Raw genomic sequence first — 228,671 nt, 5'->3', positions numbered from 1 at the left:
GAGCCCGACGACGACCACGACGCCGCGGGAGTCCACGGAGCCCACGGAGCCGAATACGCCGGAGTCGACGACGGACCCGGAAGGGTCCACTTCACCGGCTTCGGGCACCCCCGAAAGCACGACCGAGCCGTCGTCCGGGGAGTCGTCGGAACACGAGCCGAGCCCGGTGAAGCCGACTTCCCACTATCCGGAACCGGGCGTCGACTACCCGACCTGCCCGTAACGCTCGAGAGGGCCGTATCGCCTTCGAACTCTCGCGAATCATGCCGTGGTCACGGTACGGTGGGGGTCGCTCACGACGAGCGAGCGGCCGCGCGGGAGGCGACTGAATGAACCGGCTGGTGCACGGCGAGGACGGCCGTGACTGGGTGGTCCGAGCCCAGATGGAATGGCGTGCTCCCGCGACTGCGGACGATTTCGAGCACGATGTGGCGGGCAGCTACGGCCCGGGGATCGCGATGATCGTCGTGACGGCGGTGCTCGCGATCGTGCTCATCATGTGGACCCCGGCGGACGTGATGATCCCGTCCTGGGTCCCGCTGGCGCTCTTGCTGATCGCGTTGTTCTTCCCGCTGCGGTGGATCCTGCGCCGCCCGTGGACCGTGGTCGCCGAGACCGAAGGCGATCTGGCGGGTGACAGGCCGTCCGAGCGCTGGGTGGGCACCATCCGCGGCATGTTCACCGTGCGCGGCGAGGTCTCGAAGATCACCAAGACCATCCAAAAGCACTCGCTGCCGGATTTCGACGGTCCTCTGCACCCGGTGGAGTAGTCGCCGCGGCCTGAACACGCGAGACTGGGGCCATGCCCGAGTTACCCGAGGTCGAAGCGCTCGCTCACCACCTGCGTGAACACGCGGTGGGCAAGACGGTCTTCCGTATCGACGTGTCGTCCCTCAGTGTGCTGAAGACGGCGACGCCGCCGTGGACGGAGCTGCACGGCCGCGAGGTCACCGGGGCCGGCCGGTTCGGCAAGCATCTCGACCTCGTCGCCGGCGACCTCCATCTGGTCGTCCATCTGGCGAGGGCGGGCTGGCTGCGCTGGTCCGACGCGTTGTCGCCGACGCCGCTCAAACCCGGCAAGGGACCGATCTCGCTGCGCGTCCACCTCGACGCGGCCGCGGGGCCGGGCTTCGACCTCACCGAGGCGGGCACGAAGAAGGGCCTGGCCGTCTGGATCGTGCGTGATCCGGAGAAGGAAGTCGCCAGTATCGCGCGGCTCGGGCCGGACGCGCTGTCGCTGGACCGGTCGGGACTCGAGAAGTTGTTCGCCGGACGCACCGAACGGCTGAAGACGGCCTTGACCGACCAGTCGCTGATCGCCGGGATCGGCAACGCCTACTCCGACGAGATCATGCACATGGCCAAGCTTTCTCCCTACGCCACAACGGGAAAGCTGTCCGAAGGAGCGCTGGACGGGCTTTCGGAGGCGATCCGCGAGGTGCTGACCAGCGCCGTGACGCGCTCGGTCGGTCAATCCGCGGCCCGGCTCAAGGGGGAGAAGCGGTCCGGGCTGCGGGTGCACGCGCGGACCGGGCTGCCGTGCCCGGTCTGCGGCGACACGATCCGCGAAATCTCGTTCGCGGACAAGTCGTTCCAGTACTGCCCGACCTGTCAGACCGGGGGGAAGCCCCTCGCCGACCGGCGGATGTCGCGCCTGCTCAAGTGACCCTCGCCCCCATGCATTTCGTCCTCTGAATGCGGTCAGGCGGGGGGCGAAAGGCGGTCGGCAGAGGGCGGGCATCGGCGGCTTCGGCACCCGGCACCCGGCGACCGCCGTCCCTGCCGACGTCTTGCCCGGTCGACGGGGAGCGACCATGGGGACACCACCGCGGTCTTGGGTAGGGTCGGCTCCACCCTCAGTTGTCACAACTCAACGGAAAGTGGGGAGCAGGCCTTGCACCCGGTTGGTCGAGCGCAGAGCATGGACGCCGTGTCCGGGCTCGTGATCGCGCAGATCATCCCTTGGGGGGTGGCGCTGCTCCTCGCGATCCTCGTGGTCGTCCTGCTGATCAAGCTGCGGCGCCCCGCGAGCATCGTGGAGAACGCGGTGCTGCAGGCCGTCCACCGGATGTCGAAGGCGACTCCGGACCTCCGCGAGGGACTCGACGAACAGGTCGCCGACAAGATCACCAGCCAGCTGCTGGAGATGCTCGACTGCGTCGCGGTCGGCATCACCGACAGCGAGGGCACGCTGCTGTCCTGGGACGGCGAGGCCAACGACCACTACGTCGACCTCGTCGACGCCATCGGCAACGCGATCCGCAAGCACCGCCGCGAGGTCGTCGCGCACGACAAGATGCCGTGCAACCACCGCGGTACCTGCCGGATGCGGACGGCGGTGATCGTGCCGCTGATCGTCGAGGGCGAGACCGAGGCCGCGCTGATCGTGGTCGGGCGCACGCGCGGGCGGCTGGTGCAGATGGCCGACGCGGTCGCGCAGTTCGTCTGCACCCAGTTCGAGCTGGCCCGCCTCGACGAATCGAAGAACCAGCTCCAGCAGGCCGAGATCAAGGCGCTGCGCGCGCAGATCTCGCCGCACTTCGTCTACAACGCGCTCAACACCATCTCGTCGCTGATCCGGACGGACCCGGAGGAGGCGCGAGAGCTGCTTCAGGACTTCGCCGACTTCACGCGCTGCTCGTTCCGGACGTCGGGCATGTTCACCTCGCTCGCCGAGGAGCTGCGGAACATCGACCGGTACCTGACCATCGAGAACGCCCGTTTCGGCGGACGGCTCGAGGTGCGGATGAAGATCGCGCCCGAGGTGCTTTCGGTGGTCGTCCCGTTCCTGATCATCCAGCCGCTGGTCGAGAACGCCGTCAAGCACGGCCTGGCGTCCAAGCCGTCGGGCGGCTGCGTGACGGTGATCGCCGAGGACTACGGCGCCGAGGCGCTGATCAGCGTCGAGGACGACGGCATCGGCATGGAGCCCGCCAAACTCGCGGACCTCCGCAGCCAGCACCGCACGGGCGCGCACGTCGGACTCGGCAACATCAACCAGCGGATGCAGCAGGTGTTCGGCCGCGACTACGCGCTCATGGTCGAGACCGCTCCCGGTGCCGGCATGAAGGTGACCCTGCGGGTGCCGAAGTTCATGCCCGGCGTGCGGCCGAACCTGCCGGACTTCTCCGCCGACAGCGCCGCTGTCCCACCGCAGGGCGGTCCGAGTGAGGCCAGCGGGGTGAGCGGTTCGCGCAGCGGCGTGCTGCCGTCCTGAACGTCGGTAACCTGGCGGTATGAGCGTTGCGGACAAGTTGACCTCCCGTCTCCCGATGATCGGCGACCGGGGTGAGCGCAAGGACGTCGTCGCGGTGGTGAAGCTGCACGGGGTGATCACGCCGACCCCGTCGCCGCTGGCCAGGGGAGCGATCAACCTCGCCGCCGTCGAGTCCGCGCTCACCCGCGCGTTCGCGCACGATCGGCTGAAGGCCGTCGCGTTGCAGATCAACTCGCCGGGTGGCGCGCCGACGCAGTCGGGCCTGGTCGCGGAGCGGATCCGCCAGCTCGCCGACGAGAAGAACGTGCCCGTGCTGGCCTTCGCCGAGGACGTCGCCGCGTCCGGCGGGTACTGGCTGGCCTGCGCCGCCGACGAGATCTACGCGCACCGGACGTCCATGGTCGGCTCGATCGGCGTGATCAGCGGCGGGTTCGGGTTCACCGGCCTGCTGGAGCGGTTCGGCATCGAGCGGCGGCTGTACACCGCGGGCGCGAACAAGTCCCGGCTCGACCCGTTCAGCCCGGAGAAGCCCGAAGACGTGGAATGGCTGAAGAAGATGCACGGACAGCTCCACGAACTGTTCGTCGACTGGGTCACCGAGCGCCGGGGGGACCGGCTCTCCGGCTCGGAGGACCTGTTCACCGGGGACGTCTGGCTGGGCGCCCGCGCGGTCGAACTCGGTCTCATCGACGGCGTCGGCAGCCTCCGTCAGGTGATCACCGAGCGGTACCCGGACGCCGAGATCTCGGTCGCCGAACCGAAGAAGGCGCTCCTGGCGCGGCTCGGCATCGGCGCTCCCGCCGCGGCGAGCGCGCTGCTGGACGCCGTCCAGCACAAGGCCGCTTGGAGCCGCTTCGGCCTCTGACCACGCGCTATGAAAGGTCCTTTCCTTGCGAAATTTGCGAGGAAAGGACCTTTCCTTGCGTTCGGGATGGGAACGGATTCACCCGAACGGTGGTAGGCGTAAGTGGTTCAGACCAGGTGTCATATCGGACATACCGCTTTGTTGTGACCGGCAACAAAACCTCGACGATGATGACGAGGAGGGTCCGAATGTCCGTTCTTTCCCCCGCCCGGAGCCGCTGGAAGATCGCGCTCGGTTCGGCGCTCGGCGCGGCACTGATCACGGTTCCCCTGACGTTCCCCGCCTCGGCCGCCGTCCCGCCGCCGCCCGCCGGCTGGACCACGGTCTTCACCGACGACTTCACCGGCGCCGCGGGTTCCCTCCCGTCGAACGCGAACTGGATCATCGACACCGGCCACGCCTACCCCGGCGGCCCCGGCAACTGGGGCACCGGCGAGATCCAGAACTACACCGCGAACCCCGCCAACCTCTCCCAGGACGGTTCCGGCAACCTGCGGATCACGCCCCTGCGCGACGGCGCGGGCAACTGGACCTCGGCGCGGATCGAAACGCAGCGCACGAACTTCAAACCGCCGTCGGGCGGCGCGCTGCGCATCGAAGGCCGCATCCAGATGCCGAACGTCACCGGCGCCGCGGCGCTCGGTTACTGGCCCGCGTTCTGGGCGCTCGGTTCGCCGTATCGCGGCAACTACTGGAACTGGCCCGCCGTCGGCGAGTTCGACATCATGGAGAACGTCAACGGGATCAACACGGTCTGGGGTGTGCTGCACTGCGGCGTCAACCCCGGCGGCCCGTGCAACGAGACCACCGGCCTCGTCGGCAGCCGGACCTGCCCCGGCGCGAGCTGCCAGAGCGCGTTCCACACCTACACCTTCGAATGGGACACCTCCGTCAGCCCCAACGTGTTCCGCTGGTTCGTGGACGGACAGCAGTTCCATTCGGTCAGCCAGAACCAGGTCGACGCCACGACGTGGGCGAACATGACCGGCCACGCGGGCTACTTCGTGCTGCTGAACGTCGCCATCGGCGGCGCGTTCCCGAACAACAACTCCGGCACCACGACGCCCGGGCCGGGGATCGTGCCAGGGCGCCCGATGCTCGTCGACTACGTCACCGTCCTGACCCGCGGTGGCGGGGGCACGACACCCACCCCGACGACAACGACAACGACGAGCAATCCCGGTGGTGGCAGCGCGTACGGCACGATCCAGGCGGAGTCCTACAGCCAGGCGGCCGGGATCGCCAAACAGGCCACGTCCGATTCCGGCGGCGGCCAGAACATCGGCCCGGCCGGCAACGGTGACTGGGCGTTGTACCCGGGCATCGACTTCGGGACGCAGACCGCCAGGCAGTTCCAGGCGCGGGTGGCGTCCGGCGCGACGGGCGGGGTGAGCGGCCTGGTCGAGGTCCGGCTCGACAGCCTTTCCAACGCGCCCGTCGGCAGCTTCGCCATCGCCGGCACCGGTGGCTGGCAGAGCTGGCGGACCGTTCCGGCGAACATCAGCGGGGTCACCGGGAAACACGACGTCTATCTGACCTTCACGAGCGGGCAGCCCGCGGATTTCGTGAGCGTCAACTGGTTCACCTTCACCTCGTGAAGGGCCGGACGTGGCACGGCTAGGCGGTTCGTGCCACCGGAAAGATGACGGCACCGCCCACCCCAGGCGCGGGGGTGGGCGGTGCCGTCCTTTTCGTTCGACTTTCCCGGAGCGGGCTGGACAGGGAACCCGGCAATGGGCATTATGCGACTCACTGTGAGTGCTCACGATGACACCCGGAAGCTCATTGTCCTTGCGGTGGACGATGAGCCCAAAGGGCTGGACGAACTGGTTCACTGTCTCCGGAACAGCCCGCACGTCGCCCTGGTCTTCCCGGCGATCGATGCTTCGGAGGCGCTCCGCCTGCTGTCCACCGACGATCCGAGGCTCGGTGACCGCAAGGCACGCGGCCTGCCGATCGTGGACGCGGTGTTCGCCGACATCGACATGCCCGGCCTGTCCGGGATGGAGATGTCCCGCGTGTTCGCCGCGCTGCGCCCCTCACCGGCGCTGGTGTTCGTGACCGGGCACGCCGAAGAGGCGGTCAACGCCTTCGACCTCGGCGCGCTCGACTACGTCCTCAAGCCGTACCAACAGGATCGGCTCGACCGCGCGATCTCCCGCGTGATCGACAAACTCGCCGCCAACGCCGCGCCGCCGCCCGGCGCGACCGGCGTCGGGCAGGTCAAGAACGACGACGAGGTCATCCCCGTCGAACTCGCCGGCACGACCAAGCTCATCCCGCGGTCCTCGGTCCGCTGGGTCGAAGCGCAGGGTGACTACGCCCGGTTGTTCACCACCGACGGCAGCCACCTGGTCCGCATCCCGCTCGCCCAGCTCGAAGAGCGCTGGGAGAAGGCGGGTTTCGTCCGGATCCACCGGTCGTTCCTGGTCTCGCTGCCGTTGATCACCGAGTTGCGCATGGGGCAGGGCGGCTACCAGGTCGTCATCGGCAACGAGGAGAAGGTGCTGCCGGTGAGCCGCCGTCACACCCGCGCGCTCAAGGACCGGCTCGTCGGCGCCAACCGGTCGACGTAGCCCCGGGACATGACCGACGACTTCTACCGCCGCGTCAACGGCGTCCGCGAGCCGGATCCGACCCTGGGCAAGGGCAGGCACAAGAAGCCCGCCCCGTCCGAGGGTGCCGCCGTGGAGCCGGTGCCGGGTGCGCCGTCCGGTCCGAAACACGAGCAGCCGAAGCCCGAACACCACGCCAAACCCAAGCGGCAGCGGGTGATCCTCGCCGATCCGCGGCAGGCCACCAGCACGTTGCGGGCCAGGGTCGAACTCGAAGAGCAGACCAGCTGGGGAAAGCTCCTGGTCAAGGACCTGGTGAAGATCCAGCTGCGGACGGCCGCGCTGCTGGCGCTGCTGGTGATGGTCACGCTGTGCTCGTTGCCGGTGCTGTTCTACCTGATCCCGTCCTTCGGGCGGGCGACCGTTCTCGGTATCCCACTGTCCTGGCTGATCCTCGGCGTGGCCCCGTTTCCGTTCCTGTTCGGCATCGGGCTCTGGTACAACCGGCTCGCCGAACGCCACGAACGCGACTTCGTCGACATGATCGAGAACTGATTGCGGAGCTGCACATGCGAGGATCCCTGCTGTGCAGCAGCTGAATCCGTGGGCCGTCGCCGGCATCGTGCTGGTCGCGGTGCTGACCTTCTACCTGGGGCACCGCTCATCGAGGTCGGCCGTCAGCACGCACGACTTCCTCGTCGCCCGCCGCACCGTGCGTTCCCGGCGCAACGCCGCCGCGATCTCCGGTGAGTACCTGTCCGCCGCGTCGTTCATGGGCGTCGCAGGCATCGTGCTCAAGGACGGCGCCGACGCGCTGTGGTTCCCGATCGGTTTCACCGCGGGGTATCTCGCGCTGATGCTGTTCGTCGCCGCGCCGCTGCGGCGATCCGGGGCGTACACGTTGCCGGACTTCGTCGAGATGCGGCTGGGTTCGACCCTGCTGCGCCGGGTTTCGACGGCGTTCGTGGTGTTCATCGGGATCCTCTACATGGTCCCGCAGCTGCAGGGTGCCGGGCTGACCCTGGCGACCATCCTGCCCGTGCCGGCGTGGGCGGGCGCGATCCTGGTGACCTGTGTGGTCGGGTTCAACGTGATCGCGGGCGGGATGCGCGCCATCACCGTCGTCCAGGCCTTCCAGTACTGGCTGAAGCTGTTCGCCATCGCGGTGCCGGCGTTCATCCTGTGCATCGTCTTCCTCGGCTCCGGCGGACCGGGCAGCGCGCGCCCGCTCGGGCAGCCCGCCCCGCCGGCGTTCACCGAGAACACCACGGTCACGGTGCAGACCGACGTCACGCTGAAGGTCACCTCGGTGACCTTGCTCGAGGCGTACGGGCAGGTGGAAGGCGCGCGCGCCAACGGTTTCGCGGTGTGGACCCCGGAAGCCGGGCACAAGGTCGGCAAGGGCACCACCCTGAAGTTCACCGCGGGCACCCCGGTCCCGGTGGTCAGTGACGCTCCCGCGTCCAACGGCGACTGGCTCCGGCCGAACTCGGGCAGTCTCACCGATCTGCTGCAGGTCTATTCGCTGATCCTCGCGACCTTCCTCGGCACCATGGGCCTGCCGCATGTCCTGGTCCGCTTCTACACCAACCCCGACGGCAAGGCCGCGCGCCGCACGACGGTGCACGTCCTGCTGCTGCTCGGGCTGTTCTACCTGTTCCCGACGCTGCTGGGCGCGTTGTCCCGGATGTACGTTCCGGAACTGCTGGTGACCGGGAAGACCGACGCCGCCGTCCTCCTGCTCCCGTCCGCGGTCCTGCCCGGACTGTGGGGGCAGCTCCTCGGCGCGGTGACGGCGGCGGGCGCGTTCGCCGCGTTCCTGTCCAGTTCGTCCGGGCTGCTGGTGAGTGTCGCCGGGGTGGTGTCCACCGACCTCCTGCCCGGCCGGGTCCGCGATTTCCGGGTGGCGACGTTGATCGTGGCGCTGATCCCGTTCGCGCTGGCGGTGCTGCTGCCGTCGGAGGACCTCTCGCTCTCGGTCGGGATGTCGTTCGCGCTGGCCGCGTCCACGTTCAGTCCCCTGCTGCTGCTCGGGGTCTGGTGGCGGAAGCTCAGCTGGCCCGGCGCGCTGGCCGGGATGCTCGTCGGCGGCGGGCTGGTGCTGACCGCGCTGGTGGTCAACATCGTCAGCAAGTACACCGGCGGCTGGGCGCCGTGGTTCTCGAACCAGCCCGCGCTGATCACCGTCCCGGCTGCGTTCCTCGCCACCTACGTGGTGAGCCGGGCGACCGGCTACGGGCGGCCGGACGACGTCCACGGCGTGATGCTGCGGTTGCACGCGCCCGACCCGCTCGGCTTCATGCGGGATCGCGCGGTCGCCCGGTTCGGGCAGGCCGAGGAGAAGGCGCGGACCACCGGCAAGGGTCGTCACCGGAAGTAAATTCACCCGGTCGTACTGCAACGCTCTACTCAGAGTCGTACCGTTCACTCAAATGGATTGCCCCTTTCGCGCCCTATGAGGGGCATGATCTTTCGTGACAACGAAAGCACCGAATGGTTGCGGCAGGTGGGAGGTCCGACGTGAGCGACACCGATCAAGACCTCGGGTCCGATCCGGAATCCGACTGGGAAAAGGTGCAGGCGAGCCCGGAATTCACCGAGCTGCGACGACGGCTGCGGGTATTCGTTTTCCCGGTCTCGGCCCTGTTCCTTCTCTGGTACCTGCTTTACGTGCTCCTCGCCGACTACGCGACCGGGTTCATGAGCACCAAGCTCTTCGGCAACATCACCGTCGGCCTGGTCTTCGGCCTGTTGCAGTTCGTGTCCACCTTCGTGATCACCGGCTTCTACGTCCGGTACGCGAACCGGAAACTCGATCCGCTCGCGGACAAGATCCGCCATGAGGTCGAGGGGACGGAACGGTGAGCACGCTGGCCGCGGGCGTCCAGGGCAGTGATCCGGCGCTCAACATCACCATTTTCGCGGTATTCGTCGCGATCACCCTGGTGATCGTTTTCCGGGCGAGCCGGAATACGAAGACCGCGTCGGACTACTACGCCGCGGGACGCGCGTTCACCGGTCCGCAGAACGGCATCGCGATCTCGGGTGACTACCTTTCGGCGGCGTCGTTCCTGGGGATCGCCGGCGCGATCGCGATCAACGGTTACGACGGTTTCCTCTATTCGATCGGGTTCCTCGTCGCGTGGCTGGTGGCGTTGCTGCTGGTCGCGGAACTGCTGCGCAACACCGGCAAGTTCACCATGGGCGATGTCCTCGCGTTCCGGATGAAGCAGCGTCCCGTCCGCGCGGCCGCCGCGATCTCGACGCTCGCCGTCTCGTTCTTCTACCTGCTCGCGCAGATGGCGGGGGCGGGCGGCCTGGTGAACCTGCTGCTCGGCATCGAGGGGAATCTCGGCCAGGATCTGGTGATCGCCGTCGTCGGCGTGATCATGATCCTGTACGTGCTGATCGGCGGGATGAAGGGCACCACCTGGGTCCAGATCATCAAGGCCGTCCTGCTGATCGCGGGCACCTTCGCGATGACGCTGTGGGTGCTCGGGAAGTACGGCTTCAACCTCTCCAGCCTGTTCCAGGCCGCCGTGGACAAGGGCGGCCAGACCGGGCAGGCGCTGCTCGGCCCCGGCAAGCAGTACGGGAAGACCGGCACGACCAAACTCGACTTCCTGTCGCTCGGCATCGCCCTGGTGCTGGGCACCGCGGGTCTCCCGCACGTGCTGATGCGCTTCTACACGGTGCCGACGGCGAAGGACGCGCGCCGTTCGGTGGTCTGGGCGATCGCGCTGATCGGCATCTTCTACCTGTTCACCCTGGTGCTCGGCTACGGCGCGGGCGCGCTCGTCGGCCCGGAGGTGATCGCGAAGGCGCCGGGGACGACCAACTCGGCGGCGCCGCTGCTGGCGCTCGAACTGGGCGGTCCGGTGCTGCTGGGGTTCATCGCGGCGGTGGCGTTCGCGACGATCCTCGCGGTGGTCGCGGGCCTGACGATCACGGCGTCGGCGTCGTTCGCACACGACGTCTACGCGAACGTGCTTAAGAAGGGCAAGACCGACGCCGACAGCGAGGTCCGCGTCGCGCGGATCACCGCGCTGGTGATCGGGGCGGTCGCGATCGTCGGTGGCATCCTCGCGAAGAACCAGAACGTGGCGTTCCTGGTGGCGCTCGCGTTCGCGGTGGCGGCGTCGGCGAACCTGCCGACCATCCTGTACTCGCTGTTCTGGAAGCGGTTCAACACCCAGGGCGCGCTGTGGAGCATCTACGGCGGCCTCGGCGTCTGCGTCCTGCTGATCGTCTTCTCGCCGGCGGTCTCCGGGAAGCCTGTCGATCCGAAGACCGGCAAGAGCGCCTCCATGATCCAGGGCGTCGACTTCCACTGGTTCCCGCTCGACAACCCCGGCCTGGTCTCGATCCCGGTCGCGTTCTTCCTCGGCTGGCTCGGGACAGTGCTGTCGAAGGAGTACAACGGGAAGAAGTACGCCGAGATGGAGGTCCGCTCGCTCACCGGCGTCGGGGCGGAAAAAGCCGTACGGCACTGATGGCCTTCTTCACGCGCGCGCAACGGGACGGGATGCGAGGATGACAGTGTGGTGAGCCCTGCTGACATCCCGACCGTCGCCGTCCGTGATCTGCCGAAGGACGGTGTCGCGCTGCTCGACGTCCGCGAGGACGACGAATGGGCCGCCGGGCACGCCCCTGGCGCCAAGCACATCCCGATGGGTGAGCTGCCCGCGCGCGTCGGCGAACTCGACGATCTGCCCGACGACCAGCCGGTCTACGTGATCTGCCGCAGTGGTGGCCGGTCCGCCCGCGCCGCCGCGTGGCTCAACGCGAGCGGCTGGGACGCGGTCAACGTCGCGGGTGGGATGGGCTCCTGGCAGCAGGAGGGGCGCCCGATGGTCGGCGACCATCCCGGCGTCGAACCCGAAGTGCTGTAACCGTGCAGCCAGGCCACTACCCGCCGAGAACGCCGGTGCCGCCGGTCCGTCCGGCGCCGATGCAGCAGCCGCGGCACCAGCCACCGCGTCATCGCCTCCGCTGGGTCGCTTCGCCGCCTCCCGGCGCCTGGCCGCAGCGGCGCAAACCGGTGGCCGAGCGCTACTCCGGGCCACCGTCCTATCCGGTCCCGCCGCGGTGGGGCTTCCCGAACCTGGTCTGGCGCCGTCCGACCGCGGTCCCCGGCACGGCGTCCGGCGAGGTCACCGCGGGCGAACGGCTACGGGTGATCACCCGCAGTCTCCTGCCGGTGCTGTGGACCTTCGCCGCACTCGCGCTCGTCGCCTCGGCGGCGGAGATCTGGCGCTACGTCCTGCTCGTGCGGAGCCGCGACTCGGCGCTGTCGACGTCCGTCGTCTCGGTTTCCGACGGCTTCGTGATCACCGCCGGCCTGCTCACGACGATCCTTTCGCTGCTGCCGTCCGGGCTCACCGTGTGGTGGCTGCTCGTGGCCCGGCACGCCGCCGCGGACGCCGCCGACGAGGTGCCGCCGAGACGGCAGTGGCAGGTTCTGGTGTTCGTGCTGGTGCCCGTGGTGAACCTGATCCTGGTGCTGCCGATCATCGCCGAACTCGAGCACGCCGTCCTGCGCCGCACGCGGGAAACGCGGCCGAAGCCGTCGCGGCTCGTGCTGGCCTGGTGGGGTGCCTGGGTGCTCAACTGGCTGCTGCTCGTACTCGTCATCGTCTGGCGATTCCGCGACGGCGTCCAAGCGCTGGCCGACGGGGTCATCCTGGTGGCGCTGACCGACCTGGCCGCGGCCGGGCTCGCGGTGATGACCGCGCTGCTCGTGAAGCGCATGTCCGGCCTGCTGTCGCCTGTGTCGGAGAAGCGGCTTCGCCTGCTTCGCGTGCTGAAGATAGACGGCGCCCCGGACCCGGAACGCCGCGAACGCCCCGCCTCATCAGTGCGCTGAACTGCGGAAAGACCCTCGTGAGTGGTAATGACGGTTAGAACCGTCATTACCACTCACGAGGCTTCTAGCCCGTGGTGACGCGTAGCGAGCGCAGCCCGCGGATCACGAACTCCGGCCGTCGCTCCGGGGTTTCGGCGAGTTCCAGGCCCGGCAGTTTCGTGGTCAGCGCGCTCAGCGCGGCCGCGATCTCCACGCGGGCGAGCGGCGCCCCGACGCAGTAGTGGATGCCCATGCCGAAGCCGAGGTGCGCGTTCGGCGTGCGGCCGATGTCGAGGGTGTCGGGCCGGTCGAACACCTTCGGGTCGCGTGCGGCGGCGCCGAGCAGCGCGCCGATCTTCTCGCCCTCGGCCACCCGGAACCCGGCGATCTCGACGTCGGTGGTCGCCGTCCGCTCGAACAACTGGAGCGGCGCGTCGAAGCGGATCAGCTCCTCGACGCACGGATCCAGCAGATCCGGCGACGCCACCAGCCGCTCCCACTGGTCGCGGTGGGTCAGCAGCGCGTTGACGCCGTTCCCGATGACGTTCACCGTCGCCTCGTGCCCGGCCATCAGGAGCAGGACGGCGGTCGCGACCAGCTCGTCCTCCGTGAGCTCGCTGCGGAGAAGGTCACTGACGATGTCTTCGCCAGGGGCGCTCGCGCGCTGCTTCGCGACGTCGCGCAGGTACTCGACGAACTCCGCCGCGGCGGCTTCGGCGGCGTCGCGCTTCTCCTCGGCGAGACCGTACTCGTACATCTTCACGATGTGGTTCGACAGCGTGACCATGCGCGGGCCGTCCGTCACCGGGACGCCCAGGAGTTCCGCGATGACCGCGACCGGCAGCGGCTGGGCGAGGTGTTCCAGCAGATCGGCCGAGCCGGTCTCGGCGATCTCGGCGGCGAGCGCGCCGACCATGCCGTCCGCGAGTTCGGCGACCCGCGGCCGCAGCCGCTGGACGTGCCCACGTCCGAACGCGCCCGCGATCACCCGGCGCAACCGGGTGTGGGCGGGCGGCTCGTTCTCCAGCAGCGAGTTGCGGTGCAGCAGGTTGAACGACGCGAACCGCTCCACCGGCAGCGCGTCCGCCCAGATCCGGCCGAGCCCGCGATGCCGGAGGACGGCGGCCGACGCGGCGTGCGACACCGCCACGGCGATGCCGAGTTCCTCGTGACGGTGCACGTCGGCGGCTTCGCGCAACGCGGCGAAGGCGGGGTAGGGATCGGCGAGGAACACGGGATCGCTGGGGTCGAACACGCCCCGACTGTAGCCGCGCCGCGCCGGGGGTCCGTCCCGGCGCGGCGCGGGGGATCACAGATGCAGCCAGAGACCCAGGTGCAGGTGCAGGCCGTGGTGATGATGCCCGTGGTGGTGATGGCCGACGCACAACAGCAGGCAATGCCGGGCCTGGTCGGCGCTGTCGGTCCGCGGCGCGGCCGAGGCCGTGCCCACGGCGGGCCCGGCCAGCATCAGCCCGAGTGCCACCGGCAACGCGGCCAGCGCGGCCCGGCGCTTGGAGGTGCTCATCTGTGATCCCTTCTCCGCACGACGACGCCGGTCGGCGTCTTCACGAGTATTCGTCGCGGGGAGGGTGGAACGGCAGGCTGATCACCCGCGATTAGATCGTCCGAATGATGACAACCGTTTTCAGTCACGTTTGCGTGGTACACGAACGGCCGCTGAAACCGGCCGATCCGGTCAATCCGCCGGGCGGCGGGGTGTCATCCGCGATGTTTTCGTTACCAACCCCGCTGAACCTCGGGCGCGACGCGGCGTCTCTAAGGGTGTTGGAACGCGGAAGCGCGGTCCGGCAAGGGGATTCAGCTTTATCTGGGGTCATCCAATTATCGCGGGAATGATTCTCGCGCATTCGAACTGGGGTATTTCCATGCGTATTCGTCATGCCGTTTTTGCCGGGCTCACCGCCGCCGCGCTCGCGCTGCTGCCCGCCACCGCGTTCGCCACCGAAGCACCGGTCGAGGCGCCGGAGAAGCCGAAGGGCACCAAGTTCTGGGTCTCGCCGAAGGCCGTCGAGGCCGGGGACACGGTGACCGCGCAGGGCCGCTGCGTCACGCCGTATGGCTTCTCGCTCGTCGCGCCGGAGGCGTTCAAGCAGGTGGCGGACAAGTCGGTCAAGCGGGCCGGTGGCACCGACGTGAAGGTGACCTACCGGGCGCAGCCGGGTACCAAGCCCGGCAACTACCTGTTCGTCCTGCTGTGCGACACCGTCGAGCCCTCGGCGACGGTGAAGGTCGTTCCGGCGGCGAAGAAGGCTCCCGCCGAGAAGCAGCCCGCCGGGAAGCAGGTCTCGAAGGTGCCCGCCGGGGCGCCGCAGACCGGCGGCGGCCCCGTCGACGAGCCTGCTTCGGCCGGTTGGCTGATCGCGGGACTGGCCGGAGCGGGTGCCGCGGGCGCCGGTGGCGTGGTCCTGATGCGCCGCCGCCCGGCCGCCCGGTCCTGATCGCCCGCGGGAAGGGCGGGGGTCTTACTCGACCCCTGTCCTTCCCGCGATAGCGTTCCGAACCGAGCTTGAGGAGGCTGACGTGGGCAAGGGTTCGCGCAAGAAGGGTCCCAAGACGACCTCGGACCGCAAGCCGAAGGTGCGCGACGTCTTCGTCGGGCAGCCCTTCGAGGGGCTCGCGGCGGAGACCGAGCTGATCGCGCTGCGCGAGTTCGTCCCCTCGGCGACGGCGGCGCTCACGCTGGCGGGCTCCGACGAGAAGATCACCCTCGGCACGGTGCTGCCGATGGCGGCGGCCGCGTTCGTCCGGTCCGACGGCGAGCGCTACCTCGGGATGCAGGTGCAGACCCGGTCCTCGGACATCAGCCGCGACCTCGGCCGGGCGCTCCTGTGGGTGCTGGACGCCAAGGAGGGCGACGTCCTGTCCGTGCCGGACACCACCACGCCGCCCACCGCCGACGAGAAGGCCCGCCTGCAGGACCTGCTCGACACGGGCGCCGAACTCGACGCCACGCTCTACAACGACTTCGCCTGGTGGCTGCCCGAGGACGCCGACGCGAGCGGCGACGTCGCGTTGTCCCTCGAGCGCGCGAACGCCGCGATCATGCCGACCGAACGCCTCGGGACGGGGGCGTACTGGGTGCTCGCCGGCGAGAAGGCGCACCTGCGCTGGGTCCGCCCCGAACCGGAGAACCTGCTGCTGCAAGCGCTTGCGCGGCTGTCCGCGGCCGGGGAACTCGGCCTCGGTGAGGGCTCCCGCTACGCCGGTTCGTTCCGCGCGCACGGCCTGCTCGTCCCGGTGTGGGACCTCGACCCCGAGGCCCACGCGCGCGAGTGGGCGGACGCGAAGGACCAGCTCGGCGTCCGGCTCGACGCGGCGCTGAAGTCCCTCGACACCGAGCCGCTCAACGCCGCCGAACGCCGCTCGCGCGACGGCCTGATCGGCCGCCAGCTCACCATCCGCTGACGTTCCTCGCGTTTCGTCCTCTGGATGCGGTAGTTGCCCGCGCAACCACCGCATCCAGAGGACGAAATGCGCGAGGATGGGCGGGTGATCCTCCATATCTGCGGGAAGGGCGAGTGGGCCGAGGTGCCCGAAGGCGGCGTCTACACCGCCGCGTCGCTCGACTCCGACGGCTTCATCCACTGTTCGGACCCGGGAACCGCGCACATCCCCGCCAACGCCGTCTTCGCCGGTCGCACCGATCTCGTGCTGCTGGAGATCGACCCGGCGCTCGTCGGCACCCCCGTCGTCTGGGAGGACGGCGACCCGCCGCACCCCGACGGCATCCAGTTCCCGCACGTTTACGGTCCGATACCCCGTAACGCCGTGGTCGCAGTTCACGAATTCCCTGTTCGGGGGGACGGTTCGTTCAGAATTCCCGACTCCTTGTCGAGACGTTGAGGCGGCAACTCCTCATCCGTATGGGCGTCTCTCGAACTAGTTCGCGGTACGAGACAACCTGCGGGGGCTGCCATGCGTTTCGGGAGAGGTGAGCCAGATATTCCTGGCCGAGTGACCCCGGGAGGAGGCGATACGGTGACCGCTGCCGCGACGGTCATCTCGGGGACGGATGTCTGGGTGTCCGGCGAGACCCGAGGGAGGGACGTGCCGGGTGAGCTCACCGACTTCGGCGACTTCGTGCGGGCCAGCCTGCCGGGGCTGCTGAGGTACGGGCACGCCCTCACCGGGAATCCGCACGACGCCGCCGACCTGGTCCAGACCGTGCTGGAGAAGATCGGTTCCCGCTGGTCCTACGTCCAGCACAAGACCGGCGACCCGATGGCCTACATCCGCCGTTCGATGGCCAACGCGCATGTCAGCCGGTGGCGCCGGACCAAACGGGAGAGCCTCGTCGCCGACCTGCCGGACACGCGGCCCTACAGCCAGGCCGACCCGTTCGAGCACGAACCGTTGTGGCAGGCGTTACGCGCGCTGCCGCCGAGACAACGCGCGGTGATGGTCCTGCGTTACTACGAGGGACTGTCCGAAGCGGAGATCGCGGACTCGCTCGGCATCAGCCAGGGCACCGTGAAGAGCCAGGCGAGCAAGGCGATCAACTCGCTGCGTACGAAACTCGCACTGATCGAACCCCAGGGTGAAGGGAGGGAAGCGGGATGAACATGTCCGAGGAGGATGTGCAGCAGAAGCTGCGCGACCTGTTCTCAGATGAGCGGCTCGGCGCGGAGTCCACGCTGAATCCCGAGGCGATCGTCGCGGGCGCCCGTCGCCGCCGTCGCCGTCGCCAGCTGATGCAGACCACGAGCGGGATGGCCGCCGCGGTGATCATGGTGGGCGGAGGGCTCACGGTCTTCTCGATCCACGACAAGGACAACGGCGCGATCATCTCCGCCGATCAGCTCAGCCTCGGGCAGTCCGCGACCAGCCAGGTCCAGCCGGGACCCGCGAGCCCGGCACCGACGGCGTCCTCGTCGGCGCCGCAGACGAGCCAAGCGCCCCCGCCGCCGCCGTCGACGGCCCCCGACGGGCCTGCCAAGCCGCCGAAGAGCACCGTGGCCACGAAACCGCCCGCGCAGGGCAAGGTGACCACGGGCGCGCTGCTGACGGCCACCGGTTTCGGCAAGCTCCGGCTCGGGATGAGCGAGTCCGAGGCGGAGGCGATCGCCGGGCCGCTCCGGGCGAAGGAGGTCCGGGGTGCCTGCACGTACGGCTACGCGGAAGGATCCGCGGTCCCGGGGCCGACGTCGGTGTCGCTGACCGAGGGCAACGGGATCACCGTCATCAACCCGGCGGGCACGGTGCACACCCCGGAGGGGATCGGTGTCGGCTCGACCGAGGCGGACATCCTCGCGGCCTACCCCGGCAGCACCAAGGACGGCGGCGCGTACATCGCGCCCGCCGGCGCGGTGAGCGCGTACCGGATCTTCGTCTCCGGCGACGGATCCGCCGTCAGCATCCTGCTGACCAGCCTCGACCAGGGCTGCCAGTTCAGCTGAGCCGTCCGCGGACAGAGAAAACCCGGGCCGCTCCAAGGGGGAGGGCCCGGGTTTTTCCTGTGGTGGGAGCGGTCAGCGCGTCAGAGCGCCCCGCCCGCGACCGGGGGCATCCCCGAGTCGGCGCCGCTGTCCCCGACGGACTCGCGGTGCAGGTGGTTCTCCACCTCGAACAGGTTGCCGTTCGCGCGCTTGACGATGTTGAGCAGTGTGGACATCTGGGAGATCTCTTCGACCTGCTCCTTGAGGAACCACTGCGTGAACTGCTCGCCGATGTAGTCCTCTTCGGCGCGGGCGGCCTTGGCCAGCTGCTGGATGTCGGTCGCCACGTCCTTCTCCTGCTCCAGCGCGAGCTCGATCAGCTCGGTGACGTCGGAGAAGGTGTTGCGCACGTCGCCGGTGCCGGGGATCTCCACGTGGTGGTCGGTGTCCAGCATGTACTGGACCAGGGCCATCGCGTGGTTGCGCTCCTCGACCGACTGCTTGTAGAAGTGCTTCGCGAGCTGGGGCAGGTCCTCGGCGTCGAACCAGACCGCCAGCGCGATGTACTGCTGGGAGGCGTTGAACTCGTTGTGGATCTGCGCCTGCAGCAGTTCGTAGAACTTCGAGCGCGGTTGCTTCTTGGTGAGGGCCATGTATCCGAGAATACGTGATGCCCTTATTCATTTCCACTTTTCGCTGGTGACCTACCCCCTATTAGGTTACCATTACCGATACTAGGTTCACCTCAATTAAGTAAGCCTTCCCTAATCAATTGAGATCGATTAGGGAAGGCTTACTTAATTGTTGTTTCAGATGCTTTCGCGCCGGATCGGGCACGACATGCAGCGCGGCCCGCCGCGGCCGGAGCCCAGCTCGGAGCCGGTGATGGCCAGCACCTCGATACCCGCCTCCTCCAGCCTGGCGTTGGTTTCCACATTACGTTCGTAGCCGACGACGACGCCCGGCGCGAGGGCGAGGGTGTTGTTCCCGTCGTCCCATTGCTCGCGTTCGGCGGTGACCGGGTCCAGTCCGGTGTCGATGACGCGAAGCCGGTCGATTCCCATCGCTTCGGCGGCCGCGGTCAGGAATGGGGCCGGTCCTTCCACCTTCATGGAACCGTCATCGGTGGGCCGCATCGTGAACGCGGTGAGCGAATCGCGGGAAAGCGGATACATGACGACGGCGTCGGCCGCGACCATCGTGCAGACAGTGTCCAGATGCATGGTCGCGCGGGTCTGCTGGATCGGGACGGCGAGCACGGTGTGCGCGATCCCGTCGGCGAACACCGACCTCGCCAGCGATTCCGCGCCCGCCGCGGTGGTCCGCTCGCCGACGCCGATCGCCAGGACACCCGGCGAGAGCAGCATGACGTCGCCACCCTCGATCGGCGCCGAATGCGCGCCGTACGCGCGGGACGCGTGGCGGAACCACGGGTGGTAGGCGTAGATCAGGTCCAGCACCGCGGTCTCGCGGACACGGGCGGGCATGGTGAGCGAGGAGACCGCGACCCGGTTGCCGATCCACGCCGACGAGTCACGGGTGAACAGCAGGTTCGGCAGCGGGTCGACGGCGAAGTCGTTCGGGTGGTTCATCAGCCGGACCAGTGAGACACCCTCGGCGGCGGGCAGTTCCTCGAAGGTCATCCCGGCCATCAGTGCCTCGGCCAGCACCTCGGGGGAGACACTCGACAGGTGGGAACGCAGCGAATCGGCCAGGTCGATCCCGAGCCGTCGCTCGTCGACGGCCGCGTGCACGCCTGCGGCGTGGGCGCGGGGGTCGGCCAGCGCCGTGCGCAGTGCGTCGGCCAGCAGCAGCACCTCGACGCCGCGGCCGCGGAGCACCTCGGCGAACGCGTCGTGCTCCTCCTGCGCGCGGTCCACCCAGGGGATGGAATCGAACAGGAGCTGGTCGTTGTTGCGAGGCGTGAGCCTTTTGAGCTCGTTGCCGGGCCTGTGCAGCAGCACCGCGCGCAGGGGGCCGACTTCGCTGTCAACTCGGGGTGGAGTCGTCTCGTCAATCACGAGTTCACAGTAGCTAGGGAAGCCAGGAAACTCGCCCCTTGAGCAGCGCGTATCCGACGAAGGAGACGAAATCGAGCGCGGTGTGGGCGGCGATCAGCGGCCACAGCCGGTTCGTCTTCTGCCACAGCCTGCCGAACACCAGGCCCATCACGACGTTGCCGACGAAACCGCCGAACCCCTGGTACAGGTGATACGACCCGCGAAGCACCGACGAGGCGACCAGCGAGGTGTTCTCACGCCAGCCGAGCTGCCGCAGCCGCGTCAGCAGATACGCGACGACGAGCACCTCTTCGGCGAACGCGTTCCCGAACGCCGACAACGTCAGCGTGATCGGCCGCCACCAGGTCGCGCCCAAAGTGGACGGTTGCACCGAGAGACTGAACCCGAGGCTGTAGGAGACGAAGTACAGCCCCAGCCCAGGGATGCCGATCGCAGCGGCGAGCAGGAGGCCCAGTGCGAGGTCGCGGCCGGGGCGCCGCCGGTCCAGCCCGATCTGCGCGAGTTTCATCCCGCCACGCCACAGCAGATACAGCCCGAGCGCGCCCCAGCCGACCAGCTGGCCCGCGCTCAGCACCTGCTTGAGCAGGTCGACCAGGCTGAGCGTCGCCTGGGGAACGTTGAGCTGGGCCTGTTGCTGCGCCAGCGGAACCGGCTGCAGCAGCGAGTCCACAAGGGACAGCAGGCTGCGCAGCCCGGACAGGCCGAGGGTGATTCCGAAGACGACGACCAGTTCGATGACGATCGCGCGGCGGCGCGCCGGATCTTCCACGAATTCCGGCAGCGCCGGGCGTTCGGGACGCAGCCAGCTCATCCGCGCACGCTACCTTGCCGCTTTTCGGGAGCTGAAGGACGCTTTCACCGCATGTCACGCGGTGAAGGGAGCTTTCACCGCGTGAGATGCGGGCATGGTTCCCTTCAGCTCCGTCCGGTCGCTCCGCGCTACCGTCGGGTCATGCCCAGGAGCATCGCGACCAACGAAACCGTCGACCGGGCCGCGCTCGTCGACTTCCTGTCCACCCGCCACCGCGCCATCCTGATGACCACCAAGGCCGACGGCGGCCCCCAGCTCTCGCCGGTGACCTGCGGCGTCGACAGCGAAGGCCGCCTCGTCATCTCCACGTACCCGAAGCGCGCGAAGGTCGTCAACATCCGGCGCGAGCCGAAGGTGTCTGCCTGTGTCCTCTCCGACGAGTGGAACGACCAGTGGGTGCAGCTGAACGGCACCGCGGAAGTCCTCGACCTCCCCGACTCGGTCGAGCCGCTGGTCGACTACTTCCGCGCGATCTCGGGCGAGCATCCCGACTGGGCCGAGTACCGCGAAGCGATGGTGAAGCAGGGCAAGAGCATCATCCGCGTCACCATCGACTCGTGGGGCCCGATCGCCAAGGGCGGCTTCCCGGCGGAACTCGCCTAACCCTCCGAGAAGAACGGACAGCCGATCAGCCGCCGGATCTCGGCCGCGAGCTGCGGCGGCCCCTCGACCGGACGCGAGAACGCGAGCCGCACGTCGTGGTCGCCGGACTCGGCCTCGACCCGCAGCCGCAGCCCGTAGCGGTCCAGCCCGAGCGGCCGGATCCGCCCGCCGCGCAACTCGGTCGGCACATGCTTGGCGAGCTGCTGGACGACGTCCGCGTGGTCGGTCTCCAGATGCCGCAGCCAGGTGGCCTCGTAGTCGTGGAACGGGTCCGGCGGCGCGGCGCTGAACATATGCGGCCGGAGCGAGTGCGTGCCCTCGGCGTCCGCGAGTACCAGGGACGCCGGGGTCAGCCTCAGCAGCGTCAGGCCGTGTCCGACGTCGAGCAGGCGCTCGTCCGGCCGGGTTTCGGCGATGGACACCGCGCGGGCGCGCGCGGAGACCTCGGAAAGCGGACGGAGCCAGCCCGTGATCCACAGCAGCCCGCGGATCGGTTCACGCAGGGCGACCGGGGCCTGATCGGTCAGCTCGACCATCACCGCGAGTTCACCACGCTGCGCCTCGTGCGCCCGTTTCACCAGGTGGTGCTCGTCCGGCAGCAGGATGCTGACGCTGCCGCTCGTGTGCACGTGGTGCAGTTCGGGGATGACGCGGCCGTACTGTCCTGGCTGGTCACGCTGCTCGGCGGTCGGTGTCAGCGTCGCCGGCCCGTTGCGGGTCGCGATCGTCTTCGCCCGCTCGGCGGGGTTCGGCGCCGGAGGGCGGCGAAGGGACGTCGGTGTGGTCACGGCTCACCTCCTAGGTTAGGTGAGCCTAACCTGATTTACGCGTCGAGTGGAAGTAGGTTCGATCACGTCACCTCCGCGGCGACTAGGTTGACCAGGTGGAAGACCGCAGAAACCGGGTGCTCGAACCACCCGAAGGGATTCCGGCGAAGAACATGCCGGTCCTCGTCCCCTTCCTGGACCGCACGAGCGTCACCGGCGGGACGGTGGCCTTCACCGCCGGCCTGATCGCCGCGCTGGGCGCGATGTTGCTCTTCACGGGCAAGTACGGAACCGCGGTGCCAGTCGTCCTCCTCGTCTTCGCGACACCGACTTCGCTGTACTGCGGCCTCATCACCATCGCCGGATCCTTGCCGATGCGGAAGCTGACCGGCGAACCGTTCCGCCTGGTGAGCGGACTGGACGGCGCGGTCGCCGCCGGTGCACGGGTGAGCGTCCCGCTCGATGGCCGGTGGTTCGTGACGCGGCTGCCCGCCCCGCTTCGCGCACAACTCGCGGCCCAACGACGGCTGTGGACGCTCGGCCCGTTCTGCATGCTGCCGGGCAGCATCGTGCCCCGGCGTGGCAAGTTCCGCGCCGCCCCGGCGAAGGGCTCGACGCCTTTCCTCGTCGAGCCGGCCTCACCGGGCAAGCTGGTGCGGCTGCAACGCCGGCTGCTGGCGTTCCACTACTTCCTCGGCGCCGGAATCACGCTGGTGGTCGCGTTCTTGGCGCTCTGGATCACCTTCGACCTCCCCGACCGGGGCAACGTCCTCGTGCCGTCTTCGCTCGCCCTCGCGGTCGCGTGCGGGCTGGCGGCGATCGGCCTCACGGTCACCGGTCTCCTGCTGCTGCGGCCGATACCCGAACCGCGCTGGACCGAGCTGTTCGTGGTGTCCGGACCGGCGTCAGTCAACCTCTTCGGCATGGTCACCGTGACGGGACGGACGGTCTTGCCGGACGGCCGCGAGGTTTCGGTACGGGCGGGTGGCTCCGATCCCTCGCTCGCCGCCAACATCGCCGCGACGGGACGGTTGTGGGTACTCGGCGTGCCGGTGGCCGGAAAGGTCGCGAAGGCCGGAGTGCCTGGTCACGCGGTTTTCGGGCCGGTCAAGTTCGGGCGGTAACGAATCCTCACCACCTCCCGATCTAGAGGCAAACTGGGGTTTGGGGGAGTTGTGCGCGATTCGGGCATTTCGCCTGTACGTGTGTTGGAGCCGCTTCGCGATCAGCCTGCGGTCGCGATGCCGGTCTTCGGTTCGGTACTGGGGTCCATGCGCGGGGCTCGCGCGCTTTGGATTCTCGCGCCACTCGCCGCGCCGGGCGCTCCGGCCGGCCTGCTCAGCGGGAGGCTGGGTATCGTCCCGGCGGTTGTTCTGCTGGCTGCCATGACATTGGTGGCGGCCTGGGGATTCTGGCGTTCGATCCCGTGGAAGGCCCTGACCGAGCTGGCACGCGAGGCGCCTTTCGTCGAAATGTCCTTACCTCCGGAAGGCCTGTTCTTCGCCGGGGCGAATGTCTACTTCAAACTGCCCGACGCCGATGCCGGCTGGGCGAAGGCACGGCTGCGGGAAGCCGGTCGGCTACAACTCCGGGCGCAGCGACGGGTCTGGCTGCTCGGGCCCGACGAAAAGGGACGCCGGTTCCTGCAACTGCCCGGAGTGCTCTGGCCGCATCGGCTGAAAGCGGTACCGGACCTTCCCGACGGCGCGGTGCGGCAGGACCCGGTCGAGCAGCGGATCCTTCCCCCTGAGGCCGACGAGGTCCTGCTCGCGCACCGGCGGTGGATCGTCCGTGGGATCCGGTCCTTGTTCGGGGCCGTTGTCGTCGTCCTGCTCCTGCTCGGGACGGGGCAGGTGGTCGTGTTCCTCGAAGATCCGGCCAGGGACAGCTTCGGGATCCTTCTCTGGCTGGTCTACTCGATCGTCCTCGTCGTCTTGGGGGCCGGGGCGGCCAAAGGGATGCTGAAACCGCTGCCGCGGGGGAAATGGACCGAGATGGTGGCCGTTCCCCACGCGCCACCCCTCATCGGTGTCTCGGGCCTGTCGACCATCACCTGCCGGGTGCAATGGGGCAACGGCTGGTGGAGCGATGTCGTTCTGTCCAAAGTGGACCCGGCGCTCGCCGCGAACATCTGGGGCACCCACCGGCTTTGGGTACTCGGTGAACCTTTCCGGGGCGCGACCACGTTCGCCGGTGTTCCCGGGCACGCCGTCCTCGGCCGCGTCAGGTTCAACTGAGCGAGCGCCGCGTCGCCTCTTCGGTTTCGACCACGCCCCGCCGGATCCCTTCCAGCTGTTCGCCCAGCTCACCGATCGCGGTGGTGTCGAGCAGCGCGTCGCCGGTGGCGGCCGACAGCTCGGCCGCCCTGGCGACCAGGCCGTCCAGCCCGAGGGCGCCGGAGCGCAGCTGGGCCAGCAGCTTCCGCTGCGCGCTCGAAAGCCGGGCGTGCACGTCTTCCTGAGCCTGTACTGCTTCGAGCGACTGCATGAGGTCGCCGCGGATGTCGTCGTCGGCGGTCTTCAGTTCCTGCCGCAGCCTCTTCTTCTCGGCCGCGACCGCGGCCACGTCCACCCGCGCCAAGGCCTTCCCGGTGGCCGAGGTGCGCCCGGCCAGCCGCCGGAGGGTGTCGACGGTTCCGCGCACCGCCGGTTCCATGTCGGCCACCCGGTCGGCGAGCGGGCCGGTGTCGAGCGAGGCGGAGATCGACCGGAATCCGTCGGCCGCGGCTTCCGCGCGCCGCAGCCAGTCCGCCTCGGGCGAACCCGGTTCGACGTCGGGGGGAACCCGCTCGCCGGGTTCGCTCTCCGGTTCCGCCCTGGCGGTGGCGGCGGCGATCCCGGCACGGGCGGCGAGCACGGTCACGCCGATGCCGAGGGCGGCGACCACCGGCAGCTGCACCGCCCAGGCCGCCCCCGCCGAGGTGGCCGCCAGCAGCAGTCCCCACGGTTCGGTCAGCTCACGGACGAAGCGCATATCCGAGGATCTCAGAAATTCGAGATCACGGCGGTGAAGACCTGATCGATCGAGTCCGGTTTGGACGAGTCGTATCCCACGCCCTGCGTCGTCTCGGCGATCTCCTTGAGCACGCCCAAATCCGCGTCGGAGCCGTAGGCGATGGTGAACAACCGCACCGCCTCACCGCCACCCTCGGTCCGCAACTGCCCGACGAGGTTCGGCAGATCGATCCCGCCCGGATCCTCGTTCCGGCCGTCGGTGAGCACGACGACGGCGTTGATCGCGTTGGGATCCAGCCGCTGCTTCATGAACTCGTAGGCCGCGAGCGACGAGTCGTAGAGCCCGGTCCCGTTCTGCGGCGTCAGCCCGTTGAGCCGCGATGCCAGTTCCTGCCTCCCCGGCTCACCGCCGATCGGTGACACCGGCCGGAGTTCGAAGTAGTCCTTGTCGCCGTTCAGTTTCGTCGAGAACATCCACAGCCCGACCTTGTCCGCGTCGCTGAACTGCGGCAACGACGCCACGGCCGCCTGCTTCGCGAGGTCCATCTTGTTCTTGCCGGTCCCGCTGACGGCCTCGCCCATCGAACCGGAGACGTCGACGACCAGCAGCACGTTCGCCTTCTTCCGCAGGTCCTTCCAGGAGTCGAGGACCTCGGCGAGCACCGGCGGGCTCGGCGGCCGGATCAGGTTGAGCTTCGCGTCGGGCTGGGCCCCGTTGTCCGAAGTGGTCTGCGAGCCGGGCTTCCCGTCGAACGTCCGGAAGCCGATGTCGCTGAACTTCCGCTGGGCGTCGGCGCCGCGAAGATGCGCGAGGAAATCCGCGGCGACCTGCTTGTGGATGTCGTCGGCCCAGTTCAGCACGGTGAACGGATGGTCGGAGTTGAGCGTGCCGTCGCTCGGGTAGATCCCGATGAGCGGAACCTTCGGCGGCGCGTGCTGCCCGCGTTTCGCCGGATCGTTGGTGGGATTGCCCTGGTTGTAGCCGACGAGCGAGTTCTCCTCGACCGTCACCGCCGAGATGTAGGACAACGCGGCGCCGCGGTCGTCGGCCTTCTGCAGATTCGTCAGGAACGTCAGGGTGTTGTCGCCGTAGTGGACGATGGCCTGCTCGACGTTCTGCACGAACGTCCGCGCCTCCGGCTTCGCGAGGGCGTTCGCGGTGAGGTCCGAAGAGGTGCCCGTCGCCGCGTAGTAGGCGCCGATCGTGGCGTTCAGCCCGGACGTCGAGATGTTCGGATTCGTCTTGCCCAGCCGGAACCTGCCCCATTCCGGATGCCCGTACTTCGCCCAGCCCTGCGGATCGGTGGCGAGCGCGGCGAGATCCTTCCAGCCGATGCCCTTGCCCGGCCAGCCGAGCGCTTCGGCCATCGGCTTCGGCATGGCGACGACCAGCGGCGCGTTCGCGACCGATTGCGGGTCGCCTTCGGGCACCAGCGCGGGATGGTCGGTGCCGGTGAGGTTCTGGCGCAACAGGTTGACCCAGCCGGACGCGGCGGGCGTCCAGACGTCCGGACGCGGACCGTCCACCGCCTCGTTCCAGCCGCGGGACAGCGCCTGCATCGCCGTGCCGGAGGACTTCGACTGCACGAGCACGTCGACGCAGCGTCCGGCCACCGTACGGCCGCTGTAGCCCTTCGCGATCTCGGTGACCACGCCCGCCTTCTCCGGCGAGGAGGACACCTGCAGCTTCACCGCGTCGCCGGTCGTGCACTTCGCTTCCACGGCGTCCTCGCCGGAGTCGCTGGTGAGCGCCCGCAGTCCGATGATCAGCCCGATCGCGACCACCGCCGCGGCGGCGAACGCCAGGACCTTGCGGCCGCCGCGGGACTGACCGGGGTTCACGACCATGGAGGACCTCCAGCGGTGGGAACACCGATTATCCGGAGGTTTCGCCTTGGGGGGCTTGGCGTTGCCGAACCGTTGCGGCCGTGGCGGTACTTATCCCGCCACGTTCGTCCCGCCACGATCGCGTTTAGTCCTCTGAATGCGATTTACGCATTCAGAGGACTAAACGCATGGGGGTGCTAGGCGCCGGGACCCCGGCCGGACCAGGTCCAGGCGTAACCGTGGTCTTCCGACGCGTCGGCCGCTTCGCCGAGGTCCAGCGGCGCGAAGGTGTCCACCATGACCGCGGTCTCGTCGAAGAACTGGGCACCGATCGACGCCTCCGCCGCCCCCGGCTGCGGACCGTGGGTGAAGCCGGACGGGTGCAGCGAAAGCGAGCCGACCTCGATCCCGGAACCCTTGCGTGCCTCGTAGTTCCCGCGGACGTAGAACATCAACTCGTCGGAATCGACGTTCGCGTGGTTGTACGGCACCGGGATCGACTCGGGGTGGTAGTCGACCTTGCGCGGGCAGAACGAGCAGACCACGAAGTTGGGGCCTTCGAACGTCTGGTGCACGGGCGGCGGCTGGTGCACGCGGCCGGTGATCGGCTCGAAATCGTCGATGTTGAACACCCACGGGTACAGGCAGCCGTCCCAGCCGACGACGTCGAACGGGTGGGTCGCGTAGGTGTAGCGCGTCAGGCCGGCGCGGTGCCGCACGAGGACCTCGACGTCGGTGCCGTCGACGACCAGCGGCTCGGACGGGCCGCGGATGTCGCGTTCGCAGTACGGCGAGTGCTCCAGGAACTGGCCCTTCGCCGACAGGTACCGCTTCGGCGGCCCGATGTGCCCGCGCGCCTCGATGGTCAGCAGCTTGACCCCGTCGTCGTGCGGGAGCACGCGATAGGTGCACGAGGTCGGGATGACCAGGTAATCCCCGTCGCCGATCTCGAGCGTGCCGTAGATCGTCTCGACGGTCGCGCCGCCGCCCTGGCAGTAGAAGAGTTCGTCACCGGCCGCGTTGCGGTACAGCGGCGACGGCCGGGTCGCGTGGACGAAGCCGATGGTGACGTCGGCGTTGCCGAACAGCCGCCGCCGGTCGGTGACCGCGTCGGCCTCGCCGAACTTGAGGTCGTGGGTCTTGAAGGCACGGGGTTTGAGCGGATGGTTCGGGGTGATCGGCCCGCGGTCGTCCTCGATCGCGACGGCGTCGACGATCGCGGTGGGCAGGCCGCGGTGGTACAGCAGGGCGGAGTCCGCCGAGAAGCCCTCGACGCCCATCAGTTCCTCGGCGTACAGGCCCCCGTCGGGCTTGCGGAACGCCGTGTGGCGCTTGTGCGGGATCTCGCCTACCTGCCGGTAGTAAGGCATCGGAATCTCCCCGGAACGTGTCCGTTGTGCGAACGATTTTGTCCTGATGTCGTACGCTACTAGCGTGTCAGTCGTGTCAAGCGCTGTGGAACTCACGCCACCCGGCCCCCGAGGAATTCCTCCCCTGTTCGCGCGGCTCGTCGACGACTCGGCGTTGTTCCCGCCCGGCGAGGCGTCCATGCCCGAAGCGCTGCGTGCGCACTTCGCGTCGAGGTCCGGTGAGCACTCCGGCGTCCTCGGTGTGTTCCTGTGCCAGGCGTCGCGGCTGCCCGAGCTCATCACCGAACTCATCAAGATCAAACCGAAGGAACCGCTGCCGCTGTCGCTGATCATCGACACCGGTCTCGGCGGGGTCCCGAAGGCCATCTCCATCGTCGAATCGCGCAGCGAGATCCTCGCGCTGCGGATGGTGGAGATGCCGGCGCCGTCGGACGTCGACGAGGTCTGGCTGGAGCGCGTCTCCGAATTCGTGCCCGAGGACGTCATCCGGGTGGTCGAGCCGCGGCGCGGCGTCGGCTGGCTGGACGGCGTGCGGAAGGTGATCGAGCACGGCAGCTGGCCGAAGATCCGGTGCGGCGGCCAGGCCGGCGAGAACTTCCCGAGCGTCGACGAGGTCGCCGACTTCCTGTCGGTGGTCAGCGCCGAGACGGGGGCGTCGTTCAAGGCGACGAACAGCCTCCACCGGGCCGTCCGGCACACCGACGAGACCAGCGGCTTCATCCACCACGGGTTCCTGAACCTGATCGTGGCGTCCGCGCGCTGCCTTTCGGGCGGGGACGTGCGCGCCGCGCTCGAATCGACCGACGGCGCCGCGCTGGCGGCCGAGGCCAAGGGGATGTCGGAGCCGGCCGCGAAGGCCGTTCGTGGACTCTTCGCCTCCTACGCGGCGGCCTCGTTCGACGAGCCCGTCGCCGACCTCGGGGAACTCGGCCTCTTGTGACGCGCGAAGGGTCGCTGACCCTGGACAGGGGACTGGCGCTGCTGCAGGCCGTGGCGGACGCCGGTGGTGAGGCGGCGACGATCTCCGAGCTCGCCGTCGTCATCGGCGCCAGCCGGGCCGCGGTCTACCGGCTGCTGGTCCCGCTGTCCGAACGCGGCCTGGTGTGGCGCGACGGCAACAAGGTGCGGCTGGGTGTCGGCCTGCTCCGGCTCGCCGGGCAGGTCCTCCCGCAGCTGCGGGAGGCCGCCAGGCCGGTCCTGCGCGAACTGGCGGAGAAGGTCGGCGCGACGGCGCATCTGTCGGTCGCGCAGGGCGATCAGGCGCAGGCCGTCGCCGTCGTCGAGCCCTCCTGGACGAGCTTCCACGTGGCCTACCGCGTCGGCACGCGGCATCCGCTGTCCGCCGGTGCGGCGGGCAAGGCGATGACGCTGCGCCCGGGCGGTGACGGCTGGGTGACCTCGACCGGCGAACTGGAGGCCGGCGCTTCCGGGGTGGCCGCGCCCGTGCGCGGGGTACCGGGACTGCGCGCCAGCCTCGGCGTCGTGTCCCTGGAGCCGCTGGACGCCGCTGTGGTGGGTCCGGCGGTCGTCGCGGCCGCCGTCCGGCTGGCCGAGGTGCTGAAGCAGCCCGAGTGACCGCTCAGCGGTGACTGAGCAGCGGGCGCACCATGGTCCCCAGCAAGGTGAGGTCGACCGCGAACAGGAGCCGCTCGAACAGGCCGAGCGTGACCTCCTGGTGCGAGGGTCCGGTGAGCATCGTCCAGACGAATCCGCCGAGCACGATCACCACGGCCGCGAAACTGGCCACCGAAAGCCGCCGGATCGTCGTGCGCCGCGGCTCCCACGGGCAGCGTGCCCGGCCGGGGCGGGTCAGCACCCAGGCCGCGGCGGGGAGCGCGAGGAACGCCGTCAGCGCCGCGTAGTTGTGGATCTGCCCGGCCAGTGAGCGGGCCTGGCCCTCCGGGTCGACGGGGACGAGCGCGAGGACGAACAGCCCGGCGCACCACACACCGAGCAGGACGAGAACGGACTGGTAGCCGGTGCGGTGCGCCTTCGCGATGCCGCCGAGCAGGGCGAGTGAACCGAAGCCCAGCGCCAGGCACATCGCGCCGAACAGCGGAGCCGCGGTCGAACCGGGCGAAAGGTAGCCGTAGACGTATTCGGACAGCGTCTGCCAGATCGGGCTGACCTGGCTGGACAGCCGCAGGTGCAGATCGATCGAGATGGCGACGGCGACGGCCATGCCGAAGATCGCGAGCCTGCCGTGCACGGGGGAGACGGCACGGGCCGCGAGGATCTTGGGCGAGGTCACGACCGGTTTCTCCAGGCACGTCGGGGCGGGTGTTCACCTTTTCGTTCCCGAAAGGTTACCCGGCGAACCTGTGAAAACCCCGTGCGCCTCAGAAGACGAGCTGGCTCAGCGCGAACAGCGAGAAACCGGCGAAGACGAAGCCCGCCACGCGCTGGATGAGCTTCGGGCGGATGCGGCTCCGGACCTTCGCGCCGATGAAGACGGCGAGCCCGGCGACGGCGACCAGTGCGACGAAGGAGCCGAGCGCGACCGCGAACGGGTTGCCGAAGCGGGCCGTGAGGCTGGCTGTCGCGAGCTGGGAGGCGTCGCCCCACTCGGCGGCGAACAGCACGCCGAACGACGTCAGCGCGGAGCGGAAGAAGGTCGCCGGGCTCGGCCCGGACCGTGACGCGTCCTCGCCGCCGTCCTTGCCGGGACTGAACCCTTCGCGAAGCAGCATGTACGCGCCGATACCGAACATCGCGGCGACGATCGCGGTCACCAGTGTCTCCGGCAGCAAAGTGAGCACACTGCCGAAGACGGCGGCGATCGCGGATTGCACGGCGAATGCGGCGGTGACGCCCGCGAATACCGGCCACGCGCGGAAACGGGTGGTGAGAACCAAGGTGGCGACGAGGGTCTTGTCCGGGAGCTCCACGGCCAGTACCAGGCCGAACGCGCTGATGAGCGCCAGCATCGAGCTTGACATGATGATTCTCCACCCCTTTCACTGCAACGATAAAGGGGTGATTCAGGAAAGGGCAAGCTGATGGCTTTTCCGAATCGTGCGGCCGGTCCGGGCGAATTGTATTTCTTGGCGGGACTGAAAGGAGTTTTCGGCAAACCGAATTCTTTTTTCAGGCTCCACTGGTAGCGTCCGCGATCATGGACGAGAGAGCGCGGATCGACGACGTGTGCAGGCGCCTGCGGGACCACTACGTGTTCCCCGACATCGCCGAGAAGCTGACCGTGTTCCTGCGGTCGAGGCTGAGTGAGGGCGCGTACGCGGGGCTCGACGACCAAGCGTTCGCCGCCGTGGTCACCGAGGACCTGCAGTCGGTCAACGGGGACAAGCATCTGCGGCTGCGGCACCATGTCGACCCGTTGCCCGAGGTGGACGGGGAGTCGTTCGACCCCGAGGAGTTCCGGCGCGAGGCGGAGCTGAACGGCCACGGCATCGCGTCGGCGCGGCGGCTGGCCGGGAACGTCGGCTATCTGGAGACCAAGCTGCTCTACGGGCCCGGCATCGCGGGTGAGGCGCTGGCCGCCGCGATGACGCTGCTCGCGACCACCGACGCGCTGCTCCTCGACGTCCGGGAGAACCGGGGTGGCGACCCGTCGGCGGTCGCGCTGCTGATCAGCTACCTGGTCGACGAGCCGGTGCACTACAACAGCATCTATCTGCGCGACGGCGACGTGACGAACCAGTTCTGGACGCTGCCGTACGTGCCGGGCCGGAAGTTCGGCCCGGACAAGCCGGTGTGGGTGCTGACCGGCCCGACGACGTTCTCCGGTGCCGAGGACCTGAGTTACTCGCTGCAGCAACTGGGGCGGGCGAAGACGGTGGGCGCGGTCACCGGCGGCGGCGCGAACCCGCGCCGTCAGTACAAAGTGGACACCCATTTGGATGTGACCGTCCCGGGTGGACGGGCGGTGAACCCGGTCACGGGGACCAACTGGGAAGGCGTCGGTGTCCGGCCCGACATCGCCGTCGACGTCGAGGCCGCTTTCGACACGGCGTACGCGTTGGCGCTGGAACACGTGCTGACGCTGGGGGATTCGGGGGTGCGACGGCAGATCGCCGACGAGGCGCGCCTTACTCTCGCGGGTCTCGGCTGACCAGGGTCGCAGGACCTACGTCCCGGGGAGATCAGGACCACTTGAACTGGCGGGTTCATCAGGCGTTGAGCAGGCTTGAGGCGTGGAGGTTCTCGATCTCGCTCGGTGGCAGTTCGGCATAACCACCGTCTATCACTTCCTGATGGTCCCGCTGACCATCGGGCTTTCGGTCCTGGTCGCCGGGATGCAGACGGCGTGGGTGCGCACGGGTGATCCGCGCTATCTGAAGATGACCAAGTTCTGGGGGAAACTCCTGCTGGTCAACTTCGCGATGGGCGTGGTCACCGGCATCGTGCAGGAGTTCCAGTTCGGGATGAACTGGAGCGCGTATTCACGGTTCGTCGGCGACGTGTTCGGTGCGCCGCTGGCGATGGAAGGGCTCGTCGCGTTCTTCGTCGAGTCGACCTTCCTGGGGCTGTGGATCTTCGGCTGGGACAAGCTGCCGAAGAAGGTCCACCTGGCGTGTGCCTGGGCCTACTCATTGGCGACCGTGGCGTCGGCGTACTTCATCCTGGCCGCGAACTCGTGGATGCAGCATCCGGTCGGGGTCGAGTTCGTCGACGGGAAGCCGACGATGAACTCGATCTGGGCGGTGCTGACGAACAACACCGCGCTGGCCGCGATCCCGCACACGATCGCGGGTGCCTTCTCGGTGGCGGCGGCGTTCCTGGTCGGGGTGGCCGGCTGGCAGTTGTGGCGCAAGCGTTCGGAGGACGACGAGCACCGCGCGGTGTGGCGTTCGTCGGTGCGCCTCGGCGGCTGGGTCGGCGTGGTGGCGTTCGCGGTGCTGGGGATCACCGGCGACGTGCAGGGCAAGCTGATGTTCGAGCAGCAGCCGATGAAGATGGCGTCGGCGGAAGCGTTGTGCCACACGGAGAAACCGGCGAGCTTCTCGATCATCGCGATCGGCGACGTCCGGAACGCCAACTGCGAGGACGTCAAGACGTTCACCGTGCCCGCGTTGCTCTCGTTCCTGGCGCACAACGACTTCTCGACCGAGGTCAAGGGCGTGGAGAACCTGGTGACCGAGTACCAGGCGAAGTACGGGACGAACTACCCGGACGATCCGCAGCTCGGCTCGCTCGCGGGAAAGCCGATCGACTACGTGCCCAACCTTCCGGTGACCTACTGGGGTTTCCGCGCGATGATCGGGTTCGGCGCGATCTCGGCGGGGATCGGGCTGCTCGCGCTGTGGCTGACCCGGCGGGGGCGGATCCCCGGGCAGCGGTGGTTCCCGTGGCTCGTGCTCGGCGGCATCGCGACGCCGTTCATCGGTAACAGCGCCGGCTGGATCTTCACCGAGATGGGGCGTCAGCCGTTCGTGGTGGTGCCGAATCCGACCGGTGTCGACGGGGTGTGGATGTTCACCGCCAACGCGGTGTCGAAGTTGTCCACAGGCGAGGTGTGGACGTCGCTGATCGCTTTGACGACTGTCTACGCGGTGCTCGGCGTCGTCGAGGTCTTCCTGATGCGCAAGTACGTACGCGGCGGCGTCGACGCCGTCATGCCGCCCAAGAAACCGGCCTCGACCAGCAAGAACGGCGACTCGGAAGGCGGTGACAGCGATGATGAGGCACTCGCCTTCGCCTACTGATCCGCTCTTGACGTCACCTACCCAGCCCCCCGCCCTTCCCGGGGGACGGCCCCGCACCCAGCGTATCGGGGGGATCGCTCAGGCGGGTTACCCACAGTCAATCTGTGGACAACTTGAGCGGTTGTGGATAACTCAGGGCTATGGGGGCTTGAGGGGTCTGTTCGGTGGGGGGCTCGTGGTACGGGCCGGGCATGGAGGGGGGCGGCGGGCTGAAGGGGCCCTTCGCCGCATCTCATGCAGCGAAGGCTCCCTTCACCGCGTCGCATGCGGGGAAAGCGTCCTTCAGCTCCCCCAAGCGACCCAAGCGACCCAAGTCACCGAAGCGACCGGAGTCACCGAAGCGACCGAAGCGACTGAAGCGGCCAGGACGACCGAAGCGGCCGGAGTGACCGAAGCAAGCAGGAGTGTCCGATGACCCTCGAAACGATCTGGTTCTGCGTCATCGCGCTCTTCTGGCTCGGCTACCTCTTCCTCGAAGGCTTCGACTTCGGCGTCGGCATGCTCATGCCGGTCCTCGCGAAGGACAACACCGAGCGCCGCGTCATGGTCAACACGATCGGCCCGGTCTGGGACGGCAACGAGGTCTGGCTGATCGTCGCGGGCGGCGCGATGTTCGCGGCGTTCCCCGGCTGGTACGCGTCGCTGTTCTCGGCCGCGTACCTGCCGCTCCTGGTGGTCCTGCTCGCCCTCATCGGCCGCGGCGTCGCGTTCGAATACCGCGGCAAGGTCGACTCCGACCGCTGGCGGCGCAACTGGGACCGGGTGATCGGTCTCGGCTCGTGGATCCCGCCGTTCGGCGTCGGCCTGCTCCTCGCGACCACCGTCCTCGGCCTCCCGCTCGACGCCGACGGCGACCGGGCGGGCGGCGCGTTCGCCGCCATCCGCTTCGAAACGCTGCTCGGCGCGGTCGCGGTCGTCGGCTTCTCGCTGGTCCACGGCGCCGCGTTCCTCGCGCTCAAAACCGAGGGCGACCTCCGCCACCGGGCCCGGAACCTGGCCACACGGCTGCTCCCGGTCGCGCTGCTGCCGCTGCTCGCGTTCCTCATCGTCGTGCAACTGCGTTCGGGCGACCTGTGGACGCTGCTCCTCATCGGGGGCGCCGTGATCGCCGCGGCCCTCGCCTGGTTCCGGCTCCGCGAGGGCAGGGAAGGCCAGGCGTTCGCCGCGCTGGGCGGGGTCATCGCCGCCTCGGCGGTCGCGCTCTTCGCCGCGCTGTACCCGGACGTCCTTCCGTCCACTTTGGACCCGGCGAACACGCTGACCATCGCCGGCGAGGCATCGAGTCCGTACACCCTGACCGTGATGACCTGGGTCGCGCTGTTCGGCGCCCCCGCGGTACTGATCTACCAGGGCTGGACGTACTGGGTGTTCCGCAAGCGCATCGGCACCCGGCACATCCCACCGGTGCACGCACCATGACCGAACTTCCCGGCCGCGAAACCCTTTCCGCCACGGAGTCCACAATGGACCCAGCGCGACCGGGAAAGGGTCCGCTCGGCGCGCTCGCCCCGCTTTCGGCGGCGGCGCGCCGGGCGTTGATCCTCAGCGGGCTGCTGTCCTTCGTCAACGCCGTTCTGCTGGTGGGGCAAGCGTTCCTGCTGGCCGACGTCCTTTCCGCGGTGGTCCGCGGAGCGCCGGGGGACCGCACCGCCCAGCTCGCCGTGCTGCTCGCGCTCGTCGCGGGGCGCGCGGTGACCGGCTGGGCGGTGCGGGTCGTCTCCGCCCGCGCTGCCGCCCGCGCGAAGGAGGAACTGCGCGCCAAGGCCCTTGACCACGCCTTGAAACTCGGTCCGGAATGGATCGCCCGCCGCGGTCACGGCGAGCTGACGTCGTTGACCACCAAGGGACTCGACGCGCTCGACGCCTACTTCACCCAGTACCTCCCGGCGCTGGTCACCGCCGCGATCGTGCCGCTCGCCGCCGGCGCCGCGATCCTGTACGCCGATTGGCCGTCGGCCGCGCTCATCGCGATCACCGTCCCGTTGGTGCCGCTGTTCGCCATCCTCATCGGCAAGCACACCGCCGAGCGCGTCGCCGACGCGGCCGACGCCGAACAGCGGTTGTCGGGACATCTCCTGGAACTCGTCCGCGCGCTGCCGGTACTCAGCGCGTTCCGCCGCGCCGAGGCGCAGGCCGAGACGGTCCGCAAGATCTCCGAACGTCATCGCCGGACGACACTCAAAACACTGAAGGTCGCGTTCGCGTCGGCGTTCGCGCTGGAACTGATCGCGACGCTTTCGGTCGCGCTGGTCGCGGTCGTCATCGGTGTCCGGCTGGTCGCCGGTGAACTGCCGCTGGCCATCGGACTCGGCGTCCTGATCCTCGCGCCGGAGTGCTATCAGCCGCTGCGCGCCGTCGGCGCCGCGTTCCACGCCAGCGAGGACGGCGTCGAGGCCGTGCGCCGCGTCGCGGACGTGCTCGCGGAACCGTTGCCGCCACAGGGTTCCGTGACACCGGCGAAGGGCGCGGTCCACGTCGAAGGACTGCGTGTCGCGCGCCGGGAAGGGTTCGCACCCGACGGTGAGACGTTCACCGTCCGGCCCGGCGAGCTGACCTGGCTGCGCGCGCCCAGCGGTGGCGGCAAGTCGACGACGCTGGCCGTACTGCTCGGATTCGTGCAAGCCCACGACGGCACGATCACCGTCGCCGGAACCGACCTCGCCGACGCCGATCTCGACCGCTGGCGCGAGAACGTCGCCTGGGTGCCGCAGTCGCCGGTGTTCGGCGGGGGCACGGTCCGCGAGGAGGTCGGCGCCGACGACATCCTCGGCGAACTCGGGCTGACCGGCCTGGCCGAGCGCCCGGTTTCGAAGCTGTCGCAAGGACAACGCCAGCGGGTCGCGGTGGCGCGGGCGTTGGTGCGGGTCCGGGCGGGCGCGTGGCTGCTCCTGCTCGACGAGCCCACCGCCCACCTCGACGAGGTCAACGCCGGACTCGTCATGGCCGCCGTCGCTCACGCCGTCGACAACGGCGCCGCCGCGCTCATCGCCGCGCACGAACGCCCGTCCGGTGTCGACATGTCGACCATGACTGTGGTGGATGTCGGCACCGCGGCCGAGGAACCGGCCGCCAGGCCGGTGCCGTGGCGCGAGCTGGTCCACCCCAGGTTCTTCGGCGGCGCTCTGCTCGGCGCGGCCGCCTTGCTCGCCGGTGTCGCGTTGGCCGCGCTCTCGGGCTGGCTGATCGCGAAGGCGTCGCAGCAGCCGCCGATCCTGACCCTGACCGTGATGATCGTCGGTGTGCGGACCTTCGGCCTCGGTCGCGCGGGGCTGCGCTACCTCGAACGGCTGGTCACGCACGACGCCGCGTTCCGGATCGCCGGACGGCTGCGGGTCCGGCTGTGGGAGTCGCTGGTCCGCCTCGGGCCCGCGCGTGCGCTTCGCGCCGGTGAGGAACAGCGGAGGCTGGTCGGGGACATCGACACCGTGCGCGATCTCCTTCCCCGCGTGATCACGCCGTTGGTCGTCGTCACCTTGGTGGCCGTGGGCGCCGTCGCGGTGCAGACCGTCGTGCTGCCCGAAGCCGGGCTCACCCTGGCCGTTGCCGTACTGGTGAGCGCGTTCGCGCCACTGCTCGCGCTGCGGGCGGAACGCCGCGCGACCGCCGCGCTGGCCGCCGGACGACGTTCGGTGTCGGCGCAGGTACTGAGCCTGTTCGAAGCCGCCGCCGAGCTGATCGCGTTCGGAGTCGACAAAGAGCGTCGTCGCCGTATCGCCACGACCGACGCCGCGTTGACCGCCGAAGCGCGGCGTCAGGCCTTCGGCGCCGGTGCGGCCGACGCGCTGATCATCCTGGCGACGGGTGGGGCCACCGTCGTGAGCGCAGGGTTCGCCTTGACCGCCGTCGCCGCCGGCGCGCTGGACCCGGTTCTCGCGCCGGTCGTCGCCCTGGTCCCGCTCGCGCTGGCGGAGGTGCTCTCCCTGCTTCCGCCCGCCGCGCAGCACTGGGACACCCTGCGGCAGGCCCGGTTGCGCCTCGCCGCGTGCAATGAAAGGTCCTTTCCTTGCAAATTTCGCCAGGAAAGGACCTTTCCTGGCGCCGGCGGGGTGCGGATCCGCGACGCCGACCTCGCCTGGCCCGGCACGGAGCGCCCCGTCCTCACCGGGGTCGACCTCGACATCGCCCTCGGCACCCACGTCGCCGTCATCGGCCCCAGCGGCGCGGGCAAGTCGACCCTCGTCGCCGCCCTGCTCGGGTTCCTCAAACCGACCAAGGGCGACGTCGCCGCGCCCGCGAACGTCGTCTGGGCGCCGCAAGAACCGATGCTCGTCTCGACCACGGTCGCCGAGAACCTGCGCCTCGCCAAGCCGACGGCGTCCGAGGCCGACCTGCGGAAAGCCCTGTACCAGGCGGTTCTCGAGGACGTCGGGCTCACCACCATGCTGGACAGCGCGGGCGCCGGGCTCTCGGGCGGGCAGGCGCAGCGGCTCGCGTTGGCGCGCGCCATGCTCGGCGCCGCCCAAGCGGACCTGGTCCTGCTCGACGAACCGACCGCGCACCTCGACGAACCCACCGCGCGCACGGTCCGCGAACGCCTGGCCGAGGCGCTGTCGGGGAAGACCGTCGTCCACGTCACGCACAACGCCGCCGAGGCCGAAGGCGCCAATGTGGTGCTGGAGGTACGAGAGGGTCGCGTCACAGCGCGCACACCGGCCGGAGCGGGCTAATGTCGATAGCGCTCATGGATCCCACACTTGCCGCGCGCGCCCTGTCCGCCGCCACCGAGATCACCGGCACCGCCCTGTCCGGCGAAGACCCGGGCGACGTGCTGGAGACGGTGGTCGCCCGCGCCGTCGAACTGGCCGAGGCCGATCTCGGTCTCGTCATGGTGCGCGCGGACGACGGCCAGGTGGTCGCCGAAGCCGCGCACGGAGCGACCACGCAAGGGTTGCGCGGCCTGGCCTTTTCAGCCGATTCCGCGGCGGGCCAGGTCGCCCGCGGCGGTGAACCGGTGGTCAGCGAGGATTTCACCGTCGATCCCCGCACGGCGCCCTTCGTGCCGCCCGAGTTGCAGGGCTTCGGTCCCTTCGCGGCGTCGGCGTTCGGTGCCGGCGGGCGCGTCCTCGGCGCGCTGACCGTGTACCGCCGCCACGGCGGGGCGCCGTTCTCGGCCAGCACGGTCGAGGTTCTCACCGCCTTCGCGGCACAAGCGGGTGTGGTCCTCGCGCTCGCCGAAGGCGCCAACGCCCGGCACCGCGTGACGCTCTACCAGGAGCGCGAACGCATCGCGCGCGAACTGCACGACGTCATCGTGCAACGGCTCTACGGCGCGGGCATGCAGCTCGACCGCGTGCGCAAGAACATGCGGAAGCGCTTCGCGCAGGCCGACGGCGCGCGGCTGTCCGAGGCGATCGACCAGCTCGACCAGACCATCGAGGAGATCCGCGGCACCGTGCGCGCGCTGCGCAGCCCGGAACCCGCGAACGAGCAGGTCGTCGCCACCGACCTCGCCGAGTCCGCGCGGGGCGAGGTGCGCATCGCGGGTGAACTGCTCGGCTACCCGCCGACCCTCGAACTCTCGGGAGAACTGGCCGACATCCCCGCCGAGCAGGCGGACCACATCCGCGCCGCCCTGCGCGAAGCACTGTCCAATGTGGTCAGGCACTCCGGGGCCAGCGAGACCCGCGTGACGCTCAGCCGCGACGCCGAGGGCGTCAAACTCCGCGTGCGGGACAACGGCTCCGGCGTGCCGCAGGGCGTCGCCAAACGCGGCCTCCGGCATCTCGACGAACGCGCGACGACCTCCGGCGGACGGTTTTCGATCAATTCGTCGCCGAGTTTGGGAACCCTGGTCGCTTTCGACGTTCCGCTCGACCAAACTGTGTGAAATTAACGGTATCTGTCGCTCGATCGAGTGACGATTCGCGTTTTCCGATTAATCCGTAACGGCGGGGCCCGGTGCGCGATTACCAGTGCATCGAACGCGCTCCGAGCGCGAATTCCCATCGAAAGGACTCCCCATGTCCTCGGTTCGTCGCGCCCTCGGCACGGCCGTGATCCTCGCCGGATTCTCCTTGTTCGGCCCCGCTTCCGTCGCGTTCGCGCTGGCCGAAGCACCCGCGATCGCCGATCTGGACTGCGCCGACTTCCCGTTCCAGGAAGACGCTCAGGCCGTGCTGGACAAAGATCGATCCGATCCGAACGGTCTCGATCGGGACAAGGACGGAATCGCGTGCGAAACGCTGCCGAAGCGTGGAACATCGCCGACGAAAACGATCACCCCGACTTTGCCGACCCTTCCGCCCATCACCACGGAAACGAAACCGGTGCCCAGCAGTGCGAAATCCGCCGACAAGGACTGCGACGATTTCCCCAGCCAGGCCTCCGCGCAGGCCGAGCTCAAGAGGGACCCGAGTGACCCGAACAAACTCGACGGTGACCACGACGGGTATGCCTGCGAGTCCCGCTTCGGCGAGCCGTCGCGGTCCGGCCAGGTGAAGGTCAAGCCGTCCGGTGGCGTCGCGACCGGCGGCGGCGAGGCGACTGAAGTCAACGGTGGTCTCCTGGAGATCGGCGCGGTCGCGCTGGCGGGCACGGTTCTGCTGACCGCGACGGCCGCCGGCGCCACCCTCGTCCTCCGGCGGCGTGCCGAGCGATGATCCCCGCTTCCTGGCGCCGGTGGCCGTTTCCGCTGGTCATCGGCACTTTCATCGGGGTGGTGCTCGCGGCCGCGCTGACCGCGTGCGCCACTCCCTCGGCGGGCAGGATCGCGTCACCGGCCCAGCCCACCACCGTGGTTTCGGTGGCCTCGTCGGCCGCCGAAGCCGCTCCGCTCGGGCACGCGAAACCGACGACCCTCGAAATCCCCGCGATCGGGGTCCGCACCGGCGAGATCGTCGACCTCGGCCTGTCCGGTGACGGCAGCCTGCAGGTACCGCGCGACGCGGTCACCACCGGCTGGTTCACCGGCGGTCCGGCCCCCGGCGAGGTCGGTCCCGCCGTACTCGCCGGGCACGTCGACTACAAGAAGGTCCCCGGTGTTTTCGTCCGGCTCAAGGATCTGAAGGCCGGTGACGAGGCCGTCGTCCATCGCCAGGACGGGGTCACGGCGGTGTTCACCGTGTACGCCGTCGAGCGGCATCCGAAGGCGTCCTTCCCGACGGAGAGGGTCTACGGCGACACGACCGGGCCGGAACTGCGCCTGATCACCTGCGGCGGGGACTTCGACTCCTCGACCGGCAACTACCTCGACAACGTCGTCGTCTTCGCGAAACTGACCCGCGCTTAGCCCGTACCCGTGCACCCCTGAGCGTGTTCACGATGTGTGACGCTCGTACCTCCCGCTGCTACCGTGGCGTTCTTGGCTGAACGAGGGGGAGGCCGTGGTCGATCTTTTGCAGGTCGTCGTGGACGAAGCCGCGAAGGCGGCCGCGACCTCGGCGGTGGGGGCGGTGTCGACGGCGAGCCGGAACGTGGTGTCGCTGCTCAAGGAAAGGCTGGGCACGACCAAGTCCGGCAAGGACGCGCTGAGCCGCCGGGCACTCGCCGCCGCCCGTGCCGACAAGGAGTGGGCTGATCGCCTGATCGAGGCGGTTTCCGTACTCCATGAGGAAAACGCCTCGACGGCGACGGCGGGAATCGAGAATTTCCGCAACCACCTGGCCATCCTCGCCGATCCGCCGAGGACGGGGCTGAAGCTGATCGTCGGCGCGGCAGGTTCGGGAAAGACCGAACTCGCCCGCCAGCTCGCCGACCGGGTACAGGAAGACTTCCCCTCGGGCCGGGTCGAGGTGCCACTCGGCCGGTATCGCGACGGCGACGAATTCGACGCGGCCGCGGTGAAACGGTACGTGCTCAGGGAGTTCGGGATCCCCCACGGCGAGATCCCGGCCGACGACGAGCAGCTGGACCGGCAGTTCCTGGCGGTGCTGGTCACCAGGTCGTTCGTGGTCATCCTGGACGACGTCGAACTCGCCGCCGAGCCGGCCTTGTTCACCAGGTTCCGCACCAGCCTGGTGCTGGCGACGGCGTCGGTGTACAGCCGCGAACTCAAGACCTGCGACCCCGCGGCCATCGAGCTGCGGGGACTCGACGTCGAGGGCGCGCGTGAACTGCTCGCGGACTTCTGCGGCAAGGTGCGGCTGACGGACGAACCGGTCGAGACCGACCGGTTGGTCGACCTCTGCGATCGGATGCCGCTCGCGCTCCGCGAGGTCGGCGTCACCCTCGCCGGTCGCGCCGGGGAAGCGCGGCCGGTGGCGACATTGCTCGACGAGTACCGCGATACGGGTGTCGTAGACGTCGAAGGAGTCATTCAGGATTCCTTGCGGCGCACGTTCGCCCGGCTTTCGGACGCGGCCGTCGAGGCCTGTGCCGTACTGGCCGAGCATCCCGGTGGCTTCTTCACCCGGGCCACCGCGACGGCGATGACCGGCGACGCGAAGGTCATCGACGAACTCATCGCCGCGCAGCTGACCTACCAGGCCGGCGATTGGTACTCGCTCACCATCCTCGCGGGACAGTACGCACGCACACTGCCCGCCGAGCGGGAGGCGGGCTTCGACCGGTTGCTCGCCTACGTCCGCGACACGGCGGTCGCGGCGGATTTCCGGGAGAATCCCCAGCGCCTGCGCACCTACGTCGTTCCGTCGAAGCGGGACTGGGACCTGCGGGTCGATCACATCGACTGGCTGGAGGCGCACCGGTCGCTGATCGGTGAGCTGGTGAAGCTCGCCTGCCTCCGCCGCCGCTACAAGGAGTCCTTGCAACTGGCCGGGGCCTTCGAGGCGCTGGTGAACAAGCGTGGCTACTGGCGCGAATTCGTCGACATCAGCGACTGGGCCGTGAAGGCCGTCGAAGCGGACGAGGACGCGAAACCCGCCCAACTCGCGCGGGCCTTGATGATGCGGGGCAAGGCCCGCTACATCGCGCGTTGGTTCCCCGCGGCGCTGGAGGATCTCGACAGGGCGGCGAAGATCCTGTCCGGTCCGGCGGCGGGGTTCGCGGAGAGCCGATGGCGCAAGCTGCGGGCGTCGCTGGCGGAGTTCCGGGGCCGTTTCCACGAAGAACGCGCGGATCTGCTCGCCCACCGGAACGCCGGGGAAGCGGAAATCCAGCGGGAACTCGCGGAAGCCGAACGGCACCTTCGGGCGGCGTGTGCCCTCAGCACGGAACTCGCCGATGGCCCGGCGCTCGCCATTCACCCCCGGATGCTCGCGAACGTGCTGATCAAGTCCGGCCGTCCGCAAGAGGCGATCGCCGTTCTCGGCACGATGGCAGCCGCCGGGCGCAACCAGGCCCGCGTCGAAATGGTGTACGCCAACGCGTATCTGGCTCTCGGTGACCTAGCCGGGGCGCGAGCGCGCTTCGGCTCCGCGTGGAATCAGCTGGCCGCCCAGCGAGCCACCCAGTACGTCTGGGAGCTCAGGGAACTCCAGGCGCGGCTCATGACCGCCGAAGGTGACCCCGGCGCGATCGACGTCTGGGGGCGGCTCGCCTACGACGCCACGCGGATCGGCCACCCGCGAGCCGACCGGTACTTCAGCGCACTCGAATCGTCGTCGAGCGACCGCCGACCTTGACGACTTCGGCCGGGGACAACCGGCCGAGGTAAGCCAGCGAAGCGGCGATCAGCGGATCGATCGAGCGGTCGGTCAGTGTCAGCTCCCGCTGGACACCGTCACGGGTACGGACCAGGCAAGTACTCGTGCCCACCGTCGCCGCGGCCACCGACGCGTCCGGCCACTGACGGAGAATCTCCTCCGACCAAAGGGGAAAGCGTTCGCGCTCCGGCTCTTCGAGTCCGATGTAGACGATCGACGCATTGGACAGTTGCCGCAGTGTCGCCCGGGTTTCGTGCGCCACGAGGTGTTTGCCCGCCAGGTCGTGCCTTCGGCCGGTACTCGGGAATCGCACGATCTTCACGGCCGGTCCCGACTCCTCCGCGCCGACGACGAAGGTGGCGACCTCGTGCGGCTCGACGTCGGGCACCTCGTGGGGCGGGAACGAGGCTTCGGTGGCGGGCTCGGGAAGGTCCATCAGCCGATACAGCCGCGGCCGCAGCAGTCCGGCCGACATGTCCGGGGCGCCGACGGCCTGTTTGACGACGGCCGCGTACTCGCCGGGGCTGTGCCGGTGGATCGCGAGATCGATCTGCGGTCCCAGCGCGGCGTCCGGATCGAGCCGCGCGGTCTGCGCGGCGAGCGCTTCGATGGGCGAACCGGGAACCACGGTCTCCCCGCCGTCGCCGATCAGGAGCAACGGCCGGTCCACCGCGGCGGCGTACAGCGCCAGCGAGCCGAAATCCGAGATGACACACGAAGCGGCGATGAGCGCGGCCTGCCAGCCGGCTTCGGGGGGAAGCACTCGAAGCCCCGCCTGCCGTGCCTCGGAAAGCCACGCGTCGACCTGCCAAGGGCTGTGGGCCGCGGTGATGCCCGGATGGAGCACGGCACAGCAGCGATACCCGTCGTATTCCAGTTCGGAGACCAGTCGCAGCGGGAGATCGGGCACGGTGCCCAGCAGCGAACCGGGTCCCCAGGTGGAGGCGATGACCACCAAGGTGTGGCCGGGATCCCCGAAGGCCGCCCGGTAGGCGGGAGCGCGATGCGTTCCCGCCCGCAGCCGATCGTGGCACGGGTCGCCGACCATCACCGCCCGTGCCGCCGCGTCAGGACCCGCTTCTCGCAGGTGGGCGCGCTGCTCGGGATGGGAAAGCGCGACCATGGCCGGGACGACCCGGCCGTCGCGGACGAGCCGGTCCGGGTTCATCCCGGCGACCGTCCGGCTCCGCGGGTAGTACTTCTGGTAGCCGATTCCGTGGGGCACGAGCACGATCGGCGCGTCGAAGAGGTGGAGATCGTCGTTCTCGCTCGCCGCGATCACCAGATCGAAGCGGCTTTCCAGCGCCTGCCGCCAAGGAACGACGGCGGCGCGCAGCGCACCGAGGTATTCGGGCACCCCGGCGCTGAAGATCGCGCTGCTGTCCGCGTCGTAGGTGAAGACCAGCTGGACGCGGCGATCGTGGTCGATCAACGACAGGATGTCCAGCAACCTCGTCAGCGTCGTGACCGTGCGGACGACGACGAGGACCTTGCGCTCGAAGCCGACGGTGAGCCACTGGTCGAACGCGGGATCAACCGGGACTTTCGCCCAAAACGACGGGGGGGGGGTACTTTTTTCGCGCACTACCTGTCCCGGCGCGCGATCCACGCCGCGGCCTGCGTGCGGCGCTGCATGCCGAGCTTCGCGAGGACCGACGTCACGTAGTTCTTCACCGTCTTCTCCGCGAGGAACAGGCGCTCCGCGATCTCGCGGTTGGACATGCCCTGCCCGATCAGCTCGAGCACCTCACGCTCGCGTTCGGTGAGCGAGCCGAGTTCGTCCTCGGGCGGATGCCGCAGCTTGTCCAGCACGCGCGCCGTCGACAGCGGGTCGAGCAGCGAGCGGCCCGCCGCGACCTCGCGGACCGCGTTGACGACGTCCTGCCCGCGGACCTGCTTCAGCAGGTACCCGGCGGCGCCCGCCATGATCGCGCCGACCATGGCCTCCTCGTCGTCGAACGCGGTCAGCATCAGGCACTGCGGCGGGTTCGGCTTCGAGCGCAGCTCGCGGCAGAGCGCGATGCCGTCACCGTCGCCGAGCCGCACGTCGACCACCGCGACGTCCGGCTCGACGTGCATCGCCACGGCGAGGGCTTCGTCGACCCCGCTCGCTTCGGCGACGACCTCGATGTCGGGCTCGTCGGTGAGGAGGTCGCGCAGACCGCGCCTCACCACCTCGTGGTCGTCGATGAGCAGCACGTGGATCGGCATACCCCCACGTTACTTCGTCGCCTTGGCGGCCACCCGCTCCATCAGGGGAGACGGCAGATCGGCCCGCTCGCCCAACCAGCGCGCCCACTTCCGCAGCAGCACCAGCGCCGCCGGGTCGCGCCAATCCCCGATCACGTCCAGGTAGTAGTCGATCCGTCCGGGGGAAACGTCGAACCGGGTGTCCGGCACGAGGCCGTCCATCCATTCGCCCGCGAGATCTTCCACGTCCTCGGGATCGGGCTCGGTGCCGTAGCGCTCGATATGCCATTCGGTGAACGGACGGGTCATTTCGGCCGGATCGGCGTCACCGAAGAACAGCCGGTGCGGCGGAAGCGGCATGTTCCGCTTCTTCAGCGCCGCTTCGAGGTCTTCGAACCGGCGTTGCGCGCGATGCCAATTGTTCAGTGCGTCCCGTGATTCATCGCCGATGACCTGGAAATCGCAGCTGACCAGGCCGGTCAGCCGTTCGGTGTCGGTCACCGCCCTCGGCTCCGCGTCGCCGGCTTCGTCGCCGAGTTTCCTCCGCCACGCTTCGACGGCTTGCTCGAGGTCGTCGTAGACGTGGCCGTCGGCCAAGACGCACAACCCGGACATGTCGACGTCAAAGAGGTATACGCCCGGATAGGTGTAGGCCGCGATCACCGCGAGGCGGGTGCCGTAGCCGTCACGCATCTCCCAGACGTCACCGGTCGCCTCGATGTTCGCGAGGGATCGCGGCCATTCCGACAGGCTCGCGGACTCGATGCCCGCGATCGTGGACCGCAGCGTGGCCACCACGCCGGGCGCCGCGATCGCGAGCAGGCCGTGCAGTAGTCGCCACAGCGCCTCCGTCGGCTCGGTCTCCGCCTGAGCGGCCACCTCGACGACCAGAGCGGCGAAGAACAGATCGAAGTCGAGACCGTCGTTTCTGTCGTCGATAGCGCGCTTCAGTGCGGCCCCGAGCAGTTCACAGGTCGCCTGCTCGAGGTCGCGGGCCGTCTCGCAAGACAGGAGACCACCGACGCCGCCCAAGACGTTCTCGGTGCCCTCGTCGAACCAGTCGGGGATGGACACCGATTCGGCGGCGAGCGGAGACTTCGACTTCGTCGCCTGCTTCTTGTTCTTCTTGGCCTTTTTGGGCTTCCGGCCACGGGAAACGGGGGACATGACCGCAGAGCGTAGACCGTCTCGATCAGGCGGCGGCCCAGTAAATCGCCTTGGCCACCTGCGAGTACAAGCCCTTCGGGTGATCGCGGAAGAGCGGTTCGGTGCCGAACAGCACCACCCGCCCGCCGAGTTCCGAGGTACCGGACACGACGGCCGCCTGACCCGCCGCCTGCAGCGGGCCGCCGGTCCCGTCGTCCCGGGTCCGCCAATGCCCCGCGACCAGGGGATTCCCGCTCGCGTAGCGCTGCTCGACGCTCACCGAGGAGCCGAGATCGGTGAACCAGAACGGCCCGTAGACGAACGAGTGCGGCAGCGCGCCGCCGCCCACCGGTCCGGTCCCGTTGACGACCGAGACGACGCCGTTGCCGTCCTCCCAGCCCGCCACCGGACGGGCCTCGAGCAGTCCCGCGTCCGTGTTGAACCGTGCGCCTGTGGAACCGCGCGTGACCACTCCGCCGCGAGCTAGGAAGGCGCGTAGAGCGTCCTGCGCGGCGGGGTTGAGATCGGTGTACCGGAGCCCCGAGGACACGAACAGCAGGTCGATCCGCGACCAGTCGAATCCGGCGTTGAGCACCGCCGCCGACACCGGCCGGACGTCGAAGCCCATGTCCCGCAACGCCTTCAGCTCGTCCGCGCCGACGGCTCCCGCGATCGTCTTGCGGCCCAACGGGGTCGCCGCACCGGTGGCCTCGGTGAGCCGGACGCCGTAGCGGTCCGCCACCTCGGCGGCCGCCGGACGCGCCGACGCGGGGACGACGATCGTGCCGTCGGCCGTGCGGCCCAGTGCGAGGCCCCGGTTCAGCAGGTCGTTGACGGCGCTGACGTCCTTGCCGTCGGTGAGCTTCAGCGCGAGGTCACGGCCGGGGGCGGCGTCGATACCGCCGGTGGGCGCCGCCGCGGCGACGTCGTGCGCCCGGACGTCGAGCCTGCCCTGACGGACGATGTCGACCGACGCGCCCCACAGCAGCCGGTGGCTCCAGCCGGAGATGTCGTACATGACCGGCACCTTCGCCGAGATGTCGCTGCCCTGCTCCAGCATCACGTTCGCCAGGCCGCGCTTCGGCTGGTGCATGTCCACGAGGTACGAACCGGCCGGATAGCGCCGTCCGGCCAGCGAGAACGGCCGATCGGCCTGTCGCACCCGGACGTCGTTGGCCACCAGGTGGTCGACGAGCCGGGAAGCGGCGACGGCCGAGCGCTGGTCGGCGCCGGCGGGGATGACGTACGCGCGCGGGAACTCCGTGCGGTAGCGGTCTTCCGGCCCGAAGCCCGGCACGAAGCCGTCGGGGATCTCGCGCTGCGCCTCACCCGCCTCGCCGCGGCGGAACATCTCGATCTGGTTCGCGATCAGCTCACCGCGGTTGCGGTCGACGTAGTCCAGCGTGCTGCCGATGGTGGCCTCGACGACCTCGGTGTTGATCACCGAGCGCCGCTGGAGTTCCGGCATGGGCTGTGTGTCGTAGTCCTGGTTGTTGACCCGCATCGGGATCTCGATCGTGAACGACACCGCGCCGTGGTACATCGCGTACTGGGCGGTGTAGATCGGCGCCCAGCCGTCCCAGCTGCCGGGTTCGTAGTCGCGGAACGGGATCTCCGGCTTCGCCGTCTCCGGCCGCCCGAGTGCCTTGACGGCCTGCTCCATGCCGAGCCCGTTGGCGTACCCGTGCTTGATGTAGAGGTCGAAGTCGTAGTTCTGGCCGTGCGGCGGCGTGGTCGGCTCGATGAGCGTGTTCTCGACGTAGCCGTGTTCGTCCAGCATCATCAGCGGCTGCTTGCCGATGGCGATCCCGCGCATGGCCCGCACCTCGGGCTGCGACGCGGTCACGAAGTCGCGGTTGGGGTCGAAGCCCTGCGACGTCTGCCGCGTACCGGCGACCCGGCCGTCCGGATTGGCGGTGACGTTGAAGTAGAAGCGATTCCGCTTCAGCAGCTCGGTCGTCTTGGGATCGTTCGACGTCGCCAGCTTCTCGATGACGCGCAGCGCCCCGTCGGTGCCTTCCCATTCGTTGCCGTGGATGTTGTTGTTGATCCACACCGGAGCCTTGTAGCCGTGACGCAGGAACGGGTCGCGCGCGGCACGGGCCGGGTCGTTCTCGATCAGCGACCGCCACGCGTCCTGCCGCCGCGTCTCGGCCTGGCTCTCCGGCGCCGTGAGCGTCACCAGGTAGAGGTCGCGGCCGAGACCGGACTGCCCGGCGATCTCGACGGAGATCCGGTTACTGCGCCCCTGCAAGGCGTTCAGCTTCGGCGCGAGCGCGTGATACGGCGCGAGCCCGAGTTTGATCGACTTGTCCGCCGGGTTCTCCGGGTAGACCCGCAGGTTGGTCTTGCGCGGATAGCCGGACCGGTCGCCCGCGACGTTCTCTCCCGCCGCGGCGCGCGCGGCGCTCATCGGCGGGTCGGTCGCGGCGACGTCGTTGCGGTCCGGCCCGTTGCCGGGGTCGCGATGCGGGGTCGCCGGCGGCGGCGCGGCGTAGGCGGGCGCGACGACCGCGCTCAGTGACAGCATCAGGGCCAGGACCACGGTGCGAGCCGAACGCGACAAGGGCCACCTCCAGAGACGTCGGCACAGTCTTTCGGCTCGCTAAAGACGTCACAAGACCCGAAAGGCGGCTAACCGGGCGCCGGGAAGCGGTGCTCGTTCCGGTCGATCTTGGCGTTGGCCGCCTCGATCAGGTCGACGCCGAGGCTGTTCGCCAGCTGGAGCAGATACAGCGTGACGTCGGCGATTTCGTCGACGACGTTGTGCGCCAGCTCGGGGTCGGAACGCCACTTCTCGGACTCCTCTGGCGTGAGCCACTGGAACAGCGAGGTCAGCTCGCCGACCTCGCCGGACAGCGCCATGACCAGGTTCTTCGGGGTGTGGAACGGTTCCCAGGACCGGGCCGCGGCGAAGTCGCGGAGGCGCTGGTTGAGATCGTCGAGAGTCACGTGCCGTGCCTACCAGATCGTCACGGTGCGCTAACCGCCGTATGGCGGACGGGCGTTGACGTGCAATTTGCAACTTGCATAGCGTCGCTGGGCGTCGGGGAATCGATCCGGAAGGAAAGCCTTGACGTACCAGCGAAGCCTTCGCTCTCGCATGCTCTCCATCGCGTTCGTGCCGAGCGCGGCCTTGGTGCTCGTCGCGTTGTTCATCGGCGGATTCCTGGTCCACCAGGCCATTCAGGCCCGTGACGACGCGGAGTCCGGAGCCGTCGCCCTCGCCGGGGCGAGCCGGGACATCGCGGCGCTGCAGCGGGACCGGGCGGTCGCGTTGAAGGCTCCGGGCAGCCGTTCCGCCACCTACACCGCGTACGCCGACCGCATCGACACCTCGCTTTCCTCCCTGCGCGAGATCGCGCGGACCGCCCCCGACGCCGAGGTCGGCTACCAGCAGACGATCGCCGTCGAACTGCTCACCGTCGTCGAAGGGATGGACCGCAGCGACTCCCTCGCGGTCGCCGGGATCGACGACGAGGGGAGGCGCGAGTACGCCGCGGCCGTCGGCGCCTACCGGTCCAGGCTCGCGGCCGTCGCCGGAACGCTGACGGAAAGTAGTCGCCGGGTCTACCGGGATCTCGTCGGAAGCGAGGACTGGGGCCGGTTCGGCGCGGTCGAAACGGCGTTGAGCGCGGCCACGCCGCCGCCCGTCGGCCAGGACGCCTGGCGTGCCGCGGCCGGCGTCGTCGGCCGGTCCCTCGGCGACCTCGCCACCCGCCAGATCGAGTACTCGGCGCAGCTCGCGATCGACGGCGGACGCCGGGTGCTGAGCGGCGCCCTCGCCGCCACCGCGGCGATCTCGCTGCTCGCGGGGGTGGTGATGGCGGTCGTGATGCTGCTCGCGCGGCGGCTCCCGATCCCGATCATCCGCTGCCCGGCGCGTCTCGAAGGAGTGCTCCCGGCGCCGGTGAGCTGGTCACACCGTGTACACGATTACGCCGAAAAGAGCACGCTGTTGGCCCACACGCGTCGGCGAACCGGTCGGGCAGACTTGTCCGGGTGAGTTCGACGACGGATCTGCGCCCCTACCTGCGCACCTTGGACGCGGAAACGCTGGCGGACCTGCTTCATGCCCACGCCGAGCGTGACCCTGTGTTACGGCAGACCCTGGAGAACCGTTTCGTCACCCAGGGGAGTGATCTCGCCGAGGCGCACCGCCTCCTGGACACCGCCGTGACGGCGGGGAACGTCGAGTACGCCGCGAAAGTCGGCTCGGTCCTCGACACGCTTCAGCGCCTCCTCGACGCCGGCAGCCGCGCCGATCTCGCCCCGCTCGCCCGCCGGACCGTGGACGACATCAGCGAGATGCTGGAACAGATCGACGACGCCTCCGGCGAGGTCGCGGACCGGCTGGACCGGGCCGTCGAGCTGTACGCGCGGGCCTGCGTCGCGCGTCCGCCGGATCCGGAGAGCCTGGCCGACTGGATCCTCGAAGTGGAGTTCGACGGGCCGGGCTGGCCGGTCATCGACCTGGCCGACTTCGCCACCGCGTTGGGGGACAAGGGCATAGCCCGAATCAAATCTACTGTGGACAGTGTGCTCGCGGAGCAGCCGTCAGGGGCGAAACGGGAGACGGCCGAGCGGTTGCGCGAGGAGCTGGCGGAGGCGTCCGGCGACGTCGACGCGCTCGTCGCGATTCTCGCCGCCAAGCCGCCACGGGTCGACGTCAGCCTCAAGATCGTGCGCGTGCTGCGCGCGGCGGGACGGCACAGCGAGGCCATCGCGCACGCGGCGCGGGCGCTCACGCACGACAAGAAGGAAGAGGCGCCTCCGGCCGAGGTGGAGCCAGTTCCCTTGTCCCGCAAGGAATTCGACGAGAATCCCGGCAGTGCGACGTATCTCGCGCTGCGCGAGGAGTCGCTGGAAACGGGGCGGTGGGTCGCGCAGCGGAAGTCCGCGCTCGCCCGGTTGCGGGAACTCGCCGCCGAAAGCACGGAGGCCGCCGACGAACTCGTCCGCGCACTGCTCGGGGAGGATCGCGCCGACGAGGCATGGCGGGCGGCGGTGCGTTTCGAAGCCTCTTTGGCGGTGCGCGTCGAACTCGCGGATTCGCGTTCCGTCGCGCATCCGGCCGAGACCATTCCCATATACCGGGACCATGTCGAAGAATTGATCACGCATAAAGATCCGAACTCCTACCGGGAGGCCGCCCGGCAGTTGCGCAAACTGCGCACGGTGCACAAAAAGGCCGGTACGGCTGAAGAATTCAGCTCGTACCTCGGCACATTGGTGGAAATACACAAACGGAAGACCCGGCTGATCGCCGAGGTCAAGGCGGCGAGAATCGCGATTCCGAAAACGGCGAAGGCGTAACCGGTCCCGTCGTCGGTCGTTATTCGAAGTGAACCGAGGAAACCCGGCGAAGAAGGTCGAGCCATACTGGCGGGGCCGTCGAAGTCGCGGTGGTCCTGAACCGGTGTCCACCCGCGTCCTCCCCGCGACCGGACCCCGCGTTTCGCGCCCGGGACCACCGCGACGAGCGGGTTCGGTGCCCCGTGAAAACATGTCGCCATGAGTCCGGTCAGCCGTGCCCGCAAGAAGGCAGCCCAGCCCTCCACCCCGAGTGTGACGGGCCTCTTCAAGGACGTCCTCCGGGACTTCTCGACCCTCGGTGCCGAGCCCGACGTGCTCGACGTCGAGCTGCTGACGTCCGAGGTGCTCGGCCAGTGGTGGGACCTCGAGATCGAGGAGGGCGAGCAGCCGCTGGGCCTGGAACTCATCGCGTTCGCCGAGCGGAAGATCACCCCCGCCGCGGCCGCGCTGCTCGCCGGGCTGCGCGTGTTCGCCGAGACCGAGGAGGAGCGCGAGGCGGCCGCCGCCGCGCTCGGCACCGTGCTGGGCCGCGGGATCCCGGAGCCGGAATGGGCGGCCGACCTGGCCGCGGTGACCGTCGGGGACTGCTGGCGGACCGGCGACGTCTTCGGTGACGAGTCCTCCCTTCTCTGCGTCTTCTCGCGCGGCGACGTCGAGCACGGCCTGCTCGCGCTGGTCGACTTCACCGAGGGTGGCCGGATCCGCGACGTCGTCGTGGTCGACAAGCCGCACGACGTGCTGGCCGAGATGCGGCAGCAGGCCGCCGACGACCCGGAGCTGGTCACGCTGGAGCGAGTGCTGCCCGAGCGCGCCCACCAACTGCTCGCGGACGGGCTGGCGGCGACGGACGTCGTCGAGGAGCCCGACGTCAGCGAGGACTACGCGCGGTTCCACGCGCTCGCGCTGGCCTGGATCCGGGCCCTTCCCGCTCCCGAGCCCTCGCCCGAGATCATCGAGTGGCCCGAGCGGGTTCGCGAAGAGGTCGTCGCCGACTTCATCGGCTCCGGGCTTGTGGAGGACACCGAGGCGACGCGGTTCTACGCGCGCCTGCTCGTCGACTACGGCTGCGAGACCGAGCCGGGCAACCCGTTGCGGGTCGGGCCCGAGAAGCTCGCCAGGTTCCTGGAGTCCTTGCTGGACGGGGAGTTCGAGGTCGACGAGGCGTACGAGGACGCGCTGGAGCCCGCGCTGCTCGGCTGGGTCACCTGGGCCGCCGACCGCGCCGGACTTCCCGAGGGTGCCCGCGTGGCGCTGCTCGAGAGCGCGACCGAGTTCCTGGAGGAGTTCTCGCAGGAAGAGGACTCCGCACTCGACGTCTACTTCGACGGTTCGGAGGGGATCGAGGACCCGGCGGAACTCGCGGAAGCCCTCCAGCGGCGGATGTTCGCCGTCCCGACGGTCTACACGGAGATCGGCGACGAGGAGCTGGAACTCGAGCCCGCCGACCCCGAACAGCGCCGTCTGCTGGTGATCGGCGAGCACCCCGAGTACCACGAGGCGCTGGCCGAGGAGACCTTCGACGGCGAGCCGAGGATGCGGCTCGCGCTCAAGACCACGATCGTCGACCAGCTCTGGGCGGACGAGCCCGCCGAGGTCTGGCAGGCCGTGCGGCGGCTGAGCGAGACGGGGCAGGAGCGCGACGAGATCTTCGACCGCCTCATCGACGTGCTGTCGGCCCAGCTGAGCGAAGCCGGCGAGCACGAGATGGATTACGACCTCGACGACTATAGGAAGGCGCTGGGCGAACTCGCCTGACGTCGCGTTTTCACCGGTCACGACCTCTCCCTACCCTTGCCAGTCCCCCCAAATCCGTCTAGTCTGTCTAGATGGAAGCAGCAACCTGGCAGGTACAGGACGCCAAGCAGCGGCTGAGTGAGCTGCTGCGCCGGGCCGCGGCCGAAGGGCCGCAGTTCGTCACCAAACATGGGGAGGAGGTGGCCGTGGTACTGGACATCGCGGACTACCGCAGGCTGGCAGGAGGCGGGGAGGCCGTCGATTTCAAACTCGTGCTCTCCGGTGAACAGCACCACCCTGAATACGGGGAGGCGCTGGCCGACGTGCTGGAGGAGATCGCCGCCGAACGCGCGGAGGATCTGCCGAGGGATGTCGTGGAGGTGAGCGGGTGAGCTTTCTGCTGGACACGAACATCGTGTCCGAGGCTCGGCGCCGCACCCAGAACCCGGGTTTCGCCCGGTGGTGGGGCGGGGTGTCGTCGAGCAGGCTCTATTTGAGCGCGCTGACCGTCGGAGAGATCGAGAGGGGGATAAGCAAACTCAGGCATCGAGGAGAGCGGGATCGCGAACGGGCGGACGCCCTGGCCGAATGGCTGGGCGGGCTCACCGCACAGTTCTCGGAACGGATCCTGCCGGTGACCGCCGAGATCGCGGCCGAATGGGGCAGGCAGTACGCGCCCCGGAAAGTGCCGTCGATCGACGGGCTGATCGCCGCGACAGCCCGGGTCCACGAGCTGACCCTGGTCACCCGGAACCTCGCCGACATGGCCGGGCTCGGGGCGCAGGTGCACAACCCGTTCGACTGAGTTCCCGTGAGTTCCCGTCGGTGAAGTGATGATCGATATCGGCCGAAGTGCCATCCGGTGGAGAAAGGATCAAGACGTCCGGACGTCTTGATCGACGTGCGGCCCAGTGCTGTCCGGTCCAGGGTTGTTCGGCTCAATGTTCGGCTCGGCGTTGTTCAGCCCCGTGGTGTACAGCCCTGCTTGTTCAGCCCAGTGGTGCTGCCGGGGTGCCCTTGCTCTCCGTGACTTCCGCCTTCTTCCAGCGGCGGTCCCCGCGGGCGTCGTCGAAGTCGACGACGAAGGCGCCGGCGGCCATGGCCACCAGGAGTGCGAGTCCGAGAATCGAGCCGACCCAGGTCAGGATGATCGAGAACATCGTGAGCCTCCTCCCTGCTCAAGGTCCGTTTCGAGACCTCTTGTTCCCCTGACACAAGGGTCGCCTCGGGGGGCTGTAGCCGGTATCGGCCAACCGGTTACACGTACTGAGCGTGGATCGGCCGATCGGCCGAGAAAACCCGGTCACCGGTCGCGGTGCGCGACCGGGCGGTGGCACCGGCTCGACGGTGGTGCGAAGGCTGGTACTTGTGAGGGAACGGCCGGATTTCGCTCGGGTGATCGGCTTCCGGTGAAATGATCTTGGAAGTCGCCGTGAACGCTCGCCGTGAGTAGAGATTCCGTGAGTGTCCGGTCACTCAGAGCTTACGCAGCCGGACGCGGTTGATCGTGTGGTCGGCGTCCTTGCGCAGGACGAGGGTCGCGCGAGGCCGCGTCGGCTTGATGTTCTCCATCAGGTTCGGCTCGTTGATCGTGCGCCACAGGTGGCGCGCCTCGGCGCGGGCCTCGTCGTCCGGGAGGCCGGCGAAGTGGTGGAAGTGTGACGCAGGGTCCGCGAAGGCGGTGTGCCGAAGTTTGAGGAAACGCTCGATGTACCAGCGCTCGATGTCGGTCGTCGGCGCGTCCACGTAGATCGAGAAGTCGAACAGATCGGAGACGGTGAGCCGGGGGCCGGGCTGGAGGACGTTGAGCCCTTCGATGATCAGGATGTCGGGTTGCTGAACGACCTGCTCCTGGTCGGGGAGGATGTCGTAGGCGAGGTGCGAGTACACCGGCGCGCTGACCCGTTCCGCCCCGGACTTCACCTCGGTGACGAACCGCAGCAGGGCCCGGCGGTCGTAGCTCTCCGGGAAGCCCTTGCGGTGCATGATCCCGCGCCGGACCAGTTCCGCCCGCGGGTAGAGGAACCCGTCGGTGGTGACCAGGTCGACCCTGGGGTGATCCGGCCAGCGGGCGAGCAGGGTGCGCAGGATGCGCGCGGTCGTCGACTTGCCGACGGCGACGCTTCCGGCGATCCCGATGACGTACGGCACCTTGGTGCCCCGACTGTCTTCACCGAGAAAGGTGGTGGTGGCTTCGTACAGCCGTTGCCGGGCGGCGACCTGGAGATTGATCAGCCGCGAGAGCGGCAGGTAGACCTCGGCGACCTCGGCCAGGTCGACCTGCTCACCGAGACCACGCAGCCGCAGCAGCTCCGCGGCCGTCAGTGGCAGCGGGGTAGACCTGCGCAACTCGCGCCACTGCTCACGGTGCAGCTCCACGTAGGGACTGAGCTCACGGACTCGCGGCATCGCACACTCCTCGCCCGTCGCCTGCGCTGGCGCCGTACAAAAACCGTGTTGACGAGTTCTCGGCGGAAAGGTGCCGCGAACCGGATGAAGCCGCTTTAACGGTAGGGCTTACGGCACGTGAACGCGCTGCGATGTGATGTAGCCCGCTTCGGGGCGTTACCGTCCGTTACGGGTACGGCTGGGCGTGAAGACCTCGTCCCAGGCCGCGGCGACCTGCCGTGCGCAGGTGGCGGGCGTGACCCCGCCGACGCCGGTGCCGAGGCCGGGCATCGCGATCGTGTGCACCAGATCACGGACGCGTCCCTGGTCGAGCCTGCCGTCGCGCCACTGCCGGAACACGGCGCGGGCGGCCAGGTACGGGTGCACGGTGTCCCTGGGGAGGCGTTCGCCGGGTTCCCGCATCGTCGGGGCGCTGATCAGCCAGGCCGGCTCCGCCTCGCCGGTCGGCACGATCACCGTTTCGCCGATCGGGAGTTCCCCGCCGTGGTAGGCGAGGACGGCGCTGCGCACGTTCTGTTCTACGTCGGGATAGGCGCGGGCGTAGACGGCGTCGATGCCACCGCGCATCCAGCCGTACGAGTTCGCGGGGCTGACGACGGCCTGCGCGACGACGTCGAGCACCGACCCGCGGTGCACGAAGACCCGTCCGTCCACAGTGTCCGCGACGGTGGTCCAGGCTTGGGCGAGCAGGTCATCGACGGCGCACAGCACCAGCTCCGGGGTGGGACGGTCCGGCAGGGGAGCAGAGGAGGAGCCGACATCCGTGTGGCCGGTGTGCGTGCCCGATTCGGCGGTCACGCCCTAAGCATGGCAAAAAAAGCCACCCGGCGTAACCGGTTCGCGTACCGGCTGTCCGAGTGAAAGTCGCCACTCGCGGCGTGCGTAATCTGGCGGGGTGTCACGGATCGCCTACTTCGGCCCCCAGGGAACCTTCACCGAACAGGCCGCGCGCCGGCTCGCCCCCGGCGAGGAGCTGATCCCCGCCGAGACCATCCCGGCGGCCTTGGCCGCGGTGCGCTCGGGCGACGCCGACGCGGCCTGCGTCCCGATCGAGAACTCGGTGGAGGGAGCGGTCACCGCCACCCTCGACAGCCTCAGTGACGCCGAGCCGCTCGTCGCGGTGGCGGAGGTGCTGCTGCCGGTCCACTTCAGCGTGCTGACCCGGCCGGGGGTGACCGAGATCCGCACCGTCGCGAGCCATCCGCACGCGCTCGCGCAGGTCCGCCACTGGGTCGAGGCGAACCTCCCCGGCGCGCATCCGGTCGCGACGTCGTCCACCGCGGCCGCCGCGGTCGCGGTCGACGCGGGTGAGTTCGACGCCGCCGTCACCGCGCCGGTCGCCGTCGAGCACTACCCGCTGGACGTGCTGGCCACCGAGGTCGCCGACGTCCGCGACGCCAAGACCCGGTTCCTGCTGGTCCGCCCGCCCGGCGTACTGCCGGAGCCGACCGGGGCCGACCGGACGTCGATCGTCGCCGCCGCGACGAACCGCACCGGCGCGCTGGCGGAACTGCTCACCGAACTGGCCGTCCGCGGGATCAACCTGACCAAACTGGACGCCCGGCCCACCAGGAACAACTTCGGCGAGTACCGCTTCTTCATCGACTTCGAGGGGCATGTGTCCGAGCCGAGGATCGGCGACGCACTGGCCGCCTTGCGCCGCCGGTGCCGCAATGTGCGCTTCCTCGGCTCGCACCCGCGGGCGGACGGCGGCGTGACCGAACTCGAACCGGGTGCCGCCAACGAGGACTTCACCGACGCGATCGACTGGGTCGAGTCGGTCCGGAAGGGAGCACAGGCGTGAAACTCCTCCTCGTCCGCCATGGGCAGACCGACGGCAACGTCCGGGGCGCGCTCGACACCGCCCTGCCCGGCCCGCCGCTCACCGGGCTGGGCCGCGAACAGGCCCGCGACCTCGTGACGAGACTCGACGGCGAGCCGATCGTCGCGGTCTACGCGTCCCAGGCCGTCCGCGCCCAGCAGACCGCGGCGCCGCTGGCCGCCAAGTTCGGCTTCGACGTCCAGGTCGTCGACGGGGTCCACGAGGTCGCCGCGGGGCACCTCGAAGGCAAGACCGACAAGGACTCGGTCGCCACCTATATGAGCGTCGTGCGCAGGTGGACGCTCGGCGAACTCGACCCGCCGATCCCGGGCGGCGAGACCGGTGCGCAGGTCCGCACCCGGTTCCTCGACGCCGTGGCCCGGCTGCGCGCCAAACACGAGCAGGCCGATCCGGAGGGGACGGTGGTCCTGGTGAGCCACGGCGGCGCGATCCGGCTCGGCGGCGAGTGGCTGGCCGGGAACGTCACCGCGGAGGTCGCCAACCAGGGCCTCCTCCCGAACACCGGCATCGTCGAACTCGCCGCGACCGACACCGGCTGGACCTGCCTCACCTGGGCGGAAATCTCCCTCTCGAGCTGACCCACAGGCCGTTTGCCTCCGCTCCCGCCGGGGAATACACCCCACGAGATCAATTAACACCTTGTGGGGAATTAACCGGGGGAGCGCAACCCCCGCGCCGGACAACACGTCTACTGATCGGTGGGTCACCCGGCTACAGGGAGGCGAATGACCATGGTTCGTTCGAAGACGATCTCCATCGGCGGTCTCATCGCGGGTACCGCCGGGCTCCTGCTCCTCAGCGCGTGCGGTTCGGAAAGCGCGCCTGTCGCGCAGAGCTCCTCCGCGACGCCGTCCAGTTCGGCGGCGGACACCTCCGCCGCGCCCAGTGTCAGCTCGTCCAGCCCGGCACCGGCTCAGCAGCCCGCGCAGGGGTCCGGCCCCGCGCCGAAGGACGACGGGCTCTGCAAGGCGGGGGACGTGAAGCTCTCCGTCGCGAACGGTGACGCGGCGGCCGGGACGGTGTACCGGAAGCTCGTCATCACCAACTCCAGCGGGCACGCGTGCACCATCCAGGGCTTCCCCGGTATCTCCTACGTGACCGGCGCGGACGGCCACCAGGTCGGTGAACCCGCGTACCGCGACGGCACCAAGGGCGAGGCGGTCAAGCTGAACAACGGTGAAAGCGCGTCCGCCGACGTCGGTTTCGTGAACGTCCGCAACTACGACGAGGCGGTCTGCAAGCCCACCGAGACCCGGGGCCTGCGGGTGTACCTGCCGCAGGAGACGGCGTCGAACTTCGTGCCGCTGCAGGGGCTCGGCTGCGCCGGGAAGATCCCCGGCAACCAGCTGACCGTCAAGACGGTCCACAAGGGAGCATGACGCCTCAGAGCTGGGTGCAGAGCTGTTCGGCCTGCGCCAGATGCCGCTGGCCGGAGATCTGGTTGAAGTGCAGGCTGAACACCATCCGGCTGACGCCGTCGATGTGCTCGGCCAGCGGCCGGTAGGTGTCGTTGGCGGCGGCCGCCGCGGCGGAGAGTTCGCGCGCGGCCGTCATCCGGTGCAGGATCTCGGGCGCCAGTACCGCCACGGGCCGCTCGCCGGGCGCCGAGCCGGTGGTGTCGGGGATCGTGCCGACCCTGGCCAGGGCCTGGCAAGCGTCCTGCGCGTCTTCGAGCGCCCCGGCGTTGACTCCCGAGAGCGCCCACAGCATGCCGATCACACTGGCGCCGATCACGAATCCGGCGACCGCGGTGAGCACTTGCGGGCGTCTGGAAGGTTCTGTCGTCCCCACGCCGGCCTCCGGCACCAGTGTCTGCTGCATCGCGGACCTCCCTCACCAGCTGGCGGTGATGGGCTATTTCAGCACCAAAGGCCCCGGTTTTCACCGGTCTTGGTGCAGTACCCGCAAGGCCGTGGCCGATTCGTCATCGAAGGCGCCGGGGCGTAACGAGACGAACGCGAAACCGGCCACCCCGAACAGCAGGAGCCCGGACGTCAGGAACGTCCGGGCCGGGGAGCCGAGCGCGTGGGTGAGGACCCCGCCGAGCAGGGCGCCGACCGGGATGGCGCCCCAGACGACGGTGCGCCACACGCCGAGGACCCGGCCGAGCAGTTCGCCGGGTACGAGCGTGTGCCGCGCGGTGCCCAGCACGATGTTCACCGCGACGACGGCCGCCGCGAACAGGCCGAACAGCGCCGCCCCCGCCACCGCCGAACCCGTCAGGCCATCCCGGTGAACGCCACGCCGCACAAGGCGGTGCCGCCGAGGAGAACGGCACTACGGCTGGACGTCTTCACCAGCCGCGGGGCGATACCCGCGCCCACCAAGCCACCGATGCCGCCGACGAACGCGAAGAGCCCGAAGGCCGCTTCGCTGAGCCTCAGGTATTCGATCGCGTACAGCACCAACTGCGCCTGCGCGAGTTCGCTGACCAGGCTGATCAGCCCCGCGATGACGACCAGGCGCAGGACCAGCCGGTGGTCCTTCAGCCAGCGGAACCCGTCCGCCAGTTCGGCCCGGAGATCGGCGGGCGCGCTCTCGGCGGCTTTCGGCCGGTAGCTTCCCGCGAGTCCGATGAGCACCGCCGCGGCGATCGCGAAGCCCACTGAGTTGAGCAGGAACGGGAACGTCGCGAAGAGCGCGAAGGTGGCACTGCCGACCGGCCCGCCCAGGAAGGTTTGGCCGACGATCTCACAGGCCTGGAGTTTGCTGTTCGCGCTGTCGAGCGAACCCTTGCCGACCACCGCCGGGATGAGCACGTTCGCGGCGCTGTCGGCGACCACCTCCGCGAAGCCGATGAGCAGGGCGGCCGCGTAGACCACCCAGATCGTCACACCGCCGGCCGCGACGAGGACGGCCATCCCGCCCACGACCACCGCCCGGGCGCTGTTCGCGAAGATCATCGCGCGACGGCGGTCGATCCGGTCCAGCAGCGCGCCCGCCGGGAGCGCGAACAGCAGCCACGGCAGGAACTGGGTCGCCGAGAGACCGGCGATGAGCAGCGGATCGCGGGTGAGGGTGACCGCGAGCAGCGGGAAGGCGACCTTGCCGATGCCGTCGCCGAGATTCGACGCCGCGCTGGACGCGAGCAGCCAGCGCAACCGCCGGTCTCCCCCGCCGCGCGCCCTCGACTCGGCCATGCACGCCTCCCCAGGCATTCGCCGACGCCGGCCGACGACAACGTGTCGAAAAGTTTAGCGGGGGTGTCGCCCAAAGTGGCCGGGTTGTTACACCCAGTTAAGAATCCGAAGAACCTTTGGTGCCCGACGCACAAAAATCACCGACCACGCCGCTTCCGGCGCGGAATCCGCCGGGAGGGAGCAAGGGACCTTTGCTATCGCCTTCTCGGGCGGCTCAGCCCCAGCCGAGTTCGTGCAAGCGCGCGTCGTCGATGCCGAAGTGGTGCCCGACCTCGTGGACCACCGTGATCAGCACCTCCTCGACAACGTCCTCTTCGGTATCGCACATCTGGAGCAACGGCCGCCGGTAGATCGAGATCCGGTCCGGCAGGACCCCGCCGTACTCGTGGGTCCGTTCGGTCAGCGCGACCCCGTGGTAGAGCCCGAGGATCGTGGGCGACTCCTCGTTGAACTCCTCCACGAGTACCACGACGTTGTCCATCGCGTCCGCGAATTCGGGCGGAAGCTCGTCCAGCGCCTCCGACACCAGCTCCTCGAAGCGCTGCCGGGTCATCTCGACGGGCACGTGCTCACCCGCCGGTCTTCGGAGCCGAGGAGGAGGGCGGCGGGCTCGCCGGACCGCCGTCGGACGGCGGGGCCTCGCCGCTGCCGACCTTGAGGCTCCCGGTGATCGGCGCGAGTCCCTTGTTGTCCGGCAGCACCGCCGCCGCCTTGCAGTTCACCAGCGTCGACCCGGCGTCCCAGCTCTCCTGCTCGCGGACGTCCCAGCCGAGGGTGACCTTCTTGGCGGCGAGGTCGGCGTTGCCGGTGTAGTCCTGCGCGACCGTCGAGCATTCGGTGTCCAGCCAGGTGTTCTGCTGTTCCTGGGAGGGGTAGCCCTCCTTGAACTTCGACTTGAGGTCGAGCGTCGCGATGATCTCGTACGAATGCGGCTGGGCGCAGTCGATCGGGTCGCCGAAGCTGTTGTTGAGCAGCGCGAGGCAGGTGCCCGGCTCCCACACCGCCGACTGGTTCTGCTCCTTCGCCGGTCCGGTGGTCGGCTGCAGCTTGCCGCCGGGGCCCGCCCACTGCAGGCCGCACCGCAGCTGCCGGTCGCCGTCCTCCCACTGCGCGGGGGTCGGCCGGAGCAGGTTCATGCTCAACCGGCCGTACGGGTCCAGCGTCCGGCCGAGGTACGGCTTGACGTCGACGGTGCACCGAGACCGGGAGATCTCCTGCCACTGGTCAAGGCTCGGACTCGGCACGCCTGCCGGGTACTGCGCGCCGATGTCGACGATGCTGGTGACCTCGAACAGATGAGGCTCCGTGCACGGCACGCGCCGCGCGTCGGCGGCGTCCGGGTTGCTCCAGGTCAGGCAGGTGCCCGGTGGGGACTGGAACGCTTCGACGGCGGCGGCGGACAGTTTGGGGGGCCCGCCGCCCGCGCCACCCTCCGGGCCCACGTTCCAGGAGAACGCGACACTCAGTGACAGCGCGATGATCGCCCCGACGAACACACCGGCCATGACGAGCCGGGTGCGCAGGGTGCTCAGCGCGTTTCGCGGATCACGGAACCGCTCGGCCTGTTGAGACATCCACTCCATGATGCCCGCGCCGCACGTAAGGTGCGCGTACCGGGTGGTTAGTGTTGGACACGGGTTCGTGCTGGCGGGCGATTACGGAGCTTCGATGACGCAGGATGACAACCGAGGGGGACAGCCTCCCCAGGAGCCGCCGAAGCGCGGCTCGATGCGGTTCCAGGACGAGACGACGCAGGCGCGTCAGCCGTCGCTGGCCGAGCAGCGGGCACGGCAACAGGCACTGGCGGACCAGGAGCGCCAGGAGGCGCTCGCCGCCGAGGCCGCGCGTGCCGCGGAGAAGAAGTCTTCGACCAAGAAGAAGCTCCTGATCGGTACCGGGGTGACCGTCGGGCTGGTCGGCCTGGTCGCGACGTTCTACACCGTCGCGAAGCCGGAGAACGTCACGGCCGTCTGCACCACCAAGGACGAGATCGTCGACAACGACCAGAACTGCGACGAGAACTACGTGCGATCGCACGGCGGTTACTCCAGCGGCGGTTTCTTCTTCATCCCCATCGGCGGTATCGGCGGGCCGATGCAGAGCTACCGCTACAACTACGGCGGCAGCGGCGCGATCGGGCAGCGGGTGTCCGGCGGCTCGTACGACCCGCCGTCGTCGCGCGCGAACGTCAGCACCAAATCGGGCAAGACCGTCCAGCGCGGCGGATTCGGCATCAGCGGCAAGAGCGGCTCCGGCGGCAGCGGCAAGAGCGGGGGCTCGTAGGTGTACCGGGATTCCAAGCCGCCTCGGCGGGATTGGCAGAACATCGTCGAGGAGCAGGGCCTGGTCTTCGGCACCCCCGCCCGCGACGGCGCCGGCAAGTCCAGGCCGTACTGGGACGAGTCGGTCCACTACGTCTTCGAGATGGACGAGATCCTCTCCGTCGAGGCGGACGTGGAACTGCTGCACTCGATGTGCCTCGAAGCCGTCGACAACGTGGTGACCACGGAGCAGTACCACCGCTTCGGCATCCCCGAGTGGGTCTGGCCGCATATCGCCGAGTCGTGGAAGCGGCAGGATCCGCACGTCTACGGCCGGTTCGACCTGCGCTACGACGGCAAGAGCCCGGCGAAGCTGCTCGAATACAACGCCGACACGCCGACCTCGCTGCTCGAGGCCGCGGTGCTGCAGTGGCACTGGAAGACCGCGGTCTTCCCCGAGGCCGACCAGTGGAACTCGATCCACGAGAAGCTGGTCGAACGCTGGGGCGAACTCGCCGAGAAGCTGCCCTCCAACGAACTGCACTTCACCTGGTCGTCCGCGGACCCCTCCGGTGAGGACCACGTGACCACGGCGTACCTGCAGGAGACCGCGGCCGAGGCCGGGCTCGACACCGTCGGCCTGGCGATCGAGGAGATCGGCTGGGATCCGGTGCTCAAGCGGTTCGTCGACCTCGAAGAGGCGCAGATGGCGACCGTGGTGAAGCTCTACCCGTGGGAATGGGTGGTCGACGAGGAGTTCGGCCGCTTCGCCGTCGAGACCATGCCGCGCACGCTGTGGGTCGAGCCGCTGTGGAAGATGATCCTCTCCAACAAGACGCTGCTCGCGATCCTGTGGGAGAACTACCCGGGGCACCCGAACCTGCTGCCCGCCTTCGCCGACGACCCCGGCCTGCTGACCGAATACGTCCGCAAGCCGAAGCTCGGCCGCGAGGGCGCGAACGTGCAGATCGTCGCCACCGGATACGAGACGCAGACCGACGGGGTCTACGGCGCCGAAGGCTACGTCTACCAGGCTTTCGACCCGCTTCCGGAGTTCCAGGGCTACCGGCCCGCGCTCGGCGCGTGGATCGTCGGCGACCACGCCGCCGGCCTCGGCATCCGCGAGACGGCCGGCCTCGTGACCGACGACGGCGCGGCGTTCGTCCCGCACCGCATCGTCGAGTCGTGATAGAAGCAACCGCACAATCCTGACATTCCTGACCAGCACCGCCCGCGAGTACTTCTGGGAGAACCCTGTGACCACCACCCTTGCGCTGTCCGACACGTTCGGCTCCGACCTCGTGCGAGGGATCGGCGCGATCCTGCTGTACGGCGTCGTCGGCCTGCTGCTGATGTTCGCCGGGTTCTGGGCGATCGACTGGACCACGCCCGGCAAGCTCTCCCAGCTGGTCACGCGTGGCCTGCCGAACGCGGTCATCGTCACCGCGTCGGGTCTGCTGTCGATGGCGTTCATCGTCGTCGTGGCCATCGCGAACTCCGCCAGCGACCTGACCGAGGGCCTCATCACCTCGCTGGTCTACGGCCTGCTCGGCATCGTCGTGCAGGTGCTGGCCGTCCGGCTGCTGGAGTGGGCGACCCGCATCGACGTCCGCTCGACCATCGAGAGCGAGAAGTTCGCCCCGGTCAGCGTCGTGGTCGCGGCCGCGCACCTCGCCCTCGGCCTCGTCGTGGCCGTCGGTATTTCGTAAATCCTTGTCCTGCTGAAAACGGCATAGGCGCACGATTCCCACTACCGTGGGAGTCGTGCGCCTTTTGAGGACACCGGACGACCGGTTCTCGGACCTGCCCGATTTCGACTTCGAGCCGCGCTACGCGGAACTCGTCGACCTTCACGGCGGCGTGATCAGAGTGGGTTACGTGGAGGCCGGGCCCGCGGACGGGCCGCCCGTTCTCCTGCTGCACGGCGAGCCCACCTGGTCCTACCTCTACCGGAAGGTCATCCCGGTGCTCGCCGACGCCGGGCTGCGCGCGATCGCGCCCGACCTGGTCGGCTTCGGCCGGTCCGACAAACCCGGCGACATGGTCGACCACACCTACCAGCGGCACGTCGAGTGGATGCGCGCGTTCGCCTTCGACGTCCTCGACCTCACCGAGGTCACCCTGGTCGGCCAGGACTGGGGCGGCCTGATCGGCCTGCGGCTGGTCGCCGAGAACCCCGACCGCTTCTCCCGCGTCGTGGCGGCCAACACCGGCCTCCCCACCGGCGACACCGACATGCCGGAGATCTGGCACAAGTTCCGGGAGACCGTCGAGAACGCCCAGGTCCTCGACGTCGGCCGGTTCGTGCAGGCGGGCTGCCAGACCAAGCTGCCCGACGAGGTCCGCGCCGCCTACGACGCGCCCTTCCCGAACGAGATGTACAAGGCCGCGCCGCGCGCGATGCCGTCGCTGGTGCCGGTCACCCCCGACGATCCGGCCTCGGCCGCCAACCGGGCCGCGCTGAAGGTGCTCGCCGAACTGGACAAGCCGTTCCTGGTGTCGTTCTCCGACGGCGACCCGATCACCGCGCCGTGGGGCCTCGAACTGCGGGGCTCGATGCGCGGGGCCCGCGAGCTGGAGCATCCGACGATCACCGGTGCCGGTCACTTCCTGCAGGAGGACGCCGGTGGTCGGCTGGGTGAGGTCATCGCGCGCTTCGTGAAGTCCTGAGTCCCGTAAGTGTCATAAGGGGTCCCCATGGGACGAATTTCGTCCCATGGGGACCCCTTATGACACTCCTCAGGAGACAGCGGCCAGCGCGTCCACGATGATCCCCAGCCCCTCCGCGGCTTCCTCCGCGGTGAGCGTCATCGGCGGCGCGATCCGCAGGACGTTGCCGTGCAGCCCGCCCTTGCCGATCAGCAGCCCCCGCGCCTTGGTCTCCTCCATCATCCGCGCCGCGGCCCCCGGATTCGGCTCCATACCGCCCGGCTCGACCAGTTCCACGCCGATCATGAGGCCCTTGCCGCGCACGTCCCCGATCAGCGGATTCCCCGCCGCGCGCAGCCCGGCGAGCAGTTCGTTGCCCCGTGCGAGCGCGTTGGCCTGCAGGTCGTGGTCGGCGATGTGGTCGAGCACCGCGGCCGCGCCCGCCATCGCGACCGGGTTGCCGCCGAAGGTCGAGATCGAGTTCGCGGTCAGGCAGTCGACGAGGTCGCCGCGCGCCACGAGCCCGCCGATCGCCAGCCCGTTGCCGAGGCCCTTCGCGAAGGTCATCGCGTCGGGGACGACGTCGTGCGCCTGGATCCCCCAGTAGTGTTCGCCGGTCCGTCCCCAGCCGGTCTGGACCTCGTCGGAGATGAACAGGATCCCGTACTGGTCGAGGACCTCCTTCATCGCCTTGAACAGGCCGTCCGGCGGTGAGCTGAAGCCGCCGACACCCTGGATCGGCTCGGCGATCATGCAGGCGACGTCACCCGACGTGCCGGTCTCCAGCACGTCGACGAGGTCCGCGACGCACGCGTCGATGTACTCCGTGTCCGAAAGCGCCCGGAACGGGCTGCGGTACCGGTAGCCGCCGTGGACGTAACTCACCTTCACCGGGCTGAGCGACGATGCCGACCAGCCGCGGTTCCCCGTGATGCCGACCGTCGCGAACGACCGCCCGTGGTACGAGTTCCGCATCGCCAGTACCTGGTTGCTGCGCCGGAACTGGGTGGCGAGCATCAGCGCGGTGTCGTTCGCTTCGGTCCCGGAGTTGGTGAAGAACACCTTCGCGTCGGGGATGCCGGAGAGCTTCGCGATGCGCTCGGCCAGTTCGACCTGCGAGCGGATCAGGTACAGCGTCGAGGTGTGCAGGATCCCGGTGTCGAGTTGCTTGCGCACGGCGTCGCTGATCGCCGAGACGTCGTAGCCCATCGAGTTCGTCAGGATGCCCGCGAAGAAGTCGAGATAGGTGCGCCCGGTCGAGTCGATGACCCGGCGGTCCTGCGCGTGCACGATCTCGATCGGCTCGTCGTAGTAGAGCGCCAGCCACGACGGGAGTACCGCCTTGTGCCGCGCCAGCAGGTCCGCATCGGTCATCGGGTTTCTCCGTCCGCAGCAGGGAGATCTCAGTATGGGGAGGGCCCGAAACGGGCGACAACAATCAGACTGTCGGGTTATCCGCGGCGGCCCGCACAGTGTGTACGGGCAAACTGCCTCGAAGTGCTCGAAGTCCTAGGACTAATCTCTGGACTCGTGATTGACCCCAGGACTCTGCGCGATGACCCGGACGTCGTGCGCGCTTCACAGCGCGCCCGTGGCGAGGACGAAGGAGTGGTCGACAAGCTGCTCTCCCTCGACTCCCGCCGCCGGTCCTCGATCGCCGCCGCCGACAAGCTGCGTGCCGAACAGAAGTCGCTGGGCAAGCTCATCCCGAAGGCACAGGGTGACGAGCGGGCCGCGCTGCTCGCCAAGGCGAAGGACCTCGCCGCCCAGGTCAAGACCGCCGAGGTCGAGCAGACCGAGGCGTCGGAGGAGTTCGAGCAGCTGCACCGCCTGGTGCCGAACCTGGTCCACCCCGACGCGCCCGAAGGCGGCGAGGACGACTACGTCGTGCTCAAGCACGTCGGCGAGCCGAAGAAATTCGACTTCACGCCGAAGGACCACCTCGAACTCTGCGAGGGCCTCGGCGCCGTCGACATGGAGCGCGGCGCGAAGGTCTCGGGTTCGCGGTTCTACTTCCTCACCGGCATCGGCGCCCAGCTGCAGCTCGGACTGCTGAACATGGCCATCGCGCAGGCGACGGCGAACGGCTTCACGCCGATGATCACGCCGACCCTGGTGCGGCCGGAGATCATGGCGGGCACCGGCTTCCTCGGCGCCCACTCGTCGGAGATCTACCGCCTGCGCGACGACGACCTGTACCTTGTCGGCACCTCCGAGGTCCCGCTCGCCGGCTACCACGCCGACGAGATCCTCGACCTGGGCAACGGCCCGAAGCGCTACGCGGGCTGGTCGTCCTGCTACCGCCGCGAGGCCGGTTCGTACGGCAAGGACACCCGCGGCATCATCCGCGTCCACCAGTTCGACAAGGTCGAGATGTTCGTCTACACGCGTCCCGAGGACGCCGAAGCCGAACACGCGCGCCTGCTGGACTGGGAAGAGCAGATGCTCGCCAAGATCGAGGTCCCCTACCGGGTGATCGACACCGCCACCGGCGACCTCGGCACCTCCGCGTACCGGAAGTTCGACTGCGAGGCGTGGGTGCCTTCGCAGGAGACCTACCGCGAGCTGACCTCGACGTCGAACTGCACGACTTTCCAGGCCCGCCGCCTCGGCATCCGCTACCGCGACGACGACGGCCGCCCGCAGACCGTCGCCACGCTGAACGGCACGCTCGCCACCACGCGGTGGATCGTCGCGATCCTCGAGAACCACCAGCTCGAAGACGGTTCGGTCCGGGTGCCGGAAGCTCTTCGTCCCTTCCTCGGCGGAACCGAGGTGCTCACGCCGACATCGAAGTAGGGTCCGCTCCGAAGGAAACAGGGAACGCATGCGGTTTCGGAATTCGCTCGCGATCGTGCTGGCGGCGCTGTCGCTCGGTGGCTGTACGTCGACGATCGGCGGCTCGGCCTCGCCCGTGCCAGGACAAGGGCCGGTGATCACGAAAGCCGACCCGTGCGCCCTGCTTTCGCAGCAGCAGGCGGACGCGCTGGGCGTCATGTTCCCGGGCAAGGAACGCCCGGCGAGGCCCGAGCAGAAGGTTCCCGCGGTCTGCCGGTTCTCCGAACTGGAGAACTCGCCCGACGGGGTCGCGCTCGAAGTTTCGCGGAGCCTGAACCTGTCGGCTGTCGACTACTACGCGGGTGCGCTGCCCGGGGAGAAGTTCGGCATCGGCGGCTTCACCTGGACGCGGTACGCGACCATCCTCGGCCCGAAGTACTGCTCGATCGCCACCGAACTGGACGCGAAGACGTTCGTCGAGATTTCGAGCGACGCCCCTGGCGACGACAGCACCAAGGCGTGCGACCTGGCGAAGGCCGCCGCGCCCGCGATCGCGTCGCATCTGCCCGGTGGGCAGCAGGACCCGCAGATCACCGCGCCGCCGGGGCAGAAGCCGATCGAAGCGTCCGGCCCGCTGGTGAACGTCGACCCGTGCACCCTGCTCAAACCCGAGCAGGTGACCCCGCTCAACCTGGCGCCCGCGCGGCCGATGAACGGCTCGTCGAACGATCCCAAGAACGGCTGCCAGTGGGACGACACGGACGGCGACCAGGGCAAGAAGGCCCTCGACCTCTGGGTCTACACCGCGACCAGGACCGAGGACGTGCCCGGGCTGGAGGGCACTCCGGCCGAGCAGATGGTGAACGGCAAGAAGTGGATCGTCTACTCCGCCCCGGACAGCCCGATCTGCGTCGCGCTCCTGCCGGTCACCGAGACCTCGTCGATCAAGCTCGACACCGGCGACCTCAGTGACAACGCCAAGGCCTGCGAAATCCCCCAGGCCGTGATGCCGCTCGTGACCGCGAACGTCCCCGCCGGCTAGGCTGAAACGGAGCTGAAGGGCGCTTTCCCCGCATGCGATGCGAGGAAAGCGCCCTTCGCCGCGTGAGATGCGGGGAAGGGGCCCTTCAGCCGCTTTAGGCCGAAACCTCGTCGGCGATGTACTTGGCGATCTCCAGCGCGCTGGTCGCCGCCGGTGAGGGCGCGTTGAGGACGTGCACCTGGTCACGCGCGGTCTCGATCAGGAAGTCGTCGACGAGCGCGCCGTCGGGGCGCAGCGCCTGCGCGCGGACACCGGAGCCGTGCCGCACGATGTCGTCCTCGGTGACGGCGGGTACGAGCCGCGCGAGGCTTTCGGCGAAGCGGCGGCGGGAGAACGAGCGGCGGACCTCGTCGAGCCCGGTCGGGTAGGCGTACTTGCGCGCGAGCCGCCAGACGCCGGGGAATCGGGCGACCTCGGCGAGGTCCTTCGCGGAGATGTCGCGCCAGGTGTAGCCCTCGCGGCGCAGCGCGAGCACCGCGTTGGGGCCGGCGTGCACGCTGCCGTCGAGCATGCGGGTGAGGTGCACGCCGAGGAACGGCAGCGACGCGTCCGGCACCGGGTAGATCAGGCCGCGGACGAGGTGGCGGCGTTCGGGTTTGAGTTCGTAGTACTCGCCGCGGAACGGCACGATCCGCGCGCTCGGGGTCAGCCCGGCGAGCCGCGCGACCCGGTCGGCGTGCAGGCCCGCGCAGTTGACGAGCGCGTCCGCGTGGATCACCTCGTCGCCGGTCGCCACCTCGACGCCGCCGGTGCGGCCCGCGCGGATGCCCCGCGCGGGCGTGCCGAGGCGCAGGTCGGCGTCGGACTCGTCGAGCAGGCGCACCAGCGCGGTGCAGACGGCCGGGAAGTCGATGATGCCGGTGGACTCGACGCGCAGCGCGGCGACGCACGAGACCTCGGGTTCGTACTCGCGGGCCTCGCTCGGGGTGATCAGCTTGGCCGGGACGCCGTTGGCCTCGGCCCGTTCGGCGAGCACCTTCAGCGCCGGAAGCTCCGCTTCGGAGGTGGCGACGACGAGTTTGCCGCAGACCTCCACCGGCACTCCGTACTGCCGCGCGAAGTCCACAATGGACCGGTTGCCCGCGGTGGACATCCTGGCCTTGAAGGAACCCGGCTTGTAGTAGAGGCCCGCGTGCACGACGTTGGAGTTGTGCCCGGTCTGGTGGGCCGCCCAGCGGTCCTCCTTCTCGAGCACCGTGACGTCCAGGCCTCGTTTGGTCAGCTCCCAGGCCACGGCGAGGCCGACGATCCCGCCCCCGATGACTACGACTGTACGCACGATCGCCCAGGTTACCCGGAGCGCAACCTGACAGTTGTCAGGTTCGGTGGTAGCGTACCTGACCGATGTCAGGTAAGCGGTTGAGCAGGGAAGAACGCCGGGAGCGGATCCTGGCCGCGGCGGCGCGGGTGTTCGCCGAATCCGGGTATGACGCGGCGGGGATGCGCGAGGTGGCGACGGCGGCCGGGATCAGCACGCCCGTGCTCTATGACCATTTCCAGTCCAAGGCCGAGCTGTACGCCGGGCTGTTGGAGTCCGAAGTGGACAGTCTGCTGGCCGGCTGGGCCGGGCTGCCGCCGTCGGACACCGCCGAGGGGCTGCTGCGGAGCCGGGTGGCGGCGATCTTCGCCTGGATGGAGGCGAACGAACGCGGCTGGCGGATGATCTTCGCCGAGACGCCGTCCGATCCGGGCGTCGCCGAGGTGCACCGGCGCGGGCAGGCCAGGGCCACCGGGCAGCTGGCCGGGGTGTTCGCGCGGGTCCCCGGCCTGGAGCTGACCGCCGACCTGCCGCGTGATCGCGCCAACGAAGCGCTCGCCGAAGCGGCGAAGAGCGCGCTGAACGCCATCGCCACCTGGTGGTGGAGCAACCGCGACATCCCGCGGGAGCAAGTCGTCGCGCTCACGACGGATCTGTTGTGGCGCGGTCTGGGGAACCTGATCCAGGAGGACGTATGAGCACCGACACCACCGAGCGGTACCGCCGGGCCATCGAGACCCGGGACGTCGCGCTCGCGCTGAGCGCGTTCGCGCCGGACGCCGTCGTGCACTCGCCGCTGACCAGCCGGGTCCGGTTCACCGGGCACGCGGAACTCGAACCGCTGCTGGAAGTCGCCTATGCGCATCTGCGCGACGTCCGGTTCCACACCGACACCGGGGACGCGTCGACGCGCGTCGTCGTCTACACCGCGCGTGTCGGCGGTGAGGAGATGGAGGAGGCGGCGGTGCTGAAGCTCGACGAGGACGGGCTCATCACCGAAGCGACGCTGTTCGTGCGGCCGCTGCCCGGCCTCGTCGCCCTGATGGACGCCTTCGGCCCGGACATCGCGCGCCGCAACGGCCGCACGTTCGCGGCCCGGCTGCTGAACGTGGCCACGAAACCCTTGCTGGCCATGGTGCGCTCAGGTGACCGCCACGCCGTCCCGCTGGCCGGTCCCAAGCGCCCCTGAGCGCGTTTAGCGGGCTAAACGCGCTCAGCGACGCGAGGGCCACCCGCATCCAGAGGACTAAATGCGGGTGGGGGTGTGGGGGGTGCTCGCGTTTAGCGGGCTAAACGCGGCTGGGGGCGGGGTGTCGTCGGGGTCTTCGAGGAGCTTTGGCACACCGCGCAGGGTGAACAGTGCGCTGATCGCCAGCAGGGCCATGAGTCCCGCCGAACACAGCATCGTCAGCTGCAAGCCGTCGACGAACGCCAGTTTCGCGTTGCTGAGGATCACCGCCCCTTGCTCACCGGGCAGCTGTGCCGCGGCCTGCACGGCACCGCCGAGAGTGTCCGAGATCGCCCCCGCAGCCTCCGGCGGCACACCCGCCGGGATGACGAGTTCGCTCCGGTACAGCGCGCCGAGCACGCTGCCCAGCACCGCGATCCCCAGCGCCCCGCCGAGTTCGGTCGCCGTCTCGGAGATCGCCGACGCCGCCCCGGCCCTGGCCTTCGGCACGACGCCGAGCACCGTGTCCGTCGCGACCGAGAGGATCAGCGACAGCCCCACCCCGAAGACGATCATGGCCGCGAGCAGGTCCGGATAGTCGATCGTCACGCCGATCCCCGAGTACAACGCGAAACCGGCCGCCGAGAGAGCGCATCCCAGCGCGACCGTCACCGCCCGGCCGAGGACCTTGATCCCCAGCGGCGCGAGCACCCCGCCGAGGATCGCGCCGCCCATCCCCGGCAGCCCGGCCAGCCCGGACTTCAGCGGCGACCAGCCCACCACCAGCTGCAGGTACTGCGCGAACATCAGGGAGACCGCCAGCTGCGCGAACATCGCCAGGATGGTGGTGCCGACGGTCGCCGAGAACGCTCGCCGCGCGAACAGCTTCAGATCCATCAGCGGTTCGGCCAATCGCGGCTGCCGCAGCAGGAACACCAGCAGACAGCCGAGCCCGACTACCGCGGCGACGGCGATGTCCCAGTGGCCCCAGCCCTTGTACGCGACTTCCTTGATCGTGTAGACGATCCCGACCATGCCGGCGACCGAAAGCAGCACACTGGGCACGTCGATCCGGCCCGGCGCCGGATTCTTCGACTCCGGCAGGATCAGCGCGCCCGCGATCACCATGAGCACCACCACCGGCACGTTGACCAGGAACACCGAACCCCACCAGAAATGTTCGAGCAGCACGCCGCCGATGAGCGGCCCCAGCCCGAAACCGAGGATCGTCAGCCCACTCGAAACCCCGATCACGGCCGCGCGTTCCTTGCCGGTGAACACGTTCCGCACGATCGAGAGCGTCGACGGCATCAGCGTCGCGGCGGCGATCCCGAGCAGCGCGCGGGCGGCGATGAGGAGTTCCGCCGTCGGCGCGTACGCCGTGATCACCGAAGCGACGCCGAACAGCGACGCCCCGATCAGCAGTAGCTTCTTCCGCCCGATGCGGTCGCCGATGTTGCCCATCGTGATCAGCAGTCCGGCGAGCGCGAAACCGTACGCGTCGGCGATCCACAGCAATTCCGTGGTCGACGGACGTAGCTGCTCCGAAAGCGACGGCAGCACCAGATGCAGCACGGTCAGATCGACCGCGATCAGGAGCTGCGCCAGCACGCAGACCGCGATCGTGCCGATCTTCCGGCCCCGGCTCACGTTCACCTCGACACTGTTCACCTCGACACCCCGAAGGTGAGTTCCGGCGAGTGGCGCGCGGTGCCGTTTTCCGCGTCGCCGAGGTAGAACCGGGTGCTCATGGTGCGGGCGGCGGGGTCGAGGACGCTGCGCCACAACGTCCGCCACGGCGCGCCCGGCTCGATCGCGACGGAGACCGCGTCGAGCGCCTCGCGCGGTCCGGCGCCTGCCTCCTCGGTGAGGGTGCGCAGCCGCTGGTAGGTGAGGAAGGTGTCCGGGGTGTCCTCGGGCAACGCGGCGAGGTCCGGGTGCCGGTGCAGAAGGTGGTTCGTGACGCACAGCGGCCCGTCGGAGACCTCCACGAAGTACTCGACGTCGTGCGCGCCGCGCTCGTAGACGAAACCGCGGCCGGAGGCGTCCGCGACGATGTAATGGCAGGGCGCGCCGTGCGCGTACTGCTTGGCGAGCATCAGCGCTTCCTTTGCCTCGTCGACGTTCTCGCACGTGTCCAGCAGGTACCGGCAGACCTGCGGCACCGAGAGACCGGCCTGCGGTCCGGGGTCGTCCTCCAGCGGTGCGGCCGCCTCGAGGTCGGCCATCAGCAACGCGACGACCAGCCCGGCCTCGTTGACGCCCTCCATCGCACCGTCCACTGTGGACATGGACAGCGACGTCGAGGCGATGCCGTCGTCAGGGATCGTGGTCAGGACGTAGGGCCGCGACGCCATCGGTGCCGTTCCGTCGTCGACGGGTTCCGCGCCCGCCATCACCGAACCCAGCTGGCTCCAGCTCAGGGTGAAGAAGTCGTAGTTCCGCCCGAGCGTGGTGCCCGTCCACAGCGCCGAACAACCCGACCCGGCGGGCAGGGCGGACGCGTTGTCGAAGGAGACCGCCGCGTCGGCGGGAAGCCCGTAGGCCTCGGCGAACCCGGCCGTGCGTTCGGCGTACTGCGGCCAGTTCCGGGCGAACCAGATCCGGCGCGCCTTGGCCACGATGGGATCGATCGGCGGCGGCGTCCAGTCGGAACGCGTTCGGGTTTCGGCACCGAGGGCGTGGCCGATCTCGGCCTGGGTGCCGCGCAGCGTCAGGTGCCGCACGGCGAGGAAGTCTTCGGGAGATCCCGCGAGATAAGTCATGGCCGGAGCGTGTCCGACGGCGCTGACCGTCCGCGCACCACGCGCTGACGACTTGTCATCGGAATGTCATGTGCTCCGCGCGAAGGTGCTCTCACCACAGGAACCACCGAGCGAGGGATCCCATGCTGAGCAACAAGGTGTACATGATCGCCGGGGGCGTGTTCTGCGTCCTCTTCGTCGCGCTCGCGATGATCGAGTTCTCCACCGGCTACCCGGAGGACGGGCTCCAGGACCTCGGCTACGCGGCGCTGAGCGCCATCGCCGGCGGTGTCCTCTACGTCCTCGACCGCCGCCAGCGCGAGCGCCGCGCGGCCGCGCAGCGGGATGCCCGATGAGGAACATCGACGGAGGTTTCCTCGCCGCCCCGGACCAGGCCGCCCTCGACCGCCGGGAGCGGGAGGTGCGCAAGGGCAAGCTCGCGCTGGTGCTGACCGTCGCCGGCGGGGTCGTCGCGTTGGCCGCCGGTTACCAGGTCTTCGCGGACTTCTCCCCGGGCGCGCTCGTGGCGACCTTGGCCGGCCTCGCCGCCGCCTTCGGTGGCGGCGCGCTCACCAAGCACCTGATGCGTGCCGTGCGGTTCCGCGTGCACAAGCCGAACGCGGGCCTGGTCGCCGCCGCGAAGCTGACCGGACTGCTGATCGCCTTCTTCGGGATCGCCGCCCTGCTCGGGTCGATCGACGCACCGGGACCGCTGCGGATCGTCCTGATCGCCGGTGGCGTCGGCACCATCGCCTACGTGAGGGCCCTGCACGACCAGCAGTGGGTGCTCTTCGAACTGGACGCGGTGGGCGTCCGGGTCGAGCGGGCGATCGTGCCCTGGCGTGACGTCACCCGGCTGACCACCGACCCGGTCGGCCCCGGGATGACCCGGCTCGGCGCCGTCCCGGTCAACGCGGCGCCGCTGTACGTCGCTGTCCAGGACAGCGAACTCGACCAGCGCCAGCTGGCCGACGCCGTCGGCCGCTTTGCGCCGCAGGGGATCCTGCTGGCACCCACCGCTCAGGACTCGCTGGGCAACCCCGCCAGTTGAGCGGTGCTTCGCAGGCCGAGGCCCCGGCGGTAGGCCCGGTCGAAGTCGTCGCCGAGCCGCTCCCGAACGGTCGCCCGGAGCAGGGCGGCGTCCAGATCGACGGCGAACGGGGTGCCCCGCACGGTCACCGCGGCCCCGATCAGGATCGCCGCCCGCTCGGGATCGCCCCGCAGCACCGCGACCCCGGCGAGGCCTTCGACGGCGCAGGCGAGGGTGGTGCTGTCGTGCCAGCGTTCCGCCGCCATGAGCGCCAGCCGGTGCAGTTCCTCGGCTCCGGCGGCGTCGCCCTCGGCCGCCGCCACCCAGCCGAGCGAGATCCTGGCCCCGGCGCGGACCCCTTCGGCCGCGAACGAGCCGCCCTGGCACTCCGAAAGCGCTCGCTCGCTCAGCGCGCGGGCCGTGGCCAGGTCGCCTTCGTGCCGGGCGAGGAGGGCGAGCCCGACGTACCCGGCCGCCCGGCTTTCCGGCATCCCGGAGCGGCGCGCGATCTCGATGGCGAGTTCGAAGTCGGCCCTGGCGCTCGCCGCGTCGCCGTGCAGGAGCTTGCTCCCGCCGCGACGGCACAGGAGATCGGCGTTGTCGTCCGAAGCGCCGAGTTCCCGCATCAGCCGGAGCGCCTCGTTCATCATTTCGAGGGCTTCGGGCTGGCGGTTCGTCCAGATCAGGATCTGGGACAGGTGATCGAGCGCCATCGAGAGGCCCCAGCGTTCCCCGAGTTCGCGGAACGCCTCCGCCCCTTCACGCAGAAACCCTTCCGCCGGTTCGAGATCGCCCCGCATCAGCGCGCGGAGGCCATAGCCGGTCGGCGCGAGGGCGAGACACCAGGCGTCGCTGTGCGCCAGCAGGGCCTCACCGCGCTTGACGAGTTCGTCGTCGTCGGCGGGCGGGCCGGTCACGACCCCCGTCAACAGCAGCAACGCCGGGTTGCGGGGTGCCCTGGTCATGTTCTGGACGAGGGCGTCGACCACCGGGAGATGCCGGTCGAGGGCTTCATGGCCGCGGACTCCGGCGGCGGCCTTGAGCACGCAGAGCTGGTACTCCTCTTCGAGGCCCTCCGGTGGTCGCGGGCCGAGCCGTTTGACCACCTCCAGGCACAGCGTCGAGCCTTCGAACCGGCGCCCGCGCATCCACCAGTACGTCACCAGCGACGCCGAAAGCCGCAGCGCGATCCGGATGTCGGACTCCGCGGCCCAGCGCAACGCGGCCAGGAGATCGTCGTAGGCGCCGTCGAGGCGGTCCAGCCAGCGCAGCTGGTCGCCGGTGCGGATCATCGGGTCGGCTTCCTCGGCGAGGGCGAGGAAATGCTCCGCGTGCGCACGCCGCATCCGCTCGGCCTCGCCCGCTTCGGCGAGTTTCTCCGCGAAGAAGGCCCGGATGGTTTCGAGCATCCGGTACCGGTCCCCGGTGCGCTCGACCAGTGATCTGTCCACAAGGGACGGAACGAGATCTTCGGTGTGCGCCACGTCGCAGATCGCGTCGGCGTCGGCGAGGGTCGTGCCGCCCGCGAACACGGTCAGCCGCCTGCCGAGCCGCCGTTCGTCCTCGTCGAGCAGATCCCAGCTCCATTCGACGACACCGCGCAGCGTGCGATGCCGGGTCTCGGCGGCGCGGCTGCCCCGCGAGAGCAGCCGGAAACGGTCGTCCAGCCGGGCGGCGATCTCGCCGACCGGCAGCGTCCGCACGCGGGCGGCGGCGAGTTCGATGGCCAGCGGCAGCCCGTCGAGCGCGGCGCAGACGCGCTGGACGTCGCCCGCGGTGGTGTCGTCGACGGCGAAGCCAGGATCGCTCGCCCGCGCGCGATCGGCGAACAGTGCCACGGCGGCGAAATCCAGCGACCGGGCGGGCGGCGTTCCGGGCGGCGGTACGGCGAGCCTCGGCACGGGGGAGACGACTTCGCCGGTGATGCCGAGCGGTTCGCGGCTGGTGGCGAGCACCCGCACCGCCGCGGCCGCGCCGAGCAGCCGGGCCGTCAGTTTCGCGGCGGCGTCGACGAGATGCTCGCAGTTGTCGAGCACCAGCAGCAGCGCGCGATCGGCCAGCGCGTCGATCAGCCGCTCCAGCGGCGCGTTCTCCACCGGGCCGGTGACCGCGCCGAGCGGGACCGTCCGCAGGCCGAGCGCGCTCAGCACGGCATGGGCGACGTCGGCGTCCTCGCGGTAGGGCGCGAGTTCGACGAACACCGCGGGCAGGTCCACGCCGGCCGCGGCTTCGACGGCCAGCCGGGTCTTGCCGGAGCCGCCGGGGCCGGTCAGCGTCACCAGCCGGGAGCGGTCCAGCTGGCCGAGCACGTGCCGGAGATCGCCTTCGCGCCCGATGAAACTGGTGAGCTGCGCCGGGAGCGGCGTCGTCGTCCGGTTGGCCGGAGGTGCCTCGCCGCGCAGGACGGCCAGATGCGCGGCCGCCAGCTCCGGCCCCGGATCCGTGCCGAGTTCGTCGGCCAGGACGCGGCGGGCGTCCTCGAACGCGGTGAGCGCGTCGGCATGGCGTCCGGCGGCGTGCAGCGCGCGGATCAGCAACGCGCGCGGCCGTTCCCGCAGCGGCTGGGCGGCGGCTATCCCGCGAAGCTCGGTGAGGACGTCTTCGTGCCGTCCCAGCTTGAGGTCCGCTTCGACGCGGTCCTCGATCGCCGACGTCTTCAGTTCGTCGAGCCGGGTGACCTGCGGATCCCGGAACGGAGCGTCGGTGATGTCCGCGAACGCCGGGCCGCGCCAGAGCCCGAGAGCGTCGTGAAGCAGTTCGGCCGCCTTCGTGGCGTCTCCTGCCGCGAGAGCGCGGCGCCCTTCCGCGGCGAGCCGTTCGAAGCGGTGCACATCGACGTCGTCGGGGTCCACGGCCAGCCGGTAACCCGCCGGGCTGAACTCGACCGGCGCGAGCTCCTTCAGCGCGCCGCGCAGCCGCGAGACCTGTGATTGCAGCGCGTTCGCCGCACCTTCGGGTGGCTGTTCGCCGTACAGGCCGTCGATGAGGCGCTCGGCCGGGACGACCCGGCCGGCCTCCAGCGCGAGCAACGCGAACAACGTCCGGACCCGCGGGCCGCCGACCGGCACGGCGGTGCCGTCGTCGCGGCGCACCTCCGTGGCCCCCAGAACGCCGAATCGCATGGTGTGCAGAGTAGGACGTCGTTGACCTGGGCGGATCCAGCCCGCCCGAACTACGCCGATCGGCGTCTATACACTTCGCCGGGTCCCCACGCAATGGGAGAGATATGTCTACGCAGGAACCTGTGGTCCTCGGTCAGCCGACCGTCGGCGACGAAGAGCTCGCCGCGGTGGCGGAGGTGTTCCGGTCCGGCTGGCTGGCCGGCGCCGGTCCCGCGTGCCGCCGTTTCGAGGAACGCTTCGCGAAGACCGTCGGCACCGCGCACGCCCTGACCACCAGCAACTGTGGCTCGGCACTCTTCCTCGGGCTGCGTGTGCTCGGTGTGAAGCCGGGCGACGAGGTCATCGTCGGCGACTACACGTTCCCCGCCACCGGCCACGCCGTGCTCCAGGCGGGTGCGACGCCGGTGTTCGCGGACATCCGCCCGGACGTCTGGAGCGCCGACCCGGCGTCGATCGAAGCCCTGATCACCCCGCGCACCGTCGGCATCCTCGCCGTGGACGTCGCCGGGCAGCCGGGCGATTTCGACGAGTACCGCGCGATCGCCGACAAGCACGGCCTGTGGCTCTTCGAAGACGCCGCCTGTGCCGCGGGCGCGACCTACAAGACCCGCCCGGCCGGCAGTCTCGCCGACCTGGCCGCGTTCTCCTTCCACGGCCGCAAAGGCATCACCGCGGGCGAGGGCGGCGCGCTGGTCTCGGACCGCGAAGACCTCATCGCGCACGCGCGCAAGCTGCACACCTACGGCATCGAGCCCGCCATCACCCGCGAGGGCTCCGGCGCCCTGCCGATTCCGGAGTTCCACGAACTGGGGTACAACTTCCGGCTTTCCGACGTGCAGGCCGCGATCATGAACGTCCAGCTCGACCGGCTCCCGGATCTGCTCTCGGCCCGCCGCTCGGTGGCCAAGCGGTATCACGAGGCCTTCGAGAACCTGCCCGGTCTCGACGTCCCGGTGGAACTGCCGGACCGCGAACACCCATGGCAGGCCTACATCCTCACGGTGGCCCCGGAGATCGACCGCGACGCGCTCGCGCTGCGGATCCGCGAACAGGGCGTGCAGTGCAACTTCGGCACCTACGCCTCGCACCTCCAGCCCATCTACGGCAAGAACCAGACCTTGCCGGTCTCGGCGGACCTCTTCGGCCGTCATCTCGCCATCCCGATGCACGCGAACCTCACCGATGCCCAGGTCGACCGGGTCATCGAGACCGTCAGCGCCGCACTGCCGAGCTAGGAGAGAAATGCCCGACAAGAAGGTCCTCTTCACCGGGGGCGGCGGTTTCATCGCCGCGCACGTGATCCCCATGCTGATCGAAGGCGGTTACACCGTCCGCATCTTCGACAACATGACCCGCGGAGACCGCGCCAGGGTGAACGAGTTCGTCGCCACCGGCAAGGTCGAACTCGTCGAGAAGGACGTGCGTTACGGCGGCGCCGTGCGCGAGGCCATGCGCGGCTGCACGCACGTGATCCACTTCGCCACCGTGTCGATCAACAAGTCGGTCGCGGACCCGCACGAGTCCATCGACATCAACATGGTCGGCAACCACAACGTCTTCGCGGCCGCCGCGGACGAAGGTGTCGAACGCGTGGTGTTCGCCTCGACCGCGTCCGTCTACGGCGACCCGAAGCGGCTGCCGATGCACGAGGACGACGAGCTCAAGCCGCTCACGCCGTACTGCATCTCCAAGCGCGCGGGCGAGGACATGCTCGGCTTCTACGAGCGCACCAAGGGCCTGTCCTGGAACGCGCTGCGGTTCTTCAACGTGTACGGCCCCGGTCAGAAGATCGAGGCCTACTACACGTCGGTGATCAACCACTTCATCCAGCGCCTGCGCGCCGGACAGCCGCCGGTCATCGACGGCCGCGGCGACCAGTCGATGGACTTCGTGCACGTCACCGACCTCGCCCGCGCCGTCGTCGCCGCGCTCGAATCGGAGCAGGCCAACGTGCCGATCAACATCGGCACCGGCATCGACACCTCGATCGCGACGCTGGCGAAGATCCTCATCGACGCCGTCGGGGTCAACGTCGAGCCGCTGTTCAACGAGCGCGACGTGCTCGTTTCGCGCCGCGCGGCGGACATTACCCGTGCCCGCGAGATCCTCGGCTGGGAGCCGAAGATCTCGGTGGAAGAGGGCATGTACGAACTGGTGAAGGCTTCCGAGTGAGCGCCGGGCCAGGGGAGAGCCGCGCCATGCGCATCGCTGTCGTCAACAACTTCTTCCCGCCGAGGGTGGGCGGAAGCGCGCACATGGCGGCGTCCCTGGCCGAGCAGTACGCGGCGCGCGGGCACGAGGTGCTCGCGATCACCGCGGCCTACGCCGACGCCCCGGCCGACGAGACGAAGGACGGCTACCGCGTCGTCCGCCTGCCCGCGGTGAAGATGCCGCAGCTGGGCCTGTCGATCGACTTCGACATGAGTTTCGCCTCGTTGCGGCCGGGGAACTGGCGCCGGCTGTGGAAGCTGCTGGACGAGTTCAAACCGGACGCGATCCACCTGCACGGGCAGTTCTTCGACCTGTCGTGGCTGGCCGGGCTGTACGCGCGGCGGCACAAGCTGCCGATGCTGCTGACCATCCACACCCTGCTGATCAGCGACAACAAGTTGTACGGCGGCGTGTTCCGGTTCCTGGACACCGTGCTGGTGAACCCGATCCTGCGCTACCTCAAGCCGCGGTACGTCATCCTCGACAAGCTCGGGGTCGACTACTGCGTCGAGCGCTACGGCACCAGCGACGAGAACTCGGACTACTTCCCGATCGCCGTCGACACCGGGAACTTCGAGAAGCCGTTGACGAAGGATGTGCGGTCGGAGCACGGATTGGGCGACGGTCCGGTGATCGTGTCGCTCGGGCACGTGATCCCGCTGCGGAACCGCCTGCCGCTCGTCGAGGCGCTTCCGTCCATTTTGGACAAGCACCCCGACGTCAAGGTGGTCGTCGTGGGCCGCGTGTACCACGACGTCTTCCTGAAGCGGGCGGAAGAACTCGGCGTCGCCGAAGCCATCATCGTCACCGGTGCCGTGCCGAAGGCGGACGTGCCCGCGTACTTCGCCGCCGCCGACATCGTCACGCACGACCTCAACGGCGGCTGCGGCACCGCGTCGCTGGAGGCGATGCTGTCGGGCACCGCGACCATCGCGTCGGTGACCGAGGACAACTACCCGGGCATCGAACTGCGCAACGGCGAGAACATCCTGCTGGTGCGGCCGGACGACAGCGAGGCGGTGGCGAACACCGTCATCGAACTGCTCGACGACCCGGAGAAGCGCGCTTTGGTGGCACAGCGGGAAAGCGCGATGGTGCGGGCCAACTTCGGCCTCGACGTCGTCGCCGAGGAACACCTGCGCACCTTCGAGAAACTGGTGACCGAGGCCGATGTTCTTCGATGACGAACGCAGCAACCGGCTGCGTCCGCAGATCCTGACCGAACTCGTTTCGCAGTACATGAACGACGCCGAGCGCGCTCGGTTCTACGGACTGCCCGAGTCGACCCGTGTTCGCGAGCGGGTCAAGATCATCAGCCCGGAGAACCTGAAGATCGGCGAACACTGCTGGATCGGCGAAGGCGCCGCGCTCGACGCGAGCGGCGGGCTGGAGATCGGCGAGCACACCAGCATCGGCCTGAACACGCTGATCTTCACGCATTCCAGCTGGCTCGCGAACATGACGCTGCAGAACCACTCCGGCAGCGACCTCATCGAGCGCAAGCCGGTGAAGATCGGCAAGGGCTGCTTCATCGGCGGCCTGGTGGTGATCATGGCGGGCGTCACCATCGGCGATTTCGCCACCGTGCAGCCGAATTCCGTGGTCGCCAAGGACGTCCCGCCGCGCACCCTGGTCGCGGGCAACCCCGCGCGCGTGTTCCAGAAGTACGACGACGAGTACATCCAGTCCGAAGTGGAGCGTGTCCGCGGCGAGAACGCGCGGCGGCGGGCGCTGGCGGAAGAGCGCGGGGACGCGCCGGGGTCTTGGGGCGCTCCGGCCGGGGACTTCACGGAGTAGTCAGAGGCGCCGCGCGAGGAGCTTCGCGATCCTCTCGTAGGCGTCAGGCCGGGCCTTGACGATGTCGAGGACGGCGAGCCGGACTTCTCCCCGACTGAGCTTGCCGACGAGCAGGACGGCCTTGGCGGGGTCCTTGCCCGATTCGCAGTACATCGTCTTGTCTCCGACACCACCGATGACGGTGAACGGTTCGCGGCAGCTCGCCTTCGCCGTTTCGTCCACGAACGCGACGCTGGTCGAATCGGGCTTCAGAGGAATGACGATCTGCAGGTGTGGCGCGAGGCCGGCCGGTTGAACGGCGTTTTCATACAGGCAGCCGTACCGCTTCTCCACGGGCCCACCCACGTGCGCCGACTGTTCCAGCGGCTTGATCTCGCCGGAGATACCGGTGAGCCGAGCGACCTCGGCGACCGCGAGGAACGGACAGGCGTCGAGGACGAGGGCCGGCGACGCGGGCAGTGGGGTGCTGGGAACGGTGGTCCCGTACGGGGCGGGCGACGGGGAACGGCCGGGCAACGTGATCGTGATGGAACAGGCAGTGACCGAAAAGAGCAGGCCGAAGACCAGGAACCCCCAGGTTCTTTTCATCGCCACAATGTATCCGACCTGCGAAAACTTGCGTAGTGGCAACTCTTCGAGACTACCGCTCGCTACCGTGTGTAGTGATACCGTTTCGAGAAAACCGTGGGAAGATGGTCTGGTGATCACGGGCGAAGGAGGAGTTCGATGAGTGTTGTGCAGTGGCCTCACCGCCTCCTGACCCTCGACGACTGGGCCGCGTTGCCGGAAGACCCGGAACACCGCGCAGAAGTCGTCGAAGGAGTCTTGGTCGTGTCGCCGCGTCCGTTGTACTTTCACCAGCGTGCGGTCAATCGCCTGACGTATTGGCTCGACGAACAGACATCTCCGGCGCTGAGCGCGATGGGTGAGGCCGAAATGGTCGTCACCGTCGCTCCTTTGACGGTTCGCGTGCCCGATGTGCTGGTGACTTCGGCCCTGGTGGCCGACGAAAACCCCGCCAGGGCGTCTGCCGAGGACGTGCGGCTCGTGATCGAGGTCCTGTCCGAGGGAACCGTCCGCACCGACCGGGTCACCAAGTTCTCCGAGTACGCCGAAGTCGGCATCGAGCACTACTGGATCGTCGACCTGGACGCTCCCGTCAGCATGATCACCTATCGCCTGGTCGACGGCGAGTACGAGAACTTCGGTGAGCACACCGGCAAGCTGAGCCTCGACTTCGACGGCACCCCGATCACCCTCGACCTCGACGCCCTCACCACCCGCCACGCGCAGCGCCCCTGAGTACAGCACCGAGCAGATCACGCTGCTGAGAACCCTCGTCACCACTCACCAGGCTCGCGTCCGGCCACTAGGCTCAGCGTGAGAGTTCCCAGGTGAGAAGGGTGTCTGATGAGGTTCAAGCGGTTCGGTGCGTCGCTGCTGGTCGCCGGGGTGGCGCTGCTGAGTGCGGCGACCCCGGCGATGGCCCACGCGGAACTGAAGAGCAGTGACCCGGCAAGGGGCGCTTCGCTCGCGACGCCGCCGACGCAGGTCAAGCTGACCTTCTCCGGCCCGGTCACCCTCGCCGCGGATCCGATCCAGATCACCGGGCCCGAGAACGCGAAGTGGACCGTCGGACGCGCGGAGGTGGCGGGTGCCGTCGTCACCGCGCCGGTCCAGGCCGTCGGGCCCGTTGGCGAGTACACCCTGCGCTACAAGGTGATCTTCGAGGATTCGCACGAGTCCAGCGGAACGGTGAAGTTCAACCTCAGCGCCCCCGCGGCCCCGCCGTCCTCCAGCAGTGCGGCGGCCCCGGCCAGCAGCGCGGCCCCCGCGACCAGCGCCAACCCGGCGCCGCAGGCGGGCGAGACCACTCCCGAAGGCCTGTTGCCGGTCTGGGTGTGGATCGTCCTCGCGGTCGCCGTGGTCGCCGCCGGCCTCGTCGTCGCGCTCCGCCTCACCCGCCGCAAGAACGACCGGTCCTGACGTCAGCCGTGGCCCACGTCGGTGTTTCCCGCGGGCAGCTTCTTGCCGGAGGCGTCGAAGGCGGCCAGCTTCCGCGGGTCGGCACCCGAGTCGAACCAGAACACGACGATGTTCGGGTCCACGCTCCAGGCGGCCTGATGCGCGGTGACGGTCTTGCCGTTCACCTTCGCGGTGATCTTCGCGGCCGGGCCAGCGTAGTAGCCGAAGGACGGAATGCCGTTCAGCCCGCCGGACACCGCGTGGAAACCGGGCGCCTTGTCGGAGCCGGAGTACTCGTTGGCGACGGTGCCCGCGGTGACCTTGCCGTCGGCCGAGCGGTGTCCGGCCATGATCCCGAAAGTCGTCTCCGGAAGCTGCTCGACGTCGACCTTCACGCCGTAGAACACCAGCTCACCGCCCTCGCCCTGGACGCCGGTGCCGATGACGTCGCCCCACGGCGTGTTGTCCGGTTCCTCGGACGGCCGCACCGGAGCGGCGGCCTCCACAGCCTGCGCGACCGGGACGGGCGCGGGTGCCGGAGCGGGAGTGGCGTTCGCGGTCAGGGTGCTCGAAAGCACGACGGCCAGACCGGCGACCGCGATTCCGCCGCCTGCCAGCAACGTCCGCTTCACGGGTGATTTCATGTGCGGTTCCTCCCAGTGGTCGAAGATCGTTCGGAGACCTCTACGGGAGAGCGGCCGAAAAGGTTGAGGCAACCTTTAGAGTGGTGAACCGTCGAACGGAGATGAGGTCCAGCGTGGCTCGCGGCGATGACGAGTTCGTCGAGTTCGTGCAGAACTCGTCGACCCGTCTGCAGCATGCCGCCTACCTGCTCACCAGCGACAGGCACCAGGCCGAAGACGCCGCCCAGACGGCGCTCGCCAAGACGTATGCCGCCTGGTCGCGGGTACGCCGCAAGGACGCCTACGCCTACGCGCGGCAGGTCCTGGTCAACCACATCATCGACGGCTGGCGGCGCCCGATCCGGGAGAACGCCACCGACGAGGTTCCCGAGCGGTCGGCCGACACGGACGTCGCCGGTGCCGTTGTCCAGCGGAAATGGTTGCTTGACGCGTTGCGTACGCTCACAGACCGGGAGAGGGCGGTCGTGGTGCTCCGGCACTTCTTCGATCTGAAGGAGTCCGATGTGGCGGGTGAGCTGGGGGTCACGGTGGGCACCGTGAAGAGCACCAATTCCCGTGCGCTGAGCAAGCTGCGGATCACCGCGGAGGACGGAACGGAACTGATCGGGGGGCTGGGACGATGACCGACCTCGAGACACTGCGCTCGGCTCTGCGGGAACCGCCCGCCGAGGGGTTCGCCGCGCCCGATCTCGCCGCGATCATGACCAAGGGCAGGCGCATCCGCCGCCGTCGCCGTCTCGCGACCGGCGCGGGCGGGGTCGCCGCCGCCGTGGTGACGGTGCTGGTCATCGTCGGCGCGGTCGCGCTGAAGGAACCGCCGCCGGCCGAGCAGCCGCTCCCGCCCGCCGCGAGCGCGCCCGGCCCGGCTTCGACGTCGACGTCGGCCTTGCCGGAGATACCGGCGCCGTCGGCCACCACGGCGCCGTCGGATCCGCCGCTGGGCGACGTGATCTCACTGGGCATCCGTGGCGATGGCGGCCGGCCGCTGGTGCTCTACGCGGTCGCGATCGACGAGCCCGCCCTGCCGGGCATCCGGTTCGGCCTGCAGGTCGGCTACAGCAACGACGACGGCACCTACGAGGGCCTGCAGAGCACCAACGAGTTCAAGGGATCCGACCGGTCCTTCGGCTTCCACGCCACGGACGGCGGCGACCTGGTCCAGGACACGTTCGTCCCGGTGTTCGGCTATTTCGCCGGTCCGGCGGTGCGGATCGCCAGTACCGTCCGGGGAAAGCCGGTCAACGCGAAGACGGCCGTCTGGTCCGAAGACCCGTCGATCGTCTTCTTCTGGTTCGACCCGGCGGACGTCGGGTCGGCGAACGTCCTCAGCCCGCTCATCGCCTACGACGCCAAGGGCCAGCGCCTCACCAAGTAATGCATTCAGTCCTCTGGATACGGTCGTTGCGCTGGGCAACTACCGCATCCAGAGGACTAAACGCGAAGGATCAAGCGGCGGCTTGCGTCAGCACCTGGTCGACAACGGTGTGCGACGGCAGGATCAGGTCCCGCTCGGTGTCGGCGTCGATCTTTCCTTCGAGCAGTTCGAGGAAGCGGTCCAGCTGGGTCGCCAGCGGCTCCCGCGCGGTGACCAGCTCCGGGATCTCGATGACGGTCTGCTGCCGGTAGCCGAGGCCGTCCGGGGTGACCGAGTCGTGCGAGACGTGCCGGTAGATGGTGACGTCGCGGCGGAGCAGGTCGATCTCGATCATGCGGTCCAGTTCGGACACCCAGAGCGAGCGGACCTTGCGCTGGCCGAGGCGGGACGCGGAAACCGTGGCCAGCCCGGATTCGAACGACAGCACCGTCTCGATGGTGTCTTCGGCGCCTTCGACCGAGTTCGGGTGGAAGTAGCCGGCACCGGAGGCGACCCGCGCCGGGGTCGCGCCGCCGAAGAACTGGATCGCCAGATCGACGTCGTGCACCAGCAGGTCCCACGCGACACCGGTCTTGATGCGCGGCGCGTACGGGCCGTGGCGGCGGGCCATCAGGTGGATCGGCTCGTTGACCAGCGCCCGCGCGGTCATCACGGCCGGGTTGTAGCGCTCCAGGAGTCCGCACATCAGCGGGACGTCCTTCTTCGCCGAAAGCCCCACGATCTCCTGCGAGAATTCGAGGCTGTTGCAGACCGGCTTTTCGACCAGCATCGGCTTGCCCTGGCCCAGGATCTCCTGCGCCAGCTCGTAATGCGCCTCGGTGGCCGAAGCGAGCACGACGGCGTCCACATCGGACAGTGAGCCGATTTCGGGCGTCCACTGGGTTTCGTAGCGTTCGGCGACCTTGCGGCCCGCCTCTTCGCGCGGGTCGATCACGCGGACGAGGTCCACGCGCTCGTTCGCGGCGAGCACACGGGCGTGCAGCGAGCCCATGTTCCCGGTGCCGATGAGGGCGATCTTGTGGGTGGTCATGCGCCGAGTACCTCGCGAACCGTTTCGATGATGGTGTCCAGGTCGGACTCGGAAAGGTGCGGGTGCACCGGCAGGGAAAGCGCCTGCGCGGCAACGGAAGCGGCCACCGGGAAGTCCTCGACCTTCGCGCCGGGGATCAGCGGGTTGTCCCGGTAGCAGTCGTAGTCGAAGACGATCTTCGGGTAGTAGATCCCGTTCCCGATGCCCCGCTCGGTGAGCGCGGCGGCGAGTTCGTCGCGCGACAGGAACGCGTGCGGGCCGACCAGGACGGTGTACTGGTGCCAGACGTGCTCGCGGCCGGGCAGGACCTGCGGGAGGTCGAGACCCGGGGTGCCGGCGAGGCCTTCGGTGAGGCGCTTCGCGTTGGCCTGGCGGGCGGCGGTGAGCTGGTCCAGCTTCTCCAGCTGCGGGATGCCGACGGCGGCGTGCAGGTCGGTCATCCGGTAGTTGTGCCCGGCGACCTCGTACTGGTACCGGGCGCGCATGCCCTGGTTGCGCAGCACGCGCAGGCTGTCCGCCAGCTCGTCGTCGTCCGTGGTGATGACGCCGCCCTCGGCGGTGGTGACGTTCTTGGTGGCGTACAAGGAGAAGCAGCCGATCCCGAAGGAGCCCGACGGCTTGCCCTGGAACGACGCGCCGACGGCCTGCGCGGAGTCCTCGATGATCTTGAGGCCGTGCTCGGCGGCCAGCGGCGTGAGCTTGCCCATGTCCGCGGTCTGCCCGTAGAGGTGCACCGGCATGAGGACCTTGGTGCGGTCGGTGATCGCGGCGGCGACGGCGTCCGGGTCGAGCGCGAAGTCGTCGCGCCGGATGTCGGCGAAGCGGACCGTCGCGCCGGCCTCCAGGATCGCGTTCAGCGTCGCCACGAAGGTGAACGGCGAGGTGATGACCTCGTCGCCCGGCCGCAGGTCGAGCGCCTGGATGGCGGCGACCAGCGCGGTGGTGCCGTTGTTGACGGCGATCGCGTGCTTCGTGCCGGAAACGCTCGCGAACGCGTCCTCGAAGCGCTTGACCATCGGTCCCTGTGCGATGGCGCCGGATCGCAGCACCTCGACGACGAGGTCCTCCGCGTCACGGACGTCGACCACGGTAATGGGGATCATCTGCAAGTCTCTCTCGACTGGGCGTTCTGGTGCGTCCGGTACAGTGAGCCGCCGGTTCTGCGCCCGGCCGCCCTCTCTGGCGCGGGCCACACGTTACCGGGACCGCCGAAGCGCCCAATACCCCAGGCTGCCTCCCAGCCACAACGAACGGATCTCACGTGGTGAACCGCATCCACCCGACAGCAGTCATCGGCGAGGGTGTCGAGCTCGGGGACGACAACGTCATCGGACCGTTCACCGTCATCGTGGGCCCCACCCGCGTCGGGGACGGCAACTGGATCGGCCCGCACGTGACCATCGGGACCCCGGGTGAGGACCGCGGCCGCGAGCACCCGGCCGCCTGGGAGGCCGCGCCGAACGGTGATCCCGATCACGACGGCCACGGGGTCGTCATCGGCAGCCGCAACCGGATCCGCGAGTACGTCAGCGTCCACCAGGGCACCTGGCGCACGACCACCATCGGCGACGGCGGCTACTTCCTGCGTGGCTCCCACATCGCGCACGACTGCCTGGTCGAGGACGCCGTCACGGTCGCGTCGAACGTCATCACCGGTGGCCACTGCCACATCTGGTCCGGGGCGAACCTCGGCATGGGCGCGATCCTGCACCAGCGGGTCGTGGTCGGCCCCGGCGCGATGGTCGGGATGAGCTCCGCGGTCCGCAAGGAGGTGGGCGCGTTCACCATCGCCGTCGGCAACCCCGCCCGGGTCACCGGCGTCAACACGGTGGGCCTGTCCCGGCGAGGGCTGGACGAGGCCACCATCGAGGCGCTGGGACCGTGGCTGAAGGGTAAGGCGGGTCTCCCTGAGGACGGGCTGGCCGACCGGCTGCCCGGCGACCTCTCTACCTTGGTGAAGGCGTGGGACGCCCGTCCGCGCGAGTGAGTACTAGGAGTCGAACGATGGCGGATGTCGCCGGCAAGCTGCGTGAGGTCTTCGTCGAGGCGCTGGATCTAGAGGTCGACAGTGTTGACATTGAAAACCTGAAGTACCGCGACATCGAGGCGTGGGACTCGGTCGGTCACATGGCGCTCGTCGCGGCCATCGAAGACGAGTTCGATGTGGAGTTCGACACCGACCAGGTGATCGACATGTCCAGCTTCAAGGTCGCCGTCGACATGGTCACGGACCTCCAGAACAAGTGATGCTCGAAGGCAAGATCGCCCTGGTCACCGGTGGAACGCGGGGGATCGGGCTCGCGACCGCGCGGGCGCTCGCCGAGGCGGGCGCCACCGTCGTGCTGACCGGCCGTGACGAGGCCAAGGCCAAGGAAGCGGCGGCCGCGGCGGGGGCCGCGAACGGGCTGGCGCTGGACGTCACCGACGCCAAGGCCGTGTCGACGCTGGTCCGCGGGGTGGCCAAGGAGCACGGCAAACTCGACATCGTCGTCGCCAACGCCGGGATCATGGAGGACGCGCTCCTCGGCATGATCCGCGAGGAACTGGTCGACACCACGCTGAGCACGAACGTCGCCGGCACGCTGCACACCGTCCAGGCCGCGGCCAGGGCGATGATGCGCAAGAAGACCGGTGCCATCGTGGTGCTGGCCTCGATCGTCGGCGAGCACGGAAGCGCCGGTCAGACGGTGTACGCGGCGTCGAAGGCGGCGGTGGCGAACATCGCGCGTTCGGCCGCGAAGGAACTCGGCCGGTCCGGCATCCGGGTCAACGCGGTGGCGCCCGGCGTCATCGACACCGACCTGACCTCGGGCCTGAGCGAGGACGCCAAGGCCGAGAACATCGGCAAGACCCCGCTCGGGCGGCTCGGGACGCCCGAGGACGTGGCGAACGCGATCCGGTTCCTCGTCAGTGATGACGCCTCGTTCATCACCGGCCAGGTGCTGGGCATCGATGGAGGACTTGTTCTCTGATGACCCTCTTGGGTGTGGGTGCACGACTGATCGACGTCACGAGCGGCAAGACGCTCGCCGGCGAGGAACTCGACGCCGAGGTCACCCGGGTCGGGGCCGCGTTGTCGCTGCTGCCGCCGGGCGCGCTGTTCGCGCGGATGTCGGTGGACCTCGGAAGCGTGCTGAACTACCTCGGCGCTTTCGAGGCGGGCCGCGCGATCGCGCTGATCGACCCGGCGCTGGACGCCGACGTCCTGGCGGGGCTCATCGAGCGCTTCCGCCCGGCCGCCGTGCTGTCCGCGCCGGACGCGCCCGCACCCGAGGGCTACGGCGTCTCCGACGGACACTGGGTCCGCGAGGCGGGCGAAGGGGTCGAGCCGCATCCGCATCTCGCGGTCCTGCTGCCGACCAGCGGTTCCACCGGGAATCCCAAGTTGGTCCGGCTCTCTCGCGGCGCGGTGCTGTCCAACGCCGACGCGATCGCGCAGGTACTCGGCATCGACCGCGACGAGGTCGCGCCGACCAGCCTCCCGCTGCACTACAGCTACGGCCTGTCCGTCCTGAACTCCCACCTCGTCCGCGGGGCGACCGTGGTCATCGAGCCCTCCGGTGTGCTCGGGCGCGGATTCTGGGACGCGGTCAACGAGCACAAGGTCACCTCGCTCGCCGGGGTCCCGTACCACTACGAGATGTTGCGGCGCCTCAAGTTCGACCCGGCGAAATACCCGACTCTGCGCACGCTGACCCAGGCGGGCGGCAAGCTCCGCGACGACCTCGTCGCCCAGTTCAACGACAAGATCCGCGCGGTCGGCGGGCGGATGTTCGTGATGTACGGGCAGACCGAGGCCGCGCCGCGGATGACCACCGTCCCGGCGGAACGGCTCGCGGAAAAGCTCGGTTCGGCGGGGCCCGCGCTGCCCGGCGGCTCGTTCGCCATCCGGCGCGAGGACGGCTCCGAGACCCAGCATCCGAAGATCGTCGGCGAGGTCGTCTACCGCGGGCCCAACGTGATGATGGGCTACGCCGACGACGAGGCCGGGCTGGCCGCGGGCGACGAATACGGTGGCGTGCTGGCCACCGGCGACCTCGGCTACCTCGACGAGGACGGGTTCCTCTACATCACCGGACGGCTCAAGCGGATCGGCAAGGTCTTCGGCAACCGGGTCAGCCTGGATGATCTCGAGCACGCCGTGCGTTCAGCCTCGGTGGGGATCGACGTCGTGGCCGCCGTCCCGGCCGGGGACAAGGTCGTCCTTTTCGCCGAAGGCGCCGACAAGGACATCTGCAAGGACGCCGCGAAGGCGCTGTCCGAGCGGCTGCACCTGCACACCAGCGGGTTCGACGTCCGCCCCATCGACACCGTGCCGCTGCTCGCCAGCGGCAAGATCGACTACCGGTCGCTGGAGGCCCAGGTATGAGTGTGTTCACGCTTTCGCAGGCCGAGCGCGAGAAGCACCTGCTTCCGCAGCTCGCCGAGCTGACCGCGCACCACCGCGAGAACTCCGAGGGTTACGAGCGCATCCTCTCCTCGCTGGGCATCGCCCGGGACGCGGAGTTCGCCTCGATCGCGGACCTGCCGTGGCTGCCGGTGCGGATGTTCAAGACCCACGACCTGCGCAGCATCCCCGAGTCCGAGATCTTCAAGACGCTGACCTCCTCGGGCACCACCGGCGCGGGCGCGTCGCGGATCTACCTGGACAAGGACGCCGCCGGCGCGCAGACCAAGCAGCTCGGCGCCACGTTGCAGGAGGTCCTCGGCAACGAGCGGCTGCCGATGCTGATGGTCGACACCATCGGCATCATCAAGAACCGCCGGTCCTTCTCCGCGCGCGGTGCGGGTGTGCTGGGCATGGCGAACTTCGGCCGCAAGCACACCTACGTGCTCGACGAGAACGACCAGCCGGACGTCGAGGCGGTCAAGACTTTCCTCGCGACCTACGGCGACAAGCCGTTCCTGATCTTCGGCTTCACCTTCATGGTGTGGCAGTACCTCTACGAAGTCGCGCGTGAGCACAAGCTGGACCTGTCCAACGGGATCCTCATCCACTCCGGCGGCTGGAAGAAGCTGATCGACCGCGCGGTGGACAACACCGAGTTCCGCCGCCGGTTCAAAGAGGACACGGGGCTCACCCGGATCCACAACTACTACGGGATGATCGAGCAGATCGGCACCGTGTTCCTCGAAGGTCCGTCCGGGAACTCCCTGTACTGCCCCGATTTCGCGGACGTCGTGATCCGGGATCCGGAGACTTGGGAAGAGCAGCCGGTCGGTGTCCCCGGGGTGATCGAGGTCGTCAGCACGCTGCCGCGTTCGTACCCGGGGCATGTCCTGCTCACCGAGGATCTCGGTGTCTACAACGGAATCGACGACGGCGACTGGCCGGGCAAGCACTTCTCGGTGCACGGCAGGCTGCCCAAGGCCGAGGCCCGCGGCTGCTCGGACACCTTCCAGGGGGCGGCGGCATGAGCACACTGAACCAGCGTTTCCCGCTCGGCGACGCGATCGAAGTCTCCTCGCTGGTCGAAGAGCTGCGCGCCGAGCCCGTCGGCGGACGGCTGCGTGTCGGCGACCCGCGCGTCGTCGAGTTCCTGACGAAGTTCGCGCGCAAGCTCCTCGCGCCCGCGACCGCGCGCCGCTTCCCGGAGCTGGCTTCGCTCGGTTTCTTCCTGCGCAAGGGAGAGATCGCCAAAGCACTGTCCACTTTGGATATCTCTGGGGACGCGCTGCGGTTCCCGCGCGGGCTGGTCTTCCACGTCCCGCCCGCCAACGTCGACACGATCTTCGTGTACTCGTGGGCGCTTTCCGCGCTGGCGGGCAACCACAACGTCGTCCGCGTGTCGTCGCGTTCGGCCGGGGCCGCGGAAACGGTGCTGGAGGCGCTGAACGCCGCACTGTCCGAAGTGGACGCCGACACCGCCGCCGCGATCACCGCGACGCAGCGCATGGTCACCTACGACCGCAGCGACGAGATCAGCGGCGCGCTGTCGGTCGCCGCGGACCTGCGGGTCATCTGGGGCGGCGACGCCTCGGTCGCGGCACTGCGCAAGTACCCGCTCGCGCCGCACGCGCGCGACCTGACCTTTCCGGACCGGTCGTCGTTCGCGGTCGCGTCGGTACGCGGCTGGCAGAACGCCTCCGAGGCCGAACGCCGTGGCGCGGCCGAAGGTTTCTACAACGACTCCTACTGGTTCGACCAGGCCGCCTGCTCGTCGCCGCGCGCGGTGTTCTGGGTCGGCGACGAGGACGGCGCCCGCGAAGCAGGGCAGGAGTTCCGGAAGCTCCTCGCCGAGGTGCTGGCGACGAAACAGCACGTCACCGAGCCCGCCATGGCCGTCCAGAAGCGGGTTTCGGCCTACGGCGCGGCCGTCGACGGGCTTGTCAACGGCATCGAGTTCCAGGGCAACGGCATCGCGACGCTGGAGCTGGCCGATCCCGCGATCCTGCCGCGTGAGTGGCTCGGTGCGGGCACCTTCGCCAACGCGCGGGTCGACTCGCTTTCCGACCTCGTCCCGATCGTGCTCCGCAAAGATCAAACCGTCGGTCAATTCGGCTTCAGCAAAGAAGAATTGACGCAATTCGTGACGGAATTGGCGGGCCGAGGCGTCGACCGGGTCGTTCCGTTCGGATCGGCCCTGACGTTCTCCGCGATTTGGGACGGCTACGATCTGCTGACTGAGTTCAGCCGCTTGGTGACCGTACAGGCCTGACCTGCGGTGACGAGGTAGCAGCAGAGGAGGTTCAGTGACGACCGTCGAAACGCCCGAAGAGGAGTCTTCGGTTGCTGTAAAACAACCGAAATCCACGAAGGCGAAGATCCTCGACGTCGTCCGCTGGATCGCCATCCTGCTGGTCGTCGCTTTCGCGGCGAAGACACTTGTCACCAATTGGGGTGAATTCTGGCGGACCTTGTCCGAGGTCGCCTGGGAATCCTCCACGTTGAGCCTGCTCGCGCTCGTCGCCGCGATCATGGTGTCGACCTACGGCTGGCAGGTCATGGTCGACGACCTCGGCAAGCCGATCGGCTACGCCCGCGGCGCCCAGATCTGCCTCGTCGGCTCGCTCGGCAAGTACGTGCCGGGGTCGGTGTGGGCGTATCTGCTGCAGATGGAGCTGGGCCGCAAGGCCGGGCTCGCCAGGGCCCGGATCTTCACCGGTTCGCTGATCCAGCTCGGCGTCGGCGTGGTGTCCGCGCTGGTCGTCTCGCTGCTCGCGGCCCCCGCGGTGTTCAGCAACAGCCCGCGGGCGCTGTGGCTGTTCGTGCTCATCCCGGTCGGGCTGGCGATGCTGCATCCGCGCGTGCTCACCTGGGGCACGTCGCTCGTGCTGCGGATCCTGCGCCGTCCGCCGCTGGACCACCGGCTGAGCTGGTCGGTCATCGGGAAGGTGTTCGGCTCGTCGACGGCCGCCTGGGCGCTGCAGGGCGTGCACCTGTGGCTGCTGGCGAACTCGGTGGGCACGCCGGGGTTCAGCGGCTTCGTGCTGTGCGTCGGCGCGATGGCCGTCGCGATGACCGTCGGGACGTTCGCGTTCATCCTGCCCAGCGGGGTCGGCGTCCGAGAGGTCGCCCAGGTCGCCGTGCTCACCGCGTCGGGCCTGACCGTCGTCCAGGCGACGGCGTTCGCCATCGCCTCACGGGTCATGTTCACCGTCGCCGACCTGATCACCGCCGGCGCCGCCGCGCTCTCCGCCCGCCTCGTCTCAACCCGCGTTTAGTCCTCTGGATGCGGTCCTTGCACGCGCAAGGACCGCATCCAGAGGACTAAACGCGTCAAGAACCGGCCAACGTGCGTCAGGGGTTCAGCCGGTAGATGACGGCGTCGGCGTTGCGGTACACCTCGGTGACGAACTTCAGGCCGCCCAGGTCGCGCAGCCCCGCCTGACGCGGCGCGCCCGGCGGGTAGCCGTACTGCCCGAGGATCACCCAGCGCACGTTCAGCCGACGCACGGCCGCCCGCACGTCGGGGTTCGACGGATACTCGCGGAAGTGCCACTCCAGCAGCCGGGCGTCCGACGGCGACAGCGTCTCGTCGAAATGCCCGGACGTCGTACGGACCCCGGACAGCGCGTAGGTCCACACCGTCCCGTCGAGCCGGTCGTTGAGCGCGCGCTCGCCGGGCTTCACGAACTCGGCGAGCTTCTCCATCGCCACGACCTCGTCCGGGCTCACCGGCAGCTTGTGCGGGTTGATACCGGGCGTGTTCGCGTAACCGGGCGCGACCTTCTCCGCGTTGGACCGCGCGTAGAAACCGTCGCTCAGGACCGCGAACCCGCCGAAGACCGCCACCGCGACGAGGAACGCGGGCACCTTCCGGTGTGCCACGGTGTCCCGCAGCCACGCCTGTGACTCGGCGAGCCCGTGCGCGGCGATGACCGCCAGCGGGACGGCCGCCATCGAGATGAACCGGTACGGGTCGTTCCACCACGGCCGCGAAAGCGCCAGCACGATCGGCTGCTCCGAAGAGGCCACCGCGATGTAGGCGAGGCCGGTGAGCAACGCCGTCACGCCGATCCAGCGCAGCGCGCCCGCCCGTGAAAAGAAGATGAAGCCCAGCAGCAACGCCACCGAAAGCCAGATCTGCGGGTACGGCTCGTAGTGCTGGAAACCGAGCAGCGCGCCGAGCGCCGTCGTCGCCCGCCATTCGACCGGCCAGCTGCGGTAGGGCACCTCGCCGTTCGCGAGCCCGAGCGCCCCGAACAGCTGCAACCCGGCCACGACGATCGCGACGACACCGACGATCGCCAGCGCGCGCAGGTCCCGCCCGATCCGCCGCCACCGCTCGCCCGGCGCGACCCAGCGCTGAAGCAGCAGCGGACCGGCGAACAGGATCGCGCCGAACAACGCCGACGAATGCACGCACAGCAGTCCGACCGCCGCGAGCGACAGCACGAAGCCGGTGTCGGGGGCCGGGCGGTCGAGGTACCGCTTCACCGCGACGGCGGCCAGCGGGGTCAGCGCGAGGCCGAGCAGGAACGGCAGCAGCGGCCCCCGGCTCATCGATTCGTACAGCCCCATCACCGGCGCGATGGACACCAGCGCGACCGCGCCCGCGAACACCGCGCGGCCACGGAACACCCGCACCATGGTGACCAGCGACAACGCGAGCAACGACGGCAGCAGCGCGGTGTTCACGTCCAGCGTCAGCGGGATGCTCGCCGGGCTGAGCAGGTACACCACGGACGCGAGCAGGTGATACGCGTTGGGGTAGAACACCGGCGCCGCGTCGCCGTACCAGTTGACCTCGCCGGTGCCGAACAGGCTCCCGTCCCCGGTTTCGGCGATCTCCCGGACGCCGTTCGCGTGGTAGACCGCGTCGAAGCCCTGCGGGATGGCGTCCAGTCTGCCCATCCCGCGCACCACCGCGTACATCCCGACCGCGCTCGCGAGCAGCAGGCACGCCACGACGGCGAGATGCCCTGTCCGCGCCCACAGCGGTTCCTCCGGGGCGGGCGGCCACCGGCGCTGGGTGAGCCGTCGCAGGCCGTAAGCGACACCGGCGAACAAGGCCGTCGCCACCACGTACGTCACGGGAGTGAAGGGGAGACCGAGAGCCGCGGCCCACGGCCCGGAGAGACCACCGATCGCGTAGCTCAGCAGTGGCGTCATCCCCGCCAGCACCCAGCCGCGCAGTCCCGCGGCGAGGCCGGTGAGCAGGCCGGGAAGGCCGATGACGAGCAGAGCGACGCAGACCGTGACGACGTCGGTCAGCGCGGTGGTCTCGGTGGGCACAAGCGTCCTCGGGGTGGGGGAATCCGCACAGAACCCCCGAGGTGCGGAACGGAATGGACAGCCAGATTAAACCGGCAGGACCCGTTACTCGAACGAGTCGCATCCCGACGAGCAGAACGGCGCAACGATGCCTACTCCCCGCAGATAGCGCTCGCCCATTCGTGTCAACTCACTGCGCCGAAAGAAACACCTTGGCCCGGTGATCGATACTTGACCGTAGTCTTTTCAGCAGGGGAGAGGCTCGGCCCGGGAGGGTGGGGATCAGGTGGTGGTCGCGGTCGTCGGCGCCTGGTTCGTGGTGGCCGCCTTCGTCCTCGTGGCCTGGCCCAAGATCGGCGCCGACGAGAATTGGCGCGCCGTCGCGCTCGCGTTGACCCTCGGTTTCTCCCTGGTGCACCAGCTGGTGTTCTCCACCATCGCGGAAGACGCGTACATCACTTTCCGCTACGCGCAGAACATCGCCGACGGCAATGGCCCGGTGTTCAACACGGGCGAACGGATCGAGGGGTACGCGAATTTCCTCTGGATGATCGCGATCGCGTTGCCGAAGGCCGCTTTCGGGGCCGATATCGAGACGTCGGCCATCGTGCTCGGCGTCCTCGCCACCCTCGGCGCCGTCCTGGTCGCGTATGTGACGGTGAACCGGGTGGTCGCGAGGGCCGCGGGCGAGCCTCGGCCGGCCTACGGCGTGGCCGCCGCGGTGCTCGTCGCGGGCGCCGGCGGGCTCGCCGCGTACGGCGGTTCCGGCACCGAGACGCCGTTGTTCGTACTGCTCATGTTCGGTGTCTTCGCGTCGCTCGCGGCCCGGCGCCCGGTCTTCGCCGGTGTCCTCGTGGCCTTCGCGATGATGACGCGCCCCTCGGGAACGCTGCTCGCGGTGCTCGTCGGGGGCTGGCTGGTCATCGGCGCGCTGCGCGGCCGGTACACCTGGTGGTCGCCGGCGGGCTGGCTGCTCGGCGCGCTCGTCTTCGTCGCGCCGTGGACGGCGTGGCGGGTCACCTACTACAACCACGTCCTGCCGACCTCGGTCCTCATCCCCTTCGACATCGATGTCCGCGCGCGGATCGATCTCGGCTGGCGGTACCTCTCGGGGTTCTCGGTGGTCCACCAGGGGTTCCTGCTGCTCGGCCTGGTCGCGGCGGTGGCGTTGGTGCTGCGCCGCAACGGCCGTACGCCGCAGGAGGCCGAGGCCAGGTCACTGACCTGGCTGATGCTCGTCACCGCCGTCGTGCTCACCGGCTTCGTGGTCTTCTTCGGCGGCGACGCCGGGCCCGCGTGGCGTCTGCTGGCGCCGATCCCGCCGCTGCTGGCGGTGGCGGCGGTGTCGGTCTACGGCGTGCTCACCGCGGTCACGAAACCGAGCCCGCGGCCGAGGACGCCCGTCCGGCGGCTCATGCCCGCCGCCGCGCTGACGCTGTCCGGGCTCGCGGTGGTGACCTCGGTGTTCAGCCCGGACATGCTGACCCGCGTGCGCGCCTGGCACGACCACGGCGCCCAGATGGAGGAGATCGGCCGCTGGCTCGACGGCTACCTGCCACCCGGTTCGGTCGTGAGCACGTCCGCGCCCGGCGTGCTCTCGTACCACGCCGGGACGCAACTGCAGATCGTCGGCGTCCGCGGCCAGACCGAGGACACGGGCGAGGCGGTCGTCTCCCGGCGGCGTCCGACGATCGCCGTCATCACCGACAGCGGCTACTCGGCGGCACAGTCCTGCGTGATGGATCCGGCGTACGCGCTGAGGTACCGCGTCGCGACCTTCGTGCGTGAAGGCACTTCGATGTGGCTCACCGTGTTCTTACGGGCCGATGTCGAACGGTCGGTCATCGCGGCCCTCGACTTCTCGCCCGATTTCCGCCACGTACCGTGCCCTTCGTGAGTGTCGAGGAACGCGCCCCCGTCAGCCGACCAGTTGCGCTTGAAGCACCTTCGCGCCTGTTCGGCCTCGGCGTGTTCGCCGCCGCGCTCACCGTGCTGCTCGTCCGCTTCCTCGTGCCGCGGCCGGTCGCGATGTCCGACAACGGCGACGGCTTCCGTGTGCTGTGCGGCGCGGGCATTCCCTGGAAGGGCAAGCCGGAGCCGTTCGTCCGGCTCGAATACACCGTCCCGGCGGGCGAATGCGACGCGACGTATCTGCTGAGCCAGAGCTGGTTCGCGAGGATCGCCCGGTCGTTCGGGGGACTGCTCGGCCTGGATTCGACGCTCAGCCTGGTCGTCCTCGGCGTGCTCATGAGCGTCCTCGCCGCCGCCGCGGTCGCGCTGATCGTCGTCGGCCTGCCGTACTCGCGGCGCGTCCGCGGCCTCGCGGCAGCCGGGCTCCTGCTGGTCGTCGCGGACTCCGCGTTCTTCGGCTACTTCGCGTCCGTGCTGGGCGAAGGCGCCGCGTTCCTCGGCCTGCTCCTCGCCGTCGGTGGCCTGCTGGTGGCCGCGCGCCCGGGCCTGTGGCGCTACGCGGGCCTCGCGGTGTTGTCGTTCGGCGGCATCATCGCGGTCAACGCCAAGGTGCAGACCCTGATGGTCCTGCCGCTGCTGGCGCTGGCCGTGCTTCTTGTCCGCCCGGCTGGTCTACGCGGTCTGAAGCGCTGGCTGCCCGCTGTCTTCGTCATCGGCGTTCTCGCCGGGGGAACGGCCTACGCTCAGCAGACCGTCGAACCGGCGAAGCTGCCCGATGGCTCCCTCGCCGCGCGCCCCGGCGACGATTCACGCGAGATCAACATGTTCAACACGATCTTTCTGACCATTGTGGACGGTCGGCACGACACCGGTGCCGATCTGGCCGCGCTGGGGCTGCCCGCCTCGTTCGGCCAGTACGCGGGCAACGGCTGGTGGCATCCGAAGCCCGCCACGCTGGATCCCGAGTACCCGGAGTACCGCGAGCGGATCAGCAGGCGCAACGTCGTCGAGTACTTCGCGACGCATCCTTGGCGCACCACGGAGATCCTGCACCGCGCCGCGGGTGACCTGCTGACCGCGCGGCCGCCCTACCTCGGCAGCTTCGACCAGTCGGCCGGATTCGCCCCCGAAGCACAGGAATACCGCGTCCCGGTGGCGTCGACCGTCACGAAACTCTTGGCACCACTGGGTTTCTTCGCCTTGCTGCCGATCTGGTTCCTGCTCGCCTGGCGTGGCTGGAGGACCCGGCGCGACGCGCTGGGCGTCGCGCTCGGGTTCCTCCTCGCCGTCGCCGCCGGGCAGTTCGCGCTGGCGGCGCTGGGCGACGGCCTGGAGAACGTCAAGCACCAGGTCATCGCGTTGTACTGCACGCTGCTCGGCGTCGTCCTGGCGCTGGTGACCTTCGCGCGTCAGGACGACTTGACGTCCCCGACGTCCAAAGTCCCTTGATGTGCCCGGAAGCCGTTGAAGCCCTTGCCGAGCCCCCAGCGCGGCGTCGTCGGAAACGACACCAGGGCGGCGAAGATCAGTAGTGCGACGGCGTCGGCCCAGAACACCGCCGCGCCCGTGACGATCCGCAGGTTCACCGCGGCGTAAAGGTAGAACAGCGCGCCGACCCAGAGCCGCCGTCCCTCACCCCGCTGCTGGTCGAGCACGACGGCGACGAGCGCGACGATCAGCGGCGCCATCATCACGAACACCCGCGGGGTGTCGGTCGCGACGAGCCGTCCGGCCAGGCAGCAGGCGAACAGCCAGACACTGGCGATCAGCAGTTCCGCGCGCAGGCCATGCCGACGGTACTGCTGGTAGAGGCCGTAACCGAAGATCAGCCAGAAGAAGTGGAACGTGCTGAACAGCTCGACCTGGCCGGTGCCCTTGCTCGCGTTGAGCGCGAAGCGGATGTTGTCGAGCAGGCCGCTGTTGGACTGGCCCGCCCCGAAGCCGTAGTCGCCGCCGATGAGGTTCTGCGCCCAGATCCGGTAACCGATGTAGATCCCGGTGGCTACCACGAAAACGCCGATGCCCCCCAGGACATCGCGGTCGCGGAAAGAACGGCCGCGCGTCCACGCGATCAGCGGGTACAAGGGCGCCAGCAGGAGCGTCGTCTCCTTGTTGACCGCGCCGAGCACGATGACGATCGCGAACGGGATCAGCTTGCGCTTGAGGACGAACCAGATCGCGAGCAGGTAGAGCAGGTTGTTGAGCGGGTCGACCAGCCACGGGTTGCTGAAGGCGTAGGGCGCGTACCAGAACGTGCAGGCCAGCGCGACGGCGGCGAGTACCGCGGTGAACAGCTGCAGCTTCAGGTACGAACGCAGGAATTCGAAGAAGACGAGGATCGTTGCGAGCGTGACCACGAAGGTGAAGCCGACCCAGAGCACGTCGAGCGAGAGCCCGGTCAGCAGGTTGCCGCGGTGGACGATCCACGGGCTCAGCATCCGCAACGCGAACGGGTTGTCCACCGCCGCGCCGGTCTGCTCGGACATCCGGTAGTAGTTGATCGCGTCGCCCCAGGCCTGCTCGTGCGGCTTGGGGAACTTGGGCATGAACGAGATCAGGTTGATCAGGGAAACCGTGCCCAGCGCGAGATATGCCCAGAGGCGCTGAGTGCCGGGTCTTCCTCGCGGCAGCAAGGTGATTTCGGTGGTTTCGTGCGTCACCGACCACATTTTAGGGCATTGACCTGCGGTTACGACGCGAACGTCCGCATGTGACCTACGCGACCGTAGGTTGGTTACCCTACGGTAGCGTAACCTGAACGAATGGCTGAGCTCGTTTACCCGCCCGTCATCATGGCGGCGAAGTTGATGTTCCGGGTGCTGGACAACCGCATCCGGGTGGAGGGGACCGAGCACATCCCGGCCACCGGCGGGGCGGTCATCGCCTGCAACCACGTGAGCTACCTGGACTTCATCTTCTGCGGTCTCGGCGCGCAGCCGGCGAAACGCCTGGTCAGGTTCATGGCGAAGAAGGAGATCTTCGCCAACCGGATCGCCGGACCGCTCATGCGCGGGATGCACCACATCTCCGTCGACCGCGGCGCGGGTCTCGCGTCGTACCGGGAAGCCGTCGAACGGCTGAAGGCCGGAGAGGTCGTCGGGGTGTTCCCCGAGGCCACGATCAGCCGCTCGTTCACCGTGAAGGACATCAAATCCGGCGCGGTCCGCATGGCCGCCGAAGCCGGTGTCCCGGTCGTCCCGATGGCGCTGTGGGGCACCCAGCGGCTGTGGACCAAGGGCCACCCGAAGGATCTCACCAAACGCCACGTCCCGATCTCGATCCTCGTCGGCGAGCCGATCCACCCGAAGTCCGACGACGACGCCGAAGTCCTGACGAAGGACCTCCGCGGGCGGATGTCCGCGCTCGTGGACCGGGTCCAGGCGGACTACCCGGAGAAGCCGGCCTCCGACGAGGAGCGCTGGTGGCTTCCCGCGCACCTCGGCGGCACCGCGCCGACCCCGGAAGAGGCCGCCGAACTGGACCGCGAGCGCCGCTAGAACACCACGCCGGTTCGGGGTCGGCGGTCAGAACCAGCGTTCGAGGACCTGCGCGACGCCGTCTTCGGAGTTCGGCGCCGTCACCTCGTCGGCGACGTCCAGGACGTAGCGGTGCCCGTTGGCCATCGCCACCCCGTGCCCGGCCCAGCCGAGCATTTCGACGTCGTTGGGCATGTCGCCGAACGCGATGACCCGCTCGGCCGGGACACCCAGCCGTCCGGCCACCTCGGCCAGCCCGGTCGCCTTCGTGATGCCGTGCGCGGCGACTTCGATCAGGCCCGAGTTCGTCGAGTAGGTGATGTCGACCGAACCGTCGAGCACCTCGCGCGCCGCCCGCGCCATCTCGTCGGAACTCATCCCGCGCCTGCTGATCATCAGCTTGATCGCCGGATGTCCCAGCACCTCGGCCCGCGGCGCTTCCGTGCCCTCGTGGTTGCCCCAGGGGTTGTGATAATCCGGCTCGATCACGAAATTGCGCATATGCGGGTCCCGCGCGGACTCGCCGATCCGCTCCGCGGCGTACCGGCAGCCGGGAAGAGCGTGATCAAGAGCACTCACCGTGTCGTGCAGCAGCTGGGGTTCCAGGAGGCCGTGGACCGCCACGATCCGGTCGGTCCCGATCTCGTACAGCACCGCGCCGTTCGCGCAGACGGCGTAACCGGTCAGGTCGAGTGGGTCCGCGATCGGGGCGATCCAGCGTGGCGGACGGCCGCTGACCAGCACGAACGGCACCCCGGCCTCGGTGACACGACGGACGATGTCGACCGTGCGTTCGGTCAGGACCTCCATCGGGCCGAGCAGGGTGCCGTCGACGTCGGAGGCGATCAGAAGGGGTTTTTCCACCGTCACATTGTCCCCGAAGATCCGCCCATCGGGCGAAGGACCGACGGGGACCGCTACCTTCCCGGATGTGCGCGTAGGCATCGTGATCCTTCCGGAAGATCGTTGGTGGGCGGCAGAGCCGAAATGGCGGGCCGCCGAGGAATACGGCTTCGACCACGCTTGGACGTACGACCATCTCGGCTGGCGGACTCTCGTCGACGGCCCCTGGTTCAGTGCGATGCCAACGTTGACGGCGGCCGCCATGGTCACGTCCCGGATCAGACTGGGCACCTTCGTCGCGTCACCGGTCGCCCGGCATCCGGTGCCGTTCGCCCGTGAGCTGATCACCCTCGACGACATCTCCGACGGCCGCTTCATCCTCGGCGTGGGCGCGGGTGTGCCGCACACCCACTACGACGCCGCGGTCCTCGACGGCCCGGAGCTGTCGGCGAAGGAGCGGACCGACCGGTTCACCGAGTTCGTCGAAGCGCTCGACGGCCTGCTGATGACCGACGGTTTCGACTTCGAGGGCGAGTACTACCGGGCCAAGGGCGCGCGGAACCTGCCCGGCTGCGTGCAGCGGCCGCGATTGCCGTTCCTGGTGGCCGCGAACGGTCCGCGCACGATGACGCTCGCCGCGCGGTTCGGCGCGGGCTGGGCCACCACCGGCATCAAGTCGGACACCCAGGACGAGTGGTGGAAGGGCGTCGCGGAACTCGTGAAGACCTTCGACGAGCGGGTCGAGGCGGCGGGCCGGGACAGGACGAGCGTCCAGCGGTTCCTGAGCCTCGACGCGGCGCCGGTCTTCTCGCTCTCCAGCGTCGGCGCGTTCGCCGACGCCGCCGGGCGGGCCGGGGAACTCGGGTTCACCGACATCGTCACGCACTGGCCGCGGTCCGGCGACTACTACGTCGGCCGCGAGTCGACACTCGAAGAGGTCGTCAGCGACGTACTCCCGGTACTCCAAGGAAGAAACTCTTAGTCCGAACGGGTGACGTTGGCGGCCCCAGTAAACCAGTTCCGCCTAACAGCCGTCTGAGGGATGAGTACAGCGAGTGGGTGTAGCCGGTGTCGGCTACCCCTCATGGGTCACCCCGGGGGTGAATGGGGGACGAAGGCTCGCGTGGTCGCGGCAGGGGCAGTCCGCGACCACGCGAGCCCTTTTTCGTACCGGGGGCTCTACCGCCTCGCCCGGCTCCCCGGAACCCGAGGCGGTTTAGTCGACTACTTGCGAGGTCTGGGCCTGGTCAGGCCACTCAGGACCCGTGGGGGCAGGGGCTGAAGGACGCTTTCCCCGCATGAGATGCGAGGAAAGCGTCCTTCACCGCATGAGATGAGAGGAAAGGCCCCTTCGCCCACGCGCCAACCGCCAAGGTCGGACCTCGCATTTAGTCGACTACTTGCGACGAAAACCCGCTCAGCGCGTCAGCGTGTAGATCGAGGCACCGGCGTTGGAGAAGTCCTTGCGCAGGAAGTCCAGCCCGTCCAGATCCCGCAGCCCCGGCGCCGGCGCCTCGCCGATCTTGATCGGTGTGCTCCCGATCAGCACATGTTTGATGTTCAGCCGCCTGACCGCCGCCCGCACCTCGGGGTCGGTGTCGTAGTCACGGAAGTGCAGCGCCAGGTACTTCGCGTCCGGCGGCGGCACGCCCGGGTCGTAGTGCCCGGCCACCGGATGGATCCCGGTGATCGCGTACAGCCAGGCCGTCCCGTCGAAGCGCTCGTTGAGCACCTTCTCGTCCGGCCCGACGTTCATCTTGGTGAGCTGGTCCATCGCGGCGAGTTCGTCGGCGCTCACCGGCGGCGTGACCTCGCCCTCGGGGCCGTTGTAGTACAGGAACGACACCGCGTGCGCGTTCGACTCGGTGTAGAAGCCCTTGGTCAGCACCGCCGACGCGGCCACGACGAAGACCGCGGTCGCCAGTCCGAGCCGGGCGGGCAGCGCGGGCCTGCTCTTGACCCAGGACCGGCCACTCGCCCACTTCGCGAACCAGCGCTGCAGCTCGGCCATCCCGTGTCCGGCGAGCAGGCACAGCGGGATCGCGGCGAGCGCCATCAGGCGGTACCGGTCGTTCCACCACGGCCGCGACAGCGAGATCACCCACGGTTCGGCGCCGAACGAGGCGACCAGCACGAACAGGGCCGAGAAGCCCAGCGCCGAGAGCCCGATCCAGCGCATCCGGCCGAGTTTGACCAGGCTCAGGACGCCGAGGACCAGCAGCACCGTCAGCCACACCTGCGGAGCGCTCAGCACCTGACGGAACGTCAGCAGCAGCGCGAGCGACTTCTCCACCGGCAGCTGCGAGCCCCACGCGTAATAAGGGTATGAACCCGAAGTGAATTTCAGGGCGCCGAGAATGTGCGGCGCCGCCAGCAGCCCGCTGGCCACCATCACCGGCAGCATCTTGACGACGTCGCCGCCGATGACCCGCCAGCCGCTGCGGCCCTCCGGGACACCGTCGAGGCGTTTGTGCCGCAGCGCGCGGTACCAGCGCTGCACCACCAGCGGGAAGGCGAACAGCAGCGCGCCGAACAGCGCCGAGGAATGCGCCGCGAGCAGCCCGACCGCGGTCAGGGCGAGGACGTATCCGGTGTCGAGGCCGGGCCGCGCGAGGAACCGGGCCAGCGCGACCACGGCCAGCGGGGTCAGCACGATGCCCAGCGCGAACGGCAGCAGCCCGCTGGAGACCGACTCGTACGCGCCGGTGGTGGCCGCGGCGGCCACCAGCGCCGTGCAGCCCGCGAACACCGCCCGCCCGCCGAGCTGCCGGATCAGGGCGACCATCGACAACGCGAAGATCCCGGCGACCGGCATCGTGATGGCGTTCAGCGTGACCGGGATCGTCGTGCCCGAGATCGAGTACACGAGCGAGCCGACCAGGTGATACGCGTTCGGATAGAACGAGCCGTCCGGGTACCAGTTGATGGTGCCCATGCCGGTCAGCGAGCCGTCACCGGTCTCGGCGATGTAGCGGATGCCGTTCGCGTGGAACACGGTGTCCCAGCGCTGGAACACCGCCGTCGTCCCGCCGCGGGCCGAGAGCACCACGAGGATCGAGATGCCGACGGCGAGCGCGACACAGGCCGCCACGGCGTAGTGCGCGCGCGGGTGCCATTTCGTCGGCGGCTCCTCCGCGCCCGGCTTGATCCACCCGCGGCCCTGCCCGAGCTTGCGGAGGCCGAAGCCGATCCCGGCGAGCACGACGGTGACGGCCGCCACTGTCAGGGGGTTGTACGACACGCCAGCGAGTGCCAGCCACGGACCGGCCAGTCCGGTTACGGTGTAGGACAGCAGCGGGGCCAGCCCCGCCAGCGCCCAGCCGCGCAGGCCGGCGGCCCGGCCGACGAGCCCGCCGGGGATCGCCAGCACGGCCAGGTAGGTGACGGTCGCGCCGAGGTACGACCAGAAGGTGTCCGGAGTAGGCACTGCTTCCTAAGTGTGTGTGTCGAAGGTGAAAACCGGTGGCTCGGTGCAGGGCGCGGAGGTGACCTGCGTACCCTCGACGCCCGTGAGCGCGCACACGAACCCCGACAAGATTACTGAAGCCGATTTCACCGGCTACGACCTCATCGTGGTCGGGTCCGGATTCTTCGGGCTGACCGTGGCCGAACGGGCCGCGGCCGAGCTCGGCAAGAAGGTCCTCGTGCTGGAACGGCGCCACCACATCGGTGGTAACGCCTACTCCGAGGCCGAGCCGGAGACCGGAATCGAGGTGCACCGCTACGGTGCGCACCTGTTCCACACGTCGAACAAGCGGGTGTGGGAGTACGTCAACCGCTTCACCGAGTTCACGAACTACCAGCACCGCGTGTTCGCGCGGGTCAAGGACCAGGTCTACTCGTTCCCGATGAACCTGGCGCTCATCAACCAGTTCTTCGGCAAGTCGCACACGCCGGACGAGGCCCGCGAGCTGATCGCGAAGCAGGCGTCGGAGTTCGACACCGCGGACGCTCAGAACCTCGAAGAGAAGGCGATCTCGCTGGTCGGCCGCCCGCTGTACGAGGCGTTCATCCGTGGTTACACGGCCAAGCAGTGGGAGAACGACCCGAAGAACCTCGGCGCCGACATCATCACCCGGCTCCCGGTCCGCTACACCTTCGACAACCGGTACTTCAACGACACCTACGAGGGTCTGCCGGTCAACGGCTACACCGCGTGGCTCGAGAAGATGGCCGAGCACGAGAACATCGAGGTGCGGCTGAACGTCGACTACTTCGACGTCCGCGAGCACATCCCGGCCGGCACCCCGACCGTCTACACCGGACCGCTGGACCGCTACTTCGACTACTCCGCGGGCCGGTTCACCTGGCGCACGGTGGACTTCGAGTCCGAGGTCGTCGAGACGGGCGACTTCCAGGGCACCTCGGTGGTCAACTACAACGACGAAGAAGTGCCCTACACCCGGATCATCGAGTTCCGGCACTTCCACCCGGAGCGCAAGCACTACCCGAACGACAAGACCGTCGTGTTCCGGGAGTACTCCCGGTTCGCGGGCGAGGCCGACGAGCCGTACTACCCGATCAACACCCCGGACAACCGCGAGAAGCTCGAGGCCTACCGCGAGCTGGCCAAGAACGAGGCCAAGGAGCGCAACGTCCTGTTCGGCGGCCGTCTCGGTACCTACAAGTACCTCGACATGCACATGGCGATCGGCTCCGCGCTGACCGCGTTCGAGAACAAGATCGCGCCGCACCTCACCGATGGCGCGCCTATCGATGGGTCCCTCGATGCTTGAGAAGGGCGCTCCCACCGGCGAGGTGGCGGTCCTCGCGAAAGCACAAGGCGTCCTGAAGAGTGACGCCACCGTCAAGGCGGCACGGGGTCTTTCGCACTTCGGCGAGCACAGCGCGGGATGGTTCGCGCTGGGGCTCGTCGGGGCCGCGGTGGACAAGAAGCGCCGCAAGGACTGGCTGGTCGCGGCGGTCGGCGTCGTCGGCGCGCACGCCGCGTCGATCGCGGTCAAACGCGTGGTCCGGCGCCCGCGACCGGACCACCCTAGCGTCGAGGTCCTGGTCGGGACGCCGAGCAAGCTGAGCTTCCCGTCCTCGCACGCCACCTCCACTACGGCGGCGGCGGTGCTCTACTCCGGATTGACCGGGCGTAACCTGGTCCCGGCCCTGGTACCGCCGATGCTGGCCTCCCGGCTCGTGCTCGGCGTCCATTACCCGACCGACGTTCTGGCCGGAGCGGCCCTAGGGGGCGTAGTCGGCGGCTTGATACGTAGGAAGCTGAAGCGACGATGAGTGAAACGACCGAGAAGGCCGATTCCAAGCCTGACGACGTAGAACCCGTGGCCGAGGCCGCCGAGCCGAAGAAGGTCGCCGGCGGTCTCGTCGGCGGCATCATCAAGACGGCACGCCCGCGCCAGTGGGTGAAGAACGTGCTGGTGTTCGCCGCACCGTTCTTCGCTTTCTCCAAGTCGACGGACCGGACCGGCCTGCTGATCGCCGCGGTGATCGCCTTCGCGGCGTTCTCGCTGGTGGCCTCCTCGGTCTATCTCATCAACGACGCGATCGACGTCGAAGCGGACAAGGCCCACCCGACCAAGCGGAACCGGCCGATCGCGGCCGGGATCGTGCCGGTGCCCGTGGCCTTCGTCGCGGCGGGCTTCTTCTTCGCCGCCGGCCTCGGCATCTCGTTCCTCGCCAGCTGGCAGCTCGCGGTCGTGCTGGCGGTCTACGAGGCCGTGCAGCTCGGCTACTGCTTCGGGCTCAAGCACCAGCCGGTGGTCGATCTGGCCATCGTCGGCTCGGGCTTCCTGATGCGGTCGATCGCCGGTGGTGTGGCCGCGGGTATCGCGCTTTCGCAGTGGTTCCTGCTGGTCACCGCGTTCGGCTCGCTGTTCATGGTGGCGGGCAAGCGCTACGCCGAGATCATGCTCTTCGAGCGGACAGGGGCGAAGATCCGGTCTTCGCTGAAGAAGTACTCCGCGAGTTACCTGCGGTTCGTCTGGGCGACGTCCGCGGCGATCCTGATCATGTCGTACTGCCTGTGGGCGTTCGAGATCCGCCAGGTCGAGCACAACTCGGTCTGGGCCGTCGTCTCGATGGTCCCGTTCGTGGTGGCCGTCCTGCGCTACGCCGTCGACGTCGACGGCGGCAACGCGGGCGAGCCGGAGGAGATCGCGCTCAAGGACCGCGTGCTGCAGGTCCTCGGCGCGAGCTGGGTCGTCACGCTGTTCCTGTCGTTCTATCTCTGATTCGACAGCTCCGGCACAGCGGATCCACAGGTTGGACACGCATCCTCGGTGATGGGAGCGGGTGACACACCCGCTCCCATCGACCAAGGAGCGAAAGATGAGCGACCCGCAGCGGCCGTCCGAGGACGAGGACAAGACCGTCGAACAGCCCGCGGTCGGCGACGAGACCGCGAAGAAACCCGCCGAACCGGCGGCCGGTACCGAAACCCCGGCTGAACCTCCGCCCGCGCCGCCCGCGGGCGCTCCGCAGTGGGCCCCGCCGCCGCAGCAGGCCCCGCCGGGGAAGGGCGGTTTCCGCCGCTTCGCCGGGCATCGCGCGACGCAACTGGTTGCGGTCGGCCTGCTCGGCTTCATCCTCGGTGGCGGGATCATCGGCACCGCCGTCGGCTTCGCCACCCATGGGGGTGGCAGGCACGGTGACCGGCCCGGCATCTCCCGCGAACACCGTGGCCAGGACGGTCCCGGCCCGCACCGGGACTTCCGTGACGGCCCTGGTGACCGCGGCTGGCGTAACTACGGGAACTGAGATCATCCGTCCGTGGGACAGCCGGACGTGACCAGTCCCACGGACGGTAGATAACGGAATCATCACGGCACCGTGTACGGTGTTCGTGATGCGAAGCGCCTCCGCTGAATTGCCCAAGGCCACCGGTGCGCTGCCGGTCGCCGCCGTCCTCGCTCGCCCCTGGGTGCTGCCTGCCGGGGCGGCGGTCGCTTCCGCCCTGGTGTTCGTCCTGGTCAGCGGGCATTTGATCGACGACACGTACATCACGCTGTCGTATGCGAAGAACCTCGCCTTCCACGGCCATTGGGGCCTGATCGAGGACGGCACCGCCAACACGGCGACGTCGCCGCTGAACGTCCTCGTGCTGGCGCTCCTCACGTTCATCGTCCGCGATGCCGTCTTCGCCGCCGGGATCGTGTTCGTGGCCAGTCAGGTGCTGCTCGTGCTCGGCCTGCGCCGCATCGGCGCCGCGACCGGCCTCCCCGGCGGCTTCGCCCCGCTCGCGCTGGGCCTGCTGCTGGTGAATCCGCTGCTGCTGTCGTCGGTCGGTCTCGAAGTCGCCCTCGGCGCGACGGCTGTCGTCTGGCTGATGGTGCTCCTGCACGAACGCCGCCCCGCCGCCGCGGGCGCCGTGATCGGCCTGATCGCGCTCATCCGGATCGATCTGCTGCTGATCGCGTTCGTCCTGTTCCTCGCGCGCCGCGAGTTCTGGGTGGGGATCTGGCGCATGACCTTCGCCGCGCTCGCGGTGATGCTGCCGTGGTTCGTGTTCAGCTGGCTGGCGCTGGGTTCGGCGGTACCGGACACCCTGGTCATCAAGATCATGCAGCGGTCATGGGGACCGTTCAGCTTCACCAACGGCCCGCTGCTGTACTGGCGCAATTTCCCGGTGGCGGCGACACTTTCCTTCCTGCCGCTCGTGATCGGGGGGCTCGCCGGTCTACTGTGGACGTTCCACTACCGCCGCGGCGCGGACGGGGCGAAGCGCCTGCTGCCGTTCGCGACCCTCGCGATCGCCGGTGCGGCGCACTATCTGGCCTACTGCTGGCTGAACGTCCCGCCCTATCACTGGTATTACGCGCCGAGCATCGTCGGCGCGACGATCTTCCTCGCCGCCGGTGCCTGCGCGGTGCCCGGACGGGCCCGGCTCGGCGCGGGGATCCTCGCCGGCGCGTTCCTTCTCGCGAGCGTCGTCGCGTACGCGACCCCGGAACTGCCGCGCCGGTTCGCGCCCATCACCAGTAACCACGCCGCGTCCGACGAGTACCGCAAGATCGGCTCGCAACTGGCCGAACTGACCAAGGGGCGGAAGGTGGAAAGCGCCGGCGAGGTCGGGGCGCTCGCCTACGCCTGCGATTGCGACATCGTCGACCAGTTCTCCGACCGCGGCTCGGTCGACCCGGCGATCGTCGAGACGAAGAATCGCAGCGGCGACCTCGGCAAGGCCCTGTTGGAGGCGAACTTCCGGTTCTTCGACCACAGCGTCCCGCCCGCGACCCCGGATCTGGTGCTGGCCACCACCCGGAAGGCGCCGCCGCCGAACGCGCTGGCCACTTGGACGATCAGCTCGCCGTGGATGGGCACCCAGCAGCTCTACCTCCGCCCCGCGCGGTAGAACCCCGTCACGAAGGGGCGGACGACCTCACCGCCGAAGCGGTCGACGACCAGGTTCTCGATGGCGTCGAGCAGCCGCAGGCGCTCCTCCGGCGGATGACTCAGCACGAGCGCCATCGAGGCGTACAACGTGCGCAGCCGGACGGCGTCCATCCGTGCTTCGGAGCGGATCACCTCACCGGCGAAACCGGTGAACCCCGCGGCTGTCAAGTACTCGCGATGGGCGTCGACGTCCAGCTGGAACGGCGGCCCGCCCGGATCCATCACGGTTCCTGGCGACATCCCGAGGATCTCTTCGGCGGCAACGTCGAAGTCGTGCGGCCGGGCCGGGTCCTCGAACATCATCCACCAGAGCGCGACCCGCCCGCCCGGTTTGACGATCCGCCGCAGCTTCGCGGCGCCGACGTCGGGCTGGACCCAGTGAAAGGACGTGGCCGCCACCGCCAGGTCGAAGCCGTCGTCGGGGAGTTCGGCTTCCTCGAAGGGGGCGGTGACGACGTCGAGAGCCTCGGCGGGGTGTGCGGCGCGAAGGAAGTCGGCCAGGGGAGCGCTGGGCTCGACGGCGGTGACCGTGGCCTGGTGCGCGAGCAGCCGGGCGGTGACCAGGCCGGTCGCCGGTCCGATCTCGACGACTCGTGCGCCGGGACCGAGACCGCACTCGGCGACGAGGATTTCGTAGACGCGGTCGGGGTAGTCGGGGCGCCCGGCGTCGTAGGACTCGGGGTCCTGGCCGAAGAGATGCCTGCCCTGATGCGTGCTGAGTGGCTTTCGCAAGGTCGTCGTCTCCGGGTAAACCCGCATCCAGAGGACTAAACGCGGGAGGGGAGGGGATCAGCGGCGGGAGTCGGCCCGGGTCGCCTTGTCGACCGCCAGCATGTCCCGCTGGTAGACCACGGAGCCGTCGGCGAAGACGAACTGAAGCACCGGACGCGGCGGAAAACTCCGCCCCAGGTAACGCGCGGACACCGAACGCACCACGCCCGACGGCATCTCCTCGAAGGTCCGGAACGGCTGGGCGGGATCCTCGCCTTCCAGCATCCGCGCCGGGTACACGACGGCCAACCGCCGGTCCGACAGCGTCAGCAGCGCCTCGCCCTTACCTCCGGCGAGATGGTCGGCGAGCCGGGCGGCGATCTGGTCCGCGGACCGCGCGACCACCCAGTAGGCGATCGTCGGGTCGTCGGTCCAGTCGGCTTCGAGTACGTCGGGAGCGGGCAATGGCCACCGCGGCTTCCCCGTCACCGCAGGGGTTTCCCGCGCCGCCTCGTAGGGCAGCGTGAGCTTGCCGTCCAGCAGCAGCCCGACGTAGCCGTGCGCGGGCGGGCAGCCGAGGATCAGGCGCTCGCCGGGCGCGAGCCAGAACTGGTGCAGTTCCCGTTCGACGATCTCGTCGACGGACTTCGCCATCGGAAGCGTGTTCTCCATCAGCTCACCGTCATCGAGTGCAGCCAGGCGAACTGCCGGGGATCGTCACAGTCGAACAAGAAGTCCATACCCGATCCGTCCACAAAGGACACTCGAATGCAGGGGCGCCGCTTCTTGCCGTGCTCGGCCACCGCGAAACCGGCGACGCGGTCACGCGGGATTTCGGCGCACGGAACCATTTCCTGTCGCGCGATCGGAACGCCCTCGGCGTTCTCGCCGTAGGTCTTCGTGGTCATGATCGCGGCGATCTCCTTGCCGGTCTTGACCACGCCCTTGCCGAACCCGATCGCCTTCGACATGAACGTCTTCTCGGCGGGCTTCACCGGTTCCGGCGGCGGGATGAACTTCTCCAGCACCAGCAGCCGCGCGCTGGTCAGCGCCCACAGCCGCGAAAGCGAACCGCTGGTGGACAGCTCCCGTACCGCCGTGTGCGCGATACCGCCCTGGTCGCCGAGCACGATGACCTGCGGTGACGGCGGATTCGACTTGCCGCCGTCGTCGCCTGCGCCCAGCGCCGCACCGACCACGTCGCCGGCGAAGTTCGCCGCGCCGGAGCCGAGTTTGCCCAGCACGCTCTTCTTCGGCACACCCCACGGATCGAGGCCGCGCACGTCGTAGTTCAGCGTCCGGCCGTACGCGGCCCACAGCAACCGTTCACCGGGATGCAGCGACGGCAGGGCCTGTGACGCGGCCCCGAGCGGGTAGCCGAGATTCATTCTTCGATCGTGAACCCTCTGTCGGTCGCCGCGCGGCGCTCTTCCTCGGACGACGAGTCCTGCGACTCGTTGTAGCCCGCCTTGACGCCCTGTTCGACGCCCAGTTCGGCCAGATTACCCGCGCTGCCGCGGAAGGCGGCCTTGCCGAGGCTGGTCGTCCCGTTCATGCCCATCGCGCGCAGCCCGGCCTCGGTGAGGTTCGTGGTGAGTGCGTCCGAGCCTTCGCCGCCGACGCCGTACCGGTTCGCGAACTTGTTGGCCGTCTTGGAGGCACCCGTCGTCGGGTTGGCCTTCGTGACGATCTTGGCCAGCGGGTTCTTGTCGATCTGGTCGGCGAGCCGCTTCTGCAGCCAGTTGCCGTCGCGCAGTCCTTCGGTGCGCTCGACGACCTTCTTGAGCGGCCCGTTGCGGAGCGTCTTCAGGATGTCTTCGAGCTTTTCGATCAGCGGCTTGAGCTTGCCGAGCAGCTGCTTGACCTTCATCCCGAGTCGTCCGCCGGTCACCGCGACCTGACCGGCCGTCGCCGCGCCCGCCGCGCCGACCGAGGCACCCGCCGTGATCCACGAGGCGGCCAGCGCGGCCAGCCACTCGATGATCAGGCCCATCACCAGTTCCTGGATGATGTCGATGACGATCTCGACGAACGCGTCGAACAGGTCGGCGGCGATCTCCAGGATCTGCTGTAGTCCGCGGACGTCGTTCGCGAACGCCTTGGCGCCGCCCGAGAACTCGGTCATCTGGCCGCGGAACGCGTCGCCCGCCTCGCCCTTCCACGCCTCTTTGGTGCCGTCGGCTCGCTTCTGCTCGTGCTCGGCGACGCCCTCGAGCCACTTCGCCGTCTGCTCCCAGCCCTTGGCGGTGCTGCGCATCTGCTCGGGGTCGCCGATCGCGGGTTCCAGCACGAGTTCGACCAGCGGGCTGATCACGATCCCGATCAGGAAACCGAGCCCGTTGTCCAAAAAGGACTGTCCAGGGCTCGTCACGAGCTGGAGTTGTTCCATCCGCGCGTGCACGGCCGCGATCGCGACGTCCGGTGGGCTGCTCGCCCTCGCCACCTCCGAAGAGGTGCTGAGCCACGAGCTGCCGTAGCCGCCGTTCTGCTCCCAATACCCCTTGCGGCCGGCGTCACCGGAGCTGTTGAGGTCGCTCAGACCGCCGGGACCGCCGCCGCCGTCGTCCAGGCCCGCCCCGAGGCCGGTGATGACCTCGGCGGTGCCCTGGTTGTGGTCGAGGTAGGTCTTCGCCGCGGTGGTGGTCTTGTCGGCGATCTGCGCCATGAAGGACTTCGCCTGCTCGGCGAGATCCTGGCACTCCTGCAAGGAGTCGAAGTACTTGAACGCCATCAGCTCGCCGAGCGGGCCGAAGCAGTCGTCGGAGACCCTGGCCTGTTCGAGCAGGCTCGCGAGGCTGCCGAAGTTCCCCGACGCCTCTTTGGAACCCGTCGCGTGCGCGGTGAGCGCTTCCGTCTGTACGCCGAAGCCGGTCAAAACGAGTCCCTCCGCAGGATGGGGCCGCCGAAGTCGTCGTCATCGGCCGGGGCCGGGCGAGCCGGACGCTGGGTACGGACGGGCTGCTGGGCGGCCGGGCCCGCGAGGGATTCCGCGGGCGGGGGAGCGCTCGGCCCCAGCGGTTCGACATGGGCGTTGAACGCCTCTTTGAACTGGTCCGCGCGATCGCCGAGGATCGGCTGGACGGTCTGCTGCATCGCGGCCGCGGCCTGCTGCGTGGCTTCCCTGATCGCGGTCAGGATCTCCTGCTGCAGCGCGGTATGCGTGCGGTTCATCGCCTTGGGGGACAGCTGGAGTCCCAGCAACGCGCCCGACGGGGCGACGGTCACCGTCACCGAGCCGTCGGCGTTGCGCGCGGACCCGCGCAGCCCGGCGATCTTGTCCTTCAGTTCCGCTGCTTTGGCGGCCTGCTCCTGAAACGACCGGATGGCCGCGTCGAGCCTGGCTTCCTGGTCAGCCATCGATTCCTCTCAACCCGGGGACGGAAGGGGGGACCCTTTCCCCCTCCGTGCACCGGGTGAGACGAACGCGGCCGTGAGGCCGTTCCCTAGATCGGCAGTTTCCGGAAGATCGGCCGGGGGACGTGCCGCAGGGCCGACATGACCAGCCGGAACGGCGCGGGAGCCCACACCAGTTCCTTGCCGGCGCGCGAGGCGGTGACGGCGATCTCGGCGACCTGCTCGGCGGTCTGCGCCAGCGGGGCGTCCTTGAGTCCCTCGGTCATCTTGGTCTTCACGTGCCCGGGGCGGACGACGGTCACCTGCACGCCGGAAGGCGCCAGCGCCTCGCCGAGGCCCAGGTAGAAGCCGTCGAAACCGGCCTTCGTGGAGCCGTAGACGAAGTTCGAGCGGCGGACCCGCTCACCGGCCACCGACGACAGCGCGATGACCTTGCCGTGGCCCTGCTTCTTGAGCTTGTTCGACAGCACGACCCCGACCGACACCGCGGCCGTGTAGTTCACGGTCGCCGCCTCGACGGCCTTCGCGTGGTCCTGCCACAGCTCTTCCTGGTCACCGAGCAGACCGAACGCCACGACGGTGACGTCGATGTCGCCGCCCTCGAAGGCCTTGTCCAGCACGCCGGGGTGCGAGTCCATGTCCTTCGCGTCGAAGCCGACGGTGGACACTTCGGCGCCCTTGTCCTTCAGGCGCTGCGCGGCCGCGTCGAGCCGCGGCGACGGACGTCCGGCCAGCACGACCCGGAGGGGCTTCTCGGACAGGTACTTCTCCGCGATCGCGAGCGCGATGTCGGAGGTGCCGCCGAGCAGCAGCAGGGACTGGGGGTTACCCACAGCGTCGATCACAGTTCCAACCTTCGGGACATGTCAGAGGCGAAAACGCCTTCGGGGTCAACGGAAGCGCGGACCTTGCGCCATTCCTCGAGCCGCGGGTACATCTTCGCGAAGTTCTCCGCGGAGGTCCGCGAGTCCTTCGCCGTGTACAGGCGGCCGCCGAGCGCGAGCACGTCGTCGTCGAGTTCCTGGCAGAACCGGCTCAGCCCGTCCTTGATCGGGAAGTCGAGGCAGACCATCCAGCCGGGGTGCGGGAACGACAGCGGCGCCGGGTTGCCCTCGCCCATCTGCTTGAACACGTTGAGGAACGACACGTGCCCGGAGTCGGCCACCTTCTGGATGATCCGGCGCAGCGGCTCGTGCGCGTTCAGCGGCGTGCTGAACTGGTACTGAAGGAAACCCTTGGAGCCGTACGCGCGGTTCCACTCGCCGAACAGGTCGAGCGGGTGGTAGAACGCCGTCAGGCTCTGGATCTGGTCGCGCGCGTTCTTCGCGGTCTTGCGGTAGTACAGCTCGCCGATGGCGGTGAACGACAGCTTGTTCGCCAGTCCGTTCGGGAACACGTCCGGCAGGGTCGCCAGGGTGCCCGGGTTGAACTTGAGCGGGTCCGCGCGCAGCTTGGGCGGCAGTTCGTCCAGTTTCGCGAGCGAGCCGCGCTGGAAAGCGGCGCGGCCGAGCTTCGCGCCCCTGGAGATCGAGTCGAACCAGCCGGACGAGTAGGTGTAGTTGTCCTCGGAACCGTCGGTGACCAGCGCCAGGGTCTCGTCGAGGTTCGCCGTGCGCTGGATGTCGGCCTTGAAGTAGGCCGTCTCGGTCTTCGTCATCCGGATCTTGGCCCGGACGATGACGCCGGTGAGGCCGATGCCCGCCACGGTCGCCCAGAACAGCTCCGAATCGGGGCCGTCCGGCGTGATCGTGCGCACCTGCCCGTCGGCGGTGACCAGGTCCAGCGACACCACGTGGTTGCCGAAGCTGCCCGCCGAGTGGTGGTTCTTGCCGTGGATGTCGTTGGCGATCGCGCCGCCGATGGTCACCTGGCGCGTACCCGGCAGCACCGGGACCCACAGGCCGTAGGGCAGGCCTTCGCGCATCAGCTTGTCGAGGCTGACGCCCGCGTCGAGGTCGACGATGCCGGAGTCCGGGTCGATCGAGTGGATACGGTCCAGCGCGGTCATGTCGATGACCAGGCCACCCGCGTTCTGCGCCGGGTCGCCGTACGACCGGCCGAGGCCGCGCGCGATGACCCCGCGTTCCCCGGCCTGTGTCACCGCCCGGGCGATGGTCTCCACGTCGGGGGTGCTCAGGACGTCCGCGATACTCGGCGACGTCCTTGCCCAGCCCATGAGCGACTGCCGCTGTGTCTTGGGTGCTTGGGTCACGCCGACCAGGGTAACCACGCCGAACACTGCCCGGAACGTGACCCTGAAGTGCTCGCTTCTACACTTTGCGCACCAGCCCCAGCAGTTTATGAGGTAGAGCAGTGGTGGCGACCGACCCGAAAGCCGGCTCGACGGCGGCAGCGCCGTCCTCCCCTGGGCTGCTCGGGCAGCTCATCCGCTTCGGCCTCATCGGCGGATTCTGCGCCCTCGTCGATTTCGGCGTCTACCAGGGGCTTCGTGCTCTCGGAATGGACGCGACGCCGTGGGTGGACATCGCCCGCGCGCTCAGCTTCATCGTGGGCACCACGACCGCCTTCTTCCTGAACCGCAAGTTCACCTTCGCCGGTGGACGCCAGGAGGGCGCACGTCAGATCGGTAGCTTCGTACTCCTGTACGCCGTGACGTTCCTCGTGGCCGTCGGCGTCAACCGCACGATGCTGCACGTCCTGCCGGAGTCGGCCTGGAAGGCCACTTTCGGTTGGGTCGTTTCGCAGGCAACCGCGACCGTGATCAATTTCGTCATGCTCAAGTGGGTCGTCTTCCGTGAGCCCCGCGCCACCAGCCCAGTCTTGACCAGCACAGAGGAGAACTGAGGATTCATGCCCGGTAAAGCCGCCGTCACCGGAGAGGCCCCGAGCGCCATGGTGAGCACTATCGACGACACCCGCTTCGCGGAACGCACCCCGCAGGGCCGTCTCACCGCGCAGCGCGGGCTCTACGCCGGCCCGGCCCCCATCGTCAGCAAGGACCTCTACGCCGAGCTCGAATGGGGCAGTGCCGTGCGCGAACGCGCGGGCATCGCCATCGAGCCGGCGTCGAAGGTGTCCGGCAACACCTACTTCGGGCGCTTCCCCGCGAGCTACTGGCAGCGCTGGACCGACGTGACCGAGGTCGCGGTCGAGGCCGTCGTCACCGGTGACGGGCAGCTGTCCATCGGCGCTTCCGACCTCGAGGGCGACGCGCGCGTGGTCGCCGCCGAGATCATCGCGGGCGCGAAGCAGCAGAAGGTGACGCTGACCGCGAAGCTGGACAAGTTCTACGACGGTGGCGCGCTCTGGCTCGACCTCGAGACCGAGGGCGGCCAGTCGCTGCGCGTCGAGAACGTCCGCTGGACGGTCGAAGCGCCGGAGAAGATCCGCCCGACCGCGGTGACCATCTGCACGATGAACCGCGCCGACGACTGCCTGTCGAACCTGCAGGCGCTCGCCGCCGACGTCTCCTCGCTGGAGACGCTCGACGCGATCTACGTCGCCGACCAGGGCACCGACCTCGTCGAGTCGCGTGACGGCTTCGAGCAGGTCGCGAAGGACCTCGGCGACAAGCTGCACTACATCAAGCAGCCGAACCTCGGCGGTGCCGGCGGCTTCACCCGCGGCCTCTACGAGGTCGCCGGGCACACCGAGACCGAGCACGCGAACGTCCTGTTCATGGACGACGACGTGCTGCTCGAGCCGGACCTGGTGATCCGGATGACCGCGTTCTCCAACCGCACGGTCAACCCGGTCATCGTCGGCGGGCAGATGCTGAACCTGCTGCACCCGAACCAGCTGCACGTCGGCGCCGAATACGCCCGGCTGAACACGCTGGAGCCCGGCCAGCCGGTGACGCACTCGCTCTCGACCGCCGACCTGCTCGGCGTCGACGAGGAGACCCTCAAGCCGAACCGCCAGGAACGCCGCCTCGACGCCGGGTACAACGGCTGGTGGTCGTGCCTGATCCCGTACGAGGTCGTCAAGGCCACGGGCTACCCGCTGCCGTTCTTCTTCCAGTGGGACGACGCGGAGTACAGCTACCGCGCCCGCGCGCACGGCTTCCCCACGGTCACCCTTCCGGGCGCCGGCGTCTGGCACGCCGACTTCCACTGGAAGGACTGGGACGAGTGGCACCGCTACTTCAACCTGCGGAACTCGATCATCACCGCCGCGCTGCACTCGCCGTTCAACCTGAACCTGCTCTCGCGCGTGCTCATCGCGCAGCTGGTCCGGTACCTGCTCGGCATGCAGTACGGCCTGTCCGCCACGCTGATCAAGGCCGTCGAGGACTTCCTCGAAGGCCCGGAGGTCCTGCGTGACGGCGGCGTCGCCGCGATGAAGGAGATCCGCCGGATCCGCGACGAGTACCCCGAGACCAAGCGGCACAAGGCCACCGACGTCCCGGGCATCGCGTCGAACGACATCGGCATCATCAACAGCGCGCCGCGGCCCAGCATGCAGCGCCTGGTGCTGATCAAGCGGATCCTCGACCGGGTGCTCGGCCGCAGCCGTCACTCGCTCGGCGCGATCCCGATCGACGAGGCCCACTGGTGGCACGTCGCCACCTTCGACACCGCCGTCGTCACCGACGCTTCGCAGGAAGGCGTGCGGGTCCGCTCGTACGACCGCGCGAAGATGTTCGACCTCGCTCGCCGCGGTGCCAAGGTGATCCAGCGGCTCCGGAAGGAAGGCGCGGCGGTGCAGGAGCAGTACAAGCGCTCCATGCCCGAGCTGACGTCGCGGGAGAACTGGAAGCGGCTCTACGAGCTGTAACTCCGCTCCGCGCTCTAGCGTTGTCATGAACGGGACTTTCCTTGCAAAAACTGCAAGGAAAGTCCCGTTCATGACATCTGGCCCGGCTCGATGTCCCCAATGCCACATTGGAGGCACTCAACGTCTCCAATGTGGCATTGGGGACGTGTCGGCCCCCCGAAAAAGAGAGCAAGGGACCTTTAGTATCGCCAGCTTTCCTAGCGGCGCTAACCCAGCATGTCGCAAGTAAGGGGGTCGCGGCCAACGGCAGCACGTCGGTGCCGGCCGGACTGCTGGAACTGTTCTCCCGGACCTAGTGGAGCCCGAACACCCGCGTCTTGCGGTTCAGATCGTCGATGTAGGCGGCGGCGACGTGGGAGAAGTTGATCGCCACCTCGGAGTCGTCCTTCGTCTGGATCGTCTGTACCGAACCGGTGCGCACGAAATGCGAAAGGTCCTTGGTCAGCCGTTCGGTTTCTTCCGTCGTGAGCGCGAAGAGCAGCGGCTCCCCACCGGTGGCGAGATGGAGCACGAGCGCGGGTTTCTGGTCTGCCATGAACCCATGGCACCAGCCTTGATCGCGGCCGGGCAAGCGGGTTCGCTGCGGGCGTACCGGGTGAGTGGACTACGTTCATCCCGACGAACAAGACACCCGCGGGGGGAAATGGCGATGCCGCATTCGTTCTCGCTGTCGCTGGCGGCGGTGGACATCCTGCTCGAACACGGCCGGTTCGGGCCGGCGCCGGTCCCGTTCGAGGTCCCGCACATCGGCACGACGATCGATCAGCGCGCGATGGTGCGTGAGGCCGTCTTCCGCGATCTCGAAGGCCGCGGCCTGATGCGCGGCGGCAGGCTCGACGCCGACGTCGAACTCGCGCTCGCCACGTTCGTCAATCCGCAGCTCGCCGTCTGGACGGTCGCGCAGATGGACAAGGACAAGCAGCTGTTCGCGAGGGCGGCGACCAACGGCCAGTTCGGGGTCCTCGCGCGCCAGGACGAGAACCTGCTCGTCTTCGAAGAGACCAGGCCGACCGCGATCGTCGCGTCGATCGTCGACCTGCTGCCGCTCACCCCGGCCGGCCCCGGCCAGTCCGTCACCATCGCGAAGCCGGTCAGCGCGCCGAAGCGTCCTCGCAACAATGACGACGCGTACGACCCCTTCGCAGGAGTCAGCGGGCCCCGGTCCCACGGGTCGAACCCGCAGCAGCGGCAGGTGGAACGGATCTTCGAGAAGCCGAAGACGCGCGTGGGCCAGTTCAGCGTGTTCATCCGCGGCGGCCAGGTGTTCCCGCCGCTGGCCTGGTTCGACACCGAAGCGGGCCGGTACATGATGACCTCGCGCCGGGCGGCCGATGGGCAAAGCTGGCTGACCTACGCTCCGGCCGACAACGCGCGGATCGCGCAGCAGCTGTACGCCCAGCTCGAAGGGCAGTTCTGAGGCGGTTCCGGAGCACGGGGAACCGCGGTGACGCCCGTTTCGTCACAGTTCCGGCGCACTCCGCGGTGATCGGCGAATCGGCTCGATCAGCGTTGCGCTGAGTGCTCGGCTAGTAGACTGCCGGGCGGTACGCACGGGCGAGCAGACGATGCAGTGGGGCGGGCGATGGCTTTCGAAGCGGACGGCGGACAGGCGGCACCGGACTTTTCGATCGGCGCGGCCATGGGGGCGGCGGCGGGCTATGTGGCCAAGGGCGGGCTGAACCAGGAGGCGATCGCCAAGGTCAGCGCCGAAACCCAGAAGCTGGTCTCGGCCGCCAAGAACGGCGGCTTCACGATCACCGAGAAGGGCGTGGAACCGCTGCGCAAGGCGCTGGCGGACATGTCCGAGCACCTCGACACGCTCAAGGCGAAGACGGTGCACCTTTCGCAGGCCCCGCAGCTGGGCGGCCACCCGTACGGCAAGGCCGTGGCGGCGCACGACCAGAAGGGCGCCTCCGAGGCGGCCGGATCCGCGGCCGTCGTGCTCGAACAGTTCGCCAAGGTGGTCAAGGACGCAGACGAGGCGCTGGCCAGGGCGGCCGGACTGTACAAGGACGTCGAAGACCGCGCGATCGACGCCACCAAGAAGATCCAGGCTTGAGGACGATGAAGAAGCTTTACGCCCTGCCGCTCGCCGCGGCCGCACTGGTACTCGCCGCCTGCTCCAGCGAGAAGCCCGGAACACCCACCGCCGCGCCGTCCTCGGCGCCGGGACAGCCGACGTCTTCCGCCGCGTCGCCGTCCATCGGCGGGGGGAACACCGCGTCGCTGGACCCGTGCTCCCTCGTCAGCGCGACCGACCTGGCCTCCTACGGCACCTTCAAGGCGCCGGAGACCGGTGAAGACGGCGGAGCCCGCACCTGCACGCTCACGAAGGACAAGGCCACCGCCAGCGAGGAATCGCTGACGGTCAGCGTCGGCGTCCGTGACACGCAGGGGCTTGACAGCGTCAACGACGCCGGGAACGGCAAGACCAACGGCAACGTGCAGGGCCGCAAGGCGGTCCTGGTCCCGACGCCGCCGACGAACTGCCTGATGGCGCTCGAAGCGGGCGCCACCTCGCGGGTGGACGTCGTCACGGTGTCGACAGACCCCGAGAAGGCGTGCGGGGTCGCGGAGAAGGTCGCGGACATCGTCGCACCGAAGCTTCCGAAGAGCTAAGGGGGAAACAGGGATGACCACGAAGACACCGAACCTGAGCGAGAAGCAGGTCTCCGACCTTTCGCCCGCGGCCCGCGACGCGTACTTCCAGCAGAAGGCGGACGAAGGCGTCGATCCCAGTGACGGCTGGCTTTTCGGCGCCGTCAAGCAGTTCATCGCCACCGGGCAGGCGCATCAGAAGGCCCAGGAGGTCGGCGACAAGAACGTCGACGACCTGACCCGCGGCGGCGACGTCCAGTACGTCGAGGGGCTGGAACCGTCGAACGCGGATTACCAGGGCTACGACCACGAACGGCTCGAACAGTTCGTCAAGAGCGACTTGAACGTCGAGCAGGTCACCCAGGTCTCCACCGCGTACCACGACATCCACAAGGCCTTCGAAAGCTTCGCGACCACGATGACCGAAGCGGTCAACGCGTCGCAGGGCACCTGGGACGGCGAAGCGGCGGGCAACGCGAAGGGCTATTTCCAGAGCCTCAGCAAGTGGTCCGACGCGAACTCCCAGAACGCGAAGCTCGCGTCCGAGACGATCTACGATCAGGGCACCGCGGCGTCCCACGTGAAGAACGTGATGCCCGCGCCGATCCCCTTCAGCTGGAAGGACGAGGTCGGCGGCTGGATGACGTCGAACCCGTTCAACCTCGGCGAGAACATCGACAAGTCCATCCAGAAGCAGGAAGACAGCCGGGAGGCGCACACCCAGGCCGCCTCCGCCATGCACGACTACGACAAGGCGTTGTACGAGGCCGCGTCCAAGCAGCCGGTGTTCGCTGAGCCGCCGAAGTTCGGCGTCGGCGGCGGTGGCGGCATCGACGACCCGGCGAAGCCGCAGCCGTATCAGCTGCCGCCCGGTTCGACCCCGCCCGGCTCCAACCCGCCCGGTGGCTCGTACATCCCGCCCGGTGGCGGCGGCCGCACGCCAGGTGGCATCCCGGCTCTCCCGCCCCGCAGCGGCAACCTCCCTGGCCCCGGCGCCAGCACGGGGTCAGGCAGCATCCCCTCGGGCACGACGCCGTCGGGCTTCCAGAACACGCCGGCGCCGATCAGCACACCCGGCCCCAACACGAACATGAACTCGATGCCGATGGGCCCCATGCCGATGGCGCCCATGATGGGCGGCGGCATGGGCGACTCCGAGTACAACGGCCGAGGCGGCCGGAGCGGAGGCGGCAGCGGGTTCGGCCCCGGTAGCGGTTCGAGCTCCACTCCCGGTTCGGGTTCCGCCTCCGGCGCGGCCCGCCCCGGCGGTGTCGGAGCGGCCGAAGCGGCGGCAGGTCGCGGTATGGGCGGTCTCGGCGGTGGCGCCGGCGGCCGTGGCGGGCCGGGGCTGGGCGGCGGCATGGGCGGCCGCGGCCAGCAGTCCGAAGGAGACGAGGACACCGAGCACCAGCGTCCGACGTACCTCGTCGAGGGCGATCCGGACGAGGTGTTCGGGACCGATCTGCGCACCGCGCCGCCGGTCATCGGCGAATAGCAGCGTCGACGTAAATGCCATGAAAGGTCCTTTCCTTGCAAATTTCGCAAGGAAAGGACCTTTCATGGCACGGGGAGGGACACGCCTCAGTAGCGGAAGAACTTCTCCTTGCGGCCCTGCCGCACCAGCTTGAGCCACTGCAGGAACGCCTTCGGGTCCCGCTTCACCCCGACGAAGTACAGCCCGAACCGCACGACTTCGAGCGCGCCGATCTTGCGCATGCCCGGCTGGGACAGTAGGTAGCCGCGGTTGCGGTAGGTGTAGTAGCGCTTGACCTCGTTCTCCGGGTCCTGCGCGTGGAACCGGCCGCCCAGCATCGGCTTGAACTCGTCCGAGCCGTCCGGGTGCAGGTACGCGGTCTTGAGCGAGGTGCCGAACGGCAGCCCCGACCGCACCAGCCGCCGGTGCAGTTCGACCTCGTCGCCGCGGAAGAAGAGCCGCAGGTCCGGCACGCCGACGACGTCCAAAGTGGACGCGCGGAACAACGCGCCGTTCATCAGCGAGGCGATCCCCGGCAGGAAGTCGACGCCCAGCTCCGACGACGAACGCTTCCAGGTCAGCCCGCGCCGCAACGGGAACGCGAGCTTGTCCGGCGCGTCGATGTTGGACACCACCGGGGAGATCTCGGCCAGATTCCGCTTTTCGGCTTCTTCCAGCAGGATCGCGAGGACGTTCTCGTCGGCCGGGCGGCCGTCGTCGTCGGCGAGCCAGATCCAGTCCGCGCCCAGCGAAAGCGCGTGCAGCATGCCGAGCGCGAACCCGCCCGCGCCACCGAGGTTGCGGTGCGAGGGCAGGTACGTGAAGGGAAGCGGGTAGCCCTCGACGATGTCCCGTGCCGACTGGTCCGGACCGTTGTCGACCACGACGAGGTGGTCGACCGGCCGGGTCTGGGAGGCGATGATCTTGAGCGAGTCCGCGAGCAGTTCCCGCCGATGGCGCGTGACGACGACGCCGACTACGGCGCCTTCGGGCAACTGCCGGTTCTCGCTGGTCATCCCTGGCCGCCGTTCGTCGTCGACACCGGCTCGGGCTCGACACCGAACCGCTCCAGCGTTTCCTTGCTCATGTTCTCGAACGGGTCGCGCCCCTTGTAGCCGGTGAGCACGTCGCGCAGCGAGCCGCGCTGCTTGACGTGTCCCTCGTCCATCCAGATGGCGGAATCGCAGAGTTCGAAGAGGAACTCGTCCGAGTGGCTGGCGAACACCAGGATGCCCGACCGCTTCACCAGCGCCTTCAGCCGGTCCTTCGCCTTGTTGAGGAACGCCGCGTCGACCGCGCCGATGCCCTCGTCGAGGATCAGGATCTCCGGGTCGATCGAGGTGACCACGCCCAGCGCCAGGCGCACCCGCATACCGGTCGAGTACGTCCGCAGCGGCATCTGCAGGTAGTCGCCGAGTTCGGTGAACTCCGCGATGTCGTCGACGCGGGCTTCCATCTGCTTCGCGGTCATCCCGAGGAACAGGCCGCGGATGATGATGTTCTCGAGCCCGGAGATCTCCGGGTCCATACCGATCCCGAGGTCGAAGACCGGCGCGATCTTGCCGGAGATCTTCGCCGAACCGCGGGTGGGCTCGTAGATTCCGGACAGCAGCCGCAGCAGCGTCGACTTCCCGGCGCCGTTGTGGCCGACGAGGCCGACCCGGTCGCCTTCCCGCAGCTGGAGCGTCACGTCGTGGAGGGCTTCGATGATCGGCACCTTGGTCTCGGTGCCGATCTTGCCGCCGACCTTGCCCAGCACCTTCTTCTTCATGGAGCGGGTCTTCGCGTCGAAAATGGGGAAGTCGACGTAGGCGTTGTGCACATCAATGCTGACCATCTGTCACACCCAATAAGAGACGCGGGAACGGTAATTGCGCATCGCGACGAGCGCGAGGACCCAGCCGACGACGGTGATGCCGAGCACCACGTACCAGCTGTTGATGCTGACTTCCTGGCCGATCAGCGGTGCGCGCACGATCTGGATGAAATGGAACAACGGGTTGCCGTGGACGAACGGCAGGGCCCACGAGGTGGAGGCCCGCGCGCCGCCGGCCAGCAGCTGGTCGATCGGCCACACGATCGGCGTGAGGTAGAACAGCAGCTGGATGACCGAGCTGATCACCTGCGGGATGTCCCGGTAGCGGGTCGAGATGATGCCCAGCAGGAGGGTGACCCAGCCGGCGTTCAAGGCGAGCATGAGGAAGCCGGGGATCGCGGTGAGCGAGTACCAGCCGATGCCGGGGTGGCAGATGCCGGAGTAGCCCGGATCGCAGTTGCCGGTGTTCAGCGAGTACGGGTGGTTGAGCGCGGTGAAGAAGATCGCGACGACGATCACGTAGACGATCAGGTTGTGCACCAGCATCAGGGTCTGGCGCCACACCGTGCGCAGTACGTAGACCGAAAGCGGCGCCGGGAGCTGTTTGATCAGCCCCTCGTTGGAGATGAAGGTCTCCATGCCCTCGGACAGGCAGCCGCTGATGAAGCCCCAGATGATGAAGCCGGTGCTGATGTAGGGCAGGAACGTCGACGTCGGCATGCCGAACAACTGTGAGTACAGGAGTCCGAGGCCGAGTGCGATGACACCCTGGCTGATGGTGATCCAGAACGGGCCGATCACCGAGCGGCGATAGCGCTGCTTGATGTCCTGCCAGCCGAGGTGTCCCCACAGCTCTTTGGCGGCGAAACCGGTCTTGATGTCGGCGAACGCGCGCGAAAAGGTCTTGCTGTCCGAAATCGGCGGAACCGAGGTCGGAGCAGCACCGTCGGCGGCGTGAACCGTGCTGGTGGCATGCACGGGAACGAGGGTACCGATGGGGTCGATGATGCCTGGGCCACCCCGGCCGGAGTCGCTTACGCGCTCCCGCTCCGGTGACGGTGTGTGCGGCGTTACGATGCACGAATGCCGGTCCCCGACAGAACGGCTTCGGTCTCGAAGCCTGCCCGGCGCGCACTGTATTACCTGGTCGCGCCGGTCGGTCACCCCAACTATGGTGACGAGCTCATTGCCGCGAGTTGGCTCCGGCATCTGGCCGAAGTGGCTCCGGGCGCGGACGTCTGGGTGGACACCCATTCGCCCGGTCCCGCCGCGGTGCTCCTTGACGGGCTGCACCCCCGTGCGAAGTTCACGGACACCTTGTGGCGGCTTTGCTGGGAGGCCCCCTCCGAGGATCCGTGGCAAGCGGCGGCCTGGGTCCGTGAGGCCATGCACAACCCCGGGATGATGCCGAGGCTCCACCACGGCATCGAGCTGCTGGCCGGCGTGGACGTCATCCACGTGGTCGGCGGCGGTTACATCAACAAGCTCTGGCCCAAGCAAATCGGTCTGCTGGCGGGCGCGGCTGCCGCGGCCGAGCGTTCCGGTGGCCGGGCGGCCATGACAGGACAGGGATTGCTTCCCGCGTGTGACGACGTCGCGCCTCTGTTGCGCGCGCTGGCCGATCGGTTCGAGATCGTGGAAGTCCGTGATGACGCTTCGGCGGAGTTGCTGGACGTGCCGGTCGGTCTCGACGACGCGTTCATCGGAATCGGCCCGCATCTTTACGACGCCGCTGAAGACGTGCCCGAGGTCATGCTGTGCCTTCAGTCCGACCTGGTGGAGGTAGGGGTCGGCAAGCTGGCGGGCGCGGTGCTCTCGATGCTGCGCTCGTGGAAGATCCCGCCCGAGAAGATCGGCGTCATCGAAGGGGTCCCCCGCGTCGATCGAGAGGTCTTCGCCCTCCTGGAGCGGGAGCTGCCCGGCGCACGTTTCTACCCGTTCTCGCATATCTGGACGCATGGGCTCCCGGTTTCGCCTGGACAGACCTGGATCTCCACGAGATTCCATCTGCACATGCTGGCCGCCGCGGCAGGCGCATCAGGGGTGGCGGTGTCGATCCACCCCGATTACTACGCGACGAAACACCGTTCTCTCGCGGCGCTGGGCTCCAACTGGACGCTGCTGGAAGACCTGAGCCAGGTGCCGGACCGCCCGAAACTGGGTGGATACCCGCCCGAGGCGTTGGCGGGCTTCAAGAAGGCCAAGCGAGACCTGGCGAAGTCGATCTATGCCCCGGTGATCCGTCCGGTCCCGGAGCCCGAAGGGCCCCCGGAAGCGCAAGTGACCCCGCTGCGCAGGCGATGGGCTCGCATCATCCGCGGTTGATGACTCGGCCACATGGAGTACATGGGATGTTTCACTCTGTTGCGGCATTCGAGTAGTTCCTGCCCCGCTCCATTGACTGATCGTTTTACCTCCATTTAACGTTCCGCTCGGCGTCGGGGGACGGCTGTTCGGTCTGTGGGGGTACGTCACTGTGGCGCGTTCACGTGTGGTCAATGCTGCGCGGAACTGGTTGGTTCTCGGTCTCGTGCTGGCTGTTCTGCTTCCTGTCGCCGGTTCGGCGGTCGAATACGCCAAGCCGGTCGAGCCGTTGCCGCTGGGGGCTTCGCTTGATTCGCCCGAGCAGAGGCTGGGATCCGGGCCGGGTACGGGGAGACACGAAAGACCGGGCCTCGATCTCCGCGACACTCCTCGTCCGCCCGGCGCGGTGGCCGACTCGGCCGCCGCGCCGCCTCAGGTCCAGGGCGTGGTCGACGGCAGGCAGCACGTCAAGCCGACGGTCGACCAGCGAAGCGGGTTGCCGTCGATCGATCCCCAGGCCGTCGAGCGGCCGCAGGACCGCACCGCGGACACTCAGACGTTCGACAATCCGGATGGCAGCCGCACTCTTCGGGTGCACACCGGGCAGGCCAACGTCCGGGAAGCCGATGGGCGCTGGTCTCCCGTCGATCTGAACCTGCAGGCGGGCCCGGATGGCCGGTGGTCCCCGCGTAAAGCTCCGACAGCCGTCAGTTTCGCGCCGCTCGCGAACGCCGGACAGGTGGCCAGTGTCCGTCTGGACGGCGACCACACACTGGCTTACGCCCTTCAGGACGCCGCCCCCGCAGCAGCGCGGCCGGCTGCGGACAGTGTGACCTATCCCGGTGCCCTGCCAGACGTGGACCTGCGTTTGTCGGCCACCAACGGCGGGCTCAAAGAGGAACTCGTCCTGCGCTCGTCGAAGGCGCGGTCGAGTTACGCGTTCACCCTGCACACCGGCGCGCTTCGTCCGCAGATCATCGACGGCGACGTCGAACTGATCGACCAGGTCGGCGTGGTGCGAGGAGTCATTCCCGCCGGGTTCATGATCGACGGCAAGGCCGATCCGGTGACCGGGACCGGCGTCCGAAGCGAGGGAGTCCGGTACTCGATCGCGCAGCGGGATGCTCGGACCTGGACCCTGCGAGTCGATCTGGACGCGGCTTGGCTGCGTGATCCGAGTCGCGTCTTCCCGGTCGTGGTGGATCCGAGCGTCGGGAAGGTAGCGGTCAGCGAGGACACGTATGTCAAGTCCGGTACGACGCAGGACCATTCGGGGAACATCGAACTCGAGGTCGGTTCTCCGAACGGGGGGAGGACGATCTCCCGCTCGTACCTGAAGCTGGAGTCCGTTTCCGCCGCCCTTCGAAACCAGTACATCATCGGGGCGACGCTCGACGTGCTGGCAGTTCATTCGTGTCAGACCCGGCCGGTCACCCTTTTCGAGGTCACCCAAGGCTGGGGGAACAACGCGGTGTGGCCGGGAGCGGCGGCCGGCCGGGCGCTCGCGACCGTCGACGTCCCGGCGTTGGGCGCGGGATGCGCCGGTCAGTACCTGACCAAGTTCGTCCTGCCACAGGACATCGCGATCCAGTGGTCACACGGAGCGGCCCTGGGCAACGGTTTCACCATCCGTGCCGCCAACGAAGGCGACAGCGCGGCTTTCAAACGCTTCGCCTCTTCAAACACACCCAACAAGCCGTACCTCGATGTTCGCTACGCGCCGGAAGGCGCCGCCTACGAACTCACCGACGTTCTCCTGCCGACCAACACGCGAGAGGGCACTTTCACCGCGAAGGTCACGAACCAGGGGTCATCCACCTGGGCGGCCGGCGGCGGATATCGACTGGGCTATCTGATCAAACAGAACGGCACGGTGATCAGGACCTCCCAGGGAGTCGCGCCGGGCGTGGACGTGCCACCGGGTGGCCAGGCGACCATCACGGTGCCTCTGACCGCATTGGCCCCGGGAGACTACGAACTTCTCCTGACCATGTGGAATCCCGCGAACGAGGACTTCCACGTCGTCTACGAGGTTCCCTACGGTTCGGCTCCACTGAAAGTCCAGAACACCCCGCCGGGGTCCAACTACCAGCAACCCGGCAACGGCGCGACGGTCGAATCCTTGACACCGACCTTGTTCGCCCGGGCCATCGATGACGACAACTGGCCGAACAAGGGGTTCACCTTCCAGTTCCGGATCTGCACCGATGTCGCGCTCACCCAGAACTGCACGGATTCCCCGTGGGGTCCCGAAAGCTGGGTGCCGCCGGCCGGAAAGCTGGTCTGGAGCAAGACCTACTACTGGGGTGTCAAGACCCATGACACGGTGAGCCCGTCACCGAACTGGGTCGGCCCGCTGGCGCTGACCACACGTGTCCCGCAGCCGGAGATCACCTCGCATCTCGCGGGCAGTCCGGACACCGTTAACGGTCCTGGTCTCGATCCGCAGATCGGGAACTACTCGACCGTCGTCACCGACGCCAACGTCGCCACCGTCGGTCCAGATCTCACCATCACGAGGACTTACAACAGCCTGGATCCCCGTAGGGACACCGCATTCGGTGTCGGCTGGGCGTCCCGTCTGGACACGCGGCTCGTCCCGAACCGGTCCGCGCAGAACGTCGTTGTCGACGTCGTGCTGACCTATCCGAACGGCAGGCAAGCCAGGTTCGGCCGTAATCCGGACGGCTCCTTCGCACCGCCGATGGGCCAGAACGTCGACCTCGTCTATGACAGTGGCACCGGTTACTACACGCTCAGGGATGTCACCGGCAGCCGCTGGCTGTTCGACAACGCGGGGAAGCTGATCCGTGTCACCGACCCGGCAGGGCTCACCGAGCATCTCGAGTACGACACGTCCGGGCATGTGACCGCGGTGGTGAACGACGTCTCCGGGCGTTCCCTGGGGATCACGTGGACGGGTGCGCATGTCACCAAGGTGCAGACACCCCCGCCGGCCGCCGGACAGGATCCGTTGAGCTGGACCTACACCTACGACGGCGACACGTTGACCGGCGTCTGCGCTCCCGGCGCGGCACCGAACTGCACGAGTTATGGGCGTCTCGCCGGCTCGCACTACCGCAGTTCGGTCATGGACGACGGGCCGCGCGGGTATTGGCGGCTCAACGAGGACAGCGGGCCGACGACGGCGAACGCCGCGGCTCGCACTCCCGGAGCGGACGCGGGCAAGCAGAACGGCCTCGGCTTCGGGGCGGTAGGAGCACTCGGCGGTACGACCGACACGGCCGCGGTCTTCGACGGCATGGCCAGTCACCTGACCTTGCCGGACGACCTGCTCAAGGAGAACATGTCGGTCTCCGCCGAGTTGTGGTTCAAGACCGGAGCGAGCGGAACCCTGCTCAGCTATGCCGATCAGGCCTTTCCCGCCACTGCGCCCGCCAAATGGCGTCCGTTGCTCTACGTCGGCATCGACGGTCACCTCTACGGCGGACTGTCCGCCCGTAATGTGACCGGGCCGAGCCAGGTGATCAGTACGAACCCGGTCAACGACAACGGATGGCATCACGCGGTGCTGACTTCCGAAGTCGACCGTCAGACGCTGTACCTCGATGGCGCGTCCATCGGAACGATCACCGGCCTGATCGATCACGGAACGCTGGGCAAACTGGTGGTCGGCGGCGGGGTCGGCAAGAACTTCCCGTCGACGAACGGCGGTGACTTCTACTTCAACGGCTCGATCGACGAGGTCGCGCTCTACCAGCACACCTTGAGCCCCTTCGCTGTCGCGCAGCACTTCGGTGCCGCACGGACGATCGACCAACTCACGAAGATCACCTTGCCGCAGGACGGTCGCGTCTACGCTGAGATCGGTTACGACGATCGAGCCGATCGGGCGAAGTCGCTCACTGATCACGACGGTCGTAAGTGGACGCTCGACCTGCCGGTGCGAAACAACGCGGAACGCACGGTCACGCTGCGCGGTCCCTACCCGGAGTGGACGTACAAGTTCGACGCGGATCAGGGGGGCCGCCTCACTTCGATCGTCCACAAGGGATTCGACAAGCACTGGGAGTACAACGAAAAGGGTTTCCTGAAAGCGACTGTCGACGAGCTCGACAACCGGGTCGAGCAGACCACGGACGAACGCGGCAACGTGTTGAGCCGAAAGACCTGCCGGGCCGCGGGTTCGTGCAACACGTCCTACTTCACGTATGTCACTTCATCGGACCCTCTTGATCCGAGGCGTGACAAGCTCGCCACCAGTTCCGATGCTCGCTCGTCGAGTGCCACCGACACCCGGTACCGGACGTCGTATGCCTATGACACGGCCGGTCGGCTCACCACGACGACGTTCCCGATCCCGGCGGGGCAGATCGCCGCGCCGACCGAGGTGAGAACCTACGCCAACGGCACCGAAACCGCCGAGGGCGGTGGCAAGGTGCCCGCCGGTGTGCTGATCCAGGTCACCGATCGGCGGAACCAGGTCGCGAGCAATGCGTTTCGGGCAAACGGGGACTTGGCGTTCACCAAGGACGTGATGGGGCTGGTCACGTCGTACGCGTACGACGGCATAGGCAGGCGTCTGTCACAGCAGGAGGGCAACGCCGCCGGCGGCGTTTTCGGGATCCGGACCTTCGAGTACACGCCGAAATCCGAGATCGCGAAGATCACGGGCCCGGCGGTGACCAACACGATCACCGGGGTGACGCACACTCCTGTCACCAGCAACGTCTACGACGGAAACGGGAACCTGCTCGAGGCAACGGTCTCCGACGCGACGGGCGGAGACCTCGCTCGGAAGACGACCTTCGGTTACAACGCCTTCGATCAGCGGGTCAGCGTCAACTACCCGGATGGTGGGGTGGTCCAGTACGAGCGCTCGCCTGACCTGCTCAAGGTCGTCACCACCGATGTCCTCGGCACGAAGTGGACCGACCAGTTCGACGATGAGCGCCGTCTGCTGTCGCGTGTGGCCACCGGCATCGGAGCCGATCCCGCCACCTCGGGTATGGGCAGCTTGCGGGTCGAGAACCGGAGCTACGACCCCACCGGGCGACTCGAGCGGGTTCAGGACGCGATGAACCGGGCCACACGGTACGGCTACTACGGCGACGGCCTGCTCGCCACCACCACCTTGGAGGGGTACCAGCCGCCGTCCGGACCGGCTCGGGACGTTCTGCTGGAACAACGCGTCTACGACCCCGCCGGCAACCTGACCCAACAGGTCACCGCGGGGAACCGCAAGAAGACGACGGCGTACGACGCCGCCGGGTTCGTTGTCGAGTCCACTGTGGACCCTGACGGGGTCAAGAGGAAGACGACGTTCGTTCGAGACGGCGCGGGCAATCCCACTCGCGCCTCCTCGACCGGTGCGGCCGATCCCGCTCGCGTCGAGACGACCGATTTCACCTACGCGCCCAACGGCAGTGTCCGCAGGCAGGACACGACAGCGTCGAACGGGCTGGTTCTTTCGTCCACCACGACCTATGACGAACGTGGGCTGGCGGTGGCGAGCACCGACCGGCGGCAGGTCGAGACCCGCTACACCTACGACGCGACCGGCCAACCTGTTTCGACGATCAAACCGGCCGTGGACGTGTGGGTCGGCGGCCAGAAGACCGCGAACGTGGAACTGACCGAGTCCTTGGGGTACAACACGTTCGGCGAGGTCACCCAGTCCAAGGACAGTGCTGGGAACGTCACCACCACCGAGCGGGACAACATGGGCAGGGCGACCGCCGGTGTGCTCCCCGCCTACACGCCGCCGGGCGGTCAGCCGATCGTTCCGGTGACTCGGACGGTCTATGACCGCGGGGGCAACGCGCTCACGGTCACCGACCATTTGAACCGCACCACCACGAACACTTTCGACCCCTACGGCCACCTGCTCACCTCGACGTTGCCACAGGTCGGCGACACGCCGTCGGTTCTGAAGTCCTCCTATAACGGGAATGGCGAACTACTCAGCACCACCGACGCGACCGGTGCCCGCGAGGAGTTCACCTACGATGAGCTTGGTCGCCTGATCACGGCGACGCAGGTCGAACGTTATGGCGGCCAGAACGTCTTCTACACGACTCGGACCGGATACGACGATGCCGGGAACATCACTTCACAGACCACACCGCAAGGTTTCGTCAGTACAAAGGCTTACAACGGTGCGAACGACCTGATCAGCGAAACCGACGCGACCAACCGTACGGTGACGTACGGCTACGACAACTCGGGTCGGCAGAACAGTGTCACCGACCCGACCGGTCTGGTCAGTACGAGAACCTACGACCTGGCGGGCCGGCTGACCGGAACCGCGCAGATCGTCGACGGCCAGCAGCAGCGTTCGTCGTCTTCCAGCTATGACGGCAACGGGAACGTGCTGCAGTCGGTCTCTCCGGAAGGCCGGATCGTCGATTACGGCTATGACTTCCTCAACCGGCTCGTCAAACAGGTCGAGAAGGTCGACGCTACGAAGTCCATCACGACTTGGACCGGTTACGACCGGTTGGGCAGCCGCAGCCACTTCGTCGACGGCAAGGGCAACGCGACGGAGTACACCTACACCCCCTGGGGACTGCCGGAATCGGTGATCGAACCCGCTGTCGCGGGAGCCACCGCGTCCGCCGACCGTTCCTGGACCACGTCGTACGACGCCGTCGGACGGGCGACGAAACTGGTCGCTCCGGGAGGTGTCACCCGCACTCGTGAGTACGACGAACAGGACCGATTGACCGTCGAGCGTGGTGCGGGCGCGGAACAGGCGACCACGGATCGCACGTTCGGTTACGACCTGGCGGGACGCGTCACGAAGGTCGGCAGCCCCGGTGGCGATACGCACTACCGCTACGACGATCGCGGGAACCTGCGCACCTCTCAGGGACCCATGGGGTCCAGCGTGTACACCTACAACGGCGACGGGACCCTCGCGACGCGCGCCGATGCGGCCGGAACCGCGACGTTCACCTATGACGCCGCCGGGCGGCTTTACTCGGCCGCGGACCCACTCACCGGCCGGACGATGGACTACCGGTACGACAACGCCGGGCGTCTCTCGCTGACGAAGGATCGGGCGCTGTCCGGGCGGGTCGCTCGCAACATCGGCTATGACAAGCTCGGCAGGTTGGCGTCGGACAACCTGACGCAGCTGACCGACACCAGTACGCGGGTTTTGTTCGGTGACAGCTATGGGTACGACAAGGACGACAAGGTCACCTCGAAGACCTCAACGCGTCCCGGTGCACCTGCCACGAATGCCTACGGATACGACGGGGTCGGCCGTCTGACCTCGTGGACCGCAGGGACCCAGCAGACGACCTATGGCTGGGACGACGCGGGTAACCGGTCATCGGTCAATGGCGCGGCTTACACCTACAACGAGCGAAATCAGCTCCTCTCGGGTGGAGGTGCCGCGTACACCTACACGAAGCGCGGCACTGTTTCCGCGGTCACTCGTGGAAGTACCACGACGACGAGCGGTTTCGACGCCTTCGATCGACTGGTCACCCGAGGCCCGACGAACTACCAGTACGACAGCAAGGACCGCGTCCACACTCGCAACAACGTCGCCCTGAGCTACGACGGTATGTCGAACGAGACCGTCACCGACGGCATGCGTACCGTGTCCAGGCTCCCCGACGGCGCCGCGCTGAGTGACAAGGCCGGTGCCGGCGGGAAGCTGCTCTACGCCGATCGGCACGGGGACGTTGTCGGGCGCTACCTCGGCGCTGTCGTCGACGGCCAGCGGACGTTCGATCCGTTCGGGGTGGTGACCGCGTCGTCGGGTGACACCTCGAATCTGGGGTATCAGGGCGACTGGACCAGCCCTGATTCCGGTGACGTCAACATGACCGCGCGGTGGTACTCGCCGGAGCGCGGTGGGTTCCTTTCGCGGGATGACTGGGAACTTGCTCCCGATCCTTCAACAGCGACGAACCGCTATACCTATGGCAACGGGGACTCAGTAGGGACCTCCGACCCGAGTGGGCACGGACCCTGGGTCAACTGGTGTGACGGTGCCACGGATAACGGACCTTCCGCACCGTCGAGGGGCAAGCCAAGAAGCGGTAGCATATTCGGAGACGCTGCCACCTTCTTCTACTGCAACATGGGTGGTCAAACGGTAGGCGGCTGCGGAGATCAAATCCGCGTCAACGGACAGCTTTGCCCGCAGTGGTTCCATGCGTACGCCCAGGGGTACGAATGGGAAGGCGGCAACGAAGAACCTGTCCCAGTCGGTCATTGCAAATGGCGCGTCGGTGGCTGTCCGAAGCCGTCCACATATACGGGGACACCGGGTAAGCCTGGCTTCAAACCAGGGGGGAAGGCGAAGCCGGTCAAGCCTGCACCGCCGCCTCCGCCGCCATGGATCGCCAAGGCGCTGACTAAGGCCGCCGAACTGGCTGCGGGCGCGACAGTTGCTGTGGTTGTCGATACGGTATCTGCGCTCACTGAGGCAACGACAGTTGCCAATCGAGCCCTGGAATATTTTGATCGGTCGAACAGGATTACCGACGGTCCAGTTCCAGCTCCCAGGGTTGATCCACTTCCACTCCCGCTGCCTGTTGATCTGGAATACAAGGAACACAAGGATCGATGCGAAGAAGAAGGTCTTCAGCCGAATTTGCCGGTCTACGGTCCAATGGAGGAGGCTTATTACAAAGGCACAACAGGTTTGCGGGCAACGGGTGCGGTTGTTTGCTTGACGGAATTGAAAAAGTCCAAAGGAAAGCCGGAGAAGCCGTTTGGCTGGGAGCCTGGCATGCACCGGAGTCATCTTATTGCTAGAATGTTTGATGGAAGCAATGAGGTAAAAAACCTCGTCCCCCTTTATTCCTTTAATAACAGCGTTCAGATGCTCAATTCCGTTGAGGTTGGCGTCCGAGATGCGGTGGAGGGTGGGCAGCGCGTCTACTACTCAGTAACGCCGCTCTATGACGGGAAGTCTCCAGTTCCCTGGGGGGTGCATGCCGTTGCCGAAGGGGACGGAGGCTTCAAGTGTGATGTCATTATCTACAATGAACCAGGTCGGGACGGGCAACGTGCGAGCTGCTGAACTAGAATTGGCCGATTTTCTGGGCTGGAAAGAATCTGCAAGGCTAGAGCTTGCCTGGGAAGAAGTGTGGGCCGAATTGGGCTTTGAATTTCCGACTTCTCACAGGGACTTCTTGAGAGTTTTCCCGTCTGGGGTTATGTCTGAATACATTTATATTTGGTCGCCGGCGCAGAGTCGTCGGTGGCTGGAGGCATATAAGTGGAAGCTGAAATCGAAGGGTGCCTATTTTATGGGGGTGAGGCCGAAGCTTCCTGAGGATTATCCACACCTCTTTTTTCCTGAGCCTGGTGGGTTGATTCCCTGGGCTGAGGGAGATGAGCATACGTATTTCTGGCGACCCGTTGAGAGGCAAGTCGCTGATCAATGGCCTATTGTATTCATGGATAATACTGGCGATGGGTGGGGTGAGTATCAGGGAACCTCTGCTGAGTTTCTTTTAGACTTGCTGACTGGTGCTCTTGTTTCGGACATTTTGTACACGGACTGGCCGGAATCGGAGCGATCTTATGTTGTCGCACCCGAGCCGTTGCTGCCTAATTGATTCGTTGGATAATCGGAAGGAAAAATGAAGACATTGCGACGTGCGGCCCTCGTAGCCGCCACCATGTCCTTGGCGGTGAGTGGCTTCACGTTGCCGGCCGACGCGGCGCCACCAGGCGACGCGCCGGTCGCGGAATCGGTGGCCGGGCAGAGACCCAAGGAGCGAGTGGCCAAGGATCAGAACGGCCACGTGCTCCTCTACGTTCACGGTCAGAACGAGCCCGACCTCCGGAATGCCGTCAAGGCGGTCGGCGGGACGGTTTCCGCCGCGCAGCCGGGACGGGTCAGGGCGGCGGTGGCCGAGGACAAGGTCGATGAACTTGCGAAGCAGCCAGGAGTCCGCGAAGTGAAGCGGCCGACCAGGGTGCTCCCGTCGAGTGTGACTTCCGAAGGCGTCGGGGTTTCCGGGGCTCAGGCATGGATCGACACGAACAACAAGGGCGCCGGGGTGAAGATCGGCATCCTGGATGTCGGCTTCGCTGGCCTTGCCGCCGCACAGGCGGCAGGTGAGCTTCCGAGCGGAACCCAGCTCGTCACCAACGGTTCGAACTGTCTCGACGCCACGATCGACGATCCGCACGGGGTGAACGTCGCGGAGATCGTCCATGACATGGCGCCCGCCGCGCAGCTCTATCTCGCGTGTGTCGAGGACGACATGGGCTTCGCGCCTGCGGCGGATTGGCTGCAGCAGCAGGGCGTGCAGATCATCAGCGCCGCGATCGCCGTACCGGGAGCCGGGCGTGGCGACGGAACGGGGCCGGACGTCAACAGCCCCGCCCAGGTCGTTCAGCGCTCTCGCCAAGCCGGGATCCTGTGGTCGGCGGCGGCGGGCAACTACGGCGAGCGGCATTTCGCCGGCCAGGCGGCGGACCGCACCGGTGCGTCCACCTGGGTCGAATTCAATGGTGCTTCGGAGGTCAACAGCTTCTCGGTCGGTGCGGGGCAGCCGGCGACGGTGACTCTGCGCTGGGACGCCTGGCCGGTCACCACGAAGGACCTCGATCTCTACATCACCGACCAAGCTGCTGCCCCGACCGGACCGAACGATCCGCATGTGGTGGCTCGGTCGACCCTCGCCCAGCGTGACACCGCCGGCGGCGGTGCTCCGGTCGAAGAGGCGACCTTCACCAACGACTCCGGCTCCGGTGGCACCTATTACGCCTGGGTCAAGAACAACAACGCCCCCTTCACGACGAAGTTCGACCTCTATCTGACCAAGCTGGGAAAGACCGGCGGTTTCCAGTGGTCGACTCCCGCGGGGAGCATCGCCGAACCCGCCAGCTCGCCGTACGTCCTGGCGACAGGCGCGACCAAACCCGCGTCGGGGCAGCTCGAGCCGTACAGCAGCCACGGCCCGACCGTCGACGGCCGGACCAAGCCTGACATCACCGGGTTCGCCAGTGTTTCGACGTCCGCCTCTGCGCCTGACCTTTTCACCGGCACGTCCGCGGCCGCGGCTCACGTGGCTGGTGTGGCCGCCTTGTTCAAGGGGGCGAACGCGCAACTGGACGCCGCGCAGTTGGAGTATCTGCTCAAGTCTCGCGCGAAGGCCGTGTCGGGTGGAGCTCCTAACGACTGGGGCGTCGGTGTCCTTTGGGCCGGTTCACCGGGCTCGGCGATCGCCGCTCAGCCTGGCGGTTACACCGCTCTTACGAATCCGACCCGGATCCTCGACACCAACACGGCGGTCGGCGGACACCAGCGACGCTTCACCGCGGGTGAGACGTTCGCGCTGACGGTTCCCGGCGCACCAACCAATGCGACGGCGGTCGTGCTGACCGTGACCGCGGGCCTGGCCGACGGGCCGACGGAACTGCGGTTCACCGCCGGCAACCCCGGTGCCGCACAGCCGATCCGGTTCCCTGTGCAGACCAGCAGGCAGACCACCTTGACGGTCATCGTGCCGCTCGGGGGAGACGGGGCCGTCCGCATCCACAACACCGTCGGCACGCCGGGGATGACGGTGGACCTCGCGGGATACTTCAGCCCTGATGGAGTAGGCACCTATACGGCCAAGCCCGGGGGTGCTCGGCTCCTCGACACGAAGAACCTGGCATCGGTGAAGAACACCCCGCTGGGCGCTGGCGAGGAGATCGCTGTTCAGGTCCGGGGTGTGTCGGGCGTTCCGGCGAACGCGACCACCGCGGTGGTGAACCTCACAGCGGGTCAGTCGACTGCGGGGACCTTCATCTCGGCCTATCCGCAGACTTACACGCCCGACACCAGCAGCGTCTTCATGAACGTCGGCCAGCGGCGTTCCAACATCGCCTTCGTCCGGATCGGTGACGACGGAAAGATCCGGCTGCGGAACTCGGCAGGCTTGACCCACCTCGCGGTCGACTTGCTGGGTTGGTTCGCCCCTGGGAATGGGGCCCTGTTCGTCCCCTCGCTCGGAACCAGCCGGGTGATCGACACCGGCACCGGCACTGGCGTCCCGATGGGGACCCTCAAGCGGGGCGCCACCGTGACCGCGCAGGTCGCCGGAACAGCGGGGGTGCCACTCGGCGCGACCGGCGTGGTGGTCACGGGCTCCGCGGCGGACAAGGTGATCAACACGGGCGTCTCCTTCTTCGCTCCTGAAACCGGTTTCGCCAACGCACCCGCACTGCAGGTCGACCAGGGCAAGATGGCTCCGGCCACGGCGCTGGTGCCGCTCGGCCCCAGCGGGAAGCTCAGCGCGTCGAACACCGAAGGAGAGGCCGAGCTCACCGCTGACGTGACCGGCTATTTCGTCGGGGGCCCGGCGGCCGGGCCGGCGGGAAACTGCGTCAACGCGAACCTCGAACCTGGGTTCAGCTCCCTCATGGACGGTCGAGCCGAGTCGTCTCTCGCCCGTTGGGGCCCGGCTCTCGCCACGCAGGACGGTTGTGAGTTCGGCACGTTGGCCGGTACCGCCGGCCCATGGAACCCGTCCAACCTGTTCGACAACGACTACACGTTGAAGGTGGATTGGAAGGCGACGGGCGCGAACTCGCAGTCGGCGGTGCATGTCGGGCTTCCGCGTGGTCCTGGCCCCGCCGCGGCGCAGATCGCGATCGGTGGAGCCTCGGCGGCGCCGACGGACGCGACCGGGGCGATCAAGGGAATCAAGGCACCCATCGCGACGGCGGCGAAACCGGTCGGGGAGTGGAACACCTTCGAAATCACCGTGGCCGGTCCCAAGGTGACGGTGCTGCTCAACGGCACCAAGGTGAACGAGTACACCGCTCCGACGATGTTCAACCGGCGTTCCTACGTCCAGCTCTCCGGCCATGGAACCGGTGACCAGGTCAAGTACCGCAACCTGAGGACGCGCTCGAACCGAGTGTCGATGAGCGGACCCGTGACCGGTGTCGGTGGTGCTTGTCTTGATCTGTCCGGTGGCGTGCCCACCAACACCACAGTCCAGATGTGGACATGTACGTCCTCTGTGGCGCAGCAATGGACGGCCGGGGACACCGCCCTCCACGTCCTCGGTCAGTGCCTCGACGTGCAGAACGGTGCGACGGCGGCCGGCTCTCGCGTCGTCGCGGTGGGCTGTGCCGGATCCTTGACGCAGGAATGGCAGATCTTCGATGACGGCCGGATCTTCAACCTCGGATCCGGACGCTGCCTGTCGGCGGCCGGTGCGACGGACGGCGCCATCGTCACCATCCAGGACTGCAACGGTCAGGCCCAGCAGATCTGGAAGATCGCGGAACGCGCCGCTCCGGCCGGTCAGCTGACCGACGGCTTCGGTTCTTGTCTCAATGTCAGCGGCCGTGTCGTGGCCAACGGTGCCACCATCGGGACAACGGGTTGTATCGCGTCCTTGTCGGACACGTGGACCTTGTCGAAGGACGGGAGCATCCGTGCGCTCGGTCGCTGCCTCGATGTGAAGAACGGTGCCGTGGCCGACGGGACGGCGGTCTGGTCATACCTGTGCACCGGTGACGCGGCTCAGTTCTGGCAGCTCCGGCCTGACGGCTCCGTCATCAATCCGAAGTCAGGAAAGTGTCTGGACTCGACCCAGGGTGCCACTTCGGTGACGATCCAGACCTGTACGGGCTCGCAGTTCCAGACTTGGACCGTGGTCCGGTCTTTCCCGCACAAGGGGCGGCTTGCCGGCGTGAGTGGCAAGTGCGCCGACGTCTACTACAACAACGACGCGAACGGCACGGCGATCAATCTGTACACCTGTAGCGGATCCACCGCGCAGCAGGTGCTGGTGCAGAACGACGGCACCATCAGGATGAAGAGCCGCTGCATGGACGTCACCAACGGTGCCACCGCGAACGACACGCCGGTCCAGCTGTGGGACTGCAACTTCGGACCCGCCCAACGGTGGTTCCAGCGCCCGGACGGCATGATCGAGAACACCGGTTCCGGCCGTTGCCTCGGCACGCTGAGCGGTGGCGACGCGGAAGGAACGCGTCTGGTGATCTATGACTGCCAGGGTGTCGCCAACCAGCGTTGGGGAATCGATTTCGAGTAGTTGATAGCCGGTAGGGAGAGTCGAGGACCACCACTGTCCTCGATCCTCCCTACCGTCGTCCGTATGACCCTCTCGCCGTTCACGATCGCCGTTCCCCAACGCGACCTCGACGACCTCGCCGCCCGCCTGGCGAACACGCGCTGGCCCGACGAGATCGACGGCGTCGGCTGGGGACTGGGCACGCCGCTCGGCTACCTCCAGGACCTCGTCGAGTACTGGCGCCTCCGCTACGACTGGCGCGCGCACGAGGAGCGCCTCAACGGCTTCGCCGGTTTCCTGACGAACATCGACGGCGCGAACGTCCACTTCCTGCACGCGCGGTCACCGGAACCGGACGCGATCCCACTGGTGCTCACGCACGGCTGGCCGGGGTCCATTGTGGAGTTCCTCGACGTCATCGGTCCGCTGTCCGACCCGCGTGCGTACGGCGGCGATCCCGAGGACGCGTTCCATGTCGTCGTGCCGTCGCTGCCGGGGTTCGGTTTCTCCGGGCCGACGACCGAGGCGAACTGGGGTTCCGGCCGGATCGCCGACGCCTGGCCGGTGCTGATGTCGCGGCTCGGGTACGAGCGGTTCGGGCTGCACGGCGGCGACTGGGGCGCGATCGTGTCGCGCGAGGTGGGCGTCCGCTGCCCGGGGCGGGTCATCGGCGCGCACCTGACGATGTTGCCGCACGCGGTGCCCAGGAGCGAGGCAGATCTCGACGGGCTCACCGGCGACGAACTCGCGCGTGGCGAGGCGGCGCTGGCGCGAGGGCGGGAGTTCCAGGACGGCGAGCTGGGCTACGCGATGATCCAGGGGACCAAGCCGCAAACGCTTGCCTATGGGCTCACCGACTCACCGGCCGGACAGCTCGGGTGGCTGGTGGAGAAGTTCAAGTCCTATTCGGACTCGCGTGACGTTCCCGAGGACGCGATCGACCGCGACGATCTCCTGACCAACGTGATGCTCTACTGGCTCACGGGCACCGCGAACTCGTCTTCGCGGATCTACGCCACGTTGGGTGGCGCCTGGGGCGAGGAGCCGCCGGTGTCCACAGTGCCCACCGGGGTCGCCGTGTTCCCGAAGGACACCGGGCTCCCGATCCGGCATCTCGCCGAGCGCACCGACCACATCGTGCACTGGTCCACTCCGGACCGCGGGGGTCACTTCCCCGGGCTGGAGGTGCCGGACCTGCTCATCGGCGACCTGCGGGCGTTCTTCCGGCCGCTGCGGTGACCCGTCCGTGCCATGAAAGGTCCTTTCCTTGCAAATTTTGCAAGGAAAGGACCTTTCATGGCGCCGTTTGCATCCTGGTCTGCGAGTCCGTCGCAAGTAGTCGACTACTTGCGCGGTCGGGCCACTCAGAGCCACCGCCCCAAGCCGCCGGGCCCGAAAGCTCTGGGTCGTGAGTGGTAAGTGTCGTTAGAACGACACTTACCACTCACGACACCCACACTCTGAACCCCAGGATGAAAAAGGCACGCGTGAGGGGGAAGTCAGAGGTACTGGCCCGGCCCGTGCGACTCGCCGCCGGCTCCGTGCCCGCCCAGGGCGGCGCCGCCCGCGGAAGGCCCGGCCGGAAGCCCGCGGCGCATCTGCTCCAGCTGCACCCGCGCGGCCATCTGCTGCGCGAACAGCGCGGTCTGGATGCCGCTGAACAGCCCCTCCAGCCAGCCGACGAGCTGCGCCTGCGCGATCCGCAGTTCGGCGTCGGACGGCGTCGAGTTCTCGGTGAACGGCCGGACCAGCCGCTCCAGCTCGTCCTGCAGTTCCGGCGCCAGCGCCTGCTCCAGCTCGCGGATCGAGGTCTGGTGGATCTCGCGCACCCGGGTGCGGCTGGCGTCGTCCAGCGGCGCGGCGCGGACCTCCTCCAGCAGCTGCTTGATCATCGTGCCGATCCGCATCACCTTGGCGGGTTCTTCGACGAGGTCGCCGAGCGACTCCTCCTGCTGCGCCTCCTCGCCGGAAGCGGACGAGGCGAGACGCGCGGTGCCGACCGGCGTGCCGTCGGGACCGACGACCACCACGTGGGGCGAGGAGTCGCCGCCGTCGCCGGGGGTGGTCGATTCACGGGAAACTGGGTCGGTCATGTGCTCCATCCTGGCCTACGTCGGGCACGAAGCGCAGTGTGGTTTTCGGCTCCGTCTCCGAGCGTAGCGGGAATCGTCGCGCCCCGTGGTCGGGCACCCAACCCCGGGTAAAACGCCAAACCGCACGTCCGTACGGTGTCCCCATGGCGTTCGACGTCGCTCGTATCCGTGGGTTGTTTCCCGCGCTGGGTGACGGCTGGATTCACTTCGACGGCGCCGCCGGAATGCTCGTACCTGAACAGGTCGCTTCGGCCGTATCCACGGCCATGCGCGCTCCGGTGTCCGGGCCGGGTGGAGCGTTTCCGGCCTCCCAGCGTGCGGAGAGCATTGTCACGGCCGCTCGCCGGGCGGTCGCCGATCTCGTCGGCGCCGACCCGGCCGGAGTCGTGCTCGGACCCAACGCGCCCGATCTCATCCGCCGTCTCGTCGACGCGATGGCCGACCGCTGGACGATCGGCGACGAGGTCGTAGTCTCCCGGCTCGACGAAGAGGCCAATCTCGCGCCGTGGCGCCGCGCCGCGAAACGGGTCGGCGCGGTCGTGCGCTGGGGCGAGATCGACATCGAGACCTGCGAGCTGCCCGCTTGGCAGTACGAGAACCTCGTCTCCGCGCGCACCAAGGCCGTCGCGGTCACGCTGGCCTCCGGTTCGGTCGGTACGCGGCCCGACGTCCCGACGGTGATCGAGTTCGCGAAACGGGTCGGCGCGCTGGTCGTCGTCGACGCGACGTACGCGGCGCCGTTCGTGCCGCTGGACCTCAACGCGCTCGGCGCCGACGTGATGGTGGTCTCGGCGCAGGCCTGGGGCGGGCCGTCGGTGGGGGCGCTGGTCTTCCGCGACCCCGAGCTGCTCGAACGCCTGCCGTCGGTCTCGCTCGACCCGGCCGCGCGCGGCCCGGCCCGGATGGAGCTCGGGCCGCACGCGTATCCGTTGCTGGCCGGCCTGATCGCGTCGATCGACTATCTGGCCGGTCTGGACGACGCGGCGATGGGATCGCGGCGCGAGCGGCTGGTGACGTCGCTGGGCTCGGCGAAGTCGTACCACGCGGGACTTCTCGCGCAGCTGTCGACGGAGCTGCGTTCACTGCGGCATGTCATGGTCATCGGCGACGCCATGCGCAGGATCCCCGCGCTGGCGTTCGCCGTCGCGGGCAAGAAGGCGCCCGAGGTCGCGGAGTACCTGGCGTCCCAAGGACTCTGCGCCTTCGCCGACGACGGCACCAGCGGTGTCTTCGGCTCGCTGGGCGCCGCCGAAGTCGGCGGCGCCGTGCGGATCGGCCTCGCGCACTACTCGAACGTCTTCGAGGTCAATCAGCTCGTCCGGGTGCTGGAAGAGATCCGCTAGCTAGGACTTGGCAGCGAGGAGCACCTTGCCGAAGACCGTGCCGTCTTCGAGCGCGCGGTGCGCGGACGACGCTTCGGCCATCGGCACGACCTGACCGACGATCGGCTTCACCGAACCCTGCTCCACCAGTGGCCACAGCCGTTCGCGGACGTCGGCGACGATCGCCGCCTTCTGCTCCAGCGGCCGCGCCCGCAGGCCCGCGCCGTACAGGCTGCCGCGTTTGCCCAGCAGCTTGCCGATGTTCAGCTCGCCCTTGGCCCCGCCCTGCAGACCGATGATCACGAGGCGCCCGTCCATGGTGAGCACGTCGATGTTGCGGTCGAGGTATTTCGCGCCCATGTTGTCGAGGACGACGTTCGCGCCGCCGGTCTCGGCGCGCAGGACCTCCACGAAGTCCTGCTCCTTGTAGTTGATCGCGATGTCGGCGCCGAGCTGGCGGCAGCTCTCCAGCCGCTCCTCCGACCCGGCGGTCACGGCGACCGTCGCGCCGAGCGCCTTGGCGACCTGGATCGCGTGCGTGCCGATCCCGCCGGCTCCGCCGTGGACGAGCAGCACCTCGCCCTCGGACAACCGCGCGTGCATCACCACATTCGCCCAAACCGTGCACGCGACTTCGGGTAATCCGGCGGCCGCGAGCAATTCGACTTCGGCGGGAAGCGGAAGCAGTTGTCCGGCCGGGACGGCGACCTTTTGCCCATAGCCGCCACCGGCGAGCAAAGCACAAACCTCGTCCCCGATTCGCCATCCTTCGACGCCTTCGCCGATTTCCACGACAGTGCCGGAACATTCGAGGCCGAGGATTTCACTGGCACCCGGCGGGGGAGGGTAGAGCCCTTGGCGTTGCAGCAGGTCAGCCCGGTTGACCGCGCTCGCGGCCACGTCGATGACGACTTCGCCTTCGCCCGCGACCGGATCGGCCACCTCTGTCCATTCGAGAACATCGGGATCGCCGGGCTCACGGATGGTGATCGCGTACATACAACCGACCCTATCCCGGTGTCATAAAGTCCGCCGAACGTCGGTTGACCTGTGGCACAAACCACACAAAGGTGACGCCCATGTCATATTCGCGAAGAAGCATTGTTCCCTCGATCGTGGTGGCGGCCACCGCCGCGCTCACGGTCGGAATGGCTCCCGCGGCGACGGCCGCCCCCGCCCTCGACGGACCGGCGTTGGCCAAGCAACTCGTCGACAAGGTCAGCGGGACCAACGTGAACCGGCACCTGATCGCGCTGCAGCGGATTTCGGACGCGAACGGCGGGCGCCGCGCCGCGAGCACCGAAGGCCACAAGAAGTCCGCGGAGTACGTCGCCACGAAGCTGGAGCAGGCGGGCTTCACGGTCACCCGGCAGGAATTCCCCTTCACCTACGCGGAAACCCTCGCGGAGAAGCTGACGGTCGCGGGCGCCGACGTCCCGATCATCATCATGTCCTACAGCCCGTCGACGCCCGCCGGCGGAATCACCGCCCCGCTCGCGGTCGTCCCGGTCGACGCCACCAGCGGCTGTGAGGCGGCCGACTACGCCGGCGGGGTCACCGGCAAGATCGCGCTGATCCAGCGCGGTGGCTGCTCCTTCGCGCAGAAGCAGGCGACCGCCGCCGAGGCGGGTGCCGTCGGCGCGATCGTCTACAACAACGTCCCGGGCCCGGTCAACGGCACCCTGGGCGACCCGGCCGCGGGCAAGATCCCGACCGGCGGCATCACCCAGGCCGACGGCCAGGCGCTCGCCACCCAGAACGGCGTCTCCGTCACCCTCGACCTTCGTGCCTTCCAGGAGGCGCGGACCAGCTACAACGTCCTCGCGGAGACCAAGACCGGCCGCAAGGACAACGTGGTGATGCTCGGCGCCCACCTCGACAGCGTCACCGAGGGCCCCGGTATCAACGACAACGGCACCGGTTCCGCCGCGCTGCTGGAGACCGCGCTGCAGCTGGGCAGCAAGCCCAAGGCCAACAACGCCGTCCGCTTCGGCTGGTGGAGCGCGGAGGAGTTCGGGCTCGTCGGCTCGACGCACTACGTCAACTCGCTGAGCTTCGAGCAGCAGCTCGACATCGCGTTGTACCTCAACTACGACATGATCGGCTCGCCGAACGCGGCGTACTTCGCCTACGACGGTGACAACTCCGACGGTGTCGGCGCGGGTGCCGGTCCGTACGGTTCCGCGCAGCTCGAGAAGACCCTCGTGGACTACCTCGAGAAGGGCAAGGGCGTCCCGGTCGAGGGCACGGACTTCACCGGTCGTTCGGACTACGGCCAGTTCATCGCGGTCGGCATCCCGGCGGGTGGCCTGTTCACCGGCGCCGAAGGCGTGAAGACCGCGGCGCAGGCGGCGAAGTGGGGCGGTAGCGCCAACGTTCCTTACGACAAGTGCTACCACCAGGCCTGCGACAACCTCGGCAACGTCGACCGCGTCGCGCTCGACCGCAACTCCGACGCCGTCGCTTGGGCGCTGGGCGTGTACGCGACCAGCACCGAGAACATCAACGGTGTCCCGGCGGGCAAGGCCGCGAAGGCCACGGCCTTGCGCGCGGCCGAGCGGTCCGCGCAGCGGAGCATGACGGCTTCGGTCCAGGCCGACGACCACCATGCCACGGTCGCCGAGTAGTCACTTCAAGCTGCCATGAAAGGACCTTTCCTTGCGAAATTCGCAAGGAAAGGTCCTTTCCTGGCGTTCGGGACCGGACTCAGCCGAGGTTGTTGGTCGCGAAGGTGTCGCACCGCGTGGGCTGGCCGGTCTGGAAACCGGTGGTGAACCACTTCTTCCGTTGCGCCGACGTCCCGTGGCTGAACTTCGATTCGTCGACCCGGCCGCCGCCGAGCTTCGACTGGATGTAGTCGTCGCCGATCCGCGAAGCGGTGTCGAGCGCGGATTTGATGTCTTCCTGGCTGATCTCGCTGATCAGCGGCCGTCCGGTTTCGGTCGGCGTGGTGGTCGCGTGGTTCGCCCAGACCCCGGCGTAGCAGTCGGCCTGCAGTTCGAGCCGCACCGATCCCGACGTCGGCCCGCTTCCGGTGCCCTTCTTGGAGACGCCGGTCAGGTTCTGCACGTGGTGGCCGTACTCGTGCGCCAGCACGTACGCCTCGGCGAACGGGCCGCCCTGCGCGCCGAACTTGGTACGGAGTTCGTTGAAGAACCCGAGATCGATGTAGACCTCCGAGTCGCCCGGGCAGTAGAACGGCCCGACGTCCGAGGTCGCGTTGCCGCAGGCCGTGTTCACGCCGCCGTTGAAGAAGTTGGTGACGGCCTTGCGATAGGTCGAACCGGACCGCTGGAACTCACCGCCCCAGTAGTCCTGGATCGAGTTGATGATGGCGACGATCGCGCAGTCGTGCTTCTTGTTCGCGTCCGCGCCGGTCTTGCATTCCTGCGACAGCGACGTGTTGTCCACCTGCTGTCCGGAACCCACGCCGCCCAGACCGCCGAGCCCGCCCGAGGACGGGTTCAGGCTCACGCCGCCGAACTGGGAGATGAGGAAGTAGATGACGAGGCCGACCACGCCGAGCCCGCCGCCGCCGAGCGCCACCCGGCCACCGATACCGCCACCACCGCCGCCGCGCAGGTCCTCGACTTCGGAGGTGTCCAGGCCCGCGCCTTCGTCGAATCGCACGGGGGAAGCGTAGCCGGAGAGGCCCGGATATGCCTGGGTGCGGCCACACAGGGTGGCCGCACCCAGAACTACCGAGGTTGTCTTGTTCTGATCGTCGGTCGGCCGCGATCAGCGGGCCGGCGTCCGGCACTGCCGAGGCGGTCGAAGAGGCCGCAAACCCGAAACAGGCTCGAGTGACGCCGAATGCGCGAGAATTGTCGAGCGCATCTCAAGATGCCCGCGCTCGTCGCTGTTCACAGTCGCGGCCGGCCCGGTTCGTTCCGTTCCGGTCGCGGGGACACAGCAGGCGGTCAACCGCGAGAATCACCCGCCATACCACCACCTGACCCTTCCCGGCTGGGGGCAGGTCCGGCGACCTTCCTACGGTTCGCCCGATACTTGCCCGACCATCCGCTGACAAGCAGAATGCGCCTTTTCTCGCCGAGTCTCAACCTTTTCGTAACCCTCCTTCGGGCGAATGTCGCGCCGGATTTTTCAGGGACCGGAATGTGACCGGTGGGTATGCGCCCCGTGCGATCAAGGATCTACCCTGCGTGGATGGCGGTGGAGCAGAAGAACGTGCGCTGGCTGTCCGAGTCCGAGATGGTCGCCTGGCGCTCGTACATCGTCGCCACCATGCGGTTACGGCAGCGTCTGCATCGCGAACTCGCCGAGCGTCACGATGTCACCCTCGCCGACTACGAGGTCCTCGTCTGCCTTTCGCTCCAGCCCGACGACCGGATGCGGATGTCGGAGCTGGCGAGCATGCTCGGCTCGACCAAGAGCAGGCTTTCGCATCAGATGGTCCGGCTGGAGGCCGAGGGCATCATCCGCCGCACCCGCGACCCGGCGGACAAACGCGGTGTCGTCGCGGAGCTGACCGAACGTGGCGCCGAACTGCTGAAGGGCGCGGCGCCGACGCACGTCGAGGGGGTCCGGGAGCACCTGATCGACTTGCTGAGCCCCGAAGAGCAGCAGGTGCTGGGGCAGGCTTTCGGGCGGGTACTCGATCACCTTTCGGAGATCGACGGTCTTCCCCGCCTGCCGCCGGTCACCCCGTGAGGGAAGTTTGGCGGTAGCGGTGGGATTCGAACCCACGGAGGACAGAGCCCTCGCATGTTTTCAAGACATGTTCCTTCGGCCGCTCGGACACGCTACCGCTGTCGAGGGTATCTGACGGCCGATGCGGAGAAAGCTTCGGATCTAGTCGAAGTCCCAGTCGGTCGCGATGCCGATGACGACGAACAGCAGCACGAGACCGACGACGATCGCGACGCCGATGTAGCCGATGATGATCGCCGCGAGCGCCATCCCCTGACCGCCCGCCTCACCGCGTTTGGCCTTCGAGTGCGCGATATGCCCCATGATGACGCCGATCAGCGACGGCAGCCCGCTGCAGACGACCAGACTGGCGATCGACACGACCAGCGCCGCGATCGCCAGGCCCTGCTCCTGCGGCGGCATCGGCGGGCCGTATCCGTAACCCGGCTGCTGGTACGGCTGACCATAGGGCTGCTGGCCGTAGGGCTGCTGCTGACCGTAGGGGTCCTGCGGGTAGGTCACCGGCACACCGTAACCGCCGGAGCCGGCTTCAGGACGCTTGAGTCTTCGCGGCCTTCGCGGCGATGCGCGCCTGGACCTCCGGACGGCGCAGCGGCGGCACCGTCGGCGGCGGCTGACGGCGCGCGGGCAGTGCGGAGAGCAGCCGCTCGGTGATCTCGGTGATCTCCGCGACGGCGGCCTCGAACGGTTCGCGCGTGGCGTCCGAGAGGGTTTGCACCCCGGTCACCTTGCGCACGTACTGGCGGGCGGCGGCCTCGATCTCTTCCGGCGTCGCCGCCGGCTCCAGGCCTCGAAGCGTGGTGATGTTCCGGCACATGCCCCGATCGTACGTCCGCCCACCGACGCTTCCGGGGGCTTCGATCACACAGTCGGTTAGAAGCTGCCCCGGTTCGTTGACGCCGAAAAACGCGCTTGGGCAGTCTCGGCGGAGTGCCCCTCAGACCCCGCTCCCTTCGCCGTGCCCCTGTCGAGCCGACTCCCGAACCGGCCGACCCCTCACCGATACCGGAACAGGTCTGGCAGCGTGTCCCGATCGACGCCCTGATCGACCTCGTCACCGAGGTCTTCACCGCGCACGATCTGCCGTGGTCACGTGCCCGCATGGCCGCCGAGGCGTTGTGCCACGGCGATCTCACCGGCACCCCCGAATCCGGGGTCGCCGAGCTGACCCGGGTGCATCTGCCGATGCTGGCCGACGGCCTGGTCCGGCCGCGGGCCGAACCGCTGATGATCGCCGACCGCGGCGCCGCCGCCCTGATCGACTACCGCCGCGCTCCGGGCCTGTGGGCCGTCGGCGACGCGATGGACCGGGCGGTGTCCCGGGCGGGCCGGTACGGCGTCGGGCTCATGTCGGTCCGCGGTGTCGGGCCGTTCGGTCGCGCCGGGCATCATGCCGCGAGGGCGTTGCCGCACACCATGATCGGGCTCGTCATGGCGGCGGGAGGAGAGCGCGGGACGGCCGCGAACCCGCTCGGCATGGCCGCCCCCGCCGGCGCCTATCCCGAATTCGTCCTCGACCTGGACACACTGGCCGACGTCGACAGCGCCGCGGTGGCCGGCTTCGCCCTGCTGGTCGAGATCTTCGCCGGGGTGCTGTCCGGCGTCGGCGATCACGACCACGACACCGGCCTCATGGTGATGGCCATCGCGCCGACGACGCTGCGCAGCGCGGACGGTTTCTACAAGGCCGCGAGCGCGTTGTTCGGGAGTCTGCTCGGCTGGGAGGGCGGGACCCCGGTCCGCTATCCCGGCTGGCGTGAGGCGCAGTACCTCGAACAGTGCCAGGCGCTGGGCGTCCCGCTGAACGAGCCGGTGCACCGCGAACTCGAGGAACTCGCAAGGGCGCTGCGGCTGCCCCCGCTTCAGGGCCGCTAGGCCAGGACGACGCGGCCGCCTTCGCCGCCGACCTCCACGACGTCGCCGTTCGTCAGCTGACGGCCCCGCCGGACCTCCACCTCGCCGTTGACGGTGACCTCTTCGGCGTCGAGGAGGTCTTTGGCGTGCGAGCCGTCCTCGGCCAGGTTGGCCAGTTTGAGGAACTGGCCGAGGCGGATCGGTTCGCCGGTGATCGGCACGTCGTGGATGCTCATGGGGAGATCATCCCCGTGCGTCCATCTTCCGGTACAAGGTGGCGACGTCGGTGTCGAAGTAGCTGCTGTAGGACGTGTCCGGATCGTCCCCGCCGTACAGGTAGCCGCCGATGACGCCGACGACGGTGCCGAGCCCGGTCACCGGGTCGCCGTCGACCACCCACGGGCCGCCGCTGGTGCCGGTGGTGAAACCGGCGCAGTCGACGCGCATCTGGTAGGTGTCGGCCTGGCTGCTGGTGCCGTGGCAGACGATCGGCGTTTCCCTCGCGTCGGGATAACCGGTCAGCGTGATGGTGTGGGCGAAACCGCCGCTCGCCAGCAAGGTGTTCGCGCCGGTGACGCTTTCGAGCGTCTTCGCGTTACCCGCCTGATGCGCGGTCGCGAACCCGACATCGAGATCAGGATCGGACGAATCGGCCCAGCCGGCGGGAACCTGCGGATTCGTGACGTCCCAATAGCCGTAGGGCGCGACGCCGTCGTGATAGCCGGGCGCGAACGAGATCCCCGACGCGTATTCGCCGCCTTCGCCGTCGTGGAGGCAATGAGCGGCGGTGAGCAGGAGGTCCCCCGGGCCGCTGTGGACGACGCTGGCCGTGCAGTAATGCGTCCCGTCGGCGAAGAGCGCGCCGATCGCCGGGTTGTACCGCGGCGCGGCGGGGGCGCCCTCCACCTGCACGGTGGCGGCGGTGTCTTCGTCGGCGGTCTCGGCGGGGTTCGACGCGGTGGAGCAACCGGTCAGAACGACACAGAGTACGAGCAACAGGGCGCGGCGCATCGCCTTCCTTTCGCTCATCCACGGCTGTCCTGGCTATAGATCACCATAAGTGGTCCGCGAACACAGCCCGAACCGATCAACGCACAGCAAGCTCACAGCGGCGAGGGCCGGATCCCGTAGTATGTGTTACTTCGGGTAACGGTCTGGGGTGGACGGAGGGCGGGCATGAAGTCGTTCACGGACAAGGTCGTGGTGATCACGGGCGCGGGCTCGGGAATCGGCAGGGCACTCGCGGTCGAACTGGCGGGCCGCGGCGCGCGGCTGGCGCTCTCCGACGTCGACGCGCTTCGCGCGGGCGAAACCGTCGCGCTCTGTGCGGCCGTCTCCGCGAAGGCGGAGGTGAAGGCGTACGGACTGGACGTCGCGGACCGTGACGCGGTGCTCGCCCACGCCGAGGAGGTCGCCGCCGATTTCGGAGGCGCCAACGTCGTGGTGAACAACGCCGGGGTGGCGCTCGGCGCGACAGTCGAGGAAATGACCTGGGACGACTACGACTGGCTGATGGGGATCAATCTCGGCGGCGTGGTCAACGGCACGAAGGCCTTTCTGCCGCAGGTGATCGCCTCGGGCGACGGGCATATCGTCAATCTTTCGAGTGTGTTCGGCTTCATCGGCGTGCCTACGCAGAGTGCCTACAACGCGGCGAAATTCGGGGTGCGCGGGTTCACCGAGGCGCTGCGGCAGGAAATGCTGATCGCCCGGTATCCGGTCAAGGTCAGCTGCGTGCATCCCGGTGGCATCAAGACGAATATCGCCCGCGACGCCCGTGGCGGGGTCCAGCGGGACGTCGGCAAAGCCGCGCAAGGATTCGAAAAGATCGCGAGGACGACGCCGGAGAAGGCCGCGCAGACCATCGTGCGCGGTATCGAACGGGGGACCCCGCGGATCCTGATCGGCGGGGACGCCTATGTCATCGACGCGATTCCCCGGGTGCTCGGATCCTTTTACCAGCGGCCGTTGGCACTGCTGGGACGGGTGGGCATGCGCGCTCTCCGGAAATGAGAAGCCTCTGAACGGAGTAACCCTGCGTGGTCCGGGACGGCCGGCGATAACTCGATCGGGGTGCATTACTTACGGCGGCGTCGGAAATGCACCACAATGCTGACGTTCGTGATTCCCCTTCCGGAGGTCCCCATGCCGCGCGCCGCCCAGCGCCGTACGTCGACCGACGCCGCGTTCTCCGCGCCCGTCGAGACAGTTGAGTTGCTGGACCGCACGGGGATCATCGCCGCGAGCCTGCCGAAACGGCGGCGCAGCCCGGAGAACGAGATCGAGCCCGAGCCGCTGCCGGTCCGGAACCCGGTCTGCGAACCGGTCGTCGACAAGGACCTGCGGCCCAAGGCCGTCGTCATCCACCGGCGCGCCAGGTCGTGGCTGGTCGGCGGTGCCGGGGTGGCGCTGCTCGCGATCGGCTGGCTCGCCGGCTCGGCCACCCTCGAACCGGTCGACGACACCGCGTTGCCCGAGCCGCTGCCCGCCGTCGCGACGCAGCAGGCCGTGCCGCAGCCGCCCGCCGCGCAGCCCGCGCCGCAGGCCGCCCCGGTGACCGTCTACGTCCCGGTCACCGTGAAACAGCGAGTGCCCGCCCCTGCCAAGAAGAAGGCCTCGAAGGACCAGGTCGTCGCCCTGCCGCCCGCCGAGACCCGCCCGCCGGAGCAGCCGCGGTCCGATCTCGGGACGGGCAAGACCACCGACGGCATCCGGAACATGATGGATCCCGCCACGGCGACCTCGCTGGCGATGGAAATGGCGCAGGGGATGATGGGCTACAACTCCGGTCGCTGACCCGTCAGCGCCGCGGCGAGCGCGGCCCCTTCGCCGGGGTCGCCGTGCACGAGTTCGGTGCGGTGCACCACGCGTGGCGAGGACAGGGAAAGCGTCCCCACGCCGTCGAGCACGTCCGCCGGGAGCAGCGCCAGTCCCTGACCGGCGGCGACCAGGCCGAGCAGCCCGCGGACGTCGGTCCCGGTGTACCGCAGCCGGCCGCGGAATCCGTCGGTCGAGGCGGATTTCCTCAAGCGCTCCAACGGAATCGCGACGTCCGGCGCGTCGATCCAGCCCGCGTCGGCGAGTTCCGCCAGCCGGGCGGTCCGGCCTGCCAGTGGATGGGTGACCGGCACCGCGACCGCGAGCGGACGTTCGGCGACGACGGTGGTGGTGAGCGGTCCGACGTCCGGCAGGGAGAGCGGATCGCTCGGCGCGGCCATTCCGTCGACGAGCCCGAGGTCGAGTGAACCGGTCGCGACCTCCGTCAGGACGTCTTCGCGGCAGAGGACGCGCAGCTCGGTGCCGCGGTGCACGGCGGCGGTGACTTCGGCGGTGAGCGACAGCGGGGTCAGCCCGAGGAGGACCCGGCCGGTGGGTGCCGCGGTGAGCCGGGCGAGGTCCGCGCGGGCGGCGTCGAGCCGGGTCAGCAACGGCCCAGCGTGTTCGAGCAGGCGCTCCCCGGCCCGGGTCGGGGCGACGGGCCGCCGGGTCAGCAACGCGGTGCCGAGATCGTGTTCGAGCGCGGCGATGTGCTGTGAGATCGCGGATTGCGTGTACCCGAGGTCGCGCGCGGCCCGGGAGAACGAGCCGCCGCGGGCCACCGCCACGAAGGTACGGAGCAGATGGGTCTCCATGGTCATCAGTATCGCTTATGGAAAGTGCATGAATCATCGTTGGTGCTGAACTCGCTCTCCGGGTCAGGATGGCCGCATGACACAGACAGCCCGCGTCGCCCTGGTCGGCGACCGTTCGGACGGCGTCCGCTCCCACGTCCGCATCCCGAAGCTCTTCGAACGCCTCGCCGAACGAGACGGCCTCGAACTCGACGCCTACTGGATCCCGACGGACGCCGTCGGTGACCTCACCGGCTTCGACGCCGTCTGGCTGGTACCCGGCAGTCCTTACCGGTCCGAAGCGGGCGCGGTGGACACCGTGCGCGCCGCCAGGGAGAACGGCGTCCCGTTCCTCGGCACCTGCGCCGGTTTCCAGCACGCCCTGCTGGAATTCGCACGGAACGTCTGCGGGCTCGGCGGAATCGGGCACGCGGAGAACGCGCCGGACGCGGACGAGCGGTTGATCGTCCCGCTGGCGTGTTCGCTCGTCGGGCACGAGGGTGCCGTCGACGTCACGCGGGGCACGCTGGCGGCGCGGATCCTCGGGGCCGAGCGGTCCGTCGAGCGCTACCACTGTTCGTACGGTCTCGACTCCCGGCACCTGGAAACACTGGTGGCGCACGGTCTCGTCTTCAGCGGGTTCGACGGCGATGGCGACGCGCGGATCGCGGAACTGCCGGACCATCCGTTCTTCCTGGCCACGCTGTTCCAGCCGGAACTCGCCGGTGACGGAACCCGGCCGCATCCCGTCGTCCAGGCGTTCGCCCGCGCCGCCGTCGCCCACGCGAACCTGTCCATCCACAGTGGACACTGACCGAAGTCGTGGGCCGGATGGCCGCTGACACAGTGGAAGTGATCGACTACCGTGAGCCAGGGGGAGGGGCTCATGGAAAAGGGGGATTCCGCTCGGGGCACCACGTTCAAGGCCGCTTTCGCGGTGGGCGAGTTCCGGGCGTTGTGGGCGGCCGAAGCGCTTTCGCAGGCCGGTGACCAGCTGGCCAGGGTCGCGTTGTCGGTGCTGGTCTGGGAAAGGACGGCGTCGGCGGGGCTGACCGGGCTCACCTACGGGCTGACGTACCTGCCGACGCTGATCGGCGGCACCCTGTTCGCCGGACTGGCCGACCGGTATTCGCGGCGGACGGTGATGATCGTCTGCGATCTGCTGCGCGCGGCGCTCGCGGCGTTGATGGCCGTACCGGGGACGCCGTTGCCGGTACTGGCCGGGTTGCTGGTGGTCCTGACCATGGCGGGCGGACCGTTCCGGGCGGCGCAGCTCGCGTTGCTCCCTGATGTCCTCTCGGGAGAGCGCTACGTCGCCGGTCTCGCGGTCCGCACGATCACCATCCAAACGGCACAGCTGGCGGGTTTCGGCGGTGGCGGACTGGTCATCGGCCTGGTGAAACCCCAGGGGGGACTGGTGATCGACGCGGTGACCTTTGTGGTCTCGGCGCTGCTCGTGTCCACAGGGGTCCGTCGCCGGACGCCCGCCGTCACGGAATCCTCGGTGAAAAGCAGGCTGGCACGGGCTTTCAGTGGTGAAGGGGCCCGGGAACTGTGGCGTGGCAAGAGAATCCGCGTCCTGTTCGGGCTGAAGATGCTCGCCGGATTCGCCATCGCGCCGGAAGGGCTCGCGGCGCCGCTCGCCGAGGGACTCGGGGCCGGGAGTTTCGCGGTCGGCCTCATTCTCGCGGCCGATCCGGTCGGTTCGGTAATTGGATCGTGGATTTTCACGAAATGGGTTCCGGCACGACGGAAAACACGTATCGTCGGCATTCTCGCCATCGCATCCGTCGTTCCTTTGCTGTTCGTCTTCTTCCGCCCTCCGCTGCCGGTCTGCCTCGCGTTGATCGGGCTGAGCGGGGCCTGTGCGGCGCCGTACCACCTGCAGGCCGTCGCGTTGATGGCCCGCGCCGTGCCGGACGGCGTCCGGGCGCAGGTGATGGGCCTGACCTCGACGAGTTTGGTGACGGTACAAGGGATCGGGATCATGCTGGCGGGTGGATTGGCCCAGCTGACCGGTCCGTTCGTGGCCGTCGGCGTGGCCGCGGTGGTCGCCGTCGCCTCGGCGGGCCCGATGGCGATGGCGTGGAAACGCGCCATCGCCACCGGCCCCGATATGTGGCTCCCGGCCGGGAGCCGGACCGGCTGAATCGATGGGATCAGTCCTCGCGACCGTTCATGATGATCCTCCCTCCCACTGCTCCATCTGTGTGTTCCGGAATTGAACTCGAACCACCCTCAGTACTACCTCGGATACATTGAAATACGTACGGAAGGGGGACCGGTGACGATGATTATGGGGGATACGGAACTCGCCGGAGAAGGGGCCGGTACACGTCTGAGAGCCTGGGTCGGACAGTGGGAGTTATGGTCCGGACCACGTGGCGTACCTGCGGTTTTTCTTGTCGTGGAAGGACTTGCGGCGGCGGTCGCGGTCATCGCGCTGCTCTGGTCGAACTATGAGAACACGGAATTAGTCCGCTTTGGATCACTGCTCGGCCTCGCGTTCGTCCAGGCCGAGCTTTCCCGTTCGGTGGAACGTTTACGACGTACCCTCTGTGACCGGCCACATATCAACATGACCTCGGTGTGGACGTTCGCGGGGGTACTCGTCCTGCCACCCGGCCTCGCCGTCACCCTTGGCCTGGCCATCTACCTGCATCTTTGGCTCCGGGTGTGGCGGGGGATGAGCCACCGCCCGGCCTACCGCGTGGTGTACTGCGCGGCGGCGATCGTGCTCTCCTGCCTGGCCGCGGGGGTCATCGTCGCCGGCTGGAACGGACTGCCGGCCGGATTCACCGGGTCGCTGCGGATCGTCGAGGCGGCGGCCGTGTTCACGGTGGCCAACGCGTTCATCGTGGCGCTTTCGGTCTACTTGCACACCGGCGGGCGGTCGCTGAGGTCGTTGTTCGGGACCGGCGACGACAACCTGCTGGAAGTCACCACGCTGGTACTCGGGGCCTCGACCGCGCTGTGCATCGTGCACGCGCCCGCGCTCGTCCCGTTCGTCCTGCTGCCGGTGCTGGTGCTGCACCGCAGTGTGCTGGTGCGGCAACTGGAGATCGCGGCGAACATCGACGGCAAGACTGGGGTGCTCAACGCGCACGCGTGGCATCTGCTGAGCGAGCGGGAGCTTTCGTCGGCGGCCAGGACCAAGAGCAAACTCGGCGTGCTGATGCTCGACCTCGACCACTTCAAGCAGGTCAACGATGTCTACGGCCATCTCGCGGGCGACGTCGTGCTCAAGGTGGTCGCGGAGACGATCACCGAACACGTCCGCGATTACGACTCCGTCGGGCGTTTCGGCGGCGAAGAGTTCGTCGTGCTGCTGCCCGGGGCGACGGAGACCGAGGTGATCCCCGTGGCCGAACGGGTCCGGCGGGCGGTGATGGACATCGAGGTCGAAGTCGCGACGGCTTCGGGACCGCGCACCGTGCGCGGGCTTTCGGTCTCGATCGGTGTCGCGGTCTACCCGTCCGGCGGGACCGTCCTGGAGCGGCTGCTGCACGTCGCCGACTCCGCGCTCTACCAGGCGAAGCACAACGGCCGGAACCGCGTCGTGTCGCTCGCCGCCGCCTGAGGGTGCCGCATTTAGTCCTCTGGATGCGTTCCTTGCGCGCGCAAGTACCGCATCCAGAGGACGAAACGCGACCGGTCAGTCGACGTCCATCGCGTTGGGGTCCTTCTTGCCGGTGTCGAGCGGCCCGAAGCCCCCGGCTTCCAGCTTTTCCCAGTCCTCCTTGGTCGGCTTCTTGTACGTCTCTTCGTGGATCCGATCGACTTCTTGTTCGTAGGTCTCGCGGTTCTGCCGCTTCATCTCCTCGGGCCACTCGCCGTCCCGGATGGTGTCCCGGGTCATGTGCAGTTCCTTGACGTCGTGGCTGCTCAACGGCGGGGTGGTCGTGGACGTACCGGGCCCGGTCGAATACGTGAGGCCCTTACCGCTGGCGTGCGCGTCGTCGATCATCTTGTGATACGAGTCGTCCGCGATCTTGCCGTCGAGGGTGTTGTTGGTGTTCTTGAACCCGTCACGGAAGGCGTAGTCGAGCTGGTTGAGCTGGATCGCCGTGTTCGGGTCACCGTTCTCCAGCGCGTTGCGCTCCGAGTCGCGATAAGCCTGGCTGTTCTTGAAGGCGCTCGGGTCCTTCGAACCTTCCGTCAGGTCCTGGTCGCCCTTCATGCCGGTGCCGATGTGCGACTTGTGCGCGGGTTTGGCCTCCTGATACGCCCAAGCGTGGTTTTCCAGGTCCTTCTGCTCGTGGCTCGCACCCCGCGCGCCGCCACTGCCGCGGCCGATCGCCTCGTAGGGGATCGGATGCTCGGACTCGTGGGAGTCGCCGGAGACCTTCTCCCGGCCGTCGTTCTTGAGGTCGTTGTCGTACTTCGCCGTGAGCCGGTTCTGCTCACGGGTCTTCGCGCCGTGCGTGCCGTCGAGGTAGCTCTGCGGCGGGCGCCGCGGCTTCTTCGGCCCCGGCGTCGGTTTCGGCTTGGTGACGCGGTTGCCGGGGGACTTCGTCTTGCCGCCGCCTGCCCGGCCCTTGCCGCAAGTGCCCTTCTGCGGTTTCGTGGGCGCCAGCCCCAGCGGGTCGATCATGTCGGTCGGGTTGCCGACGTAGGCCAGCGAGTCCGACGCCGGTTCGAGACCGAGCGGGTCGTGCGAGAGGTACCGCCCGGTGTCCGGGTCGTAGTAGCGCTTGAAGTTGTAGTGCAGTCCCGTTTCCGGGTCGTGGTACTGACCAGGGAAGCGCAACGGCGTGTACGCCTGCCCCGGTGGCGAAAGCACCTTGCCCCACAACGAGGTGTGCAGATGCCAGGCGACGTTGCCCGATTCGTCGAGCAGTTCGCTGGGCGAGCCGACGACATCGGTCACGATGGCGTGGAAACGGACGTCGTGCCCGGCGGTGCGTTCGATCTGGGTGATCGGCCGCCGGTCCGTGCCGGGCTCCCAGTCCCAGGCGATGACGGTGCCGCCCCGGATCTCCTCGGCGAGATTCGCGCCGTCCCAGGTGAAGTCGATCTGTTCGAGGATCCGGCCCTGGGTGTCGAGATGCTGTTTGGCGATCCGCCGTCCGAGCGCGTCGTAGTGGTAGAGCCACCGCTCGCCGTCGGGGGTGACGACGCCGGTCAGCCGGTCGTCGGAGTTCCACTGGTAGGTCCAGTCCCGGCCGGCTTTGCGGCGGGCGATCGTGCGGCCTTCGCTGTCGTGCAGGTACGACGTCTGCCCGGCGCCGGTCATCAGGGTGCCCTGGTAGTGCCGCGGCCCGACGGCGGGATCCGCGCCCGGCCAGCCCGCCTGCGTGATCGCGCCGGAAAGGTTGTAGCCGTAGCTTTCCCGCCAGCCCTGCCCCTGGATGTCGACGACGCGGCCCGCGCGGTCGAGCTTCAGCGAACGCGGCCCGGAAAGCAGGTCCGAGATCGACGAGACGAGCCCGTCCCGCAGGTAGCCGTACTCGCGATGCTGGACGACTCCCCGCCCGCCGGACACGGTCTGCGAGGTCAGCCTGTCGGCGGCGTCCCAGCCCTGGCGCAGCTCCACCGGCGTGCCGTCGAGGCGTCGCAGCACTTCACGGCCCGAGGCGTCGTACTCGAAGCGCACGGTACGTCCGGCGGTCCGCAGCGCGACGGGGCGGTTCGCGGCGTCGTAGGCGAAGAACGACTCGGAGCCCGACGGGGTGCGCCGCGCGATGCGGCGGCCGATGGCGTCGTACTCCGAGCGGACGACCCGGCCGTTGAGCGACTCCGCGACAACCCGGCCCAGCGCGTCGTAGGCGATGGTGACTTCGGAATGCGCGTTGCGCGCCGAGGTCATCCGGTCGGCCGCGTCGTAGGTGAACGTGGCGACGTCGTCGCCCGCCCGGCGGCCGACGACCCGGCCGAGCGCGTCGTGCTCGATGGCGACCGTCTGACCGAGACCGTTGGCGCGCAGCACCAGCTGCCCGGCCGCGTCGTAGCCGTAGCGGGTGGTGCGGCCGTTGAAATCGGTCTCGCTGATCAGGTTCCCGGCGGGATCGTATTCGTAGCGCCAGGAAAGGCCGTGTTCGTTGGTGACCGCCACCAGCCGCAGCTCGGTGTCGTACACATAGGACAGTCGATCGCCGTCCGGGCCGATTTCGGCGGTGGGCAGGTCGAACTGCGAGTACTCGGTGCGCACCGTGAGCCCGCGGGCGTCCACGGCTTCGTCCAGATATCCCTCGGTGGTGCGGTTCCAGCGCCATACGGAGCCGTCGGGGTCGATCTGCTCGGCGATCTCGCCGAAGCCGTCCCACTTCGTCCGGGTGACACCGCCGAGCGGGTCGGTGATCGAGGTGGTCTGCCCGAACTCGTCGTAGGTGTACCGCGTGACCCCGCCGAGCGGGTCGGTGACGGCGACCGGCAGCCCGGCCGCGTTGGACTCGATCAGCGTGACGCCGCCGAGCGCGTCGGTCACGACCGCGACGTTGCCCGCCTCGTCGTAGCCGTAGGTGGTGGTGGCGCCGGTCGGATCCGTGGTGCGGACGAGCTTCCCGCGCTCGTCGTACTCGCGGCGCCAGATCGCGCCGTCCGGTCCGGTCATGCTGGTCCACCGGTTGAGCCCGGAGTACTCCGCGAGCGCGCGGGCACCGTCCGGCTGGGTCACGGCGACGACGTTGCCCTCGTCGTCGGTTTCCCAGCGTGTCGTGCGGCTCAAGGCGTCGGTGCGGCTGAGCAGTTTGCCGAAGCGGTCGAGTTCGTAGCGGGTGGTGTTGCCCAGCGGGTCGGTCTCCGCGACGACCCGGTGCAGCTCGTCGAGCTGGTAGCGGGTGACGTGCCCGAGCGAGTTGGTGACCGAGGTGACCAGGTTCTCCCGGTCGTACTCGATGTCGACGTCGAGGACACCGTCGGTGCCCTGTGCGCGCACGACGCGGCCTTCGGAGTCGAAACCGTACCGGTACCAGCGGCCGTTGACGTCCTCCCAGCGCACGATCCGGCCCGCGGGGTCGTAGGTGAACCGCAGGGGCATCCCGGCCGCGTCGGTGATCTCGACCAGACGGCGGCGCTCGTCGTACCGGTAGGTCTGGAGCGCGGTTTCCGCTTCGGGCAGCCGAAGCGCGGTGATGAGGCCGTCCTTCGACTCGATGCGCAGGCGGTATCCCGCGGTGTGCGCCAGCTCGCGGGGGACGCCGTTGTCGTCGTAGTGCACGAAGATCCGGTGTCCGTCGCCGTCGGCGATGGCGCGCAGCGGAAGCGTGTCCCCGGTTCCGGAGAAGAGCAGCACACCGTCCGGAGTGGTCACGACGTAACCATCGTCCACTTTGGACAGCGGGAGACGCTGACCGAAGGCCGGATAGACCGGGGCTTCGGAAACCGGGATGGGATAGGTCAGCAGTGAACCGTCGGCGAGCGCGAGATGCAACCCGTCGTCCTCGACCTCGATCCGCTGGTCCACAGTGGACGCCCAGGAGGTGCCGAAGAACCGGCCGAGCCCATAAGACGAGAGATGCGTCCGCGAAAGGGTCATCGGCAGGACCCCGGCGAACACGACGTCGTCCTGCGTCAGCATCATCGAGCCGGTCGCGACGTCGATCGGGTCGCCGCAGTCGTTGCGGTTCTTGGGCGGGACGGCATTCCCCGGATCGTTGTTCTTGTCCTTGATCCGGTTGTCGCCCTCGGCTTTCGGGGCGCCGCGGTCCTTGGGCGGCGGGGGCGGCGAGCCCGACGGCGTGGTCGATCCGTCCGGTGTCTCGTTCTTCGGCGGTGGCGGCGGATCCGACTTCGGCGGGGGCGGCGGCGGATCGTGTTTCGGCGGCGGCGAGCCGGACGGTGTCGTGCCGTCACCGCCGCCCTTCGGACCGTCGGGGCCGCCCTTCGGCGTGGTGCCTTCGTCCAGCTTGTTCGGCTTGGGCGAGGGCGCGCCCTTGCCCGGCTGCAGTTTCTTCAGCGCCTTGGCGGCGTCGGCGAACAGGTCGTCCGCCCGCTTCAGCAGCGGCATCAGCGCCTGCAGCGCCTTGACCGTCTTCTTCGTCAGGTTCGCGATCTTGCTCGCGGTCTTCGCCACGGCGTTGACCACCTGCGGGACCACCCAGGTCAGCCCGATGCCGAGGGTGAACAGCACCTGCAGCGCCCAGCTGATCATGTGCCCGATCAGCTCGGCGATGATGTCGCGCACCAGCGCGCGTACGGCGGCGACGACCTCGCCCGCCGTCTTCACTCCGCTGGAGGCGCCTTCACAACCCGCCTTCGCCGCGTCCAGCAGCGTGACCGTGTCCTTGGCCCGGCCGCGGTAGGAGTCGGCCGCGACACCGGTCCAGCTCTGCAGGTCGGCGGAGACCATCCCGGCCAGATCCGCGCCGACCTCGCCGAGTTCGGTCGCGATGTTCTTCCAGGTCTCGGCGTTCGCGGCGATCTCGTCGGCGTTGCCGGTGAGCGCGTCGAGCGCCTCCTTGAGCGGGCCGACGTGCTCCATCAGCCAGCCGACGCCGTTCGCGAGGATCGCGCCGAAGGGGTCCATCGCCATCGACAACGCGTCGAGCGCGGTCCCGACCGCGCCCAGCGCCACCGACGCCCAGTCGCCGCTTTCGATGGCCGATTTCAGATCGAACGCCGACTCCAGCAATGACGAGCCGGTGTACGCCTTCGTCGAGTCTTTTACCTCGGCGACCAGCGGGTTACCCACAAGGACCTTCTTCGCGATTCAGGGACGACGGACTCACCAGGGCGAATTGCCCTCGTCCTCGGGGGCTTCGTGGCGCTTCTCGCGAGGAGTGTGCGGCGGTGGCGGGGCGTCGGTGGACGACGACGGCGGCGGAGTGCTCGCCGGCGGCTCTTCCTCTTCGATCTCGGGGAAGCGGCTGCGCAGGGTGCCGATCATCAGCGACCGGGTCTCCTGGTCCTCGTCGCCGAGCGTTTCCTGCATGACCTCGGCGACCTGGTTCGCGATCCCGGCCTGCGCCTGGTGCATGGTCTGGAGGATCTGCCGGGACAGCTCCGCCAGCGGGTACGTCCTGGCCTTGCCACCGAATTCGAGGTCGGTCACGCCACCGTCCGCGCCGACGGTGACCTTGACGGCACCGTCCTGGCTGGACGCGGTCAGTCGCAGCTGCTCCGTCCGCTCCTGGGCGGCCGCGTACCGTTCGGCCTTGTTCTGCAGCCCCTCGGCCCATTGGTCCAGCTTGCGCTGAGCCTCGTCGGGGTCCCGCATGAGCTCCCCGAGCCCGTTCGCGCCGGTCACTGCTTTCCTCCGATGTCCAATGCCTTGAAGTCCGCCTGGAACGGTTCCGCGTTGGTCGTGTCACCGTCCACATAGGACTTCGCGGCGGTGCGGATGTTGTCCGCCGTCGTCTGGATCCCTTCCGCGGCCGCCTTGATCGCCTCGGCCGCGCGTTCGCCGGTCGGGTTGACGATCGGCGGCAGGAACGCGCACAGCAGACCGTACGCGTCCGCCGACATCGCCGAACCCGTGGCGCCGTGCGCGGTGTTCAGCCGGTCCACGAGCCCTTCGAGATGGCTCGCGTGCGCGGTCAGGTCGTCGGGATCGACCTCGAACGAAGCCGTCACTTCCAGTCCTTGTTCTTCCAGTCGCCGATCACCGGCGGGGCCACGATCTCATCGGCGGCGAAGAAGGACGGGTCGTCGGATTCGACGTAGTCGGCGACCTTGTGTTCCTTGTCCTCTTGCCCCTGTCCCTTGCCGCCGGGCGCCATGCCGCCGCCCATCGGGCCCATGGCACCGGGGGTGCCGGCCTTGCCGGAACCGGAGCCCGCCGCCCTGGACGCGGCCGCTTCGGCGTCCATCGCCCCCGCGGCACCGCCCATCCCGAGTGAGCCGGTCGAACGGCCGGCGCCACCGAGGCCACCGGCACCCGCGCCACCCGCACCGGTACCGCCGCCACCGATCCCGCCGACGCCGCCACCGCCGACGCCACCACCGCTGCCGCCGCCCGGGAGGTTCGGCATGCCGAGCTTGGGCGGGTTGTACGGCGTGCCCTTGAACGAGCCGCCCTCCGGGATCGGCGGCGGACCACCGAGCCTGCGGCCGATGTTGTCGCTGAAGCCCCCGGTGTTCCCGATCGGCGGGATCTTCGGCATGACCGGTCCCGGTCCGCCGGTGGGCCGGTTCGGGATGGGGATGTTCGGCGGCGTGATGTTCGGCGGGGTGTACGGCAGGCCACCGCCGGGCCGCGGGCCGCCGTCCGGGATGGTCGGCATCTGCACCGGAGGCGGGTTGAACGACTGCGGGCTCGGCGGGGTCCAGCCCGTGGTGTGCGTCCCGTCGTCGATCTTGGGCAGGTTCGGCAGGTTGGGGCCCGCCGTCGCCGCGGGACGGTAGCTCTCGCCACCGCCTGGACCGTCCGGGATGCGGATATCGGGCATGGTCTGGTGCGAACCGGGACCGCCGCTGCCGGGCATTCCGCTGCCCGGGATGCCGCCGTCGGGACCGCCGGAAGGACCGTTCGGCGAGTTGAACGGCGACACGCCGCCGGGACCGCCGGACCCGCCCTGCGGCGTCCCGTCCATCGAAGCGGCGATGCCGTCCGGGCCCGCGCCGTTCGAGCCCCCGCCGTTCGAGCCCACGTTGAACGGGCTGGGCCGCTGTGTCCCGTCGGGATTTTGGAGCGCGTCGGGGTTGCGCAGCAGGTGGTCGGGCGAGCCCGCGCCACCGCCGGCGGGCGAACCCGCCAGTTGCCTGGTCGCCTGCGCCGTCGGGAGCTTCGGCGGCGGCGGGAACGCCGGGGTGGCGATCGCCGAGCCGACCGTGCTGTCGAACTGGGTCATCACCTGGGCGGCGCGGTCGCGCGCGTCCTGCTGCTTCTTGAAGGTCTCGAGGTCCTTCCCGAGCTGCGACATGTACTGCTGCGGGTCGGTGATCGTCTGCAGGTTGGCGTTGGCCTCCTGCACGCTGAACGCCACCGGCGGATTCGCCGCCATCTGCTTCTGCGTCTCGTTCAGGGTCTGCGAGTGGATCTGCTGCTGCCGTCCGGTCAGCGTCGCGCCGTTCGCGGTCGAGCCGAGCCATTTGCCGACACCGGCGAGGTGCTCGCGGGCCGCGTCGCCGCCTTCGCCCTGCCAGTTGGCCGTGCTCGCGTTGATCGCCTTCGCCAGGTTGCGCTGGTGCATCGCCAGGTCGTTGCCGACCCGGACCCATTCCTCGGAGGTCTCGGCCACCGCGGCCGAATCCGCGTTGTCCGCGATCGCTGCCTGCATCTGCTCGTGGGTGGCGTTGCCCCAGACCGTGGACGGCGGCTGGCCGGGATTGCGGATCTCGAGGTCCTTGTCGAGGCCCTGCCGCGCGTTCTCCAGCTGCTTCTCGTACATCTGCTGGGTGAACTTGTCCTTGAAGCCGTTGAGCGCGGTGTCGCCCCAGCCGAGGAGGTTGAACAGGAGATCGGTCCCCGCGGCCGCACCGGCCCGGATCTCGTCACCGGACGCGGCCTTGTCCGCCAGCGGCCCGACGTAGTACGGGGACGACGAGTCGGCCGTGACGTCGTAGAACGGGCTGTCCGGGTCGTACTCCTTGGAGGCGGGATCGGAGACCTTCGTGGTCTTTTCCGTGGAGTCGGTCACGGGTCTCTCCTCTTCAATCTGGCGAACCCGCGTCCGCGATCGGCGTCGGCAGGGCGCTGGCCTGGTCATTCACGTCACGATGACGGGCAGGGCGCCCTGCCACCGCGATAGCGGGGCCTTCGGCCGCGGCGGGTTCGGGTGCCTGGTTGCTTCGATGCACGTCTACTGCTCCGCTGACAGCCACTTAGATCTCAGTGTCGATCCGCTTCAAAGTGCGCTGGTTCTCTTCGTCCCGCTCCCGGTAGTTCCGCTTGGCGAGTTCGATCGCCTCGACGTAGGCCGGGAATTCGGCACGGGCCGCCTGCAGCTGGGTGAGCAGGCCCTGTGCGTCGGTCGCGGTGCCCTGCATATGCCCGGACACCCAGCGCGCGGTGGCGGTGTTGCTCATCGGCGGCGACTGCTGCAGCTTGGTCAGCGCGCTCCAGCGTTCTTCGAGGCTGTCGATCACGCCCTGGAGGGAGCGGATCATCTCCTCGCCGGTGCTTTCGTCGACGGCGAAGCTGCCCTGCTTCGCCATTTGCCGCAGCCGCGTGCCTTCCAGCCCGATCCGGGTCGCCGCCTTCATCGGCATGGCGTCGGCCAGCTTCGCTTGGACCGGTTGTGCTTCCTCGGTCACCAGTGGATCCTCTCGCCGGATTCAGCAGGTCAGTAGATGTCCGCGATGGCGTCCCGGATGGCGTTCGCCACCCCGGACCGGCTGGCCGGGTCGTAATGCCCGATCACCGCGCCGGAGGTCTCGTCGGTCTCGGTCCAGACCAGGTACCGGCCGTCTTCGGTGTCGAGCCAGCTCAGCGGCGTCGACCGGAGCCGTTCGCCGCGGCGGCCGATCCCGCTCACGATGATGTGCCCGCCGCCGAGACGTTTCCCGGACAGCACCCGCTCCAGGACCGCCACGTCGCTTTCCTCGCCGCGCGACCGTTCCGCCGGCTCCGGCCGCGCGCGGACGACGCCGGTGAATTGAAGGTTGCCGAACGCGTCGGTCTCCTCCTCGTCGAATTCCGCCTCGGCCTGACGGCGGGCGGTCATCGCGGAGACGGCGCGCTCCTCCTTCTGCACGAGGGTGCGGCGGCCGGTCGACGCGGCGGGCATCCGGGGCAGGACACCGGCGAGCACCTCGACCAGTTCCTCGTCCGCGAAAAGCGCGAACTGCAGGAGGTCGTCCCCGTGCGCCTGGGTGATGCCGAGCGCCTGCGCGCCGTCGGTGATGGTGAGGACCGCGATGTCCTGGCCGAGGCCGTCGATGCCGTTGACCGAAACGGTGATCCGGTGGTTCGCGAGCAGCGCGAACGCGGTGCGGATGGCGGGGTTCAGCTCGCCGTTGATCGACAGGCGGCGCTGTTCGAGATCGGTGTAGACCTTCTGGATGACCGCGGTGTACCGCTCCGGATCGATCGAAGTGTTGCGGACGCGCAAAGGAAACAATCGGACATCGACGCCCAGCGCCTGCCCGACCACCGTCGCCTCGACCGTCCCCAGCGCGAAATCGGCTCGTTCGGCCATGCTTCTGCGCTACTCCCTCGCGGGGGTGCGACCCCGTCCCGATCGGCTGACCTGCATGAAGAGCGCCGACTTTGTTAATGGCGAAAACAAACTAGCACAGCGCATGACTGTACGGAACCATACGAACACCGGTGAAGCCGATGGAATGGATCACAGTGCCCGATCGGGCAATTTTCTTGCCCCTAAAGGAAAAATGGTCACGTCTCGTGAGTGGTAATGACGGTTCTAACCGTCATTACCACTCACGAGACCCGACCTTGGCAGAACCGGGGCCCGATCGCCTACCGAGCGCTCGCGGCGGGCGCGTACGTCGACATCCGGCGGGCCACATCCGTCCGCGAACGCGCGCCGAGTTTCCGCAGCACCTTCGCGACGTGCTGCTCCACCGTGCGCGGGGAGAGGAACAGCCCGTCGGCTATCTCCCGGTTCGTGCGCCCGTCGGAGAGCATCCTCGCCACCTCCAGTTCCCGGGGCGAAAGCTCCTGGCCGTAGCCGCGCCGCCCACGCTGCGAGGGCGCCCACGCGCCGTGTTCCCGCAGCTGGTGGCGGCATCGTCCGGCGTCCCGGGTCGCGCCGAGCCGCTCGTAGGCCTCCGCAGTCGCCGCGAGGTCCTCGATCGCCTTGCGGTTGCCCGCGGTGAGACGGCACAGCGCCGCCCGCTCCCGGGCGCCGATGGCCTGATACGGCATCGGCAGCGCGTCGTAGCCCGCCGCGGCCTCGTCGAAAACCGTTGCGGCGGCGGGGTGTTTGCCGCGCGCGTCGAGCAGGATCGCCCGCCCGGCGAGCAGCGCGGCCTCGGAGACCGGGGAGTCCTTGCCGTCGACGCCGCGGGCGAATTCCTCGACCACGGCGTCCGCCTCCGACCATCGCCCGGCCCGCGTGTAGGCCTCGGCCGCGGCGGGGACCAGGCCCGCCGCCCACACCCAGACACCCTTGCGCCGGGCCGCCGCGACGGCGTTGTCGGCCGTCGCGCACGCCCCCTCGACGTCGTCCGTCGCGAGGAGCACCCGGATCAGGATCCCGGCCGCCGAAAGGACGACGGGGATGGGCCCGTGTTCCGGCGCGTGCACACTCGCCGCGGCCAGATGTCGTTGCGCGGCGGCGAATTCCCCGCGGACGGCGGCCAGCCCGCCGAGGACGAGCGAGGATTCCATGACGATCGGGCCGAGGTCCGGATAGGCGTCGCGAAGCTGCTCGGTGGTCTCCGCGAGCCCGGACCAGTCGCCGCGCACCCAGTCCAGCCGGACCCTGGTGCCCTGCGCGAGTCCGGCCGCGTAGAGGGCGCCGGCGTCGGTCGCGCGGCGGATCCCTTCCGTGACCAGCTTTTCCGCCCTGGTCAGATGCCCGGCCCAGGATTGCGCGTCGGCGAGGTTGCACCACAGCCGCGCGAGCTGGACGCGTTCGGCGACGCCGGTGCCCTGATCGGGCAGGTCCTGGAACTCGGCCCACGCCGAGCCGTCGCCGATATGCGCCCGGGTCGCGATCCGGTCGCCGATGAGCGCCAGCCGCAGTTCCGGGTCTTCGAGCCGGTCGAAGACCTCGCGGGCACGCTCCATCCAGACCTCGTGCCAGGACAGCGGGGTCAGCCCGTCGATCGGCTGGGCGAGCAGGTTGATCCCGCGTGCGGCGAGTTCCGGCTCGTCGACCAGTTCGGTGATGGCCTTCTCCACCTCGACCCGGCCGCGGCCGAGTCGCCCGATCGTGCGGACCAGCAGCATCCCGAGGCTGAGCCGGATCGTCCCGCGCACGCTCGGGCGCAGGTCGGTGAGGTCTTCGAGGATCCGCTCCAGTGTCTCGATGACGTCCGGGCGGAACCCGCGCAGCGCGACCTGACTGAGTTTCGTGGCCAGGCGGGCGATGGCGTCCTCGTCCAGGCCCGCCTCGGCGAGGACGGACTGGAGCAGGTCGATCGCGCGTGAGGTGTCACCGCGGGCGATGGCCTCGTCGGCGGCCGCTTCGGCGTAGTGGCGCCACTGTTCGGTCCGTCCGGCCGCGCGGGAGTGGTTCGCCAGCAGGGTCAGCGGCGGGACCGGCTGGCAGGCGAGCACCTGGATGGCCCGGGAATGCAGCAGGGTCCGCTCCGGACCGCTGATCGTGTCGTAGACGGCCTTGCGGGCCAAGGGATGCCGGAACCCGTAGCGGTCGCCCCCGAGTTCGCCGAGCACCCCGCCATCCAAAGTGGACAGAAGCGCCGAGCGGAGCGCGTCGCCGGTGAGGCAGGCGAGTTCGCCGATCACCGCGGGTTCGGACGGAACGGCGAGCACCGCCGCCGCGCGGGCCAGCCGGACCGCGGGATCGGGGAGTGCTTCGAGCCGTTCGGTGATGGCCTCGCGCAGGGAGATGGGGACTTCGAGGCTTTCCAGGAGCCGGTCGGAGAGCACTTCGCCGATGGGCAGGCGCCCGGCGGCGTCACGCAGCGCCCGCAGGGTCTCCTCGACCACGAACGGGATCCCTGCCGTGCTCTCGTGGATTTTCGCGGTGAACGGCGCGGAAACCCGCGGCAGGTCCAGCAGTTCCTCCGCCAGCTTCCCGACGGCCTCGACGTCGAGCGGGCCCAGTGTCACCCGGGCGGTCTGGACGTTCGGCGGGGTGCGGAACGGGATGCCCGCGCCGCCGTGCCTCGACGGCGAACCGGTCCGGTAGGCCGCGACGACGGCCAGTTCCGCGGGCATGGTCGCGGCGAGGAACCGCATCAGGTCACGGGTGCCTTCGTCAGCCCACTGAAGGTCGTCGATCAGGACGAGCGCGGGCCCACAGGCGATCAGGAGTTCCCGGACGGCGCGGAACTGGCGATGCCGTTCGGCGCACGGGTCGGCGAGGGGTTCCGGTTGGGGTGGAAGGCTTTCCGCGAGTTCGGGCAGCAAGGGTCTCAGTACCCCGGCGACCGGGCTGAGCGGGCCGAGCGGCCGGTCACCCGCCGACCGCAGCGCTTCGAGCACCGGCCCGAACGGGAACGGTTCGCGCATCGGCTGGCAGGCACCCGTGAGCACCCGGCCCGCCGCGAACTCGCGGCGTCCGGCCAGCTCTTCGAGCAGCCTGCTGCGGCCCATCCCGGGTTCGCCTTCGATCAGCACGGCGGCGGGACGGCGCAGCAGGATCTTCACGATCGCCGAGACCTCGGCGTCGCGGCCCACGAGTGCCGTCGATCCGGCGCGGACCGAAACCGAGGTCGGGCGGGGGGTGGCAAGCCACATCATGCGCTCCTCGGTTGGGAGTTCCCGCTGAGCCCGACACGATCTTGTGCGTTGTCCTGCGGAGCCTAAGCACTGCCTACCTGGTCGTAAACCTCTCAACCCGGACAGCACGGGCGCCCCGTTAGGCCGTCCGCGAACGCACCGTCACCGGTTGGCTGACGGATCGTCGGTTGGAAAATCACTGGACACCCGAAACATCGGCAATGGACCCGATCCGGCGGTTCATCCCACGTTCAGGGGGTCGAAACGACTACGCAAGGTATTCACAGGAAACCCTACTTACGGACGTGTCCGTACGGGTGCCAGCTCTCGGTGAGCGCCCGTGGAGCAGGGGATTCGGCCTTCGAAGAATGCGTATACCTATCCCGCGCCGACCCGGATTGCGGACGGTGTCCGGTTCCACAACTCTCACCCGTCAGGGGAGGGCAATCGCATGGCGAACCGGAGCCGTGCGTGATGACGAGGGAGAAGCATGAAGATCACGAAGCTCCTCGGTGTGGCCGCGACGGCAGCACTGGCCACCGGCGCGCTCGTCACGGGTACCCCCGCGGCGGCGTCCTCGGACACCCTGCTGAACGCCGAGATGGTTCCCGCCCTGCAACGGGACCTCGGCCTGACCGCCGGCCAGGCGCTCGCCCGGATCCAGAGCGAGACCGCCGCCGGCACGCTCGAACAGTCACTCGCCTCCGCGCTCGCCGGCAGCTTCGGCGGCGCGAGCTACAACGAGGCCACCGGCAAGCTCCGCGTCGGCGTCACGGACGCGGCGAAACTGGGTCAGGTCGTCGCCAGTGGCGCGGAAGCGGAACTCGTGCGGTTCTCGGCCGCCCAGCTCGATTCCACTGTGGACAAACTGAACGCGGGCGAGCGCGCGGCGGACGGCGCGATCACCGGCTGGGGTGTGGACACCAAGACCAACCGCGTGACGCTGAACGTCCTGCCGGGCAAGAGCGGAACGGTCGACTCGTTCCTGGAGAAGACCGGCGTCGACAAGGCCGCCGTCGCGGTGGTCGAGACCGCCGCGGTGCCGACCCTGAAGTACGACGTCCGCGGCGGTGACGCCTACTACATCAACAACTCTTCGCGCTGCTCGATCGGCTTCTCGGTCAACGGCGGCTTCCTCACCGCCGGGCACTGCGGGCCGGGCACGGTGACCGGCTCGAACCGGGTCGCGATGGGTTCGTTCGCCCGCGCCAGTTTCCCCGGCAACGACTACGGCCACGTCCGGGTCAACAGCAACTGGGTGCCGCGCGGCATCATCAACAACGGCACCCGGGTGAGCGGTTCGAGCGAGGCCTCGACCGGCGCCTCGATCTGCAAGTCGGGTTCGACCACCGGCTGGACCTGCGGCACCGTCGGCGCCAAGAACCAGACCGTCCGTTACGCCGAGGGCACGGTCTACGGCATGACCGCCACCAACGTGCGTTCGCAGGCGGGCGACTCGGGCGGTTCGTTCATCGCGGGAAACCAGGCCCAGGGCATGCTGTCCGGCGGTAACAGCACGGTGACGTACTTCTTCCCGGTCCGGCCGGCGTTGTCCGCGACCGGGACCTCCCTGGTCCTCGGCTGAGTCCACCCCCGGTTCGCCGAGAGCCACGAATAGGACGAAGGGCGGTCCGAGTGCCTCCAGCGCACTCGGGCCGCCCTTCGTTTCGTAATACCGCGGGAGCGGTGGTCCGGATCCCTACACGTTGCTGATCTCTTCGATCAGCGCCTCGATGTCGAAGTACTCGCTCTCGGAACCGAGCGGCACCAGGTCGTACGTGGACTCGAGGAAGGACTCGACGTCCTCGCGCTCGAGTTCGAACGACGCATAGCCGTCGGGTGACTCGATTTCCAGCGTCAGCATCGCCTCGTCCTCGGAGAGGTCGGGGCGGACGCGGACGTCGCCGAGTCCGGCCGGGTCGGTGAGACCGGCGGCGAGCAGCTCACGCGCGAAGGTCCACTCGACCCACCGGCCGCGCTCGGTCCGGAACGACACGGTGACGGCGTAGGGCTCGTCGACGTGGAAGGACAGGCGGGAGAGAACGGGCGTGCTGCTGTTGTTCAGCAGGACGAACTGGCTCTGGTGAACGGCGTCGGTGTGCACGGCCACTCCTAAGTGCTCGTGGTTCGCGCGGCGCGAACTTTTCGTCTCGGCAAGGAGATGCCCGGGCTGACGCCGGATGACGCGGGTATGGCCACGTTCACGCTATCGGCTGCATATGTCCATAGTGGTGTAACGCCGGGCACAGACCCCTTGCGCTCAGACCGATACGCGTTGTGACGGCTGGTCGAGCAGCGGCTTCTTCAGGCGGAGCACGGCGGGAACCGCGAGCAGCGAGGTCACGGTGAGCACCGTCCACAGCACTGCCCCGCTCACCGAGAGCAGGATTCCGAGGACGGCGGGGGCCAGCGCCATCGGCAGTCCCCACGACAACTGGAACAACGCGCTGGCCCGGCCCTCGGCTCCTCGCGGCGCGGCTTCCGCGGCCACCGCCGTGGACAGCGGCGCGAACATCGCTTCGGCGAGGGAGAAGGTCACGCTCGTGAAGAGGATCAGGCAGATCGCAACTTGCAAAGAGACTGACGTGACCGGGACGAGCAGTGCGAACGAGCCCGCGAACACCACCGCGGCGGTGACGAGCCCGGTCGCCCTGGAGTACCTCGCGAGCACGCGGACCACGAGGTGCTGGCCGAAGACCACGGTGACCGTCCCGATCGTGATCGCGGTTCCGGCGATCCACTGTGGACCGTGCAGGAAATCGCGGACGAGGATCGGCAGGATGGCGAACTTGCTCGCACTCGCCAGGGTGAAAGCCGTCTGTGTCAGGCAGAACCCGACGTAGGGCCGGTCGGTGAAGACGGCTCTCCAGCCCGCCGAGCCGTCCTTTTCGGACACGCCGGCCGCGGAAGGCAGGAACCAGATGAGCGCCGCGGCGACGGCGAAGGTGGCGGCGTTGGCGTAGGCGATGAGGTGGAACGCCGCCGGGCTGGTGATCTCCGGGAGCACCGCGCTCGCCGCCGCGCCGACACCGGCCCCGGCGAACCGGCCGACCGTCTGGGTGCCGAGGACACGTTCGGCGTCGCGGCCGGTGGTGAGCGCGGCGACCATCGGGGCGTTGCAGGTCCAGAACAGCCGGTCGCCGACGCCGACCACCAGGGTGACGGCGACCACCTGCCAGGCCGACGTCAGCAGCGGGTAGCAGCAGAAGGCGGCCAGCCGGAGCAGGTTTCCCGCGATCAGGAGCGCGCGGGGGCCGAACCGGTCCATCGCGGCGCCCGTCAGCGGCCCGGTCGCCAGCGCGAGCAGACCGCCCGTGCTGAGCGCCGCGCCGGCTTCGATCAGGCCGAAGCCCTGGCCGTGGACGAGGAAGAGCAGCCCGAACGGGAGCCAGATCCCGCTTCCGAGCGCGTCGATGAGGGTGGCGGTGAGAAAGAGGCGGAGTGGTCTCTGCATGGCTGCTGTAGGTCCTTCCCCCAGAAGGCAGCAGGCCAGAATAGCGAAGATCGACTCCCGGTCAAGGCTCCAGCGGCAGCGTGAGGCCGGTCTTGACCCGGTCCATCGCCACCGACGTCGTGAAGTGCCGCACGTTCGGGTTGTCGAAGAACATCCGCCGGGTGAAGGCCTCGAACCCGGCCATGTCCCGGCAGGTCACCACGAGCACGAAGTCCGCGTTGCCGGTCACGTAGTAACACTGCTGGACGTTGTCGTCCGCGAGCACCTGCCGCCGGAACCCGTCGAGTACCGCGAGGCTCTCCCGTTCCATCTCGACCATCACCACGAAGGTCATCGTCAGCCCGAGCGCCTGCGGCGACAGCACCGCCACCTCGCGTTCGATCACCCCGGTCTCGCGCAACCGCTTGATCCGGCGCTGCACGGCGGCCGCGGACAGGCCCACCTTCGCGCCGATGGACTCGGCGATCGTGCGGGCGTCGGCCTGCAGGCAGGACAGGATGGCGACGTCTAGGCGGTCGAGGTCGGGTGTGTGCACCGGATCAGGCTAACCGGACGACTCTCCCGGGCGCCTGATCCGCGGCCGCGCGCCACGCGGGGTGCCGGGAAAGATGAGAATTCTTTGAAATGTGACCCGGAACACAACTGACGGGTCTACTGAATGGTAGCGCTTACAAGTGAATGGCAGACCTCTGTTTTTCCGCGCGAAAGGATTTCTTGGTGCCCTCATCTCAGGCGGCCGTCATCGCCGGTCTCGGCTCCTGGCTGCCGCCCCGCGTCGTGGGCAACGAGGAGATCGCCCAGCGACTGGACACCTCCGATGAGTGGATCCGGTCGCGGACCGGTATCGCCGAACGCCGGGTCGTCGATCCCGGAACGTCCACTGTGGACCTCGCGGTCGAGGCGGGGCGCCGGGCGCTGGCCTCGGCCGGGGAGGACGGCGCGGACGCCGTCGTGCTCGCGACGTCGACGGCCGACCAGCCGTGCCCGGCCAGTGCGCCGCAGGTGGCGACCAAGCTCGGCCTGAACGGCGTCGCCGCGTTCGACGTCAACGCGGTGTGCAGCGGGTTCATCTACGGCCTCGCCACCGGCGCCGGGCTGATCGCCGCCGGGATCGCGCGCCGCGTGCTGGTGATCGGCGCGGACGTCTTCACCTCGCTCGTCGACCCCGAAGACCGCGGCACGGTGCCGATCTTCGGCGACGGCGCGGGCGCTGTCCTGCTGCGCGCGGGCGACGACGGCGAACTCGGCGCGCTCGGCCCGTTCGACCTGCACAGCGAGGGTGAACTGGCGGGGCTGCTCTGGGTCGAGGCCGGGGGCGCGAAGAACCGCCGCTCGGACGACCCGCGTGACCACTACCTGGTGATGCAGGGCCAGACCGTCTTCCGGCACGCCTGCGCCAGGATGGCCGAATCGGCGCGGGCGGTGCTCGACGCCGCGGGCTGGATGGTCGGTGACATCGACCGCTTCGTCGGGCATCAGGCCAACATCCGGATCCTGCAGACCTGCGCGAAGCAGCTCGGCCTCGCGGACGACGTGATGTACTCGAACATCGAGAAGGTGGGCAACACGAGTGCGGCGTCGATCCCGATCGCGCTGGCCGACGCCGTGAAGGACGGGACGCTGCAGCCGGGTCACCGCGTCGTGATGGGGGCCTTCGGGGCCGGGCTGACCTGGGGGTCGACGCTGCTGCGCTGGCCGGACGTCATTCCGGGCTGAGCGCGCTCGCCGCCCAGGCGTGCGTGGGTTCCCGGCGTCCGCGCAGCTCCAGTTCCGCGTACGGCTCCCAGTGCGCGCGTTCGCTTTCCAGCGCGGCCTTGAGTACCGCCTCGCTCGCCAGGATCCGGCCTTCGGCGGACTTCGCGTCCTCGGTCAGGCGCGCGGCCTCGTTCACCGCGTCGCCGATGACGGTGTACTCGAACCGGCTGCTCGTCCCCAGCTGACCGGCGAAGACCCGGCCGCTCGCGACCCCGATGCCGAGGTCCAGCTCGCCGGTCCGCTGGACGGCGTCCCGGATCGCCCGCGCGGCCGAAAGGGCCGCCGTCGGCGCGTCCGCGAGCCGGGTCGGCGCGCCGAAGACGCAGAGCGCGGCGTCACCCTGGAACTTGTTGACCAGTCCGCCCCGCGCCCCGACCGCGTTCACCACGCTGGTGAAGAACCGGTTGAGCATCTTCACCAGCTCCTCGGGCGGGGTCCGGCTCGCCAGCGCCGTCGAATCGACGACGTCGACGAACAGCGCCGTCACCTCGCGCACGTCCCCCGAAAGGGAGGCGCCGTACTCGAGCGCGTGCCGGGCGACCTCGTCCCCGACGTGCCTGCCGAACAGGTCGCGCATCCGTTCCTGCTCGCGGAGCCCGGCGGCGAGGTCGTTGACCGAGGTCTGGAGCAGGCCGATCTCGCTGGAGTCGTCGACGTCGACCACGATGTCCTTGTTGCCGCGCGCGATCTCGTCGAGCGCGATCCGGAGCCGGTGCAGCGGGGTGGCGACGGCCTTCGCGAGCAGGCCCGTCCCGATCGCGCCGACGCTCAGCCCGATCACCGAAAGCATGATCAGGCTGGCGACGTGGTCGCCCTGGCCGAGATCCGGCGGCGTGGCCACCAGCAGCACCCCGAGGAACGGGATCCCGCTCGCCAGTGACCAGGTGACGACCACCTTGGTCCGCACGGTGACCCTGAGCGTCCCTTTCGGCGGGGTGACCTTGAGCGCGATCGTCATCACCGGGCGCGCCACCCATTCCGCGGCGAGATAGGTGAGGCCTGCCGTGGTCAGCCCGCCGAGGCCGATGACCAGCGCCATCCCGAGGGCGTCCATCCAGGACCCGAGCACCCTGGCGAGGGAGCCGAGCACGATCGTCGCGCTCAGCCAGAGGGTGGCGCTGACGATCGCCATGTCGACCGGGAGCCGGAGCGCCCGCGCGGCCTCGGCCTGCGTCGGCGGGCGGCCGAAGACGAACCAGACCGCCGTGCGCCGCTGCAGCCAGGCCGTCCACAGAGTGCCGATCACCAGCGCCAGCGCCACTATCCCGGCGGCGGTGACACCGAGGATCCAGCCGCGGTCGCCGACCTCACTCGGCAGGCCCTGCAGAAGCAGCAGCAACGCCACGACCCCGGCACCGCACACACTGGAGCCGACGCCGAGCGCGGCGAAACCGAGGCTGGTCCTGAGCACCAGCCGGAACCGCCTCGACATCGTCTTCCCGCGCACCCGGTGATCGTATGACCTCCGCCGGAAAAGGGTTGGCCAGTTCTCGCGGGCGCTGGTTACCGTGCGGGCGAGAGTTTGGGAGAAACCGATGGAACCGCTGGGACAGGACGAGATCAGGGCGTCCTTCGTGAACTGCACGCGTGGCGAGGCCAAGGGGGTCACGCTGCCCGCCCCGCCAGACGAGATCCCTTGGGAGAAAAGGGAATTCCTCGGCTGGCGAGATCCGAAGGCGGCGGCGCGCGCGTACCTCGTACTGCCGTATCGCGGGGAAGTCGTCGGACTGTCCCTTCGCGCCGCGCCCCGGCCGAAGGGCCGTGTCCTGCTGAGCAACATGTGCGGCCTGTGCACGACGACACATCCGCTGTCCGACATCGCGCTGTTCTCCGGGCGCCTCGCGGGGAAACCCGGGCGTGAGGGGAACACGCTCGGCATCTACGCGTGCGCGAATCTCGCCTGCAGCCAGTACATCCGCGGCGAGCTGAAGCCGGACGTGCCGCAGCCGTCGGAAACGCTGACGCTCGAAGAGCGCGTCCTCCGGCTGGAGGACAAGCTGCACCGGTTCGTGGACCGGGTACTCGAATCCCGCTGATCCCCCCCCACCGCGACGGAACGCGTTTAGCCCGCTAAACGCGTTCCGTCGCGCTTCAGAACCGGAATCGCAGGATCCGCCCCATCTTCTTGAACGCCGGGAACAGCCCCGCGAACCACAATTGCGCCCGCATCGACGGCGAAAGCAGGTCCTTCACCTCAGGCGTCGCGTAGTCGGTCGAGTCGAGTTTCGAGACCAGCGTCAGCCCGAGGCGTTCGAGTTCGGAGATCTCGTCGATACCCCAGTACAGCGTCGCCTTCGCCTTGCGGACCACGGGATTCAGCTTCTGCAGTTTGATCCCCAGCCTGCTGAACGTGTCGAAGACCATTTCGCCGCCCTGCGGGAAATGCGCGATCAACCGCCGCAGCAGTTCTTCGCCCTCGGAGGGCCGCAGGTACATCGTCAGCCCCTCGGCGATCACCAGACCGGGCTTGTCCGACGGGATCTCGTCGATCCACTCGAAGTCCGTCACGGACGAGCCGATCGTCCGATATCCCTCCCGATCCGGGTAGATCCGGCCGCGCAGGTCGACGACCTCGGGGTAGTCGACGTCGAACCACCGCACCGAAGGCGGCGGGTCGACGCGGTAGACGCGGCTGTCCATCCCGCAGCCGAGCTGCACGACGGTCGCGTCCGGGTGATCCCAGAGGAAGGCGGTCGCCCAGTCGTCCATCGGCTTGGCGCGCAGCGCGACGGTCAGCCCGAGCTGGCCGTCGACGCCCAGCGAGCCGAAGTCGTAGTCGATCTGCTTCACGGCCTCGTCGGCGGCTTTGTCGCCGAGGATCGGCCGCTCACTGCGGGCGTCGAGCGCGCGGCCGTACAACGTGGCCAGCATCGTCGCCTTCTCTTCGGTGAATCGGACCTTCTCCACCGCACACCCCCATCAGAAGTTTCACAATCTTCTGAAAACGGTACTCGTGCGGAGGCGGGTCCGCCATCAAGGAACCGTTAAAGAGGGGCAAGACAAGCGGATCGCGGACAGGTGGTCGTGAGTGGTAAGTGTCGTTAGAACGACACTTACCACTCACGACCAGGCATGAGACGCCCTCGTCAATCCCGCGCCGTGTAGTCGTGGACGTAGGTCTTGGCGTCGAGCAGATGCTTCCGCGTGATCTCCCGCGCGGCCGCCGGGTCCGAACGGCGGACCGCTTCGAGGATCGCGCGGTGCTCGTCGACGGCCTTGCGGATCTGCCCCGGAAGCCGCAGCGCCGCCCGCCGCTCTTCGCCGACCAGGGCGAGCACCGAACGCAGCAGATCGGTGACGTCGTCGTTGCCCGCGTTGCCGGCGATCACCCGGTGGAATTCCGCGTCGGCGGCGATCACGCGCAGCATGTCGCCGTCGGCCGCGGCCTTGTCCATCTCCTCGACGGTGCTTTCCAGCCGCGCGAGCACCCGCGGCGTGTGGTGGAGCGCGAGCCGCTCGGCCAGCGTCGGTTCGACGGTGGTCCGCAGGTCGAACAGCTTCTCGACCAGTTGCTCGTGTTCGGAGAACCAGCTGCGCAGCGGCTGTTCGTCCAGGGTCTCGCGGACGTAGGTGCCCGAACCCGGCCGCACCTGCACGTAGCCGATGGAGTCCAGCACCCGCAACGCCTGCCGCAGCGAACCGCGGCTGATCCCGAGCTGTTCACAGAGCGCCCGTTCCGCGGGCAGCCTCGACCCGGCGGGGAGCCTGCCCGAGTCGATCATCGAGCGCAGATGATCGACCGTCGCGCTCCACACCTGCTCCGCGCGGACTTCGCGCTCGTCGTCGGCCACGGCGTCATCCTCGCAGGTTCGGCGAACCGGCCGGAATTGTCGGTGGCCGGTGTCATCATCGGACGATGACTGGGGTGGCAGGACTGATCAAGGCATGGGTGCACGGCTGGGCGCTTTCCCGCGGCGTCGGGCTCCCGGTGGCCGAGCCGGACGGCTACCGGCTCGACGTCGGCCGTCCGGGGCACCGCGTGAGATATGTGCTGGCGGACGCCGAGTCGGCCGCGCGCCGGGCCCGCGCGCTGACCGAGCCCGGCACCTGGCTGAAGGTGAGTGGTTCGCGGGAAGAGGTGGCGGGGACGGTGCCGCCGAACTGGGAGGTCGGCCCGCCGGAGTACCTGATGAGCACTCCGCTCGCGGTGCGGCCCGTCATGGCCGCGCCCGAGCCGTACCAGGCGGAACTGGTCGGCGACGGCGTGGTCACCGACGTGGTCGTCCGCGCTCCCGACGGCTCGCGCGCGGCCACCGGCCGGGTCGCGATCGCCGGCGGCACGGCGGTGGTCGACCAGGTCGTGACGGAGCCCGAGCACCAGCGTCGCGGGCTGGGGCGGTTCGTCATGCGCAGGCTCGACGAGGTGGCCGTGGCGGCCGGGGCGGAGCGAGCGGTCCTGGTCGCGACGGAAGAGGGGCGGGCGCTGTACCTGTCGCTCGGCTGGACCGTCGCGGCGGAGATCACCGCGGCCCATCTGCCGGAGGAGAAGCGGGCGCCCGCGGGCGCATGAATGTTCGACTAGACACATCCACGGCGCGAAAGGAGGTAACCGTGCTTATGGTTCGCTGGTGAGTGCTTTATGACGTGGTGGCACGCGGTCCTGATCTTCGTCGCGGGGCTCTGGGCGGGCACCATCAACACGGTCGTCGGCTCGGGCACGCTCGTGACGTTCCCGGTGCTGGTCGCGCTCGGCTACTCGCCGCTGACGGCGACGACGTCCAACGCGATCGGCCTCGCCCCCGGCACGGTCAGCGGGGCGATCGGCTACCGCCAGGAACTCAAGGGCTACTGGCCCGAGGTGATCAAGCTCGCTGTGGCGTCGTTCCTCGGCGCGATCTGCGGCACGATCCTCCTGCTCTCGCTGCCGAAGGACGCCTTCGAGACCGTCGTGCCCGCACTGGTCGGGCTCGCTGTGGTGCTGGTGATCGTCCAGCCGCGAGTGGCCGCCTGGGTCGCGAAACGCCGTGAGGAGAACGGAAAGGTCCACAAGATCGGGCCGCTCCTGTTGTTCCTGATCTTCCTGATCGGCATCTACGGCGGATACTTCACGGCCGCACAGGGCGTGATGATGGTGGCCGTCATGGGGATGCTGATGTCGGAGTCGCTGCAGCGGCTCAACGGCGTCAAGAACGCGCTCTCCGCCGTCGTGAACATCGTCGCCGGCACGATCTACGCCTTCATCGCGCCGGTCAGCTGGCCCGTGGTCGCGCTGCTCGCGGTCGGGTCGACGATCGGCGGGCAGGTCGGCGCGAAGATCGGCCGCAAGCTTTCGCCGAAGGTGCTGCGCAGCGTGATCGTCGTGGTCGGCCTCGCCGCGATGGTGCAGCTGCTGCTCAAGTAGCGGTCTCGTGAGTGGTAATGACGGTTAGAACCGTCATTACCACTCACGAGACCCACTACCTGCTTGCCTTTCTCGGCGTCAGCGGGGGAAATCGGCGGCCGCTTCGAGGAAGAGGTCGTTCTCCTCGGGGGTCCCGATGGTCACTCGCGCGCCTTCGCCGGCGAACGGGCGCACGATGAGCTTGCGCTCCAACGCGTGCTCCGCGAACGCCGTCGTCCGCTCGCCCAGCGGCAGCCAGACGAAGTTCGCCTGCGTCTCCGGAACCTCGTATCCGTTGGCCACCAAGGCATCCCGGACGCGAGTCCGCTCCGAGACGATCTCCTTGCAGCGCTCCAGCAGTTCGTCGGCCGCGTCGAGGGACGCGATGGCCGCGGCCTGGGCGATCATGTTCACCGAGAAGGCGACGTACACCTGCTTCAGCGCGACGGCGATCGGTTCCGGCGCCACCGCGTAACCCACGCGGAGACCGGCGAGGCCGTACGCCTTCGAGAACGTCCGCAGTACCGCGACGTTGTCCCTGCCGCGCGCCAGTTCGACGCCGTCCGGCACCTCGGTGTCGGTCACGAACTCCTTGTAGGCCTCGTCGAGCACGACCAGCACGCCCGCGGGCACGGCGTCGAGGAAGCGTTCCAGCTCCGCGCGCCGCACGACGGTCCCGGTCGGGTTGTTGGGGTTGCACACGAAGACCAGCCGCGTCTTCGGCGTGATCGCGGCGAGCATGGCGTCGAGGTCGAGCCCGTGTCCGCCGGTCAGCGGCACCTTCACGTCGACGGCGTTCGCCACCTGCGTGACGATCGGGTACGCCTCGAACGAACGCCACGGGAAGACGACCTCGTCACCGGGGCCGCACAAGGCCTGGATCATCTGCTGGCAAAGGGAAACCGAGCCGCAGCCGATGGCGATCCGCTCGACCGGTTCGCCCAGTTCGCGGGCCAGCCGCTCGACGAGCCCGGACGCGGTGATGTCCGGATACCGGTTGATGCCCTGTGCCGCTTCGGCTATGGCCTGCGCCACACTCGGCAGCGGTCCACCGGGAACCTCGTTGCTCGCCAGCTTGATCGCACCCTGGATTGTCCGGCCAGGGACGTACTTCGGCAACGATTCGAGATCCGCACGCGGCGAAACAGGGGACATCTTCGGCGCTCCTACGTCTGGGGGACGGCTCCGACACCGTATCCTCCCGCGTCCGGGCAAGCCCCGAATATTTACCTAAGAGTGGTCTGATGGAGGAATGACCTTGACGACCACCGTGGAACATCAGCACATCGACGGCCACACGTCGCGCCTGACCTTCGCCGAACCGGAAGGCGTCGTGCGAGGCGGGCTCGTGGTGTTGCACGAGGAGACCGACGAGGTCGAAGAGGGCTTGAGCCTGCTCCTGGCGGGGCTCGCCGGCGAAGGCTGGCTCACCGTCACCCCGCATCTCGATCGCGATAACCTCACGCAGCAGGATCTGCTCGACGCCACCGACGCGACGCTCGCGTGGCTTTCCGGGCGCGGTGTCGAGGCGGATCTCATCGGTGTCGTCGGTTTCGACCTCGGCGGGACGGCGGCCTTGGTCGTCGCCTCGAACCGCAGGCTGGGCGCGGCGGTGAGCGTCGGTGGGCAGGGCGTCACCGAACTTCCGGTCCTCGTCGAGATCGCGGGACGGTTGACCAGCCCTTGGCTCGGCATGTACGGCGACGCGGGTGACGAGGCCGGAGGCGCCGAGGTCGAGCAGTTGCGCGACGCGGCGGCGTCGGCGGGGGTCGTGACGGACGTCGTCCGCTACCCGGGCGCCAACCACCGGTTCGACGCGGATCCGGACGCGGCCGCGGAGGCCTGGCAGCGCACGCTGAATTGGTTCGACGCCCACCTGCGGTGACCTGATCCGCGCTACCATTCCCTCCAGATGTGACAGGGGAGGGTCAAATGGCACAGTCACCCAAGGTGCCCGTGACGCCACAAGCCGCGTTCGGCGCTTCGGCTCCGGCGCTGGCACCGGTGGCGGGTCAGATCCGGGACACCAAGACCGATGCCAAGAAGGGGACCGTCAAGGTCACCGAGGACGCCGCCAAGAAGCTCGTCGACGCGCTGTTGAAGGCACGGCATGAACTCAACGCGCTGATCAAGGACTCGACGGAGTTCAAGGCGCCCCTGAAACTGGGCGCCAACTTCGTCGGGCACACGATGAGCGAACGCTTCCAGGGCGCCGCGACCGAGGGGACCGAAGCGGCCCTGCCCGTCCTCAACGACTTCGCCAAGGTGCTCAAGGACTTCCAGCTCACCGTGATGGCGGCGCGGAAGATGTACGTCGCCGCGGACGAGGAAGGCCAGGAGCAGCTGGAACGGGTCGCCCGCCGGTTCGACCTGGAGGACATCGTCGAGCACGAGCGGAAGGACGAGCACTGATGCGGATCCTGCCCTCGCCGTGGCCGCCCCGGGAGCCCGAACCGCGGCCCGGCCCCGAGCACCTCAACGCCGACATCGACTGGATGAGCTACTCGCACCAAGAGCTCTACGAGATGGTCCACAACGAGCTGGACCTGGCGGGCGCGGAAGCCGTCGCCGCGCAGTGGACGAAGATCAGCGCCTTCCTCGACCGGGCCGGATCCGAACTCAGGGCGGCCATCGTCGCCACGGCCGACGGTTGGACGGGCGAGGGTGCGGACAGGGCCCGTGACGCCGCGGTCAAACTCGTCGACTGGGCGGCCGAGACCGGCTGGCGCGCCGAGAACGTCGCGAACTGCGTGCGCCGTCAGGCGGACATCGCCGAAACCGCGCGGCACACGATGCCCGAGCCGCCGGGATACTCCCCGCGTCCGAATACACCGCAGCCGCCGCAGCGCCGTCCTGTCCCGGTCTCCGACTCGACGCAGGCCATGTCGACATCGTCACCACAGAAGTCCGGTTTCGCCGAGGCGGGCCGTCTCGTCGCCGAACCGACCGACGAGACCTCGCAGGATCTGCACCGTCAGGCCGCCGACGTGATGACGCGGATGCAATGGACCTCCGGCGAGGTCTACGAGAACGTCCCTCGCTTCACCTCGTACGGCAAACAGCCGCAGATCCTCAAGACGCCCGAAGAGCCGGAGCCGCGGCCGAAGCCCGAACCCGAACCGGAGACGCCCCCGGATAACTCGACCCGCAGCAGCGGCGCGGTCGACGACGTCGCGCCGATCCAGGTGCGGGAGCCCGCCGAGGCGCCGCGCGCGCCCGGCACGAGCAGCGGCGCCTTCGTGCCGCCACCACCGTCGCCCGGCACCGTGGGCGGCACCCACGAGCAGCTCGGACAGGGCGGCCGATCCGGTGCCGGCGGCTTCGGGCCGTCGGGGCAGCCGGGTCAGGTCGCGGGGACACGCGCCGCGGCCGCGGGCATGGGTGGCTTCGGCGGGATGCCGATGGGGATGGCGGGGCCACAGCAAGGCAATCAGGGCGAGGACGAACACAAGGCGCCGGACTACCTCGTCGAGGATTCCGACGTCTGGGGCCTTGGCGGCTACGTCACCCCGCCGGTCATCGGCGAAGACCCGCGAGGCCGCTGATGGACTGGATCCGCCTGCACATCGGTGAGCTGTTCCTGTTGTGGTCGGCGCACGGACGCGACGAACTGCCCGCGGTGCTGGAGGTGCCGCACGTCGGGCGGACGCCGGAGTTCCGCGCCGAGCTGGTGGCCGCGGCGAGCCGGACGCTGTCCGAACGCGGCCTCGGCACGGTGGACGCCCCCGCGCCGGAGCTGGTGACGTTGCTGCACACCATCGCGAACAGCGAACTGACGCTGGACCTGCGGCTCGACGGCGATCCGGCGTACCGGGCCGTGGGATGCGTGTCCGATCGCGGCGCCGTCGCGATCGGTGTCGCCGGCACCGACGTCGAGTTGTCGTCGCTCCGGGAACCGCTCGTCGCCGCGACGCTGCTGCAGGCGTTGCCGTCGTGTGAGCAGGGGCGGGGCCTCTCGGTCAACCTGCGCGTCGACGACTACACGGCGGCGTGCGAGGCGGGGGAGCGCGGCGGGCAGTCGGCGTTCTCCGACGTCCTGCGCGACGCCGGACTGCGCGAACCCGAGGTCATCGTGCTGGTCAGGATCGCGACGCAGCGGATCGGCAGCGGACGGCTCGGCGCGACCAGGAAGTCGTGGGAGGGCCGCTGGGTCCGCGGCGAGGGCACGCTGACCTGGGTGGACACCCCCGAAGGACGCTACGGTCTTCGTCGTGACCGAGGCTGGCTCACGGTCACTCCGCTGGACGCCGGGCGGCTCAAGACGATGGCGTACGAGCTGTTCACGGGGGCTCGCTAGATCGGTTAACGAGGGTTAACATCGCGGGGTGACGCACACCGCCGACGCCCCGGAAGTGCTCTGGCGCCCTGAGCCGAGCCGCCTGCCCGACACCAAGATCGACGCGTTCCGCCGCTGGCTGCGCACGGAACGCGGAGTGGAAGTCGACGACTACAACGCGTTGTGGGAGTTCTCCGTGCGGCGCGGACCCGAGTTCTGGGCGGCCGTCGCCGACTTCCTCGGCATGCGCTGGCACGACCGGCCCGGTGAGGTGCTCACCGGCGAGATGCCGAACGCGCGATGGTTCGAGGGCGGCACCCTGAACTACGCCGAGCACTCGCTCATGCCCGGCGTCGCGGGCGCCGCGAAGGCCGACGACGAGATCGCCGTGATCTTCCACCGCGAGGACGGCCTTTCGTCGCAGCTGACGTACGGCGCCCTGCGCTCCGCCGTCGCCTCCGCGCGTGAGGGCCTGCGGAAACTGGGAGTGTCCAAAGGGGACAGGGTGGTCGCGCTGGCGCCGAACTGTCCGCAGACGCTGATCGCCTTCCTCGCCACCGCGAGCCTCGGCGCCGTCTGGTCGTCCTGCTCGCCGGACTTCGGTGTCCGGGCGATCACCGACCGGTTCGCCCAGATCGAGCCGAAGGTGCTGATCGCCGTCAACGGCTACGTCTACAATGGACGGTGGTTCGACAGCCGGTCGACGGTGAACTCGTTGCGGGACGAGATCCCCACCCTAGAAGCGACCGTGCTCGTCGACTACGCCGGCGGGCGCCTCGACGGTACGCTCGACTGGGACACGCTGCTCGCCGACAACGCCGGAGCCGAACTGACCTTCGAGCCCGTCGAATTCGGCCATCCGCTGTGGGTCCTGTACTCCTCGGGAACCACCGGCCTGCCGAAGGGCATCGTCCACGGGCACGGCGGGATCACCCTCGAACACCTCAAAGCCCTTGCCCTGCAAAGCGATCTCGGCCCGGGCGACCGGTTCTTCTGGTTCACCACCACCGGCTGGATGATGTGGAACTTCCTCATCTCCGGCCTGCTGACGGGTACCACGATCGTGCTGTTCGACGGCAGCCCAGGCCATCCGGACCTGAACGTGTTGTGGCACATCGCGGAACAACACCGCGTGACCTACTTCGGCACGTCGGCGCCGTTCATCCAAAGCTGCCTGAAGGCCGGGATCAAACCGGCGGAGCGGTACGACCTCACCGCGTTGCGCGCCTTGGGATCCACCGGCGCGCCGCTGAGCGTCGAGGGCTTCCGCTGGATCGTCGACGAGGTCGGCAAACGCGTCCAGATCTGTTCGGTGTCCGGCGGCACGGACCTGTGCGCCGCGTTCGTCGCGGCGGCCCCGGACGTCCCGGTCTGGCTGGGCGAACTCTCCGTCCGCGCGCTCGGCGCCGCCGTCGCCGCGTTCGACGAGACCGGGAAGCCCGTGGTGGAAGAGGTCGGCGAACTGGTCATCACCGAACCGATGCCGTCGATGCCGGTGTTCTTCTGGAACGACCCGGACGGTTCGCGGCTGCGCGAGGCGTACTTCGAGATGTATCCCGGGATCTGGCGGCACGGCGACTGGATCCGGATCACCGGCCGCGGCTCCGCGGTCATCTACGGCCGCAGCGACTCGACGCTCAACCGCGGCGGCGTCCGGATGGGCACGGCCGAGTTCTACCGCGTCGTCGAAGCCTTCGACCAGGTCGCGGATTCGCTGGTGATCGACACTTCGGCGGCGGGCAACGAAGACGGACAGCTGCTGTGCTTCCTCGTCCTGGCCGAGGGCGTCTCGCTCGAGGACGTCGAACCCGCCCTGCGCAAGGAGTTGCGAGGGGCCCTTTCGCCGCGGCACGTGCCCGACCGGTTCGTCCAGGTGAGCGAGGTACCCCGCACGCTCAACGGCAAGAAATGCGAGGTTCCGGTCAAGAAGATCCTTTCGGGCGTTTCACCTGACCGCGCCGTCAGCCGGGATGCGCTCCTGAACCCCGAAGCCCTTGTACCGTTCGTGGAGCTGGCAAGGAGTTAACGGGGGCGGGAACTTGGCGGGCGCGTGGCGGGTGGCGGGTGCCACCTCGGTGGCGGTGATCACCTGGGTGACGCGACTGGCCGGACTGCTGGCCCTGGTCTCGGTGCTGGTCCCGGCCGGACGGCGCACCCTGCGCGGCCATGTCGCCGATTGGCTGGAACTGCCCAACGAGGCCACGGTCGGCGCGGCGACGGTCGCGCTGGTGACCGGCGTACTGCTGGTGATGCTCGCCGCCGGCCTCAAACGGCGGAAGCGAAGGGCCTGGCAGCTCGCCGTCGCCGCCGCCGTCCTGCTGACGGTGTCGCATCTCGGGCTGCGGCACGTCCTCGGCGCCGGCCTCGTGTCGCTCGCGCTGCTGATCGCCCTGATCGCGACGCGGCGCCACTTCATCGCGCTCCCCGATCCGGTGACCGGCCGGTGGCGCGCGATCCGGGTCTTCCTGCAGCTGGTGCTGGCCGGGATCGCGATCAACTTCACCCTGCTGTCGATCGCCAGGGCGTTGGATCCCCTGGGCGTGGGCGACCGCCTGCTGCAGTCGGTGCTGGCCCTGGTCGGCGTGAGCGGCCCGGCGGTCTTCCACGCGATGTGGCTGGAGGACCTTTCGGCGGCCGTCGGCCTGCTGTTCGGCATCGGCGCTGTCCTGCTGGCGGCGTACTTCCTGCTGCGGTCGGCCGAACCCGCGCCGGAGCTGACCGATGACGAGGTCGAGCGGCTCAGGGCGCTGCTGGGGGAGCGGGACTCGCTGGGGTACTTCGCCCTCCGGCGGGACAAGTTCGTGGTCTTCTCGAAGTCGGGGAAGGCCGCGGTCACCTATCGCGTGATCGCCGGTGTCGCGCTGTGCTCGGCGGACCCCCTCGGTGACCCGGAAGCATGGCCGGGCGCGATCGAGGAGTACCTGGACGTCTGCCGCCGGTACGCCTGGACCCCGGCGACCATGGGCTGCTCGGAACTGGGCGCGACCGTCTGGGCACGCTTCGGGCTGGAGGTCCTGGAGATCGGCGACGAAGCCGTCGTCGACACGGCCACCTTCACCCTCGAAGGCCGCACGATGCGCGGAGTCCGCCAAGCCGTCTCACACACGAAGCGAGCCGGTTACACCGTCCGGATCCGGAAGGCCGAAGACATCCCCGCCGCCGAACTCGACGAACTCCGCGCCCTCGCCGCCACCTGGCGCGGTACCGACACCGAACGCGGCTTCTCGATGGCCCTCGGCCGGATGGGCGATCCGGACTCGGTCCTGGTCACCGCCGAGCACGACGGTGACATCCGAGGCGTCCTCCAGTTCGTGCCCTGGGGCGAGAAGGGCCTGTCCCTGGACGTCATGCGCCGGGACCGGTCCGCCGACAACGGCGTCAACGAGCTGATGATCTCCGAACTGCTCCTGACGACCCCCGCCCAGCACGTCTCCCTGAACTTCGCCGCCTTCCGCGCCGTCCTGGAACAAGGCCAGCGCATCGGCGCCGGCCCCGTCGCGCGCCTGTCCGCCCGGACGCTGCGATTCTTCTCACGTTGGATCCAGATCGAGACCCTCTACCGCTTCAACGCGAAGTTCCGACCCCGCTGGGTCCCGCGCTACCTGGCCTACCCCGCGGCCCGCGACCTCCCGCGCGTCGGCGTCGCCGTCTTCGAAGCCGAAGGTCTCGGCGGACGCTCTCCGCTGCTGCTCAGAGCGTTGCAACGGGTCTAAGGGGGGTCCCTTTCGCGAGGGTCCGCGGGGTGTGTAACCTATCTGGGCAGTGGTCGTTCGACCTGGGAGGCTTCGCCTAGTCTGGTCTATGGCGCCGCACTGCTAATGCGGTTGGGGGTAACCCCCCCTCCCGGGTTCAAATCCCGGAGCCTCCGCTGGCACCTGTTCCGGCAGGTGCTAGATTGAAAACTGAACAAGCGCCCGTAGCTCAGCTGGATAGAGCATCTGACTACGGATCAGAAGGTCAGGGGTTCGAATCCCTTCGGGCGCACGTCTGGTTGAGACAGCACTAAGGCCCTCCCGTTCGCGGGAGGGCCTTTTTGTCTGTCCGTTGTGGACTCTCAGTGGCGTCGGAGAGCGGCCAAGGCGCCCCCCGGTTAGCGCGTAAGCGATCTGCGTCCACCGGCCACTGCCGGGCTCGGAGAGGTCGTACAGCTCCGCGTGGAACGGTTCGGTGTACTCGGGCCGTTCCTGGGGGCCTTTGCCGCTCAGCCGGCCAGACGGTGCGAGGCGGGCGTTAGGGCTAGGTAGAGAACAAGAGACCCACCCGGGAGTCGAACCCGGTATCCAACGGCTTTGCAAGCCGCAGCACGACCGTCGTGAAGTGGGCCAAGCTCGGATCATCGTGCCCCCAGCAGGAGTCGAACCTGCATTCCCGGCTTCGGACGCCGGAGTCGTATCCGTTGGACCACAGGGGCTTGCGGAGGATGCAGGATTCGAACCTGCGCGACGCTCTCGCGCCGACCACCGTTTTCGGGACGGTTGCCTTACCGGACTCGGCCAATCCTCCTTGGTGTACTTCCTGGTCGGACGCCCGCGAGTCGAACGCGGTGACTCCTGATCCCAAATCAGGTGGGGTCGCCATGCCCCTCGCATCCGCCGATCGGTGTATCCCCCTCGAACACACCGACCAGTACCCCTGCCAGGACTCGAACCTGGGACCTCCGCATTCGTAGTGCGGCGCTCTGTCCACCTGAGCTACAAGGGCGAGGCGGAGACGCATGCACGCCTCCACCGGCGCTCGGCCTGGCCGCCTCATTTGGCGACGGGGACGAGCTTTTGGGAAATGTCTTTGGTTATCAAGGTTCGCGCTGAAATGGGCAGCGTCGAGCACCGGCGGGAGGAGTCGAACCCCCTGGATACGGTTTTGGAGGCAGTTCCGCTTCCCAAGCTCGCCGATAAGGAATTGAATTCGGGCATACCAAAAAGAGAAGCCGCCCGGATCGGTCTCCCGATGGGCGGCTCCCTGACATCACGCGCTATGGCGTCATGATGGGGAGCCCTCGCAGGTCAGAAGCCACTGGCCAGGCCAGGATGACGGCCGTCGACCAGAGTTCGACGGACAGGCGGCAGCGGACGCGATGGCCGAATGCCGGCGCTGCGCCTTTCGCTGGTGCGCGTTCGTCATGACTACTCCTGTGCTTGGTTGAGTGTTCTTACTATGAACGACGCGTCGATTTTTTGCAATTTGTTTTTGATGGCGCGGTCTGGTGGCGGCGGCCGATGGGGGCGTTGCCGTGCGAGATGCCACTGGTGCCGCTACTTGCCGAAGCAAGCTTCGGCGGCGTACGGTGCGAAGGTCGCTTCGCGTGCTTCGGAGGTAGTGGGTGTCTGTTGACGATGCTGGGGCCAAGCCCGACTGGAGGAACCCGAATCTGGGGACGCGGGTGAGGGTTGCGCTCTGGCTTGCCGATGAGGTGGGTGAGGGCGGGCGCTTCGTGAAGCAGCAGCTTCGGGAAGCGATCCCGGGAGTGGAACAGATCGACAGGCGTATGCGCGATCTCCGGCCTGCCGGATGGTCGATCCTGACCTATCGCGATCGTGGTGGCCTTGCTCCAGGCGAGCTTCTGCTGGAAAAGATCGGTAAGCCGGTATGGGAAAAGGAGCACCGCGCCGCAGGGTTGAGGGTCGTCACGGCTGCGACTCGCCGGAGAGTCTTCGAGAGGGACAACCACCGGTGCGTTCGCTGTGGGATCTTGCCAGGAGAGCTCTATCCCGATGAGACGGAAGCGGCGGCGCGGCTGACCATTGGTCATGTCGAGCCACACAAGTATGGATCCGCTTCAGGCGAGGAAAATCTCGTGACCGAATGCTCGCGGTGCAACGAGACGGCCAAGCATCTGGCGTCTCCCAGGTTCAGTGAGCGCCAGGTGTGGGACGAGATTACGGAACTTCCCCGCAAGGACAAGCAAATGCTGCTTGCCTGGCTTGTTGCTGGAAAGCGTGAGCAAAGCCGGGTTGAGCGGGCGATGTCGCATCTTTGGCAGCTTCCTGGTGCACAGCGCGAGGAGATCATGCGACGGTTGGGGCGCTCGCTTTCCTCTTGATCTCACTTGACACAGTTGTTTCATTCAATTTCTTTGAGGGGGAATTGATGCTTCCTGGTCTGTCTGACCTTGCCGCCGCAGATTCCGAGGTGCTGGCGGTGAGAGATGAGCTTTATCGAAGAGATCCTTCTGGTGACAGAGTTGCCGCGGTTCTTCGGGACACGCTCGATCAACTTTATGACGGTCAGCGTACGGGCAGGTGGTCCTTTGACCAGTTGCACAAGACCGAAAAGACCTATATGGGAACGCTGATTGAGATCAATCTGCATCGCGAGTTCGGGTTCGAAGACGGTGCCGTGATGGACTACAAGATCGCTGGTATCGACGTCGACTGTAAGTATTCGATGTCGAAAGGCTGGATGCTTCCGCCCGAGGCGGTCGGTCATATCTGTTTGCTTCTTTGGGCGGAAGACTTGAAACAGTCCTGGTCCGCCGGGCTGGTCAGAGTTCGTCCTGAGTACCTCAACCGTGGAGCAAATCGCGACAGCAAGAACACGCTCAACAAGGCTGGAAGGGCTGCAATCCTTCCACTGTGGGAAAACCACAAAGTGCTTGAGCCCAATCTTTTCCTTGAGCTTCCCGCCGACAAACGCGAGCGGATCTTTGGTGCGCGAGGCCGAAGGGGTGCTAGTGGCCAGGCAAGGATCAACGAACTTTTCCGGTTGGTGCAGGGAAGGATCGTCAGACGGGCTGAAATTGCCACTGTCGCGCAGCAAGACGATTCGATGAAACGTGCCCGGGACTCAGGTGGTGCTCGTGATGGACTTCGTCCCGAAGGCATCCTAGTGCTGGGTCATCAGGATCGCGATCCGCTGGTGGCCCGTTCACTGGGGCTGCCTGTTCCGAAGAAGGGACAGGTCGTCGCGGCCAGGGTCGTACCGGCCGGCTTGGAGGAGAAGCGGCCCACAGCTGAGATTGAGGGAAGGTTGTGGGTCGTGGCGAGCGACGACGAGGAGTCAGTCGTTCCAGCGCCCATCGTTCCCCGAAAGCGCAAGGCGCCGGTGGAGGAATAGATCTCATGCCGCAGAAGAAGCGTGCTTTGCCGAAGCCCGGATCGCCAGATTTGTCGATTCTGACAAGCGAGTCACATCGGGTGCTCTACAAGTTCTTGTACGAACGCCGGAGCAATCCGCCGACTATGCGCGAGATTCGTGCGCACATCGCCGAAGTCCTCGGCGAAGCTTTGTCGCAGACGGACCGCAGGGTCCGTGATCTGCGTGATCACTTCCAAGTTCTTGCTGTTCGCTCTGGCTCTGAGCACCTGTACCGGCTTGAAGGCTGGTCTGAGGTTAAGAAGGATGGGTCCAGGAAGGCCCTGAGCAGGAGGGTCAGGGCTGAAGTCCTCTCTCCGAAGCGTTGTGCTCAGTGCGGAAGAACGCCGCTGGACCATGGGGTGGTCCTCGATGTCGACCACAAGGTTCCTCGCGAGTGGGGTGGAACCGACGAACTGGATAACCTCCAGCCGCTTTGTGTCGAGTGCAACTCGGGGAAGAAGGACTTTTACGCGACCTATGACGCATACGCCGCGGAGATCCGTGCCGCCTCCGCTCACGCCGAGCCGCATGGGCGGATTGGTGAGCTGCTCAAAGCGTTTCGAGGTGACTGGGCTCCGTCCAGCTTGATTGGTGTCGTTGCGTCGATGCATCAGTACCAGGAGGACTGGCAACGACGCCTTCGTGAACTTCGTTTGCTCGGCTGGAAGATCTCTTCAAGACGTAAGAGAGATCCCATCACCGGCCGAACCAACACCTGGTACCGCGCGGAAAGCTGGAAACCCTGGCCTCCGGGCTCCATCAGGGCCGAGGTGGACCGGCTTGCTCCCTATACCAAGCGCGGCCGAGGGTGAACCGGAGCCGGGCCCGCATCGAACTGCGGGCCCGGCCCGGCATCAGCTGATCTTCGCGCGGTGCTTCAGGAAGAGGTCGTGCCGGTCGTGGTCTTCTTGTCCTACAAAGGCTTTGAAGTTACCGAGTTTGTAGGCGGTCTTAGCGTTTGAGGTGTCGATTTCGACCTCGAAGTCGCGACTGAGCAGGCCGATCCGGCGTTCGAGCTCTGCGGGATCGGTGAGGCCGACGAGCTTCATCAGGCGTTCGGGAGTGAGGAAGCCCTCGGCTTCGCGGAGAGCTTTGTAGACCGGATCGCGCTCGGCGCTCTCCATCTTCTTGGGCTCACCTTCCCGGTTGAACGCACGGATGATCGCTTCGCCAACCGCGCGAGCAACCGGTGGGGGGAAGGCGTTGCCGATCTGCCGGTACCTGGACGTCTTCCGTCCAGTGAATTCCCACGGGTAGTCGTCAGACCAGCCCTGGATGCGAGCGACCATTTCCGTCGTCAGCTTCGGGATGAAGTCCACAGGGTGGTCCGACGTTGGAGGAGCGTCAGCGACCCCGAGCGCGTCTACACTCATCTCGGCCCAGGCACGTTTCGCACGTGTCGGGCCCAGATCGGCTCCGCCGTGTTTCTTCGAACCGCCGACGATGGTCGGTGCGATCTTGTTCGCCTTTTCCGACCACGCCTTGGCGCCCTTCCAGCCATCGGCGGCCATGAGGTCGATCAAGGTTTCACCGACCGTTGGAGGCGTCCCTGCGTGGTCCGGCCAGTGGAAGTAGGGAGCATCCTCAGCCTTGAGCGCGATGAGGATAAAACGTGGACGTAACTGCGCTACACCGAAGTCTGACGCGTGCAGTAGCCGCCACTCGGCGATGTATCCGAGCCCTGCCAGGCGGTCGAGCACGTGCTGTCGATACCCGGCGAAGCGGGGCATGCTCAGCCCCCGGACGTTCTCGAGCATGAGCGCACGAGGCTGGATCACGGTGACTTGTTCCACGGCCCAGGCGAAGAGGTCGCGCTCGTCGTTCGCGCCGAGTTGCTTGCCCGCGATCGAAAAAGGTGGGCAGGGTACGCCGCCGGCCAGCAGTGATACGCCCTTGTAGTCGGCTGGGCGCCATTCCGAGTGGTCGGCTACGTCGGCTTCCACGACCTTCCAGCTGGGCCGGTTGGCTCGGAGTGTGTTGCAGGCGTGTGTGTCGAGTTCCACGGCAAGGGCATGCTCGAACCCGGCCTTTTCGAGGCCCAGGGCTTGCCCGCCGGCGCCTGCGCAGATCTCGACCACATCGTATGTGCTCATCGATGCTCCTCTCTATCTGCGCGGGTGGGCGGCCTGTCGGTATCTTGCCTCACGCGAGACGCAGAGCTGTGATTGGTCTGGTGGTTGGTGAACGTGTCGGAGAGTGACGGTGTCGAGCCGGCCCGGCGGAAGGCCGGGCAGCGGCGATCCCCCGCGCCGCTGAACGCGGGGCGTTCGCGCAACATGAAGGCGAATCGGCGGTCTGACACCAAACCTGAGGTCGCGCTGCGCCGGGCATTGCATCGCCTCGGCTTTCGCTATCGCAAGGACCATCGGCTCGACTTGCCGGCCGGTGTTCGTGTGCGGCCCGACATCGTCTTCACCCGGCGTAAGGTCGCGGTCTTCGTCGACGGGTGCTTCTGGCACGTCTGCCCGGAGCATGGTCGTGAGCCCACGCGGAATGAGTGGTACTGGACACCGAAGCTACGGCGGAACATCGAACGCGACCGGCTGGCTGACGCGGCTCTGGGTGAGGCCGGGTGGCGGGTCGTGCGCATCTGGGAACACGAGGACGTGCAGAGCGCTGTGGGCAAAGTGCGGGAAGTTGTCGAACACGGGTTCGATACTAAAGAGGGGGTCTGACACTTTCCGTTAGTCCCCGAACACGCTCCTCAGCGCCTCCCTGATCAACCCCGCCAGATCCCCCTCCCCGTCCGTCTCGGCCCACCGCACAAGCGCCACATGCGCCGCCCCCAGGCACGCCATAGCCGTAGCCCGCACCTGGAACTCTTCGACCGGCGAAGGCGAAGACCCGCAGAGAGCCGTCACGATCGCATCGGCCGTCGCGTACTGGCTGTCCAGATGCCGCGCCCGCAGCGCCGGCACCGAGATCATCAGCCGTAGCCGCGCCAGCAGGAACGCCTTCTCCTGCGAAGTGCCCAGGGCGGCAGTCGACGCCAAAGCGCGCCCAATCCGAAGAGGCAAAGGAGCAGCAGGCTGCTCAAGCACGGCAGAAGCCGTCACGGGGTCGTATTCGTCGTAGAGGACCAGGTCCTCCTTCGTCGGGAAGTGCCGGTAGACCGTCATCGCCGAGACGCCGGCGGCCGCGGCGACGTCGGCGACGGTGGTCGCGTCGTAGCCGACGTCGGTGAAGAGGCGGATGGCGTGCGTTTGCACGAGAAGCCGGGTTTCGGCGCGCTGGCGGTCTCGAAGGCTCACGTGGTAGACACTATCAAAGTGTTAGTCACTAACATCTGGGGTGAGCATGAAGACGGCATTGGTGACGGGAGCATCGCGGGGGATCGGGGCGGCGATCGCGCGGAGGCTCGAGAAGGACGGCATCAACGTCCTGAGACACGACAGCGGTAAGGCCGACTTGTCGACCATGGAAGGAGTCGACAAGGCCCTGGAGGGCATCGACAGCCTGGACATCCTGGTCAACAACGCGGCAGCCGCACCGGGAGGACCGATCGAGACCGACACGCCCGAAGGCTTCGACCACCTCTTCGCGGTCAACGTGAGGGCGCCGTACTTCCTCATCCAACGAGCGCGAATGAACGACGGCGGCCGCATCATCAACATCTCGTCGGTCGCGACGCGGATGGCCAACCCGGCTCAGACCTCCTTCGCGATGACCAAGGGCGCGCTCGAAACGATGAGCCGCACCCTCGCCCTGCAGCTGGGTCCGCGCGGGATCACGGTCAACGTCGTCGCGCCGGGAGCCACCAGGACCGCGGACAACAGCGCGATCTTCACGCCGGAACTGAAGACCGCCATCGAAGCCCTTACCGCGCACCAAAGGCTCGGTACCGCGGAGGACATAGCGGACGTCGTCGCCTTCCTCGCCTCCGACGACGCCCGGTGGGTGACCGGGCAGGTCCTCGACGCGAGCGGCGGGTTGTTCCTCGGCCCTCCGGCGCAAGGGGTTCAATAGGGCGGTGACGTGGTTCAGCGAGGACGAACTCCGCAGGCAGGCCGGTGACGTCTCGTTCGCGCGCGGGGCCAAGTACCTGGAGGCGGTCGAGACGCTGGACGACGTCGCGGGCGGGGTGGCGGCGGTGGTCTGCGGCACCGACCGGTACACGGTCCGGTTGCGCAACGTCGACGGCGAGCTGGTGGGCGAGTGTTCCTGCCCGCACGCGGCCGACGGCTTCTTCTGCAAGCACTGTGTGGCCGTCGGCCTGCTCATCCTGGAGGGCGCGGCGGACGGTGGCGCGGCCGACATCCGCGGGTATGTCGAGTCGCTGGAGCGCACCGAGCTGATCGAACTGCTCGTCGAGCACGCGAACGAGGATCCCGTCCTGTTCCGCAAACTGTCGCTCAAGGCCGGCCGCGAAGACCTCGACGCGTTGCGGCGGCACGTCGAGGGAACGTTGCGGTTGCGCGGTTTCGTCGGCTTCCAGGGCACGCTCGCGTACACCGAGAAGGTCCGCGAGGTGCTCGCCACCGCCGAGGAGGTCGGGGACGGGCCGCTGCTGTGCCGTGTCGTCGAGCTGATCGTGGAGGCGCTGGACTTCGTCGACGACTCCTTCGGGACGCTCGGCGAGGAGGTGAGCAGGGCGCTGGCGCTGTACGCCGAGGCCTGCGCGGACTCGCCGCCGGAGCCCAAGGAACTCGCGGAATGGTTGCTGCGTCTCGATCTCGACGGTTCGGGGCGCGTCGACGTGAGTATCGCGGACTTCACCGCCGGACTCGGCTTCGAAGGGCTCGCGGTGTTCCGCGCCGGCGTCGAGGAGCGGTGGCGGCTCGACGACGGCGAGGACCCGTACCGCAGCCGCAAACTCCAGCGGCTGCGTGAAGGCTTCGCGGCGATGCGGAACTGGAAAGCCTAGAACCGCTGCCGGTTGCGGTGCAGCTCCTCGAGATACCGCTGCCCGGCCTGGTCGCCGGTGTCGGCGGCCGCGCGGAACCAGTGCTCCGCCTCCGGGAAGTCCCCGCGGTCGGCGGCCAGCCTGCCGAGGTTGGTGTACGCGGGGACGCTGCCGAGTTCAGCGGCCCGCCGGTACCAGGCGGTGGCCTCGCCGGGGTCGTTCCGGTCGTTGGCGAGTACGCCGAGGTTCGTCATCGCGGCGGCGTCGCCGCGTTTGGCGGCCTTGAGGTACCAGCGTTCGGCGGCGTCGAGTTCGCCGCGGCGGTGCAGCACCAGGCCGAGCCGGACGGCGGCCTCGGGGGCACCGGCGGCCGCGGCCGCCTGGTAGCAGCTCTCGGCGCGGGCGAGGTCGTCCCGTTGCTGGGCCCGGTGACCGAGTTTGCACAGCATGGCCGGGTCGGCCTCTTCGCCCGCCTTGCGCCACCACGGTTCCGCTTCACGCGACCGCCCGGTGTCACAGAGCACCGCGCCGAGCGTGATCATTCCTTCGACGTTGCCCGCTTCGGCGGCTTGGCCCGCCCAGTGTTCGGCCTCCTCGAGTTCACCGCGCCGGTGCAGCAACCGCCCGAGTTCCGCCATCGCCTCGGCCCGGCCTTCGCGCGCGGCCTGTCGCCACCAGTCCTCGGCGTCATCGAAATCGCCGCGTCGCGCGCAGAGATTTCCCAGCTGTGCCATGGCATGCGAATCACCGGCCGTCGCCGCTTCCCGGTACCAGCGTTCGGCCTGTTCGGGGGCGCCGCGTTCACGCAGGAGGTGTGCCAGGTTGCCCATCGAGACCCGGTCACCGCCCGCGGCGGCCTTGCGGAACCAGTCCTCGGCCTCGTCGAGATCGCCGCGCTCCAGCGCGGTGGATCCCATACGTGCCATGGCGATCACGTGTCCGCGCTCCGCCGCCTTGCGGTTCAGATAGTCGTCGACCCTGGTGTTCCATTTGCGTTTTTCGGCGCCCACAAACCCGCTCCTTCCGGCAGCGTCCCTGGGGTAGTCGCTGCTCAGGGCCCCGATGTGACAACAACTACCGGGTGTCATCGCCGTGTCGCACCCGGTTCCCGCGCGTGGCGCGGCGATACTGGGCGCACTCCCCACTCCCCGTCGAGAGGAACCGCGCGGTGGCCACGCGTACCAGCCAGATGACCACGGCTCAGCGGCTGCTCCTGCTGATCACCCTCTTCGCCGTCGTGCTCGCGGTGTTCTGGTTCGTGAGCGGCAAGGGCGACGCGCTGCAGCCGAAGCCGGCGAACCCCGCCAGCGCCGCCGACGCGCGCAAGCAGCTGGACGAACTCACCGTCGCGCCACGCGGTTCGATGGACGGCTACGACCGCAAGAAGTACCCGCACTGGGACAACCAGGGGAACAACTGCAATACGCGCGAGTTCGTGCTCAAACGCGACGGCAAGGACGTCAAGGCCGGTTCCGACTGCGCCCCGACCTCCGGCAGCTGGACCAGCATCTACGACGGCGAGACCTGGACCAAGCCCACCGACGTCGACATCGACCACATGGTCCCGCTCGCCCAAAGCTGGGTCAGCGGCGCGAAGTCGTGGACCGACGAGAAGCGGCGGCAGTTCGCGAACGACCTGACCCGGCCGCAGCTGTTCGCCGTCACCGACAACGTCAACCAGGAGAAGAGCGACAAGGCGCCGGACCAGTGGAAGCCGCCCCTCGTGTCGTTCTGGTGCACCTACGCGACGGACTGGATCACCGTGAAGCACTACTACGGGCTCACGATCACGACAGCGGAGAAGAGCGCACTGAGCGACATGCTCGGTCGTTGCTGATCGTCGCGGCTTCGGCTTAGCTGGGCGGATGGCGACCTTCGTACTGATCCATGGCGGTGGCGGCAGCGCCTGGGACTTCCACCTCCTGGAAGCGGAACTGTCCGGGCGAGGGCACGACGTCGTCGCGGTGAACCTGCCGATCGACGACGAGAAGGCGGGCTTCCCCGAGCACGTCGACGCCGTCGTGAACGCGATCGGCGACCGCGGCGACCTGGTCGTGCTCGGCCACTCCTACGGCGGCTTCACCGCGCCGCTGGTCGCCGAGAAGCGTTCGGCACGGCTGCTCGTCCTGCTGACGCCGATGATCCCGAAGCCGGGTGAGACGCCGGGGGATTGGTGGGGCAACACCGGTTTCCAGGACGCGAAGGGCCTCAGCGACGAGGAAAAGTTCTTCAACGGCGTCCCGGCGGACCTCGTCGCGGAGGCGGGATCGCACGGCAGGAACCAGGTCAGCGCCGAGTGGGGACAGCCCTGGCCGCTGGAAAAGTGGCCGGACGTCCCGACGAAGGTCCTCATAGCGCGCGAAGACCGGTTCTTCACGCCTGAGTTCCAGCGCCGGGTCGTCCAGGAGAGGCTAGGTTTCGCGCCCGACGAGATCGAGGGCTCGCATTCCGTGCCGTTGAGCCACCCCAAGGCCTTGGCGGACCGGCTGGAGTCCTACCTGTAGCTCACCAACGGTCCAGGCGCATGACGTCTTCGAGCGGCTGACGCGGGGCGGGCTTGAAGGTGTCGCCGGTGTAGAACGCCGTCGGGATCAGCGCGGCCTGGTGCACGTTCTCCGGCAGGCCGAGGATCTCCGCGGCCTCCTTCTCGTACTTGAGGTGCAACGTCGTCCACGCCGTGCCGAGGGTGACCGCGCGCGCCGCGAGCATGTAGCTCCACACCGCGGGCAGCAGGTTCCCCCACAACCCGGCCTGGTTGCCGGCGGGCAGCTCGGCGCTCGTCGTCTCCAGGCATGGGATGACGTGCACCGGAACCTCGCCCATCTTGTCGGCCAGGTACTCGACGCTGGAGCCGACGCGTTTCTGCACCTTGGAGCGGTCCGGATCGTCCGCGAACAGTTTCCCGGCCGCGTGCGGGGAATCCAGGTACTCACGGCACGCCCGCCGGTAGAGCTCGCCGAGTTCGGCCCGCTGCCCGGGATCGGTGATCACGAGCCAGTGCCAGCGCTGGGTGTTCGAACCACTCGGTGCCTGCAACGCGACCTGCAGGGCGTGTTTCACCAGTTCCAGGGGAACCGGCCGGGTCAGATCCAGGCGTTTGCGGACGGTCCGGGTGGTCGTCAGCAGCTCTTCGGGCGTCATCATCCCGCGATTATGTCGCCGTCACCCGGGTTCTGCCGAGATCACCAACGCGGATGGATCAACGGTTTCAGCAGCTCGTCGTAGACCTGTTCGACGGCGGCCGTCGCTTCGGCCGTCAGTGGGGCCAGGTCGGCCGCCGAACTGTTCGCCTTCGCCTGCCCGGCGTCGCGCGCGCCGGGGATGACGACGCTGACCCCGGGCCGGTCGACGATCCACCGCAACGCGAACTGGGCGAGCGTCCGGCCCTCCGGGACGAACGCCCGCAGGCGCTCCACCGCTTCGAGGCCGACGTCGAAGGGCACGCCGGAGAAGGTCTCGCCGACGTCGAACGCGGCGCCCTGGCGGTTGTAGTTGCGGTGGTCGTCCTCGCCGAAGGTGGTCGATGCGGTGTAGCGGCCGGAAAGCAGGCCCGACGCGAGCGGCACGCGTGCGATGATCCCCGCGCCCGCCTTCTCCGCGGCCGGAAGCACTCGCTCGAGCGGCTTGAGCCGCAGGCAGTTGAGGATGATCTGCACCGAAGCCACGTTCGGCCGTTCAAGCGCCGTCAAGGCCTCTTCGCAGGTCTCGACGCTGACGCCGTACGCCTTGATCCGCCCTTCGTCGACCATCGCGTCGAGGGCGTCGTACACCGCGTCGGACGAGTACACCGGCGTCGGCGGGCAGTGCAGCTGGACGAGATCGAGGGTGTCCATGCCGAGGTTCGCGCGCGAACGGTCGTTCCAGGCGCGGAAGTTCTCGGCGACGTAGTTCTCCGGCACCTGCTCGGCGCGGCGCCCCATCTTGGTGGCGAAGAAGAGCGCGTCGTCGCCGCGTTCCGCGCGGAAGCGGCCGACGAGCCGCTCGCTGCGGCCGTCGCCGTAGACGTCCGCGGTGTCGAAGAAGGTGACCCCTGAGTCCGCCGCGGCGTGCAGGACGGCGAGCGCGTCGGCCTCGTCGACCGTGCCCCAGTCCGCGCCGAGTTGCCAGCAGCCGAGTCCGACCACGCCGACTTCGCGGCCGAGCCGGGCGACCTTCCGTGTCTCCATGATCGTGATCCTAGGTGGATATGCTGCGCGGGTGGGCAGACCACCGAGGGAACGAGGGATGGGCACGCTGCTGCGGCATGTCCTCGAAGTGACCGAAGCGGACGTTTCCGCGTTCTTCGAAGACATCGGGCTGGGGGACTACCGCCCGCGGTTCACCCCGTTCGTCCGCGCGATCGTCGCCCGTGGCCCGCTGGCCATCCGCGACCTCGCCGCCGAGGTCGGCGTGACGCATTCCGCGGCCAGCCAGACGATCGCGCAGATGGCGCGGCAGGACCTCGTCTCGCTCGAACGCGGGACCGACGCCCGGCAGAGGATCGTCTCCCTGACCGACAAAGCACGAAAGCTGATGCCGACCCTCGAAGCCGAGTGGGCGGCGACCAGCGCCGCGGCCGACCAGCTGGAGGCGGAACTGCCGTACCCGCTCAGGGAAGTCCTGGCGGCCGCCATCGAGGCACTGGAGCGGAAGCCGCTCCGGCAACGCATCGCGGAGACGGACGCCGCGGTCAGCCTGCGGCTTCGGTCCGGTGAAGGCTGAAGACCGCCCAGACGTACTTCCCGCCCGCGCACAGCTCGTGTCCCCAGTCCTCGGACAGCGCGTGCACCAGCTGCAGACCGCGGCTGCGCGCCGCCATCGGGGAAGGTTCCTTCAGCCTCGGCCGGTTCGTGCCGGAGTCGAAGACCCGCAGGGTGAGCCTTCCGTCGGAGTACTCGACCTCCAGCTTGTCCGGTTTCTCGCCGTGCTCGAAGGCGTTCGTGACCAGCTCGGAGGTCGCCAGCAGCACGTCGTCGGCGGCCAGGTCGTCGAAGCCGAGGCTCGCGAGCGTCGCCCGCACCGCCTGCCGCGCGACGGCGGGAGCCGTCACATCCACCGGGAGGGGCAGGGAGACCACCGGCAACGAGCCCTCCGATCGCGTCTTGGACATCGTCATGGTTGCTACCTCCCCTCGCGAGAGACTCCCAGATCCGCTGTTCGTCTCCCTGATACCCATAAGGATGAAGGTCGAATCAGACTCCGTCGGTGAGTTCCGTCTCGGTCAGCCCTTCACGCAGTTTCTGCAGCGTGGAGGCCAGTAGCCGGGACACCTGCATCTGGGAGACACCGACGCGGCGCGCGATGTCCGACTGGCTCATCCCGGAGCCGAACCGCAGCGCGACGATCTTGCGCTCGCGATCGGGCAGCCGTTCCAGCATCGGCCGCAGCGCCTCGCGCAGCTCCGCCTGGCTCAGGTTGGCGTCCGCCTCGCCGAAGCGGGTGTGCGCCGAGTTCTCCAGGAGGTTGTCCAGCGAAGCCCCGTACCGGCCCTGACCGGCGCGCAGACCCTCGAAGACCTCGTCGACCGGGACGCCGAGATGCGCCGCGATCTCACTCGGCTTCGGCGCGCGCGAAAGCCGGACCGTGAGTTCCTCTCGCGCGGCCGAGATGTTCGCGTTCAGCTCCTTGAGCCGCCGCGGCACCCGGACCGACCAGCTGTTGTCGCGGAAGTGGTGCCGCAGCTCGCCGGAGATGGTCGGCACCGCGAAGGCCAGGAAGTCGCTGCCCTGGGCGGGGTCGAAACGGTCGACGGCGTGGATCAGCCCGATCGTCGCGATCTGGACCAGATCCTCCATCGACTCGTCCCGGTTGCGGAACTTGCGCGCCAGGTTGCGCGCGAGTTCCAGATGCGCGCGCACCAGGTCGTCCCGCAGCCGTTCGCGCCGGGGGTCGTCCTGGGGCAGCGCGCACATGCGCTCGAACAGGGCCGGAACGTCCGCGCCGTCTTGCCCGACGGGATCGGTCACGGCCGGGCCGCCTCGCTCTCCCGGATGAGTTCCACCCTGGACAGGTAGCCGCCGTCGGCCGGGGTGACGCTCCGCCGCGCGGACGTCGCCAGCGCGGTGAGCAGCTGCCAGGACAGACCGGTCTCGTCGTCGGGCTCCGGGGAGTCCGAAAGCACCGAGACGGTCACCTCGATCCGCCCGTCCTTCCACGAGAAAACGCAGTTCAGATGCCCGTCGGCGGCCGAAGGCAACAGCATGGAGCACGCCTCGTCCACCGCCATCCGGAGATCCTCGACGGCGTCCAGATCGAAGTCCTGGCGCATGGCGATGTCCGCGACGATCGTCCGGAGAGTCGGCACCACATGGGGTACCGCCGCCGTGCGTACCTCGATGAGTTGAGCGCCCTCGCCGCTGGGCGGGGTGTTGTCCACCACGTGTCGGTCCTCTCTCCGGCTGCGCGCTGCCGTCTGTCCGTCCATGCCCCCGCCGCCGCCCTCAAACGAGACGCTGCGCGTCACAGATCGATTCAATGCCCTGGGTGTGAGCAAACCAAACCCACGTTTGACTCGCACAGGCGGCGGGCATGTAACGGGCGACAAACGATCTCCTTGGAAGGCGGGGACCGACATGGCTGACGTGAGCCGGCTGCCGAACGTGGTGGCGGAAGAGTGGGATTGGCAGCTCCGTGGGTCGTGCCGAGGCGCCGACAGCAGCTTGTTCTTCCACACGGACAACGAGCGCGGTTCGGCCCGTGAGCGGCGCGAATCCCGTGCCAAGGCGATCTGCCAGACCTGCCCCGTGCTGGCCCAGTGCCGCAAGCACGCGCTGGCCGTGCAGGAGCCGTACGGCATCTGGGGTGGTCTCGGGGAGATCGAGCGCCGCGAACTGTTCCTGCGGGAACGCCGCGCCGGGCGCAAGGCACTGACCGCGCATTGAGCGCGTCCCGGGCACCGGTCGGCGACGCGCGTGACGGCGATCGTGGCGCGCCGTCCGGACTGGGTTAGGGTTGAGACTGTCGTTGCGGGGACAGCCACGCCTACCCGCCGAAGAAGAGCGTGCGTCCGTGTCCGGACTGGGCGCGGCCGTAGCTTGAGACCACAGGCGAGCTCCGGCGCTGAGCGCCGGAGTTCACCTGATGAGGAGAATGTGCATGCCCGCAGCGGAGCAGAACACCACGCCGCCCGGTTTCAGCATCACGCTGGACGCCGACGCTTCAGCACCGCGCGTGGTGGTCACCGGCGAGCTCGACCTGCTGACGAGCCCGCAGCTGCAGGAGACCCTCGGGGCCCTGATCACGGACAAACCGTCGGGACGGGTCGTCGCCGACCTGACCGGCGTGACCTTCTTCGACTCCTCGGCGCTGAACGTCGTGCTCCAGGCACAGCGTCAGGCCGCCGAGAAGCAGGTCGAACTGGAAGTCGTCCCCAGCCCGCAGGTGAGCCGAGTGATCGAACTCACCGGCGTGGCCGAGCACCTCAGCGTGTCGGAAGAGCCCCCCGCCTGATCCCCCGCTACGGTCGTGGGCTCTTGATCCGCGACACCTGGGGGCAGCACGATGATGGGGCGGACGCATGCCCTCACCGGCTGGTGCGCGGGCCTGGCGCTCGCACCGGTCGTCGGGGCGGGCACGGTGCACCAGGCGGTCGTCTTCGCCGCGACCACCGCCGGCTTCGCGCTCCTTCCCGACCTCGACCATCCGGGCGCCCGCGCGTCGAAGCTGCTCGGCTGGTTCACCGGGGCGATCTCCTGGCTGCTGCGCCGCGTTTCGGCCGCCCTGTACGCGCTGACCAAGGGGCCTCGGGACGAGAAGGTCACCGGTAAGCACCGCCATCTGTCCCACACCGTGCTGTTCGCCGTCGGCCTCGGGTTCCTGACGTCCTGGGGTACCGCCGAAGGGGGACCGTGGGCGGTGTTCGGGGTCGTCGTCCTCGGCCTGCTGCTCGCGGAAGGCGCGCTCGGCGACTGGCTCCTGCCGGTCAGCGGCGCCGCGATCGGCTGGTGGGTGTGGACCGCGCCACCCGACAAGGCGGCGCAGCTCGCGGAGATCTCCGGCTGGCTCGGCATCGCCGTCGCGGCCGGTTGTTTCGTGCACTGCCTCGGCGACGCGCTGACCGAGTCCGGCTGCCCGTTCCTGTTCCCGATCCCGATCGCGGGTGAGACCTGGTACGAGATCCGGCCGCCGAAACCGCTGCGGTTCCGCACCGGCAAGAACGTGGAGAACCGGCTGATCTTCCCGGTGTTCGCGATCGCCGCGGTGGTGCTGATCCCGGGTGTCTGGGACTACCTCTTCACCACCGTCCAGGGTTTCCTCACCCCGGATGCGACGCAGACCGCAGTCCACTGAGGAATGCCCTCACCACCGGCGGCGTTGAATCGGAACGCCGGACCCGGTTGAGGAGGGGGAACAGTGGACAAGCCCGTGCTGCGCGCCGACGCGAGACGCAATCGCGCGAAGGTGCTCGCGGCGGCCGAACAGGCCTTCGCCGTCGACGGCCTCGCCGTCCCCCTCGACGAGATCGCCCGCCTCGCCGGGGTCGGCGCGGGTACGGTCTACCGGCATTTCCCCAGTAAGGAAGCGCTGTTCCAGGCCGTCGTCCTGGAACGCATCGAGCAGTTCGCGCAGGAAGCACGCGAACTGCTGGCCGCCGATGATCCCGGCGAGGTGTTCTTCGACTTCTTCAAGCGCGTCGTCAAGCAGGCGTCCCTGAACCGGGCCCTCTGCGACGCGCTCGCCGAGACGACCGGGCTGGGTTTCAAAGCGGGCGCGGGCACCGACTTCCGGTCGGCGCTGCAGGCGCTGCTGATCCGCGCGCAGGCCGCGGGCGCGGTCCGCGAGGACATCGACGGCGACGACCTGCGCGCCCTGATCGCGGGCTGCCTCGCCGCGGAACGGTATTCGCCGGAAAGTCGTCATCTCGTCCGCGTCGTGGTCGACGGCCTGCGCAAAGCCTCCTGACGCGGACCCGCGCACATTCCACTCAAGTTGCACGCTGCGTAACAAAACGTAAGATCAACGCGAGAAGTCCTCGTACCTGCGCTTCGCATGGCGAGGGGGTGCCGGATGTTCGGTCAGGGTCCCACCACCGGTTCCGTCACGGTCGCGGGTCTCGCGGGCCTCGCCACCGGGCTGCTCGTGGCCGCGCTCCTCGTGGCCGGGCGCGAACCGGAGCGCCGCGGGCACGAAGTCAGCACGACCCCTTCCCCGGCGACGACTTCCCGCTCCGTCGGGCCGGTCACGGTGACCGTGCCCGCCATCGTCCCGGAGCCGCTCACCATCACCCGCACCAGCACGCCGCCGCCGAGCACGGTGACCACGACGGTGAAGCCGTCGGCCACTTCGACGTCGTCGCCCACCCCGTCGACGCTCCCGCCCAGCTCGGATCCGGGATACCGGCGCGACTGATGCAACCCGGACGGCCCTTCGCGTCGTCTGTCCACTATGCGGCGGCTACCCGTTTTCGTGCTCCTGCTCGCGACCTTGACCGCGTGCGGCCAGTCCGGTGGAGGCGGCGGCGAGAACTGCCCCGCCCTGGCCCTGATGGAGGGCGTGTCCCTCGACGTCCCGCCCGAGGCGGCCGCCGGGCTCAGCCGCGTGAAGCTCGAGTTCTGCTGGGCGGGGAAATGCGTGACCGAAGCCGCCGAGCTGTACCCGGCCAGTCGTACCGAGGACCAGGGCTGCGTGGGCGAAGTGTGCTCGGGGAAGGCGGTGCCGACCGGCGGCAAGTACGCGACCGTGCCCGTCCAGGGCCTGCCGCTCACGCCGGTGAAGACCACCGTGACCTTCGACGACGGGAAACCCCACGTCCTCGACGTGACGCCGGTGCTCAGTTATCCGGCGGGCGAGGAATGCGGTGGCGGGGTGCCGGTCGTGAAACTGGTCGCCGGGCCGGGCGGCGTGGTACGGCAAGAACCGTGAAGGCCGCCCCCGATGAGCGGCCCTCACGGCTTTCCCCCTCGCTAGCCGACGTCCCGGCGTCGCCAGCCGGCGACCCCGGCCGCCAGCGCGACCGCCGCCACTCCCGCGAGCCAGCTCAGCGGTGTCGCGGTGAACTCCGCGGCGGGCAGTTTCGGAACGTGCGAGAACGGCGAGGCGTCGAGCAGCACCTGCGGCAGGTTCAGCACCGGGCCGAACAGGCTGAGCAGCAACGCCAGCCCGGCGATCGCCCACGCCGCCGTCGAGTACTTCGGCGCCAGGCCGAACAACGTCACGGCGAGACCGACGATCACCCACACCGCGGGAAGTTGCGCGAGCGAGGCGACCACGAGGTCACCGACCGAGCCGCCCACGTCTCCGGCCCGCATGCCGTTCGAAAGTCCTAAAAGGACACCGCTGACGACCATCATCAGCGCGGTGCCGCCGAAGGCGAACACGAGGTGGCTCCCCAGCACCCGCAGCCTGCCGACCCCGGTGGCGAGCAGCGGCTCGACGCGGATCGCCGTCTCCTCGGTGCGGATCCGCAGCGCGGCCTGCACGCCGTAGAGCGAGACGACCATCGCGAACATGCCGGCCATCGCCGCCATGAAGGCGTCGACCAGCGCGTCGGTGCCGCCCATCCGCTGGAAGATCTGCCGGGCCTGCTCGCTCTGCCCGACGATGTCGCTGATCCCGTTCGCGACCGAACCGAACACCCCGGCGCAGATCGCCGTCCCGATCAGCCAGCCGATCAACGGCCCGCGGTGCAACCGCCACGCCAGCGCGAACGGGCTCCGCAGCGACGAAGCCGCTTCGGCGGGGCCGGGCCGCGGCGGAAGGAGGCCGGTGCCGACGTCGCGCCGCGGGATCAGCGCGTAGCCGACACCGCCGACGACCACGGCCGCGGCGAGCGGCAGCAGGAACACCCACCAGCGTTCGTCCGCGAACGGCCTGAGCTGCTGCGCCCAGCCGATCGGGGACAGCCACGAGACCCATCCCGCGTCGGCCGTCGAGTCACCGACCGCGCGGAGCAGGAACGCGATCCCGACGGCGGCGGCGCCGATCCCGTTCGCCGTCCGCGAGTACTCGGCGACCTGGACGGCCACCGCCGCGACCGCGGTGAAGACCAGACCGGTGGCCGCGGTGGCGCCGCCGAGCGCGAAAGCCCCGGCCGACGGCATCTTCGCGCCGATCATCAGCGCGGTCTCGATCAGTCCGATGAGGACACTCGCGCCGCCGGCGACGAGTACGGCCGCGGTCAGCGCCGAGTACCGGCCGACCACCGCGGACGCCAGCAGTTCGGCGCGGCCGGAGTCCTCCTCCGCCCGCGTGTGCCGCGTGACGGTGAAGACCGCCATCAACGCGACGAGCAGCGCCAGGAAGCCGCCGAGCCGCCAGGCGGTGAACCCGCCCGCCGTCGAGAGGTCGAAGGCCGGTCCGTAGATCACCGCGATCGACGGGTTGGCGCCCATGCTCGTGGTGAGCCCGGCGCGTTCGGCGGCCGTCGGGTACAGCGTTTCGAAGGTGCCCGCCGTACTCGACGGCGCGATCCCCAGCAGGACGATCCAGATCGTCAGGACGACCCGGTCCCGCCGCAGCGCCAGCCTGGTCAGCTGCCAGGTGCCGACCAGCCGGGAGGCCGGTCGGGCCGCGTGCGCGGGCCGGTCGAGTGTCGCGGTCATTTCGCGCTCGCCTCGGTGGTGTAGTGGCGGAGGAAGAGTTCTTCCAGCGTCGGCGGCTGGCTGGTCAGACTGCGGACGCCGACCTCGGTGAGCCGGCGCAGGGCGTCGTCGAGGGAACGGGTTTCGACGTCGAACCGCACCCGGTTGCCCTCGACCTTGAGATCGTGGATGTTCTCCAGCCTGGTCAGCCCGTTGGGCGGGCCGGCGAGTTCGGCCGAGATCGTCGTCCTGGTGAGGTGGCGGAGTTCGGCCAGCGTGCCGGTTTCGACGGTGCGGCCGTTGCGGATGATGCTGACCTTGTCGCAGAGCGCTTCGACCTCGGCCAGGATGTGGCTCGACAGCAGCACCGTGCGGCCCTGCTCGCGCTCCTCCTGGATCGCGTACTGGAAGGTGGCCTCCATCAGCGGGTCGAGGCCAGAGGTCGGCTCGTCGAGGATCAGCAGGTCCACGTTCGAGGCCAGCGCGGCCACGATGGCGACCTTCTGCCGGTTGCCCTTGGAGTAGGTGCGCCCCTTCTTCTTGGGGTCGAGGTCGAAGCGCTCGATGAGATCCTTGCGGCGGCGCTGGTCGAGTCCGCCCCGCAGCCGCCCCAGCAGATCGATCACCTCGCCGCCGGAGAGGTTGGGCCAGAGGTTCACGTCGCCGGGGACGTAGGCCAGGCGCCGGTGCAGGCTCGCCGCGTCCTTCCAGGGATCGCCGCCGAGCAGGCGGACGTCCCCCGAGTCCGCGTGGAGCAGGCCGAGCAGGACCCGGACGGTGGTCGACTTCCCCGCCCCGTTCGGACCGAGGAAACCGTGCACCTCCCCAGCGGGTACCCGCAGGTCAAGGCCGTCGAGAGCCTTGGTCCGGCCGAAGGATTTGTGGAGGCCGGAGATGGAGATGGCGTTTTCCATGCGACTGAAGGTACAGTGATTTCACGAAGTTGTGAAGTTAAGAAAACGTATGGATGGTGTGATCACTCTGGGGGTTGTACGAGAGGATGTTGTTCATGACGACGCCTGAGAGTGCTTCGAGCACCCAGAGAGACGAGGACGCCGTCCGCCGCTACGTGGAGCACCTGGGCCTCACGCTGTCCCAGATCGGGATGCAGCGCATGCCCGCGCGGGTGTTCGCCGCGTTGATGACCACCGACGCCGGCCGCCTGACCGCGGCCGAGCTGGCCGAGCAGCTCGCGGTGAGCCCCGCCGCGATCTCCGGCGCGGTGCGGTACCTGGAACAGATCGGGCTGGTCGCGAAGGAACGCGAGCCGGGCTCGCGCCGCGATCACTACCGGCTCTTCGACGACCTCTGGTACGCCACCTTCATGAAACGCGACCGCATGATCACCATGTGGCGCGACGCCGCCGACGAAGGCGTCTCGGCGCTCGGGCCGGACACGCCCGCCGGGGTGCGCGTCGCGGAGATGCGCGACTTCCTGAGCTTCATGATCAAGGAGCTCAACGACATGTACGCCAAGTGGCACGAGATGCAGGCCGACAAGGGCAAGTAGAGCCCTGCGGGTGGTGGGCTGAAGGGGCCCTTCACCTCATCTCACGCGGCGAAGGGCGCTTTCCTCGCATCGCATGCGGGGAAAGTTCCCTTCAGCTCAACGCGACCACCAGGGTCTTCGTGAGCCTTTCCGCCCACTCGTCCAGCTCGGCCGGGGCCGGGTCGCGGTCCTCGAAGGACGCCAGGAACGCGTACTGGAAACAGGCCCCCAGCAGCAGGGACGCCGAAGCCTCCAGATCCGCGTCCGCGCGGATCCGGCCGAGCCGGGCCTCCTCGCCCAGGTATTCGACGACGCGGACCAGCGGGACGTCCGGCCCCCGCTGCCGGCTCATGACCCGCTCCCGGTGGGTGGCGAGCAGCTCCCGCGAGGAGAACAGCGACACCGCGATCGGGAAGCTCTCCAGGTAGAACGACAACGTGATCCGCGCCAGCCGGGCCAGATTCGCCGCGAGCGGGTTGTCCGACGCCGTCTCCACCAGCTCGTCCAAGGTCGTCCCGAGCGCGGGCAGCCGCTCGGTCAGCACGCTCATGAAGATCTCGGTCTTGTCCTTGAAGTGCTTGTACAGCAGCGCCTCGGAGTAGCCGGCCGCCCGCGCGATGGCCTTCGTGGTGGCGTGCGCGTAGCCCTGCTCGCGCATCACCTTCGCCGCCGCGGCGACGATCTCCTCGCGGCTTCCCATGTTCGCTCCTGAGGGCTTCTCAGCGTTCGCTCGACAAGTGGTGGGTGAACACTCACCATAGTGGGTGAGTGTTCACTAACCCAGGAAGGCGTGACCATGAAACTCACCGTTTTCGGCGCTACCGGCGGGGTCGGGTCCGAGGTCGTCGAGCAGGCGCTGGCCGCGGGCCACCACGTCACGGCGGTCGTCCGCGACCCGTCCCGGCTGACCGCCGAGGGCGATCTGCTGGAGGTCGTCGTCGCCGAACTGTCCGAGCACGGCGCGCTGACCGAGGCGGTGTCCGGGCGCGACGCTGTGATCTCGGCCCTCGGCGCCCGTGCGCGCCGCCCGACGACCGTCGTCACCGACGGGGCGCACGCCGCGCTCGCCGCGTTGCGTTCGGCGGGCGGCCGCCGGCTGCTCTTGGTGAGCGCCAGCGGTCCCTTCACCGACGGCGACACGTTCTTCACCCGCACTGTCGTCAAGCCGATCCTGGGCAGGGTCCTCCGGCACGCGTTCGCCGACATGGTCGCCGCCGAGCGGGTCGTGCGCGCGAGCGACGTCGACTGGACGATCGTGCGCCCGCCGCGGCTGCTGAACGGAGCGCACACCGGCGCGATCGCGGCCCGCACCGATGGCAACGTCCGCGGCAGCTACCGCATCAACCGCGCCGACGTCGCCGACTACCTGCTGCGCGCGGCCGCGGACGACTCGCTCATCCGCCAGACCGTCTCGATCGCCCAGGGCTGACTGCGTCCCCCTCGCATTTCGTCCTCTGGATGCGTCGTTAAAGGCGGTTGTTGCGTGCGTAACGATCGCGTCCAGAGGACTGAACGCGGGACATAGAGTCGCGGGGTGATCAGTCGTGCGGTGATGCTCGCCCCGATCCTTCTCGCGCAGGCGGTCCGGGTGCGCCGTACGACGCCCAGGCTGCCCGGCGCGACCGGACCGGTCAGCGGCCTGGTGCGGGGCGAGGGCCGCCCGCTGCGGCTCGCGGTGCTCGGCGAGTCCACTGTGGACGGCGTCGGCGCGGCGACGCACGCCGAGGCGCTGACCGGACGGCTCGCGGAAGAGCTCGCGCGGGACGGCCGCGCGGTCGCCTGGCAGGCCGTCGGGAAGACCGGGGCCAACGCGCGCGTCGTCCGCGAGGAGCTGCTTCCGCTGCTCGAACCCGCCGACCTCGTGGTGATCGCGCTCGGCGTCAACGACACGATCGAACTGCATTCGGCCACGCGCTACCGGCGTGACCTGCTCGATCTGATCGTTTCCCTGCGCCGTCGTGCCGGTCGGATCCCGGTGGTGCTGGCCGGTGTGCCGCCGATGGGCCGGTTCCCCGCCCTGCCGCGTCCGCTGCGGGACGTCCTCGGCGCGCGATCGGCCGCCCTCGACGCCGCGGCCGCCCGGCTGGCGTTGCTGCCCGGCGTCGTCCACGTCCCGATGCCCGCCGCGATGCTGGATCCCGCGACCTTCGCCGAGGACCGTTTCCACCCCGGTCCCGAGGGTTACCGGCGCTGGGCCGGGCAACTCGCCGACGTGAGCCGGCAATTACTCAGTGACACCTTTTCGCCGGAAAAGTGCTGATCAGGTCACTCGACTGCCACAGATTAAGAAAGTTATCCGAAAAAGCTGGCTCTGCGTGTATCTGGTGGCAGCCTCGTTGCGTCCTATGGAGCAGTCGAGGAAATGAGGGACACCCGATGACTACCGAGATCAACACCGCACCCGTCGACGACGAAGCCACGGCGACCGAGGACCTCGAAGAGACCCCGAAGCCGCGCCCGATCACGGCCCCGGTCCCGCCCCGTCCCGGCACCAGCCCGGACGGCAACTGGGAGCCGCACAGCACTGATCCGCCGGTGAACTGAACCACCACAGACGGGTGATGTCCGGAGGCCGAGGGGGCCTCCGGGCATCACCCCTCCGGGTGCTCCTTCGGGGGAGGGGGACGCCCGGACGCGGGCCCGTTGGGGAGCGGGCCCGGGGGGAGGGAAAAAGGACCGGCCGGTGCGCAGTCCACACCTACTCGCGCCGGCCGGTGCCTTTGTCCTCGCCCAGGACGACGACGGTGACGACCGAAACTCGACAAAAAAGTTAGTGACTTGATGTATCCCAGAGCTTCCAGCACGCTCCTTCTCCCCGAAGGGCCCGCGATACTGCCAGCGCCGACACGAAGACACGTCCGAAGTGGGGCAGATACGGTGACCGACGTGCAAACGACCGAGGTAGACCCGCCGTGGGAAGGACTGACCGGTGCCGATCTCCATGCCGCCTGCATGCGTGCGGCGCGGGCCGGTGACCGCCAGGCGATGGACAGACTTGTGCACGAGCTGACCCCGCTCGTGTGGCATGTCGCGCGTGCGAACGGGCTCGATCGCCTGACCGCCGAGGACGTGGTCCAGACGGTGTGGCTCGCCCTGTTCAGTCAGCTCGAGAAACTCCGTGACCCCAAGGCGCTCGCCGCCTGGTTGATCACCACCACCAGGCGCGAAGCACAGCATCCCTTCGGCCGCCGCGCCCAGCCCGTCCCGCTGACCGACGAGCTGGCCGAAAACATGGAGAGCACCCATCCGGCTCCCGAGGAGGAAGCCGTCCGCGCCGACCGGGATCGCCGGGTCTGGCGCGCCTTCCTCCGGCTGCCGCACCGCTGTCAGCAGCTCCTCCGGCTGACCGTGCTCGCCGGACGGGCCGAATACCAACTGGTCGCCGAAGCACTCCGCATGCCGCGCGGAAGTGTAGGCCCGACCAGGGGCCGTTGCCTCGAATCGATGCGCGACCTGCTGGCCCACGAAGGGGGAAGCCGATGAACGACCTCGGGACGCCGGGGGAGATGACCTCCCCGGGCGATGAGGCCTTGCTGGCCGATATCGGGCGCTTCATGGACGAATTGGACCCGCCACCGGGAGATCTGGTGCAGCGGGTTCAGTTCGCGCTCGCACTCGAAAACCTCGATGTCGAGGTCGCGCGCTGGGAACGGATGGACGCCACGGCCGGCGTCCGCGGCAGCGACACCGGCACGATCACCTTCACCGTCAGCGATCTGACCGTGATGATCAACCTCACCAAGATCGGCAAGAAGCACCGGATCGACGGCTGGCTCGTGCCCGCCGGCGAGTACGGAGTGGAGGTTCGCGTCGCCGAGCACGGGACGAGTTCCACCACCGCCGACGAGGGCGGGCGGTTCGTGCTGGACAACGTTCCCCAGGGAACCACCCAGATCGTGATCCACCTCGGTGACGTGACCTGTCGCCGGACCGTCGTGACCCCGACAGTGGTGCTCTAACCGGACGGCTGTTCCGTTATGCGGCGGGGGTGTGCTCCCATAGTGCGTGTGCCCGCGCCGTCGCCTCCTGTCGTCGATCCCGTAGCCGAAGAGGCGGCCGAGCTTCATGCCCAGGCGAAGGCCGCCGCCGCGGATCACGGGCTCAGCAGGCCGATCCGGCTGATGCGGCGCGCGCTCGTCCTGCTGGGACCGGTGGACGAGGACCGCGTGGCGCGGCTGGAGGTCCGGGTCCGGATCCTGATCAGCCTCGCGGCGGCCGAAGCGGAGATCGCGTCCCAAGAGGACGGTCTCGCCCGGCTCGAAGAGGCGGAACGCATCCGGCTGCTGCTGCCGGACGGCGACGTCCGGCACGAGTTGCGGTTCGTCGTCGGGCTGCAGCGCGCCGTCGTGCTGATGCGCGCCGGCCGGCTGGAGGAATCGCTCGCGCTCAACAACGCGTTCCTGCCGGGGCTGGCCGCGGAAGGCGCCAAGTACAGCCTGGTGCTGACCCGGTCGCTCGTGAACCTCGCGTGGCTGCACCTGGAGATGAGCAACCCGGACGCGGCCTATCAGGACCTCGTCCGCGCGCTGGACCTGGCCGTCGAGCACGGATACCGGCGGCTGGAAGGGAAGATCCAGCACAACCTCGGTGATCACGCGCAGCTGCTGGGCGACATCCCGGAAGCCCTCCGGCACTACCAGCAGGCCGCCGCGATCTTCGTGACCGACGGCTCCGGTTCGCTGCCGCTCGTCCGCCTCGATCAGGCGAAGGCGCTGCTCACCGCGGGGCTCGCCGAAGAGGCGGCGCGGCATCTCGACGACGCCATCCCGGAACTGCGGCGCAACGGCGCCGTGCACCTCGTCGCCGAGGCGGAGGTCGCCAGGGCCGGTGCCGCCATCCTGGAACGCGACTACGCGCTGGCGAAGAAGCTCGCGGCGTCGGCGCGGCGGAGTTTCCTGCGGCGCGGCAAGGGGCGCTGGGCGGAGATCGCCGCGCTGACCCGGCTCCGCGCGGACGCGGTGAAGGTCCTGGCGGACCGGGAGAAGAAGCCGTCCGCGAAACTGCCGGAACGGCTGGCCGATCTCGCCGTCCGGCTGGCCGAACTCGGCCTTCGCGACGAGGCGGGCGCGGCGAGGATGTTCGCGGTGCGGCTGCTGCTCCGTCGCGACGAGACGGCCGCCGCGCAGCACCTGCTGGCGCAGGTGCCGAAACCGCGGCAGACCACCCCGATCGACCACCGGATGCTGCTGCGGCTGTGCCGGGCCGAACTCGCGGTGGCCTCCCACCGGCCGCGTTCCGCGCTCGCGCAGGCGCGGGCCGGGCTGGCGGAACTCGGGCAGATCCGCGACCGCATGGGCGGGCTCGACCTCGTCTGCGGGACGGCGGCGCACGGCGAGGAACTGGGCAAACTCGCGCTCACGCTGGTGCTCAAGAAGGCGAGGCGCAGCGGCGCCGGGGCAAAAAGCCTGTTCGCGTGGCTGGAACGCACGCGCGCGCAGGTGTACCGCTACGAACCGCTCCCGGTCATCGAGGATCCCGCGCTCGCCCGGCACATCAACGAAATGCGGCATCTGCAGGGGACGATCCAGGCGCGGCGGCTGTCCGGTGAGCCGGTCGGGAAACTCGAAGAGCGCTACGACCGCTTGCAGCAGGAGGCGACCCGGCTCGGGTGGTACACCAGCAAATGGGGCCGTCCGCGGCCGGTTTCGGCACCCGAAGAGGTGGTCGAGCGACTCGGGGACCGCGTGCTGGTCAGCCTGATGGGATACCGCGACACCCTGTACGCGGTGGTCGTCGACCGCGGCCGGTTCCAGCTCTTGAAACTGGGGCCGCTCGCGGAGATCGTCGAGACCGCGCGGCAGCTGCACGCGGACCTCGACGCGCTGGCCCCGGACAACCTGCCCGCGCCGCTGGTCGAGGTCGTCACCGGCTCCGCGCGGCGCCGAGCGGACAAACTGGACAAGCTGATCTCCGCGTCGCTGGCGAAGACGCTGGAGAACCGCGAGCTGATCATCGTGCCGATCGGTTCGCTGTACGCGCTGCCTTGGGGCGCTTTGCCATCACTGCACGGACATCCGGTGTCGATCGCGCCGTCGGCGACAGCCTGGGTGACCGCGTCGGGACGCCGGAACGAGGGGCCGGTCCTGCTCGCCGGCGGCCCCGGCGTACCGGGTTCGGTCGGTGAGGTGCGGAACCTGCGGGCGGTGTACCCGCGGGCCCGGCTCGTCGACGGGATGGACGCGACCAGCGAAACCGTACTGTCCGCTTTGGACGGTTCCGGGATGGCGCATCTGGTCGCGCACGGCGCGCACGAACCGGCGAACGCGCTGTTCTCGCGGCTGGAACTGGTCGGCGGCCCGTTGTACGCGCACGAAACCGCCCGGCTCGCGCATCCGCCGGAACGGGTGGTGCTGGCCGCCTGCGAACTCGCGATGAGTCACATCCGGCCCGGCGAGGAGGCGCTCGGCTTCGCCGGGACGCTGCTCGCCAGCGGCTCACGGACGGTCATCGGCGCGATCGCGCGGGTCGGCGACAAGGCCGCCGCCGACGCGATGTCCGACCTGCATCGACGGCTGGCCTCGGGGACCGCGCCCGCGCTGGCGCTCGCGCAGGCGATGGCCGCCGATCCGCTGCGGCGCCCCTTTTTGTGCCTCGGTGCCGGTTGATCTCGTGAGTGGTAATGACGGTTCTAACCGTCATTACCACTCACGAGACGTCAGGCGCGTTCGGCGTGTTTCACCAGGCGAGTGGCCAGGAGCGAGACCACGGCGCGCAGCGCGGTGCACACGGCGGCGCCGGTGCCGGGCACCGGTTCGGTGAACCGGCCGGTCCAGCGCAGATCCGTGCCACCGGAGGCGTTCGGCGTGAACGAGACCTCGGCGCGGTAGTCCTTCAGCGGCGCGAGGCCCGCGAAGCCGTAGACGTGCTTTCGGTCCTGTTCGTACTCCAGCGTCTCTTCGTGGAGATACACCGGCCACAGGCCGACGGCCCGGACGGCGCCCACTTCGCCGTCGTCCGGTTTCCGCGCCCAGCGCGAGTGGAACACCACCGGCTTCGCCCATTCCGACCATCGGGAACCGTCGGCTTCCAGCGCGAAAAGGGAAGCGGGCGAGGCGCTGCTCGTCCGGTTGATCTCGAAGGAGTACGTCTTGCCCATGTGGCGACGATAACCGCTCCGGCCGCGACGGATAAGTCAAGATAGGGGCGTGAGCACGACGCGCCGCGAGATCGCCGCACCGCATTGGCTGGTGCAGCTGCTGCGCAGCACACCGGTTCCCATTCCCTGGAACATGGTCGCCCGCGCCGTCCTCGCGCTGGCCGTGCCGCTGGCCGTCGGCTACGCGCTCGGCGACATCGGCGTCGGCGCGCTCATCTCCACCGGCGCCCTGCCCACCGTCCTGTCCGAATCGGCGGGCCCGTACCGCTACCGCGCCCGGCGGCTCGGCGGCGCCACCGCGGCCGCCGCCCTCGGCTACTTCGCCGGGCTGATCACCGGCGGCGTCCCCGCCGCGTCCATCCCGGTCGTCGTCGGGGTCGCGGCCGTGTCCGCGCTGATCAGCGCGGCGGGCAGCAACGCCTCGGTCGCCGGGCTGCAGATGTTCGTCTTCTGCGTGCTCGGCACCGGCCAGCACGTCACCGGCCTGCGCGTCGAACTCCTCCTCGGCTACTTCTGCGTCGGCGCCGCCTGGAGCCTGCTCGTCGCGCTCGCCACCTGGACCTTCCGCGCCACCAGCCCGGAACGCGGCGCCGTCGCGCACGTCTACGTCGAACTCGCCGCGATGCTCTCCGCGACCGACGAAGCCACCTCGCGCGTCGCGCGCCACCAGCTCACGACCGCGATGAACACCGCGTACGACCGGCTGCTCACCGCGCGATCCTGGCTGTCGGGCCGCGACGCCACCTACCGTCAGCTGCTCAACCTGCTTTCGGCCAGCACCCCGGCCGTCGAGGCGTCGGTCGCGATGGTCAACGCCGGCCGCCGTGCCCCGGACGACGTGATCGACCACTTCATCGCGACGTCGGCCGCCGTCCTCGCGAACCAGGAGCTGCCGGAGCCTCCCGAAGCGCCTGAAGACGCCGACCCGGTCCTCGCCGCGCTGTACGCGGGCCTCGCCAGGATCGGCAAGGGCGACAACCGGAAACGGCGCGAGGTCCAGCCGTGGCACAGGCGTCTGCGGGGCTGGGCGGGTTCGCTCGTCTCCGGTCCGCTCACCTGGTTCGCCGCGCTCCGCCTCACCCTGTGCGTCGCGATCGCCGAAGTCGTCGCGCTGCTCGTCCCGTTCGAACGCTCCTACTGGATCACCCTCACCGTCGGCATCGTCCTCAAACCCGACTTCGGCTCGGTGTTCGGCCGCGCGGTACTGCGCGGGATCGGCACGGTGATCGGCGTCGGCATCGGCGCGGCCGTGCTCGCCGCGGGCGGCGAGGGCTGGCTCCTGGTGCTGCTGATCGCCGTGTTCGCGGGCGGCGTCGCGGTCGGCAAGGTCCGCAACTACGGCATCCTCAGCGCGTTCGTGACGCCGCTGATCATCCTGCAGATGGACCTCGCCAGCACCGGAAGCTGGGACGTCGTGCTCGCGCGGCTGGTGGACACCGTGCTGGGCTGCGCGATCGTGCTGCTCTTCGGCTACCTGCTCTGGCCGGGAAGCCGTCGCCCGCAGGTCGGCGGACGGCTCGCCGACAGCCTCGACAGCCTGGTGAAATACGTCGACAAGGGCCTCGTGCTGGCGCCTTCGGGCGAAGCGCGCCTGGAACGCTCACGCGCCCGTCGCCGCGCTTACCGCGCGCTGGCCGACCTGCGGACCGCGTTCCAGCAGGTCGTCGTCGAACCCTCCGCCGCCGGACGGCAGGCCGTCGCCTGGTGGCCGGTGATCGCCGGACTCGAACGCGTCGCCGACGCCGTCACCGAGGTCGGCGTCACCCTCGGTCGCGGCGCCCCGGCCCCCGCCGAAGCCGACATCGCCCTGCTGACTGCCTCGCTCGCCGAACTCGCGGCCGCCGTCCGCGAGGAACGGGACCCGGCGGAGATGCCGATGCCCGACAACGAACGGCTGTCCGGTGTCGTCGACCAGATCGGCGCCGCCTTCGACGCCGTGCGCGGCCCCGACCTCGTCGAACGCGCGCCGCTGCGGCTGGTCCGGCGGTTCCTGCCGTACCACCGCCGTGCCTGAGGAACAGCGGGGGCAACCCGCGCCGTCGACCGGACGTATCCCCGGTATGGACGAGCAGGTGCGCAAGCCGATGAACCGGAGACAACGGCGAGCCGCGTCGGCCCCGCACCCCTCGATCCCGGAAGTCCCCGTTGCCGCTTCGCATCCCGTGGACGTCCTGATGCGACGGCGAAATCAGCTGGTCCTCGCGGCAGTGCTGGGTGCCTTGGGATTCCTCGTCTTCGGCGTGGTGCTGTCCGTCGGCCTGCGGAATCAAGGCCGTTCGTGGGTGGGTGGGCCCGAGTTCGTGACGGACGTGACGATCATGTCGGCGATGGCGGCCCTGGGCGTCGTCACCGGAGCCGCCGCGGCACGGCAAAGTCACCGGATCCGGTCTTTCGCGAAGTCCACCTGGCTGAGCGAGGAGGAGGGCTCGGTACTCGAGGCGGAAACCCGTCGGCTGCGCACCTTGAGCCGTAACGCGGGACTCTTCGCCGCGTTTTGGGCCACCACCTTCGTCCTCGCGGTGACGAGTCTGGTGCCGGGCATCGGCACCTTCAACGGTGTCCAGGCAGGACTGCACATCCTCGCCGCGCTGGTCGCCCTGTTCGCGGTTCCGCTGAGCTTGGCGGCGATGAGGCGCTGGGCGAGAAGATTCCGGGCGGTGCGGGAAACCGGCTGGCACGCCGCGAAATCGGTCATCGTGCGAAGGCCCACCGGGGCACCCCTCGAACTCGCCATGATCACCGTCGAGTTCGACGACGGAAGCACCATCGAACTACGCACCGTCGAGTCGATCTATCGCGCGGCGCACAAGGAGGGACAGCGGCAGCTCGAAGCCTGGGTCGGCGGCAAGGCCGACGCGATGGTCGTCCTGTTCGAGCACGGCCCGTTGCGGCAAGGCGCGTACCCGGTACCGGCCGCCGCGTTCGGCGGCCGGACCTTCCCCACGTGACCCACCCGTACGGGGGAGGGTGAGCATGGTCTCGAACTAATGTTCGAGATTTCACGCATAATCGACGCATGCTCGACACTGGTGACACGCTGCCGCCGGGGCCGCGTCACCTGCACATGGTCCGGCCCAACCAGCCCGTTTGGGTCGATCTCAAGCTGGTGTACCCCGTCGGCGCGGTGAAGACCCGCCTGCCCGACGGCCTGGACCTGACGGCCACCGTCCCCGGACTGCTGGGGATGTGGCGGGCGACGACGACGGGGCACTGGGTCGGCTGGGTCACCTTCCAGCTCGGCCCGGTCGGGCAGGGCGGTACGACGCACTCGCAGTGGGTGCTGGCGGAGGCGTTGCGGCCGCGCGAGCAACGGAACCCTTGGTCGGGAAGTTTCCCGTACGAGCGGCGCCGGTGATCGTCCCGCCCGGTGGACGGTGTTGACCGCGTGCCGGAGTGCGCCCACCATGACGTCGTGTCCATCACCTGGGAGTTCGCGCCCGCCCGCTCGGTGGGTGAAGGCGTCGCCGCACTGCTCCTGCGCCGTGGACGGCTGGGCTCTCCGCCCGCGTAACCGCGTTTCCCAGCGAAGGCCATCCCGTGAAGGTGGCCGTCTTCGTCATCCCGGAAATCGGAAACCCTGGAGCCCCGGCATGTCCATCGAACTGCCCGACCGTGTCCTCCTCCGCCCGGCGCACGTCCCCGACGGCGGAATCCTCGAAGGGCCGCGCGTACTGCGGCGCCTGCCGGAAGGCGTGGAAGAACGCCCTTACGAGCTGTTCGCGCTGCGTCCGCTGGGACGGGTCATCGGCGCCGAGATCGGCGGCGTCGACCTCGCCGAACCGCTGACCCCCGCCCTCCAGGCGGAACTGAACCGCGCGCTGCTGGAATGGAAGGTGCTGTTCTTCCGCGACCAGCGCATCACCTCGGCGCAGCAGCGCGCGTTCGCCGCCCACTGGGGTGAACTGGAGACGAACCCGTTCATCCCGCGGGGCGAAACCGAGGACACCACCCGGTTCACCCGGTCGGCGACCATGCCCGCGTTCGAGAACATCTGGCACGTCGACGTCACCTTCCGGCCCGCGCCCGCCCTCGGTTCGGTCCTGCGGCTGATCGAGGTGCCGCCCGTCGGCGGCGACACGATCTGGGCCGACATGGCCGCCGCCTACGACAACCTGCCGGAAGACGTCCGCGAACGGATCGACGGGTTGACCGCGGTGCACGACTTCATCCCCGGCTTCGCCCGCTTCTCCGATCCGGAAACACTCCGGCGGCATCAGGACGCCTTCCCGCCGGTCGAGCATCCGGTCGTCCGCACGCATCCGGAAACGGGACGGCGCACGCTGTTCGTGAACCAGGCCTTCACGACCCACATCGTCGGACTCGACCGCGAGGAGAGCGACAGGCTCCTGCGGTACCTGTTCAGCCGCGCGCACATCCCGGAGTTCCAGGTGCGCTTCGGCTGGCGGCCCGGTTCGGTGGCGTTCTGGGACAACCGCGCCACCCAGCACTACGCCGTCAACGACTACCACCCGTACGCGCGGGTGGCCGAACGTGTCGCCATCGTGGGTGACCGGCCGTTCTGAGCGGCCGTCCCCGCGACGGGTGATCGGTGCCCTCGTCGCGGGCGGGCACCCCGGAACCTGTGTGACGATGAGGCCATGGGCATCAACTTCGATGAATTGAAGAACAAGGCCACCGACGCTCTCCGCGAGCACAACGACAAGATCGAGGGCGGCGTGGACAAGGTGGCGGACTTCGCCAAGTCGAAGTTCTCCGGCCACGACTCCCAGATCGACTCCGGCGTCGAGAAGGCGAAGGGCTTCATCAACAAGTTCGACGACACCCCGGACAACCCGCCCTCCCAGGAGCAGCCGCCGCAGCCGCCCCCGGGCCAGTAACCCCATGCGTTTAGTCCTCTGGATGCGGTCCTTGCATGCGCGACTACCGCATCCAGAGGACGAAACGCGTCAGGAGACCTCGCCGATCGCGGTGTCGCCCTCGATCGCGGTGATCCAGCCGCCGCGCTCGCCGAGGGCGATCAGCCCGTCACGGGCGTCCGGGGCGCTCAAGCTGACGCGTACTCCCGCGCGCTCCGCATCTTTGCTGGCCGCAAACGCTTGCGCGCCCTCGTAGCCGGCGTTGACCGTCACCGCGAGCCCGCCCGTCGACGCCAGCGAACCCCGCGCGGCGCCCAGCCGTCCGAGCGCCTCGTCGACGATCGGCAGCAGCGCGTCCCGGTTCCCCTCGGTCATCGCCCGCACCAGCGCCGGGCTCGACCCGGCCACCCGCGTGCCGTCCGTGTAGGACCCCGCCGCCAGCGACATCGCCAGCGGCCCGCCCTGCGCGCCGATCGTGGCCAGGATGGCCGCGAAGATATGCGGCAGATGCGAGATCCGCGCGACCGTCTCGTCATGCGAGTCCGCGGGCAGCGGGACGACGTGCGCGCCGACGTCCAGCACCAGCCGCGCGACCTCGGCCCACGCGGTCAGGTCGGTGTCGTGCTCGACGCCGAGCACCCACGCGGCCCCGCCGAACAACGCCGGGTTGCTCGCCTTCCAGCCGGACTCCGCGGTCCCGGCCATCGGATGCCCGCCGACGAACTTCGCGTAGGGCGCGCGGCGGCGGACGGCGTCGAGCACCGGGCCCTTCACGCTGGTGACGTCGGTGAGCACGCAATGCCCGGCGACCCGCGAAACGGTCCGAAGCACCTCTTCGACCGCGGGTAGCGGGACCGCGAGCACGATCATCGCGTCCCGCTCCGCCGCCTTGCTCAGCGCGGCTTCGACCTGCGTGGTGACGTCGAAACCCGCCCTGCTGGCGGCGTCCGCGTCAGCTTCGGAGGTCGTCGCCCCGAACGTGGTGCGGCCGATCGAGTGCGCCGCACGCAGCAGCGAACCGCCGATCAACCCGAGCCCGATCACGCATACGTCTCCCACAAGTGTTCATCCTGCCATCTGCGAGCCCACTCGTCAGAGAACGGCGGCGAGGCGGGTGCCCTGATCGATGGCCCGTTTGGCGTCCAGTTCGGCCGCGACGTCGGCGCCGCCGATCAAATGCACCGGCAGACCGGCCGCCCGCAGCTCGTCGGCGAGGTCGCGTACCGGCTCCTGTCCCGCGCAGACGACGACGTTGTCCACATCGAGCACTCGCCGTTCGTCACCGACGGTGATGTGGAGTCCGTCGTCGTCGATCCGGTCGTAGGTGACCCCGGTGAGCTGCTCGACGCGTTTCGCCTTCAGCGCCGCCCGGTGCACCCAGCCGCTGGTCTTGCCCAGACCCGCGCCGATACCGGACTTTTTGCGCTGCAGCAGGAAGACCTGCCGGGGCGACGGTTCGATCTTCCGCTCGGTCAGCCCGCCCGCCGCCCGCTCGGGATCGGTGACACCCCATTCGGCCATCCACGCGTCCAGATCGAGCGCGGGTGAGGTGGTGTGCGTCAGGAATTCGCTGACGTCCACGCCGATCCCGCCCGCGCCGATCACGGCGACCTTCGCGCCCACCGGTTTCCCGTGCCGGACGACGTCCACATAGGACAGAACCTTGGGGTGGTCGATACCGGGCAGCGAAGGCACCCGCGGCGTCACGCCGGTGGCCAGCACGACCTCGTCGAATCCGCCGCCGACCAGGTCGGCGGCGGTCGCGCGGGTGCCGAGGCACACCTTGACGCCGGTGACCTCCAGGCGTCGCGTGTAGTACCGGATGGTCTCCGCGAACTCCTCCTTGCCCGGGATCTTGCGCGCGATCCCGAACTGGCCGCCGATCTCGTCGTCGGCTTCGAACAGCTCGACGGCGTGCCCGCGGTCGGCGAGGGCGGTCGCGGCCGCGAGCCCGGCGGGACCCGCGCCGACGACGGCAACGCGTTTGGTCTTGCGGGTCGGGGAAAGGGTCAGCGTGGTCTCGTGGCCCGCGCGGGGATTGACCATGCAGGACACCAGTTTCCGCTTGAACGCGTGGTCGAGGCAGGCCTGGTTGCAGGCGATGCAGGTGTTGATCTCGTCCTCGCGTCCGGTCTCGGCCTTGCGGATCCACTCCGGGTCGGCGAGGAACGGCCGCGCCATCGACACCAGATCCGCGTCGCCGCCTGCCAGCGCCTCCTCGGCGACCTCCGGCATGTTGATCCGGTTCGACGTGACCACCGGGATCCCGACATGCGGCTTGAGCTTCCCGGTCACCCAGGTGAAGGCCGCGCGCGGCACCGACGTCACGATCGTCGGCACCCTCGCCTCATGCCAGCCGATCCCGGTGTTGATGATCGTCGCGCCCGCCTCTTCGACCTCCTTGGCCAGCGCGACGACGTCTTCCCAGCGCTGGCCGCCTTCGACGAGGTCCAACATGGACAGCCGGTAGATGATGACGAAGTCCTCGCCGACGGCCTCACGGGTGCGGCGCACGATCTCGACGGCGATCCGGCGGCGGTTTTCCGCGCTGCCGCCCCATTTGTCGGTGCGCTTGTTGGTCCGCTCGGCGAGGAACTGGTTGATGAAGTAGCCCTCGGAGCCCATGATCTCGACGCCGTCGTAGCCCGCTTCCTTGGCCAGGAAGGCGCAATCGGCGAACGCGCGGATCTGCCGCAGCACGCCGTACCCGGAGAGGGCCCGCGGCTTGAACGGGTTGATCGGCGCCTTGATACTCGACGCGGAAACGCTCAGCGGGTGGTAGGAATACCGGCCCGCGTGCAGGATCTGCAGTGCGATCTTGCCGCCGGCCTCATGCACCGGATCGGTGAGTTGCTTGTGCGCCTTGGCTTCCGCGCGCGTCGAGAGCTTCGACGCCAGCGGCAGGAGCCAGCCGGTCCGGTTCGGCGCGAACCCGCCGGTGACGATCAGCCCGACACCACCCCGGGCGCGTTCGGCGTAATACTCGGCCAGTTGCGGGAAATGCGCTTCCTTGTCTTCGAGGCCGGTGTGCATCGACCCCATGATCACCCGGTTGCGCAGGGTGGTGAAGCCGAGATCGAGCGGGGACAGCAGGTTCGGGTACTGGCTCATCGCAGGTCCTTACGCATCGTGGTGGAATGCCTGGAGGACTTCCTCGAGCCACTCGACGTGGCCCTGTTCGGTTCGGATTCCTCCGCGCAACACGAGAAACTGGTGCAACGACTGTCCACTGAGGACGCTCGGATCCGGGAAGTCGCGCTTCTCGATCAACAGGTAGGCGTCGAGCTGGGCCGCGTGCGCGTCGCGATGCCGGGTGATCTCGGCGGCGACGGCACCGGGGTCGCCGAGTGTCGCGCCGCGGATCTTGACGGCGAGTTCGCGCGCGGTGGCGGCGGGATCGGGTTCGGCGAGCCAGCGGGCCAGTTCGGCCCGGCCCTCGTCGCCGACGGTGTAGACCTTCTTGTCGGGTTTCCCGGACTGCGCGACCTGGTCGACGGCGACCCAGCCCGCGTCCTCCATTCGCTTGAGGACCCGGTAGATCTGCTGGTGGGTGGCGTTCCACCACAGCCCGATGGACTTCTCGAAGCGGCGGGTCAGCTCGTAGCCCGAGCCGGACCGCTCGGACAGCGAAACCAGGATCGCGTGCTCCAGTGCCATGCACCTAGTTTCATATGCACCTAGTTGCACTGCAAGGCGACGCACGTCACAAAGCGCGTGAAGGCCCCCTTCACCTTGGGTTCTAGTGGTGGTTGCAACACCTGACTTTGTTCGGGGGTTGTGTTGTTCGAGATTC

General features: G+C 68.7%; 215 protein-coding genes, 8 tRNA genes and 1 pseudogene (1 of these 224 running past the window's edge). 133 read left to right on the top strand and 91 right to left on the bottom strand.

What is annotated here, in order from left to right; genetic code table 11:
• The 13 genes from L324_RS28880 to L324_RS28820 form a co-directional block, all read left to right on the top strand.
• Positions 1-223, top strand: partial view of a sigma-70 family RNA polymerase sigma factor gene (locus tag L324_RS28880; protein WP_037315662.1) — the end only. Its footprint begins 1,346 nt before the window's first position; the window shows 223 of its 1,569 coding nt (coding positions 1,347-1,569); its start codon lies off the left edge, out of view; its stop codon occupies positions 221-223.
• A gap of 106 nt (positions 224-329) precedes the next feature.
• On the top strand, positions 330-770 hold the full coding sequence (locus tag L324_RS28875; RefSeq protein WP_037315659.1) for a hypothetical protein: 441 nt from the start codon (positions 330-332) through the stop codon (positions 768-770).
• Between the two features lie 32 nt (positions 771-802).
• Positions 803-1,666 (top strand): Fpg/Nei family DNA glycosylase, encoded by an 864-nt coding sequence (locus L324_RS28870; protein WP_037315656.1) that lies wholly within the window; start codon positions 803-805, stop codon positions 1,664-1,666.
• 255 nt (positions 1,667-1,921) lie between these two features.
• The gene (locus L324_RS28865; protein ID WP_037315653.1) at positions 1,922-3,217 is read left to right on the top strand and encodes a histidine kinase; all 1,296 of its coding nucleotides are present in this window, start codon (positions 1,922-1,924) and stop codon (positions 3,215-3,217) included.
• 19 nt (positions 3,218-3,236) lie between these two features.
• Positions 3,237-4,082, top strand: coding sequence for a S49 family peptidase (locus L324_RS28860; protein WP_037315648.1), 846 nt, complete (start codon positions 3,237-3,239; stop codon positions 4,080-4,082).
• Positions 4,083-4,270: 188 nt separating this feature from the next.
• Positions 4,271-5,680, top strand: coding sequence for a carbohydrate-binding protein (locus tag L324_RS28855; protein WP_037315645.1), 1,410 nt, complete (start codon positions 4,271-4,273; stop codon positions 5,678-5,680).
• Between the two features lie 144 nt (positions 5,681-5,824).
• Complete coding sequence (locus tag L324_RS28850; protein ID WP_037315642.1) at positions 5,825-6,658, top strand: LytR/AlgR family response regulator transcription factor; 834 nt, start codon at positions 5,825-5,827, stop codon at positions 6,656-6,658.
• Between the two features lie 9 nt (positions 6,659-6,667).
• Positions 6,668-7,192 carry a hypothetical protein gene (locus L324_RS28845; RefSeq protein WP_037315639.1) on the top strand — a complete coding sequence of 175 codons (525 nt, stop codon included), beginning with the start codon at positions 6,668-6,670 and terminating at the stop codon, positions 7,190-7,192.
• A gap of 31 nt (positions 7,193-7,223) precedes the next feature.
• On the top strand, positions 7,224-9,017 hold the full coding sequence (locus L324_RS28840) for a sodium/solute symporter (protein WP_037315636.1): 1,794 nt from the start codon (positions 7,224-7,226) through the stop codon (positions 9,015-9,017).
• 140 nt (positions 9,018-9,157) lie between these two features.
• Positions 9,158-9,502: a DUF485 domain-containing protein gene (locus L324_RS28835; protein ID WP_037315633.1), complete on the top strand. Its 345-nt coding sequence runs from the start codon at positions 9,158-9,160 to the stop codon at positions 9,500-9,502.
• Positions 9,499-11,130 carry a monocarboxylic acid transporter gene (locus L324_RS28830; RefSeq protein ID WP_037315630.1) on the top strand — a complete coding sequence of 544 codons (1,632 nt, stop codon included), beginning with the start codon at positions 9,499-9,501 and terminating at the stop codon, positions 11,128-11,130. The genes L324_RS28835 and L324_RS28830 overlap by 4 nt, the downstream gene beginning before the upstream one ends.
• 48 nt (positions 11,131-11,178) lie before the next feature.
• Entirely contained in the window at positions 11,179-11,529 is a 351-nt protein-coding gene (locus tag L324_RS28825) for a rhodanese-like domain-containing protein (RefSeq protein ID WP_037315627.1), read from the top strand.
• Positions 11,530-11,564: 35 nt separating this feature from the next.
• Entirely contained in the window at positions 11,565-12,503 is a 939-nt protein-coding gene (locus tag L324_RS28820) for a DUF4328 domain-containing protein (RefSeq protein WP_037315624.1), read from the top strand.
• A 64-nt stretch (positions 12,504-12,567) separates the two neighbouring features.
• Here the strand turns inward: L324_RS28820 and L324_RS28815 are convergent, their stop codons facing one another.
• Entirely contained in the window at positions 12,568-13,737 is a 1,170-nt protein-coding gene (locus L324_RS28815; RefSeq protein WP_037315622.1) for a cytochrome P450, read from the bottom strand.
• A 54-nt stretch (positions 13,738-13,791) separates the two neighbouring features.
• Positions 13,792-14,007, bottom strand: a complete 216-nt coding sequence (locus L324_RS28810) for a hypothetical protein (protein ID WP_037315619.1) — start codon at positions 14,005-14,007, stop codon at positions 13,792-13,794.
• Between the two features lie 361 nt (positions 14,008-14,368).
• Here L324_RS28810 and L324_RS28805 point away from each other — a divergent pair, with 361 nt between their 5' ends.
• From L324_RS28805 to L324_RS28785, 5 genes are all read left to right on the top strand, one after another.
• Entirely contained in the window at positions 14,369-14,941 is a 573-nt protein-coding gene (locus tag L324_RS28805; RefSeq protein WP_037315616.1) for a hypothetical protein, read from the top strand.
• Between the two features lie 82 nt (positions 14,942-15,023).
• The gene (locus L324_RS28800) at positions 15,024-15,908 is read left to right on the top strand and encodes a DUF5926 family protein (protein WP_037315614.1); all 885 of its coding nucleotides are present in this window, start codon (positions 15,024-15,026) and stop codon (positions 15,906-15,908) included.
• 84 nt (positions 15,909-15,992) lie between these two features.
• Complete coding sequence (locus L324_RS28795; protein WP_037315609.1) at positions 15,993-16,346, top strand: DUF952 domain-containing protein; 354 nt, start codon at positions 15,993-15,995, stop codon at positions 16,344-16,346.
• 204 nt (positions 16,347-16,550) lie between these two features.
• Complete coding sequence (locus tag L324_RS28790; RefSeq protein ID WP_037316569.1) at positions 16,551-17,063, top strand: SigE family RNA polymerase sigma factor; 513 nt, start codon at positions 16,551-16,553, stop codon at positions 17,061-17,063.
• Between the two features lie 2 nt (positions 17,064-17,065).
• Positions 17,066-17,899: a hypothetical protein gene (locus L324_RS28785; protein WP_235783677.1), complete on the top strand. Its 834-nt coding sequence runs from the start codon at positions 17,066-17,068 to the stop codon at positions 17,897-17,899.
• Positions 17,900-17,979: 80 nt separating this feature from the next.
• On the opposite strand, the gene L324_RS28780 is transcribed toward L324_RS28785, so the two are convergent.
• The 3 genes from L324_RS28780 to L324_RS28770 all read right to left on the bottom strand — a co-directional run bounded on the left by L324_RS28780 (position 17,980) and on the right by L324_RS28770 (position 20,710).
• On the bottom strand, positions 17,980-18,531 hold the full coding sequence (locus L324_RS28780) for a ferritin (RefSeq protein WP_037315602.1): 552 nt from the start codon (positions 18,529-18,531) through the stop codon (positions 17,980-17,982).
• Between the two features lie 156 nt (positions 18,532-18,687).
• Positions 18,688-19,899 carry an arginine deiminase gene (locus tag L324_RS28775; protein ID WP_081736501.1) on the bottom strand — a complete coding sequence of 404 codons (1,212 nt, stop codon included), beginning with the start codon at positions 19,897-19,899 and terminating at the stop codon, positions 18,688-18,690.
• Positions 19,900-19,912: 13 nt separating this feature from the next.
• Positions 19,913-20,710, bottom strand: a complete 798-nt coding sequence (locus tag L324_RS28770; protein ID WP_037315596.1) for a CPBP family intramembrane glutamic endopeptidase — start codon at positions 20,708-20,710, stop codon at positions 19,913-19,915.
• A gap of 141 nt (positions 20,711-20,851) precedes the next feature.
• On the opposite strand from L324_RS28770, the gene L324_RS28765 reads away from it, so the two are divergent.
• Complete coding sequence (locus tag L324_RS28765; RefSeq protein WP_037315593.1) at positions 20,852-21,313, top strand: PPOX class F420-dependent oxidoreductase; 462 nt, start codon at positions 20,852-20,854, stop codon at positions 21,311-21,313.
• On the opposite strand, the gene L324_RS28760 is transcribed toward L324_RS28765, so the two are convergent.
• Positions 21,310-22,101, bottom strand: coding sequence for a DUF2470 domain-containing protein (locus tag L324_RS28760; RefSeq protein ID WP_037315590.1), 792 nt, complete (start codon positions 22,099-22,101; stop codon positions 21,310-21,312). The two genes, L324_RS28765 and L324_RS28760, sit on opposite strands and share 4 nt — an antisense overlap.
• 95 nt (positions 22,102-22,196) lie before the next feature.
• Between L324_RS28760 and L324_RS28755 the strand changes: the two genes are divergently transcribed.
• Positions 22,197-23,204: a hypothetical protein gene (locus L324_RS28755; protein ID WP_037315587.1), complete on the top strand. Its 1,008-nt coding sequence runs from the start codon at positions 22,197-22,199 to the stop codon at positions 23,202-23,204.
• A gap of 81 nt (positions 23,205-23,285) precedes the next feature.
• Positions 23,286-24,317 (top strand): hypothetical protein, encoded by a 1,032-nt coding sequence (locus L324_RS28750; RefSeq protein ID WP_152547032.1) that lies wholly within the window; start codon positions 23,286-23,288, stop codon positions 24,315-24,317.
• Here L324_RS28750 and L324_RS28745 read toward each other — a convergent pair.
• The 3 genes from L324_RS28745 to L324_RS28735 form a co-directional block, all read right to left on the bottom strand.
• Positions 24,310-25,053 carry a hypothetical protein gene (locus L324_RS28745; RefSeq protein WP_037315583.1) on the bottom strand — a complete coding sequence of 248 codons (744 nt, stop codon included), beginning with the start codon at positions 25,051-25,053 and terminating at the stop codon, positions 24,310-24,312. The genes L324_RS28750 and L324_RS28745 overlap by 8 nt on opposite strands.
• Positions 25,054-25,064: 11 nt before the next feature.
• A complete protein-coding gene (locus L324_RS28740) occupies positions 25,065-26,882 on the bottom strand; it encodes a substrate-binding and vWA domain-containing protein (RefSeq protein ID WP_037315581.1) in 1,818 nt (605 codons plus the stop codon).
• Between the two features lie 176 nt (positions 26,883-27,058).
• Positions 27,059-28,231 (bottom strand): homogentisate 1,2-dioxygenase, encoded by a 1,173-nt coding sequence (locus tag L324_RS28735; protein WP_037315578.1) that lies wholly within the window; start codon positions 28,229-28,231, stop codon positions 27,059-27,061.
• Between the two features lie 85 nt (positions 28,232-28,316).
• Between L324_RS28735 and L324_RS28730 the strand changes: the two genes are divergently transcribed.
• Positions 28,317-29,171, top strand: coding sequence for a hypothetical protein (locus L324_RS28730; protein ID WP_162835887.1), 855 nt, complete (start codon positions 28,317-28,319; stop codon positions 29,169-29,171).
• On the top strand, positions 29,168-29,806 hold the full coding sequence (locus L324_RS28725; protein ID WP_037315572.1) for an IclR family transcriptional regulator: 639 nt from the start codon (positions 29,168-29,170) through the stop codon (positions 29,804-29,806). Before L324_RS28730 ends, L324_RS28725 begins: the two co-directional genes overlap by 4 nt.
• Positions 29,807-29,810: 4 nt before the next feature.
• Here L324_RS28725 and L324_RS28720 read toward each other — a convergent pair whose 3' ends face one another.
• Positions 29,811-30,482: a DUF998 domain-containing protein gene (locus L324_RS28720; RefSeq protein ID WP_037315569.1), complete on the bottom strand. Its 672-nt coding sequence runs from the start codon at positions 30,480-30,482 to the stop codon at positions 29,811-29,813.
• A gap of 88 nt (positions 30,483-30,570) precedes the next feature.
• On the bottom strand, positions 30,571-31,158 hold the full coding sequence (locus L324_RS28715; RefSeq protein ID WP_037315566.1) for a TMEM165/GDT1 family protein: 588 nt from the start codon (positions 31,156-31,158) through the stop codon (positions 30,571-30,573).
• A 188-nt stretch (positions 31,159-31,346) separates the two neighbouring features.
• Between L324_RS28715 and L324_RS28710 the strand changes: the two genes are divergently transcribed.
• From L324_RS28710 to L324_RS28675, 8 genes are all read left to right on the top strand, one after another.
• Positions 31,347-32,300: a S41 family peptidase gene (locus L324_RS28710; RefSeq protein WP_037315563.1), complete on the top strand. Its 954-nt coding sequence runs from the start codon at positions 31,347-31,349 to the stop codon at positions 32,298-32,300.
• An 82-nt stretch (positions 32,301-32,382) separates the two neighbouring features.
• The gene (locus L324_RS28705) at positions 32,383-33,894 is read left to right on the top strand and encodes a cytochrome ubiquinol oxidase subunit I (protein WP_037315560.1); all 1,512 of its coding nucleotides are present in this window, start codon (positions 32,383-32,385) and stop codon (positions 33,892-33,894) included.
• Positions 33,895-34,305: 411 nt separating this feature from the next.
• Complete coding sequence (cydB, locus tag L324_RS28700; RefSeq protein ID WP_037315557.1) at positions 34,306-35,313, top strand: cytochrome d ubiquinol oxidase subunit II; 1,008 nt, start codon at positions 34,306-34,308, stop codon at positions 35,311-35,313.
• A complete protein-coding gene (cydD, locus tag L324_RS28695; RefSeq protein WP_081736499.1) occupies positions 35,310-38,561 on the top strand; it encodes a thiol reductant ABC exporter subunit CydD in 3,252 nt (1,083 codons plus the stop codon). Before cydB ends, cydD begins: the two co-directional genes overlap by 4 nt.
• 14 nt (positions 38,562-38,575) lie before the next feature.
• Positions 38,576-39,721 carry a GAF domain-containing sensor histidine kinase gene (locus L324_RS28690; protein ID WP_037315553.1) on the top strand — a complete coding sequence of 382 codons (1,146 nt, stop codon included), beginning with the start codon at positions 38,576-38,578 and terminating at the stop codon, positions 39,719-39,721.
• A gap of 133 nt (positions 39,722-39,854) precedes the next feature.
• A complete protein-coding gene (locus L324_RS28685) occupies positions 39,855-40,493 on the top strand; it encodes an excalibur calcium-binding domain-containing protein (RefSeq protein ID WP_037315550.1) in 639 nt (212 codons plus the stop codon).
• Positions 40,490-41,122 carry a class F sortase gene (locus tag L324_RS28680; protein WP_051174141.1) on the top strand — a complete coding sequence of 211 codons (633 nt, stop codon included), beginning with the start codon at positions 40,490-40,492 and terminating at the stop codon, positions 41,120-41,122. Before L324_RS28685 ends, L324_RS28680 begins: the two co-directional genes overlap by 4 nt.
• A 94-nt stretch (positions 41,123-41,216) precedes the next feature.
• The gene (locus tag L324_RS28675; RefSeq protein ID WP_037315547.1) at positions 41,217-43,415 is read left to right on the top strand and encodes a tetratricopeptide repeat protein; all 2,199 of its coding nucleotides are present in this window, start codon (positions 41,217-41,219) and stop codon (positions 43,413-43,415) included.
• Here L324_RS28675 and L324_RS28670 read toward each other — a convergent pair.
• The 5 genes from L324_RS28670 to L324_RS28650 form a co-directional block, all read right to left on the bottom strand.
• Entirely contained in the window at positions 43,375-45,021 is a 1,647-nt protein-coding gene (locus L324_RS28670; protein WP_037315544.1) for a hypothetical protein, read from the bottom strand. The genes L324_RS28675 and L324_RS28670 overlap by 41 nt on opposite strands.
• Positions 45,021-45,647, bottom strand: a complete 627-nt coding sequence (locus tag L324_RS28665; protein WP_037315541.1) for a response regulator — start codon at positions 45,645-45,647, stop codon at positions 45,021-45,023. The genes L324_RS28670 and L324_RS28665 overlap by 1 nt, the downstream gene beginning before the upstream one ends.
• A gap of 9 nt (positions 45,648-45,656) precedes the next feature.
• Positions 45,657-46,793: a hypothetical protein gene (locus tag L324_RS28660; RefSeq protein WP_037315538.1), complete on the bottom strand. Its 1,137-nt coding sequence runs from the start codon at positions 46,791-46,793 to the stop codon at positions 45,657-45,659.
• A gap of 25 nt (positions 46,794-46,818) precedes the next feature.
• Complete coding sequence (locus L324_RS28655) at positions 46,819-49,338, bottom strand: M14 family zinc carboxypeptidase (RefSeq protein ID WP_235783676.1); 2,520 nt, start codon at positions 49,336-49,338, stop codon at positions 46,819-46,821.
• Between the two features lie 68 nt (positions 49,339-49,406).
• Positions 49,407-49,724: a nucleotide pyrophosphohydrolase gene (locus L324_RS28650; RefSeq protein WP_037315532.1), complete on the bottom strand. Its 318-nt coding sequence runs from the start codon at positions 49,722-49,724 to the stop codon at positions 49,407-49,409.
• A 151-nt stretch (positions 49,725-49,875) separates the two neighbouring features.
• Between L324_RS28650 and L324_RS28645 the strand changes: the two genes are divergently transcribed.
• The 5 genes from L324_RS28645 to L324_RS28625 all read left to right on the top strand — a co-directional run bounded on the left by L324_RS28645 (position 49,876) and on the right by L324_RS28625 (position 54,627).
• A complete protein-coding gene (locus tag L324_RS28645; protein WP_037315529.1) occupies positions 49,876-50,778 on the top strand; it encodes a nitrate- and nitrite sensing domain-containing protein in 903 nt (300 codons plus the stop codon).
• Positions 50,775-52,088, top strand: coding sequence for a DUF6880 family protein (locus tag L324_RS28640; RefSeq protein WP_152547030.1), 1,314 nt, complete (start codon positions 50,775-50,777; stop codon positions 52,086-52,088). The genes L324_RS28645 and L324_RS28640 overlap by 4 nt, the downstream gene beginning before the upstream one ends.
• Before the next feature lie 198 nt (positions 52,089-52,286).
• Positions 52,287-53,843: a DUF1841 family protein gene (locus tag L324_RS28635; RefSeq protein ID WP_037315526.1), complete on the top strand. Its 1,557-nt coding sequence runs from the start codon at positions 52,287-52,289 to the stop codon at positions 53,841-53,843.
• 71 nt (positions 53,844-53,914) lie between these two features.
• Positions 53,915-54,214 (top strand): type II toxin-antitoxin system Phd/YefM family antitoxin, encoded by a 300-nt coding sequence (locus tag L324_RS28630; protein WP_037315524.1) that lies wholly within the window; start codon positions 53,915-53,917, stop codon positions 54,212-54,214.
• Entirely contained in the window at positions 54,211-54,627 is a 417-nt protein-coding gene (locus L324_RS28625; protein ID WP_037315522.1) for a type II toxin-antitoxin system VapC family toxin, read from the top strand. The genes L324_RS28630 and L324_RS28625 overlap by 4 nt, the downstream gene beginning before the upstream one ends.
• Positions 54,628-54,811: 184 nt before the next feature.
• Here L324_RS28625 and L324_RS43150 read toward each other — a convergent pair whose 3' ends face one another.
• The 3 genes from L324_RS43150 to L324_RS28610 form a co-directional block, all read right to left on the bottom strand.
• Positions 54,812-54,982, bottom strand: a complete 171-nt coding sequence (locus L324_RS43150) for a hypothetical protein (RefSeq protein WP_162835885.1) — start codon at positions 54,980-54,982, stop codon at positions 54,812-54,814.
• A gap of 316 nt (positions 54,983-55,298) precedes the next feature.
• The gene (coaA, locus tag L324_RS28615; RefSeq protein ID WP_037315518.1) at positions 55,299-56,231 is read right to left on the bottom strand and encodes a type I pantothenate kinase; all 933 of its coding nucleotides are present in this window, start codon (positions 56,229-56,231) and stop codon (positions 55,299-55,301) included.
• Between the two features lie 156 nt (positions 56,232-56,387).
• On the bottom strand, positions 56,388-57,029 hold the full coding sequence (locus L324_RS28610; RefSeq protein ID WP_037315517.1) for a macro domain-containing protein: 642 nt from the start codon (positions 57,027-57,029) through the stop codon (positions 56,388-56,390).
• A 97-nt stretch (positions 57,030-57,126) separates the two neighbouring features.
• On the opposite strand from L324_RS28610, the gene pheA reads away from it, so the two are divergent.
• The 3 genes from pheA (at position 57,127) to L324_RS28595 (ending at position 59,453) form a co-directional block, all read left to right on the top strand.
• Positions 57,127-58,035 (top strand): prephenate dehydratase, encoded by a 909-nt coding sequence (gene pheA, locus L324_RS28605; RefSeq protein ID WP_037315515.1) that lies wholly within the window; start codon positions 57,127-57,129, stop codon positions 58,033-58,035.
• Positions 58,032-58,652, top strand: a complete 621-nt coding sequence (locus L324_RS28600) for a histidine phosphatase family protein (RefSeq protein ID WP_037315513.1) — start codon at positions 58,032-58,034, stop codon at positions 58,650-58,652. Before pheA ends, L324_RS28600 begins: the two co-directional genes overlap by 4 nt.
• Before the next feature lie 147 nt (positions 58,653-58,799).
• Positions 58,800-59,453, top strand: a complete 654-nt coding sequence (locus tag L324_RS28595) for a DUF4232 domain-containing protein (protein WP_037315511.1) — start codon at positions 58,800-58,802, stop codon at positions 59,451-59,453.
• Positions 59,454-59,457: 4 nt separating this feature from the next.
• Here the strand turns inward: L324_RS28595 and L324_RS28590 are convergent, their stop codons facing one another.
• From L324_RS28590 to L324_RS28575, 4 genes and pseudogenes are all read right to left on the bottom strand, one after another.
• Positions 59,458-59,895 carry a hypothetical protein gene (locus tag L324_RS28590; RefSeq protein ID WP_037315509.1) on the bottom strand — a complete coding sequence of 146 codons (438 nt, stop codon included), beginning with the start codon at positions 59,893-59,895 and terminating at the stop codon, positions 59,458-59,460.
• Positions 59,896-59,955: 60 nt separating this feature from the next.
• Positions 59,956-61,214, bottom strand: a pseudogene (locus L324_RS28585) (MFS transporter).
• 214 nt (positions 61,215-61,428) lie between these two features.
• Positions 61,429-61,779, bottom strand: coding sequence for a metallopeptidase family protein (locus L324_RS28580; RefSeq protein WP_020632845.1), 351 nt, complete (start codon positions 61,777-61,779; stop codon positions 61,429-61,431).
• 4 nt (positions 61,780-61,783) lie between these two features.
• Entirely contained in the window at positions 61,784-62,788 is a 1,005-nt protein-coding gene (locus L324_RS28575) for a septum formation family protein (protein WP_037315507.1), read from the bottom strand.
• A gap of 94 nt (positions 62,789-62,882) precedes the next feature.
• Between L324_RS28575 and L324_RS28570 the strand changes: the two genes are divergently transcribed.
• From L324_RS28570 to L324_RS28555, 4 genes are all read left to right on the top strand, one after another.
• A complete protein-coding gene (locus L324_RS28570) occupies positions 62,883-63,497 on the top strand; it encodes a hypothetical protein (RefSeq protein WP_235783675.1) in 615 nt (204 codons plus the stop codon).
• Positions 63,498-64,664 (top strand): glutathionylspermidine synthase family protein, encoded by a 1,167-nt coding sequence (locus tag L324_RS28565; protein WP_037315503.1) that lies wholly within the window; start codon positions 63,498-63,500, stop codon positions 64,662-64,664.
• A 67-nt stretch (positions 64,665-64,731) separates the two neighbouring features.
• A complete protein-coding gene (locus L324_RS28560) occupies positions 64,732-65,184 on the top strand; it encodes a DUF350 domain-containing protein (RefSeq protein WP_037315501.1) in 453 nt (150 codons plus the stop codon).
• A gap of 55 nt (positions 65,185-65,239) precedes the next feature.
• Entirely contained in the window at positions 65,240-66,145 is a 906-nt protein-coding gene (locus L324_RS28555; RefSeq protein ID WP_152547029.1) for a haloalkane dehalogenase, read from the top strand.
• Between the two features lie 69 nt (positions 66,146-66,214).
• On the opposite strand, the gene L324_RS28550 is transcribed toward L324_RS28555, so the two are convergent.
• Positions 66,215-67,498 (bottom strand): aspartate aminotransferase family protein, encoded by a 1,284-nt coding sequence (locus L324_RS28550; protein ID WP_037315497.1) that lies wholly within the window; start codon positions 67,496-67,498, stop codon positions 66,215-66,217.
• Between the two features lie 156 nt (positions 67,499-67,654).
• Here L324_RS28550 and serS point away from each other — a divergent pair, with 156 nt between their 5' ends.
• Complete coding sequence (gene serS / locus L324_RS28545) at positions 67,655-68,923, top strand: serine--tRNA ligase (RefSeq protein ID WP_081736498.1); 1,269 nt, start codon at positions 67,655-67,657, stop codon at positions 68,921-68,923.
• 28 nt (positions 68,924-68,951) lie between these two features.
• Positions 68,952-69,944: a DUF3558 family protein gene (locus L324_RS28540; protein WP_037315491.1), complete on the top strand. Its 993-nt coding sequence runs from the start codon at positions 68,952-68,954 to the stop codon at positions 69,942-69,944.
• 94 nt (positions 69,945-70,038) lie between these two features.
• Here L324_RS28540 and lhgD read toward each other — a convergent pair whose 3' ends face one another.
• Complete coding sequence (gene lhgD / locus L324_RS28535; RefSeq protein WP_328286160.1) at positions 70,039-71,295, bottom strand: L-2-hydroxyglutarate dehydrogenase; 1,257 nt, start codon at positions 71,293-71,295, stop codon at positions 70,039-70,041.
• A gap of 8 nt (positions 71,296-71,303) precedes the next feature.
• Here lhgD and L324_RS28530 point away from each other — a divergent pair, with 8 nt between their 5' ends.
• Together L324_RS28530 and L324_RS28525 are read left to right on the top strand one after the other, a co-directional pair.
• The gene (locus L324_RS28530) at positions 71,304-71,900 is read left to right on the top strand and encodes a TetR/AcrR family transcriptional regulator (RefSeq protein ID WP_051174140.1); all 597 of its coding nucleotides are present in this window, start codon (positions 71,304-71,306) and stop codon (positions 71,898-71,900) included.
• Positions 71,897-72,391 (top strand): nuclear transport factor 2 family protein, encoded by a 495-nt coding sequence (locus L324_RS28525; protein ID WP_037315482.1) that lies wholly within the window; start codon positions 71,897-71,899, stop codon positions 72,389-72,391. Before L324_RS28530 ends, L324_RS28525 begins: the two co-directional genes overlap by 4 nt.
• A gap of 57 nt (positions 72,392-72,448) precedes the next feature.
• Here L324_RS28525 and L324_RS28520 read toward each other — a convergent pair whose 3' ends face one another.
• On the bottom strand, positions 72,449-74,041 hold the full coding sequence (locus L324_RS28520; RefSeq protein ID WP_438938467.1) for an MFS transporter: 1,593 nt from the start codon (positions 74,039-74,041) through the stop codon (positions 72,449-72,451).
• Entirely contained in the window at positions 74,038-75,135 is a 1,098-nt protein-coding gene (locus tag L324_RS28515) for a C45 family autoproteolytic acyltransferase/hydrolase (protein ID WP_037315479.1), read from the bottom strand. Before L324_RS28515 ends, L324_RS28520 begins: the two co-directional genes overlap by 4 nt.
• A gap of 122 nt (positions 75,136-75,257) precedes the next feature.
• Here L324_RS28515 and L324_RS28510 point away from each other — a divergent pair, with 122 nt between their 5' ends.
• Both L324_RS28510 and L324_RS28505 read left to right on the top strand, forming a co-directional pair.
• On the top strand, positions 75,258-75,470 hold the full coding sequence (locus L324_RS28510) for a hypothetical protein (RefSeq protein WP_037315476.1): 213 nt from the start codon (positions 75,258-75,260) through the stop codon (positions 75,468-75,470).
• The gene (locus L324_RS28505) at positions 75,467-76,165 is read left to right on the top strand and encodes a hypothetical protein (RefSeq protein ID WP_037315473.1); all 699 of its coding nucleotides are present in this window, start codon (positions 75,467-75,469) and stop codon (positions 76,163-76,165) included. The genes L324_RS28510 and L324_RS28505 overlap by 4 nt, the downstream gene beginning before the upstream one ends.
• Here the strand turns inward: L324_RS28505 and L324_RS28500 are convergent.
• Positions 76,135-79,266, bottom strand: a complete 3,132-nt coding sequence (locus L324_RS28500; RefSeq protein ID WP_037315468.1) for an AfsR/SARP family transcriptional regulator — start codon at positions 79,264-79,266, stop codon at positions 76,135-76,137. The genes L324_RS28505 and L324_RS28500 overlap by 31 nt on opposite strands.
• 104 nt (positions 79,267-79,370) lie before the next feature.
• On the opposite strand from L324_RS28500, the gene L324_RS28495 reads away from it, so the two are divergent.
• The 4 genes from L324_RS28495 to L324_RS28480 are packed head-to-tail and all read left to right on the top strand — an operon-like array spanning position 79,371 to position 83,274.
• On the top strand, positions 79,371-80,501 hold the full coding sequence (locus L324_RS28495) for a DegT/DnrJ/EryC1/StrS family aminotransferase (protein WP_037315461.1): 1,131 nt from the start codon (positions 79,371-79,373) through the stop codon (positions 80,499-80,501).
• A 7-nt stretch (positions 80,502-80,508) separates the two neighbouring features.
• On the top strand, positions 80,509-81,438 hold the full coding sequence (locus L324_RS28490; RefSeq protein ID WP_037315456.1) for an NAD-dependent epimerase/dehydratase family protein: 930 nt from the start codon (positions 80,509-80,511) through the stop codon (positions 81,436-81,438).
• A gap of 26 nt (positions 81,439-81,464) precedes the next feature.
• Entirely contained in the window at positions 81,465-82,661 is a 1,197-nt protein-coding gene (locus tag L324_RS28485; RefSeq protein ID WP_037315451.1) for a glycosyltransferase family 4 protein, read from the top strand.
• Positions 82,648-83,274 (top strand): acyltransferase, encoded by a 627-nt coding sequence (locus tag L324_RS28480; protein ID WP_037315448.1) that lies wholly within the window; start codon positions 82,648-82,650, stop codon positions 83,272-83,274. The genes L324_RS28485 and L324_RS28480 overlap by 14 nt, the downstream gene beginning before the upstream one ends.
• On the opposite strand, the gene L324_RS28475 is transcribed toward L324_RS28480, so the two are convergent.
• On the bottom strand, positions 83,275-83,862 hold the full coding sequence (locus L324_RS28475; protein ID WP_037315444.1) for a DUF3558 domain-containing protein: 588 nt from the start codon (positions 83,860-83,862) through the stop codon (positions 83,275-83,277).
• A gap of 138 nt (positions 83,863-84,000) precedes the next feature.
• Here L324_RS28475 and L324_RS28470 point away from each other — a divergent pair, with 138 nt between their 5' ends.
• Positions 84,001-84,576: a Uma2 family endonuclease gene (locus tag L324_RS28470; RefSeq protein WP_037315440.1), complete on the top strand. Its 576-nt coding sequence runs from the start codon at positions 84,001-84,003 to the stop codon at positions 84,574-84,576.
• 108 nt (positions 84,577-84,684) lie between these two features.
• Positions 84,685-85,260: a copper resistance CopC family protein gene (locus L324_RS28465; protein ID WP_037315437.1), complete on the top strand. Its 576-nt coding sequence runs from the start codon at positions 84,685-84,687 to the stop codon at positions 85,258-85,260.
• A 2-nt stretch (positions 85,261-85,262) separates the two neighbouring features.
• On the opposite strand, the gene L324_RS28460 is transcribed toward L324_RS28465, so the two are convergent.
• The gene (locus L324_RS28460) at positions 85,263-85,883 is read right to left on the bottom strand and encodes a hypothetical protein (RefSeq protein ID WP_051174139.1); all 621 of its coding nucleotides are present in this window, start codon (positions 85,881-85,883) and stop codon (positions 85,263-85,265) included.
• Positions 85,884-85,996: 113 nt separating this feature from the next.
• Here L324_RS28460 and L324_RS28455 point away from each other — a divergent pair, with 113 nt between their 5' ends.
• Together L324_RS28455 and L324_RS28450 are read left to right on the top strand one after the other, a co-directional pair.
• Positions 85,997-86,506: a SigE family RNA polymerase sigma factor gene (locus L324_RS28455; RefSeq protein WP_037315434.1), complete on the top strand. Its 510-nt coding sequence runs from the start codon at positions 85,997-85,999 to the stop codon at positions 86,504-86,506.
• Entirely contained in the window at positions 86,503-87,258 is a 756-nt protein-coding gene (locus tag L324_RS28450) for a hypothetical protein (RefSeq protein ID WP_037315431.1), read from the top strand. Before L324_RS28455 ends, L324_RS28450 begins: the two co-directional genes overlap by 4 nt.
• 70 nt (positions 87,259-87,328) lie before the next feature.
• On the opposite strand, the gene L324_RS28445 is transcribed toward L324_RS28450, so the two are convergent.
• Complete coding sequence (locus L324_RS28445) at positions 87,329-88,288, bottom strand: Gfo/Idh/MocA family protein (protein ID WP_037315428.1); 960 nt, start codon at positions 88,286-88,288, stop codon at positions 87,329-87,331.
• A complete protein-coding gene (locus L324_RS28440) occupies positions 88,285-89,391 on the bottom strand; it encodes a DegT/DnrJ/EryC1/StrS family aminotransferase (protein ID WP_037315425.1) in 1,107 nt (368 codons plus the stop codon). Before L324_RS28440 ends, L324_RS28445 begins: the two co-directional genes overlap by 4 nt.
• A 158-nt stretch (positions 89,392-89,549) precedes the next feature.
• Here L324_RS28440 and L324_RS28435 point away from each other — a divergent pair, with 158 nt between their 5' ends.
• The 7 genes from L324_RS28435 to L324_RS28405 are packed head-to-tail and all read left to right on the top strand — an operon-like array spanning position 89,550 to position 95,953.
• Complete coding sequence (locus L324_RS28435; RefSeq protein WP_037315422.1) at positions 89,550-90,275, top strand: acyl-ACP--UDP-N-acetylglucosamine O-acyltransferase family protein; 726 nt, start codon at positions 89,550-89,552, stop codon at positions 90,273-90,275.
• A gap of 17 nt (positions 90,276-90,292) precedes the next feature.
• Positions 90,293-90,535 (top strand): acyl carrier protein, encoded by a 243-nt coding sequence (locus tag L324_RS28430; RefSeq protein ID WP_037315419.1) that lies wholly within the window; start codon positions 90,293-90,295, stop codon positions 90,533-90,535.
• Positions 90,535-91,260 (top strand): SDR family NAD(P)-dependent oxidoreductase, encoded by a 726-nt coding sequence (locus tag L324_RS28425; RefSeq protein ID WP_037315416.1) that lies wholly within the window; start codon positions 90,535-90,537, stop codon positions 91,258-91,260. Before L324_RS28430 ends, L324_RS28425 begins: the two co-directional genes overlap by 1 nt.
• A complete protein-coding gene (locus tag L324_RS28420) occupies positions 91,260-92,657 on the top strand; it encodes an AMP-binding protein (RefSeq protein WP_037315413.1) in 1,398 nt (465 codons plus the stop codon). Before L324_RS28425 ends, L324_RS28420 begins: the two co-directional genes overlap by 1 nt.
• On the top strand, positions 92,654-93,706 hold the full coding sequence (locus tag L324_RS28415) for a LuxE/PaaK family acyltransferase (protein WP_037315410.1): 1,053 nt from the start codon (positions 92,654-92,656) through the stop codon (positions 93,704-93,706). Before L324_RS28420 ends, L324_RS28415 begins: the two co-directional genes overlap by 4 nt.
• A complete protein-coding gene (locus L324_RS28410) occupies positions 93,703-94,947 on the top strand; it encodes an acyl-CoA reductase (RefSeq protein WP_037315406.1) in 1,245 nt (414 codons plus the stop codon). Before L324_RS28415 ends, L324_RS28410 begins: the two co-directional genes overlap by 4 nt.
• A 34-nt stretch (positions 94,948-94,981) precedes the next feature.
• On the top strand, positions 94,982-95,953 hold the full coding sequence (locus tag L324_RS28405; RefSeq protein WP_037315403.1) for a lysylphosphatidylglycerol synthase transmembrane domain-containing protein: 972 nt from the start codon (positions 94,982-94,984) through the stop codon (positions 95,951-95,953).
• A gap of 76 nt (positions 95,954-96,029) precedes the next feature.
• Here the strand turns inward: L324_RS28405 and L324_RS28400 are convergent, their stop codons facing one another.
• Positions 96,030-97,967 carry a DUF6541 family protein gene (locus L324_RS28400; RefSeq protein ID WP_051174138.1) on the bottom strand — a complete coding sequence of 646 codons (1,938 nt, stop codon included), beginning with the start codon at positions 97,965-97,967 and terminating at the stop codon, positions 96,030-96,032.
• Positions 97,968-98,232: 265 nt separating this feature from the next.
• Here L324_RS28400 and L324_RS28395 point away from each other — a divergent pair, with 265 nt between their 5' ends.
• Positions 98,233-99,843, top strand: coding sequence for a DUF8728 domain-containing protein (locus L324_RS28395; RefSeq protein WP_037315400.1), 1,611 nt, complete (start codon positions 98,233-98,235; stop codon positions 99,841-99,843).
• On the top strand, positions 99,840-101,306 hold the full coding sequence (wsfD, locus tag L324_RS28390; protein WP_152547028.1) for a glycan biosynthesis hexose transferase WsfD: 1,467 nt from the start codon (positions 99,840-99,842) through the stop codon (positions 101,304-101,306). The genes L324_RS28395 and wsfD overlap by 4 nt, the downstream gene beginning before the upstream one ends.
• Here the strand turns inward: wsfD and L324_RS28385 are convergent.
• A complete protein-coding gene (locus tag L324_RS28385) occupies positions 101,267-102,517 on the bottom strand; it encodes a hypothetical protein (protein WP_037316551.1) in 1,251 nt (416 codons plus the stop codon). The two genes, wsfD and L324_RS28385, sit on opposite strands and share 40 nt — an antisense overlap.
• 102 nt (positions 102,518-102,619) lie before the next feature.
• On the opposite strand from L324_RS28385, the gene L324_RS28380 reads away from it, so the two are divergent.
• Positions 102,620-103,354: a lysophospholipid acyltransferase family protein gene (locus L324_RS28380; RefSeq protein WP_037315394.1), complete on the top strand. Its 735-nt coding sequence runs from the start codon at positions 102,620-102,622 to the stop codon at positions 103,352-103,354.
• 27 nt (positions 103,355-103,381) lie between these two features.
• Here the strand turns inward: L324_RS28380 and L324_RS28375 are convergent, their stop codons facing one another.
• A complete protein-coding gene (locus L324_RS28375) occupies positions 103,382-104,182 on the bottom strand; it encodes an HAD family hydrolase (RefSeq protein ID WP_037316548.1) in 801 nt (266 codons plus the stop codon).
• 82 nt (positions 104,183-104,264) lie between these two features.
• On the opposite strand from L324_RS28375, the gene L324_RS28370 reads away from it, so the two are divergent.
• The gene (locus tag L324_RS28370; protein ID WP_037315391.1) at positions 104,265-105,158 is read left to right on the top strand and encodes an LLM class flavin-dependent oxidoreductase; all 894 of its coding nucleotides are present in this window, start codon (positions 104,265-104,267) and stop codon (positions 105,156-105,158) included.
• A gap of 435 nt (positions 105,159-105,593) precedes the next feature.
• On the opposite strand, the gene L324_RS28365 is transcribed toward L324_RS28370, so the two are convergent.
• Complete coding sequence (locus L324_RS28365; protein ID WP_037315388.1) at positions 105,594-107,603, bottom strand: DUF6541 family protein; 2,010 nt, start codon at positions 107,601-107,603, stop codon at positions 105,594-105,596.
• An 82-nt stretch (positions 107,604-107,685) separates the two neighbouring features.
• Between L324_RS28365 and glf the strand changes: the two genes are divergently transcribed.
• From glf to L324_RS28340, 5 genes are all read left to right on the top strand, one after another.
• On the top strand, positions 107,686-108,912 hold the full coding sequence (gene glf / locus L324_RS28360; RefSeq protein WP_037316545.1) for a UDP-galactopyranose mutase: 1,227 nt from the start codon (positions 107,686-107,688) through the stop codon (positions 108,910-108,912).
• Positions 108,905-109,420, top strand: coding sequence for a phosphatase PAP2 family protein (locus L324_RS28355; protein ID WP_037315385.1), 516 nt, complete (start codon positions 108,905-108,907; stop codon positions 109,418-109,420). The genes glf and L324_RS28355 overlap by 8 nt, the downstream gene beginning before the upstream one ends.
• Complete coding sequence (locus L324_RS28350; protein WP_037315382.1) at positions 109,417-110,376, top strand: decaprenyl-phosphate phosphoribosyltransferase; 960 nt, start codon at positions 109,417-109,419, stop codon at positions 110,374-110,376. Before L324_RS28355 ends, L324_RS28350 begins: the two co-directional genes overlap by 4 nt.
• Before the next feature lie 97 nt (positions 110,377-110,473).
• Positions 110,474-110,902, top strand: a complete 429-nt coding sequence (locus L324_RS28345; RefSeq protein ID WP_037315378.1) for a hypothetical protein — start codon at positions 110,474-110,476, stop codon at positions 110,900-110,902.
• A gap of 88 nt (positions 110,903-110,990) precedes the next feature.
• Positions 110,991-112,496 carry a hypothetical protein gene (locus L324_RS28340; RefSeq protein ID WP_037316542.1) on the top strand — a complete coding sequence of 502 codons (1,506 nt, stop codon included), beginning with the start codon at positions 110,991-110,993 and terminating at the stop codon, positions 112,494-112,496.
• Here L324_RS28340 and L324_RS28335 read toward each other — a convergent pair.
• The 7 genes from L324_RS28335 to dprE1 form a co-directional block, all read right to left on the bottom strand.
• Positions 112,475-113,269 carry a class I SAM-dependent methyltransferase gene (locus tag L324_RS28335; protein ID WP_161780889.1) on the bottom strand — a complete coding sequence of 265 codons (795 nt, stop codon included), beginning with the start codon at positions 113,267-113,269 and terminating at the stop codon, positions 112,475-112,477. The genes L324_RS28340 and L324_RS28335 overlap by 22 nt on opposite strands.
• A gap of 57 nt (positions 113,270-113,326) precedes the next feature.
• Positions 113,327-113,920, bottom strand: coding sequence for a hypothetical protein (locus L324_RS28330; RefSeq protein WP_037315375.1), 594 nt, complete (start codon positions 113,918-113,920; stop codon positions 113,327-113,329).
• Positions 113,920-114,636 (bottom strand): hypothetical protein, encoded by a 717-nt coding sequence (locus L324_RS28325; protein WP_037315372.1) that lies wholly within the window; start codon positions 114,634-114,636, stop codon positions 113,920-113,922. The genes L324_RS28330 and L324_RS28325 overlap by 1 nt, the downstream gene beginning before the upstream one ends.
• Positions 114,633-116,123: a WXG100 family type VII secretion target gene (locus L324_RS28320; protein WP_037315369.1), complete on the bottom strand. Its 1,491-nt coding sequence runs from the start codon at positions 116,121-116,123 to the stop codon at positions 114,633-114,635. The genes L324_RS28325 and L324_RS28320 overlap by 4 nt, the downstream gene beginning before the upstream one ends.
• Entirely contained in the window at positions 116,120-116,605 is a 486-nt protein-coding gene (locus tag L324_RS28315) for a YbaB/EbfC family nucleoid-associated protein (RefSeq protein ID WP_037315366.1), read from the bottom strand. The genes L324_RS28320 and L324_RS28315 overlap by 4 nt, the downstream gene beginning before the upstream one ends.
• A gap of 86 nt (positions 116,606-116,691) precedes the next feature.
• On the bottom strand, positions 116,692-117,447 hold the full coding sequence (gene dprE2, locus L324_RS28310) for a decaprenylphospho-beta-D-erythro-pentofuranosid-2-ulose 2-reductase (protein ID WP_037315363.1): 756 nt from the start codon (positions 117,445-117,447) through the stop codon (positions 116,692-116,694).
• Positions 117,444-118,814 (bottom strand): decaprenylphosphoryl-beta-D-ribose oxidase, encoded by a 1,371-nt coding sequence (dprE1, locus tag L324_RS28305; RefSeq protein WP_037316536.1) that lies wholly within the window; start codon positions 118,812-118,814, stop codon positions 117,444-117,446. Before dprE1 ends, dprE2 begins: the two co-directional genes overlap by 4 nt.
• Positions 118,815-118,915: 101 nt before the next feature.
• Here dprE1 and L324_RS28300 point away from each other — a divergent pair, with 101 nt between their 5' ends.
• Positions 118,916-119,407: a GtrA family protein gene (locus L324_RS28300; protein WP_037315359.1), complete on the top strand. Its 492-nt coding sequence runs from the start codon at positions 118,916-118,918 to the stop codon at positions 119,405-119,407.
• A gap of 6 nt (positions 119,408-119,413) precedes the next feature.
• The gene (locus L324_RS28295) at positions 119,414-121,339 is read left to right on the top strand and encodes a glycosyltransferase (RefSeq protein WP_037315355.1); all 1,926 of its coding nucleotides are present in this window, start codon (positions 119,414-119,416) and stop codon (positions 121,337-121,339) included.
• A 292-nt stretch (positions 121,340-121,631) separates the two neighbouring features.
• On the opposite strand, the gene L324_RS28290 is transcribed toward L324_RS28295, so the two are convergent.
• Positions 121,632-121,874: a hypothetical protein gene (locus tag L324_RS28290; protein ID WP_037315352.1), complete on the bottom strand. Its 243-nt coding sequence runs from the start codon at positions 121,872-121,874 to the stop codon at positions 121,632-121,634.
• A 114-nt stretch (positions 121,875-121,988) separates the two neighbouring features.
• Here L324_RS28290 and L324_RS28285 point away from each other — a divergent pair, with 114 nt between their 5' ends.
• From L324_RS28285 to L324_RS28270, 4 genes are all read left to right on the top strand, one after another.
• Complete coding sequence (locus L324_RS28285; protein ID WP_037316533.1) at positions 121,989-122,756, top strand: ESX secretion-associated protein EspG; 768 nt, start codon at positions 121,989-121,991, stop codon at positions 122,754-122,756.
• Between the two features lie 165 nt (positions 122,757-122,921).
• Positions 122,922-123,398, top strand: a complete 477-nt coding sequence (locus L324_RS28280; protein WP_235783673.1) for a hypothetical protein — start codon at positions 122,922-122,924, stop codon at positions 123,396-123,398.
• Between the two features lie 5 nt (positions 123,399-123,403).
• The gene (locus L324_RS28275; protein WP_037315349.1) at positions 123,404-123,958 is read left to right on the top strand and encodes a DUF3558 domain-containing protein; all 555 of its coding nucleotides are present in this window, start codon (positions 123,404-123,406) and stop codon (positions 123,956-123,958) included.
• A gap of 13 nt (positions 123,959-123,971) precedes the next feature.
• Positions 123,972-125,432 carry a hypothetical protein gene (locus L324_RS28270; protein ID WP_037315346.1) on the top strand — a complete coding sequence of 487 codons (1,461 nt, stop codon included), beginning with the start codon at positions 123,972-123,974 and terminating at the stop codon, positions 125,430-125,432.
• 86 nt (positions 125,433-125,518) lie between these two features.
• On the opposite strand, the gene glfT1 is transcribed toward L324_RS28270, so the two are convergent.
• The 3 genes from glfT1 to wzm are packed head-to-tail and all read right to left on the bottom strand — an operon-like array spanning position 125,519 to position 128,205.
• Positions 125,519-126,427 carry a galactofuranosyltransferase GlfT1 gene (glfT1, locus tag L324_RS28265; RefSeq protein WP_037315342.1) on the bottom strand — a complete coding sequence of 303 codons (909 nt, stop codon included), beginning with the start codon at positions 126,425-126,427 and terminating at the stop codon, positions 125,519-125,521.
• Entirely contained in the window at positions 126,424-127,248 is an 825-nt protein-coding gene (gene wzt, locus L324_RS28260; protein WP_037315340.1) for a galactan export ABC transporter ATP-binding subunit Wzt/RfbE, read from the bottom strand. Before wzt ends, glfT1 begins: the two co-directional genes overlap by 4 nt.
• Before the next feature lie 3 nt (positions 127,249-127,251).
• Entirely contained in the window at positions 127,252-128,205 is a 954-nt protein-coding gene (gene wzm, locus L324_RS28255) for a galactan export ABC transporter permease subunit Wzm/RfbD (protein WP_037315337.1), read from the bottom strand.
• A 105-nt stretch (positions 128,206-128,310) separates the two neighbouring features.
• Here wzm and L324_RS28250 point away from each other — a divergent pair, with 105 nt between their 5' ends.
• Positions 128,311-129,552, top strand: coding sequence for a polysaccharide pyruvyl transferase family protein (locus L324_RS28250; protein ID WP_051174136.1), 1,242 nt, complete (start codon positions 128,311-128,313; stop codon positions 129,550-129,552).
• 160 nt (positions 129,553-129,712) lie between these two features.
• Here L324_RS28250 and L324_RS42880 read toward each other — a convergent pair whose 3' ends face one another.
• Entirely contained in the window at positions 129,713-130,801 is a 1,089-nt protein-coding gene (locus L324_RS42880; RefSeq protein ID WP_161780888.1) for a hypothetical protein, read from the bottom strand.
• Between L324_RS42880 and L324_RS28245 the strand changes: the two genes are divergently transcribed.
• From L324_RS28245 to L324_RS28235, 4 genes are all read left to right on the top strand, one after another.
• Positions 130,727-138,538, top strand: coding sequence for a LamG-like jellyroll fold domain-containing protein (locus tag L324_RS28245; protein ID WP_161780887.1), 7,812 nt, complete (start codon positions 130,727-130,729; stop codon positions 138,536-138,538). The genes L324_RS42880 and L324_RS28245 overlap by 75 nt on opposite strands.
• A complete protein-coding gene (locus tag L324_RS42540; RefSeq protein ID WP_152547024.1) occupies positions 138,501-139,079 on the top strand; it encodes a hypothetical protein in 579 nt (192 codons plus the stop codon). Before L324_RS28245 ends, L324_RS42540 begins: the two co-directional genes overlap by 38 nt.
• Before the next feature lie 24 nt (positions 139,080-139,103).
• Positions 139,104-143,531, top strand: a complete 4,428-nt coding sequence (locus L324_RS41040) for a ricin-type beta-trefoil lectin domain protein (protein WP_081736495.1) — start codon at positions 139,104-139,106, stop codon at positions 143,529-143,531.
• Between the two features lie 63 nt (positions 143,532-143,594).
• Positions 143,595-144,749, top strand: a complete 1,155-nt coding sequence (locus tag L324_RS28235) for an epoxide hydrolase family protein (protein ID WP_037315330.1) — start codon at positions 143,595-143,597, stop codon at positions 144,747-144,749.
• Positions 144,750-145,009: 260 nt separating this feature from the next.
• Here L324_RS28235 and L324_RS28230 read toward each other — a convergent pair whose 3' ends face one another.
• On the bottom strand, positions 145,010-145,612 hold the full coding sequence (locus tag L324_RS28230; protein ID WP_037315327.1) for a bacterial proteasome activator family protein: 603 nt from the start codon (positions 145,610-145,612) through the stop codon (positions 145,010-145,012).
• Positions 145,613-145,746: 134 nt separating this feature from the next.
• Here L324_RS28230 and L324_RS28225 point away from each other — a divergent pair, with 134 nt between their 5' ends.
• Entirely contained in the window at positions 145,747-146,946 is a 1,200-nt protein-coding gene (locus L324_RS28225; RefSeq protein WP_037315320.1) for a cysteine desulfurase-like protein, read from the top strand.
• Here the strand turns inward: L324_RS28225 and L324_RS28220 are convergent, their stop codons facing one another.
• On the bottom strand, positions 146,947-147,924 hold the full coding sequence (locus tag L324_RS28220; RefSeq protein ID WP_037315316.1) for an NAD(P)H-quinone oxidoreductase: 978 nt from the start codon (positions 147,922-147,924) through the stop codon (positions 146,947-146,949).
• A gap of 80 nt (positions 147,925-148,004) precedes the next feature.
• On the opposite strand from L324_RS28220, the gene L324_RS28215 reads away from it, so the two are divergent.
• Entirely contained in the window at positions 148,005-149,552 is a 1,548-nt protein-coding gene (locus L324_RS28215; protein WP_173426412.1) for a M28 family metallopeptidase, read from the top strand.
• Between the two features lie 79 nt (positions 149,553-149,631).
• Here the strand turns inward: L324_RS28215 and ypfJ are convergent, their stop codons facing one another.
• Positions 149,632-150,555 (bottom strand): KPN_02809 family neutral zinc metallopeptidase, encoded by a 924-nt coding sequence (ypfJ, locus tag L324_RS28210; RefSeq protein WP_037315313.1) that lies wholly within the window; start codon positions 150,553-150,555, stop codon positions 149,632-149,634.
• Positions 150,556-151,092: 537 nt separating this feature from the next.
• Between ypfJ and L324_RS28205 the strand changes: the two genes are divergently transcribed.
• Positions 151,093-151,596: a MarR family winged helix-turn-helix transcriptional regulator gene (locus L324_RS28205; RefSeq protein WP_037315310.1), complete on the top strand. Its 504-nt coding sequence runs from the start codon at positions 151,093-151,095 to the stop codon at positions 151,594-151,596.
• Positions 151,597-151,604: 8 nt separating this feature from the next.
• Here L324_RS28205 and L324_RS28200 read toward each other — a convergent pair.
• From L324_RS28200 to L324_RS28190, 3 genes are all read right to left on the bottom strand, one after another.
• Positions 151,605-151,693 (bottom strand) — tRNA-Ser (locus tag L324_RS28200).
• 44 nt (positions 151,694-151,737) lie between these two features.
• On the bottom strand, positions 151,738-152,097 hold the full coding sequence (locus L324_RS28195; protein ID WP_037316520.1) for a DUF4190 domain-containing protein: 360 nt from the start codon (positions 152,095-152,097) through the stop codon (positions 151,738-151,740).
• A 28-nt stretch (positions 152,098-152,125) separates the two neighbouring features.
• Entirely contained in the window at positions 152,126-152,413 is a 288-nt protein-coding gene (locus L324_RS28190) for a DUF2277 domain-containing protein (RefSeq protein ID WP_037316517.1), read from the bottom strand.
• A 113-nt stretch (positions 152,414-152,526) separates the two neighbouring features.
• Between L324_RS28190 and L324_RS28185 the strand changes: the two genes are divergently transcribed.
• Entirely contained in the window at positions 152,527-153,471 is a 945-nt protein-coding gene (locus L324_RS28185; RefSeq protein ID WP_235783672.1) for an Ldh family oxidoreductase, read from the top strand.
• On the opposite strand, the gene L324_RS28180 is transcribed toward L324_RS28185, so the two are convergent.
• Entirely contained in the window at positions 153,468-153,686 is a 219-nt protein-coding gene (locus tag L324_RS28180) for an RNA-binding S4 domain-containing protein (protein ID WP_005149665.1), read from the bottom strand. The two genes, L324_RS28185 and L324_RS28180, sit on opposite strands and share 4 nt — an antisense overlap.
• A gap of 7 nt (positions 153,687-153,693) precedes the next feature.
• Positions 153,694-154,461 carry a trypsin-like serine peptidase gene (locus L324_RS28175; protein ID WP_037315300.1) on the bottom strand — a complete coding sequence of 256 codons (768 nt, stop codon included), beginning with the start codon at positions 154,459-154,461 and terminating at the stop codon, positions 153,694-153,696.
• Positions 154,462-154,626: 165 nt separating this feature from the next.
• Here L324_RS28175 and L324_RS28170 point away from each other — a divergent pair, with 165 nt between their 5' ends.
• Entirely contained in the window at positions 154,627-155,463 is an 837-nt protein-coding gene (locus tag L324_RS28170; protein WP_037315297.1) for an SDR family NAD(P)-dependent oxidoreductase, read from the top strand.
• 132 nt (positions 155,464-155,595) lie between these two features.
• Positions 155,596-156,246: a hypothetical protein gene (locus tag L324_RS28165; RefSeq protein WP_235783671.1), complete on the top strand. Its 651-nt coding sequence runs from the start codon at positions 155,596-155,598 to the stop codon at positions 156,244-156,246.
• Here L324_RS28165 and L324_RS28160 read toward each other — a convergent pair.
• Entirely contained in the window at positions 156,228-157,088 is an 861-nt protein-coding gene (locus tag L324_RS28160) for a LysR family transcriptional regulator (protein ID WP_037315294.1), read from the bottom strand. The two genes, L324_RS28165 and L324_RS28160, sit on opposite strands and share 19 nt — an antisense overlap.
• A gap of 70 nt (positions 157,089-157,158) precedes the next feature.
• Here L324_RS28160 and L324_RS28155 point away from each other — a divergent pair, with 70 nt between their 5' ends.
• The 3 genes from L324_RS28155 to L324_RS28145 all read left to right on the top strand — a co-directional run bounded on the left by L324_RS28155 (position 157,159) and on the right by L324_RS28145 (position 160,641).
• On the top strand, positions 157,159-157,875 hold the full coding sequence (locus tag L324_RS28155) for a CTP synthase C-terminal region-related (seleno)protein (protein ID WP_037315289.1): 717 nt from the start codon (positions 157,159-157,161) through the stop codon (positions 157,873-157,875).
• A 72-nt stretch (positions 157,876-157,947) separates the two neighbouring features.
• Positions 157,948-159,210 carry an MFS transporter gene (locus L324_RS28150; RefSeq protein WP_037315283.1) on the top strand — a complete coding sequence of 421 codons (1,263 nt, stop codon included), beginning with the start codon at positions 157,948-157,950 and terminating at the stop codon, positions 159,208-159,210.
• A gap of 258 nt (positions 159,211-159,468) precedes the next feature.
• Positions 159,469-160,641 carry a GGDEF domain-containing protein gene (locus tag L324_RS28145; protein WP_235783670.1) on the top strand — a complete coding sequence of 391 codons (1,173 nt, stop codon included), beginning with the start codon at positions 159,469-159,471 and terminating at the stop codon, positions 160,639-160,641.
• Between the two features lie 75 nt (positions 160,642-160,716).
• Here the strand turns inward: L324_RS28145 and L324_RS28140 are convergent, their stop codons facing one another.
• The 7 genes from L324_RS28140 to L324_RS28110 all read right to left on the bottom strand — a co-directional run bounded on the left by L324_RS28140 (position 160,717) and on the right by L324_RS28110 (position 173,274).
• Positions 160,717-165,693 (bottom strand): RHS repeat-associated core domain-containing protein, encoded by a 4,977-nt coding sequence (locus L324_RS28140; protein WP_037315273.1) that lies wholly within the window; start codon positions 165,691-165,693, stop codon positions 160,717-160,719.
• Between the two features lie 33 nt (positions 165,694-165,726).
• On the bottom strand, positions 165,727-166,248 hold the full coding sequence (locus L324_RS28135) for a YbaB/EbfC family nucleoid-associated protein (protein ID WP_037315262.1): 522 nt from the start codon (positions 166,246-166,248) through the stop codon (positions 165,727-165,729).
• On the bottom strand, positions 166,245-166,574 hold the full coding sequence (locus L324_RS28130; protein ID WP_037315259.1) for a type VII secretion target: 330 nt from the start codon (positions 166,572-166,574) through the stop codon (positions 166,245-166,247). The genes L324_RS28135 and L324_RS28130 overlap by 4 nt, the downstream gene beginning before the upstream one ends.
• Positions 166,571-168,580 (bottom strand): hypothetical protein, encoded by a 2,010-nt coding sequence (locus tag L324_RS42875; RefSeq protein WP_037315250.1) that lies wholly within the window; start codon positions 168,578-168,580, stop codon positions 166,571-166,573. The genes L324_RS28130 and L324_RS42875 overlap by 4 nt, the downstream gene beginning before the upstream one ends.
• A 184-nt stretch (positions 168,581-168,764) precedes the next feature.
• Positions 168,765-169,151 (bottom strand): hypothetical protein, encoded by a 387-nt coding sequence (locus L324_RS28120; protein WP_418189837.1) that lies wholly within the window; start codon positions 169,149-169,151, stop codon positions 168,765-168,767.
• 74 nt (positions 169,152-169,225) lie between these two features.
• Complete coding sequence (locus L324_RS28115) at positions 169,226-170,080, bottom strand: ESX secretion-associated protein EspG (protein WP_037315241.1); 855 nt, start codon at positions 170,078-170,080, stop codon at positions 169,226-169,228.
• A gap of 281 nt (positions 170,081-170,361) precedes the next feature.
• Positions 170,362-173,274: an ATP-binding protein gene (locus L324_RS28110; RefSeq protein ID WP_037316508.1), complete on the bottom strand. Its 2,913-nt coding sequence runs from the start codon at positions 173,272-173,274 to the stop codon at positions 170,362-170,364.
• Positions 173,275-173,746: 472 nt separating this feature from the next.
• Here L324_RS28110 and L324_RS28105 point away from each other — a divergent pair, with 472 nt between their 5' ends.
• Positions 173,747-174,841 carry a S1 family peptidase gene (locus L324_RS28105; RefSeq protein ID WP_037315234.1) on the top strand — a complete coding sequence of 365 codons (1,095 nt, stop codon included), beginning with the start codon at positions 173,747-173,749 and terminating at the stop codon, positions 174,839-174,841.
• Between the two features lie 114 nt (positions 174,842-174,955).
• On the opposite strand, the gene L324_RS28100 is transcribed toward L324_RS28105, so the two are convergent.
• The 3 genes from L324_RS28100 to L324_RS28090 form a co-directional block, all read right to left on the bottom strand.
• A complete protein-coding gene (locus L324_RS28100; protein ID WP_037316505.1) occupies positions 174,956-175,360 on the bottom strand; it encodes an SsgA family sporulation/cell division regulator in 405 nt (134 codons plus the stop codon).
• A 156-nt stretch (positions 175,361-175,516) separates the two neighbouring features.
• The gene (locus L324_RS28095) at positions 175,517-176,710 is read right to left on the bottom strand and encodes an MFS transporter (RefSeq protein WP_037315231.1); all 1,194 of its coding nucleotides are present in this window, start codon (positions 176,708-176,710) and stop codon (positions 175,517-175,519) included.
• A 61-nt stretch (positions 176,711-176,771) separates the two neighbouring features.
• Positions 176,772-177,245 (bottom strand): Lrp/AsnC family transcriptional regulator, encoded by a 474-nt coding sequence (locus tag L324_RS28090; RefSeq protein ID WP_037315228.1) that lies wholly within the window; start codon positions 177,243-177,245, stop codon positions 176,772-176,774.
• Between the two features lie 182 nt (positions 177,246-177,427).
• Between L324_RS28090 and L324_RS28085 the strand changes: the two genes are divergently transcribed.
• Complete coding sequence (locus tag L324_RS28085) at positions 177,428-178,426, top strand: beta-ketoacyl-ACP synthase III (protein ID WP_037315225.1); 999 nt, start codon at positions 177,428-177,430, stop codon at positions 178,424-178,426.
• Here L324_RS28085 and L324_RS28080 read toward each other — a convergent pair.
• Positions 178,413-179,897, bottom strand: a complete 1,485-nt coding sequence (locus tag L324_RS28080) for an adenylate/guanylate cyclase domain-containing protein (RefSeq protein WP_037316503.1) — start codon at positions 179,895-179,897, stop codon at positions 178,413-178,415. The genes L324_RS28085 and L324_RS28080 overlap by 14 nt on opposite strands.
• A 103-nt stretch (positions 179,898-180,000) precedes the next feature.
• On the opposite strand from L324_RS28080, the gene L324_RS28075 reads away from it, so the two are divergent.
• Positions 180,001-180,501, top strand: coding sequence for an FBP domain-containing protein (locus L324_RS28075; protein ID WP_037315223.1), 501 nt, complete (start codon positions 180,001-180,003; stop codon positions 180,499-180,501).
• A 55-nt stretch (positions 180,502-180,556) separates the two neighbouring features.
• Here the strand turns inward: L324_RS28075 and L324_RS28070 are convergent, their stop codons facing one another.
• Complete coding sequence (locus L324_RS28070; RefSeq protein ID WP_037315220.1) at positions 180,557-181,372, bottom strand: class I SAM-dependent methyltransferase; 816 nt, start codon at positions 181,370-181,372, stop codon at positions 180,557-180,559.
• Positions 181,373-181,551: 179 nt separating this feature from the next.
• On the bottom strand, positions 181,552-182,256 hold the full coding sequence (locus L324_RS28065) for a FadR/GntR family transcriptional regulator (RefSeq protein ID WP_037315217.1): 705 nt from the start codon (positions 182,254-182,256) through the stop codon (positions 181,552-181,554).
• Positions 182,257-182,330: 74 nt separating this feature from the next.
• On the opposite strand from L324_RS28065, the gene L324_RS28060 reads away from it, so the two are divergent.
• Together L324_RS28060 and L324_RS28055 are read left to right on the top strand one after the other, a co-directional pair.
• Positions 182,331-182,975: a GNAT family N-acetyltransferase gene (locus tag L324_RS28060; RefSeq protein WP_037315214.1), complete on the top strand. Its 645-nt coding sequence runs from the start codon at positions 182,331-182,333 to the stop codon at positions 182,973-182,975.
• Positions 182,976-183,044: 69 nt separating this feature from the next.
• Positions 183,045-183,806, top strand: coding sequence for a sulfite exporter TauE/SafE family protein (locus L324_RS28055; protein ID WP_037315211.1), 762 nt, complete (start codon positions 183,045-183,047; stop codon positions 183,804-183,806).
• Between the two features lie 78 nt (positions 183,807-183,884).
• Here the strand turns inward: L324_RS28055 and hisC are convergent, their stop codons facing one another.
• Positions 183,885-184,940, bottom strand: coding sequence for a histidinol-phosphate transaminase (hisC, locus tag L324_RS28050; RefSeq protein WP_037315208.1), 1,056 nt, complete (start codon positions 184,938-184,940; stop codon positions 183,885-183,887).
• 97 nt (positions 184,941-185,037) lie between these two features.
• On the opposite strand from hisC, the gene L324_RS28045 reads away from it, so the two are divergent.
• The 8 genes from L324_RS28045 (at position 185,038) to L324_RS28010 (ending at position 192,045) form a co-directional block, all read left to right on the top strand.
• A complete protein-coding gene (locus L324_RS28045) occupies positions 185,038-185,670 on the top strand; it encodes a dienelactone hydrolase family protein (RefSeq protein WP_037315205.1) in 633 nt (210 codons plus the stop codon).
• A 47-nt stretch (positions 185,671-185,717) separates the two neighbouring features.
• The gene (locus L324_RS28040) at positions 185,718-186,197 is read left to right on the top strand and encodes a hypothetical protein (RefSeq protein WP_235783669.1); all 480 of its coding nucleotides are present in this window, start codon (positions 185,718-185,720) and stop codon (positions 186,195-186,197) included.
• Entirely contained in the window at positions 186,197-187,330 is a 1,134-nt protein-coding gene (locus L324_RS28035; RefSeq protein ID WP_037315199.1) for a PPE domain-containing protein, read from the top strand. Before L324_RS28040 ends, L324_RS28035 begins: the two co-directional genes overlap by 1 nt.
• On the top strand, positions 187,330-188,082 hold the full coding sequence (locus L324_RS28030) for an ESX secretion-associated protein EspG (protein WP_037315196.1): 753 nt from the start codon (positions 187,330-187,332) through the stop codon (positions 188,080-188,082). Before L324_RS28035 ends, L324_RS28030 begins: the two co-directional genes overlap by 1 nt.
• A 28-nt stretch (positions 188,083-188,110) precedes the next feature.
• Complete coding sequence (locus L324_RS28025) at positions 188,111-190,087, top strand: acetoacetate--CoA ligase (protein ID WP_037315193.1); 1,977 nt, start codon at positions 188,111-188,113, stop codon at positions 190,085-190,087.
• Between the two features lie 31 nt (positions 190,088-190,118).
• Positions 190,119-191,774, top strand: coding sequence for a phosphatidylglycerol lysyltransferase domain-containing protein (locus tag L324_RS28020; protein ID WP_051174157.1), 1,656 nt, complete (start codon positions 190,119-190,121; stop codon positions 191,772-191,774).
• Between the two features lie 65 nt (positions 191,775-191,839).
• Positions 191,840-191,929, top strand: a tRNA-Ser gene (locus L324_RS28015).
• 42 nt (positions 191,930-191,971) lie between these two features.
• A tRNA-Arg gene (locus tag L324_RS28010) sits at positions 191,972-192,045 on the top strand.
• 268 nt (positions 192,046-192,313) lie between these two features.
• Here L324_RS28010 and L324_RS42530 read toward each other — a convergent pair.
• The 5 genes from L324_RS42530 to L324_RS27995 all read right to left on the bottom strand — a co-directional run bounded on the left by L324_RS42530 (position 192,314) and on the right by L324_RS27995 (position 192,762).
• Positions 192,314-192,385 (bottom strand) — tRNA-Cys (locus L324_RS42530).
• Positions 192,386-192,400: 15 nt separating this feature from the next.
• Positions 192,401-192,472, bottom strand: a tRNA-Arg gene (locus L324_RS28005).
• A gap of 3 nt (positions 192,473-192,475) precedes the next feature.
• A tRNA-Ser gene (locus L324_RS28000) sits at positions 192,476-192,564 on the bottom strand.
• Between the two features lie 13 nt (positions 192,565-192,577).
• Positions 192,578-192,653: transfer RNA gene (locus tag L324_RS42525), tRNA-Pro, on the bottom strand.
• A 35-nt stretch (positions 192,654-192,688) separates the two neighbouring features.
• Positions 192,689-192,762: transfer RNA gene (locus L324_RS27995), tRNA-Arg, on the bottom strand.
• Positions 192,763-193,381: 619 nt separating this feature from the next.
• Between L324_RS27995 and L324_RS27990 the strand changes: the two genes are divergently transcribed.
• Genes L324_RS27990 through L324_RS41775 form a run of 3 tightly spaced genes read left to right on the top strand, consistent with a single transcriptional unit; the run spans position 193,382 to position 195,947 of the window.
• Positions 193,382-194,101, top strand: coding sequence for an HNH endonuclease (locus L324_RS27990; protein WP_037315188.1), 720 nt, complete (start codon positions 193,382-193,384; stop codon positions 194,099-194,101).
• Positions 194,098-195,114, top strand: coding sequence for a NaeI family type II restriction endonuclease (locus tag L324_RS41780; protein WP_235783668.1), 1,017 nt, complete (start codon positions 194,098-194,100; stop codon positions 195,112-195,114). The genes L324_RS27990 and L324_RS41780 overlap by 4 nt, the downstream gene beginning before the upstream one ends.
• 5 nt (positions 195,115-195,119) lie before the next feature.
• Positions 195,120-195,947 carry an HNH endonuclease gene (locus L324_RS41775; RefSeq protein WP_037315185.1) on the top strand — a complete coding sequence of 276 codons (828 nt, stop codon included), beginning with the start codon at positions 195,120-195,122 and terminating at the stop codon, positions 195,945-195,947.
• A 42-nt stretch (positions 195,948-195,989) separates the two neighbouring features.
• Here the strand turns inward: L324_RS41775 and L324_RS27980 are convergent, their stop codons facing one another.
• Positions 195,990-197,228 (bottom strand): DNA cytosine methyltransferase, encoded by a 1,239-nt coding sequence (locus tag L324_RS27980; protein ID WP_037315183.1) that lies wholly within the window; start codon positions 197,226-197,228, stop codon positions 195,990-195,992.
• 87 nt (positions 197,229-197,315) lie between these two features.
• On the opposite strand from L324_RS27980, the gene L324_RS27975 reads away from it, so the two are divergent.
• Positions 197,316-197,810 carry a very short patch repair endonuclease gene (locus L324_RS27975; protein ID WP_438938466.1) on the top strand — a complete coding sequence of 165 codons (495 nt, stop codon included), beginning with the start codon at positions 197,316-197,318 and terminating at the stop codon, positions 197,808-197,810.
• A 9-nt stretch (positions 197,811-197,819) separates the two neighbouring features.
• Here the strand turns inward: L324_RS27975 and L324_RS27970 are convergent, their stop codons facing one another.
• Positions 197,820-198,386, bottom strand: a complete 567-nt coding sequence (locus L324_RS27970) for a TetR/AcrR family transcriptional regulator (RefSeq protein ID WP_037315179.1) — start codon at positions 198,384-198,386, stop codon at positions 197,820-197,822.
• A gap of 46 nt (positions 198,387-198,432) precedes the next feature.
• Here L324_RS27970 and L324_RS27965 point away from each other — a divergent pair, with 46 nt between their 5' ends.
• A complete protein-coding gene (locus L324_RS27965) occupies positions 198,433-199,101 on the top strand; it encodes an SDR family oxidoreductase (RefSeq protein WP_081736494.1) in 669 nt (222 codons plus the stop codon).
• A gap of 4 nt (positions 199,102-199,105) precedes the next feature.
• Positions 199,106-199,999: an SWIM zinc finger family protein gene (locus L324_RS27960; protein WP_037315176.1), complete on the top strand. Its 894-nt coding sequence runs from the start codon at positions 199,106-199,108 to the stop codon at positions 199,997-199,999.
• Here L324_RS27960 and L324_RS27955 read toward each other — a convergent pair.
• Positions 199,996-200,988 (bottom strand): tetratricopeptide repeat protein, encoded by a 993-nt coding sequence (locus tag L324_RS27955; protein WP_037315173.1) that lies wholly within the window; start codon positions 200,986-200,988, stop codon positions 199,996-199,998. The genes L324_RS27960 and L324_RS27955 overlap by 4 nt on opposite strands.
• A gap of 158 nt (positions 200,989-201,146) precedes the next feature.
• On the opposite strand from L324_RS27955, the gene L324_RS27950 reads away from it, so the two are divergent.
• Both L324_RS27950 and L324_RS27945 read left to right on the top strand, forming a co-directional pair.
• A complete protein-coding gene (locus L324_RS27950) occupies positions 201,147-201,815 on the top strand; it encodes an HNH endonuclease family protein (protein WP_037315170.1) in 669 nt (222 codons plus the stop codon).
• Between the two features lie 28 nt (positions 201,816-201,843).
• Positions 201,844-202,482: an alpha/beta fold hydrolase gene (locus L324_RS27945; protein ID WP_037315167.1), complete on the top strand. Its 639-nt coding sequence runs from the start codon at positions 201,844-201,846 to the stop codon at positions 202,480-202,482.
• A gap of 1 nt (position 202,483) precedes the next feature.
• Here the strand turns inward: L324_RS27945 and L324_RS27940 are convergent, their stop codons facing one another.
• Both L324_RS27940 and L324_RS27935 read right to left on the bottom strand, forming a co-directional pair.
• Complete coding sequence (locus tag L324_RS27940) at positions 202,484-203,119, bottom strand: nitroreductase family protein (protein WP_173426417.1); 636 nt, start codon at positions 203,117-203,119, stop codon at positions 202,484-202,486.
• A gap of 41 nt (positions 203,120-203,160) precedes the next feature.
• Positions 203,161-204,144 carry an aldo/keto reductase gene (locus L324_RS27935; protein ID WP_037315161.1) on the bottom strand — a complete coding sequence of 328 codons (984 nt, stop codon included), beginning with the start codon at positions 204,142-204,144 and terminating at the stop codon, positions 203,161-203,163.
• A gap of 58 nt (positions 204,145-204,202) precedes the next feature.
• On the opposite strand from L324_RS27935, the gene L324_RS27930 reads away from it, so the two are divergent.
• A complete protein-coding gene (locus L324_RS27930; protein WP_051174132.1) occupies positions 204,203-204,679 on the top strand; it encodes a MarR family winged helix-turn-helix transcriptional regulator in 477 nt (158 codons plus the stop codon).
• Here the strand turns inward: L324_RS27930 and L324_RS27925 are convergent.
• The 3 genes from L324_RS27925 to L324_RS27915 form a co-directional block, all read right to left on the bottom strand.
• A complete protein-coding gene (locus L324_RS27925) occupies positions 204,648-205,073 on the bottom strand; it encodes an ATP-binding protein (protein ID WP_037315155.1) in 426 nt (141 codons plus the stop codon). The genes L324_RS27930 and L324_RS27925 overlap by 32 nt on opposite strands.
• A gap of 76 nt (positions 205,074-205,149) precedes the next feature.
• Positions 205,150-205,923, bottom strand: a complete 774-nt coding sequence (locus L324_RS27920) for a SigB/SigF/SigG family RNA polymerase sigma factor (RefSeq protein WP_037315152.1) — start codon at positions 205,921-205,923, stop codon at positions 205,150-205,152.
• Positions 205,920-206,336 carry an ATP-binding protein gene (locus L324_RS27915; protein ID WP_037315149.1) on the bottom strand — a complete coding sequence of 139 codons (417 nt, stop codon included), beginning with the start codon at positions 206,334-206,336 and terminating at the stop codon, positions 205,920-205,922. Before L324_RS27915 ends, L324_RS27920 begins: the two co-directional genes overlap by 4 nt.
• Before the next feature lie 193 nt (positions 206,337-206,529).
• Here L324_RS27915 and L324_RS27910 point away from each other — a divergent pair, with 193 nt between their 5' ends.
• From L324_RS27910 to L324_RS27885, 6 genes are all read left to right on the top strand, one after another.
• On the top strand, positions 206,530-206,838 hold the full coding sequence (locus tag L324_RS27910; RefSeq protein ID WP_037315146.1) for a WhiB family transcriptional regulator: 309 nt from the start codon (positions 206,530-206,532) through the stop codon (positions 206,836-206,838).
• A 214-nt stretch (positions 206,839-207,052) separates the two neighbouring features.
• Positions 207,053-207,406 (top strand): STAS domain-containing protein, encoded by a 354-nt coding sequence (locus tag L324_RS27905; protein ID WP_037315141.1) that lies wholly within the window; start codon positions 207,053-207,055, stop codon positions 207,404-207,406.
• A gap of 54 nt (positions 207,407-207,460) precedes the next feature.
• The gene (locus L324_RS27900) at positions 207,461-208,246 is read left to right on the top strand and encodes a metal-dependent hydrolase (protein ID WP_037315138.1); all 786 of its coding nucleotides are present in this window, start codon (positions 207,461-207,463) and stop codon (positions 208,244-208,246) included.
• Positions 208,247-208,309: 63 nt separating this feature from the next.
• Complete coding sequence (locus L324_RS27895; protein WP_037315135.1) at positions 208,310-208,858, top strand: TetR/AcrR family transcriptional regulator; 549 nt, start codon at positions 208,310-208,312, stop codon at positions 208,856-208,858.
• 105 nt (positions 208,859-208,963) lie between these two features.
• Complete coding sequence (locus tag L324_RS27890) at positions 208,964-209,305, top strand: hypothetical protein (protein WP_037315131.1); 342 nt, start codon at positions 208,964-208,966, stop codon at positions 209,303-209,305.
• A 36-nt stretch (positions 209,306-209,341) separates the two neighbouring features.
• Positions 209,342-209,818 (top strand): hypothetical protein, encoded by a 477-nt coding sequence (locus L324_RS27885; RefSeq protein ID WP_037315128.1) that lies wholly within the window; start codon positions 209,342-209,344, stop codon positions 209,816-209,818.
• Positions 209,819-209,859: 41 nt separating this feature from the next.
• On the opposite strand, the gene L324_RS27880 is transcribed toward L324_RS27885, so the two are convergent.
• Both L324_RS27880 and L324_RS27875 read right to left on the bottom strand, forming a co-directional pair.
• Positions 209,860-211,497, bottom strand: coding sequence for an ABC transporter permease (locus L324_RS27880; RefSeq protein WP_051174131.1), 1,638 nt, complete (start codon positions 211,495-211,497; stop codon positions 209,860-209,862).
• Positions 211,494-212,390, bottom strand: a complete 897-nt coding sequence (locus L324_RS27875) for an ABC transporter ATP-binding protein (RefSeq protein ID WP_037315125.1) — start codon at positions 212,388-212,390, stop codon at positions 211,494-211,496. Before L324_RS27875 ends, L324_RS27880 begins: the two co-directional genes overlap by 4 nt.
• Positions 212,391-212,485: 95 nt before the next feature.
• On the opposite strand from L324_RS27875, the gene L324_RS27870 reads away from it, so the two are divergent.
• A complete protein-coding gene (locus tag L324_RS27870; protein WP_037316488.1) occupies positions 212,486-212,986 on the top strand; it encodes a GbsR/MarR family transcriptional regulator in 501 nt (166 codons plus the stop codon).
• Positions 212,987-213,077: 91 nt separating this feature from the next.
• On the opposite strand, the gene L324_RS27865 is transcribed toward L324_RS27870, so the two are convergent.
• Positions 213,078-213,665: a TetR/AcrR family transcriptional regulator gene (locus L324_RS27865; protein WP_037315122.1), complete on the bottom strand. Its 588-nt coding sequence runs from the start codon at positions 213,663-213,665 to the stop codon at positions 213,078-213,080.
• Positions 213,666-213,761: 96 nt separating this feature from the next.
• Between L324_RS27865 and L324_RS27860 the strand changes: the two genes are divergently transcribed.
• The 6 genes from L324_RS27860 (at position 213,762) to L324_RS27840 (ending at position 219,570) form a co-directional block, all read left to right on the top strand.
• Positions 213,762-214,394: an NAD(P)-dependent oxidoreductase gene (locus L324_RS27860; RefSeq protein ID WP_037315120.1), complete on the top strand. Its 633-nt coding sequence runs from the start codon at positions 213,762-213,764 to the stop codon at positions 214,392-214,394.
• Between the two features lie 105 nt (positions 214,395-214,499).
• A complete protein-coding gene (locus L324_RS27855; RefSeq protein ID WP_037315117.1) occupies positions 214,500-215,225 on the top strand; it encodes an SGNH/GDSL hydrolase family protein in 726 nt (241 codons plus the stop codon).
• Positions 215,226-215,341: 116 nt separating this feature from the next.
• Positions 215,342-215,509 (top strand): hypothetical protein, encoded by a 168-nt coding sequence (locus L324_RS43145; protein ID WP_162835884.1) that lies wholly within the window; start codon positions 215,342-215,344, stop codon positions 215,507-215,509.
• A gap of 333 nt (positions 215,510-215,842) precedes the next feature.
• A complete protein-coding gene (locus L324_RS27850) occupies positions 215,843-216,448 on the top strand; it encodes an RNA polymerase sigma factor (RefSeq protein ID WP_037315114.1) in 606 nt (201 codons plus the stop codon).
• Positions 216,445-216,924: a hypothetical protein gene (locus L324_RS27845; RefSeq protein ID WP_007030725.1), complete on the top strand. Its 480-nt coding sequence runs from the start codon at positions 216,445-216,447 to the stop codon at positions 216,922-216,924. Before L324_RS27850 ends, L324_RS27845 begins: the two co-directional genes overlap by 4 nt.
• Positions 216,925-217,086: 162 nt before the next feature.
• Entirely contained in the window at positions 217,087-219,570 is a 2,484-nt protein-coding gene (locus tag L324_RS27840) for a CHAT domain-containing protein (protein ID WP_152547041.1), read from the top strand.
• Positions 219,571-219,620: 50 nt separating this feature from the next.
• Here the strand turns inward: L324_RS27840 and L324_RS27835 are convergent, their stop codons facing one another.
• Positions 219,621-220,061 (bottom strand): SRPBCC family protein, encoded by a 441-nt coding sequence (locus tag L324_RS27835; RefSeq protein ID WP_037315111.1) that lies wholly within the window; start codon positions 220,059-220,061, stop codon positions 219,621-219,623.
• A gap of 49 nt (positions 220,062-220,110) precedes the next feature.
• Here L324_RS27835 and L324_RS27830 point away from each other — a divergent pair, with 49 nt between their 5' ends.
• The 5 genes from L324_RS27830 to L324_RS27810 all read left to right on the top strand — a co-directional run bounded on the left by L324_RS27830 (position 220,111) and on the right by L324_RS27810 (position 224,899).
• A complete protein-coding gene (locus L324_RS27830) occupies positions 220,111-222,075 on the top strand; it encodes an FUSC family protein (RefSeq protein ID WP_037315108.1) in 1,965 nt (654 codons plus the stop codon).
• Positions 222,068-223,009 carry an ABC transporter ATP-binding protein gene (locus tag L324_RS27825; RefSeq protein ID WP_152547023.1) on the top strand — a complete coding sequence of 314 codons (942 nt, stop codon included), beginning with the start codon at positions 222,068-222,070 and terminating at the stop codon, positions 223,007-223,009. Before L324_RS27830 ends, L324_RS27825 begins: the two co-directional genes overlap by 8 nt.
• 68 nt (positions 223,010-223,077) lie before the next feature.
• A complete protein-coding gene (locus tag L324_RS27820; protein ID WP_037315101.1) occupies positions 223,078-223,416 on the top strand; it encodes a hypothetical protein in 339 nt (112 codons plus the stop codon).
• Positions 223,417-223,651: 235 nt separating this feature from the next.
• Complete coding sequence (locus L324_RS27815) at positions 223,652-224,584, top strand: TauD/TfdA dioxygenase family protein (protein ID WP_037315099.1); 933 nt, start codon at positions 223,652-223,654, stop codon at positions 224,582-224,584.
• A gap of 75 nt (positions 224,585-224,659) precedes the next feature.
• On the top strand, positions 224,660-224,899 hold the full coding sequence (locus L324_RS27810; protein WP_037315097.1) for an antitoxin: 240 nt from the start codon (positions 224,660-224,662) through the stop codon (positions 224,897-224,899).
• Positions 224,900-224,968: 69 nt separating this feature from the next.
• Here L324_RS27810 and L324_RS27805 read toward each other — a convergent pair whose 3' ends face one another.
• The 3 genes from L324_RS27805 to L324_RS27795 are packed head-to-tail and all read right to left on the bottom strand — an operon-like array spanning position 224,969 to position 228,535.
• Positions 224,969-225,922: a prephenate dehydrogenase gene (locus tag L324_RS27805; RefSeq protein WP_037315093.1), complete on the bottom strand. Its 954-nt coding sequence runs from the start codon at positions 225,920-225,922 to the stop codon at positions 224,969-224,971.
• Positions 225,923-225,970: 48 nt separating this feature from the next.
• Positions 225,971-227,989 (bottom strand): NADPH-dependent 2,4-dienoyl-CoA reductase, encoded by a 2,019-nt coding sequence (locus L324_RS27800; protein ID WP_037315088.1) that lies wholly within the window; start codon positions 227,987-227,989, stop codon positions 225,971-225,973.
• A 9-nt stretch (positions 227,990-227,998) separates the two neighbouring features.
• Positions 227,999-228,535, bottom strand: coding sequence for a PadR family transcriptional regulator (locus tag L324_RS27795; protein WP_037315082.1), 537 nt, complete (start codon positions 228,533-228,535; stop codon positions 227,999-228,001).
• Positions 228,536-228,671 lie beyond the last annotated feature (136 nt).

The sequence above is a fragment of the Amycolatopsis orientalis DSM 40040 = KCTC 9412 genome (genome assembly GCF_000478275.1).
Lineage (GTDB): Bacteria > Actinomycetota > Actinomycetes > Mycobacteriales > Pseudonocardiaceae > Amycolatopsis > Amycolatopsis orientalis.
Note: the sequence above shows the minus strand (reverse complement) of the source record. Positions and strands in the feature narration are given on the sequence as shown.

Bases quoted from the DNA above. Each gene is read 5' to 3' on its own strand.
- L324_RS28875 (WP_037315659.1), top strand. From the start codon at position 330: ATGAACCGGCTGGTGCACGGCGAGGACGGCCGTGACTGGGTGGTCCGA.
- L324_RS28870 (WP_037315656.1), top strand. From the start codon at position 803: ATGCCCGAGTTACCCGAGGTCGAAGCGCTCGCTCACCACCTGCGTGAA.
- L324_RS28865 (WP_037315653.1), top strand. From the start codon at position 1,922: ATGGACGCCGTGTCCGGGCTCGTGATCGCGCAGATCATCCCTTGGGGG.
- L324_RS28860 (WP_037315648.1), top strand. From the start codon at position 3,237: ATGAGCGTTGCGGACAAGTTGACCTCCCGTCTCCCGATGATCGGCGAC.
- L324_RS28855 (WP_037315645.1), top strand. From the start codon at position 4,271: ATGTCCGTTCTTTCCCCCGCCCGGAGCCGCTGGAAGATCGCGCTCGGT.
- L324_RS28850 (WP_037315642.1), top strand. From the start codon at position 5,825: ATGCGACTCACTGTGAGTGCTCACGATGACACCCGGAAGCTCATTGTC.
- L324_RS28845 (WP_037315639.1), top strand. From the start codon at position 6,668: ATGACCGACGACTTCTACCGCCGCGTCAACGGCGTCCGCGAGCCGGAT.
- L324_RS28810 (WP_037315619.1), bottom strand. From the start codon at position 14,007: ATGAGCACCTCCAAGCGCCGGGCCGCGCTGGCCGCGTTGCCGGTGGCA.
- L324_RS28805 (WP_037315616.1), top strand. From the start codon at position 14,369: ATGCGTATTCGTCATGCCGTTTTTGCCGGGCTCACCGCCGCCGCGCTC.
- L324_RS28785 (WP_235783677.1), top strand. From the start codon at position 17,066: ATGTCCGAGGAGGATGTGCAGCAGAAGCTGCGCGACCTGTTCTCAGAT.
- L324_RS28780 (WP_037315602.1), bottom strand. From the start codon at position 18,531: ATGGCCCTCACCAAGAAGCAACCGCGCTCGAAGTTCTACGAACTGCTG.
- L324_RS28770 (WP_037315596.1), bottom strand. From the start codon at position 20,710: ATGAGCTGGCTGCGTCCCGAACGCCCGGCGCTGCCGGAATTCGTGGAA.
- L324_RS28765 (WP_037315593.1), top strand. From the start codon at position 20,852: ATGCCCAGGAGCATCGCGACCAACGAAACCGTCGACCGGGCCGCGCTC.
- L324_RS28745 (WP_037315583.1), bottom strand. From the start codon at position 25,053: ATGCGCTTCGTCCGTGAGCTGACCGAACCGTGGGGACTGCTGCTGGCG.
- L324_RS28740 (WP_037315581.1), bottom strand. From the start codon at position 26,882: ATGGTCGTGAACCCCGGTCAGTCCCGCGGCGGCCGCAAGGTCCTGGCG.
- L324_RS28735 (WP_037315578.1), bottom strand. From the start codon at position 28,231: ATGCCTTACTACCGGCAGGTAGGCGAGATCCCGCACAAGCGCCACACG.
- L324_RS28715 (WP_037315566.1), bottom strand. From the start codon at position 31,158: ATGCTGGCGCTCATCAGCGCGTTCGGCCTGGTACTGGCCGTGGAGCTC.
- L324_RS28710 (WP_037315563.1), top strand. From the start codon at position 31,347: ATGGACGAGAGAGCGCGGATCGACGACGTGTGCAGGCGCCTGCGGGAC.
- cydB (WP_037315557.1), top strand. From the start codon at position 34,306: ATGACCCTCGAAACGATCTGGTTCTGCGTCATCGCGCTCTTCTGGCTC.
- cydD (WP_081736499.1), top strand. From the start codon at position 35,310: ATGACCGAACTTCCCGGCCGCGAAACCCTTTCCGCCACGGAGTCCACA.
- L324_RS28690 (WP_037315553.1), top strand. From the start codon at position 38,576: ATGGATCCCACACTTGCCGCGCGCGCCCTGTCCGCCGCCACCGAGATC.
- L324_RS28685 (WP_037315550.1), top strand. From the start codon at position 39,855: ATGTCCTCGGTTCGTCGCGCCCTCGGCACGGCCGTGATCCTCGCCGGA.
- L324_RS28680 (WP_051174141.1), top strand. From the start codon at position 40,490: ATGATCCCCGCTTCCTGGCGCCGGTGGCCGTTTCCGCTGGTCATCGGC.
- L324_RS28665 (WP_037315541.1), bottom strand. From the start codon at position 45,647: ATGCCGATCCACGTGCTGCTCATCGACGACCACGAGGTGGTGAGGCGC.
- L324_RS28660 (WP_037315538.1), bottom strand. From the start codon at position 46,793: ATGTCCCCCGTTTCCCGTGGCCGGAAGCCCAAAAAGGCCAAGAAGAAC.
- L324_RS28645 (WP_037315529.1), top strand. From the start codon at position 49,876: ATGCTCTCCATCGCGTTCGTGCCGAGCGCGGCCTTGGTGCTCGTCGCG.
- L324_RS28635 (WP_037315526.1), top strand. From the start codon at position 52,287: ATGAGTCCGGTCAGCCGTGCCCGCAAGAAGGCAGCCCAGCCCTCCACC.
- L324_RS28630 (WP_037315524.1), top strand. From the start codon at position 53,915: ATGGAAGCAGCAACCTGGCAGGTACAGGACGCCAAGCAGCGGCTGAGT.
- L324_RS43150 (WP_162835885.1), bottom strand. From the start codon at position 54,982: ATGTTCTCGATCATCCTGACCTGGGTCGGCTCGATTCTCGGACTCGCA.
- coaA (WP_037315518.1), bottom strand. From the start codon at position 56,231: ATGCCGCGAGTCCGTGAGCTCAGTCCCTACGTGGAGCTGCACCGTGAG.
- L324_RS28595 (WP_037315511.1), top strand. From the start codon at position 58,800: ATGACCATGGTTCGTTCGAAGACGATCTCCATCGGCGGTCTCATCGCG.
- L324_RS28590 (WP_037315509.1), bottom strand. From the start codon at position 59,895: ATGCAGCAGACACTGGTGCCGGAGGCCGGCGTGGGGACGACAGAACCT.
- L324_RS28575 (WP_037315507.1), bottom strand. From the start codon at position 62,788: ATGTCTCAACAGGCCGAGCGGTTCCGTGATCCGCGAAACGCGCTGAGC.
- L324_RS28570 (WP_235783675.1), top strand. From the start codon at position 62,883: ATGACGCAGGATGACAACCGAGGGGGACAGCCTCCCCAGGAGCCGCCG.
- L324_RS28550 (WP_037315497.1), bottom strand. From the start codon at position 67,498: ATGACCGATGCGGACCTGCTGGCGCGGCACAAGGCGGTACTCCCGTCG.
- L324_RS28540 (WP_037315491.1), top strand. From the start codon at position 68,952: ATGCGGTTTCGGAATTCGCTCGCGATCGTGCTGGCGGCGCTGTCGCTC.
- L324_RS28525 (WP_037315482.1), top strand. From the start codon at position 71,897: ATGAGCACCGACACCACCGAGCGGTACCGCCGGGCCATCGAGACCCGG.
- L324_RS28515 (WP_037315479.1), bottom strand. From the start codon at position 75,135: ATGACTTATCTCGCGGGATCTCCCGAAGACTTCCTCGCCGTGCGGCAC.
- L324_RS28510 (WP_037315476.1), top strand. From the start codon at position 75,258: ATGCTGAGCAACAAGGTGTACATGATCGCCGGGGGCGTGTTCTGCGTC.
- L324_RS28505 (WP_037315473.1), top strand. From the start codon at position 75,467: ATGAGGAACATCGACGGAGGTTTCCTCGCCGCCCCGGACCAGGCCGCC.
- L324_RS28500 (WP_037315468.1), bottom strand. From the start codon at position 79,266: ATGCGATTCGGCGTTCTGGGGGCCACGGAGGTGCGCCGCGACGACGGC.
- L324_RS28495 (WP_037315461.1), top strand. From the start codon at position 79,371: ATGTCTACGCAGGAACCTGTGGTCCTCGGTCAGCCGACCGTCGGCGAC.
- L324_RS28490 (WP_037315456.1), top strand. From the start codon at position 80,509: ATGCCCGACAAGAAGGTCCTCTTCACCGGGGGCGGCGGTTTCATCGCC.
- L324_RS28485 (WP_037315451.1), top strand. From the start codon at position 81,465: ATGCGCATCGCTGTCGTCAACAACTTCTTCCCGCCGAGGGTGGGCGGA.
- L324_RS28480 (WP_037315448.1), top strand. From the start codon at position 82,648: ATGTTCTTCGATGACGAACGCAGCAACCGGCTGCGTCCGCAGATCCTG.
- L324_RS28475 (WP_037315444.1), bottom strand. From the start codon at position 83,862: ATGAAAAGAACCTGGGGGTTCCTGGTCTTCGGCCTGCTCTTTTCGGTC.
- L324_RS28470 (WP_037315440.1), top strand. From the start codon at position 84,001: ATGAGTGTTGTGCAGTGGCCTCACCGCCTCCTGACCCTCGACGACTGG.
- L324_RS28465 (WP_037315437.1), top strand. From the start codon at position 84,685: ATGAGGTTCAAGCGGTTCGGTGCGTCGCTGCTGGTCGCCGGGGTGGCG.
- L324_RS28460 (WP_051174139.1), bottom strand. From the start codon at position 85,883: ATGAAATCACCCGTGAAGCGGACGTTGCTGGCAGGCGGCGGAATCGCG.
- L324_RS28450 (WP_037315431.1), top strand. From the start codon at position 86,503: ATGACCGACCTCGAGACACTGCGCTCGGCTCTGCGGGAACCGCCCGCC.
- L324_RS28445 (WP_037315428.1), bottom strand. From the start codon at position 88,288: ATGACCACCCACAAGATCGCCCTCATCGGCACCGGGAACATGGGCTCG.
- L324_RS28440 (WP_037315425.1), bottom strand. From the start codon at position 89,391: ATGATCCCCATTACCGTGGTCGACGTCCGTGACGCGGAGGACCTCGTC.
- L324_RS28430 (WP_037315419.1), top strand. From the start codon at position 90,293: ATGGCGGATGTCGCCGGCAAGCTGCGTGAGGTCTTCGTCGAGGCGCTG.
- L324_RS28425 (WP_037315416.1), top strand. From the start codon at position 90,535: ATGCTCGAAGGCAAGATCGCCCTGGTCACCGGTGGAACGCGGGGGATC.
- L324_RS28420 (WP_037315413.1), top strand. From the start codon at position 91,260: ATGACCCTCTTGGGTGTGGGTGCACGACTGATCGACGTCACGAGCGGC.
- L324_RS28415 (WP_037315410.1), top strand. From the start codon at position 92,654: ATGAGTGTGTTCACGCTTTCGCAGGCCGAGCGCGAGAAGCACCTGCTT.
- L324_RS28410 (WP_037315406.1), top strand. From the start codon at position 93,703: ATGAGCACACTGAACCAGCGTTTCCCGCTCGGCGACGCGATCGAAGTC.
- L324_RS28380 (WP_037315394.1), top strand. From the start codon at position 102,620: ATGGCTGAGCTCGTTTACCCGCCCGTCATCATGGCGGCGAAGTTGATG.
- L324_RS28355 (WP_037315385.1), top strand. From the start codon at position 108,905: ATGCTTGAGAAGGGCGCTCCCACCGGCGAGGTGGCGGTCCTCGCGAAA.
- L324_RS28350 (WP_037315382.1), top strand. From the start codon at position 109,417: ATGAGTGAAACGACCGAGAAGGCCGATTCCAAGCCTGACGACGTAGAA.
- L324_RS28345 (WP_037315378.1), top strand. From the start codon at position 110,474: ATGAGCGACCCGCAGCGGCCGTCCGAGGACGAGGACAAGACCGTCGAA.
- L324_RS28340 (WP_037316542.1), top strand. From the start codon at position 110,991: ATGCGAAGCGCCTCCGCTGAATTGCCCAAGGCCACCGGTGCGCTGCCG.
- L324_RS28330 (WP_037315375.1), bottom strand. From the start codon at position 113,920: ATGGAGAACACGCTTCCGATGGCGAAGTCCGTCGACGAGATCGTCGAA.
- L324_RS28325 (WP_037315372.1), bottom strand. From the start codon at position 114,636: ATGAATCTCGGCTACCCGCTCGGGGCCGCGTCACAGGCCCTGCCGTCG.
- L324_RS28315 (WP_037315366.1), bottom strand. From the start codon at position 116,605: ATGGCTGACCAGGAAGCCAGGCTCGACGCGGCCATCCGGTCGTTTCAG.
- L324_RS28295 (WP_037315355.1), top strand. From the start codon at position 119,414: ATGCCCGGTAAAGCCGCCGTCACCGGAGAGGCCCCGAGCGCCATGGTG.
- L324_RS28290 (WP_037315352.1), bottom strand. From the start codon at position 121,874: ATGGCAGACCAGAAACCCGCGCTCGTGCTCCATCTCGCCACCGGTGGG.
- L324_RS28285 (WP_037316533.1), top strand. From the start codon at position 121,989: ATGCCGCATTCGTTCTCGCTGTCGCTGGCGGCGGTGGACATCCTGCTC.
- L324_RS28280 (WP_235783673.1), top strand. From the start codon at position 122,922: ATGGCTTTCGAAGCGGACGGCGGACAGGCGGCACCGGACTTTTCGATC.
- L324_RS28275 (WP_037315349.1), top strand. From the start codon at position 123,404: ATGAAGAAGCTTTACGCCCTGCCGCTCGCCGCGGCCGCACTGGTACTC.
- L324_RS28270 (WP_037315346.1), top strand. From the start codon at position 123,972: ATGACCACGAAGACACCGAACCTGAGCGAGAAGCAGGTCTCCGACCTT.
- glfT1 (WP_037315342.1), bottom strand. From the start codon at position 126,427: ATGACCAGCGAGAACCGGCAGTTGCCCGAAGGCGCCGTAGTCGGCGTC.
- wzt (WP_037315340.1), bottom strand. From the start codon at position 127,248: ATGGTCAGCATTGATGTGCACAACGCCTACGTCGACTTCCCCATTTTC.
- L324_RS28250 (WP_051174136.1), top strand. From the start codon at position 128,311: ATGCCGGTCCCCGACAGAACGGCTTCGGTCTCGAAGCCTGCCCGGCGC.
- L324_RS42880 (WP_161780888.1), bottom strand. From the start codon at position 130,801: ATGGTCCTGCGTCGTACCGGACTTGACATACGTGTCCTCGCTGACCGC.
- L324_RS42540 (WP_152547024.1), top strand. From the start codon at position 138,501: ATGAACCAGGTCGGGACGGGCAACGTGCGAGCTGCTGAACTAGAATTG.
- L324_RS41040 (WP_081736495.1), top strand. From the start codon at position 139,104: ATGAAGACATTGCGACGTGCGGCCCTCGTAGCCGCCACCATGTCCTTG.
- L324_RS28235 (WP_037315330.1), top strand. From the start codon at position 143,595: ATGACCCTCTCGCCGTTCACGATCGCCGTTCCCCAACGCGACCTCGAC.
- L324_RS28230 (WP_037315327.1), bottom strand. From the start codon at position 145,612: ATGGAGCACATGACCGACCCAGTTTCCCGTGAATCGACCACCCCCGGC.
- L324_RS28225 (WP_037315320.1), top strand. From the start codon at position 145,747: ATGGCGTTCGACGTCGCTCGTATCCGTGGGTTGTTTCCCGCGCTGGGT.
- L324_RS28220 (WP_037315316.1), bottom strand. From the start codon at position 147,924: ATGTACGCGATCACCATCCGTGAGCCCGGCGATCCCGATGTTCTCGAA.
- L324_RS28215 (WP_173426412.1), top strand. From the start codon at position 148,005: ATGTCATATTCGCGAAGAAGCATTGTTCCCTCGATCGTGGTGGCGGCC.
- L324_RS28205 (WP_037315310.1), top strand. From the start codon at position 151,093: ATGGCGGTGGAGCAGAAGAACGTGCGCTGGCTGTCCGAGTCCGAGATG.
- L324_RS28190 (WP_037316517.1), bottom strand. From the start codon at position 152,413: ATGTGCCGGAACATCACCACGCTTCGAGGCCTGGAGCCGGCGGCGACG.
- L324_RS28180 (WP_005149665.1), bottom strand. From the start codon at position 153,686: ATGAGCATCCACGACGTGCCGATCACCGGCGAACCGATCCGCCTCGGC.
- L324_RS28175 (WP_037315300.1), bottom strand. From the start codon at position 154,461: ATGCGCCGCGCCCTGTTGCTCGTACTCTGTGTCGTTCTGACCGGTTGC.
- L324_RS28170 (WP_037315297.1), top strand. From the start codon at position 154,627: ATGAAGTCGTTCACGGACAAGGTCGTGGTGATCACGGGCGCGGGCTCG.
- L324_RS28165 (WP_235783671.1), top strand. From the start codon at position 155,596: ATGCCGCGCGCCGCCCAGCGCCGTACGTCGACCGACGCCGCGTTCTCC.
- L324_RS28160 (WP_037315294.1), bottom strand. From the start codon at position 157,088: ATGACCATGGAGACCCATCTGCTCCGTACCTTCGTGGCGGTGGCCCGC.
- L324_RS28155 (WP_037315289.1), top strand. From the start codon at position 157,159: ATGACACAGACAGCCCGCGTCGCCCTGGTCGGCGACCGTTCGGACGGC.
- L324_RS28150 (WP_037315283.1), top strand. From the start codon at position 157,948: ATGGAAAAGGGGGATTCCGCTCGGGGCACCACGTTCAAGGCCGCTTTC.
- L324_RS28120 (WP_418189837.1), bottom strand. From the start codon at position 169,151: ATGCCGATGAAGGCGGCGACCCGGATCGGGCTGGAAGGCACGCGGCTG.
- L324_RS28115 (WP_037315241.1), bottom strand. From the start codon at position 170,080: ATGGCCGAACGAGCCGATTTCGCGCTGGGGACGGTCGAGGCGACGGTG.
- L324_RS28110 (WP_037316508.1), bottom strand. From the start codon at position 173,274: ATGTGGCTTGCCACCCCCCGCCCGACCTCGGTTTCGGTCCGCGCCGGA.
- L324_RS28105 (WP_037315234.1), top strand. From the start codon at position 173,747: ATGAAGATCACGAAGCTCCTCGGTGTGGCCGCGACGGCAGCACTGGCC.
- L324_RS28095 (WP_037315231.1), bottom strand. From the start codon at position 176,710: ATGCAGAGACCACTCCGCCTCTTTCTCACCGCCACCCTCATCGACGCG.
- L324_RS28080 (WP_037316503.1), bottom strand. From the start codon at position 179,897: ATGTCGAGGCGGTTCCGGCTGGTGCTCAGGACCAGCCTCGGTTTCGCC.
- L324_RS28075 (WP_037315223.1), top strand. From the start codon at position 180,001: ATGGAACCGCTGGGACAGGACGAGATCAGGGCGTCCTTCGTGAACTGC.
- L324_RS28055 (WP_037315211.1), top strand. From the start codon at position 183,045: ATGACGTGGTGGCACGCGGTCCTGATCTTCGTCGCGGGGCTCTGGGCG.
- hisC (WP_037315208.1), bottom strand. From the start codon at position 184,940: ATGTCCCCTGTTTCGCCGCGTGCGGATCTCGAATCGTTGCCGAAGTAC.
- L324_RS28045 (WP_037315205.1), top strand. From the start codon at position 185,038: ATGACCTTGACGACCACCGTGGAACATCAGCACATCGACGGCCACACG.
- L324_RS28040 (WP_235783669.1), top strand. From the start codon at position 185,718: ATGGCACAGTCACCCAAGGTGCCCGTGACGCCACAAGCCGCGTTCGGC.
- L324_RS28035 (WP_037315199.1), top strand. From the start codon at position 186,197: ATGCGGATCCTGCCCTCGCCGTGGCCGCCCCGGGAGCCCGAACCGCGG.
- L324_RS28030 (WP_037315196.1), top strand. From the start codon at position 187,330: ATGGACTGGATCCGCCTGCACATCGGTGAGCTGTTCCTGTTGTGGTCG.
- L324_RS41775 (WP_037315185.1), top strand. From the start codon at position 195,120: ATGCCGCAGAAGAAGCGTGCTTTGCCGAAGCCCGGATCGCCAGATTTG.
- L324_RS27980 (WP_037315183.1), bottom strand. From the start codon at position 197,228: ATGAGCACATACGATGTGGTCGAGATCTGCGCAGGCGCCGGCGGGCAA.
- L324_RS27965 (WP_081736494.1), top strand. From the start codon at position 198,433: ATGAAGACGGCATTGGTGACGGGAGCATCGCGGGGGATCGGGGCGGCG.
- L324_RS27945 (WP_037315167.1), top strand. From the start codon at position 201,844: ATGGCGACCTTCGTACTGATCCATGGCGGTGGCGGCAGCGCCTGGGAC.
- L324_RS27940 (WP_173426417.1), bottom strand. From the start codon at position 203,119: ATGACGCCCGAAGAGCTGCTGACGACCACCCGGACCGTCCGCAAACGC.
- L324_RS27935 (WP_037315161.1), bottom strand. From the start codon at position 204,144: ATGGAGACACGGAAGGTCGCCCGGCTCGGCCGCGAAGTCGGCGTGGTC.
- L324_RS27930 (WP_051174132.1), top strand. From the start codon at position 204,203: ATGGGCACGCTGCTGCGGCATGTCCTCGAAGTGACCGAAGCGGACGTT.
- L324_RS27925 (WP_037315155.1), bottom strand. From the start codon at position 205,073: ATGACGATGTCCAAGACGCGATCGGAGGGCTCGTTGCCGGTGGTCTCC.
- L324_RS27910 (WP_037315146.1), top strand. From the start codon at position 206,530: ATGGCTGACGTGAGCCGGCTGCCGAACGTGGTGGCGGAAGAGTGGGAT.
- L324_RS27905 (WP_037315141.1), top strand. From the start codon at position 207,053: ATGCCCGCAGCGGAGCAGAACACCACGCCGCCCGGTTTCAGCATCACG.
- L324_RS27900 (WP_037315138.1), top strand. From the start codon at position 207,461: ATGGGGCGGACGCATGCCCTCACCGGCTGGTGCGCGGGCCTGGCGCTC.
- L324_RS27890 (WP_037315131.1), top strand. From the start codon at position 208,964: ATGTTCGGTCAGGGTCCCACCACCGGTTCCGTCACGGTCGCGGGTCTC.
- L324_RS27885 (WP_037315128.1), top strand. From the start codon at position 209,342: ATGCGGCGGCTACCCGTTTTCGTGCTCCTGCTCGCGACCTTGACCGCG.
- L324_RS27880 (WP_051174131.1), bottom strand. From the start codon at position 211,497: ATGACCGCGACACTCGACCGGCCCGCGCACGCGGCCCGACCGGCCTCC.
- L324_RS27875 (WP_037315125.1), bottom strand. From the start codon at position 212,390: ATGGAAAACGCCATCTCCATCTCCGGCCTCCACAAATCCTTCGGCCGG.
- L324_RS27870 (WP_037316488.1), top strand. From the start codon at position 212,486: ATGACGACGCCTGAGAGTGCTTCGAGCACCCAGAGAGACGAGGACGCC.
- L324_RS27865 (WP_037315122.1), bottom strand. From the start codon at position 213,665: ATGGGAAGCCGCGAGGAGATCGTCGCCGCGGCGGCGAAGGTGATGCGC.
- L324_RS27860 (WP_037315120.1), top strand. From the start codon at position 213,762: ATGAAACTCACCGTTTTCGGCGCTACCGGCGGGGTCGGGTCCGAGGTC.
- L324_RS43145 (WP_162835884.1), top strand. From the start codon at position 215,342: ATGACTACCGAGATCAACACCGCACCCGTCGACGACGAAGCCACGGCG.
- L324_RS27845 (WP_007030725.1), top strand. From the start codon at position 216,445: ATGAACGACCTCGGGACGCCGGGGGAGATGACCTCCCCGGGCGATGAG.
- L324_RS27840 (WP_152547041.1), top strand. From the start codon at position 217,087: ATGCGGCGCGCGCTCGTCCTGCTGGGACCGGTGGACGAGGACCGCGTG.
- L324_RS27835 (WP_037315111.1), bottom strand. From the start codon at position 220,061: ATGGGCAAGACGTACTCCTTCGAGATCAACCGGACGAGCAGCGCCTCG.
- L324_RS27820 (WP_037315101.1), top strand. From the start codon at position 223,078: ATGCTCGACACTGGTGACACGCTGCCGCCGGGGCCGCGTCACCTGCAC.
- L324_RS27815 (WP_037315099.1), top strand. From the start codon at position 223,652: ATGTCCATCGAACTGCCCGACCGTGTCCTCCTCCGCCCGGCGCACGTC.
- L324_RS27810 (WP_037315097.1), top strand. From the start codon at position 224,660: ATGGGCATCAACTTCGATGAATTGAAGAACAAGGCCACCGACGCTCTC.
- L324_RS27800 (WP_037315088.1), bottom strand. From the start codon at position 227,989: ATGAGCCAGTACCCGAACCTGCTGTCCCCGCTCGATCTCGGCTTCACC.
- L324_RS27795 (WP_037315082.1), bottom strand. From the start codon at position 228,535: ATGGCACTGGAGCACGCGATCCTGGTTTCGCTGTCCGAGCGGTCCGGC.